Origin of the sequence: Thermosynechococcus vestitus BP-1 (assembly GCF_000011345.1) — a bacterium.
Lineage (GTDB): Bacteria > Cyanobacteriota > Cyanobacteriia > Thermosynechococcales > Thermosynechococcaceae > Thermosynechococcus > Thermosynechococcus vestitus.
In genome coordinates, this window is sequence record NC_004113.1 from 966008 (window position 1) to 1196693 (window position 230686).

Annotated in this window: 214 protein-coding genes, 3 tRNA genes, 8 pseudogenes and 1 riboswitch (1 of these 226 only partly in view); of the genes and pseudogenes, 115 read left to right on the forward strand and 110 right to left on the reverse strand. The window is 53.8% G+C overall.

Annotated elements, in window-relative coordinates:
- The 5 genes from TLL_RS04775 to TLL_RS04795 all read right to left on the reverse strand — a co-directional run.
- Window positions 1-696, reverse strand: the start of a protein-coding gene (locus tag TLL_RS04775) for a ribulose bisphosphate carboxylase small subunit (RefSeq protein ID WP_011056788.1). 1263 nt of this gene lie to the left of the window's left edge; only the first 696 of its 1959 coding nucleotides appear in the window; it begins with the start codon at window positions 694-696; its stop codon lies beyond the left edge, outside the window.
- Window positions 697-714: 18 nt separating this feature from the next.
- Complete coding sequence (locus TLL_RS04780) at window positions 715-1014, reverse strand: EutN/CcmL family microcompartment protein (protein WP_011056789.1); 300 nt, start codon at window positions 1012-1014, stop codon at window positions 715-717.
- On the reverse strand, window positions 1014-1355 hold the full coding sequence (locus tag TLL_RS04785) for a carbon dioxide-concentrating mechanism protein CcmK (protein WP_011056790.1): 342 nt from the start codon (window positions 1353-1355) through the stop codon (window positions 1014-1016). The genes TLL_RS04780 and TLL_RS04785 overlap by 1 nt, the downstream gene beginning before the upstream one ends.
- Window positions 1356-1452: 97 nt before the next feature.
- Window positions 1453-1761, reverse strand: coding sequence for a carbon dioxide-concentrating mechanism protein CcmK (locus TLL_RS04790; protein WP_011056791.1), 309 nt, complete (start codon window positions 1759-1761; stop codon window positions 1453-1455).
- 411 nt (window positions 1762-2172) lie between these two features.
- On the reverse strand, window positions 2173-4365 hold the full coding sequence (locus tag TLL_RS04795) for an argonaute PAZ domain-containing protein (RefSeq protein ID WP_164920786.1): 2193 nt from the start codon (window positions 4363-4365) through the stop codon (window positions 2173-2175).
- Window positions 4366-4501: 136 nt separating this feature from the next.
- Between TLL_RS04795 and TLL_RS04800 the strand changes: the two genes are divergently transcribed.
- Entirely contained in the window at window positions 4502-5605 is a 1104-nt protein-coding gene (locus TLL_RS04800; RefSeq protein ID WP_164920787.1) for an energy transducer TonB, read from the forward strand.
- Here TLL_RS04800 and TLL_RS04805 read toward each other — a convergent pair.
- Window positions 5541-7475: an ABC1 kinase family protein gene (locus TLL_RS04805; protein ID WP_164921133.1), complete on the reverse strand. Its 1935-nt coding sequence runs from the start codon at window positions 7473-7475 to the stop codon at window positions 5541-5543. The two genes, TLL_RS04800 and TLL_RS04805, sit on opposite strands and share 65 nt — an antisense overlap.
- A gap of 63 nt (window positions 7476-7538) precedes the next feature.
- Between TLL_RS04805 and rfbD the strand changes: the two genes are divergently transcribed.
- Window positions 7539-8432, forward strand: coding sequence for a dTDP-4-dehydrorhamnose reductase (rfbD, locus tag TLL_RS04810; RefSeq protein ID WP_164920788.1), 894 nt, complete (start codon window positions 7539-7541; stop codon window positions 8430-8432).
- Here the strand turns inward: rfbD and mfd are convergent.
- Window positions 8429-11857, reverse strand: a complete 3429-nt coding sequence (mfd, locus tag TLL_RS04815) for a transcription-repair coupling factor (RefSeq protein ID WP_011056796.1) — start codon at window positions 11855-11857, stop codon at window positions 8429-8431. The two genes, rfbD and mfd, sit on opposite strands and share 4 nt — an antisense overlap.
- 179 nt (window positions 11858-12036) lie before the next feature.
- Here mfd and tatC point away from each other — a divergent pair, with 179 nt between their 5' ends.
- Window positions 12037-12858, forward strand: a complete 822-nt coding sequence (gene tatC / locus TLL_RS04820; RefSeq protein ID WP_011056797.1) for a twin-arginine translocase subunit TatC — start codon at window positions 12037-12039, stop codon at window positions 12856-12858.
- 194 nt (window positions 12859-13052) lie between these two features.
- Complete coding sequence (locus TLL_RS04825; protein ID WP_024125880.1) at window positions 13053-13388, forward strand: carbon dioxide-concentrating mechanism protein CcmK; 336 nt, start codon at window positions 13053-13055, stop codon at window positions 13386-13388.
- Between the two features lie 145 nt (window positions 13389-13533).
- Here TLL_RS04825 and TLL_RS04830 read toward each other — a convergent pair whose 3' ends face one another.
- The 4 genes from TLL_RS04830 to TLL_RS04845 all read right to left on the reverse strand — a co-directional run bounded on the left by TLL_RS04830 (window position 13534) and on the right by TLL_RS04845 (window position 15465).
- The gene (locus TLL_RS04830) at window positions 13534-13737 is read right to left on the reverse strand and encodes a phycobilisome linker polypeptide (protein WP_011056799.1); all 204 of its coding nucleotides are present in this window, start codon (window positions 13735-13737) and stop codon (window positions 13534-13536) included.
- A gap of 142 nt (window positions 13738-13879) precedes the next feature.
- A complete protein-coding gene (gene apcB / locus TLL_RS04835; protein ID WP_011056800.1) occupies window positions 13880-14365 on the reverse strand; it encodes an allophycocyanin subunit beta in 486 nt (161 codons plus the stop codon).
- Window positions 14366-14429: 64 nt separating this feature from the next.
- Window positions 14430-14915, reverse strand: coding sequence for an allophycocyanin subunit alpha (apcA, locus tag TLL_RS04840; protein WP_011056801.1), 486 nt, complete (start codon window positions 14913-14915; stop codon window positions 14430-14432).
- A 229-nt stretch (window positions 14916-15144) separates the two neighbouring features.
- Window positions 15145-15465, reverse strand: a complete 321-nt coding sequence (locus tag TLL_RS04845; protein WP_011056802.1) for a DUF3067 family protein — start codon at window positions 15463-15465, stop codon at window positions 15145-15147.
- A 114-nt stretch (window positions 15466-15579) separates the two neighbouring features.
- Here TLL_RS04845 and petC point away from each other — a divergent pair, with 114 nt between their 5' ends.
- The 5 genes from petC (at window position 15580) to TLL_RS04870 (ending at window position 21131) form a co-directional block, all read left to right on the forward strand.
- Window positions 15580-16122: a cytochrome b6-f complex iron-sulfur subunit gene (gene petC / locus TLL_RS04850; RefSeq protein ID WP_011056803.1), complete on the forward strand. Its 543-nt coding sequence runs from the start codon at window positions 15580-15582 to the stop codon at window positions 16120-16122.
- A gap of 20 nt (window positions 16123-16142) precedes the next feature.
- The gene (petA, locus tag TLL_RS04855; protein ID WP_011056804.1) at window positions 16143-17078 is read left to right on the forward strand and encodes a cytochrome f; all 936 of its coding nucleotides are present in this window, start codon (window positions 16143-16145) and stop codon (window positions 17076-17078) included.
- 21 nt (window positions 17079-17099) lie between these two features.
- Window positions 17100-18509 carry a tRNA uridine-5-carboxymethylaminomethyl(34) synthesis GTPase MnmE gene (mnmE, locus tag TLL_RS04860; protein WP_011056805.1) on the forward strand — a complete coding sequence of 470 codons (1410 nt, stop codon included), beginning with the start codon at window positions 17100-17102 and terminating at the stop codon, window positions 18507-18509.
- Window positions 18510-18512: 3 nt separating this feature from the next.
- On the forward strand, window positions 18513-20249 hold the full coding sequence (locus TLL_RS04865) for an ABC transporter ATP-binding protein (RefSeq protein WP_011056806.1): 1737 nt from the start codon (window positions 18513-18515) through the stop codon (window positions 20247-20249).
- 117 nt (window positions 20250-20366) lie between these two features.
- The gene (locus tag TLL_RS04870; protein ID WP_164920789.1) at window positions 20367-21131 is read left to right on the forward strand and encodes a MinD/ParA family ATP-binding protein; all 765 of its coding nucleotides are present in this window, start codon (window positions 20367-20369) and stop codon (window positions 21129-21131) included.
- 127 nt (window positions 21132-21258) lie between these two features.
- Here TLL_RS04870 and TLL_RS04875 read toward each other — a convergent pair whose 3' ends face one another.
- Window positions 21259-22431 (reverse strand): RNA-guided endonuclease InsQ/TnpB family protein, encoded by a 1173-nt coding sequence (locus TLL_RS04875; RefSeq protein ID WP_011056808.1) that lies wholly within the window; start codon window positions 22429-22431, stop codon window positions 21259-21261.
- 110 nt (window positions 22432-22541) lie between these two features.
- Here TLL_RS04875 and TLL_RS04880 point away from each other — a divergent pair, with 110 nt between their 5' ends.
- The 5 genes from TLL_RS04880 (at window position 22542) to TLL_RS04900 (ending at window position 26050) form a co-directional block, all read left to right on the forward strand.
- A complete protein-coding gene (locus tag TLL_RS04880) occupies window positions 22542-22856 on the forward strand; it encodes a MarR family transcriptional regulator (protein WP_011056809.1) in 315 nt (104 codons plus the stop codon).
- A gap of 99 nt (window positions 22857-22955) precedes the next feature.
- Complete coding sequence (gene tpiA, locus TLL_RS04885) at window positions 22956-23687, forward strand: triose-phosphate isomerase (protein ID WP_164920790.1); 732 nt, start codon at window positions 22956-22958, stop codon at window positions 23685-23687.
- A gap of 265 nt (window positions 23688-23952) precedes the next feature.
- Window positions 23953-24549, forward strand: a complete 597-nt coding sequence (locus TLL_RS04890) for a tetratricopeptide repeat protein (protein ID WP_164920791.1) — start codon at window positions 23953-23955, stop codon at window positions 24547-24549.
- A gap of 68 nt (window positions 24550-24617) precedes the next feature.
- Window positions 24618-24872, forward strand: a complete 255-nt coding sequence (locus TLL_RS04895) for a hypothetical protein (RefSeq protein ID WP_011056812.1) — start codon at window positions 24618-24620, stop codon at window positions 24870-24872.
- Between the two features lie 5 nt (window positions 24873-24877).
- Window positions 24878-26050 (forward strand): murein transglycosylase A, encoded by a 1173-nt coding sequence (locus TLL_RS04900; RefSeq protein ID WP_011056813.1) that lies wholly within the window; start codon window positions 24878-24880, stop codon window positions 26048-26050.
- Here TLL_RS04900 and TLL_RS04905 read toward each other — a convergent pair whose 3' ends face one another.
- Genes TLL_RS04905 through TLL_RS04915 form a run of 3 tightly spaced genes read right to left on the reverse strand, consistent with a single transcriptional unit; the run spans window position 26051 to window position 28532 of the window.
- The gene (locus tag TLL_RS04905) at window positions 26051-27100 is read right to left on the reverse strand and encodes a zinc-dependent alcohol dehydrogenase (protein ID WP_164920792.1); all 1050 of its coding nucleotides are present in this window, start codon (window positions 27098-27100) and stop codon (window positions 26051-26053) included.
- A 16-nt stretch (window positions 27101-27116) separates the two neighbouring features.
- Window positions 27117-28235: a phospho-N-acetylmuramoyl-pentapeptide-transferase gene (gene mraY, locus TLL_RS04910; protein ID WP_231833831.1), complete on the reverse strand. Its 1119-nt coding sequence runs from the start codon at window positions 28233-28235 to the stop codon at window positions 27117-27119.
- Window positions 28236-28283: 48 nt separating this feature from the next.
- Window positions 28284-28532 carry a DUF3134 domain-containing protein gene (locus tag TLL_RS04915; RefSeq protein WP_011056816.1) on the reverse strand — a complete coding sequence of 83 codons (249 nt, stop codon included), beginning with the start codon at window positions 28530-28532 and terminating at the stop codon, window positions 28284-28286.
- 498 nt (window positions 28533-29030) lie between these two features.
- Here TLL_RS04915 and TLL_RS04920 point away from each other — a divergent pair, with 498 nt between their 5' ends.
- The 5 genes from TLL_RS04920 (at window position 29031) to TLL_RS04940 (ending at window position 35433) form a co-directional block, all read left to right on the forward strand.
- Window positions 29031-31469 carry a right-handed parallel beta-helix repeat-containing protein gene (locus TLL_RS04920; protein WP_011056817.1) on the forward strand — a complete coding sequence of 813 codons (2439 nt, stop codon included), beginning with the start codon at window positions 29031-29033 and terminating at the stop codon, window positions 31467-31469.
- 100 nt (window positions 31470-31569) lie between these two features.
- Window positions 31570-32295: a vWA domain-containing protein gene (locus TLL_RS04925; RefSeq protein WP_011056818.1), complete on the forward strand. Its 726-nt coding sequence runs from the start codon at window positions 31570-31572 to the stop codon at window positions 32293-32295.
- Between the two features lie 10 nt (window positions 32296-32305).
- On the forward strand, window positions 32306-33517 hold the full coding sequence (locus TLL_RS04930) for a protein phosphatase 2C domain-containing protein (protein ID WP_011056819.1): 1212 nt from the start codon (window positions 32306-32308) through the stop codon (window positions 33515-33517).
- Window positions 33489-34871: a hypothetical protein gene (locus TLL_RS04935; protein WP_011056820.1), complete on the forward strand. Its 1383-nt coding sequence runs from the start codon at window positions 33489-33491 to the stop codon at window positions 34869-34871. The genes TLL_RS04930 and TLL_RS04935 overlap by 29 nt, the downstream gene beginning before the upstream one ends.
- Before the next feature lie 238 nt (window positions 34872-35109).
- Entirely contained in the window at window positions 35110-35433 is a 324-nt protein-coding gene (locus tag TLL_RS04940) for a hypothetical protein (RefSeq protein ID WP_011056821.1), read from the forward strand.
- A gap of 31 nt (window positions 35434-35464) precedes the next feature.
- Here TLL_RS04940 and metK read toward each other — a convergent pair whose 3' ends face one another.
- Complete coding sequence (metK, locus tag TLL_RS04945) at window positions 35465-36715, reverse strand: methionine adenosyltransferase (RefSeq protein ID WP_011056822.1); 1251 nt, start codon at window positions 36713-36715, stop codon at window positions 35465-35467.
- Window positions 36716-36901: 186 nt separating this feature from the next.
- Between metK and TLL_RS04950 the strand changes: the two genes are divergently transcribed.
- Window positions 36902-37801 (forward strand): CoB--CoM heterodisulfide reductase iron-sulfur subunit B family protein, encoded by a 900-nt coding sequence (locus TLL_RS04950; RefSeq protein WP_011056823.1) that lies wholly within the window; start codon window positions 36902-36904, stop codon window positions 37799-37801.
- Here TLL_RS04950 and TLL_RS04955 read toward each other — a convergent pair.
- The gene (locus TLL_RS04955; protein ID WP_197524131.1) at window positions 37798-38337 is read right to left on the reverse strand and encodes a 5-formyltetrahydrofolate cyclo-ligase; all 540 of its coding nucleotides are present in this window, start codon (window positions 38335-38337) and stop codon (window positions 37798-37800) included. The two genes, TLL_RS04950 and TLL_RS04955, sit on opposite strands and share 4 nt — an antisense overlap.
- 98 nt (window positions 38338-38435) lie before the next feature.
- On the opposite strand from TLL_RS04955, the gene ureA reads away from it, so the two are divergent.
- The 4 genes from ureA (at window position 38436) to TLL_RS04975 (ending at window position 42940) form a co-directional block, all read left to right on the forward strand.
- Entirely contained in the window at window positions 38436-38738 is a 303-nt protein-coding gene (gene ureA / locus TLL_RS04960) for an urease subunit gamma (RefSeq protein ID WP_011056825.1), read from the forward strand.
- Between the two features lie 167 nt (window positions 38739-38905).
- Window positions 38906-40204, forward strand: coding sequence for a threonine synthase (thrC, locus tag TLL_RS04965; protein ID WP_011056826.1), 1299 nt, complete (start codon window positions 38906-38908; stop codon window positions 40202-40204).
- Between the two features lie 50 nt (window positions 40205-40254).
- A complete protein-coding gene (locus tag TLL_RS04970; protein WP_011056827.1) occupies window positions 40255-40530 on the forward strand; it encodes a MoaD/ThiS family protein in 276 nt (91 codons plus the stop codon).
- Between the two features lie 169 nt (window positions 40531-40699).
- On the forward strand, window positions 40700-42940 hold the full coding sequence (locus TLL_RS04975; RefSeq protein WP_011056828.1) for a transglutaminase TgpA family protein: 2241 nt from the start codon (window positions 40700-40702) through the stop codon (window positions 42938-42940).
- Here the strand turns inward: TLL_RS04975 and TLL_RS04980 are convergent.
- From TLL_RS04980 to TLL_RS05030, 11 genes are all read right to left on the reverse strand, one after another.
- Window positions 42937-44277, reverse strand: coding sequence for a hemolysin family protein (locus TLL_RS04980; protein WP_011056829.1), 1341 nt, complete (start codon window positions 44275-44277; stop codon window positions 42937-42939). The genes TLL_RS04975 and TLL_RS04980 overlap by 4 nt on opposite strands.
- A gap of 402 nt (window positions 44278-44679) precedes the next feature.
- The gene (locus tag TLL_RS04985; RefSeq protein ID WP_011056830.1) at window positions 44680-45861 is read right to left on the reverse strand and encodes a glycosyltransferase; all 1182 of its coding nucleotides are present in this window, start codon (window positions 45859-45861) and stop codon (window positions 44680-44682) included.
- Entirely contained in the window at window positions 45855-46901 is a 1047-nt protein-coding gene (gene rsgA, locus TLL_RS04990) for a small ribosomal subunit biogenesis GTPase RsgA (RefSeq protein WP_011056831.1), read from the reverse strand. The genes TLL_RS04985 and rsgA overlap by 7 nt, the downstream gene beginning before the upstream one ends.
- Window positions 46898-47119, reverse strand: a complete 222-nt coding sequence (locus TLL_RS04995) for a sulfurtransferase TusA family protein (protein WP_011056832.1) — start codon at window positions 47117-47119, stop codon at window positions 46898-46900. The genes rsgA and TLL_RS04995 overlap by 4 nt, the downstream gene beginning before the upstream one ends.
- 24 nt (window positions 47120-47143) lie before the next feature.
- A complete protein-coding gene (locus TLL_RS05000) occupies window positions 47144-47935 on the reverse strand; it encodes an alpha/beta hydrolase (protein WP_164920794.1) in 792 nt (263 codons plus the stop codon).
- A 69-nt stretch (window positions 47936-48004) separates the two neighbouring features.
- Entirely contained in the window at window positions 48005-50272 is a 2268-nt protein-coding gene (pflB, locus tag TLL_RS05005) for a formate C-acetyltransferase (protein ID WP_011056834.1), read from the reverse strand.
- Window positions 50273-50577: 305 nt separating this feature from the next.
- Window positions 50578-51621, reverse strand: coding sequence for a tRNA dihydrouridine synthase DusB (gene dusB / locus TLL_RS05010; RefSeq protein WP_011056835.1), 1044 nt, complete (start codon window positions 51619-51621; stop codon window positions 50578-50580).
- 100 nt (window positions 51622-51721) lie between these two features.
- Window positions 51722-52693, reverse strand: a complete 972-nt coding sequence (locus TLL_RS05015; protein ID WP_164920795.1) for a glycosyltransferase family 2 protein — start codon at window positions 52691-52693, stop codon at window positions 51722-51724.
- A gap of 34 nt (window positions 52694-52727) precedes the next feature.
- Window positions 52728-53624, reverse strand: coding sequence for a glycosyltransferase family 2 protein (locus TLL_RS05020; RefSeq protein ID WP_231833833.1), 897 nt, complete (start codon window positions 53622-53624; stop codon window positions 52728-52730).
- Complete coding sequence (locus TLL_RS05025) at window positions 53621-54502, reverse strand: alpha-1,2-fucosyltransferase (protein WP_011056838.1); 882 nt, start codon at window positions 54500-54502, stop codon at window positions 53621-53623. Before TLL_RS05025 ends, TLL_RS05020 begins: the two co-directional genes overlap by 4 nt.
- Window positions 54499-55419, reverse strand: coding sequence for a glycosyltransferase family 2 protein (locus TLL_RS05030; protein WP_011056839.1), 921 nt, complete (start codon window positions 55417-55419; stop codon window positions 54499-54501). Before TLL_RS05030 ends, TLL_RS05025 begins: the two co-directional genes overlap by 4 nt.
- Window positions 55420-55853: 434 nt before the next feature.
- Here TLL_RS05030 and ispG point away from each other — a divergent pair, with 434 nt between their 5' ends.
- The 8 genes and pseudogenes from ispG to TLL_RS05060 form a co-directional block, all read left to right on the forward strand.
- Window positions 55854-57062: a (E)-4-hydroxy-3-methylbut-2-enyl-diphosphate synthase gene (gene ispG, locus TLL_RS05035; RefSeq protein WP_011056840.1), complete on the forward strand. Its 1209-nt coding sequence runs from the start codon at window positions 55854-55856 to the stop codon at window positions 57060-57062.
- Between the two features lie 28 nt (window positions 57063-57090).
- Window positions 57091-57435, forward strand: a complete 345-nt coding sequence (locus TLL_RS05040) for a histidine triad nucleotide-binding protein (RefSeq protein ID WP_011056841.1) — start codon at window positions 57091-57093, stop codon at window positions 57433-57435.
- Between the two features lie 646 nt (window positions 57436-58081).
- Window positions 58082-58510, forward strand: a pseudogene (locus TLL_RS05045) (reverse transcriptase N-terminal domain-containing protein); the annotation flags it as partial.
- A gap of 62 nt (window positions 58511-58572) precedes the next feature.
- A pseudogene (locus TLL_RS13025) lies at window positions 58573-58788 on the forward strand (transposase); the annotation flags it as partial.
- Between the two features lie 65 nt (window positions 58789-58853).
- Window positions 58854-59339, forward strand: a complete 486-nt coding sequence (locus TLL_RS13030; RefSeq protein ID WP_269441369.1) for an IS5 family transposase — start codon at window positions 58854-58856, stop codon at window positions 59337-59339.
- 18 nt (window positions 59340-59357) lie between these two features.
- Window positions 59358-60158: pseudogene (locus tag TLL_RS12890) on the forward strand (reverse transcriptase domain-containing protein); the annotation flags it as partial.
- 36 nt (window positions 60159-60194) lie between these two features.
- A complete protein-coding gene (locus TLL_RS13035; RefSeq protein WP_269441375.1) occupies window positions 60195-60599 on the forward strand; it encodes an HNH endonuclease in 405 nt (134 codons plus the stop codon).
- An 81-nt stretch (window positions 60600-60680) separates the two neighbouring features.
- A pseudogene (locus TLL_RS05060) lies at window positions 60681-60875 on the forward strand (phosphate ABC transporter ATP-binding protein); the annotation flags it as partial.
- A 3-nt stretch (window positions 60876-60878) separates the two neighbouring features.
- Here the strand turns inward: TLL_RS05060 and gatA are convergent.
- Entirely contained in the window at window positions 60879-62327 is a 1449-nt protein-coding gene (gatA, locus tag TLL_RS05065; RefSeq protein ID WP_164920797.1) for an Asp-tRNA(Asn)/Glu-tRNA(Gln) amidotransferase subunit GatA, read from the reverse strand.
- A gap of 239 nt (window positions 62328-62566) precedes the next feature.
- Here gatA and TLL_RS05070 point away from each other — a divergent pair, with 239 nt between their 5' ends.
- From TLL_RS05070 to TLL_RS05085, 4 genes are all read left to right on the forward strand, one after another.
- A complete protein-coding gene (locus tag TLL_RS05070) occupies window positions 62567-62950 on the forward strand; it encodes a hypothetical protein (RefSeq protein ID WP_011056846.1) in 384 nt (127 codons plus the stop codon).
- On the forward strand, window positions 62947-64503 hold the full coding sequence (locus TLL_RS05075; protein WP_011056847.1) for a DUF697 domain-containing protein: 1557 nt from the start codon (window positions 62947-62949) through the stop codon (window positions 64501-64503). The genes TLL_RS05070 and TLL_RS05075 overlap by 4 nt, the downstream gene beginning before the upstream one ends.
- A gap of 79 nt (window positions 64504-64582) precedes the next feature.
- Window positions 64583-66058, forward strand: coding sequence for a hypothetical protein (locus TLL_RS05080; RefSeq protein WP_011056848.1), 1476 nt, complete (start codon window positions 64583-64585; stop codon window positions 66056-66058).
- Window positions 66059-66099: 41 nt separating this feature from the next.
- A complete protein-coding gene (locus tag TLL_RS05085) occupies window positions 66100-66843 on the forward strand; it encodes a hypothetical protein (RefSeq protein WP_164920798.1) in 744 nt (247 codons plus the stop codon).
- A gap of 10 nt (window positions 66844-66853) precedes the next feature.
- Here TLL_RS05085 and TLL_RS05090 read toward each other — a convergent pair whose 3' ends face one another.
- From TLL_RS05090 to TLL_RS05105, 4 genes are all read right to left on the reverse strand, one after another.
- Window positions 66854-67996, reverse strand: a complete 1143-nt coding sequence (locus TLL_RS05090) for a GNAT family N-acetyltransferase (RefSeq protein ID WP_011056850.1) — start codon at window positions 67994-67996, stop codon at window positions 66854-66856.
- A gap of 105 nt (window positions 67997-68101) precedes the next feature.
- The gene (gene petF1 / locus TLL_RS05095) at window positions 68102-68398 is read right to left on the reverse strand and encodes a ferredoxin PetF1 (protein WP_011056851.1); all 297 of its coding nucleotides are present in this window, start codon (window positions 68396-68398) and stop codon (window positions 68102-68104) included.
- A gap of 198 nt (window positions 68399-68596) precedes the next feature.
- Entirely contained in the window at window positions 68597-71977 is a 3381-nt protein-coding gene (locus TLL_RS05100; RefSeq protein WP_011056852.1) for a glycosyltransferase, read from the reverse strand.
- A 139-nt stretch (window positions 71978-72116) separates the two neighbouring features.
- Window positions 72117-72569, reverse strand: a complete 453-nt coding sequence (locus TLL_RS05105; protein WP_011056853.1) for a type IV pilin protein — start codon at window positions 72567-72569, stop codon at window positions 72117-72119.
- 180 nt (window positions 72570-72749) lie between these two features.
- Between TLL_RS05105 and TLL_RS05110 the strand changes: the two genes are divergently transcribed.
- A complete protein-coding gene (locus TLL_RS05110; RefSeq protein ID WP_011056854.1) occupies window positions 72750-73028 on the forward strand; it encodes a hypothetical protein in 279 nt (92 codons plus the stop codon).
- Between the two features lie 125 nt (window positions 73029-73153).
- Here TLL_RS05110 and psaC read toward each other — a convergent pair whose 3' ends face one another.
- Window positions 73154-73399, reverse strand: coding sequence for a photosystem I iron-sulfur center protein PsaC (psaC, locus tag TLL_RS05115; RefSeq protein ID WP_011056855.1), 246 nt, complete (start codon window positions 73397-73399; stop codon window positions 73154-73156).
- A 322-nt stretch (window positions 73400-73721) separates the two neighbouring features.
- Between psaC and TLL_RS05120 the strand changes: the two genes are divergently transcribed.
- On the forward strand, window positions 73722-74141 hold the full coding sequence (locus TLL_RS05120) for a DUF4168 domain-containing protein (RefSeq protein WP_164920799.1): 420 nt from the start codon (window positions 73722-73724) through the stop codon (window positions 74139-74141).
- Between the two features lie 1235 nt (window positions 74142-75376).
- Here TLL_RS05120 and TLL_RS05125 read toward each other — a convergent pair.
- From TLL_RS05125 to TLL_RS05135, 3 genes are all read right to left on the reverse strand, one after another.
- Window positions 75377-75913, reverse strand: coding sequence for a glycosyltransferase (locus TLL_RS05125; protein ID WP_164920800.1), 537 nt, complete (start codon window positions 75911-75913; stop codon window positions 75377-75379).
- The gene (locus TLL_RS05130; RefSeq protein WP_164920801.1) at window positions 75913-76614 is read right to left on the reverse strand and encodes a glycosyltransferase; all 702 of its coding nucleotides are present in this window, start codon (window positions 76612-76614) and stop codon (window positions 75913-75915) included. Before TLL_RS05130 ends, TLL_RS05125 begins: the two co-directional genes overlap by 1 nt.
- A 133-nt stretch (window positions 76615-76747) precedes the next feature.
- The gene (locus TLL_RS05135) at window positions 76748-76921 is read right to left on the reverse strand and encodes a metallothionein (RefSeq protein WP_011056859.1); all 174 of its coding nucleotides are present in this window, start codon (window positions 76919-76921) and stop codon (window positions 76748-76750) included.
- A 214-nt stretch (window positions 76922-77135) separates the two neighbouring features.
- Here TLL_RS05135 and TLL_RS05140 point away from each other — a divergent pair, with 214 nt between their 5' ends.
- Both TLL_RS05140 and TLL_RS05145 read left to right on the forward strand, forming a co-directional pair.
- Window positions 77136-78128 (forward strand): IS481-like element ISTel1 family transposase, encoded by a 993-nt coding sequence (locus TLL_RS05140; RefSeq protein WP_165442180.1) that lies wholly within the window; start codon window positions 77136-77138, stop codon window positions 78126-78128.
- Between the two features lie 16 nt (window positions 78129-78144).
- Entirely contained in the window at window positions 78145-78501 is a 357-nt protein-coding gene (locus TLL_RS05145) for an ArsR/SmtB family transcription factor (protein ID WP_231833835.1), read from the forward strand.
- On the opposite strand, the gene TLL_RS05150 is transcribed toward TLL_RS05145, so the two are convergent.
- The 12 genes from TLL_RS05150 to TLL_RS05205 all read right to left on the reverse strand — a co-directional run bounded on the left by TLL_RS05150 (window position 78498) and on the right by TLL_RS05205 (window position 95742).
- Window positions 78498-78965, reverse strand: coding sequence for a type IV pilin-like G/H family protein (locus tag TLL_RS05150; RefSeq protein WP_164920802.1), 468 nt, complete (start codon window positions 78963-78965; stop codon window positions 78498-78500). The genes TLL_RS05145 and TLL_RS05150 overlap by 4 nt on opposite strands.
- Window positions 78966-79041: 76 nt before the next feature.
- Window positions 79042-82371 carry a tubulin-like doman-containing protein gene (locus tag TLL_RS05155; RefSeq protein WP_164920803.1) on the reverse strand — a complete coding sequence of 1110 codons (3330 nt, stop codon included), beginning with the start codon at window positions 82369-82371 and terminating at the stop codon, window positions 79042-79044.
- A gap of 107 nt (window positions 82372-82478) precedes the next feature.
- Window positions 82479-85094 (reverse strand): hybrid sensor histidine kinase/response regulator, encoded by a 2616-nt coding sequence (locus TLL_RS05160; RefSeq protein WP_011056864.1) that lies wholly within the window; start codon window positions 85092-85094, stop codon window positions 82479-82481.
- 13 nt (window positions 85095-85107) lie between these two features.
- Entirely contained in the window at window positions 85108-86667 is a 1560-nt protein-coding gene (locus tag TLL_RS05165; protein WP_011056865.1) for a methyl-accepting chemotaxis protein, read from the reverse strand.
- Window positions 86664-87152 carry a chemotaxis protein CheW gene (locus tag TLL_RS05170; protein WP_164920804.1) on the reverse strand — a complete coding sequence of 163 codons (489 nt, stop codon included), beginning with the start codon at window positions 87150-87152 and terminating at the stop codon, window positions 86664-86666. The genes TLL_RS05165 and TLL_RS05170 overlap by 4 nt, the downstream gene beginning before the upstream one ends.
- 5 nt (window positions 87153-87157) lie before the next feature.
- Window positions 87158-87535, reverse strand: coding sequence for a response regulator transcription factor (locus TLL_RS05175; RefSeq protein ID WP_011056867.1), 378 nt, complete (start codon window positions 87533-87535; stop codon window positions 87158-87160).
- Window positions 87532-88677: a response regulator gene (locus TLL_RS05180; protein WP_011056868.1), complete on the reverse strand. Its 1146-nt coding sequence runs from the start codon at window positions 88675-88677 to the stop codon at window positions 87532-87534. Before TLL_RS05180 ends, TLL_RS05175 begins: the two co-directional genes overlap by 4 nt.
- A gap of 878 nt (window positions 88678-89555) precedes the next feature.
- Complete coding sequence (gene metH, locus TLL_RS05185; RefSeq protein ID WP_164921137.1) at window positions 89556-93092, reverse strand: methionine synthase; 3537 nt, start codon at window positions 93090-93092, stop codon at window positions 89556-89558.
- A gap of 136 nt (window positions 93093-93228) precedes the next feature.
- Window positions 93229-93897, reverse strand: coding sequence for a glycoside hydrolase family protein (locus tag TLL_RS05190; RefSeq protein ID WP_011056871.1), 669 nt, complete (start codon window positions 93895-93897; stop codon window positions 93229-93231).
- A gap of 10 nt (window positions 93898-93907) precedes the next feature.
- Window positions 93908-94570, reverse strand: coding sequence for an SDR family oxidoreductase (locus tag TLL_RS05195; protein ID WP_164920805.1), 663 nt, complete (start codon window positions 94568-94570; stop codon window positions 93908-93910).
- Window positions 94571-94600: 30 nt separating this feature from the next.
- Window positions 94601-95122: a hypothetical protein gene (locus tag TLL_RS05200; protein ID WP_011056873.1), complete on the reverse strand. Its 522-nt coding sequence runs from the start codon at window positions 95120-95122 to the stop codon at window positions 94601-94603.
- On the reverse strand, window positions 95122-95742 hold the full coding sequence (locus TLL_RS05205; RefSeq protein ID WP_164920806.1) for a flavin prenyltransferase UbiX: 621 nt from the start codon (window positions 95740-95742) through the stop codon (window positions 95122-95124). Before TLL_RS05205 ends, TLL_RS05200 begins: the two co-directional genes overlap by 1 nt.
- 103 nt (window positions 95743-95845) lie before the next feature.
- Here TLL_RS05205 and TLL_RS05210 point away from each other — a divergent pair, with 103 nt between their 5' ends.
- Entirely contained in the window at window positions 95846-96349 is a 504-nt protein-coding gene (locus tag TLL_RS05210; protein ID WP_164920807.1) for a hypothetical protein, read from the forward strand.
- Here TLL_RS05210 and TLL_RS05215 read toward each other — a convergent pair.
- From TLL_RS05215 to cysH, 3 genes are read right to left on the reverse strand one after another with little or no spacing between them, the layout of a single operon-like run.
- Window positions 96335-97210: a polysaccharide deacetylase family protein gene (locus tag TLL_RS05215; RefSeq protein WP_011056876.1), complete on the reverse strand. Its 876-nt coding sequence runs from the start codon at window positions 97208-97210 to the stop codon at window positions 96335-96337. The genes TLL_RS05210 and TLL_RS05215 overlap by 15 nt on opposite strands.
- Window positions 97211-97234: 24 nt before the next feature.
- A complete protein-coding gene (glyQ, locus tag TLL_RS05220; protein WP_164920808.1) occupies window positions 97235-98122 on the reverse strand; it encodes a glycine--tRNA ligase subunit alpha in 888 nt (295 codons plus the stop codon).
- A 4-nt stretch (window positions 98123-98126) separates the two neighbouring features.
- A complete protein-coding gene (gene cysH / locus TLL_RS05225) occupies window positions 98127-98852 on the reverse strand; it encodes a phosphoadenosine phosphosulfate reductase (RefSeq protein ID WP_231833836.1) in 726 nt (241 codons plus the stop codon).
- Between the two features lie 205 nt (window positions 98853-99057).
- On the opposite strand from cysH, the gene TLL_RS05230 reads away from it, so the two are divergent.
- On the forward strand, window positions 99058-104178 hold the full coding sequence (locus TLL_RS05230) for a right-handed parallel beta-helix repeat-containing protein (RefSeq protein ID WP_011056879.1): 5121 nt from the start codon (window positions 99058-99060) through the stop codon (window positions 104176-104178).
- Window positions 104179-104225: 47 nt separating this feature from the next.
- Window positions 104226-104402, forward strand: coding sequence for a hypothetical protein (locus TLL_RS05235; RefSeq protein WP_164920809.1), 177 nt, complete (start codon window positions 104226-104228; stop codon window positions 104400-104402).
- On the opposite strand, the gene TLL_RS05240 is transcribed toward TLL_RS05235, so the two are convergent.
- Window positions 104356-105057: a YggS family pyridoxal phosphate-dependent enzyme gene (locus TLL_RS05240; RefSeq protein ID WP_011056880.1), complete on the reverse strand. Its 702-nt coding sequence runs from the start codon at window positions 105055-105057 to the stop codon at window positions 104356-104358. The genes TLL_RS05235 and TLL_RS05240 overlap by 47 nt on opposite strands.
- Window positions 105058-105174: 117 nt before the next feature.
- Here TLL_RS05240 and TLL_RS05245 point away from each other — a divergent pair, with 117 nt between their 5' ends.
- Entirely contained in the window at window positions 105175-106644 is a 1470-nt protein-coding gene (locus TLL_RS05245; RefSeq protein WP_165442181.1) for a hypothetical protein, read from the forward strand.
- A gap of 2 nt (window positions 106645-106646) precedes the next feature.
- Here TLL_RS05245 and TLL_RS05250 read toward each other — a convergent pair whose 3' ends face one another.
- A complete protein-coding gene (locus TLL_RS05250) occupies window positions 106647-107825 on the reverse strand; it encodes a DNA double-strand break repair nuclease NurA (protein ID WP_011056882.1) in 1179 nt (392 codons plus the stop codon).
- 117 nt (window positions 107826-107942) lie between these two features.
- Here TLL_RS05250 and dxr point away from each other — a divergent pair, with 117 nt between their 5' ends.
- Together dxr and TLL_RS05260 are read left to right on the forward strand one after the other, a co-directional pair.
- Window positions 107943-109130 carry a 1-deoxy-D-xylulose-5-phosphate reductoisomerase gene (dxr, locus tag TLL_RS05255; RefSeq protein ID WP_164921140.1) on the forward strand — a complete coding sequence of 396 codons (1188 nt, stop codon included), beginning with the start codon at window positions 107943-107945 and terminating at the stop codon, window positions 109128-109130.
- A 41-nt stretch (window positions 109131-109171) separates the two neighbouring features.
- On the forward strand, window positions 109172-110380 hold the full coding sequence (locus TLL_RS05260) for a 4-hydroxy-3-methylbut-2-enyl diphosphate reductase (RefSeq protein WP_011056884.1): 1209 nt from the start codon (window positions 109172-109174) through the stop codon (window positions 110378-110380).
- Here the strand turns inward: TLL_RS05260 and rlmB are convergent.
- Complete coding sequence (rlmB, locus tag TLL_RS05265; protein ID WP_011056885.1) at window positions 110377-111264, reverse strand: 23S rRNA (guanosine(2251)-2'-O)-methyltransferase RlmB; 888 nt, start codon at window positions 111262-111264, stop codon at window positions 110377-110379. The genes TLL_RS05260 and rlmB overlap by 4 nt on opposite strands.
- 209 nt (window positions 111265-111473) lie before the next feature.
- Window positions 111474-113033: a hydrolase gene (locus TLL_RS05270; protein WP_011056886.1), complete on the reverse strand. Its 1560-nt coding sequence runs from the start codon at window positions 113031-113033 to the stop codon at window positions 111474-111476.
- Window positions 113034-113381: 348 nt separating this feature from the next.
- Between TLL_RS05270 and TLL_RS12630 the strand changes: the two genes are divergently transcribed.
- Window positions 113382-113525 (forward strand): hypothetical protein, encoded by a 144-nt coding sequence (locus TLL_RS12630; protein WP_165442182.1) that lies wholly within the window; start codon window positions 113382-113384, stop codon window positions 113523-113525.
- 765 nt (window positions 113526-114290) lie between these two features.
- On the opposite strand, the gene sat is transcribed toward TLL_RS12630, so the two are convergent.
- Window positions 114291-115487: a sulfate adenylyltransferase gene (gene sat, locus TLL_RS05275; RefSeq protein ID WP_011056887.1), complete on the reverse strand. Its 1197-nt coding sequence runs from the start codon at window positions 115485-115487 to the stop codon at window positions 114291-114293.
- 66 nt (window positions 115488-115553) lie between these two features.
- Between sat and TLL_RS05280 the strand changes: the two genes are divergently transcribed.
- The 3 genes from TLL_RS05280 to TLL_RS05290 all read left to right on the forward strand — a co-directional run bounded on the left by TLL_RS05280 (window position 115554) and on the right by TLL_RS05290 (window position 120475).
- The gene (locus TLL_RS05280) at window positions 115554-116480 is read left to right on the forward strand and encodes an alpha/beta fold hydrolase (RefSeq protein ID WP_011056888.1); all 927 of its coding nucleotides are present in this window, start codon (window positions 115554-115556) and stop codon (window positions 116478-116480) included.
- 55 nt (window positions 116481-116535) lie between these two features.
- Window positions 116536-117966 (forward strand): sodium/glutamate symporter, encoded by a 1431-nt coding sequence (locus TLL_RS05285; RefSeq protein ID WP_011056889.1) that lies wholly within the window; start codon window positions 116536-116538, stop codon window positions 117964-117966.
- An 82-nt stretch (window positions 117967-118048) separates the two neighbouring features.
- Window positions 118049-120475 carry a sucrose synthase gene (locus tag TLL_RS05290; protein ID WP_011056890.1) on the forward strand — a complete coding sequence of 809 codons (2427 nt, stop codon included), beginning with the start codon at window positions 118049-118051 and terminating at the stop codon, window positions 120473-120475.
- A gap of 57 nt (window positions 120476-120532) precedes the next feature.
- On the opposite strand, the gene TLL_RS05295 is transcribed toward TLL_RS05290, so the two are convergent.
- Both TLL_RS05295 and TLL_RS05300 read right to left on the reverse strand, forming a co-directional pair.
- Entirely contained in the window at window positions 120533-121177 is a 645-nt protein-coding gene (locus TLL_RS05295; protein WP_011056891.1) for a response regulator transcription factor, read from the reverse strand.
- Window positions 121178-121245: 68 nt separating this feature from the next.
- Window positions 121246-122922 (reverse strand): diguanylate cyclase, encoded by a 1677-nt coding sequence (locus TLL_RS05300; RefSeq protein ID WP_011056892.1) that lies wholly within the window; start codon window positions 122920-122922, stop codon window positions 121246-121248.
- 297 nt (window positions 122923-123219) lie between these two features.
- Between TLL_RS05300 and TLL_RS05305 the strand changes: the two genes are divergently transcribed.
- On the forward strand, window positions 123220-124251 hold the full coding sequence (locus TLL_RS05305) for a chlorophyll a/b binding light-harvesting protein (protein ID WP_164921141.1): 1032 nt from the start codon (window positions 123220-123222) through the stop codon (window positions 124249-124251).
- A 66-nt stretch (window positions 124252-124317) separates the two neighbouring features.
- Here the strand turns inward: TLL_RS05305 and TLL_RS05310 are convergent, their stop codons facing one another.
- From TLL_RS05310 to TLL_RS05320, 3 genes are all read right to left on the reverse strand, one after another.
- On the reverse strand, window positions 124318-124536 hold the full coding sequence (locus tag TLL_RS05310) for a hypothetical protein (protein ID WP_011056894.1): 219 nt from the start codon (window positions 124534-124536) through the stop codon (window positions 124318-124320).
- Between the two features lie 2 nt (window positions 124537-124538).
- Window positions 124539-125192, reverse strand: coding sequence for a DUF3318 domain-containing protein (locus TLL_RS05315; RefSeq protein ID WP_011056895.1), 654 nt, complete (start codon window positions 125190-125192; stop codon window positions 124539-124541).
- A 57-nt stretch (window positions 125193-125249) separates the two neighbouring features.
- Window positions 125250-125323, reverse strand: a tRNA-Pro gene (locus TLL_RS05320).
- 845 nt (window positions 125324-126168) lie between these two features.
- Here TLL_RS05320 and rsmD point away from each other — a divergent pair.
- The 4 genes from rsmD to TLL_RS05335 all read left to right on the forward strand — a co-directional run bounded on the left by rsmD (window position 126169) and on the right by TLL_RS05335 (window position 128854).
- The gene (rsmD, locus tag TLL_RS05325; RefSeq protein WP_011056896.1) at window positions 126169-126717 is read left to right on the forward strand and encodes a 16S rRNA (guanine(966)-N(2))-methyltransferase RsmD; all 549 of its coding nucleotides are present in this window, start codon (window positions 126169-126171) and stop codon (window positions 126715-126717) included.
- A gap of 203 nt (window positions 126718-126920) precedes the next feature.
- Window positions 126921-127883 carry an aldo/keto reductase gene (locus TLL_RS05330; RefSeq protein WP_011056897.1) on the forward strand — a complete coding sequence of 321 codons (963 nt, stop codon included), beginning with the start codon at window positions 126921-126923 and terminating at the stop codon, window positions 127881-127883.
- Window positions 127884-127904: 21 nt separating this feature from the next.
- Window positions 127905-128081: a hypothetical protein gene (locus TLL_RS12635; RefSeq protein ID WP_165442183.1), complete on the forward strand. Its 177-nt coding sequence runs from the start codon at window positions 127905-127907 to the stop codon at window positions 128079-128081.
- Between the two features lie 2 nt (window positions 128082-128083).
- The gene (locus TLL_RS05335) at window positions 128084-128854 is read left to right on the forward strand and encodes a cobalt-precorrin-6A reductase (protein WP_011056899.1); all 771 of its coding nucleotides are present in this window, start codon (window positions 128084-128086) and stop codon (window positions 128852-128854) included.
- Here the strand turns inward: TLL_RS05335 and ilvD are convergent.
- Genes ilvD through TLL_RS05350 form a run of 3 tightly spaced genes read right to left on the reverse strand, consistent with a single transcriptional unit; the run spans window position 128851 to window position 131847 of the window.
- The gene (gene ilvD / locus TLL_RS05340) at window positions 128851-130533 is read right to left on the reverse strand and encodes a dihydroxy-acid dehydratase (protein ID WP_011056900.1); all 1683 of its coding nucleotides are present in this window, start codon (window positions 130531-130533) and stop codon (window positions 128851-128853) included. The genes TLL_RS05335 and ilvD overlap by 4 nt on opposite strands.
- Before the next feature lie 41 nt (window positions 130534-130574).
- The gene (locus TLL_RS05345) at window positions 130575-131552 is read right to left on the reverse strand and encodes a stage II sporulation protein M (RefSeq protein ID WP_011056901.1); all 978 of its coding nucleotides are present in this window, start codon (window positions 131550-131552) and stop codon (window positions 130575-130577) included.
- Window positions 131542-131847, reverse strand: coding sequence for a hypothetical protein (locus tag TLL_RS05350; protein ID WP_011056902.1), 306 nt, complete (start codon window positions 131845-131847; stop codon window positions 131542-131544). Before TLL_RS05350 ends, TLL_RS05345 begins: the two co-directional genes overlap by 11 nt.
- 87 nt (window positions 131848-131934) lie before the next feature.
- On the opposite strand from TLL_RS05350, the gene TLL_RS05355 reads away from it, so the two are divergent.
- Complete coding sequence (locus TLL_RS05355) at window positions 131935-132282, forward strand: hypothetical protein (protein ID WP_011056903.1); 348 nt, start codon at window positions 131935-131937, stop codon at window positions 132280-132282.
- On the opposite strand, the gene mtnA is transcribed toward TLL_RS05355, so the two are convergent.
- The 3 genes from mtnA to TLL_RS05370 form a co-directional block, all read right to left on the reverse strand.
- The gene (mtnA, locus tag TLL_RS05360) at window positions 132279-133346 is read right to left on the reverse strand and encodes an S-methyl-5-thioribose-1-phosphate isomerase (RefSeq protein WP_011056904.1); all 1068 of its coding nucleotides are present in this window, start codon (window positions 133344-133346) and stop codon (window positions 132279-132281) included. The genes TLL_RS05355 and mtnA overlap by 4 nt on opposite strands.
- A gap of 93 nt (window positions 133347-133439) precedes the next feature.
- Window positions 133440-134387 carry an asparaginase gene (locus TLL_RS05365; protein WP_231833838.1) on the reverse strand — a complete coding sequence of 316 codons (948 nt, stop codon included), beginning with the start codon at window positions 134385-134387 and terminating at the stop codon, window positions 133440-133442.
- A 44-nt stretch (window positions 134388-134431) separates the two neighbouring features.
- Window positions 134432-134923, reverse strand: coding sequence for a CGLD27 family protein (locus TLL_RS05370; RefSeq protein ID WP_011056906.1), 492 nt, complete (start codon window positions 134921-134923; stop codon window positions 134432-134434).
- A gap of 1 nt (window position 134924) precedes the next feature.
- On the opposite strand from TLL_RS05370, the gene TLL_RS05375 reads away from it, so the two are divergent.
- From TLL_RS05375 to pgl, 14 genes are all read left to right on the forward strand, one after another.
- A complete protein-coding gene (locus TLL_RS05375) occupies window positions 134925-135089 on the forward strand; it encodes a hypothetical protein (RefSeq protein ID WP_164920810.1) in 165 nt (54 codons plus the stop codon).
- A 29-nt stretch (window positions 135090-135118) separates the two neighbouring features.
- Entirely contained in the window at window positions 135119-135733 is a 615-nt protein-coding gene (locus TLL_RS05380) for a precorrin-8X methylmutase (protein ID WP_011056907.1), read from the forward strand.
- On the forward strand, window positions 135714-136265 hold the full coding sequence (gene rimM, locus TLL_RS05385; RefSeq protein WP_011056908.1) for a ribosome maturation factor RimM: 552 nt from the start codon (window positions 135714-135716) through the stop codon (window positions 136263-136265). The genes TLL_RS05380 and rimM overlap by 20 nt, the downstream gene beginning before the upstream one ends.
- Window positions 136266-136463: 198 nt before the next feature.
- Window positions 136464-139337 carry a translation initiation factor IF-2 gene (gene infB, locus TLL_RS05390; protein WP_011056909.1) on the forward strand — a complete coding sequence of 958 codons (2874 nt, stop codon included), beginning with the start codon at window positions 136464-136466 and terminating at the stop codon, window positions 139335-139337.
- Window positions 139338-139400: 63 nt separating this feature from the next.
- Window positions 139401-140321, forward strand: coding sequence for an ABC transporter substrate-binding protein (locus TLL_RS05395; protein WP_011056910.1), 921 nt, complete (start codon window positions 139401-139403; stop codon window positions 140319-140321).
- A gap of 157 nt (window positions 140322-140478) precedes the next feature.
- On the forward strand, window positions 140479-140604 hold the full coding sequence (locus TLL_RS13040) for a hypothetical protein (protein WP_269441370.1): 126 nt from the start codon (window positions 140479-140481) through the stop codon (window positions 140602-140604).
- A complete protein-coding gene (locus tag TLL_RS12740; protein WP_011056912.1) occupies window positions 140604-140882 on the forward strand; it encodes an ABC transporter permease subunit in 279 nt (92 codons plus the stop codon). The genes TLL_RS13040 and TLL_RS12740 overlap by 1 nt, the downstream gene beginning before the upstream one ends.
- A gap of 17 nt (window positions 140883-140899) precedes the next feature.
- The gene (gene egtD / locus TLL_RS05405; protein WP_231833839.1) at window positions 140900-142012 is read left to right on the forward strand and encodes an L-histidine N(alpha)-methyltransferase; all 1113 of its coding nucleotides are present in this window, start codon (window positions 140900-140902) and stop codon (window positions 142010-142012) included.
- A gap of 71 nt (window positions 142013-142083) precedes the next feature.
- The gene (locus TLL_RS05410) at window positions 142084-142680 is read left to right on the forward strand and encodes an ATP-dependent Clp protease proteolytic subunit (RefSeq protein ID WP_011056914.1); all 597 of its coding nucleotides are present in this window, start codon (window positions 142084-142086) and stop codon (window positions 142678-142680) included.
- Between the two features lie 25 nt (window positions 142681-142705).
- Window positions 142706-143161, forward strand: a complete 456-nt coding sequence (locus TLL_RS05415) for a hypothetical protein (RefSeq protein WP_011056915.1) — start codon at window positions 142706-142708, stop codon at window positions 143159-143161.
- 10 nt (window positions 143162-143171) lie between these two features.
- The gene (locus tag TLL_RS05420; RefSeq protein WP_011056916.1) at window positions 143172-143645 is read left to right on the forward strand and encodes a Tic20 family protein; all 474 of its coding nucleotides are present in this window, start codon (window positions 143172-143174) and stop codon (window positions 143643-143645) included.
- 63 nt (window positions 143646-143708) lie between these two features.
- Window positions 143709-143825, forward strand: a complete 117-nt coding sequence (locus TLL_RS05425) for a photosystem II reaction center protein I (RefSeq protein ID WP_011056917.1) — start codon at window positions 143709-143711, stop codon at window positions 143823-143825.
- A 221-nt stretch (window positions 143826-144046) separates the two neighbouring features.
- Entirely contained in the window at window positions 144047-145849 is a 1803-nt protein-coding gene (locus tag TLL_RS05430) for a DUF3769 domain-containing protein (RefSeq protein WP_231833840.1), read from the forward strand.
- A 12-nt stretch (window positions 145850-145861) separates the two neighbouring features.
- Window positions 145862-146587 (forward strand): 6-phosphogluconolactonase, encoded by a 726-nt coding sequence (gene pgl, locus TLL_RS05435; RefSeq protein WP_011056919.1) that lies wholly within the window; start codon window positions 145862-145864, stop codon window positions 146585-146587.
- Here the strand turns inward: pgl and mutY are convergent.
- Together mutY and TLL_RS05445 are read right to left on the reverse strand one after the other, a co-directional pair.
- Complete coding sequence (gene mutY, locus TLL_RS05440) at window positions 146584-147690, reverse strand: A/G-specific adenine glycosylase (RefSeq protein WP_011056920.1); 1107 nt, start codon at window positions 147688-147690, stop codon at window positions 146584-146586. The genes pgl and mutY overlap by 4 nt on opposite strands.
- Before the next feature lie 3 nt (window positions 147691-147693).
- On the reverse strand, window positions 147694-148020 hold the full coding sequence (locus TLL_RS05445) for a DUF760 domain-containing protein (protein ID WP_024124133.1): 327 nt from the start codon (window positions 148018-148020) through the stop codon (window positions 147694-147696).
- Window positions 148021-148204: 184 nt separating this feature from the next.
- On the opposite strand from TLL_RS05445, the gene deoC reads away from it, so the two are divergent.
- A complete protein-coding gene (deoC, locus tag TLL_RS05450; protein WP_011056922.1) occupies window positions 148205-148858 on the forward strand; it encodes a deoxyribose-phosphate aldolase in 654 nt (217 codons plus the stop codon).
- Here deoC and TLL_RS05455 read toward each other — a convergent pair whose 3' ends face one another.
- Complete coding sequence (locus tag TLL_RS05455; protein WP_164920812.1) at window positions 148859-150199, reverse strand: TldD/PmbA family protein; 1341 nt, start codon at window positions 150197-150199, stop codon at window positions 148859-148861.
- Between the two features lie 136 nt (window positions 150200-150335).
- Between TLL_RS05455 and TLL_RS05460 the strand changes: the two genes are divergently transcribed.
- Both TLL_RS05460 and TLL_RS05465 read left to right on the forward strand, forming a co-directional pair.
- The gene (locus TLL_RS05460) at window positions 150336-150665 is read left to right on the forward strand and encodes a hypothetical protein (RefSeq protein ID WP_011056925.1); all 330 of its coding nucleotides are present in this window, start codon (window positions 150336-150338) and stop codon (window positions 150663-150665) included.
- 14 nt (window positions 150666-150679) lie between these two features.
- The gene (locus TLL_RS05465) at window positions 150680-151315 is read left to right on the forward strand and encodes a ribonuclease H-like domain-containing protein (RefSeq protein WP_011056926.1); all 636 of its coding nucleotides are present in this window, start codon (window positions 150680-150682) and stop codon (window positions 151313-151315) included.
- On the opposite strand, the gene TLL_RS05470 is transcribed toward TLL_RS05465, so the two are convergent.
- Genes TLL_RS05470 through TLL_RS05480 form a run of 3 tightly spaced genes read right to left on the reverse strand, consistent with a single transcriptional unit; the run spans window position 151247 to window position 154513 of the window.
- Entirely contained in the window at window positions 151247-152041 is a 795-nt protein-coding gene (locus tag TLL_RS05470; RefSeq protein WP_011056927.1) for a PD-(D/E)XK nuclease family protein, read from the reverse strand. The two genes, TLL_RS05465 and TLL_RS05470, sit on opposite strands and share 69 nt — an antisense overlap.
- A 3-nt stretch (window positions 152042-152044) precedes the next feature.
- The gene (locus TLL_RS05475; RefSeq protein ID WP_011056928.1) at window positions 152045-154114 is read right to left on the reverse strand and encodes a zinc metalloprotease HtpX; all 2070 of its coding nucleotides are present in this window, start codon (window positions 154112-154114) and stop codon (window positions 152045-152047) included.
- A gap of 18 nt (window positions 154115-154132) precedes the next feature.
- Window positions 154133-154513, reverse strand: a complete 381-nt coding sequence (locus TLL_RS05480; RefSeq protein WP_011056929.1) for a DUF2237 family protein — start codon at window positions 154511-154513, stop codon at window positions 154133-154135.
- Window positions 154514-154652: 139 nt separating this feature from the next.
- On the opposite strand from TLL_RS05480, the gene clpS reads away from it, so the two are divergent.
- From clpS to TLL_RS05495, 3 genes are all read left to right on the forward strand, one after another.
- Window positions 154653-154937 carry an ATP-dependent Clp protease adapter ClpS gene (gene clpS / locus TLL_RS05485; RefSeq protein WP_011056930.1) on the forward strand — a complete coding sequence of 95 codons (285 nt, stop codon included), beginning with the start codon at window positions 154653-154655 and terminating at the stop codon, window positions 154935-154937.
- 109 nt (window positions 154938-155046) lie between these two features.
- Complete coding sequence (locus TLL_RS05490; protein WP_011056931.1) at window positions 155047-156762, forward strand: diflavin flavoprotein; 1716 nt, start codon at window positions 155047-155049, stop codon at window positions 156760-156762.
- A 54-nt stretch (window positions 156763-156816) separates the two neighbouring features.
- Window positions 156817-156898, forward strand: a tRNA-Leu gene (locus tag TLL_RS05495).
- 19 nt (window positions 156899-156917) lie between these two features.
- Here TLL_RS05495 and TLL_RS05500 read toward each other — a convergent pair.
- A pseudogene (locus tag TLL_RS05500) lies at window positions 156918-157346 on the reverse strand (SufE family protein); the annotation flags it as partial.
- A 229-nt stretch (window positions 157347-157575) separates the two neighbouring features.
- Window positions 157576-157720: riboswitch (cobalamin riboswitch) on the forward strand.
- Window positions 157721-157994: 274 nt separating this feature from the next.
- On the opposite strand from TLL_RS05500, the gene metE reads away from it, so the two are divergent.
- Together metE and TLL_RS05510 are read left to right on the forward strand one after the other, a co-directional pair.
- Window positions 157995-160271 (forward strand): 5-methyltetrahydropteroyltriglutamate--homocysteine S-methyltransferase, encoded by a 2277-nt coding sequence (metE, locus tag TLL_RS05505; RefSeq protein ID WP_011056933.1) that lies wholly within the window; start codon window positions 157995-157997, stop codon window positions 160269-160271.
- 301 nt (window positions 160272-160572) lie between these two features.
- Window positions 160573-161028 carry a hypothetical protein gene (locus TLL_RS05510; RefSeq protein ID WP_164920813.1) on the forward strand — a complete coding sequence of 152 codons (456 nt, stop codon included), beginning with the start codon at window positions 160573-160575 and terminating at the stop codon, window positions 161026-161028.
- 90 nt (window positions 161029-161118) lie between these two features.
- On the opposite strand, the gene TLL_RS05515 is transcribed toward TLL_RS05510, so the two are convergent.
- The 6 genes from TLL_RS05515 to TLL_RS05540 all read right to left on the reverse strand — a co-directional run bounded on the left by TLL_RS05515 (window position 161119) and on the right by TLL_RS05540 (window position 164674).
- Window positions 161119-161192, reverse strand: a tRNA-Val gene (locus tag TLL_RS05515).
- Between the two features lie 29 nt (window positions 161193-161221).
- On the reverse strand, window positions 161222-161710 hold the full coding sequence (locus TLL_RS05520; protein WP_011056935.1) for a Ycf51 family protein: 489 nt from the start codon (window positions 161708-161710) through the stop codon (window positions 161222-161224).
- On the reverse strand, window positions 161710-162195 hold the full coding sequence (gene sufU, locus TLL_RS05525) for a Fe-S cluster assembly sulfur transfer protein SufU (RefSeq protein WP_011056936.1): 486 nt from the start codon (window positions 162193-162195) through the stop codon (window positions 161710-161712). The genes TLL_RS05520 and sufU overlap by 1 nt, the downstream gene beginning before the upstream one ends.
- 43 nt (window positions 162196-162238) lie before the next feature.
- Window positions 162239-162652, reverse strand: coding sequence for an MAPEG family protein (locus tag TLL_RS05530; protein ID WP_011056937.1), 414 nt, complete (start codon window positions 162650-162652; stop codon window positions 162239-162241).
- Window positions 162653-163525: a 6-carboxytetrahydropterin synthase gene (locus TLL_RS05535; protein ID WP_011056938.1), complete on the reverse strand. Its 873-nt coding sequence runs from the start codon at window positions 163523-163525 to the stop codon at window positions 162653-162655.
- Between the two features lie 93 nt (window positions 163526-163618).
- Entirely contained in the window at window positions 163619-164674 is a 1056-nt protein-coding gene (locus TLL_RS05540; protein ID WP_164920814.1) for a phytoene/squalene synthase family protein, read from the reverse strand.
- A 496-nt stretch (window positions 164675-165170) separates the two neighbouring features.
- Here TLL_RS05540 and TLL_RS05545 point away from each other — a divergent pair, with 496 nt between their 5' ends.
- Both TLL_RS05545 and TLL_RS05550 read left to right on the forward strand, forming a co-directional pair.
- The gene (locus tag TLL_RS05545) at window positions 165171-165821 is read left to right on the forward strand and encodes a hypothetical protein (protein ID WP_011056940.1); all 651 of its coding nucleotides are present in this window, start codon (window positions 165171-165173) and stop codon (window positions 165819-165821) included.
- A gap of 40 nt (window positions 165822-165861) precedes the next feature.
- Window positions 165862-167274 carry a serine/threonine protein kinase gene (locus tag TLL_RS05550; protein WP_011056941.1) on the forward strand — a complete coding sequence of 471 codons (1413 nt, stop codon included), beginning with the start codon at window positions 165862-165864 and terminating at the stop codon, window positions 167272-167274.
- Here TLL_RS05550 and TLL_RS05555 read toward each other — a convergent pair.
- Both TLL_RS05555 and secG read right to left on the reverse strand, forming a co-directional pair.
- A complete protein-coding gene (locus tag TLL_RS05555) occupies window positions 167240-167737 on the reverse strand; it encodes a GNAT family N-acetyltransferase (protein ID WP_011056942.1) in 498 nt (165 codons plus the stop codon). The two genes, TLL_RS05550 and TLL_RS05555, sit on opposite strands and share 35 nt — an antisense overlap.
- 9 nt (window positions 167738-167746) lie before the next feature.
- Window positions 167747-167980, reverse strand: coding sequence for a preprotein translocase subunit SecG (gene secG, locus TLL_RS05560; RefSeq protein WP_011056943.1), 234 nt, complete (start codon window positions 167978-167980; stop codon window positions 167747-167749).
- Between the two features lie 121 nt (window positions 167981-168101).
- On the opposite strand from secG, the gene TLL_RS05565 reads away from it, so the two are divergent.
- The 3 genes from TLL_RS05565 to radA are packed head-to-tail and all read left to right on the forward strand — an operon-like array spanning window position 168102 to window position 170304.
- Window positions 168102-168422, forward strand: a complete 321-nt coding sequence (locus TLL_RS05565) for a phasin family protein (RefSeq protein WP_011056944.1) — start codon at window positions 168102-168104, stop codon at window positions 168420-168422.
- Complete coding sequence (locus TLL_RS05570) at window positions 168416-168904, forward strand: FKBP-type peptidyl-prolyl cis-trans isomerase (RefSeq protein ID WP_011056945.1); 489 nt, start codon at window positions 168416-168418, stop codon at window positions 168902-168904. The genes TLL_RS05565 and TLL_RS05570 overlap by 7 nt, the downstream gene beginning before the upstream one ends.
- 8 nt (window positions 168905-168912) lie before the next feature.
- Window positions 168913-170304 carry a DNA repair protein RadA gene (gene radA / locus TLL_RS05575; RefSeq protein ID WP_011056946.1) on the forward strand — a complete coding sequence of 464 codons (1392 nt, stop codon included), beginning with the start codon at window positions 168913-168915 and terminating at the stop codon, window positions 170302-170304.
- Window positions 170305-170307: 3 nt separating this feature from the next.
- Here the strand turns inward: radA and cobU are convergent, their stop codons facing one another.
- The 10 genes and pseudogenes from cobU to TLL_RS05625 all read right to left on the reverse strand — a co-directional run.
- Complete coding sequence (cobU, locus tag TLL_RS05580) at window positions 170308-170874, reverse strand: bifunctional adenosylcobinamide kinase/adenosylcobinamide-phosphate guanylyltransferase (RefSeq protein WP_011056947.1); 567 nt, start codon at window positions 170872-170874, stop codon at window positions 170308-170310.
- Window positions 170875-170890: 16 nt separating this feature from the next.
- Window positions 170891-171742 carry an ABC transporter permease gene (locus TLL_RS05585; protein ID WP_164920815.1) on the reverse strand — a complete coding sequence of 284 codons (852 nt, stop codon included), beginning with the start codon at window positions 171740-171742 and terminating at the stop codon, window positions 170891-170893.
- 4 nt (window positions 171743-171746) lie between these two features.
- Complete coding sequence (argF, locus tag TLL_RS05590; RefSeq protein ID WP_164920816.1) at window positions 171747-172661, reverse strand: ornithine carbamoyltransferase; 915 nt, start codon at window positions 172659-172661, stop codon at window positions 171747-171749.
- A gap of 140 nt (window positions 172662-172801) precedes the next feature.
- Window positions 172802-173437 (reverse strand): glycerol-3-phosphate 1-O-acyltransferase PlsY, encoded by a 636-nt coding sequence (gene plsY, locus TLL_RS05595; RefSeq protein WP_011056950.1) that lies wholly within the window; start codon window positions 173435-173437, stop codon window positions 172802-172804.
- A gap of 24 nt (window positions 173438-173461) precedes the next feature.
- Window positions 173462-174430: a DUF3086 domain-containing protein gene (locus tag TLL_RS05600; RefSeq protein WP_011056951.1), complete on the reverse strand. Its 969-nt coding sequence runs from the start codon at window positions 174428-174430 to the stop codon at window positions 173462-173464.
- Window positions 174420-174824: a DUF3119 family protein gene (locus tag TLL_RS05605; protein WP_011056952.1), complete on the reverse strand. Its 405-nt coding sequence runs from the start codon at window positions 174822-174824 to the stop codon at window positions 174420-174422. Before TLL_RS05605 ends, TLL_RS05600 begins: the two co-directional genes overlap by 11 nt.
- 4 nt (window positions 174825-174828) lie before the next feature.
- Window positions 174829-176118 (reverse strand): hypothetical protein, encoded by a 1290-nt coding sequence (locus tag TLL_RS05610; protein WP_011056953.1) that lies wholly within the window; start codon window positions 176116-176118, stop codon window positions 174829-174831.
- A 69-nt stretch (window positions 176119-176187) separates the two neighbouring features.
- A complete protein-coding gene (locus tag TLL_RS05615; protein WP_011056954.1) occupies window positions 176188-176892 on the reverse strand; it encodes a biotin--[acetyl-CoA-carboxylase] ligase in 705 nt (234 codons plus the stop codon).
- Between the two features lie 6 nt (window positions 176893-176898).
- Window positions 176899-177333, reverse strand: a complete 435-nt coding sequence (locus TLL_RS05620; protein ID WP_164920817.1) for a hypothetical protein — start codon at window positions 177331-177333, stop codon at window positions 176899-176901.
- A 94-nt stretch (window positions 177334-177427) separates the two neighbouring features.
- Window positions 177428-177556: pseudogene (locus TLL_RS05625) on the reverse strand (transposase); the annotation flags it as partial.
- 104 nt (window positions 177557-177660) lie between these two features.
- Between TLL_RS05625 and TLL_RS05630 the strand changes: the two are divergent.
- The gene (locus TLL_RS05630) at window positions 177661-178839 is read left to right on the forward strand and encodes an RNA-guided endonuclease InsQ/TnpB family protein (RefSeq protein ID WP_011056956.1); all 1179 of its coding nucleotides are present in this window, start codon (window positions 177661-177663) and stop codon (window positions 178837-178839) included.
- Here the strand turns inward: TLL_RS05630 and TLL_RS05635 are convergent.
- Window positions 178819-179235, reverse strand: a complete 417-nt coding sequence (locus tag TLL_RS05635; RefSeq protein WP_011056957.1) for a hypothetical protein — start codon at window positions 179233-179235, stop codon at window positions 178819-178821. The two genes, TLL_RS05630 and TLL_RS05635, sit on opposite strands and share 21 nt — an antisense overlap.
- A 163-nt stretch (window positions 179236-179398) precedes the next feature.
- Between TLL_RS05635 and TLL_RS05640 the strand changes: the two genes are divergently transcribed.
- On the forward strand, window positions 179399-180391 hold the full coding sequence (locus tag TLL_RS05640; RefSeq protein ID WP_165442184.1) for an IS481-like element ISTel1 family transposase: 993 nt from the start codon (window positions 179399-179401) through the stop codon (window positions 180389-180391).
- Window positions 180392-180441: 50 nt separating this feature from the next.
- Here TLL_RS05640 and TLL_RS13505 read toward each other — a convergent pair.
- From TLL_RS13505 to TLL_RS05655, 3 genes and pseudogenes are all read right to left on the reverse strand, one after another.
- Window positions 180442-180603 (reverse strand): annotated as a pseudogene (locus TLL_RS13505) (NYN domain-containing protein); the annotation flags it as partial.
- Window positions 180604-180654: 51 nt separating this feature from the next.
- On the reverse strand, window positions 180655-180990 hold the full coding sequence (locus TLL_RS05650) for a hypothetical protein (protein ID WP_011056959.1): 336 nt from the start codon (window positions 180988-180990) through the stop codon (window positions 180655-180657).
- Window positions 180956-181738, reverse strand: coding sequence for an ABC transporter permease (locus tag TLL_RS05655; protein WP_011056960.1), 783 nt, complete (start codon window positions 181736-181738; stop codon window positions 180956-180958). The genes TLL_RS05650 and TLL_RS05655 overlap by 35 nt, the downstream gene beginning before the upstream one ends.
- Before the next feature lie 1861 nt (window positions 181739-183599).
- Between TLL_RS05655 and ltrA the strand changes: the two are divergent.
- The 6 genes and pseudogenes from ltrA (at window position 183600) to urtE (ending at window position 190755) form a co-directional block, all read left to right on the forward strand.
- Window positions 183600-185273: pseudogene (ltrA, locus tag TLL_RS13510) on the forward strand (group II intron reverse transcriptase/maturase).
- A 216-nt stretch (window positions 185274-185489) separates the two neighbouring features.
- Complete coding sequence (gene urtA, locus TLL_RS05665) at window positions 185490-186803, forward strand: urea ABC transporter substrate-binding protein (RefSeq protein WP_011056962.1); 1314 nt, start codon at window positions 185490-185492, stop codon at window positions 186801-186803.
- A gap of 110 nt (window positions 186804-186913) precedes the next feature.
- The gene (locus TLL_RS05670) at window positions 186914-188071 is read left to right on the forward strand and encodes an ABC transporter permease subunit (RefSeq protein ID WP_011056963.1); all 1158 of its coding nucleotides are present in this window, start codon (window positions 186914-186916) and stop codon (window positions 188069-188071) included.
- Complete coding sequence (urtC, locus tag TLL_RS05675; protein ID WP_011056964.1) at window positions 188064-189233, forward strand: urea ABC transporter permease subunit UrtC; 1170 nt, start codon at window positions 188064-188066, stop codon at window positions 189231-189233. Before TLL_RS05670 ends, urtC begins: the two co-directional genes overlap by 8 nt.
- 5 nt (window positions 189234-189238) lie before the next feature.
- Window positions 189239-190006: an urea ABC transporter ATP-binding protein UrtD gene (gene urtD / locus TLL_RS05680; protein WP_011056965.1), complete on the forward strand. Its 768-nt coding sequence runs from the start codon at window positions 189239-189241 to the stop codon at window positions 190004-190006.
- Window positions 190007-190056: 50 nt separating this feature from the next.
- Window positions 190057-190755: an urea ABC transporter ATP-binding subunit UrtE gene (gene urtE / locus TLL_RS05685; protein WP_164921143.1), complete on the forward strand. Its 699-nt coding sequence runs from the start codon at window positions 190057-190059 to the stop codon at window positions 190753-190755.
- 3 nt (window positions 190756-190758) lie between these two features.
- On the opposite strand, the gene TLL_RS05690 is transcribed toward urtE, so the two are convergent.
- Together TLL_RS05690 and TLL_RS05695 are read right to left on the reverse strand one after the other, a co-directional pair.
- Window positions 190759-192096 carry a MotA/TolQ/ExbB proton channel family protein gene (locus TLL_RS05690; RefSeq protein WP_164920818.1) on the reverse strand — a complete coding sequence of 446 codons (1338 nt, stop codon included), beginning with the start codon at window positions 192094-192096 and terminating at the stop codon, window positions 190759-190761.
- A 47-nt stretch (window positions 192097-192143) separates the two neighbouring features.
- Window positions 192144-192962, reverse strand: a complete 819-nt coding sequence (locus TLL_RS05695) for a bile acid:sodium symporter family protein (protein ID WP_011056968.1) — start codon at window positions 192960-192962, stop codon at window positions 192144-192146.
- Window positions 192963-193895: 933 nt separating this feature from the next.
- Between TLL_RS05695 and TLL_RS05700 the strand changes: the two genes are divergently transcribed.
- The 6 genes from TLL_RS05700 to TLL_RS05725 all read left to right on the forward strand — a co-directional run bounded on the left by TLL_RS05700 (window position 193896) and on the right by TLL_RS05725 (window position 199997).
- Window positions 193896-195083, forward strand: coding sequence for an RNA-guided endonuclease InsQ/TnpB family protein (locus tag TLL_RS05700; RefSeq protein WP_011056969.1), 1188 nt, complete (start codon window positions 193896-193898; stop codon window positions 195081-195083).
- Between the two features lie 118 nt (window positions 195084-195201).
- The gene (locus TLL_RS05705; RefSeq protein WP_011056970.1) at window positions 195202-196440 is read left to right on the forward strand and encodes a protein kinase domain-containing protein; all 1239 of its coding nucleotides are present in this window, start codon (window positions 195202-195204) and stop codon (window positions 196438-196440) included.
- Between the two features lie 30 nt (window positions 196441-196470).
- Window positions 196471-197142, forward strand: a complete 672-nt coding sequence (locus TLL_RS05710; protein ID WP_011056971.1) for a DUF1614 domain-containing protein — start codon at window positions 196471-196473, stop codon at window positions 197140-197142.
- 69 nt (window positions 197143-197211) lie between these two features.
- Entirely contained in the window at window positions 197212-197664 is a 453-nt protein-coding gene (gene ndhN / locus TLL_RS05715; RefSeq protein ID WP_011056972.1) for a photosynthetic/respiratory NAD(P)H-quinone oxidoreductase subunit N, read from the forward strand.
- A gap of 129 nt (window positions 197665-197793) precedes the next feature.
- Complete coding sequence (locus TLL_RS05720; RefSeq protein WP_011056973.1) at window positions 197794-198054, forward strand: TM2 domain-containing protein; 261 nt, start codon at window positions 197794-197796, stop codon at window positions 198052-198054.
- Window positions 198055-198185: 131 nt separating this feature from the next.
- Window positions 198186-199997, forward strand: a complete 1812-nt coding sequence (locus TLL_RS05725; protein ID WP_011056974.1) for a DNA polymerase III subunit gamma/tau — start codon at window positions 198186-198188, stop codon at window positions 199995-199997.
- A gap of 13 nt (window positions 199998-200010) precedes the next feature.
- Here the strand turns inward: TLL_RS05725 and TLL_RS05730 are convergent, their stop codons facing one another.
- Window positions 200011-200376: a DUF309 domain-containing protein gene (locus tag TLL_RS05730; protein ID WP_011056975.1), complete on the reverse strand. Its 366-nt coding sequence runs from the start codon at window positions 200374-200376 to the stop codon at window positions 200011-200013.
- Between the two features lie 71 nt (window positions 200377-200447).
- Here TLL_RS05730 and psb29 point away from each other — a divergent pair, with 71 nt between their 5' ends.
- Genes psb29 through ruvC form a run of 4 tightly spaced genes read left to right on the forward strand, consistent with a single transcriptional unit; the run spans window position 200448 to window position 203533 of the window.
- Window positions 200448-201116 carry a photosystem II biogenesis protein Psp29 gene (gene psb29, locus TLL_RS05735; protein ID WP_011056976.1) on the forward strand — a complete coding sequence of 223 codons (669 nt, stop codon included), beginning with the start codon at window positions 200448-200450 and terminating at the stop codon, window positions 201114-201116.
- The gene (locus tag TLL_RS05740) at window positions 201103-201846 is read left to right on the forward strand and encodes an HAD-IA family hydrolase (protein WP_164920819.1); all 744 of its coding nucleotides are present in this window, start codon (window positions 201103-201105) and stop codon (window positions 201844-201846) included. The genes psb29 and TLL_RS05740 overlap by 14 nt, the downstream gene beginning before the upstream one ends.
- A gap of 14 nt (window positions 201847-201860) precedes the next feature.
- Window positions 201861-203048: an NAD(P)/FAD-dependent oxidoreductase gene (locus TLL_RS05745; protein ID WP_164920820.1), complete on the forward strand. Its 1188-nt coding sequence runs from the start codon at window positions 201861-201863 to the stop codon at window positions 203046-203048.
- A gap of 5 nt (window positions 203049-203053) precedes the next feature.
- Window positions 203054-203533, forward strand: a complete 480-nt coding sequence (gene ruvC / locus TLL_RS05750) for a crossover junction endodeoxyribonuclease RuvC (RefSeq protein WP_011056979.1) — start codon at window positions 203054-203056, stop codon at window positions 203531-203533.
- Here ruvC and TLL_RS05755 read toward each other — a convergent pair.
- Window positions 203483-203752, reverse strand: a complete 270-nt coding sequence (locus TLL_RS05755; RefSeq protein ID WP_011056980.1) for a hypothetical protein — start codon at window positions 203750-203752, stop codon at window positions 203483-203485. The two genes, ruvC and TLL_RS05755, sit on opposite strands and share 51 nt — an antisense overlap.
- A gap of 120 nt (window positions 203753-203872) precedes the next feature.
- Here TLL_RS05755 and TLL_RS05760 point away from each other — a divergent pair, with 120 nt between their 5' ends.
- The gene (locus TLL_RS05760; RefSeq protein ID WP_011056981.1) at window positions 203873-205918 is read left to right on the forward strand and encodes an NAD(P)/FAD-dependent oxidoreductase; all 2046 of its coding nucleotides are present in this window, start codon (window positions 203873-203875) and stop codon (window positions 205916-205918) included.
- A gap of 34 nt (window positions 205919-205952) precedes the next feature.
- Window positions 205953-206372 carry a hypothetical protein gene (locus tag TLL_RS05765; RefSeq protein WP_011056982.1) on the forward strand — a complete coding sequence of 140 codons (420 nt, stop codon included), beginning with the start codon at window positions 205953-205955 and terminating at the stop codon, window positions 206370-206372.
- A 146-nt stretch (window positions 206373-206518) separates the two neighbouring features.
- Here the strand turns inward: TLL_RS05765 and tnpA are convergent, their stop codons facing one another.
- On the reverse strand, window positions 206519-206866 hold the full coding sequence (gene tnpA / locus TLL_RS05770; RefSeq protein ID WP_011056983.1) for an IS200/IS605 family transposase: 348 nt from the start codon (window positions 206864-206866) through the stop codon (window positions 206519-206521).
- A 51-nt stretch (window positions 206867-206917) separates the two neighbouring features.
- Here tnpA and TLL_RS05775 point away from each other — a divergent pair, with 51 nt between their 5' ends.
- Together TLL_RS05775 and TLL_RS05780 are read left to right on the forward strand one after the other, a co-directional pair.
- Window positions 206918-208096, forward strand: coding sequence for an RNA-guided endonuclease InsQ/TnpB family protein (locus tag TLL_RS05775; protein WP_011056984.1), 1179 nt, complete (start codon window positions 206918-206920; stop codon window positions 208094-208096).
- A gap of 424 nt (window positions 208097-208520) precedes the next feature.
- Window positions 208521-208943, forward strand: coding sequence for a gamma-glutamylcyclotransferase family protein (locus TLL_RS05780; protein WP_164920821.1), 423 nt, complete (start codon window positions 208521-208523; stop codon window positions 208941-208943).
- Here TLL_RS05780 and aspS read toward each other — a convergent pair.
- Complete coding sequence (gene aspS, locus TLL_RS05785; protein WP_011056986.1) at window positions 208927-210744, reverse strand: aspartate--tRNA ligase; 1818 nt, start codon at window positions 210742-210744, stop codon at window positions 208927-208929. The genes TLL_RS05780 and aspS overlap by 17 nt on opposite strands.
- A 259-nt stretch (window positions 210745-211003) precedes the next feature.
- Here aspS and TLL_RS05790 point away from each other — a divergent pair, with 259 nt between their 5' ends.
- The 3 genes from TLL_RS05790 to TLL_RS05800 all read left to right on the forward strand — a co-directional run bounded on the left by TLL_RS05790 (window position 211004) and on the right by TLL_RS05800 (window position 214349).
- The gene (locus TLL_RS05790) at window positions 211004-211240 is read left to right on the forward strand and encodes a hypothetical protein (RefSeq protein ID WP_011056987.1); all 237 of its coding nucleotides are present in this window, start codon (window positions 211004-211006) and stop codon (window positions 211238-211240) included.
- Window positions 211241-211323: 83 nt separating this feature from the next.
- On the forward strand, window positions 211324-213072 hold the full coding sequence (locus tag TLL_RS05795; RefSeq protein ID WP_011056988.1) for a mechanosensitive ion channel family protein: 1749 nt from the start codon (window positions 211324-211326) through the stop codon (window positions 213070-213072).
- 2 nt (window positions 213073-213074) lie between these two features.
- Complete coding sequence (locus TLL_RS05800) at window positions 213075-214349, forward strand: NAD(P)/FAD-dependent oxidoreductase (RefSeq protein ID WP_011056989.1); 1275 nt, start codon at window positions 213075-213077, stop codon at window positions 214347-214349.
- Here the strand turns inward: TLL_RS05800 and TLL_RS05805 are convergent.
- The 3 genes from TLL_RS05805 to TLL_RS05815 are packed head-to-tail and all read right to left on the reverse strand — an operon-like array spanning window position 214283 to window position 216202.
- Window positions 214283-215044, reverse strand: a complete 762-nt coding sequence (locus tag TLL_RS05805) for a carbon dioxide-concentrating mechanism protein (protein ID WP_011056990.1) — start codon at window positions 215042-215044, stop codon at window positions 214283-214285. The two genes, TLL_RS05800 and TLL_RS05805, sit on opposite strands and share 67 nt — an antisense overlap.
- Window positions 215044-215808 carry a pantothenate kinase gene (locus tag TLL_RS05810; protein ID WP_011056991.1) on the reverse strand — a complete coding sequence of 255 codons (765 nt, stop codon included), beginning with the start codon at window positions 215806-215808 and terminating at the stop codon, window positions 215044-215046. The genes TLL_RS05805 and TLL_RS05810 overlap by 1 nt, the downstream gene beginning before the upstream one ends.
- Window positions 215789-216202: an AbrB family transcriptional regulator gene (locus tag TLL_RS05815; protein WP_011056992.1), complete on the reverse strand. Its 414-nt coding sequence runs from the start codon at window positions 216200-216202 to the stop codon at window positions 215789-215791. Before TLL_RS05815 ends, TLL_RS05810 begins: the two co-directional genes overlap by 20 nt.
- A 428-nt stretch (window positions 216203-216630) precedes the next feature.
- Here TLL_RS05815 and TLL_RS05820 point away from each other — a divergent pair, with 428 nt between their 5' ends.
- Entirely contained in the window at window positions 216631-217767 is a 1137-nt protein-coding gene (locus TLL_RS05820) for an ABC transporter permease (protein WP_011056993.1), read from the forward strand.
- An 86-nt stretch (window positions 217768-217853) separates the two neighbouring features.
- On the opposite strand, the gene TLL_RS05825 is transcribed toward TLL_RS05820, so the two are convergent.
- Entirely contained in the window at window positions 217854-219026 is a 1173-nt protein-coding gene (locus TLL_RS05825; protein ID WP_011056994.1) for an RNA-guided endonuclease InsQ/TnpB family protein, read from the reverse strand.
- Window positions 219027-219136: 110 nt separating this feature from the next.
- Here TLL_RS05825 and TLL_RS05830 point away from each other — a divergent pair, with 110 nt between their 5' ends.
- Both TLL_RS05830 and TLL_RS05835 read left to right on the forward strand, forming a co-directional pair.
- The gene (locus TLL_RS05830) at window positions 219137-220312 is read left to right on the forward strand and encodes a PP2C family protein-serine/threonine phosphatase (RefSeq protein ID WP_011056995.1); all 1176 of its coding nucleotides are present in this window, start codon (window positions 219137-219139) and stop codon (window positions 220310-220312) included.
- A 60-nt stretch (window positions 220313-220372) separates the two neighbouring features.
- Window positions 220373-221803, forward strand: a complete 1431-nt coding sequence (locus tag TLL_RS05835) for a hypothetical protein (protein ID WP_164920822.1) — start codon at window positions 220373-220375, stop codon at window positions 221801-221803.
- Here the strand turns inward: TLL_RS05835 and TLL_RS05840 are convergent.
- Genes TLL_RS05840 through TLL_RS05845 form a run of 3 tightly spaced genes read right to left on the reverse strand, consistent with a single transcriptional unit; the run spans window position 221800 to window position 224461 of the window.
- Window positions 221800-223422, reverse strand: coding sequence for an MBL fold metallo-hydrolase (locus TLL_RS05840; protein WP_011056997.1), 1623 nt, complete (start codon window positions 223420-223422; stop codon window positions 221800-221802). The genes TLL_RS05835 and TLL_RS05840 overlap by 4 nt on opposite strands.
- Window positions 223423-223454: 32 nt before the next feature.
- Entirely contained in the window at window positions 223455-223589 is a 135-nt protein-coding gene (locus TLL_RS13055; RefSeq protein WP_024124343.1) for a hypothetical protein, read from the reverse strand.
- 56 nt (window positions 223590-223645) lie between these two features.
- Entirely contained in the window at window positions 223646-224461 is an 816-nt protein-coding gene (locus tag TLL_RS05845; RefSeq protein ID WP_011056998.1) for an FAD-dependent thymidylate synthase, read from the reverse strand.
- A 301-nt stretch (window positions 224462-224762) separates the two neighbouring features.
- Here TLL_RS05845 and TLL_RS05850 point away from each other — a divergent pair, with 301 nt between their 5' ends.
- From TLL_RS05850 to TLL_RS05865, 4 genes are all read left to right on the forward strand, one after another.
- The gene (locus tag TLL_RS05850) at window positions 224763-225587 is read left to right on the forward strand and encodes an alpha/beta fold hydrolase (RefSeq protein WP_011056999.1); all 825 of its coding nucleotides are present in this window, start codon (window positions 224763-224765) and stop codon (window positions 225585-225587) included.
- A gap of 40 nt (window positions 225588-225627) precedes the next feature.
- Window positions 225628-226959 carry a sensor domain-containing diguanylate cyclase gene (locus TLL_RS05855; protein ID WP_011057000.1) on the forward strand — a complete coding sequence of 444 codons (1332 nt, stop codon included), beginning with the start codon at window positions 225628-225630 and terminating at the stop codon, window positions 226957-226959.
- A gap of 105 nt (window positions 226960-227064) precedes the next feature.
- Window positions 227065-230256 carry an efflux RND transporter permease subunit gene (locus TLL_RS05860; RefSeq protein ID WP_011057001.1) on the forward strand — a complete coding sequence of 1064 codons (3192 nt, stop codon included), beginning with the start codon at window positions 227065-227067 and terminating at the stop codon, window positions 230254-230256.
- A gap of 27 nt (window positions 230257-230283) precedes the next feature.
- Window positions 230284-230454: a hypothetical protein gene (locus tag TLL_RS05865; protein WP_164920823.1), complete on the forward strand. Its 171-nt coding sequence runs from the start codon at window positions 230284-230286 to the stop codon at window positions 230452-230454.
- Window positions 230455-230686 lie beyond the last annotated feature (232 nt).

The following is a 230686-nucleotide window of genomic DNA, read 5'->3' on the forward strand; positions in this document are numbered from 1 at the left end:
GTCTGTGGTCATGGTGTTCTTTTCCCCGGTGAGCATTTCAACGTGTAGGGTTGGTGGATCTTCTTGACGCTGCAGTTCATTGCGAATCGGGGCAATACAGGCAATATTCTCAGCACACTGGTACCCCGATAGCAGCGCTTCATTAATGCCAACCACGTGCTGGGCAAAGTGAATATCTGACTCTTCCACATTCGGCAGGCGATCGGCTTGCTGTTGCGTCGTGATCACCATTCCCGAAGGCACATATTTTCCCGGTGGAATTTCCACATCTTGAATCAGGACATGCATCATGACCACACAGCCAGCACCAACCCGGGCATTAAACACCGTTGAGCGAAAGCCAATAAAACAGCCATCGCCAATGTAGGCAGGGCCGTGGATCAGTGCCATGTGGGTAATTGAGACATTATCACCGATCCAGACAGAATACTCTTGGCCATCATCGCCAATCACCCGTCCCTGTTGGAGGCCATGGATGACAACGCCGTCTTGAATATTTGTGCGAGAGCCAATGTGGAAGGGCGTTCCTTCATCGGCACGGATGGAGGTGCCGGGGGCGATGTGAACATAATCTTTGATGCGGACATCGCCAATGAGGTTACTGAAGGAGTGGACGTAAGCCGTGGGGGCAATCTCTGGTTCCGCTAAATCCCTAGACCACGGCGTTGGAGGTGCCGCATAGCTTTGAACCGCCATAGGGAGAAGTCTCCAATGCTAATACTGGGTACGTTTGCTGTAGAGCAAATAATTATCCCGACTTACGGTGTCAATAATGGCGACAACGGCTGCGTCAATGGGTTTGTCGGTGCCATTGATAATATGGCGGGCGGCACTGCCTCGGCTTACCAATACCCACTCATCCTGTCCTGCACCAACCGTATCCGCAGCCACTTCGTAGTCGGGTAAAAATTCGCCGTCCTCACCCAAATATTGCAAGACGAGAAACTTGACTCCCGTTAAGGTGTCTTCTTTTTGAGTACTGGTAACGGTGCCGCACACTCGCGCGATTTTCACTATGGGCGACCCATCGGACGGATACCACTAACGCTTTCGCGGAATTGTTCCACCGCTTCGGTGTAGCGAATGGGCAATACGTACTCAAGGTTTTCGTGGGGACGAGCAATGATGTGGGTGGAGAGCACCTGACCCCCATTCACCCGTTTCACATTTTCGACCCCCGCCGCAACCGAAGCCTGCACTTCAGAAACATCGCCACGGACAATCACGGTGACCCGACCGCTCCCAATTTTCTCGTAGCCTACCAGGGTAACGCGAGCAGCTTTCACCATTGCGTCTGCGGCTTCCACCACTGCGGGGAAACCAAGGGTTTCAATCATACCGACGGCAATTGCCATTGTAGTAACTCCTAAACGTCAAACCAGTCAAGGACTAAAAGAACAAGAGGTATCGATCAGCGAGGCAACTGAAAACTCCACCAAACTGCCAAATCCCTTAGTTTCGGAATTGCTCCACTGCCTCGGTATAGCGAATGGGCAATACGTACTCAAGGTTTTCGTGGGGACGGGCAATAATGTGCGTGGACAGCACCTCTCCGCCATTGACACGCTTGGCAGAATCGACCCCGGCAGCTACTGACGCTTGCACTTCGGAGACATCACCCCGCACAATCACGGTGACCCGCCCACTCCCAATTTTTTCGTAGCCCACCAGGGTAACCCGAGCGGCTTTGACCATTGCATCTGCTGCTTCGACGACGGCGGGAAATCCGCGCGTTTCAATCATTCCCACAGCAATTGGCATGAGTAAGCTCTCCTAATTAGAATAAGGGTAAGCAGGACAAAAGCTAGAGTTGCAATCAGAGCGATCGCTACAGAAAATAATGACGGGATAGCCGATTGTTATCGTAACGTTAATCACCGTCTTTCTATCTCTAAAACAAGCATAGGGTGAGGGGTTTCTTTTGACAATATAACGATTGATAATCTTTTCTACTTTCTCGTATTATCAGATCTAATTTTAAGCACCTGATGCCGCTTTCAACTCAAGACAGGCCAATACAAATCGCGTAACTCATAGAATTTTATCTAAAGACAATCATCTTCATCATCGGCTAATTGCCCGATTTAAGAGGCTTCTGCCTATACTTGGGTAAGTTGCATAGGTTATTTCAATTTTGTTCTCTACTTTGATAGATTAAAGTCTATTTTCTCGTCAAACAGCAATTAACTTTTCTCGATCAACATTCTGCAAAAGGCTGATCTGACCTATCCGCTGAAACTCCTTACTACTCCGATCAGCCAAGTGCAGTACCCAAGGCAGCCGGCAGGAGCGAAATCCGCTGGCAGGATGCAATTGAGTCAAGTGATAGGTCTGCAAAGCCAGTAGCTCTAAAGGTGTATTGCCGTAGTGACGCACAACCCGCAGAGGTCTAGCACTACCAAGGGGGCCAGTTTTCGTCTTGATGACCTCAGTGGTTTGTAATATAAATGAGTCAGTTGCAGAATAAAAAATTACAGTGCCCACTTCAGCATCATCATAGGTTATTGCGGTATTGCCTGAAGTCAATTCACGTCCCATCCTCCCCGAGCCACTCTTACGGACACTTAAGATATCGACATCGATACCCTGGTGAGTTAGTTCTCTGATTGTTTGTTCAAACTCCCCGTCTTGAACAAGCCCGTCCCGCATCAGTAGGATCTTCTTAGGGTAAGAATCATAGTTGTCTTGGAATTTCAGCACTAGCTTAGACACAACTTGCCAAATGGATTGACCAGAGAAAGTTTCGCCCCGTTGTATATCTGGCAACTCCCAACCCAAGCTTTGACCATTGGCTAAAATTGCAAAAGCAGACGTACCATAGTACAGCCTTCGGTTTGTACTGGTGTCAAAACCGATAATTAAGTCAGCAGCCTGAGGATCATCTAATGGTTTTAGATAGACAGGCTGCCACTTAGCTTTACACAACAGTCCCAAGGCAACATTGAGAGCTTTGTAGGGATTATCCTGGGGTGTGGGTATCATGAACTGAGTAGCGATTCCCGCCTTTAATGCCTGAATTCGTAGCCTTGTTTTCTCCTCATGGGGGGACCAAGGCATCACTACTAAAACAGTTTTAATTCCTTGAGCAGCCCATTGTTGCCAAAATCGTTGTTGAGCTAAATCATCTTTTGGATAGTCACTTCCTGTAAAGTAGGAGTCTATTTTTATCTGTACCCCACTACTTCTTGCTATTGCCAGTAAACATTTGTGTACTTCCTCTGGATACTCGGGTTTATTATCAAATAAATTTAGGCAGCCGAATTTTGTTTCGCCAATCTTGGCACAGCCAAAGGATTTAATTCTAGCTGTTTGATTGACTTCTTTATTGTTTCGAGCTAATAGTTTTGCACGAGGCATGACAAAACCATTAACTTTCATTATCTCTGGCTGACTACTGAGATTATAAACGTTTTTGAAAATGACCTGAGCTATTTTTTGTGATTCTTGCAAACGTGTACCAATGTTTTTCCTGATGTAGTCAAAAACACCTTGAATTTCCTTTTTTTCTCTTCCTTGTTCAGCAATTTGCGCTAACGTTTCCATTGTGAGAATTGGTGATAGTCTTTGAGACAAATGATATACTGGCTTAGCCTTGTAGTCGCTGATTTTCTTAACAATTACAACTCGGGACTCATCTATTTCTTGTTGAGTTGCTCCCTCTTGACGGTGATACTCTGCTAGGCTTATTCCTAGGGCTTCTATTTGTATTTCATTTGGACTTTTGTCCGCAAAATTTTCAAGGATCCACTTTTTCTTATCTTTGTAGGTATTCCTCACGTACTTGATTTGGATATTAGGATATTCACTGAGCCACCACTCAAGTTTGAATGGAGTATAAAATCGATGATGAATATCAATTTCTAAGTATAATTTTTCATCTGTTTCTATTTTGAGATCAATTTGTCTGCCTCTATGTACTTCCCAGCCATGACCTGTTTTTTCTAACCCTTCTTCGCCAGAAATCCACCAAATCAACCCTAATTCATAGTCTTTTTCAATTATAGTTTTCTTAAATGTTTCTTTTAACTTTTCCTCTAGAATTTTTCTTTCAAAGGTTTCCAGAGCCTGCCTTTCACGATAATTTTGACAGCTCAGTTCTCTACATCCTATTAGCTGTAACTGCCAATCCTTAGTTCGCATTCTCTCAGGGTCAATAGGCTCCCTTGTAATAATGCAGCTCCCTAGTCGAACAGCAGTGACTCCTAGTTTGTAGCAAACACTGGAAATAGCTTTTTGCTCGCTACCTTGTTCTGGCACTTGAGTAAATTGGCATTGGTATTCATGAAATGTAAGATCAGGTCGACTCAATTTTTTTACAAAAAAACGATTGAGTATAACTTCAACTTCTTGGAATTGGGTGGGCATCACTGATAGGGAGTCTATTGGCAGCCAGCCATATTGGGATGGCGTTGTTCGTTTATCGTAGCAAGTTTCCCTTGGCATTAGGAATCATTAGCCAAGATAGAATCGTCATGGATATTCACGGGTGTGGAGTGCTTGTATGCTGCGGTTACCCATTCAACCAATCTGGCAGAGGCTTTCTCAATGGCCAGTGTGGGAGCCAAACCGGCTGGCGATCGCCAGTTCAATTCTTTTGCACGCCGTTATCCTTTCCTTTGTGCGTGTCCCCGAACCCACCCCCCCAGAGTTGGCCAGTGATCAACTGGTGCCCTTGGTCAGTCTTTCTCCAGAACTAGAAGCGGATCTGCCATCTATCCAACCCCTCTTGCCTACAGAACTACCACCCCTGGCCACCACCACACCACCGCCGCTGCCGTTTACAGGCATTGAGCCACCCCCCCTTTCCTTTGCCCCCTTGGCGCCGCTGCCCCCCTTATCGCCCCCACTCCTTCCCAATCCAGTGCCGGTGCAGCCTTTGCCCCCCCTGTGGCAATTGCCCCCGCCCACCCGCCCCTTACCGGTTGTGCCCACAGGACCCAACGAAGAGGTTGCCGTTGCTCCAGAACTGGTCTCACCAACTCCCGCATCTCCAGCGAATGAGCCGATCGCCCGTACCGCAGGGGAAGCAGCAGCAGCTTTGTCCCGTTGGTTTAATCAAACGCGGTCAACACTGAATACAACAGATATTCAAGTGAATTTTGCTCAGCGCATTACGGACTTTTATCCTCAGGAGGCCTGTGGCGATCGCCTACAGGGGGAAACAATGGTTGCGGTGGTCGTCACTCCCCAAGGTGAATTGCTCCCTGCAAATGCGGCCCCAGAAACGGGCTTGCTCACCCGCAATCCCCAAATTATTCGCAGCAGTGGCTCTGCGCTCTTGGATCAGGCAGCTTTAGAACAAGTACAAAAGCAAGCTTTTGAGGCCACCGGCAAATATCAAGCCCTAGCGATCACCTTTGCCTTTGAGTATCGTCCTGAGAGGTGCCTGCCCCCTGCTGCAACCCCCCGCCAAGAACCCACTGCGCCAGCCCCTAGCCCCTCTGGGGCTGATCAGGCTTCACCCCTAGCCCCTGAGGAAGTGACCCCTGCACCAAGCTCTCCCGCTCCGGAGGTGGCACCACCGGCTGTCTCCCCAGACCCTAGCGAGGCAGACTCGTCGTCTGTAGCGCCGGCTGCGAGTCCGCCAGCAACATCTCCCGAATAAAGCGAGCGATCGCCCGCTGCAGGAGGCCATTGACAATGCGCTGACCCATTTGCTGCACCTCTGGGCGGGCAATCATCCGCACAATTGCAGGGATCACCTTGCCCCAATCAAAACCGGGGGTATCCTGCAAAATGCTGAAAATGCGGCGCAAATGCTCTAGGGCATTGGCTTCACTGAGGATGTTGGCACTGGCCGTTGCGGGTACTGGACGGCTGAGTAGGGGTAAGAGTTGCCCAAGGTTCCATTGCCCCATTGTTGTCCGTGCCCAAGTGTCGAGGCTCTTGACAATCTCATCCGCCAGACGATCGCGATACTCAGCACCCCGCTCCGAAAAGAGAAAATCCAAAGCCTGCTCTAGCACCACATTAAAGTCATAGTCACGGCTCTCGCGGGCATTACGCAGCAGATTTTCTAGGCGCGTCCAGCGAAATTGACCATCCTTGAGGAGCAGGCTTGCAAGACTCGTGCGCAGCTCCGGGGCAGGATCCGTGAGTAGCCGCTTGGCAATGTAGGGATAGGCGGCACTGAGTACCTTAAAGTTGGGGTCAACGCCCATGGCAATCCCCTCCATGGTCAGGAGCGATCGCACAATCAAGGCATAATAGGCGGGCACTTGAAAGGGATACTCATACATCACCTCTGACAGGCGATCGAAAATGCGTTGGATATTCAGTTCCGAAACACTCGCCCCCAAAGCATCCTCAAAGACCAAGGCCAAGGCTGGAATAATGGGTTTCACATCCGTATCGGGGGTTAAAAACCCTAAACGAACATAGTCATAGGCAAGGCTTTCGTACTCACGGTTAACAATGTGGACAATGGCATTCAGTAAGCCATAGCGCTGCTCTGGAGCAATCTCACTCATCATGCCAAAGTCGAGATAGGCCAATTTGCCGCTGGGCATGGCCAACAGATTCCCCGGATGGGGATCCGCATGGAAAAACCCATGTTCAAGCAACTGCCGTAGGGAGCACTGCACCCCCACATACACCATATAGCGCGGATCAATCCCCAAGGCCTGAATTTGCTGCGGTTGGTTGAGTTTGACCCCCGTCACCCACTCCATCGTCAGCACCCGCCGCCGTGTGTACTTCCAGTAAATTTTGGGAATATAGACATCGGTAAGGTGACCATAGAGACGGGCGAAGCGTTCGGCATTGCGTCCCTCTTGGGTATAGTCCATTTCCTCAAAGAGGCGGCTGGCAAATTCATCGAGAATGGCCACTAAATCACTGCGAATCTCCTTGATCAGGCGTTTTGCCCAATAGGCCACCCCCCGCAGAATGTAAATGTCCAAGGTGATACTTTCTGCCAAACCGGGGCGTTGCACCTTAACGGCTACCTCTTCGCCGCTGTGGAGTTTGCCGCGATACACCTGTCCCAACGAGGCAGCGGCAATGGGATGATCACTCAGTTCAGCAAAGAGTTCGTTGGGGGGGGCGCCCAGTTCCTCCTCAATAAACTGAAAGGCCACTTCATTAGGAAAGGGGGGTAGCTGATCTTGGAGTTTTGTCAATTCTTCCAAATACACCGCTGGCAACAGGTCCGGACGGGTGGAGAGGGCCTGTCCCACTTTGATATAGGCAGGGCCAAGGCGGGTTAGGGTTTCCCGCAGGGCGATCGCTCGTTGCCGTTGATTTTGTTTACTTTGGCCTGTGACTTTGTCCCACCAACGATTAAAAAGGAGCCAAAACACTGGCCAGAGAATCCGCAACCAGCGACTCAAGACCAGGAGAGGTCGCTGCCGATAGTAGGCATCGATGGCCACTGGATCGTAGGGTTGAAAGCTCTCTAGATCATTGGGAAGGGTTTCAGCCGCGATCGCAATCTCTTGGGGGGCGGAGTCGCTGGGGACAATGGCCGTATTCATGGGCAGTGGCACAAACTCTTAAAGTATTTTAACAATCAGTTTGTGAATCAAGGAGGGCAAAAGATGCGCCTACTCATTTTGGGGGCAACGGGACAGGTGGGCTGGCAATTGGTGCAGCAGGCACCCCCTAGGGTTGAAGTGATTCCCGTTGCTCGCCAAGGCACCGCCGTCACCCTGGACCTGGAAGATTTAGATGCTATTTCTCCCTTGCTGAAAACCCTTCGCCCCGATGTGGTCATCAATGCGGCAGCCTATACTGCGGTGGATCAGGCGGAACAGGAAACCGAGCGGGCACAACGGATTAATAGCACCGCCGTTGGCCTCTTGGCAGCAACCATGGCTGAGCTAGGAGGGTTGCTGATTCACTACTCCACAGACTATGTCTTTGCGGGCAATCAATCCCTGCCCTATCGCGAAACCGATGCCCCTGCCCCCCTCAATGCCTATGGCTACACTAAGTGGCTAGGGGAGCAGGCGATCGCCCGCCATCACCCCGCCCACCTGATTTTGCGCACCAGTTGGGTTTATGACCTGCGGGGGAAGAACTTTCTGCGGACAATGGTTCGCCTTGCCCAAACCCGTCCTTTGGTGCGGGTGGTTGCCGATCAAATCGGTACGCCCACGGCTGCTCCCTTCATTGCCCAAGTCACCTATCAACTGCTGGAACACTGGCAGGCGACTCCCTCCCTCAGTGGCCTCTATCACCTGACACCCCGAGGCAGCACGAGTTGGTATGGCTTCGCAGCAAAAATTTTCGATCACCTGCGGGCCAAGGGCTATGCCGCCGCCACCCTGGAGGCGATTCCCAGCAGTGAGTATCCCACACGGGCCAAGCGACCCGCCTTTTCCACCCTCAACTGCGAGAAGTTGGAGACCGTTCTTGGGACTCCCCTCCCCCCTTGGGAAGCGGTCCTTGAACCACTTTTGCAGCAATTGGATCCTCAATCCGTTCTTTAGGGAGCTGTAGCAACGGTTGTTTTCATTTGGCTGAACCAGTCAATGAGCTGCTCCAGTTGTTTTTCTACGGGTTGTGTCCCTAGACCCCGCACAGTGATTTTGCCCTGACTATAGACAAATCGACTTTGGAGATGGGTGGGCAGTTGCTCCAGCAGCAGTTTCCAAGCTGGTTCCGCCATGGAAGTTTCCAAGATCACATGCTGCTTCCCTTCCGGGCGAATGCGACTAATGCCACACTGACGCGCCAGTTGCTTGAGTTCAACAACCCGCAGCAGTTGCTGAACTGATTTGGGCAATGCGCCATAGCGATCGCTCCACTCTGCGGCCAATTGCATCAAGTCTTCTTTGGTTGTGGCAGCGGAAACGGCGCGGTAGGCGGCCATCTTTTGCGCCAAGTCGGGCATATAGTCAGCGGGAATAAAGGCAGTGACATTGAGATCGATTTGGGTATCGTCAACGGTGGGAATCTCCTGACCACGAATTTCAGCGATCGCCTCCTCTAGCAGTTCCACGTACAAATCAAAGCCAACACTGTCCAGTTGACCGTGCTGCTGTGCCCCTAGGAGATTGCCCACACCGCGAATTTCCATGTCTCGTATCGCCAGTTGGTAACCCGATCCCAGTTGCGTAAATTCCTGAATTGCCCGCAGCCGTTGACGGGCGGCATCGGTGAGCACCTCTTGACGCGGGTAAAACAACCAGGCATGGGCCTGAATTCCCGCTCGGCCAACGCGACCCCGCAGTTGATAAAGCTGTGCCAACCCAAACCGCTGGGCATCCTCCACCAAAATCGTATTGACGCGGGGAATATCTAAGCCGGACTCAATGATAGTCGTACAAACCAGAATATCGGCCTCGCCATTGCTAAAGCCAAGCATCGTCGATTCCAGTTCCCCCTCTGCCATCTGGCCGTGGGCAATCAGAATACGGGCACCGACCACCATTCCTTGGAGCTTGGCCGCCACCGCCTCAATGCCCTCAACGCGGGGGACAACATAGAAAACTTGACCCCCCCGATCCAATTCTTGGCGAATTGCACTGCGGACTGTTTCTGGGTCATAGGGGGCAAGATGGGTTTGAATCGGGCGCCGCGAGGGCGGAGGTGTGGTAATCAGGCTCATTTCTCGCACCCCCGACAGGGCCATATAGAGGGTGCGCGGAATCGGTGTGGCACTGAGGGTGAGGACATCCACTTGGGTTTTGAGGGCTTTGATTTTCTCCTTTTGGTTGACACCAAAACGTTGTTCCTCATCCACCACCAGCAGTCCTAAGTCCCGGAATTTGACGCTGTTGCTGAGGAGTTGATGGGTGCCAACCACCACATCAATTTCGCCGATCTTTAGCTTTTGCAGGAGGTCTTGGCGCTCCCGCTCACTGCGAAAGCGGTTGAGTAGCCCCACTTGAATTGGATAGGGGGCAAAGCGTTCCTTGAGGGTATGGTAATGCTGCTGCGTCAGGATGGTGGTGGGGGCAAGAACGGCCACCTGCTTGCCCGCCATTACCGCCTTAAAGATGGCGCGAATGGCCACCTCAGTTTTACCAAAGCCAACATCCCCGCACACTAGCCGATCCATGGGGCGATCGCTCTCCATATCCGCCTTAACCTCTTGGATGGCCTTGAGTTGATCGGGGGTGGGTTGATAGGGAAATGAGTCCTCCATCTCCCGCTGCCAGGGCGTATCTGGCGGGAAGGCAAACCCCCGTTGTTGGGCGCGTTGGGCATAGAGTTGTAGCAGATCCACCGCCACTTTTTTGATGGCCTTGCGCACCCGGGCTTTGGTCCGTTCCCAAGTGTTGCCCGTTAATTTGTTGAGTTGGGGGGCCCTGTCTTCCTGGGTGCGGTAGCGCGAAAGACTGTTGAGTTGATCCGCAGCAACGCGGAGAATGCCATCGGCGTACTGCAAAACTAAGTACTCGCGGGTTTCATTGTTAATGGTGAGCGTTTCTAGGCGGAGAAACTGACCAATGCCGTGTTGGCGATGGACGACGTAGTCCCCCGGTTGCAGCTTGTTGAGATCCACCTGTTTAGCAGCAGCGCGGCGGCGTTTGCGCACATAGCCAAGGTTGACCAAGTTATGCTGGCCAAAGAACTCGCGATCGCTCACCAGCACCGTGCGGAACGTGGGCAAGATAAAGCCACTGATTTCCGCTAGACCGCTGGCCTTCAGGGCAATGGGCAGTCGCTGCTGTTGCAGCTTATCAATGGCCGGAAAATCCTTGGGATTGGGCACAAATTGGGCGGGGCAATCGTGCTCCTGCAAAAGCGCGACAGAGCGACTCGGCTGGGCAGAGACCAACCATACGGTATAGCCCTTGTCCCGCTCCTCCCGCAGCGTTGCCGCCAAGCGACCAAATTGGTGAGGAATCGCTGGAACCGCCCGTGCTGACAAATTGAGACCTAACCCCTCACTGGCCAGTTCATAGAGGTGCAGCCGTTGGAACCGCTCGAGGGCTTGGGCACTGGCGGACCAGGGGCGATGGATGGGGGGCGGGGGTGTTTCAAGGCTTTGCCAGTAGGTGTGGGTGTGTTCATACCAGCGATCCCCATGGGCAACACACAGGGGGGGCTCATCCACGGCAATGAGGGTTTGGGCAGGCAAATAATCCAAGAGGGAAGCGGGCTCCGGAAAAGCCAACCCAAGATAGCGCCGCAGTCCCTCCTGATCCTCGGGAATCAGATGGGCGTGATCCGCTGCCCGCAGGGCTTGGGCAATCAGGGGAGTAAAACTAATGGGCGTCAGGGTCACCTGCTCAAGGACATCCAGGCGATCCCCCTCGGTGTGTAGGGAGCGTTGACTGGCCGGATCAAACTCACGAATCGACTCAATCTCATCGCCGAACCACTGCAGGCGCACTGGTAGTTCCGCCGAGACGGGGAAAATATCAACAATGTCACCGCGCCGACTCCACTGACCCTCCGTTTCCACTAAGGAAACCCGCTCATAACCCAGGGCTGCCAGGGTGGTGGCCACCTCCCCTAGGGAGTACGCCTGACCCACCTGCAAGGTTAAACAGGCGGCACGAAACTGCTCTGGTGGCGGCAAATGGGGTTGCAGTGCCCGTTCCGTGGTGACAATTGCAATATTGGGGCGATCGCTCTCGACGAGGACTTGCAGTTGCCCCCAGACCATCTCCCCCTCCAAGTCAAAGAGGTCATAGGGAGAAGCCTCCGATGTTGGGTAAAAGAAAACCGCATCCCAACCCATGAGTTCCAATTGCGCCGCCCAGCGTCCCCCCTCCTCTAGGGTGGAAGTAATCACACACAGCGATTGCCGACTCTCCTGGGCCAAGGTGGTGGCCACCAAGCCCTTGACAAGGCGGGGCATCCCTGTGAGGACGAGTTCCCGTTGGTGTTGTAATTTGCTGAGCAGTTCAGCCGTCAGCGGCAGCTTACCCCAACTGCGGGGAATTGCCATTAAGGACATAGACAGTGTCAGCGCTAGAACTTTAGACTTCGATCTCCATCCCTTGGGGGAGCATTAGCAAATTAGCAAATAATAACGTCTCACACGCCATCCCCTCTCTAAAATATGGGATACATCAAGGGGATGCAATCTAGAAACTTCGTTCATAATGATTGAAGAGGTAGACTTCCTGACATTTGATGACGCGATCGCCCGATATTCCAGATATTGAGAGTCCCTCTCCTAACTCCTCAGCCATTGCTGACAGGTCCTTGGAGGAAAACATCCCCCTTGACCCGGAGGATGAATTGCCCAACGAAGTGGAAATGTCCCTCTGGGATCACCTTGAGGAGTTGCGGCAGCGGCTCTTTGTTGTCCTCGGCACCGTTGCTGTTACTATTGGGCTCTGCTTTAGCCAAGTCCGCTGGATCATTGAGTTCCTTGAAAAACCAGCCCAAGGCGCCAAGTTCCTGCAACTGAGTCCGGGGGAATACTTTTTTGTCTCCTGTAAAGCGGCGGCCTACAGCGGCATTCTGCTGGCCACCCCAATGATTCTCTACCAGGCCATCCGTTTTATCCTGCCGGGATTGACACGGCGTGAGCAACGCTTGCTGGCACCGGTGGTTTTCGGTTCATCCCTTCTCTTTATTGCTGGTTTGGTGTTTGCCTATACCCTCTTGGCTCCCGCTGCCCTCGGCTTTTTCATTAGCTATGGGGCAGAGGTGGTTGAGCAACTGTGGTCGATCGATCGCTATGTGGACTTTATTTTGCTGTTGCTCCTTGCCACTGGCCTTGCCTTTCAAGTCCCCATTCTCCAGATGGTTCTCATTGCCCTAGGCATTGTCTCAATTGCGCAACTCCTTAGCCAATGGCGCTACGTGGTGATGATTGCCGTGGCCGTGGCAGCGGTCTTGACCCCCTCCATCGACCCGATTACTCAGGGACTGTTGGCGGCTGCGCTGCTTGCCCTCTACTTTACGGGGATTGGCTTGGCGAAGCTAATGGGGATGGGGCGTCCTTAAAATAGCCCCAAAAAAGACTCAATTAGAAAAGATGATTTTGGCGATAAAAATCAATTATTGCGATCGCCCCTCGAACTTATCAAGGCTCTCAATAGAGATGATATGCTGATGTTGCCAAATCAGTGCGTCCCTTCGCGATCGCAAGAATGGCACTATTCTAACAAATTTTTGTGTTTATTTTAGGAGCAGTCTTCATGCCCATTGCCCTTGGGATGGTAGAGGTACTGGGTCATCCCCCTGCCTTAGCGGTTGCTGATGTCATGGTGAAAGCGGCGCGTGTTACCCTTGTGGGCTATGAAGTGGTCAGTGGTGCTCGCCTGACAATTATTGTGCGCGGTGATGTTTCTGAAGTGCAAATTGCCGTTGCAGCGGGTGTCGAAGCCGCTAAGAAAATTCCAGCTCAGAGTCCCAAGGAAAAAACCCTCTATTTGTCGTCAACGGTGATCCCGCGCCCCCACGAGAACTTAGAGGCCGTTTTCCCGAAAATGCGGTTCCAATATGGCGATGGCTGGGAGCGTTTTCTCGTTTAGCAGCCTTCAAAGGGCTTGGTCAAAGTTGCCCTCATGAGCAAAGCTTCACCGTCAAGATAATTGTCTCAGTAGGAAATAACCCAGCCGATCAGCTATCTCAACAGTGAAGCCTCAAAATCGCTAGGAAACAGCTTTAGAGGGGTACCTAGGCCAGACCAGTATTGACCCCGGGCTTACCCGTAAACAGTTCCACCTTCACAATTTTACCACCCATTTTTTGGATGCGTTGTTGCTCGCGGAACCAGTTTTCGTAGGGCACCAGTTTCGTGAAATAGGTGTTTTGCAGTTCGCGCTGGGTGCGAATACGGGTTTGACTCGGCACACAGGCGGTAATTTTGAACATGCGCATGGGATGGGACTCCAAATCTGTGTGGGGTGATTACACGTCTGGGAGCTAAAGGCCAGATTCAGACTGTTTAAGCACAATTGCCATGACAGGCTGACACTCTAACCCCTAACTCCCAGACAGATGTGCCACTGGAGAGCTGTACTTAGCTTAAGCCAGAGCAGATGTAGTCAAAGTAGATGCCCATTTCTTTGCCGGCATCTGCACCCACCAAGCTGGCGGTGACTTCTTTCATGGCTTGGATGGCTTGGACAGTGGCAGCGATGGGCACACCCAAGGAGTTGTAGGTTTCTTTCAACCCATTGAGCACCCGCTCATCGAGGATAGAAGGATCTCCAGCCAACATGGCATAGGTGGCATAGCGCAGGTAGTAGTCGAGGTCGCGGATACAGGCTGCATAGCGACGGGTGGTGTACATGTTGCCACCGGGACGGGTGATGTCAGAGTACAGCAGGGATTTGGCCACTGCTTCTTTGACAATGTTGGCGGCATTGGCACTGATGACGCTTGCAGCCCGCACCCGTAGTTCACCCGTTGCGAAGTAAGCTTTCAGCTTCTCCATGGCGGCGGTGTCGAGGTATTTGCCTTGCACGTCAGAGGCGTTGATGACAGCGGTAATCGCGTCTTGCATAGTTCTTTTTCCTCAAAAACTATTTGGATGATGGATCAATGTCAATGAAGGATGCTGAGGCGACCTACTGCATGGCGCCAATCACAAAGTCAAAGTAAGAACCGGCTTCAGCGGCATCTTCCGCAGACAGCAGCGAGCAAGCCACGTTCTTCATGGCGCGAATTCCTTCGGCCACGGCGGGAATGGGGGTGCCGAGGGAGTTGTACATTTCACGCACACCCACCAAACCAATTTCTTCAATGGGGGTCACATCACCCGCAACGATACCGTAGGTCACAAGCCGCAGATAGTAGTCGAGGTCCCGCAGGCAGGTGGCGGTCATTTCTTCACCGTAGGCATTGCCACCGGGGGAGACCACATCAGGCCGTTTTTGGAAGAGTTGATCGCCCGCTTGCTTGACAATCCGCTCACGGTTTTCTGTCAGGGTTTGGGCAATGCGCAGACGACGCTCGCCAGTGCTGACAAAGTTTTTAATGCGATCCAGTTCACCGGGGCTGAGGTAACGGGCCTCGGCATCTGCATTCACGATCGATTTCGTGACGACGCTCATTGAGTTCCTCCAAAGTTGGAATTGTAAAACAAGGGTCTTGATAATGTGGCATCTGCCATTGGAATGTTACGACTCACCCACCTCCCAAAGGAGAGATAGGTAGGGCGATGGACCCGACGAGCTGACGTAACCTTCCGCAAACATTCTCAGGCATAGGGGGGACATCTCCCACATTATCGCAATCCTTTTTAACATTCTTAACGTTTTTTCAAAAATCTGCTAGGGGCAGCTATTCCAGCCATTCAATAATACGGCTGCCAAGGTCGAGGGGAATATTCACCGCCTTGCCGAGGCGGGGCTTTTCACGGGTGGTCTCAATATAGGTGCAGACCTGCTGGGCACAGCCCCAGTCGTTGAGGTGCTGCGCGATCGCCCCTAGGTGGGCAGCATAGTCTTCGGGGGTATCAGGATAAGAGGCCTGCTCCAGGTAGCGCCACATGACCTGCAAAAAGATGCGATTGCCAACGCGGCGAAACTGAAGGTCAAAGGAGCGCCCCCATTTGCGCAGGAGCAAGGCATGGAGTTCATCACCAGTAAGGGGCGTCAGCATTGTCAGAATTTCAGCCCTTGGGGTTGGGACGGCTCGGACGGTGTAATAATAGTTAATAAACGTAATTATTTTACGGCTGTCCGTTTCGATTCCTTAAGTAAATAAGCGTAAACCATGGCTCAAGTTTCTGGAATGTCTGATGTGCCCGATATGGGGCGGCGACAGTTTATGAATCTGCTGACGTTTGGTACCATCACTGGTACAGCGTTGGGTGCCCTCTATCCTGTCGTCAAGTATTTTATTCCACCCGCCAGTGGCGGCACGGGGGGTGGTGCGGTTGCCAAGGATGCTTTGGGCAACGATATTAAGGTTTCCGAGTATCTCGCAAAGCATTTGCCGGGCGATCGCTCCCTCGCCCAAGGGATTAAAGGAGATCCCACCTACGTGATTGTTACTGAAGATCACCAAATTGCCAATTACGGCTTGAATGCCGTCTGCACTCACCTGGGTTGTGTCGTACCTTGGAATGTGAGTGAAAACAAATTCATTTGTCCTTGCCACGGCTCCCAATACGATAGCACCGGTAAAGTAGTGCGTGGTCCTGCTCCCCTGTCCTTGGCACTGGTGAAGGCCACGGTTACAGAAGATGACAAACTGGTGTTTACCCCCTGGACGGAAATTGATTTCCGCACAGGCAAAGAACCTTGGTGGACGTAAAAAGACATTTAGGGAGTGGTATGAAACACTTTTTTAAATCCTTGACGCTGGCGATCGCCCTTGCCGCCAGTGTACTTTTTTGGTCACCGCAAGCGCAGGCCTATCCCTTCTATGCCCAGCAGGGATACGAGAGTCCTCGGGAAGCCACTGGTCGGATTGTCTGTGCCAACTGCCACTTAGCTGCTAAGCCTATCCAAGTTGAAGTGCCCCAGGCCGTTACCCCCGATTCCGTTTTTGAAGCGGTGGTAAAAATTCCCTACGATACTAGTGTGCAACAGGTGTTGGGGGATGGCTCTAAGGGGGGTCTGAATGTCGGTGCGGTGCTGATGCTGCCAGAGGGCTTCAAAATTGCTCCCCCCGATCGCCTCCCTGAGGAGCTGCAAGCCAAAACCAGCGGCATTTACTACCAACCCTACAGTGACGATCAGCAAAACATTATTCTCGTGGGTCCCCTGCCGGGTGAGCAGTATCAGGAAATTGTTTTCCCCATCCTCGCCCCCAACCCTGGGACGGATAAATCGATCCACTTCGGCAAATATGCTGTCCATGCCGGGGGCAACCGCGGTCGCGGCCAAGTCTATCCCAACGGCGAAAAGAGCAACAACAATGTCTTTACGGCACCGATCGCCGGCACCATTACTAGTATTACCCCTAACCCCGATGGCAGCACGGCGGTGGTGATTACCCCCGAGAATGGCGAAGCCGTGACGGAAACCGTTCCCGCTGGCCCTGAGCTCATTGTCCGTGAAGGCCAAACGGTGGTTGCTGGTGCAGCCCTGACCAACAATCCCAATGTGGGTGGTTTTGGCCAAAAAGACACGGAAATTGTCCTTCAGGACCCCAACCGCATTAAGTGGTTGCTGGTCTTCTTTGCCGCCATTACACTTTCCCAGATTCTCTTGGTTCTGAAGAAGAAACAGGTGGAGAAAGTGCAAGCAGCGGAGATGAGTTTTTAGGGAGTTGTATCCCCAAGGGTTGTGCGACACTTCCATGACACGATTGCGGCGATCGCCACGGCTATTGTGCCCCAGCAAGGGAGTATCGGCATTGTCCGTCTCTCCGGCGCCAAAGCGGTAGCGATTGCCCAATCTTTATTTGAGGCCCCTGGCAAGCAGCCTTGGGAATCCCATCGTATTCTCTATGGCTATGTCCGAGACCCCCAAACCAAGGAACGGGTCGATGAAGCGCTCCTGCTTTTAATGCTTGCTCCCCGTTCCTATACCCGTGAAGATGTGGTGGAATTTCACTGTCATGGTGGTCTCATCCCTGTTCAGCGCGTGCTGCAACTTTGTGTGGCCGCCGGGGCACGCCTCGCAGATCCGGGGGAATTTACACTCCGGGCTTTCCTCAACGGTCGCCTTGATCTCACCCAAGCTGAGAGTGTGGCTGAACTGGTGGCTGCCCAATCCACCACCGCCGCCCAAATAGCGCTGGCGGGTCTGACGGGCAAATTGGCTCGCCCTCTCCAGCAGATTCGGCAAACTTGCTTATCTCTGTTGGCAGAAATTGAAGCGCGACTAGATTTTACTGACGAGCTACCTCCCCTTGACCCCGCAGCCATTGCTGAGCAAATTCGTCAGTTACAACATCAGGTAGAGGCATTTTTAGCCACGGCAGAGCGGGGAGCACTGATTCGCACCGGACTCAAAGTGGCAATTGTTGGTCGCCCTAATGTCGGTAAGTCGAGTTTGCTCAATGCCTGGAGCCGGAGCGATCGCGCCATTGTCACCGATTTACCGGGCACCACCCGTGATATTGTTGAGTCTCAATTGGTTGTGGGTGGGATTCCAATCCAAGTGCTTGATACCGCAGGCATTCGCGAGACCGATAACCTTGTGGAACAAATTGGCGTCCAGCGATCGCGCCAAGCCGCCCTCAGCGCTGATCTCATTCTCCTGGTCATCGATGCTAGTCAAGGGTGGACCGCCGCCGATCAGGCGATTTACGACCAACTCCAGCTAAAACAGCGGCGGCAGCAAGCGCCTCAGTCAGTCTTAGTTGTTTTGAACAAAGCGGATCTCCTCAGTGAAACCACAGAGGTTAAAGATATTCCATTGCCCATTGCCCCCATTCCCACCGTCCTGCTTTCGGCTCTCAGTCAAAGGGGAATTGAGCAGCTTGAGGACGCCATTTTGCACCTTGTCCAGGGTCAAGGGGTGAGCGCCGCCAACCTAGACTTTGCGATCAACCAACGCCAAGCCGGGCTCTTGGAACAGGTCCACCAATCCCTCAATCATGTGCTTGCGGCCATTGATGCCCAACTGCCCCTGGATTTTTGGACAATTGACCTGCATGCGGCTGCCCGGGCCCTTGGCACATTGACGGGGGAAGAGGTCACCGAGTCAGTCCTCACAGAAATCTTTAGCCGCTTTTGTATTGGTAAATAGGCCATGCTGGGCAAAACCAGTTATCGTTTTCTTCTTCCCTATGTATTGCGCTATTGGCGAACCCTCTCCCTAGCACTGCTGTGTACGGTGGGCTTTGTGGGCACGGCCCCCTTGGCTGCTCAGTTAGTGGGTCAAACCTCGGAACTAGTGGGGACAGGCAATGTGAGGCAGTTATTACCGTGGGCAGGGGCTGCCATCCTGCTCTTTCTGGGGCGGGGGATCTGTCAATTTGGTCAAGATGTGTTGATGGCCGATGCTGCTTTTCGGGTGGTTTACGATATTCGTTTAATTTTGTATGCCCACCTGCATCGCCTTGGGGTGGATTTTTTTGAGCGCATGGGCAGTGGTGATCTCACCTACCGATTAACGGGGGATGTGGAGGCGATCGCCATGGTCATCACTAGAGTATTTCAACAACTTTTGCCTGCTTTGTTAACAGCGATCGCCCTCATGGCCTATATGTTTTATCTCAACTGGCCACTCACCCTAGCGGCTTTGATCATCACTCCCCTGATGGTGGCCGCAATCAGTTGGTTTGGTGAGCGCTTACGCACTGCTTCGCGGCGTAACCAAGATGCCCTTGGCGGACTGTCCTCCTACCTTACGGAAACCTTCGCGGGAATTCGCTTAATCAAGGCATTTGCCACGGAGGAGACCATCTTGCACCGCTTTCAGCAAGAGGCGGAAAAGAACCGCCGGGCCTATTTCCAAATTGCTCGGATTCAGTCAACGCAGTACCCTGTGGTGGGTTTCTTAGAAGCCTTGAGTATCATGAGCTTGTTTTTGCTGGGGACATGGCAAATTGGCGCCGGCAATCTCACACCCGCCCAATTGATTAGCTTTGGCGCCGCTGCCGCTTTACTCATCGATCCCGTCAATCAAATCTCCAGCAGCTATAGCTCCCTCAAAGTTGCTGAAGCCTCTTTAGATCGGAGTTTTAGCCTATTGGCGATTGCACCGAATGTGCAGGAAGTCAGGGATGCCCAACCCCTACCCCCCATTACTGGCAAGGTGGAATACCGCCATGTGTGGTTTGCCTATGAGCTTGATCAACCCGTGCTGCAGGACTTCAATCTCCTGGTGCAGCCTGGGGAAGTGGTGGCGCTGGTTGGCCATTCCGGGGCAGGCAAGTCAACCCTCATTAACCTCCTGCTGCGGTTCTACGATCCCCAAGCGGGGCAAATTCTCATTGATGGCATTGATATTAAAACCGTCACCCTCAAGAGTTTACGGCGGCAAATTGGGATTGTTCCTCAGGAAACGATTCTTTTCTCAGGGACCATTGCCCAAAATATTGCTTTTGGTGACTCCGAACCGGATTGGGAACGACTCATTGAGGCAGCCAAAATTGCCAATGCCCACGACTTCATTGACCGCTTTCCCGATGGCTATCAGACATGGGTGGGAGAAAGGGGAATTAACCTTTCTGGGGGTCAGCGCCAACGCCTGGCGATCGCCCGCGCTGTTTATGCCGATCCACGGATTTTAATTTTGGATGAGGCGACCTCCGCTTTGGACTCCGAATCAGAGACCTTAGTGCAAAATGCCTTGGAGAAGGCAATGAGGGGGCGCACTGTCTTTATGATTGCCCACCGTTTGGCCACGGTTCGTCGGGCCGATCGCATTCTTGTTCTAGAGCAGGGGCGGATCATTGAAAGTGGCAGCCATCAAGAACTGCTGGCCCAGTCTGCCCGCTATGCCCAGTTCTACACCCAGCAGTATCTCCCAGACGGGAAATGACCTTTGTGCTGATGGAGTGGCCCTTTGGCTTCTATCTTCTGAATTTGGGAGGGGATGTTTCCGCAATGGCCGGATGTGAAAATAGACGTTGAATTCTTAAGATCAGCGAGGACGGCTATGGGGAGCATTATTTCTGTGCATTCTTTTCGTGGGGGCACAGGCAAATCCAATACAACCGCAAATCTGGGCTGTACCTTGGCGATATTGGGCTATCGGGTGGCGATCGTGGACACCGATATTCAATCCCCCGGTATCCATGTGCTCTTTGGCCTTGAGTCGGAAGATACGGAACATGCCCTGAATGATTACCTCTGGGGACGCTGTGACATTACCGATGTAGCGCGGGATGTCAGCCATCTCATTACTGCCCACGGCCAACCAGCCAAAGGAGCCATCTATCTGATTCCCTCTAGCCTGAAAACGAGTGAAATTACCCGTGTGCTGCGGGAGGGCTACGATGTCGGTCTACTCAATGATGGTTTTCAGCAGTTGTTGCAAGGGCTGAATCTGGACTTTTTGCTGATTGATACCCACCCTGGACTGAATGAGGAAACCCTGCTTTCGATTACAATTTCCGATGCCTTGGTACTCATTCTGCGGCCCGATCGCCAAGACTTTCAAGGAACAGCGGTCACAGTTGATGTGGCGCGGCAGCTTGATGTGCCGAAAATGCTGATGGTGGTTAACAAAGTCCCCAGTGCTTTTCATCAAGATTCCCTCAAGCAGCAGGTGGAGACGACCTATGGGGTGCCGGTTGCGGGTATCCTGCCTGTTTGTGAAGAGATGTTTCAACTAGGGAGCAGCGATATTTTCTGTTTACGCTACCCTGAGCATCCCTACAGTCTGGTGGTCAGGAGGGTTGTGCAGCATTTGTTGGATTAGGATAGCCTAGGGGTAGGGACCGTTATTTTGATCCTTTCTGGGTGCCACTGCTGTGGAGGAACAGGACCGATGATGAATAGTCAAATATTGACATCCTCCCCCCGCTAAAGCAGGGGGATTCCCAAAATCACTTTTGAGACTTTCTGCTTCTTCGCAGTTGCCCTTTAGACGTATGCCTATCAGGTCTTACACCCGCTCCACAGACTGTAACCGTGTGTCCCACGGCCAAAATATTCCCAGCGGCATTTACATCCCGATCATGGTGCGCCCCACACTTAGGACAGTCCCATTCTCGGACGCTCAATGGCAGCCGCTCAACAATGTGACCACACTGTCCACAGCGTTTAGAACTGGGAAACCATTGGTCAATCTTCACCAGTGTCCGACCATACCACTGGGCCTTGTATTCCAATTGCCGTACCAGTTCACCCCATCCAGCATCACTGATGGATCGGGCAAGCTGACGGTTCTTGACCATATTCTTCACAGCCAACCACTCGATTACGATCGTTTGGTTTTCACGTATCAATCGAGTCGTCAACTGGTGCAAATGGTCTTTTCTGGAATCAGAGATTTTCTGGTGAATCTTGGCAACTTTCAACCGCGCCTTATGCCAATTGCGAGAGCCTTTTTGTTTGCGACTCAAAGACCGCTGCGCCTTACGGAGTCGTTTGTAGTAGCGGTTAAAGTGCTTGGGGTTGGCAATCTTTTCCCCTGTGCTCAGGGTAATGAGGCTGCTAATCCCTACGTCCAAACCAACCGACGGGTCGACGGGCTGCAGTGTCAACTCTCTGGGGTCATCAAACCTCAGACTGATGTACCACTGTCCAGCAGGGTTAAGCCTGATGGTCACCGTGGATGGTTCAACACCATCTGGAAGCCGTCTCGACCAGCGAATATTCAGCGGTTCGTTGCACTTTGCCAAGAATACTTTTCCGTCTTTCCACCTAAAAGCAGACTTGGTGAATTCTGCGCTACCGCCATTGCGTTTCTTTTTGAAGTTGGGATATTTTGCCCGACCTGCAAAGAAGTTACTGAAAGCAGATTGCAGATGTCTCAATGCCTGCTGCAAGGGGACAGAACTAACCTGATTCAAAAACTGAAGGTCATCTTGCTTCTTCCACTTAGTAAGCAAGGCAGAGGTTTGAACGTAGTCAAGCCTCTCTTTTCGTTCATACCAGGCTTCTGTTCTCGCTGCCAGTGCTCGGTTATAAACCAACCGAACACAGCCCAATGTTTTCCGAAGCAGGGATTCCTGCTCGGTCGTTGGGTAGAAGCGGTAACTGAAAGCCTTTTGCATGCTTTAAATTATAGCGATTATTCTGTGAGTAGCACAACTATACTTGGCAGTCACAGACTGCCGCTCCTATCCCTCCCCTCCCTAAAGGAGGGGGTCTCTCGGAGGTAAAGATGAATAGTCAAGACGCCAGCAGTGCTTCCGATGGGGGTCTCAATCCAGCAGATTTACTGGTTTTGCCCGATCGCCAGCGCTCCCTTTTGACACTGATGATGCGCCAGCCGCTGCCCCGCACTGTGCCAGAATTGGCTGAGCAGTTGCAGTGGTCTGCCCAGGAGGTCAGCGCCATCCTCGCGGAGGTTCTTCAACTGGGCTATGTAACAGCTAACAATGACACCTACCAAGTCAAATTCGGACGGCGTACCCCGCGCCTCCAAGCCAAGGGTCCGTCGCCCCGTGTCGCGGCGGTTTGGGACAAGTTGGGCTAGGTCTCAAGCAGCGGTTTTTCCTCACGTCCTCTAATGATCAGGGATAACCCGTGTGGTACGCTTGATCAGGTTAAGTTTCGCAGAGGAAAGTCAAGAGGAGTGCGCCCAAAAGTTCTTGCTGGCAACTGGAAAATGCACAAAACGCAACAGGAGGCAGTGGCCTTCCTACAGGAGTTCTTAGGGGAATTGGTGGACACCCCCAGCGATCGCGAGGTGGTGCTGTGTGTTCCCTACACCTGTTTGAGTGTATTGTCTAAGAGTCTGCATGGAACACGGGTGAAGCTGGGGGCCCAAAATGTCCACTGGGCAGATCAGGGGGCGTTTACGGGGGAAATTTCCCCACCGATGTTGGTGGAGCTGGGGGTGCGCTACGTCATTATTGGCCACAGTGAGCGGCGGCAGTATTTTGGTGAAACGGATGCCACGGTTAACCAGCGGCTCAGGGCTGCCCAAAGCCACGGCCTGACACCGATTCTCTGTGTCGGTGAAACGAAAGCGCAACGGGCTGCCGGCGAAACAGAAAACCACATCTTTCAGCAGTTGGCCCTGGACTTGGTGGATGTGGATCAAACCAATTTGGTGATTGCCTACGAGCCTATTTGGGCGATCGGTACCGGTGATACCTGTGAAGAAACGGAAGCAAACCGCGTCATTGGTTTGATTCGCAGTCAGTTGCACAATCCCGATGTCCCCATTCAGTACGGTGGCTCAGTCAATGCAAACAATATTGATGCCATCATGGCCCAGCCAGAAATTGATGGGGTGCTGGTGGGTGGCGCCAGTTTGCAGCCACAGAGTTTTGGGCGCATTGTTAATTACAAGCCCCTTTGAACATCCCCTGAAGTTCTGCGTCAGTGCCCTACATCACCCCTGATCCAAGAGATAGAGCACAGTCTTCTGCGCAGAAAAACCGCAAGATATCAACATACAGCCTTTTTGCCCAGGATTGAAACCCCCTACAGAGCGCCAGGCTGTGTGTGCCCCCAAAAGGGGTCGTAGCCAGCAATTTATTACAACTGTTATCGTTTGCTGGCGGATGGCTTCATTTTCTTTTAGGATCGAAGTAAGGCTGAGCGATGCCGAAAGGAGGCCGACGATGCGCCAACAACTCTTCAGTACTTTGACGGTTTTAGTTGCTTTGGTTGGTCTCAGCAGGGCGGTTGTGGCACAGCCGATGGCGATCGCTACCCTAACACCCCCTGAACTTCAGGAACTGCAACGCCTGGTGCCCCGCAGTGCCGAGGACTACTACAACCTGGGATTAATGCACCAAGGTAGGGGTGATCTGGCTGCTGCTATTGATGCCTTTAGCCAAGCGATCAAACTCAACCCCAGTGCAGACTACTACTTTGCTCGCGGCCTGGCCTACTATGACCAAGGGGATATGCAGCGGGCGATCGCTGACTTTACTACGGCACTGGGCGACGATCCACAGTTTATTGCTGCCTACTACAACCGAGGCATGGCCTATCTTGCCCTGCAAAACTACGATGCCGCAATTGCGGACTTTGATGCTGCCCTAGCACGGGATCCTCAATTTGTTGCTGCCTACTATAGTCGGGGCATGGCCCACTTCGACAGGGGCAATGTGGAATTGGCACAACGGGACTATGAGCGGGCTCGCGCGCTCAACCCAGCCATGACAGCCCAGTACTACGATCGCGCCCCCCGTCCCCTCACCGGTGGTCCCTAGTGCCTGAAGCCACCAATTACGGCGATAATAGAGGATAATGTGCACGATAAGGATGAGCGATCGCGCCTATGGCCAGAACCCCTTCTGAATTTGCAGTTCATTTATTTCTGGAGGGCGGTCACCGTGAGGAGGTGCGCTTCCCCACGATTCAAGACTTCCAGAAGTGGTACAGCAACGAGCTAGCGGCCAAAGCAGATTCCAACGACTTTATTTCTGTTCCTATTAAAAATATTCAAGGGGAATACATGGTGGTGCGCCCCTCAAAAGTCTTTGCGATTCGGGTAGAGCCTGTGTTTGCCTCCAGTGTGGATCGGTTTGCCTAGAATCTATGGCGGGTTTATGGACAGGAGGGCTTCAAGGGGTTGTCATCCTCGCAACGAGCGCGATCGCGACCGCACCAACCGTTGCCCCCTTGATGCGCCAAAGCCAACTCCCACCCACAGTTGCCCTAGATACTGCCCTCTGGGAATCCCGCGGTGAGCGAACACGACTCCTGCAAGCCATTGATCATAGTTTGCGGTACCTGCGTACTGAGAAGGCCCGCCGAGACTACGCCGCCTACACCGCTGCTGGCCAACCCGGCGCCACCCTTGGCCCCAATCTCCATCAGCGGGTCATCCGCTCCCTCGAACGCTTTCGTCATCTGGTACAAACCCGTCGCTCTGCGGCAGAACTGCAAGCCGCCGTCAAACGAGAATTTGTTTTTTATCAATCCATTGGCAGCGATGGCCAAGGGCGAGTGGACTTCACAGGCTATTATGCACCGACCTATCGTGCCAGCTTAGTGCCCACAGCAGAATACCGCTATCCCCTATTTCGGCGTCCCCCTGATTTTGAGCAGTGGTCAGAGCCGCACCCCACCCGCTTGGAACTGGAAGGAGCGGATGGGCAGCAGTGGCGCAATGGCCCTTTGCGGGGTCTAGAACTGGTCTATTTGCGCGATCGCCTCGAGGCCTTTTTGGTTCACGTCCAGGGGTCGGCTGAGTTGCAACTGCCCGATGGTCGCCGCTTCACCGTTGGCTATGCCGGCAAAACGAATCACCCCTACACCAGTATTGGCCAAGAACTCATTCGCGATGGCAAGATTGCCCGGGAGGAACTGACACTGCCGCGCCTCATGGCTTACTTTGAGGCCAATCCCGCTGAGCTCGATCGCTATTTGCCCCGCAACGCCAACTTCGTCTTCTTCGAACACACCCAAGGGCGTCCTCCCACCGGCAGTCTCTCGACGCCGGTCACCCCAGAGCGCTCGATCGCCACCGATAAGTCTCTAATGCCACCGGGCGCCTTGGCGGTGATCACCACGCAGATTCCCCTCAAGGCCCAAGGCCAATGGCGGCAAACTCCCGTGAGCCGTTTTGTTTTGGATCAGGATACGGGGAGTGCCATTCGGGGGCCAGGTCGGGTCGATATTTTCATGGGCACGGGAGATGTCGCCAAAGCGCGGGCGGGTCTCATCAATACGCCGGGGCAGTTGTACTACTTGCTGCTGCGGCAATAGCTAGGGTTGCAGGGCAACTTTGATGACTTGGCGCGCCTTCATGGCTTGGAGGACAGTTTCAATCTCCATGAGGGGGGCTTGACCACTAATGAGCTTCTCGAAGGGCAGTGTACCGCTGGCAATCAATTGCAGAGCCTGGCGGACAAAGGAGGGGGTGTTGTGAAAGACCCCCTTGAGGGTGAGTTCTTCGTAGTGGAGGCGTTCTGTATCCACGCGGATAGTGGTTTCCCGAGGACAACCGCCAAAGAGGTTGATTGTGGCACCCGGCCGACCACAGGCGATCGCTGTTTCCCAGACTTCAGGAACCCCCGTGGCTTCAATGACAATGTCGGCCCCCCGTCCTTCCGTCCAGTCTTTGACGACGGCGGGAATATCCCCGCACTGGTGATGATTGATGGTTTGCTCTGCCCCAAAGGTGGTGGCGATCGCTAGCCGCTGATTGGAACCACCAAAGGCAAGCACCCGTGCCCCCTGCTGGGCCAGCACACCAACAAACATCAGACCAATGGCGCCATCCCCAAGGACAACGATTTGCGGTGGACTCGGCCACGTTGCCACCATCGCGGGGTCAAAGCCAGAGCGGGCCACACCGTGGAGGACACAGGCGAGGGGTTCGGTCAGCGCCGCCAAAGCAAAGGGGAGGGACTCTGGAATGGGCAAAAGGTTTTGGCGGACAATACTGGCGGGAAGTTTCAGATACTCGGCAAAGGTGCCATTGTTAAACTCCAGATGGGGACATAGGGAAAAGGCCTGGCGCTGACAATAAAAACACTGGCCACAGGGGGCAGAATTATTGGCCACCACGCGATCGCCCACCTGCCATCCAGTCACACCGGCTCCCAGGGCAACAATTTCGCCGGCGGCTTCATGGCCAAAGAGAATCGGCGGTGTCAGCATGCGGGCATGACCCCCCCGCCGCCATACCTTCAAGTCGGTGCCACAGGTGGTGGCAGCCCGTACCCGAATCACCACTTCCCCCGGCCCCGGCGTCGGATCGGGGACGGTTTCAATACGGACATCTTCTTTGCCGTAGAGCACTGCTGCTTTCATTGCAGATCCCCATGGATTAGGCCAACCATTGCAGGAGGACGCAGAGCAGTCCCAAGAGGGCCACGACCCCATAGAAGGTCCTCACTATCCGCAGTTCTGACCAGCCCCCCAGCTCAAAGTGATGGTGTAGAGGTGCCATGCGCAGCAGTCGCTTGCCCACGCCGTCGGGGCCTTTTGTTGCTTTGTAGTAGAGCACTTGGGCAATCACCGAGAGGGACTCCACAAAAAAAAGACCACTGACAATCAATAGTTCCCAGAGGTGGTGACTGGCCAAACCAATGCCCGCCAGCACTGCCCCAAGGGCCAGGGAACCTGTATCCCCCATAAACACCCGGGCCGGATGGTGATTGTGCCAAAGGAAGCCAAGGCAGGCGCCACTCATGACAACGGCCAGAATTTGCAAGTCGGGATAGGGGCTGAGAATGATGCCTAAAGTCAGTAGGGCGATCGCCCCAGTGCCACCGGCAAGACCATCGAGCCCATCGGTCAGATTCAGGGCATTCCCTTCCGCCATCGGCACAAAAATGGCTAAGGGGATGAAGGCCATCCCTAAGGGCCAGACCCAGCCCCAAGGAGCGGTCACAACCGTTGCCGTAGGATCACTAGCCACCAGCCAAGCACAAAACAGCGCCGCGCCAATGCCCTCAAGAAGCAGCCGCAGCCGTGCTGATAATCCTTTGTTGGATTGGCGCCGCAGAACTTGCCAGTCGTCCCACCAACCAATGGCGGCATACCACAGCACCAGGAGCGCGATCGCCCCCACAGTGGGCGACAGCTTCCCCTGAGCAAACCCCGTCCACAGGAACGCCAGCCCTAACCCCGTCGGCACAAAAAAGATTCCCCCCATTGTCGGCGTGCCCGATTTTTGCAGGTGAGATTGCGGGCCATCTTCGCGGATAATTTGCCCGGTTTTTAACCGCCGCAACAGGGGCACAACGGCCATCCCCAGAACCGCCACGAGGGCAAAACTCACCAACCAAGGCAGGGTTAAGGTTTGCAACGGCTGTTGCCAGTGGTTTGCTCCCGTATCGTAAGCAATAGTAACAATGAGGAGGCCAATCGCGAGAAGACGAAAAAGCCGCTGTCCTGCCCGCCAACGGGGTTCAATGGCGGCGGTGGTTTTGGTGGAGGGCATGGGGGGTCGCTCTAGCACATCACTCCGATGATAGAGGGGATCTGTGCCCTACTCCTCAAGCCCTAGGTCCTCTTCTTCGTCGTCGTAATCGCCAAAGGAGTCACCCACAAATTCCTCAATTTCACCCATATCATCGAGGGCGCTATCAATGATCGGGTCCGCCTCATTGGCGTCCCGGGCAATTAATCGACCCGTTTGCCGTAACCATTCCAAAATAGAGTGATCGGAACGACCCGCAGCAGTTAAGTTCTTTTGGGAAATGGGTTCTTCGTACAAAGAGGGGTTGTATAGGGTCATAGGGGTAGGGTGAACAGTATTGGGATAGTCCAACCTTTTAGTGTAACGTTTGCCCCAGGGAATGTAAATCTGCCCGTTGTGGCGATCGCGCCAAGGGCCTACTCAGGCAGGGGCAAGGAGCCAAAAGAGGGATCGCAAAAAGACTCTCCTGAAGCCAAGGTGATCGAGTTGAGTGCCTTCAAGCAAGGGGATTGATATTTCTGTTGGCAGGGCGATGTCTGGCGATCGCCCCCGGCACTAGAAGGTCAAACACGGCCGAGGAGAAACACCCTTGACCACTTACGCTACAATAAACCCTGATGTTCTTGGAGATTGGAGACAGCAACATCCCCTCAATAAGACATTGGCAGAAAAGGCAATTGATGAATGAAGACCACACCGCAGATAGGCCGCATTTGCCCTGATCCTATCCTGGCCAAGCAGCAGGCAACCCAGACGCCGCCCAAAAACCACCCCTGAAGACCCCAGACAAAAGCAGTGCCAGTGTAGCGTTGAACCGTGACCTCGCCCCTTTCCAGTGCGACCTTGAACCAACTGACCCCATTGCTGGGTAGCCTAGCTCGGCTGGTCGCCCGCGGCTCACCCCTCAACAACCAGCAGTTGCAGACCCTCCTCCTGGGCGTTGATCTGCAACAAGACCCCGCCGCCCTAGCGGAACTCCAGCGCTGGGGACAATTGCTGACACAACTGCACCAGAACCCCTCCGAGGACAACCGCCACGCCACCGTAGAAGCCTTAATGCTGCGCGGCCTAGGGGAAGCTGCGGTATTACTGGCCGTGGACACCGTTGCCGGCCGAGCCACCGAAACAGCTCCCCCCTCATCCCAAAGCCAACGTCTGAGGGCGAGCGTGGCCAGGTTAGACCTAGGAATGCTTGCCCCCGGCCAGAGGGCAACAGCCGAGTTTGAAGTGACCGGGGGCCCTGGGCAAATCGTCGTCGAGAGCAGCCAAGTGCAGGTGAGCCCCCAACAGTTCGGAGCCGGGACCACCCGCATCCAGGTGGTAGTGAAGCCCCTGAGGTCTGGCGTCGTGTGGACACCGCTGCGGCTAGTGACAGCCAGGGAGACCCTAGAGGTGCCGCTAGTGGTGCAGTGGTCAGATTTCCAGACGGCACCGGCAGGCCTGGTGGTTGCCCCCGATGGCAGCGGTGACTTTCGCACGCTGGCAGAAGCAGTACGGAGCGTCTCAGCCGGCACCACCCTCTACCTGAAGGCCGGCACACATCGCCTGGAGCATCCCTTGACCATTGATAAGGCGCTCACACTGATCGGGGAGGGCATGGAAACCACCCGCATCGTTTGTGGGGGCGAAGGGTGGGTTGTGAAGTTTGCAGGGGAGGGGCTGTTCAGTGCCAGCGACATTGCCTTTGTGCACGAAGGCAGCCACTGGGCCGATGTGGTTGAGGTGAATAGGGGTGAGATATCCTTTGTGCACTGCCGCTTCAGCGGTGGCGTGCGGGACAAGGACAATGAGCGTGGTGGGGATGGCCTGTGGCTAGGTGGAACCGTCACAGGACTGGTGAGCAACTGCCAGGCCACGGGAAATCAGTGGGTAGGCATCCGGGTCTGCGAGCAGGCGCAACCAACCCTGGAGGGCAACACCTGCCAGGGGAACAACTTGTGCGGCATCGCCTACTTTGGTAATGCAGGGGGCATCGCTCGCCAGAACACCTGCAGCGGCAATGAGCAGCGCGGCATTCTTGTGGGCGAGCAGGCACAACCAACCCTGGAGGGCAACACCTGCCAGGGGAACAAGGGGAGCGGCATCGCTTACGGTGGCAGGGCAGGGGGCGTGGCTCGCCAGAATACCTGCAGCGGCAATGAGGACCATGGCATCTATGTGGACAAGCAGGCGCAACCAACCCTGGAGGGCAACACCTGCCAGGGGAACAAGTTGAACGGCATCGCCTACTTTGGTAGTGCAGGGGGCATCGCTCGCCAGAACACCTGCAGCGGCAATGAGTACTATGGCATCTATGTGGGCGAGCAGGCGCAGCCAACCCTGGAGGGCAACACCTGCCAGGGGAACAAGTTGTGCGGCATCGCCTACGTTGGCAGTGCAGCGGGCATCGCTCGCCAGAATACCTGCAGCGACAATGGATGCGGCATTGTTGTGGGCGAGCAGGCACAACCAACCCTGGAGGGCAACACCTGCCAGGGGAACAAGCAGTGCGGCATCGCCTACGTTGACAGTGCAGGGGGCATCGCTCGCCAGAACACCTGCAGCGGCAACGAGTACCATGGCATCGAGTTGGGCCAGCAAGCGCAGCCAACCCTGGAGGTCAACACCTGCAAGGGGAACAAGCAAAGCGGCATCGCCTACTTTGGTAGTGCAGGGGGCATCGCCCGCCAGAACACCTGCAGCGACAATGAGTATCGTGGCATCGAGTTGGGCGAGCAGGCGCGGCCAACCCTGGAGGGCAACACCTGCCAGGGGAACAAGAGGAGCGGCATCCTCTACGCTGGCAGTGCAGGGGGCATAGCTCGCCAGAATACCTGCAGCGGCAATGAGTACCAGGGCATCTATGTGGGCCAGCAGGCGCAACCAACCCTGGAGGGCAACACCTGCCAGGGGAACAAGGGGAGCGGCATCGCTTACGGTGGCAGGGCAGGGGGCGTGGCTCGCCAGAATACCTGCAGCGGCAATGAGGACCATGGCATCTATGTGGACAAGCAGGCGCAACCAACCCTGGAGGGCAACACCTGCCAGGGGAACAAACAGGTTGGTATAGGCTACTTTGGCAGTGCAGGGGGCATCGCTCGCCAGAACACCTGCAGCGGTAATGGGGACGCTGGCATCTATGTGGGCTGGCAGGCGCGGCCAACCCTGGAGGACAACACCTGCCAAGGGAACAGGGGGGGGACAGTGAACGATATGCGACTTCTTTTCAAGAATCCGCTTACCTATCTGATGACCTTACTCAACGGGAACACGTAGGGGGAGGTGAACGAGATGCGGCGTTGACCTCTGAATTGCCAGTCGGGTTGGTGTTATTTAGTTTTGCTAGAAACTCACATCACTGATCAGGAGCTAGAGAATGACTATCCAAAGTAATGTCCCCGAATGGGCTAATGTTGAAGTACCTGGCGGTGAACGCCACCTGCCGGTTTACCTGCTGCTGGATACCTCCAGTAGCATGGAGGGGGCGCCGATCGAGTCGCTGCACCAGGGGCTAGAGCAATTCCAGCGCGAAGTTTCCAGTGATCAGTTTGCCCGCGACATAGTCAAGGTGGGAGTCATCACCTTTGCCAGCGACGCCCAATTGGTCACCGGCGGGCTGGTGCCTATCTCCGATTTCCAGCCGCCCATGCTCACGGCCTCAGGGGTGACTCGTTTGGATCTGGCCTTTACAGTGCTGTTAGAGTCCATCGATCGCGATGTAGTCAGACCCGTCAAAGGCGGGCAGAAAGGGGATTGGAAACCGGCGGTCTTTGTCCTGACCGATGGTCGGCCAACGGATCGGCACGGCATTGCCACCGACGAGCTATGGCGACCTGCGCGAGACGCGCTTGTCAATCGTCCCAAGGGAGAGATCAAACCCAGCGTCATCGTGGCTGTTGGCTGTGGCCCCCATGTGGACGATGACACCCTCAAGGCCATCAGCACTGGCACAGCCTTCAAAATGGGCACCAGCGAAGCGGCCTTTGTTGCTCTCTTTCAATACCTTTCCCAAAGCCTCACCACTTCAACCCAGCTCGGCGGCAATATGGAAGACCCCTTTGCAAACGCGCAGCCCTCTTCCGAGCTCATCCGTATTCCTTGAGAGGGGTACCATGCTCACTGGTTTTGTCATTGGCGATCGCGGCCTGGGCACCTCAGGAGACACGCACCCACCGTTGATGATGGCGCACGCTAGGGCCGGGTCTTATCTGGTGGTGGGGGCCAGTGCCATTGGCCAGATGCACCGGGCGCGCAATGCTGCTCGTGAGGATGCCTTTATTATCCGCTCAGCCGGACCCTGGCTAGCAGTGGCGGTAGCGGATGGCGTCGGCTCGCGTCCGCATTCCCGTTACGCTGCTACCTATGTGGTTGAGGCCCTGAGCGCGATGTTGCTGCGCCCACTCATCCCTCTACCAAGCGCAATACTGCCAAACCCACTAGATACGCCGGATTCGCCATCCTCGTCCCCCAAATTCGGCAATTTAGCTGCGCCTTCCGAAGAGGGAAGGCCCGATCGGGGGCAGGCCTTGGTCGCAGCTCTGGAGCATTGGACTGAGAGTGTGAGGGAACCATTGCAGCCCCTGCCAAACTTTCAGCAGGCCGTCTCTATTGGCTGGTGGCTTCCTGAGAACCAAACGCAACCTGCTGCGGTTCCTCAGACCCATCCATCTCAGAACCCTACAACCTGCTGCGTCAACTCCGATGGCGAGGGGTCCGACATACCCGCCGATATCTCCCACGACGCCACAGATGACTGTCATCTGTTAGAGATTGTGAAGAAGGCTTTTACCAACACCCATCTCGGTTTGCGCGAACATGCGCGGAGCCTGAATCTGCAACTAGAAGATCTCAGTTGTACCGCCCTGGGCTTGCTCCTGAATGTAAAAACTGGCACAGTCGCCGTCGGTCAGGTTGGAGACGGGGCTATCCTGGGCCTGACATCTCAGGGAAAGGTACGGGAACTGGTTTCGCCGCCTAGTGATTCCCCCCATGATACCTATACATTGAATCACCCCAATTTTGAGCATTACCTAGTTCGAGGGGTCATTGCCCATGCTGCAGTAGATCCATTTGTGGCTTTTTATGTCATGACCGACGGTCTTGCAGAGGATCTACTCTATTGTTCCGAGAAGAACGCACTGGCGGATTGGGCACAGACAGTGGACCAAAAGTTGCATGCCTCCCCCAGCCCCACCCAGGCGGCTGCTGCTATGTTGACTTGGTTGGCGACTTACGTGGTTCAAGGAAGCTGGGATGACCGTACCTTGGTCGTGATCACCCAAAGGGAGAGAACCGATGGCAACTGTCAGCCTGTTGCCGAATAGCCGAGGGCTACCCAGTGACTTGACGATCAATGACCAGGAGGTCCATCGTGGCGGTGAGGGAAGCATCTTTTTCACGGTTGATGCTCAGTATGTGGTTAAGATCTACCATCGCCCTGCACCAGATAAACAGCAACTCCTCCAGCATGTCCTTGACCTAGGGCGCAACCTGGGCGAGGATGAGCAGTTCCTGGCCTGGCCCCTGGGCATTGTGGACCAGTTGAATGGCCAGACCAAAGTGGGCGTGGTCACCCGGCGTGTGCCTGCTTCGCATGTTCCTCTTTACAAGTTGATCTACAGCCCCCTAGACGCTATGGAGCAGTTCCACCAGGGACGAACCTGGCTGGAATACCTCAAGATGGCCCGGGGCACGGCCGCGGCGGTGCGCACCATTCATGGCAAAGGGATGGCCCATGCCGATATTCATCTGAAGAACTTTCTGGCTGACCCCATATCCGGCGAGGTAGTGTTAATTGACCTGGACGGCCTGGTGGTCAAAGGCTTCCTGCCTCCCCAGGTCAAGGGGATGGTCGGTTTCATCGCCCCAGAGGTGATGATGGGCAAAGCACAGCCGGATCAGTCGAGCGATCGCCACAGTCTTGCGGTGTTGGTGCTCTGGATTCTGCTGCTGCGCAATGTAATGCTGACCCAGACGTGCTACGACCCGGACGATGAGAAGCACGATGATGAACTCGGTTACGGCCAGTACGCCTGCTTCAGTGAGCATCCCAATGATCGGCGCAACTGGATCCCGCGGATCGGGACGCCCTTCTTTCGCAGAGGCGCACTGTCTTACCGCACCCTGACGCCCAAACTACAGGAATTGACCGAGCGTGCCTTGATCCACGGCCTCCACGATCCCCCGCAACGGCCTCAAGCCCTTGAGTGGGAGCGGGCACTGGCTGAAGCCTATGACTTGCTGATCAGTTGTCCAACCTGTCGCCAGTCCTTCTTCTATCCCTACTGGTTGCAGCCACCCCGGCGTCGCCAATGTCCGTTCTGTGGTGCTAGTGTTCAGCCGCCTTTTCCCGCTGTGCTGCAGCTGATGGAGTCTCGCGCCAGAGGTACCTATGTGCCTGTCCGCATGATTGTGCTTTACCATGGCCTGCCGATCTTTGCTGACATTGCCGAGCCCGGGCGCCTACCGCCCTTTACTCGCCGGGGTACCCCGCTTCTCGGCCAGGTCGTTTGGGATGCCAAAGCGGGAGTGCATCGTCTGCTGAATAACAGTGATACCCCCTGGCAGATGCTCGCCGGTGGGACGGGCATGGTGCGTCGCGGGGCATCGGTGGTCTTGCGTCCCGGCCTGCTGCTGAGCTTCGGCGACGGCAGGCGATTGGTGCGGGTCATTGAGTGATCAAAGGAGTGATCAAAGGCAACAAACACCCATGGGAAGACAGCCCCCGACTGACTCTCTCACTCAACCCAGCGCCCTTTGGCGGCAGTTGAATTGGTAGGATGCCGGTATGATTGCTTGAGGAGGGGTTTGCCCCTGGTGGCGATCGCCCAAAGTGGCACCTTCCCTGGAACCTCTCTAGACTGGAGAAGTCACTCAAGGATGGACATTAAATTTTAATGCATGAGGGATACAAAGAATGTCTTTACTAAAAAAATCCACCATTCCCTTGACGGTTTTCACTGCAGTGTCCCTCGGTGGTGGGGCGATCGCTACCCCCTATCCTCCAGAGGTCGTTTCCCGCTTCACCAATGAATGCACAACCGCTCTAGAACAGCAAGTGCCCCAAATGGCCCAATACGGCAATGCCTACTGCACCTGTGTGATCAATGAACTGCAATCCTCGCTGACCTTAGCCGAGTTTCAAGCCATTGGTGAAAGTGTGCAAACCAATCCCAAGCCGGAAGTGCGCCAGATGCTCACCAACACTGCCCAAACCTGCCTGCAACGAGTCAGCCAGTAATTAGAGGGGGGACAACTCCCCCCATATGTTCCTAGACTGCACTTAGAAACTGAGCAGCAGCAGCTTGCAGATCGGCGACCTTATCGAGTTTTTCCCAAGGTAGGTCGAGATCATGACGCCCAAAGTGACCGTAGGCCGCCACATCTTGGTAGAAGCGACCACCGCGCTCTTGGGGCAAGTGGCGCAGGTTAAGGGTTTGAATAATGGCAGCAGGACGCAGATCAAAGTGGGTTTTAATCAACTCCAGCAATTGCTCTGGGCTGAGTTTACCCGTGCCGAAGGTATCCACAAAAAGACTCATGGGACGGGCAACGCCAATGGCGTAGCTAATCTGCAACTCGCATTTGTCCGCCAGCCCTGCGGCAACGATATTTTTGGCAATGTAACGAGCCATGTAGGCGGCACTGCGATCTACCTTTGTCGGATCCTTACCGGAAAAGGCACCCCCCCCATGGCGGGCATAACCACCGTAGGTATCCACCACCAGTTTGCGCCCCGTGAGTCCTGAATCCCCTTGGGGACCACCAATCACAAATTTGCCCGTAGGATTCACTAAAAAGCGGGTGTTTCCATCGGGCTGGAGGGTCAAATCGGCAAAAACCGGCTTGACAACTGCCTCCCAGAGATCGGCTTTAATCTTTGCTTGAACAGCGCTTTCCTCACTAATGTCATCAATGGTGGCTGTGTGTTGGGTCGAAATCAAAATTGTATCAATCCCCACTGGTTTGCCATCCTCATAGATGACCGTGACTTGGGTTTTGCCATCGGGACGTAAGTAGGGAAGCTGACCCGTTTTACGGACGGCAGCCAAGCGGCGCGCCATGCGGTGTGCCAAACTAATGGGCAAGGGCATATACTCAGGGGTTTCATTGCAGGCATAGCCAAACATAATTCCCTGATCGCCGGCGCCAATGCGATCCAGTTCGGCGTCACTGAGCTGCTCCCGGGCTTCCTGGGCGGTATCCACACCACGGGCAATGTCGGGGGATTGCTCATCAAGGGCCACAAGGACGGCACAGCTATTGGCGGCAAAGCCATTGTTAGCATCGGTATAGCCAATTTCATGGATTTTCTGCCGCGCTAAGTTAACGTAGTTGACCTGTGCCTTGGTTGTAATTTCCCCAGTAATCAGGACTAAGCCCGTATTGACGACCACTTCAGCAGCCACGCGGCTCTGGGGGTCTTGGGTGAGCAAAGCATCCAGAATGGCATCGGCAATTTGGTCGCAAATTTTATCGGGGTGGCCTTCGGTGACGGACTCTGAACTGAATAAGTAACGCAAGATAGCACTCCTACGGCATGAAGGATTGAAAAAACGGCAAGAAACTGCCTGAGGGCAACACGGACTATTGACTAAAAACTCAGCATTGGTTTCTAAATCCTAGAATTATAACTGAGCAGCGGGACGTTCCAAAGGAATGGCATGATTGGCTAGACTAGGGGCAGCTTTTAGACTTTATCAAGTGGTATGCCTGCCTTACGCTATGCCTACTATCCCGGTTGTGTGGCTCAAGGGGCCTGTCGGGAATTAGACCTCTCAACGCGGGCGATCGCCCCCCTGTTGGATATAGAGCTGGTGGTACTGAAGGAAGCCAGTTGTTGTGGCTCAGGCACATTTAAGGAAAATTCCTGGCTGCTAGAAGATACCGTGAATGCCCGCAACATTGCCCTTGCAGAACAGTTGGCCTTGCCCCTGTTGACCCATTGCAGCACCTGTCAGGGGGTGATTGGCCATGTGGATGAACGCCTCAAGACCTTTCAGCGCGATCGCCCGGAGTACGTGGCAGAAATTAACCAAGTGTTGACGCAACAGGGCTGCGCTCCCTACCAAGGCACAACAGAAGTCAAGCATTTGCTCTGGGCAATTGTGGGCGATGTGGGCATTGACCAGTTGCGCGATCGCGTCCGTCGTCCCCTCACAGGGCTTCGCTGCGCTGCCTTTTATGGCTGTTACCTCCTGCGCGCCCAAGAGAGACTCCCCTTTGATCATCCGCTTCACCCCACCTCGATGGAGCAGGTATTTGAGGCGGTAGGGGCGACCCCCATAGACTATGAGGGACGTACCCAGTGCTGTGGTTGGCCAATTTCTAGCTATGCCACGGCCGCCAGTTTTGCGATGGCCGCCCAACGACTCCAGAGCGCGATCGCCAAAGGTGCGGATTGCATTGTCACCCCCTGCCCCCTGTGTCACCTCAATCTCGACGCCCGCCAACCGGAGATTGCCCAGCAGGTGGGCGTTCCCCTCAATCTGCCGATTCTCCATTTGCCGCAACTGGTGGGTCTAGCCCTGGGTCTGAGTCCTGAGGAACTCGGTTTGAGAAAACACGTCGTCTCAACGCAGCCAGTATTGACCAAACTGGGTCTTTAGCGGATTTCCCAGAGGCCTGATTCAGTGCAAATCGCTTGCAGCCGCAGATCCCAGGGATCATGGGGCAGTTCTTCTACAACCGCTGCCTCAAAGACAATTCCCCAGCGACACACGTGCTGCCAGTCAGGGTGGGCAAAGAGGCGATCGAAAAAACCGGCGCCGTAGCCGAGGCGATACCCCCGGCGATCGCAGGCAACCGCCGGAATCAAACACAGATCAACACCAGCGGGATCAATAGGGGGAGCGTCAGGGGACGGTTGCCAGAGGCCATAGGGGCCTTGCTGGAGTGTGTCTTCTTTGCCATCAAAACAATGCCACTGTAGATTCCGGCCCACCACACGGGGTAAGCCCCACTGTTTCGGGACTGACCAGAGGGAGCGCAAATCCGGTTCGCGGCGATGGGGCACGTAGGTCAACACCGTGGTTGCCTGTTGAAACTGGGGATGATCAAACAACTGCTGACAAATGCGCCGACTGCGATCTTGCCACTCGCGATCGCTCAGGTGCTGCCGCCATTCAAGATAGTGTTGCCGCAATCTCCCTTTATCGATCATTGCTTTATCGATCATTGATTTGCTGGGCCCCAAAGCCCCACTTTAGGATATGACAGAGTCAATGTTTAACCCTAGAAACAATGCAACTATCTCCCCAAGAAAAAGACAAACTCCTGATTTTTACGGCTGCTCTTGTGGCCGAACGTCGCAAAGCCCGGGGTCTCAAGCTCAATTATCCTGAAGCAGTGGCCTATATTTCTGCGGCCATCTTGGAAGGAGCGCGGGAGGGGCGCACCGTTGCCGATTTGATGAACTATGGCACAACGCTGCTCACCCGTGATGATGTCATGGAGGGGGTGCCAGAAATGCTCACAGAGGTGCAAGTCGAGGCAACATTTCCCGATGGCACAAAGCTGGTAACAGTACATACCCCCATTCGCTGAAGTCTCAAAAAGCCTCAGGAGCGTGCCAGCGGCGAACGAGGCACACATCCCCAATGGCAAGAATTTTCTGGTCCTTTAAATCCCGATAAAAATAGTCGGATATATTTGACAGGGCGATCGCCCCCTGCTAGGATGGTCAACAACTTGTCTGAGGCCGTCTAAGACCTATGACCGCAACCTTGACCTCCACCACCGAAACCGCCTACTTTACCCACCTCAAATGCAAAGAGTGTGGTGCAGAGTACGAGCCCCAAGCGATTCATGTCTGTGAGTACTGTTTTGGCCCCCTAGAGGTGAAGTACGATTTGGAACGCTTGGCGGCAGCTGTAACGCGCAGCACCATTGAGGCAGGTCCGAAGTCCATTTGGCGCTACCGTCCCTTTTTGCCGGTGACCTCGGCAGAGCCCATTGATGTGGGCACAGGAATGACTCCCCTCATCAAAGCGCAGCGGCTGGCGCGGCGGCTGGGGCTCAAGCATCTGTACATCAAAAACGATGCGGTGAACATGCCTACCCTCAGCTTTAAGGATCGGGTGGTATCGGTGGCGTTGACACGGGCGCGGGAATTGGGCTTTACGACAGTCTCCTGTGCCAGTACCGGCAATTTGGCGAATTCAACGGCGGCGATCGCGGCCCATGCGGGGCTAGACTGCTGCGTGTTTATTCCAGCGGATCTGGAAGCGGGTAAGGTCTTGGGGACGCTCATCTATGGGCCAACGGTGATGGCGGTTGAGGGCAACTACGATCAGGTCAACCGCCTCTGCTCGGAGGTGGCAAATACCCATGGCTGGGGGTTTGTCAATATCAATTTGCGCCCCTACTATTCGGAAGGGTCAAAGACGCTAGGTTATGAGGTGATTGAGCAGTTGGGCTGGCAACTGCCTGACCACATTGTGGCTCCCTTGGCTTCTGGCTCTCTGTTCACGAAAATTTACAAAGGCTTCCGGGAATTTGTGGCAGTGGGTCTAGTGGCTGACAAACCTGTGCGCTGTAGTGGTGCCCAAGCGGTCGGTTGCTCCCCCATTGCCCAAGCCTATGCCGAGGGGCGGGACTTTGTGGCACCCGTGAAGCCCAACACCATTGCTAAATCCATTGCCATTGGTAACCCCGCCGATGGTGTCTATGCCTTAGAAATTGCCCGCAAAACCAATGGGGCGATCGCTGCGGCCACCGATGAAGAAATTGTGGCAGGCATTAAGCTGCTTGCGGAAACGGAAGGGATTTTCACCGAAACTGCTGGCGGTACCACAATTGCTGTTCTCAAAAAGTTGGTGGAATCGGGCAAAATTGACCCCGAAGAGGTGACCGTCGTCTATATCACGGGCAATGGCCTGAAAACCCAAGAGGCGGTACAAAACGATATCGGTCAACCTTTGAGGATTGAACCCAAGTTGGCCAGCTTTGAGCGCGCCCTAGAGCGATCGCGCACCCTCGAACGGTTGGATTGGCAACCGGTATTGGTCTAGTGAGTTTTGCCAACACTTTATCGAAATCGATGGATGGTTTGTAGAGATCTATGGCTGTTACTGTTTTGATTCCAACTCCCTTGCAAAAACTCACCCGCGATCGGGCAACGGTGGAGTGTCAAGCCCAATCGATCGCTGAACTCCTGGACAAGCTGGAGCAGGACTGCCCTGGCATTAAGGGGCGCCTCTGTGATGAAAACGGCCAACTGCGGCGGTTTGTGAATTTCTACGTCAATAACGAGGATATTCGCTTCCTCAATGGCATTGAAACACCCCTTAAGGATGGTGATGAGGTGAGCATCATTCCCGCGATCGCGGGCGGCTAAGGGGGCGCAAAGGGATGGTCTGATTCTTGCTGCCCAAATGGCTGACTTGGCCCATAGGCAAAACATAGGCCAACTCTAGGGCGAGAAGGCGATGCCCCTAGGGGATGATTTGACCGCTCGCCAGTAGACATTTGTTAGGATCAGGGCACCGTTTTTCCCTGCTGCCTTTATGTTTCAGTCTTGGCTGCAACCCCTTGCCCACTCACCAATGCTAGCGCCAGCCAAAGATATTGAGGATTCCCTGCTGCTGCGCCTAGGGGTATTGGGCATGGTGATAGTTGGCCTGGTGGCCACGGATGTTGCCTCAGAAACAACGAATAGTTTTTGGGCAGTTCCCCTCTCCATTACCGGTTTTGGTTGGAGTTGGTGGGCACGGCGGCAAAGGAATGTTGTCGCCAAGCTAGTGATTGCCATTGGTATGTTGGTGGCATTGGCGGTGTTTTTAGGGCGGCTGGCAGCCCTTAACCAAGATTCACGGGTGTTGCTGACGGAACTGTTAATCCAACTGCAAGTGCTCCACAGTTTTGACTTGCCCCGCCGCAAGGATCTGGGCTACTCGATGGTGATTGCCCTGATTTTGATCAGTGTCGCCGCCACCCTCAGTCAAACCATGATCTTTGGGGTGTTTCTTTTAATCTTTCTGGCGATCGCCCTGCCGGTTTTAGTCCTCGACTACCGCTCACGCCTGGGCTTGCTATCCACGACACTCAAATCCCTGCGCTTGCCTTGGCGGCAATGGGTTGGTCTCTTTGCCCTGATTCTTGGTTTGGGAATGGGGGTCTTTGTGCTGCTGCCGCGTTTCCCTGGGTATCAGATTCGCACCTTGCCCGTCAGTGCTGAAATTGAAGTTCAAGGGAAGTTTGACCAAACCCGCGTGATCAATCCGGGCTATGTCAGTGGTCGTGGTGGGGGCACTTTGGCGGAGCAACTGACCCATCAAACCTTCGATTCGAACTTTTACTATGGCTTTGGTGCTGAAATTGACCAGACCATCGGGGGCATGATGACCCCCCAGGAGCTCATGCGAGTGCGATCGCAGGCCCCGGGCTTCTGGCGAGTCCTTGCCTTCGACCAATATACCGGGCGGGGCTGGCGCATTAGTCGCAATGATGAGGCAGAAGTGCTGCAGCGTTCCCCTTGGAGTTTTCGCTATCTGCTGCCGCAGCAACTCTCCCAGATGCCGACACGGGAAGTGATTCAGACCTACACGATTGTTTCTGAGTTTAGTAACCTCATTCCCCACCTCTATGAGCCGCGCGAACTCTATTTTCCCACCCGTGAAATTGCCCGCGATCTCGATGGTGGGCTGCGGGCGCCGCTGCCCTTGCCGCCGGGGCTGACCTATTCCGTCATTTCTCAAGTGCCGGTGCGCGATCGCTCCCTGTTGCGCAGAGCGCCTAGACTGAATTCTCCCCTAGGGTATGAAGCCTACTTGGCAGTACCAGCGGCTCTCAAACCGCGACTCCAAGCCCTCGCTAAGGATCTGCTTGCCAAGGCCGATCGCTCCATTCCCGAACCCTACGAGCAAGCCCTTTACCTCACCCAGGCCCTGAAGCAATCCTATGCCCTGAACACCAATCTTCCCGAACTCGGTAAAGATCAAGATTTAGTGGAGGCCTTTCTGTTTGAGTGGCGCGGGGGCTATCCCGATCACTTTTCCAGTGCGTTGACACTGCTGTTGCGCAGCATTGGTATTCCCAGCCGCTTAGTCACAGGGTTAGGCCCAGGGGAATTTAACCCCTTCACGGGTCTGTACGTGGTTCGTAATACCGATGCCTATGCCTTGACGGAGGCCTACTTCCCCAATTTGGGGTGGTTTCTCTTTGATCCGATTCCAGGGCACGATCTCTATCCAGCCACCCTAGAGGTAGATCAAACCTTTAGCGTTCTCCAGCAGTTTTGGCAGTGGGTCACCGGCTGGTTGCCGACTCCAGTGACGGGATTCTTTGGTACCCTTTTTGCCACCCTTGCAACCGTCTTGCAAAAATTCTTTGATTTGTTTAGCCAAGGACTGGGGGGTATTGTCCAAGGGATTTTGCTTCTCTTGGGTGGCGCCATCAGTGTCTGGGGCTTCTGGTCCGCTTTCCATGGATGGCGCTACCGTCAACGCCTGCACAAACTGCCCCCGATCGCCCGCCTCTATGTGCAAATGCTCGATGGTCTAGCACAGCAGGGATTACCGAAGCGCGCCAATCAAACCCCTTGGGAATACGCGCGATCGCTGCAAACCTCTAGCCACCTGGATGCCGTCAGTCAGCGTGCCATTGCAGCCCTGACCCAGGCCTATGTGGCTTGGCGCTATGGCGGTGATTGCCCCCCCTTGCCTCCCCTAAAGCGGGCCCTTAACCAACTGCGACAACAACGCTGGCGATCGCTGCAACGCACAGTAGCCGGTTGGCGCCGTCGTTAACTCTCGTCCTTGTGGTCGCTCTCATCGGCGAGGGCATCATCGCTCACCAGTTCAGTCACCAGCACCTTATCAACCCGGTTGCCATCCATATCCACCACTTCAAAGCGCAGACCATCGGTTTCAATATAATCTCCCGACTGCGGAATGCGACCAAATAGCGTAATGATGAGCCCGCCAAGGGTGTGGTAGTTAGCGGTGTCCTCCTCCGGCAAGGTTTCCCGCCGCAGCAATTCCTTGAGTTCATAGGTAGAAATCAGACCATCCAACAGCAAAGAGCCATCCTCCCGCTGAATAATTTGTGGTTCCTCCTCCTCATCGTGGCGCAGGGTGCCAATAATTGCTTCCGTAAGATCATTGAGGGTGACGAGTCCTTCAATGCCACCGTATTCATCGGTAATCAGAGCAATGTGTTGGCTCGACTGGCGAAAGAGTTCAAGGACATCCAGCGCCGGTAGGCCTTCGGGAACAAACAGCGCCGGCTGCACCAGTTGCCGCAGGTCAATGGTTTGCTGGGTTAAGCGAGCCGCTAAAAAATCCTTGGCGGAGATAATCCCCAAGCAGTGATCAATGGTTTCCTCAGCAACAGGAAACCGTGAATGGGAACTGGCTAGGATTTCCGCCTCTATTTCTTCAAGGGAAGATTCAATATCCAGCCAAACAATATCGGTGCGGGGAGTCATGATGGACTGAATCGGGCGATCGCCCAAGTTAAAAATCCGCGTCACCATGTCCTGCTCTGCCACTTCAAAGAGACCCGCCCGTGCCCCCTGCTCAATCAGGACCTTGATTTCATCCTCCGTAACCGTTTGGTCGGCAGTGGTGGCAATGCCCAGTACTTGCAAGATGGCATCTGTGGAGACGCTGAGTAAATGCACAATCGGGGCTGCTAATTTCGTCAACCAAGTCATTGGCTTGGCAATATTGCAGGCGATCGCCTCCGGATAGGTCATGGCAATCCGCTTGGGCACCAGTTCACCCATCACCAAGGAAAGATAGGTAATCCCCGTTACCACAAGGGCAATACTCAAAGGCTGGCTGTATTGACCCAACCATGGCACGGGACTCAGGACAGCCTGTAACCGCTGGGCAAGGGTGGCTCCCCCCACCGCCCCACTGAGAATACCAATCAGAGTAATGCCAATTTGTACAGCCGAGAGAAAATCATTGGGGGAGTTGGCGAGTTTCAGAGCTGCCCTTGCTTTGCGTTTACCGCGTTTGGCCAGTTGCTCGAGGCGGACTTTGCGGGCAGAGACCACTGCGATTTCAGCACCAGCAAAAATGCCATTGGCGATGATGAGCAGCAGGACAAGTAAAATTTCTAAGGCAGCGGCAGACATTGCAGCTATTCTTCTAGGGGCAACCCCAGATATCGATTCTCCCTCGGCGTCGTCGGTGGTCAGGCTTATTCAAGAGACTGCTCCTTTAGTGCCGATGTTGTTTCCATGATGCTGAATAAATTGCGCCTCTGCCATATCGTGCTATCGAGGGGATGTGATTCCATTATTAAGCAATCTTTGCTGTCTTGAGGGGGGTTCATCCTATTGCAAAGGGCTGTATAGCAGTCAGGATACTGGAATCTGGGAGACGCTACAAGAGGCAGATACTGACCAAGGGCATCCTAGAGTAGATGTGATGTTTCCCTCCCTAGGCAATGCAGGCGCGGCTGCAACGCTTCCTGACTTGAGGGGCGATCGCGACTCTGGTGCTGTTGATCGTGGCTTTTCTCTTCGCCCTATCTATCACTTGCGCGGATAAACCCGTCCTTTCCAAGCGCCCCCCCGGCCTTGCCAGTGACGACGGGCAGAATCCAGGGTCATCAGCGTATACAGAAAGGCAATCACGGGCAGTGTCAGTGCCCAAGCGCCATTAAGGCCATAGAAACGCACCGTTGGCCCGTAGGCGATCGCCATGGCCCCCCAAGTGAGTCCCCCCAGGACGGCTAGGGGCAGTGATTGACCCATAAGACCCATCCCAAGGGCAAGGGGAGCCCACAAGTACACCAGTGTCATGCCAATCACTGTTCCCACAAGCAAAAGCGGCGAATAGGACAACTGCGTATAGGCGGTGCGGGCCACCATCTGCCAAATACTGCCGAGCGTATTGTAGGCACGCAGGCTCACAGTGGTGGGTGTCAGCCCCAACCAAATGCGGTAGCCGGCTCGCTTCACAGTGGCGGCCAGGGAACAATCGTCAATCAGGGCATCCCGAATACAGGCAATGCCACCCACTTTGTCCAGCACCACGGGATCAATCAAAATACAACCACCGGCGGCCGCTGCCGTTGCCCGCTGCGGATCGTTGACCCAACGGAAGGGATAGAGCTTGGCAAAGAAAAAGACAAAGGCGGGAATCAGGAGTTTTTCCCAGACACTTTGGCAGCGCAGTTTCACCATCAGGGAAACTAGGGCGCACGTTTGCTGACGGGCGTGGGCGACCAACTGGCGCAAATTTTGGCGATCGTGGGCAATATCAGCATCCGTGAGCAGCAAGTAATCGGGATCAAAGGCACGGGCTGCCTCAATGCCTTGGGATAGTGCCCAGAGCTTACCTGACCAGCCGGGGGGGAGTGGGGTGCCTGCGAGGAGGGTCAGGCGATCGCCCTGACCCAGATCAACCGCCGTTTGGCGAGCAATGTCTCCTGTGCCATCCTCACTGTGATCGTCCACCACAATCAGGTGCAGGGGTCCTGCGTAGTCCTGTTCTAGGAGCGATCGCACACTGGTGCCAATCACCGCCGCCTCATTGCGGGCTGGAATGACAATCCCTACCGTCGGCCAAACCTCTAGATCTCCCCCCTGTAGCCGCTGATCCGGGCGCCAAAACTCTCCCCAAAACAAGAGCAAAACGAGCCAGATCAGGAGGGAAAGAGCCGTTATACTCAACAGGAGAGAGGTGAACACAGGGGGCATGGTCATCACCATTCGCTATCGAGAACTTCTTCCGCCATGGGATTGACGTGCTGATGTTGCTGCCGTCGCGATCGGCGACGATATTTTTTCGCATCCAAGAGGGGTTCAAGGCGCTGCTGACCTTGGCGGTCGCTCTTGGCCTTCACGAGAGGCACCTTCGCCAAGGATGGCTCTGCACTAGCTATTGTTTCTAGCTGGTGTAAATACTCAATGTAGAGGGGGTAGCGCTCCCAATTGCCACGGACACAGCAGCCCGGTTCCTGATCGTGGCGACAGTTATCAAAGAGGCACTGATCCTGGCTTAGCCGTTGGCGAATCTCCGGAAAAGCTGCCGCCAATTGCCGCGGGTCGGGGGGCAATTCCGGTTGGTTAAAGCCCGGTGTATCGGCAATCCAGCCCCCCTCCGCTAGGGGAAATAGTTCCACATGGCGTGTCGTGTGCCGTCCTCGATGCCAGTGATCGGAGACCGCGCCGACGCGAATATCCTCCCGCGGTGTCAGATGGCGGATCAGGCTACTTTTGCCCACCCCGGAGGGGCCACAGACGACTGTGATTTTGTTGGCAAGATGGGGACGCAGAGCCTGCCAAGCGATTCCTTGGGTGAGGCTGAGGACATGGCAACGATAGCCCCATTGCTGCAGGCGATCGCGCCACTGCTGTTGCTCTTGGGGAGAAACCAAATCCGCTTTGGTAAAAACCACCTGAATCTCAACATTCAACCCCTCGGCGGTCAAAAGGAAGCGGGTAATTGGATGGACATCGGCAGGGGGGTCGGCCAAGGCAAAAAGCAGCAAAATCTGATCTACATTGGCGATCGCCGGACGGGACAATTGATTGCGGCGCGGCAAAATCTCAGCGATCGCCCCCCGTTGTCCCGGCCAATCGGGATGGCTCACCACCACCCAATCTCCCACACAGACCTGTTGCCCCATCTTCTTGAGGCGAGCGCGGCGCACGCAGAGGAGTTCCTCAACCCCATTGCTGGGTTCCCGTAGGCGGACACGATAGTAATTGGCCTGGACAGCTCGCACCAAGCCCACCAGATGACTCATGCGGGCCGCTGCACCTGAAGGGCAAAATAGTCCTGCCGTGGTTCAATGCCTAGAACCTCATAGCCCGCCATCCGCAAACTATCGGGCACCTGCTCAATGGGTTCTCCTGCATCCAGCCACACCTCAAGGGGCTGCTGGGGGGGCAACTGTTGCAGGCGCAGTTTCGTGCGCACAAAGTTCAAAGGGCAGGGCGTTCCCCGTAGATCCAATGTTTCCATGGCAGGGTTAGTAACCAACTGCAACTATCTTCCCAAAAAGGCGACCACCTTGGTGAATACCTGCCCTCGCTCCACATCCAGGGGGAGCAAATGATCCGAATCCTTGAGCCAATGCAATTCCTTGTCGGAACTGCCTAAGTTTTCATAGATCCTTTGTGCCCCTTGGGGGTCTACGATGGTGTCGGCGCGACTTTGGAGAATCAGGGTCGGCGTTGTGATCATTGGCAGCTCCTGCTCCACTTGGGCAATGAGGTCGAGGGCACTGCCTACGGCCTGTAAATTGAAACTCTTAAAAAAACAGGCCTCTTCCGCTGCTTGGCGCAGAGGGCGATCGCGAATCGGTAGGCTCCGCCGCGGTACCCAAGGAATCCAGCGACCCAGGGACTGCACCAGAGTCTCGGGTCTCACGGGGAAAAACCAAGGCCGATAGATACGCAAAAAGGGGGCAAGGAGCACTAAGGCATCAACGGAATAGTGATAGGCAAGATGGAGGGCTAGGGTCCCCCCTGTGGAAAAGCCGACCACCACAACCGTTGAGTAGCTCTCTTGCAAGGCTTGAAAGGCGGTGACGACGGCCTCATACCACTGCAGCCATGTCGAGGCGGGCATTTGGGCACTGGGGCGATCGTGCCCCGGATAGAGAATGCCCTGAACAGTCCAGCCCGTTTCATAGAGAACTTCTCCTAAGAGTTGCAGTTCATAGGCTCCGCCCCCCAAGCCATGGAGGAGCAAACAGGCGCGATCGCCCGCCCCATGGCCATAGAAAAAGGGAAGATTGACCAGACTCACCAATGCCCTCGACCACGCGACCACCATAAAAAATCTACCCCGATCGCTCGAGGTAGAGGAGGCGGCGTTCACCTAGGCAGCAGTTGCCCAGTGAGCCTAAAAGCGTTCGTGGAACGTACGGTTAATGACATCCAACTGTTGTTCGCGGGTGAGTTTAATGAAATTCACCGCATACCCGGACACCCGAATGGTGAGTTGTGGGTACAGTTCAGGGTGATCCATCGCATCCAGCAACATTTCGCGATTGAGCACGTTGACGTTGATGTGGAAGCCCTGATCATGGATGTACCCATCCAACATATTCACCAGGTTGCTAATTTGATCTTCCCGTGTCTTGCCGAGGGCACTAGGCACGATGGAGAAGGTGTTGGAGATGCCATCTTGGGCATGGACATAGGGCAACTTGGCCACGGACGCTAGTGAGGCGATCGCCCCTTTGGTATCGCGACCGTGCATGGGGTTGGCCCCTGGTGCGAAAGGTTCACCCGCCTTGCGGCCATCGGGAGTACTGCCGGTTTTCTTGCCATAGACGACGTTGGAGGTAATCGTCAGGATTGACTGCGTGGGCACTGCATTGCGGTAGGTTTTGTGTTTGCGGACTTCATTCATGAAGGTTTCCACGACCCACACCGCCAGACTATCCACGCGATCGTCATTGTTACCGTACTTCGGAAAGTCGCCCTTGATCTCGTAGTCCACGGCCAACCCGTCGGCATTGCGGATGACTTTCACCTCGGCGTATTTAATGGCCGAGAGGGCATCCGCCACCACCGACAGACCCGCCACACCACAGGCCATGGTGCGGAAGACATCGCGATCGTGGAGTGCCATCTCCAGCCGCTCATAGCAGTACTTATCGTGCATGTAGTGGATGACGTTGAGGGTATTGACATACACCTTCGCCAACCAAGCCATCATCTGCTCAAAGCGCGGCAGCACCTCTTCCCACTTCAGTGTGTCGCCGGTAATCGGCGCAAACATGGGTGCCACCTGCTGACCAGAGACTTCATCCCGACCCCCGTTGATTGCGTAGAGGAGGGCTTTGGCCAAGTTCACCCGTGCGCCAAAGAATTGCATTTGTTTGCCGACTCGCATCGCCGAAACGCAGCAGGCGATCGCGTAGTCATCCCCCCAGTAGGGACGCATCAAGTCATCGTTTTCGTATTGGATCGAACTGGTGTCAATGGACACTTGGGCACAGAAACGCTTGAAGGCCTCTGGCAAGTTTTCCGACCACAGCACCGTCAGGTTGGGTTCGGGGGCAGGCCCCAGGGTATAGAGTGTATTCAGAATACGGAAGCTGGTTTTTGTCACCAACGGGCGACCATCAAGACCCATACCGCCAATGGACTCCGTGACCCAGGTGGGATCCCCAGAGAAGAGTTCATTGTATTCCGGCGTCCGCAGGAAACGCACCATCCGCAGTTTCATGACAAAGTGGTCAATCCACTCTTGAATGTCGGCTTCTGTGGCTGTGCCGTGACGCAAATCCCGTTCAAAGTAAATGTCAAGAAAGGTCGAGACTCGCCCAAGGGACATGGCAGCGCCGTTTTGTTCTTTGACCGCCGCCAGGTAGCCAAAGTAGAGCCACTGAATAGCCTCTTTGCCATTGGCCGCTGGCCGCGAAATATCAAAGCCATAGCTGGCGGCCATGTCCTTGAGTTCATTGAGGGCTTTGATTTGCTCTGAGAGCTCTTCCCGCAGGCGGATGGTTTCTTCATCCATGACGTCCACTTCAAGGGAGGCCTGCTGCGCCTGTTTGTCGGCAATCAAGCGATCTACCCCGTAGAGGGGCACGCGGCGATAGTCACCAATAATCCGACCCCGACCGTAGGCATCTGGCAGTCCTGTAATGATCCCCGATTTACGGCAGCGGCGCATTTCGGGTGTGTAGGCATCAAAGACGCCATCATTGTGGGTTTTGCGATATTTGGTAAAGATTTCCTTCGTGCGCGGATCCAGTTCGTAGCCGTAGGCCTTGAGGGCGGTTTCCACCACGCGAATGCCACCAAAGGGCATAATCGCCCGTTTCAAGGGCTTATCGGTTTGCAGGCCAACGATTTGCTCCAGCTCCCGATCGATGTAACCCGGTGGGTGGGCTGTAATTGAGGAAGGCAGGCTGGTATCGGCATCAAGGACGCCTTTTTCGCGCTCTAAAGCCATTAGGTCACGCACTTTTGCCCATAGTTGCTGGGTGCGATCGCTGGCGCCTACGAGGAAGGAGCCATCTCCCGTGTAGGGGGTATAGTTGCGCTGAATGAAGTCACGCACATCAATGCGCTCAACCCAGTCACCCCCTGTAAATTCTTGCCATGCCGCTTCGGGCAATTCTGTGTAGCGTGTAGTGTAGCGTGTACAGTTCATAGTCCATGTTCCTCATCAAGTGGGCAGCAATTTCTCGCGATCGCCTCTAACCGATAGCGATCGCCCCTTCAAACCAGCAAGAACCTGCTAACTGCCAATGCTAGAAAATGCGCAAGAGACTAAAAAATTGCCCTCGATCTCCAATTGCAAATAAACCTTTTGTCGGCCGAGCCTCATCACTCTTTTTCGGCCTGCTGACATCTACACTTTCATTATAACCCGTGGGTTCTAGGAGTTTGTTTTACGAATTGTTTGCGAAAATATTGCAAAACACTAATCTTTTTTCATTGGTTTTTTTCATTTGTTTAGGCCGCGATCGCCTCGGTTTCGGAGGCCATTCGTAAGCGCTCAATTGCTCTATCGAGGAGAGCTAAACCAGCCTCTAGGGTTTCAATGCGACACAATTCACTGCGCAGTTCTGCTGCATCGGCAAAGCCCTTGGCATACCACGTCAAATGCTTGCGCGCTTGGCGAATCCCCCGTTCCCCTTTGTACTCCCAGAGGGCAATCAGATGATCCCGCGCACATTGCAGACGCTCAACCACCGTTGGCGCCGGCCGCAATTCCCCCGTTTTCAAAAAGTGATCAATTTCTCCCACCAAGAAGGGATATCCCATCGTTCCCCGCGAGCACATCACCCCATCGGCGCCGGTTTGCTCCAAACAGCGGACGGCCGCCTCTACCGAGAAAATATCGCCATTGGCAATCACGGGAATACTGACGCGCTCCTTCACCCGCGCAATCCACTCCCAGCGGGCTGGGCCATTAAAGCCCTGGGCACGGGTACGCCCATGAACCGTAATCATTGCTGCGCCAGCATCTTCCATCGCCTTGGCAAAGTCAAGGATATTGATTTCCTCATCGCTCCAGCCAATGCGAGTTTTCACCGTGACTGGCACAGGCACTGCCTTTGAGACCGTACGCACAATGGCTACTGCCGTTTGCACATCCCGCAGCAGGGAAGAACCACCGCCATTCTTCGTGATTTTGTTCACGGGGCAGCCCATATTGATGTCCACGGTATCCGCCCCTTCAGCCACTGCCTTTATCGCAGCTTCTGCTAAAAAATCAGGCCGACAGTCAAAAAGCTGAATACTAATGGGATGCTCATTGGCATCTACTTCCATAATCCGGGGTAATGTTTTCAGATAATGCAGCCCCGAAGCACTGACCATCTCGGTGTACATCATCGACTCAGGGGCATAGCGGCGCACCAAGCGGCGAAAGACGAGGTCTGTCACACCTGCCAAAGGGGACTGCAATACCCGACTATTGACCGTAACAGAGCCAATCTGCAATGGCGTGGCTAAACGGGCTTTGAGCGCTGCTGACAGGGTTGGCGTCTTCATAAAAAATCACTCGCCTAACAACCGATACTTAGGAACTCAAATACTAAGGGAAGCTAATTAATTCTACCAAAGGCTCGTCTATCCACCTGCCGCTGGTTCCTTACATCACATTTTTAATTTCATTTTTAATTTCATTTTGATAGGCCGCATAAACCGCTTGCACATTGTACCAGTTCAAAAAGATGCGAGCCACTTCCAGTGCATCTTGGGGGCGATCGATGTTAATCAACCATTGCAACAGGGGTGCCAGTGTTTTTTCATTGAGCAGACCACCGAGGGATAGGATTGCCCAAAGAAGGTAATGAAAAGGGGTCATTTGAATCATGAGCTTCACTTCCCAAATTGGATGCTTTTTATAGAACAAGACCCCCATTCTCCCTCTTTCGATCTCTTTCTGAATGAGGGCAGGCACTTGGCTAAGGGAAAAGGGGGGATGCCAGTGGTAGCCAACTGCTTCTGGGCACTTTAGCAATCGTAGGCCCAATTTCTTGAGGCGCACCCCCAGCTCTAGATCTTCCCAGCCGTAGAGTTGAAACTGGGTATCAAAGAGACCTGCCTTTTCCAACCAATGGCGGGCGATCGCTACATTTCCCGTTGCAAAATAGGCAGCTGAAAAATCAGTCATCTTATATCGCTCTGAAGTTGGATCTGCAAAATTACAGGTATTGATCACACGCCCATAGGAAAAGGCAGGAACCTGAGTCACATCCTCTATGCCAAGGCGTTTTTGTTCTCGCATTAAGCAGCGAGCATGGGCTTCTAAGAAGGTTGAAGTCACAACTAAGTCGCTATCAATAAAGATAATCCAGTCACCCTTAGCCCCTTGAATACCTAAGTTGCGAGCAGCCGCAGGACCAAGATGCTCCTGTTGTAACCATTGCACACAGGGGAATTCATGACGATGCTCTTTGAGCCACTCAACCGTCTTGTCCGTTGAACCATCGTCAACAATAATGACTTCATAGCCCCTAATGCCTAGATCAGGATGCCATCTTTGATGGGCGATCGCCCGAACACACTTTTCTAAAATCGGCAAACGATTATAGGTGGGAATGACAACACTAAAAAACATAATTAACACCAAGAAGTTCTGCTGAGTAGTTGACTCAACTTGTGTAATTTAACACCCAACCGTGAAAGCGATGGGAACAGAGACGCAAGAAAGAATAACGCAAAAATTTTTCCGCTTCTGTTCCTTTATAACATTGCTTTAGCGCCCCTAGAAGTCGTAATGTTTTCCAGGGGTCTCTTTCAGCGTCGTGAGCCTCAATGGCGGAAATCCCGAGCTTTATAGACAGGAGTTGCTGCCAATGGCGAGAACGAATCTGCTGACTGTTTTGGGCTTGCTGCCGGCGGTAAAAGCTGGAGGTTTGTTGCCGATGCACTCGATATTGCAGCAGCACCTCTGGTACATTGCCCATTTTGAACCCTGCCGCCCAGGCTCGCTGCCAGAGATCGTAGTCTTCAACAAGAGACCAAGCAGCAGCGTACCGCAACTCTTTGAAAACCCTAGCGTGAGCTATCACAGTGGGATGGGCAAAAGGAACCCCAAACAACAACTCAGCTTCACACCCTGCGTGAGCACGGGGATAGTGCCAGTAACCTCTCCCGGTGCCGATGAGCTGAACAGATGCACCACAGATCTCTAATTGATTTTCCTGAAGAAAGGTAAGCTGAGATACTAGTCTGTGGGCCAAGGCCACGTCATCCGCATCCATGCGGGCAATCCACTCGCCGCGAGCAAGGGCGATCCCTTCATTGAGCGTCGCAACCAACCCTCGGTTTTCACGGCTAATCAAGCGGATACGAGCATCTTGCGCAGCATAACGCTTCAGGACGGAAAGGCTATTATCCGTGGAACCGTCATCGATGATAATGAATTCGAAATCCCGAAAGCTCTGCCCAAGAATCGACTCGATCGCTTCCCCCACATAGGCTTCGGCATTGAATACCGGCATCAACACCGATAGCAGCGGCCTGTTGCTTTGATGATTGCAAGTCACAACACAATCCATCCAGGACAATACAGGTCTCGTGTGTCAAAGACATCGACATTGAACCAGTGTCTGGGCGCAATGACGACTTTGTCTGGACGCGGATTCAGCCACGCCCCCCACCAACTGAAAGTGCTGTTGGCAATGATATGATGCCGACACGCACTCATTAGTTGCATATCCCGATAACTTGCCGCACCACGATTGTGGTCAACCACTGTGTAAGAAACGGGCAACTTAAGATGCTCCAGAACCCATTGGGGATCGTCGGAAAACACGTAGAAGCGCTCAGCATTAGTTTTTTCAATCATCGTGGCAACGGCAGCTGGGTAATATTCGGACAAGTCTACGCCATGGACACGCCTCATCTGTGGATTGTTGAAGTAATCTCCCCGGCGGATGTGCAGTGAGACGCTAACGCCGGATTGCATTTCATCCATTAACGCAGCATTGTGGGGGTCGAGGGGCTCAACGAAACGGAACTGTTGCCGAATGATGTCGGCAATGTTCGAAAAATATCGCTCGCTTTGCCAGTAGCCCTCCAGATACACATTGTCCGGCAGATGCTCAAAACCTGTCCAGTAATGGAAATGGGGCTGGATGACCAGCGACTTTGGCCGCAGCCCGTGCAAAAAATGGCCCGCCAACAAACGCCTTACGGCAGGATGCACACACGCTCCCAACACTTTTCGAAGGTCTTTGCTTGAAGGCTCGGGCAGTTCTAACCCGAAGACGCGCCGCAACTCGAGGCCTTGGTGCAAGCACGTGGCGTCAAACCAATGAGTATCGAACTTGACTTCACTTCCGATGCGATGGGCAGCGGCCAGCCCTGCCGCATATTGAAACATCTGATTGCCCAAACCGCCACAGAGATGCACAATGATCATTTCCCTGAGTTTCTAGCAAAGACTCGACCAAGCAGATTTAAAGCTTGGATGGCCATGGCATAGACATCATTTAATCCTTGGATCGCCATGTAGTAGACAGATGTAAAGGGAAAGAGAGCAATAATCAAAAAGCGTTCCAACGGCACACTAAGTTGCACGCAGTTTTTTAGATTCGCGTAAAGGCAGATGATATTACTAGGGATTTGCGAATTGAGGCTAGCACAATCTTGATGGATTCTTTTATATATATAAACCTCTTTGTTACCTTTGATCTCACATTGTTTTAAGATGCAATACAAAAAAAGGGTATCTGCGGCATACAAACCTGATGATAAAAGATTGATTGCTTCTTCATTTATTACTTTCTTAGGGAATACCCCGTAAATTGGATTGGCTTTCCCAAGACTATTGGGCTCGAGCGCATACTTTATGCGGCGAAGCAATTTAACTCCTGAATACGAAAATAGACGGTTATTCGCGGGGTGTCGTAATATTTGATCCATTTCATCTATAGTTCGGATTGTACCAAATGCCAAACATTTGTTTTCTTTTGCGACGGGATAGAGTGTAGCCAGCCAGTTCTTGTCCCACATATCATCTGACGATGCCCACATGAAATACTCAGCAACCGCTTCATCGAGGACATATTTGAAATTAGCCACAGCACCCAAATTTTTTTTCTGCCGCACATAGCGTATACGCTTGTCTTTGGCCACATATTCACAGCAAATCGCTTCGGTGTCATCAGTAGAGGCATTATCTGAAATAATCAATTCAAAATCGGTAAAAGTTTGCGATAACAACGAATCAAGAGCTCCTCTAATAAATTTGGCTCCGTTATGAACAGGCATGCCAATGCTGACTTGTGGTTTTTCTGCCTTGCCACTGTAGTTGAGGTTTTCTATTCTCTGATCCATGGATATTCGGAAGACTTTAATGCTATCTTAGTAAATAATAAAACCCCAGTTGCATCCTCACAACCAGAGGTGTTGAATCCTGGAGCAAAACCTAACATTTTAAGTGACGAGTCGCTGTGGCTGCCAATCAAAGCGCCAATGCACTATCGAGCACCGACAACTGAGCTCGAGTTGTCAATATCCAGAAGAAGAGCAATTGGTGGCTGAGATTCTTGGCAAATTGCATCACTTACCTCCGGCTAGGGCAGTTCAGTTGTTGGAAACAGCCTTAGGGTTGTCAAAGGCTGCTGCTAAAGGCAAAGGAGATGTTTGAGAATTTTTTAAGTTCCCAGAGAAGGATGGCAAATGTCTTGGGGGCGATCGCCTGCCGCAGTTTGCCGCTTCTATGGCATCCTGAAAGGGAGAAGTTGCGCAATTTAGCCACTCAGAATCCTATGCAAACGCTGCCGAGTCCCGTTCAAGCTACTCCGACAGAAACCGCCATTGTCCGTCGCAAAACCCGTCCTGTGCCCATCGGCTCTGTCGTCATTGGGGGCGGTCATCCCGTGGCGGTGCAGTCGATGATCAATGAAGACACGCTAGATATTGAAGGCTCAGTGGCGGCCATTCGTCGTCTCCATGAAATTGGCTGTGAAATTGTGCGGGTGACGGTACCCAGCCTTGCCCATGCCAAGGCCATGGAAGAGATTCGCGATCGCCTCTACAAAACCTACAAACCCGTGCCCCTTGTTGCTGATGTCCACCACAACGGCATGAAAATTGCCCTCGAAGTTGCCAAGTATGTGGACAATGTACGCATCAATCCGGGGCTATACGTCTTTGAGAAACCCAAGCCCAATCGCACCGAATATACCCAAGCGGAATTTGACGAAATTGGTGCCAAAATTCGCGAAACCCTTGAGCCCCTGGTGATCTCGCTGCGAGATCAGGGCAAATCCATGCGCATTGGCGTCAATCACGGTTCCCTTGCTGAGCGGATGCTCTTTACCTATGGCGATACCCCAGAAGGAATGGTGGAATCGGCCCTGGAATTTATCCGCATCTGCGAGTCGTTGAACTTCTACAACCTGGAAATTTCCCTCAAAGCCTCACGGGTACCGGTGATGATTGCTGCCAACCGCCTCATGGTCAAGCGCATGGACGAACTGGGCATGGACTACCCCCTCCACTTGGGAGTCACTGAAGCTGGCGATGGCGAGTATGGCCGCATCAAATCCACCGCCGGCATTGCCACCCTCCTTGCTGAAGGGATTGGCGACACGATTCGTGTGTCCCTCACCGAAGCCCCCGAAAAGGAAATTCCTGTTTGCTACGGTATTTTGCAAGCCTTGGGCCTGCGGCGAACCATGGTGGAGTATGTGGCCTGTCCCTCCTGTGGTCGGACGCTCTTTAACCTCGAGGAAGTGTTGCACAAAGTCCGTGAAGCCACCAAACACTTGACCGGTCTCAACATCGCTGTCATGGGCTGTATTGTCAATGGCCCCGGGGAAATGGCTGACGCCGACTATGGCTATGTGGGCAAACAGCCCGGTTACATCTCCCTCTATCGCGGCCGCGAGGAAGTCAAGAAAGTCCCAGAAGCGGAAGGTGTGGCTGCCCTTGTGGAATTAATCAAGGCTGATGGCCGCTGGGTTGATCCCTAAACTATCAGGCCTGTATGAGGAGTGAGACATGACCACGGAAACCATTTTTAGCCGGATCATTCGCCGCGAGATTCCTGCGGATATTGTCCATGAGGATGAACTGTGTCTGGCCTTTCGCGACATCAACCCTCAGGCCCCCGTGCATATTCTGGTGATCCCCAAAAAGCCGATTCCCCAATTGAGCTTGGCAGAACCGGAAGATCACCGCGTGCTGGGTCACCTACTGCTGACAGCGAAACGTATTGCCGAGGCAGAGGGCCTAACGAATGGCTATCGCGTAGTCATTAACAATGGTCCCGACGGTGGGCAAACAGTCTATCACCTGCACCTACACCTGTTGGGGGGGCGACCCATGCAGTGGCCACCGGGCTGACTTTGCCTAGCAATCAAGTGCGACGCGAAAGCTAGCCAGATGATTGTCCCACTAGCCTAACAAGCTAGAACGGGACCGGTTGTTCCCCCAACCGTAGCCTAGGGAGGCATGCGTGACTGGTAACGGTCAGGTATGAAGCCCTCCCGACAACGGAGCCCGAACCGAAAGGTTGAAGCCGAATCCGTGAGGAGGAAGCAACTTCACCAGTGTCAGGTGATAGGGAACTAGGCTTGAGGGTATGGTGAGCACATGCGAAGTGATGTCAGAAGCCTCGTCACAGACCAACAGGCCAAAGACACTGATAGGCCTGAGCCAAAACGGCAAATGGATAGGCTACATCGCCCGCTCGTCGGTGTACGGGGACGTCAATCTATCGGGGTACAGTCACCACCTAACCCCTCGTGTCATCTGGTTGGAACGCGGTAAGCCCGTATCCTCGCCTTGAACACCCAAGGCAGGCAAACCGTAAGGAATGCTGATGGGGGTGCGGGTATGGGATGCAGGAGAAAGCGAACGCCGGTCTGTAATGGACTGGATAGGGGTTGAGGAAATAATCCAACATCACCCCGCCCGAAAGGGAGCAGACTTCCTGCTGGTCTCCCTTTGCGAGATAACTTGTAGAACCTCTTGAATGGAGACAAGACAAATGGCAGTGGATCAAACCACTGGTGCGGTCACCAACCAAACGGAAACAAGCTGGCACAGCATAGACTGGGCCAAAGCCAACCGTGAGGTAAAGAGGCTGCAAGTGCGTATCGCAAAGGCTGTGAAGGAAGGACGCTGGGGCAAAGTGAAAGCTTTGCAATGGCTCCTGACCCACTCGTTCTACGGCAAAGCCCTCGCCGTGAAACGGGTAACTGACAACTCAGGCAGTAGAACACCTGGTGTGGACGGGATAACCTGGTCCACACAAGAGCAGAAAACCCAAGCCATAAAGTCCCTCAGGAGAAGAGGCTATAAACCCCAACCCCTGAGGCGGGTATACATCCCGAAAGCAAACGGCAAACAGCGCCCGCTAGGAATCCCGACAATGAAGGACAGGGCAATGCAGGCACTATATGCCCTAGCCCTAGATAGTGCTGTCACGAGTTTATGAGATACTGAGCGTGTGTCTGGACTTTATCATAGGACCGTGCCATGAGGACACCTGACTACCGTCGCCACGATATTTCCGACCGGGTTTGGGAGCGGTTGGAACCGCATCTACCTGGACGCCGAGGGAGCTGGGGGGGTGTGGCGAAAGACAACCGGCAGTTCATCAATGCGGTGTTCTGGATACTGCGCACCGGCGCCCCTTGGCGGGATTTACCCCCGGAGTACGGAGATTGGAAGAACGTGCATCGAAGGTTCTGCCGCTGGCGAGACAAAGGCGTGTGGGAAAAGGTCCTTGAGCAGTTGATCGACGAGCCCGATTACGAATGGTTGATCATCGATGCTACTCATGTCAAAGTCCACCCTCATGCCACAGGCGCCAAAGGCGGCAACCAAGACATGGGGCGTACAAAAGGGGGCTCAATACCAAGATACATCTGGCCGTGGATGCGCATGGTATGCCGCTGCGAATGGTTATCACAGCAGGTACCACTGCGGATTGTCGCCAAGCTGCAACCTTGATCGAAGGAATCGATGCAAAGTACCTGTTGGCGGACAAAGGCTACGACAGTGATGCCCTCATCGCCCAAGCCAAAGAGCATGGGATGCAGCCTGTCATCCCTTCGCGCAGACATCGCAGACAGCGACGTGAATGCGACAAGCAGTTGTATCGGCTTCGTCATCTGGTTGAGAATGCTTTTTTGCATCTCAAGCGTTGGCGAGGTATTGCCACGCGATACGCCAAAAATACGGCTTCTTTCCTTGCTGCTGTGCACATCCGTTGTATCGCCATTTGGGCATCAATCTCGTGACGACAGTATCTAGAACCAGTCGCGGAAACCACAGCAGACCGGAACTCCTATGGGTTCCGGCGAGGACGATGCATAGCCGATGCAGCGACGCAGTGTCACATCACGCTAGCCAAAACAGACCGTGCACAATACGTTCTCGACGCCGATATTGCTGGGTGCTTTGACAACATCAGCCATGAGTGGCTACTAGCTAACATTCCACTAGACAAAAGAATTCTACGGAAATGGCTTAAATCTGGGTTTGTCTGGAAGCAGCAACTCTTCCCCATCCATGCTGGAACACCTCAGGGAGGGGTAATCTCCCCGATGCTTGCCAACATGACACTGGATGGGATGGAAGGGCTACTTCATAAGTACCTTAAGAAATATAAAGTCAACCTCATCCGATACGCGGATGACTTTGTCGTGACCGGAGAATCAAGGGAAACACTGTGCATTGCAGCAGCAATCATACAGAAATTCCTCAAGGAACGGGGCCTAACCCTGTCACCGGAAAAGACAAAAATCGTTCACATCGAAGAAGGGTTTGACTTTCTCGGATGGAACATTCGCAAATATGATGGGAAACTGCTCATCAAACCTGCGAAGAAGAACGTTAAAGCGTTCCTCAAGAAAATCCGAGACACCTTAAGAGAACTTAGGACAGCACCCCAGGAGATTGTGATAGACACACTCAACCCAATCATCAGAGGTTGGACTAACTATCACAAAAATCAGGCATCCAAAGAAACCTTCGTCGGAGTGGACCACCTCATATGGCAAAAATTATGGCGATGGGCAAGGCGCCGACACCCAAGCAAATCTGTCCGATGGGTGAAGAGTAAGTACTTCATCCAAATCGGGAACAGAAAATGGATGTTCGGAATATGGACGAAAGACAAAAACGGAGACCCGTGGGCCAAGCATTTAATCAAAGCCTCGGAAATCCGAATCCAACGTCGCGGTAAAATCAAGGCAGACGCCAACCCGTTTCTCCCAGAATGGGCAGAATACTTTGAGCAGCGCAAGAAACTCAAAGAGGCCCCTGCCCAATACCGGCGCACCCGTCGGGAATTGTGGAAGAAACAAGGCGGCATCTGTCCAGTATGTGGGGGAGAAATTGAGCAAGACATGCTCACCGAAATCCACCACATACTGCCCAAACACAAGGGTGGTACTGACGACCTGGACAATCTTGTCCTAATCCACACTAACTGCCACAAACAGGTGCACAGCCGAGATGGTCAGCACAGCCGGTTCCTCTTGAAAGAGGGGCTTTGAGAGGCTTGAGCCGGATGCTGGGCAACTTGCACGTCCGGTTCTTAGGAGGCTAGGGGTCAGTAATGCCCCCCGCTACCCGACTACACAATTTTTATCGTGATCCACAATATGCAACTGGCGGCTCGGATGAGCGATCGCACTGCGTTTTTGAATACTGAGGCCACAGAAGGGGGCAACCGGGTGGGCTACCTTGTTGAGTATGATGACAGCAGCGTTGTCTTCAATCACCCCAAAGAGCAAGCCACGATGGATGACGTCAGTGGCCGTTTCCGTTAGGGTCTAAAGCTGCGGCTGCTGTTGGTGCCAAGGGGTGGTCTGTTCATAGGCATAGGCAACGTGGAATAGGGTTGCTTCCTGCAGAACGTTGCCAATCAATTGCAGGCCAATGGGTAGTCCATTGCTATCAAAGCCACAGGGTACGCTCAATCCCGGCAAGCCGGCAAGGTTCACAGGGATGGTCATCAGGTCTGATAGATACATACTCAGGGGATCAGCGGTTTTCTCCCCCGCCTTAAAGGCAGTGGTGGGGGCGGTGGGGCAGATTAAAACATCCACCTGTTCAAAGGCACGGGCAAAGTCTTCTTTGATCAGGGTGCGTACTTTTTGTGCCCGTAGGTAGTAGGCATCGTAGTAGCCAGCGGAAAGGGCATAGGTGCCAATCATGATCCGCCGTTTGACTTCAGCCCCAAAGCCTTGGGCGCGGGTTTTCATGTACATCTCAAGCAGATCACTGGCACCTTCAGCCCGAAAACCAAAGTTCACGCCATCGTAGCGGGCTAAGTTGGCGGAGGCTTCGGAGGGGGCAATGATGTAGTAGGTGGGCAGACCGTAGGCAAAGCGTGGACAGGAGAGTTCAACAAGGGTTGCCCCCAATGCCTCCAGAGTTTTTAGGGCGGCTTCAAGGGCCGATTTCACCTCCGGTTGTACACCTTCACCCACGGTTTCTTGAATCAGGCCAATGCGCATGCCTTTGAGGTCCGGTTTGAGGGCTTGGGTGTAGTCAGGAATCGGCACCCTGAGACTGGTGGCATCCTTGGGATCATGGCCCGCGATCGCCCCCAAAAGAATCGCAGCATCGGTAACAGTCGGTGCCAAAGGTCCAATTTGATCTAAGGAGGAGGCATAGGCAACAAGACCATAGCGAGACACCAAACCATAGGTGGGTTTAAGACCCACCACGCCACAGAAGGCAGCGGGTTGACGAATCGACCCCCCCGTATCGGAACCGAGGGCCGCAGCACATTCTCTGGCAGCAACGGCAGCAGCAGATCCCCCAGAGGATCCCCCAGAGACCCGCTCTGGATTCCAAGGATTGGCCGTGAAACCAAAGGCAGAATTTTCGGTGGAGCTGCCCATAGCAAATTCATCCAGATTGGTTTTGCCCACCATAATTGCGCCAGCGGCCTGCAATTTTTCGGTCACGGTGGATTCGTAGGGGGGGACAAAGTGCTCCAGCATCTTAGACGCACAGGTGGTGCGCACACCGTAGGTGCAAAGGTTATCCTTAATGGCCAAGGGAATCCCTGTGAGTAATCCTATCTCTTCACCCGCGGCAAGGCGTTTATCCACCTCAGCCGCTTGGGCAAGGGCGCGATCGCGGGTTACCGTCAAAAAGCTATGGAGCGTTGGCTCCACCTGGGCAATGCGATCCAGATAAGCCTGGGTGATTTCAGTGGCGGAGCGTTCTTTGCGAACGAGTTGACGGTGTAGCTCCTGAATCACTGACATAAACGCAGCTTCCCCAATCACAATCGAGTAACAATACAACACTGGCGATCGCAGGCACTGCCGCAAACAAGCCAATCTTCAGTGTAGCAATGGAGTTGATCATCTATGCCTAAAGATTACGGCTAAAGATGGCTCAACATCCCTGGGGAAGTTTTGCAATCGACGATATATTAGGAATCAAGGAAGCTAAGCCTCAATCTTTTCTAGAGTAAATAACAGTAGGCATAGCGGAGTATTGGATGGAACCGCTCGACCCCGTGGATCGGGAAGCCTTTACTAACCCGACATTGCAGCGATTGTGGTTCTTTGTCTATTTGCTGCCCATTTTTGGCATGGTTCCGGCCCTGTGGCAATTAAGTCGCCGAGGGAGCGATCGCCAGACTCGCCAAGTGAGTCGCCTTGCCCTTCTGATCGGTCTTATGTGGCTGTTGGGCTATGGTCTGCTGAATGGGGCTGCCAGTGTCAGTGAAGCCCAGTCTCTCCCTCATGGTCTGCTGCTGTTTCTGAATAGTCTCTGGGGATCCGCCTACTTTCTGGTGAACTTAGGGCTAATGGTGCGCCTATGGCGGGGGCGATCGCTGAAATTGCCCCTCTTGCAACCTCTGATGAAATACCTGCCATGACCCCCAGACGTTGGTTGTGGCCCCTCTTGGGGTGCAGCGCCATTTTGGTGCTCATTCTCTGGCTGATCTCGGCATTGACGTGGCTCTATGTGCAGGTGGCTTTTACGGCGCCCTTTTTGGCCAATCTCTTGGTGTTGATTTTCATTGGCCTATTGGGGGGGCTGCTCTACACTTTCTTTCGCTATCTATATCTACTTGAAGGCAAGGGCAAGCACAAGGCTGCCACCGCTGTACCCCAAGCCCCCCTTGATAAAACGGAGGCTGCCGCTGAAAACCTCAAAGCCCTACGACAGCAACTGAGTCAAATTGAAGATGAGGTGGCACGGCAAGCCCTCTTGGCACGGGCACGGGAGCTAGAGGAGGATTTTTCTCGCCACGAATTGCGCATTGTTGTTTTTGGTACTGGTTCAGCCGGTAAAACCTCCCTGGTCAATGCCTTGCTGGGGGAGATGGTGGGGGAAGTGGCACCTACGATGGGCACTACGGAAGTCGGGCGAACCTATCGGTTTTGGCTTCCCCATGCAGAGCGGGAAATTCTCATTACCGATACCCCCGGTATCTTGGAAGCAGGGGTCGCTGGCACCTACCGCGAGCAACGGGCTCGACAACTGGCCGCAGAGGCAGATTTACTGCTGTTTGTTCTGGATGATGACCTGCGGCAGTCGGAATATACCCCCTTGGTCAACTTGGTGGAAATGGGCAAGCGATCGCTGTTAGTCCTCAATAAAATTGACTTGCGCTCCGAGGCTGATCAACTGGCTCTGCTCCGCCATCTGCGGCAGCGGGTTAAGGGGTTGATTCCGCCCCAAGATGTGGTGGGCATTGCCGCCCGTCCCCAACCGGTTCCCCTTGATACAGGAGAGTGGTTAGAACCCGAACCCCATATTTGGCCACTGATTCGGCGGATGAGTGCCATTCTCCGCGAGGAAGGGGATGATCTTGTGGCAGACAATATCCTCTTGCAGTCTCAACGCCTAGGGGAGCAAGCCCGCAAAATCATTGATCAGCAACGGCGCCGCCAAGCGGATAAGGTGGTGGAGCGCTACCAGTGGATTAGTGCAGGTGTCGTCTGTGTCACGCCGATTCCCGGGGTAGATCTGCTGGCCGCTGCGGCTGTGAATGCGCAAATGGTGATGGAAATTGGCAAGGTCTATGGCTGTGAATTGAATCGCGATCGCGCCCGCGAATTAGCCCTTTCCTTGGGCAAAACCCTTGCTAGTCTTGGCATTGTCAAAGGTGCAATGAATCTGGTGGGGACAGCCCTACAGTTAAGTGGCGGGGGGCTGGTGGTTGGCAAAGCAGTTCAAGGAATTACAGCCGCCTACCTCACTCGCATTGCGGGTAAAAGTTTTATTGAGTATTTTCGCCACAATCAAGACTGGGGCGATGGGGGCATGGGTGAAGTGGTGCAACGGCAGTTTCAACTCAATCGCCGCGATGAATTTATTCGCTCCTTTGTCCAGCAGGCGATCGCCCGCTTACCCTCCCCACTGGGAACTATGATTCCTGAGGAGATGAAAACTCCCCTCTCCCGTGAAGAAGAGCTCTCTTAAGGGAGGCTGAGGATTTCCCCAAGGGTCTTGGCAAAAACCGCTACTATGTTCAGTAACTATTTCATGTTGCCGATTTCGGATGAGTCCCTTGACCCGCAGTCCTGATCTGGAGGTGGCACAACTGCCGCAGTTATTGCAGGCAGCGCGGTCTCGCTATTTGGCCGGGGAGCGATCGGCCGCTGTGATGAAGCCCCTCTCTCAAGCCCTGCGAGCTATCCTCGAGCGCAATATTGATCCCCATCTCAGCCAGCGGGGGGGATATCTCCAACGTCTAGTGGAAGCCTATTTTCGCCTCTTTCCGCGCTGCCTCGAGCACCTCAGCCGCGATCAACTGCAACAGCAGGCTGTGCAAAAAACAGTGCTACGGTTACTGCAAATTCCCAGCACTGTGATTCAAGATGAGTACGATCGCCTCAATCGTGCTCAGTACAACCAGTCCCTCAAGCAACTGGTGCTTGCCTTTAGTCGCCCTCTCCTAGCCAACCGTCATCCAGTGCCCAAACTCACAGAGGCCGAGTGTTTCCTTGCCTTTTTTATTCAGTGCCTACGCCAAGAACTCGGCGCAACGGTTCTCCTATCCCCCCAGTTTCGTCACGAGTACCGCGATCTGCTGCGTACAGTGTGTCTGGGTAGCCCTGATCCCGAATTATGCCAAAGCAACCTCACGGGCTGGCTTTGGGAAGCAATGAAATCCTTTGATCCCCTCAAGCCCTTTAGTGCCACTGGCCACGGTCGTCCCACCTTTGAAGCATGGGTGCGCACGGTCATCAGCAATAAACTCGCGGATGAAAAACGCAAACTCCTCAAGCGCGAGGCGGATGAACTGCTCTTCTATGACAACCGTGCCCTGCACGTCTTTCAAGATCGTTATCAAGCAGCGCCCCCTGAGGTGCAGCGGGAGATTGATCCCAACGCCTGCGCTCAGTTGATTACAATTGTGCAAACGGAGATTACGGATCCTCGCATCCGCGCTTCAACGACTCGTTTGCGCCAGCACATTGCCCAACTTTTGGGCTGGACAATTGAATATACGCGGGAGATTCATCAGCAGGTGCGACGGATTCTCGGACGGTATGTTCAGTCCACCCGCTCCCTCAACATTTGCTCCACCGACAGCAACCAAGAGTGGATTGACAACTATCCCGATACCCGCACCCTGCCAACCAACAACGGTCAAGGGGTGGAGTGTATGGTGGAGTTTCTCAATGATCCGCAGACGCCGACATGGGTCAGGGATTGGTGTGAGCGTCGCCGTACCCAAGCGGAAATTGCCCGTGAACTCTTTGTCAGCCAGCCCACGATTTCTCGCTGCCTCGGTCGTGAATATCGTCTGTGGCTCTACCGTAAGTTCTTTCAAGATCCCCAGATTCCGCAATGGATGAGGCGATGGTATGAAACCCAATCCATTCCCAGCCCCCACCAACGACGGCAAGCCCGCCGTGAAATTCACCCTGACTATGCCCGTGGTCTCTGCAGTGCAAAACAAATTGATGAGCAAATAGAAGCCAAGCTTGCCCAGTGGTGCGAGCGTAACGACATTTACTATCTTCCCTAGGCAGCCTCGCTTTTTCGTACTTCGTTTGGATGACGACGGCTATGACTTCCTTTTTGGCACCGACTGTTCCGATTCGTTCCCTGTCATTGGCTGCCGCCCATGCGGTGCTTCAGGGATGTCGTCCCAGTCGGCAACAGCAAGTTCTGCCCTATTTGGTTGCCCTTTATTCATTCATAGACTGGTGGGAAAACGAGGGTGTTCCCAGCAAGCAGGATGATCCTGAGGATCTGCCTGATGATCTAACCTTGAGTACGACTTGGTGTGAGCGGCCAGAGGTTCTTGACCTTGTGGACATTGCGGATCTCAATTTAGAAGGGGTGCAGCTATCTATCTATCCTGTCGAGCCTGGAAAGTCCCTGCGAATTCATTGCCTCACATTTTTGGAGGGGATTAACGCGGATATTGCCGTTGCAGTGGGTTTGGATCGCGATCGCCGGCAGGCCCAGATGCTGGGATTTTGCGATCGCCAGACCCTCCTGGACTACTGGCAACACCATCCAGCGGATGCTCAAGGCTATGGCACCTTCCCCCTAGAGCAACTGCAACCTATCTTCTACTTGCCCGAGCAAATTAGCTTTCTCAATCCGCTGCCCCAAAGTCCACCGCTCAACCTCAAGGGCAACACCTACGGTCAACCCCTCGAAAGTATACCGCAGCTCACCCAGCGTATGGCTGCTGCCGAGCCTGAACGGCTGGCCCTTGACAAGGAAACCGCCATCCAACGCCTTCTGCAAGCCCTCCAAAGTTATACTGAAACCTCAGAAATTTCCCTCCCCCAAGATTAGGATTGGGCTATTAGGATTGGGCTTCTGGGGGCGACGCGTTTTCGGAGGAATGTTTATGGTAGTAGGCCCGTGCTCCCTCTTTGGTATGCATCTGACCAGGTTGAGGGCGGCGATGGGTTTGCAGCCCTTGGAGCACTTCTGATAAGGTCAGACCCTCCGGCAGGGGCGATCGCACCTCTCGGACTTTGTGCCACACCGAGCGCGACATGATCAAACTGCGACGAATAGGCTCAGCCCAGCTTTCGAGGTAAGCTTCTCGCTCCCCTTGGTAATCCGTCGAAGACAGCAGGAGCGGTACGGCGGGATAGGCCTGCACCAAGCGAGCAATATGGGTCAGTACCCCCGGATACAGATTTGTATAGGCAGGATGCACCGTTAAGTCTAGCCAGTGGGGCGTGTGTCCATCTTGAGTGGCATGGAGGGTGTAGGCGGCGATCGCCACCTTTCGCTGCGGTTCAAACACGTAAGCCCGATGCACTTGCACCCGTTGCGACCAACTGGCCCAACCGTGGTGTAGCCAATCCAAAAGACCCGTTTGAAAATCCCGATAGTGACGATTAAAGACTTGGCGCACCAGTGCTGGCATCGACATTGTATCCAACTCATGGAGCAACCGGGCATCCGCATTGGTGACCTTTAGCAAATTAGGCAAGCAAGGCGTGCCCTGTGCCAGTTCTGCCAACTGTTCCGCTGAAATCTGCCAGTAGGTGAGATGTGCCAAGGGTTGAAAGCCATTTTGGCGATACAGGTCTAGTGCCTCGCGGTAGTCAATATTGATTTCCACTATCCACGTACGGGCTTCGACAAGAGTACTAAAACAGTGGCGCAGGAGTTGTGTCCCCACCTCCGTAAACTCTTGGGCAGACAATTGCTGCACCTGCCATGTGGTGCGACTTTCATTAAAGGGAGCCACCTGCACAACACCTAGGACTTGGTTGTCCCGCTCCGCAACATAAATGCGCTGCTTGCTCATCCCCATTAGCCACTGCAGTAAATGCAGCGGTGAGGTCATCGGCCCACCCGCCAAGGACGGTAGACCAAAGGGTTGATCATGCACCCCTTGATGGCGCAGCCACTGTTCCACCACCTCCACATCCCGATAGGCCAAGGGACGAATCATCAAATCACCAGTGGGGGGCAAGTCGGAAATCATCAGCGGGCACCAATTACTACTTCCATCTTAAGGACTCCAGCCCCAAAATAAAGGGGCGATGCCCCACAACAATCGCCCCAACAATATAAATTGTACAAAATCGCCTTAGTAAAGCTCTTCCTCTTGGTTGGTGAGGATTTTGCAGTCAGAACGGGGATAGGCTACACAGGTAAGCACAAAGCCCTTCTCAATTTGGTCATCATCCAAGAAGGACTGATCCGACTGATCCACTTCTCCTTCCAGGAGCTTACCGGCACAGGTGGAGCAAGCACCAGCACGGCAGGAGAAGGGCAAGTCTAGGCCTTGCTCTTCGGCCACATCCAGAATGTACTCATCTTCGGGCACGTCAATTGTTGTTTCGCTTCCATCAGGACGCACTAGCGTTACTTTGTAGGTTGCCATGAATCTTGTCCTCTCATGTATGGAAAAGGCAGGGAGCCATCACGCTCCAATTTAGATACTAGGGGAAAACCTCAGCCTTGATGGGCCCATTCAAGTCCCTTTTTGTATCGTTTTCGTAATTTGAGGCCCCTAAGGTATCTGAAATACTTATAGACATTGAACCCTATGGAGAAAATTAAGCAAACTCGATGACTGGCTCTATTCTCCGACTCGATGGCCCGCAGGCACAACCCACTCCCCTGTCCGATACCGATTGACCATCGCCCTTAGGGCTTGCTCCATCTGGCGGCTAAAGCGGTGGGGATTCCACAGGGGAGCGTGGCGTTTGGCTTGGCGCAGCTTCCAACTGACTTGCCGCCGCAGCTCTGGTTCGGTGCCGAAACGAATTCCCCAATGCACATACTCCTCATCATTGAAGGCAATTCCTTCCTCAACGCCGACATTTTTCAGGAACGTATAGGTATGCCTTGCCACGAACTGCTGCCCCACCTTAGTCACAATCGGCACCTCCAACCAGAGGGCCTCAAGGCTCATTGCCCCCCCTGCATAGGGGTAGGTATCTAGCACCACATCCACATCATAGAGATTGGCGCGGTGAATCTCTGGTAAGTTCGGCGTTAAGAAATAGAGTTTATCTAAATCAAACCCCTCCACTTCAGCAACACTACGGCACCACTCCTCAAAGATGGGGCTACCACGGTGATATTTGACCACCAACACCGCATTGGGAACAGCCTCAACAATGGCAAATTGCAGCTTCAGTATTTCTGGTTGAATTTTACTCGTGCGCTGGGCACACAGAAAGACCACTGCCTCAGCACTCAGTCCTAATTGATCGCGAATGCCAGTTTTATTGGCAACCTCATAGCCATCGAGGGAAAGATAGCACTCAGGGAGTCGCCACAGCGTTTCTGTGTACCATGCCTGCGCCCCCTCAGGGAGAATGTAGGGGTCAACAATAAAGTAATCCACTGCTGGCAAGCCAATGGCATCAAAGCCTATCCATGTCGCCTGAAGGGGTGCTGGTTTAAGTGTGAGAACTTGGTAGGTGATGTCGCTCGTACAGCTATCTAAGTCAATGAGAAGATCAATTTTATCTTCATAAATTTGTTCAGCTATGTCAGTGGCATTTTTTCCACAGTGGCGGAAGTGATCAAAGCTTGCCTGGAACCAATCGGAAAGTTTATCCTGCTTACTGGCATCAAACCATGGATTATAAGCATAAAATTCAAACTGCTGGCGATCGTAAAAGCGAATAAAGGAACGCACTTGATGACCAGCAGGATGTTCATGAAAACAACTACCAATAAATCCTACTTTAATTTTTTGTGTAGAGTGATTTTCTGTGGCAGTATTGATGGCTTGCTGGCAATTTCTATATCTCTTCTGAACGGGCAGAAAGGAGTGGGCATTATCATAGAATATTTGGTTGCGTTTATTATAGATTGGTTTGATAATTGCAGGAGCATCAAACTGATGCGTTAGATGAAAGTAGGAACCGTTAGCATAAAATACGCTACCAAAATCAATTTGTTGATTGTTAATATTTTCAGCAAGAAACTGATTACAGCGATCGGCATTCTTGAACCATCTCTCACAAAGAGCGATCGCCTCTTCAGAATAGTTGAGGTTATACTTAAACGTCTGCATTACATGCAGTTTAGCCATCAGACCCACGTCTTCGCCCAAAGGATTGAGTGAATAGTCAAAAAGTCTATTCGCACACTCAAGTGCTAACTCATGCAACTTACTTTGAGCACAGGCACGGGAAAGAAATTCATACAGCCCCCATTCTTCTCTAGCTATTTTGAGCAAAGGTTCAGCTAATGTGGCAGCTAGTCGTGTGGGATCCTTGTTGAGCAGTTCAAAGACGACCCTCTCTAGAGATGGTTGTATGGATGGATATTGGCCTAGCGCTTTGATAAACTCAGGTAACCCCTCTACCTCACTATTGTAATCCACCAAGTGTTGCACTGTATTGACAACATCGTCAGGGTTTATTTCCTCTAAGCCTTCATTTGGTGGCAACAAAGCAGTGAGTTGATGTAACAATTGCGTAATTTCCTGTGTACCTAATCCTAACTGAAGGGAGAGGTTCAGTAATTTCAACCCTACCCTGAAATTGGGGGTAAATTCGTAGGCGTAGCTTGTAAGAGCAAATCGCAGTTCTAAGGTATTGCGGGGCAAATTTGCCAGCTGCAATAGGATCGGTGCCCATGTTGCAGTTATCTCTGCTTGCTCTTCTTCAGTAAACTCACTGAGATACACTGACCACAGCAGTTGCGCTTCTGACTCTTGGCTTTGGAAAAGGTAGCTGGCGCCCTGATAGGCCACCCAGCCATGCTCCCCAGGAAACTGCTTACTCAGGGTCTCGCAGGCAGCTAGTACATCCTCATATCGTTGCTGTTCAAGGTAATAGCGTAGTCTTTGCTGCCAGGTGTCCAGCATTGGTACGGACTCTGTTAAGACGCTCTCTAGGAAGGCTTCCCATTCGCGGGCGCGAACTGACCATGTGCAGTGGCGATTGATGTAGTCCACTTGAGCGCGGAGATGCGCCTCGAGGGTGGCATGGGCTTGAGGGTCATTAAACCGTTGAATTGCCCGATTGAGCAGGTGGCTATAGTCGGCCAGATAATTCTCCTGGGGAATGGGAATCAAGTCGGCAAAACCGGCAGTTGTTTCAGGAAGGGCACCGAGTTCACTGGTGATCAGGTAGCAGCCACTGGCCATGGCTTCCATGGCGGCAATACAGGAGGTTTCCGGAAATATATTGGTGTAGGCCCAAATGGCTGTGGATTTGAGGGCTTGAGCCAGTTGAGGTTGCGGCAGGGAACCCACATAGTTGACATTGGCCAAATCATGGCAACGTTGGTAAAGGTCGCCATACTCCTGTTGATCCTCAGCCTCGCTGGCTTGATAGACCTTCATACTGGAATAGACGTTGAGACGGACGGAGGGATGGCTCACTTGTAGGGCGGGCATGAGGTCGAGGAGCAAGTTTAAGCCCCGAAAGGGGGTACTGGTATAGGCCAAGGTCAAGGGTTGCGCCTTTGCCTTGAGGATAGATTCTGTGGCATCAAAAAGGTTTTCAAAGCAAGGGGCAATGGCATTACGCAGTACAGCGGTTTTGGCAGGAGGAATTTTGAAGGCTTCAAGGTATTGCTGCTGCTGCCACTGACTCACTAAAACAATCCGTTGATAGATCTTTTGATGTTCAGGAGACTGCAAAGATTCAACGTCAGGTTGATTAGTGGCATGGTGCGCCCAGAGTAGGAGGGGCGTTTGGGGGGGCAACACAGAGCGGAGAAGGTCAGCCCCGGCTGTACTACTCAAAATAATGGCCACATGGGGTTGGAGCTGCTCTAGGAATGACACCGTGAGCCAAGCCAGCGGTAGATGAGGAACATGGCGGACACATTCAATCTGTTGTGTTTTGTTAAAAAGCCACACCTCATGCCCGCGCTGTTGTAACTGATCTGCGAGATAACAGAGTGCTGACTGTGAACCCCCCAGTGGGGTTTCATAGGGGGTATTGAGTGTGTACTGCCAACCAATCGGATCAATGAAGAGAATACGCATGGGACCGAGGTGGGTAGTTAGAGGCAATGGTTGCCTACAGAACTCATTTTCCAATAAAAAAGCCAAGAGTAATGAATCTTGGCTTCTCTTTGATATGATTAAATGGAATTAACTTTGTTCTCTGTTAATTCCTAAGGTCTTAAGAACAGTTAGGAGCAGTTGCACTATTGCCAGTTATGACTGTGGAGGTTGTAATACCATTGGCAACTGTTACGCAACCTGTCACTCCTGTCCCTTGGGGATCATCAGCACTTGTTTGAACATAAGCATCATTCCCTCCGTTAGCGGTAATGGCAGGTGTAGTATACCCATCAGGTGTTGAGACCCCGAGTTTCAAAGTGGTTACATTAGGAGCGAATTGTGTGTTCTCCAGACGGTAGGCTTGTTGAGCACGGTTGATGGCACCAATCGCACTCTTAGCGCTGGAGAGGCGGGCCTTAGCCGCTTGGTTAAGCATGGAGGGCAGAGCAATGGCAGCCAGAATACCGATGATGATGACCACCACCAGTAGCTCAATGAGGGTGAAGCCTTCATTCTCTTTTTTCTTGGCCAGCAGGTGCTGGAGGAATTTTGCTTTTAGTTCGGTTTTCATCGTTTTGAGACTCCTTCCTTCAACAATCTTGTCTCTACGGTTAACGTACCCATCCGTTGCCCTAAACTTAACACCCCCCTCAAAAATTTTTTGCCTGAGGGCAGGGGTGCCCAAGCTATGGGGAAGTGAGTTGCCGTCTGCTACAGTTGGGGTAGCTGTCTTATTGGGCAACGGAGGCTTATGGAGAATCGTGGCAATGGGTTTGGCTGGGGGTTTCTGGTGGGCGCCTTCTTTGGCGGCATCACTGGCTCTCTGGTCACGCTCCTACTCAAGGAGAGAGTTGCCGCCGCAGCCACGGACAACAGGCCACGGATTAAAGATCAGCGATCCACTCCCCTGCAGGGGAATGATGACCCTGTGATGGAGGCGATGCGCCTAGAGCTAGAGGCTAAAATTGCCCAAATCAATGAAGCAGTGGATGACCTACAAAGCCGCCTTAGTAACGAAGACCAGCCCTGAGCTGTAGGTGAGTAGGGGTTGGTTGGTGCTAAGGACAACCAATAAACAAATAAAAGACTTGAGACGTAGGAATGTTGCCTCAAGCCCAATCAAGAATTTGCCGAAAGTTTCACGAAAATAGGGGACTAGTAGGCTAGACCCATGCTGCGGGTGGTTTCTGCACCCAAATAGACACGAATACTCAAAAAGTCAGTTGGGCAGGCCGTTTCACAGCGTTTGCAGCCAACGCAATCTTCCGTGCGAGGGGAGGAGGCAATTTGGCCAGCTTTGCAACCATCCCAAGGCACCATTTCCAGCACATCGGTGGGGCAGGCCCGCACACACTGGGTGCAGCCAATGCAGGTATCGTAAATTTTGACAGTGTGAGCCATGTAGTAACCGCTCCTAAAACGATCAGGATGACAGGTGGATGCCCTGCCGCCAACTCAGGAAGCCCCTAAGCTACGACAATAAGGGCAGTCTGGAGAGAAATACCGAGATTTAGGATACCGCAGTGGCTCAGTGCTAGGCGGGCTGGATGGGCAAACTTCAAAGAATGTAACTTTTTTGTAAAGTCTGGTAAATTTGCCTATTGTGCCCTTAATCTTGGCCAAAACAGTTTTTAATTGCTGGTGCTTGCCTGCGTTGAGGAACCTCAAGGGGGTCTAGGGATTCCAAGTAGAGTGGAGTCGGACGCGTTGTATGTGGTGGTCAATGTCCTGGAAGTGGTTGCCCCTTGCTATGTGTAGTGTGGGTCTGCTGCTAGTCCCTGCGCTTTTACCTTATTCCTTGGCTCAGACTTCGCCGCGCACGGATGTGATTGCTCCGTGGGAGATCACGACCTATGCCCGTGTGGTTCTCGAAATTGAGCCCATTCGCCAAAAATACTATCGCCAAGCTCAGGCAGCTTTCCAAGGTCAGGTGCCGTCCAACGCTTGCTTTGGCATGAATCCGCAACATATCCCCAGTGGATTGGAGGCGATCTGTGCTAGCTATGGGTGGGAGGCAATACAGGTCTTGAAAAAATATAATATGTCCCTAGAGCAATTCAATGCGATTACACTGCGAGCACAGCAAGATAGCACCTTGAGCCGACGTATCCAAGCCGAGATGTTGCGATTGCAACAACCTTGATCATTAAGTCCATGTTTTCCCTAGCTTGCCTAGCAATCCATCAACAGTGCCCTTACTACAAGCATAAATTTTTAGGAGTCTTTGAGAATCCTCAAATAATAGAATTACAAAAATTTTCCTGAAGGACTTGAAAATTCGATAAAAAGTACTAATGATAAAGAATAAACAATTTTTTGCCAATCGTGTTTCTAGGTAAGTATGATTTCTGTGGACATAAAAATACCGTAGAGAAGAATATAGGTAAATAAATTTAGTTCTGTTAAATAGTTGAATAGATTTTGAGTTACCAAATCGGTGATTTATTTTTGCGTTACAAACAGTAAATATTTTATAATCCTGTTTTCTTAGCTTCATGCAATAGTCAAAATCAACAGCGTCCATAAATAGAGATTCATTCGGGTGCGACGCGAAAGCTAGCCAGATGATTGTCCCACTAGCCCAACAAGCTAGAACGGGACCGGTTGTGCCCCCAACCGTAGCCTAGGGAGGCATGCGTGACTGGTAACGGTCAGGTATGAAGCCCTCCCGACAACGTAGCCCGAACCGCAAGGTTGAAGCCGAATCCGTGAGGAGGAAGCAACTTCACCAGCGTCAGGTGATAGGGAGCTAGGCTTGAGGGTATGGTGAACGTAAGTGAAGTGACGCCAGAAGCCTCGTTACTCTCAGCAGGCCAAAGACGCTGACAGGCCTGGGCCAAAATGGCAAGTGGACGGCTACACCTCTCCTAATTAGGTGTACGGGGACATTAGCTCCACCGGGGTAAAGTCACCACCTAACCCCTCGCGTCATCTGGTTGGAACGCGGTAAGCCCGTACTTCCGCCTTGATAGGCCAAGCACAAGGCAAGTGGACTGCGAGGAACACCCATGGAAGTGCGGGTAGAGGAGACGGGAAAAAGCGAATGCTAGCCTGTAATGGGTTAGATAGGGATTGAGAATGCTGGCAGGACATTCAACATCATCCCACTCGAAAGAGGGCAGACTTCCCGTCGGTTCCCCATTACGAGAAAATCTATAGAACCTCCCTAATGGTGACAAAGCAAATGGCGGTGACCTTGAGTCACTGGTGCGGTCACCAACCCTCCCACCAAGGGTAGGCAGGCTGTAGATGAGTATCGTAAAGGTTGTACACACAACCGGTTCCTCTTAAATGAGGGGTTTTGGGGGGCCTGAGCCGGATGCGAGGAAACTTGCACGTCCGGTTCTTAGGGGGCTAGGGGGCAGTAATGCCCCCCTGCTACCCGACTAGCCCAATCTCTTTTGCGGCATGACAGTTGAGTAACGTTCCTGAAGTAATGACAGCATCACATTCATAAACTGCCTTTCGAGAGTCGATCTGCTGCTGATAAAAGCGGTAGTTTTTATAGATGAATCCACAATTAATCTGACCTGTTTCTCGATCTTGTACTGCACAAGACAGAATGCCAATCTCAGATTTATTGATATATTTATCATAAAAATAAATTAGATTTTCAAGGGCATTTTCATAGGGAGTACTATCCTGATCAAATAACCAAATGAAGTCAAATTTTTTATGAATTGCGTATTGAATTCCAAGGGTTAAGCCCCCTGCGACACCAATGTTCTCAGGATGATGCTGAACCTCTATAGATAGATTATTTCCTAATTTCTGAATAGGAATAGGTCTGGATGAGTTATCAACAATTAATAGGTAGTCGATCTTGTATGTTTGATTGATTAGTCCATCTATACATCTATTGAGGGCAAAATAATCATTATAGGCGGTAATATAGGCTAATACTTTATAATTCATTAGAGGTAACGGTAATTTTTAATCAATCGGTAAATGAGTAATAATAGCTGAATAGACTTTGGAAAAAACTCCTTTTGAATAAGAAATAGCTCGCAAAGAAGATTTGCTTTATAGCGATACGAAAACCCCTTGGTATTGTATTGTCCAGCAATAAATTCAGCGGTTGTGATCTTGCCACCTCCCTGTTGAACTTTGAGTATAAACAATGCATCCGCAGCTGTAGGGTAATAATGGGAGTAATAGCCATAATGTTCATGTAGATTCCGTTTGATCAGTGTACCGACAGATTGAGTAGTGATAAATGCTTGTACGCCATGATGCCAAATGGCTCCTCCTGTTGGTTTGATGATTGCTTTTTTCTCTGAGTAGATGTAGGCTGAAATTAGATCAGCTTGGGAACTAGCAGCTGCTTGTTTGTAGTTGGCGATCGCTAGGGGGTCAAGGCGATCATCTGCGCCAACCACAAGGTAATAGTCTCCGGTTGCCCGTTGGATTCCTTTGTTCAATGCATGAAAGATGCCAAAATCTGGCTCACTCACATAGTCTGTGATCACATCTTGGGCCCCTCTGATGAGATCAAGGGTGCCATCCTCAGAGGCGCCATCAATCACAATCCATTCGAAGGCGCGATCGCTCTGTTGCCGAACCGACTCAATCAGCCCCGGCAAGTGCTGGGCAGCGTTATAGGTGGCTGTAATCAAGGAAATCGATGGGAGGTCCGCCATGCTGGATCGCAACTAATAGGAAATGACGAGGACAATCTCTAGCTCCTTAATTGTATAGAGTCGATGGGGCGATCGCCTCGTCATTATCCACTGTTACAGATTGCAACTCCTAGGCAGAGCCACAGCCACAACCTGCGTGGCCACAGCCGCTATTCTCTTTGCAGGTGCCATTGGCACAGACTTCGGAGCAGTAGGGTTTGCCGTTGACCATAATGGCATCGTTGAGGGAGACAATGCACAGGCAGTGGGGACAGGCGCATTTCATTTGGGTCACGGTTGTCATGGCTTTTCCTCCAAATGACGAATCAGTGAGGTTGTTTTCCGCCTCTAGTTCAGTATACTTGAACAACTGTTCATACGTCAATTGGTTATTGCCTAACTAGCTGTCAGGTCCCGCATCATTATATTCCCAGAAGTCGTGCTAAACTCTTCGAAGCGTACCGGCTCCTTGAGTGCTTGTTCCAAGGTCGGAAAGCGTTCAACGATGGAGTATCACCATGCCACGTATTCATGCCAACGCCCGAACGACACCCCGAATTCGCCGTGAAATCCAACAAGCACCGGCTTCGATCAGTCATCGCGAGCTTGCCAGACGTTACGGGATCCACCGGCACACGGTAGCGAAATGGCGTAAGCGCGCAACCGTTGAAGACAAAAGCACCCGCCCGCACCGCCTGCAAACGACGCTTACGGAAGCGCAAGAGCTTGTGATCGTTGAGGTGCGTAAGCTCCTTTTGCTGCCTCTTGATGACCTTCTCGTTCTTGCCCGGACGTTCCTCAACCCCAATCTGAGCCGCTCAGCGCTGGATCGCTGCCTGCGTCGCCACGGAGTCTCGAACCTCAGGATACTGCAAAAGGAACGCGAAAGCCTCGAAGGCAGTCCCAAAAGCACCACGCGGCAGTTCAAAGCGTACGCACCTGGGTTCATCCACATCGACGTCAAATACCTGCCACAAATGCCGGATGAGGAGCAGCGCCGCTACCTCTTTGTCGCGATTGATCGGGCAACGCGCTGGGTCTATTTGGCAATCCACGAGGAGAAGAGCGCAGAATCGGCAACGCGCTTTCTTGCAAATGTCCTTGCCAACGCTCCTTTCGTGGTGCGTACGGTGCTGACTGATAACGGCAAGGAGTTTACCGACCGTTTCTCCTCCGCAGGCGAACGCCAACCCACGGGACACCATCCGTTTGATCAGCTCTGTCGTGAAAAGCGCATCACCCATCGGCTCATCCAACCCCGCCATCCGCAAACCAACGGGATGGTGGAACGCTTCAACGGCCGCATTGCGGAGATTCTGCGCGCTGAACGCTTTGTCTCGGCAGCCGACTTGCAAGAGACGCTCACGCGATACCTTTGGGCGTACAATCACCGCATTCCCCAACGCGTTTTGGGCCACATGACTCCCATTGAGAAACTGCGATGGTGGCAAACTGAGCGACCAGACCTCTTCGTTTCAAGGGTAGATAATGTCACGGGTCTTGACAACTAGCGCCTATGATGAAGATATGAATACTCTTGATCCTCATCATCCAGAGGCTTTAGCGCAGGTGAGCGATCGCCTGCTTTCTACGGAAAAAGCCCAGCGGATGGCACAGTTTTTTGGTCTACTGGCTGATACGAATCGAGTGCGCATTGTGGCCCTCCTGGCCCAAGGGGAGTTTTGTGTCAGGGATATTGCCGTGGCTCTAGACATGAGCGAATCTGCCGTCTCCCACCAATTGCGGATGCTGAAGGCGCTGCGACTGGTCCGTTTCCGCCGCCAAGGGCGACATATCTTTTATCGGTTACTGGATCACCATGTCCTCACCCTTTATGAGGTCGTGGCCGAGCATTTAGATGAAGAAGACCCAGAGACAGCCTAGGGAGACGGGCAAGTTGGCGGTGACGCAACGCTAGAACCTGAAGGAGCGGCTTCTAAAATTTGGCTTGTGGTCAATGTTATGTACGTGGCGTAGGTACAACCTGTAAATGCCCTTAATTCTGCTCGCTCAGGGGTGGCTTGGAATTCAGCGTAGTTACCATCGGCACGACTGATTTGATACTCATAGTCCGGCGTATCACTAAAGCCAATTCGTAGGCTGGCAACATCAGTGCTGAATGTGGGATTGGCTAAACGGTAGGCCTGTTGGGCACGGTTCACGGCACCAATATTGGTTTTGGCTTGGGACTCGCGGGCTTTGATAGCCTGATTCAACATGGAGGGGAGGGCGATCGCTCCCAAGATAGCGATAATAATGACAACGACGAGTAGCTCAATGAGGGTTAGGCCTTTGCAGGTAAGGAGGGATCGATAGAACCAAGGCAGGCTAGAACGATAGGGAGACATAGGAATGCTCCAATTTTGCACTCGTCTTTATCCTAAAGTGTTCCCACAGGTCTTCGTGAAATTACAGAGATCTCCTCTAAAGTCCCAGCAGTTTTTTCTTCGCAGCTTGGAATTCCACCTCTGAGAGCAGACCCTGCTGATACATGGCTATCAGTCGTTGCAGTTGCTCTAACCCTGCGGAACTTGCTGCAGCAGTGGTTTCAAGTGTTGGCTCGGGTTGGGGCAGGGGTGGTTCAGGGGCAGGGGGTGTTGGCATTGGGCTAGGCGCTGATGTTCCTTGAGCCAATTGATAGGTTTGGATCACCCCTTGGAGAATCGCGGCTTCCCGCTTGTATTCAAGACTGTCGCGTCCTCCCGCCTTGTGGAGTTCTTCCTCCCGTTGCTTCAAATAGTTCAGCAAATGCTCGTAGAGCGCCTGCTTTTGGGCTGGGGTTTCTGCGGCTTTGAGAATCACCGTCACTTGGCGCTGAATTTCCTCTAAGTCGGGACGGCAGGCCAGCACCTCTAGGACTTGGGTCACTTCCTCCCAGTTGGCGGCAATGTCCACATCTTCAAGGCCAACAGCTGTATGGCGGGTGTAGCGGATTGTGGCTTCGCGGGTCGCACGGTTTTCTGCCTGCTTAAGGACACCGAGGGCGCGGGCAATAACCACGAGGTTGAGAATTTGCGGGTTTTCGGGAAACACATCCCAGAAGGGGGGATCCTTTTGCAAATGCACGGGAATCGGCAGGTCGCGGTTTTCTCCCCGTAGGCGGTCGCGCTTGGCGGTAATCATTTGGCCGCGCCAATCTTGATAGGCTTGCCGCAGTTCGGACATACCCTCAATACAGCGCAGGGAAAAGCCCCCCATCTCTTGGACAAAGACAATACGGTGCCGCTCGCGATCGCCCAAGGGCTTAATGTCATCACTGGTAATGCTCTGGCCATTGGGTTTGACCAGGTTCTTGAGGAGGGGAATGAGTTTTTTGGCAGCGAAATCGGTGGTATTTTCACCCCCCACAATAGCAATATTCGTATTTACCGAGGGGGTAAAGCCGGCATCGCGCCCACTCATCACCGCCTGGGAGAGGAGGAGCAGGGGCTTGGACTTTTGGTAGGCGAGGCGCAGGACGCTGAGGATTTCTCCTTCATCGTTGCGATAGACCTGCAGCAGGCGATCGCAGGCGGTGAGATCCCGCACAAGGCAGCTTTCTTCCGGAGCATTTTGCACGGTGCGCCGTACTGTTTCCTGGATAATCTCAGCCAGGTCACTTTCTTGAACATCCGCCAGTTGCGCCACATCCAATAGACGCATCACCTCATTGGCAGCGCGGGTTTCCTTCCACAGGGAACTCGCCTCCTGCAACACCGTTGTCGCTGTTGTAGTACAGAGTTGATTGAGGCCAATGGTAAATGTGGACTCTACCCCTGTGTTGGCACCAGCATAGCGCTCGACAAGGTCTTGATAGAGGCCGTTGAGTTCTTGGCGATCGTAAAGCTTCACCCCATTGATCCGCAGGGCATCTGCACTATCGGCTTGACTATCGGCCATTGCCTTGAAGCCATCCCGTAAATTGAGGAGCCGTTGATTGAGCTTGGCAAGACGGGCTTCCATCCCCTGTAGCCACTCCTCCAGTTTGGTCATCACCTCTTTGGCAAGGAGTCGGGCTTTGGCTTGAATGATGGCATTGAAACTCCCCTCAATTCCTTCTAGGGCCTGCTGGCAAAATTCCTCCATTTTTGCTTGCTTCGAGATGCCAAAGAGGGTACTGAAGTGGTTAATGTCCTGGAGGGCATTTTCGTATTGCCGCTGACGATTGGTGATGTTGGGCTGCCAGGTGTTCTGGATCTCGCGGTCGTACTTTTCCCTTTGACTAAGAAAAATCTGGCGAATTTGCAGCAGAAAGGCCTGGGCAAACTTCGGCCCCCGGTTGCGATCTTCAACAATGCGATAGAATTCCTCCTCAAGACTTTGGCGAGCCTGCTGGAGGATTTGATTGCGGTTGTCGTACATGCGCTGGAAAAAGTCGCCGTGGAGACGCTCATCGGGGCTGAGTTCGCGCAAGTGGGCCGCTCGGTAATTGTCCACCTGTTCAGTTAGCCAGGGCACAAATTGCAAAATTTTGCCTCTTTCGGTGCCCATCATCCCCCCTAATCCCTGTTGGGTACATTCAAGGAGGTTTTCACGGCTAATTTGATTGCGCAGATCGTTGACCCAGCGGGAAATTTCCTGCATATAGGGGCGATCGCCAGCTGCTGCCAAGGCCAGGACCAAATCCATATCCAGCAAGTTCATCGGTTTCAGGAGGCTCTGGGTCACCTCCAACAGTTGCGGCGGCAATTGCACCGATTCATTCAGCCACCAGTGAATAAAGTCTTGGCAGAGGCGATAGGTCAAGGAGGCGCGAATTTGGGCAATGGGAATTTCAATACTGGAGAGGCCAAAGGCCATGAAGCTCTTGGGATAGCTTCGACCCCCGGCATCCTGAGAGGCCCAAGCCGCCTTAATATTGTCCCGAATGGAGCGTTTGTGGGGAGCAAAGTCCGAGGTGAGATCCAAAAAGATATTTTGGGCAATCATTTCGCGGATCTCATCGAGCTTGAATTCACTCTCGCCATTTTTGGTGCCCACGAGGTAGGTAAAGTCAAAGGGAGGGCAGCTGTAACGCACTTCATCAGCCAGGCTACTGCTAAATTGGGCAAGGTATTCGGTGCGGTAGTCGGAAAAGTAACTGAGTTCCATGAGGGCAGCATAGCCATTGGCAAGGACGCGATCGCCAACGCTAATGGCAGCAAAGGCATTGGGCATGGGCACAATTGCTGTGACGAGGGGACTCGACTGGCCCCTGAGCCAGTGGCGAACACAATAGCCGAGGTCAATGAGCATACCGCTACCGGTGCCCCCAGAGAGGGAACCGGTAATAAAAACATTGAGGCTACTATTGTTGACCTTGAGGCCGTAGCGGCTTTGCATAAAACTTTCATGACCTTTGACGCGATCGCTGGCCGCTTGAAATTTTTGTTGAATCCCATGGTAGTTGCAAAAGAAGGCAAACCGCCCACAGGCACGGATCTGTCCTGCTCCCGCCTCTAGGCTAGTCATGTTGCGCTCGAGTTCCCTGGGAAACCAAGAGGCAATCCAGGGGTAGTTGTCGAGGTTTTGAATGATTTGCTGCACGTTTTTGCCACTGACACTGGCCCAGTGCTTTTCGTTGTCCTTGAGGGGAGAGCCTGCAGCAAGGGGGTTGCTTACTTTGTAGTCGCGATCGGTATCAATGGCCAGGAAGCTGATCACAGGAAACTGTTTCAGGCTGCCGTAGGTTTCCTCCACCAGTCGTCGCACCCGCGATAGCACCTCGATGCCGGTGCCACCTACCCCCACAATGACCGTCGGCACAATTGATTTTTCTTCCACCTGTGCAGGCATGGTTGCTCTCTCCACCGCAAGTCACCCCGATCCTAGCAAGGCTGTCCGCGAAATCTGGCGATCGCCATGTTTCATAAAACATTTTTGCGGCAATCCAATCTGATGCTTTATTGGCTCAGGGTCGCCACCCCACCATGACGACCTGTGAGCAGTTGCGTTACCGTTTGCAGTATCCCTTGGGGTTGAAAAGGCTTGGTAATGTAGCCATTGGCACCCAGTTGAAGGGCTTTTTGGCGGTGGGTATCCCCTCCCCGTGAGGTTAACATTGCAACCGGTAAATGGCGTAAACGCGCCGAAAGACGAATCGCCTCTAGCAAGTCATAGCCATCAAGGCGGGGCATCTCGATATCCGTGATCACAAGGGAGACTTGATCGCCTGCCGCAAGGAGAAAATCCAAGGCTTCCTTGCCATCGCGGCATTGCACAACATTGTAGCCCGCCTGCCGCAGCACACGATCCAGGAGCCGGCGCACGGTAATGGAGTCATCAACAATGAGCACCTGGGGAGTGATGGGCTGCTGGGGGCTTTCCATCGGGGAGGCCCGTACCTCCACGGGTCTCAGGAGCACCGTAAAGTTATCGGGAGCGAGAACTGGCACCACTTCACCGCTTCCCAGAACCGTACAACCCATGACGTAGGGGGGCACGGGTACCGTTTGATCAAAGGGCTTGACCACTAACTCCCGCTCGGCAATGAGATAGTTCACCGCCAAGGCCACCGCCTGACCGGCCACATCCACCACCACACCCACACCAAGGGGTCGCGTTGGCCCACTTAGGGGACGCTGATAGGGCAGCAATTGATGCAGTGGATACAGGGGAATCGATTGTCCTTGCCAGTCAATGGTGGCACTGGGGTGGCGAATATCGGTGTATTCCTTGAGGGCAATGACTTCGCGGATACTCAGATCGGGGATGGCCAAGGTTAACTCCCCCACTTGACACAGGACCATGGGCAGCAGACTCAGGGTCAATGGAAGGGTGAGGGTAAAGGTGGTTCCCCGCTGGGGTTCAGTGGTGATCTGCAGATGCCCCCGCGATCGCTGGACTTGCTCACGCACCACATCGAGTCCCACCCCACGACCGGAGAGATCACTCACCTGCTTGGCGGTTGAAAACCCTGGCACAAAGAGAAATTCCAAAATCTGCTCGCGGCTCAGGTGAGGAACTTGTTCGGCAGAGCAAAGCCGCAGTTCCACTGCTTTTTGACTCACCCGTTGCAGATCAATTCCCCGACCATCATCGGCCACCTGAATTTCCACGGCATTCCCCCGCAGTCGCGCTCGTAGCCAAATGGTGCCTGTCGGGGACTTGCCCAGTTGCTGCCGCTGTTTGGGTGGCTCAAGACCGTGGTCAAAGGCGTTGCGCACCAGATGGGTCAGGGGTGCCTTGAGTTGCTGCAAAATCACTTGATCTACAAGGGTATCGCCCCCCTCAATCACCAGTTGAACCGGTTTATGGTGGCGATCGCCCAAGGCTTGCACAGCGGTGACAAACATTTGTGCCAGTTGGCGAAAGGGCACCAAGCGGGAATTCGTCAGTTCAGCGTAGAGACTATTTAAGTGCTGACGGTTGAGATCAAGGGCCTCTTGGAGATCGCGGCTGAGCAGATCAATATCGGCGCCTGTCTCCTGAATCCGCACCAGCAATTCTTGAAAATCTTGGAGGGCGGTGTGCAGCTCTGTGTAGCGGTCAAATTCCAGGGCATCAAAGTCGTTGTGGCCATTGGTTGGCCGACCTGGACCGCCAAGGGGGGTGGCTAAGCGATCGTAAAAAGTCTGCACCTGATCGCGAATGGGCCGAAATTGGTCAAGGCGCTGCTTCAGTTCGCGATTGGCCCGCAAAAACTGCTGTTGATAGAGGGTGAGGCGTTCTTGGCCAATGAGCAATTCGCTGACCGTGTTACCGAGGCGATCCAGCCGACTGACGGGAATGCGCAGATAGCTGTCTTGGGGCGGAGCTGTTTCCGCAGGCGGGGGAGGGGTTGGTTCAGGGGGCAGTAACTTGACCAGTTCTGCCTGCTGCAATTGACGACACTCAGCGACAATGGCGGGCACTAATTCCCCAAGGGGCAAATCCGCTGCTAACTTCGGTAATTCTGCGGCCAGTTGCTGCAACCACGGCAGTGGGTACTGTTTCCCTAAGGTGTGGGCAGTGGCAATCAGCTGAGCCAAGGCCGTCTCCCGCTCTGCATCCGTGGCACTGGCCTCTAGGAGCTGCAGGGACTCCTCAAGGGTTTGCGTCAAGGCGGTGCGCAGATCGGGGGGAGCGACAGTGGGGGGCGAGGAAGGATCTGAGACGGTGCTAAGGAGTTCCGTGAGGGCAGCAAGCAGGGCTTGATAGGGGGGCGTTGGCGTTAGGGAATGATTCTGTTTGGCGGCGGCCAAGAGCTCCTGGGCTTGCTCAATGCCTTGAACCAGAAGATGATGAGCACGGGGGCGATCCCCTAGGCGACCTTCCTTAAGGGCTTCCAGAATATCCTCTAGGCGATGGCTCAAGGCCTGTAGCTCACTGAGTTGGGCAATGCCAGCTCCCCCTTTGAGGGAATGCGCCGCCCGCATCAGCGTGTTGTAATCCTCAGCTGTATAGTGACGCTCGGGATCGGTGACCACCTGCTCTGCCCACTGTTCGAGGAGCAGTAAATACTCCGGGGCATCCTCGTACAGGAAGCAATGGCGTGCCTCTTGGGTAATCGCATCCAGGTCGGCGGCATCAAGGGTCATAGGTTACCCGTCCTTAAGCATCCACGCGGAACCGCGATACCGAGGCTTGTAGTTCTGCGGCAACGGCGACTAGGCTTTCCATGGCATGGACCACAGCAGCAGCGGCTGAAGTTGTTGTTTGTGCCATCTGGGCAACCCGCTGCATAATCTGCGTGACCTCTGCGGCCGTGGAGGTTTGGGAGGCAGTGCGCTCAGAAATCATTTGCAGTCGTGAATCAATCTGTTGGTTGAGGCGAGCCAGTCCCTGTAATGTTGCTTTGGTTTGACTCACCAACTGGGTGCCCTTAACCACTTGCGCCGTACTGCCCTCCATTTCCTGAAGTACCTCAGCCGTCTCCTGCTGAATCCCCGTCACTAACTGTTCAATATCCCGCGCTGAATCTGTGACCCGCTCCGCCAAGCGTCGCACCTCATCGGCCACCACCCGGAAGCCTTGGCCGTGCTCCCCAGCGCGTGCAGCTTCAATCGAGGCATTAAAGGCCAAAAGGTTGGTTTTCTCAGAAATGCTGGAGATAATGTTGATGATTTTGGAGATTTCTTGGGAGGATTCAGCGAGGCGTTTCATTTTCTTGGCAGTTTCGGCCACGCTGAGGCGGATATTTTCCATGCTCTCCACGGTGGTATCCATGGTGGCATCCCCCAATTGTGCTGCCGTCAACCCCTCGGCAGCGATCGCTGCTGCTTCTTGGGCAGACTGGGCCACAGCTTGCACTGAGGCGGCCATTGCTTCGACCGCCTCCACACTGCGATCAATGTCGGCCGCTTGCTGGGTTGCCCCGGCCACCAGTCCGGCGATCGCCCCCTGGGTAGTTTGGGCAGCGGCTTGGACTTGGTTGGCAGCGGTTTGGACTTGGACCACAATTTGACGCAAACTACGCACTGTGGCATTGAAAGCATCGGCAATGGAACCCATTTCCCCTTCGTCCACCTTGGCGCGTACGGTGAGATCTCCCCGCTGGGCTCCCTCAATATCCAGCAATAGGTTAATCACTGCCTCCTGCATTTTCATCCGTTCTTGGCGCTGCCGCTGTACTTCCTCCTGACGTTGGGCTTCAAGGGTTTGAATCTGATCCTGCTGCTGCTGGAGTTGAGCAACCAAGACGGCAATTCCTTGGCCAATGGCGGCAAGTTGAGGATCCTTAAACTCAGGCAAAGGGCTATGCCACTCCTGTTGCTGGAGTTGCCCTAGCCAGGTTTCTAAGGTGTGCAGCCCCTGCCGCAACTGTTTGATTTGACCCCGTCCGAGGGGAATAGGGATAGCGGCAAGGGGGGCCCTGGGCGGTGAGGGGAGCGGGGCAGGGGCAGGGCGTGTCTGCAATAGGGCCAAGGCATGGCGGGCACTTTGACCAAAAATTCCCTGATCTGCTTCGGCGATCGCTTGATAAAGGGCTTCGGCGGCAGGGACATCACCCGCCTGTTCTAGGGCAGTGGCTAGGGTCAACTGTACCAAACGATCCGTGGGTTCTTCCTCAAGGAGGGCTCGTAGGGTTGGAATATCCTGAGTGAGGATGGCATTGAAGTAGCGATCGCTCAGGGATGAGGTTGGCGGGGTGGAATTGGCAAGGGAGGTCATAGGGCTGGAGCGGCTGAATAGGCAACAGCTTCAAAAACGGCTTCAACATTCAATAGTAAAATTGGCAGTCCATCCAACTGCACAAAACCCTGCAAATACTGCTGCACCTGTCCTTGAAGGCGCTGGGGCACCGGTTGTTGCTGCTGGGGGGATACATGAATAATGCCCCGCAGTTGACTCACCAAACAAGCCAGTTGACGCGGCGAAGAACCGTCAGTATCGCGCATCACCAGTGCCGTCCACCGTTGGTGGGGCGATCGCCCCCAAGCATGCTCCACCCCCAGCAATTTCAATAGGTCAAGCATCCACAACAACCGCCCCCGGTGGTTACTAATCCCCAAAAGCGCAGCTGAAACCCCCGGCACCAGAGAAATATCCCGTGGCTCAACGCTTAAAACCTCAGCGGTTTGCCCAAGGGGAATGCCCACATTCACCCGTCGGGGCAGTTCCACATGAAAGTATTCCTGAAGGATTGGGGCACTCACAGACATCATTGAGGCAAGGGAGGCAAGTACTCGTTAATGGTTGCAATGAAATCTTCTGGTTCAAAGGGTTTGGTGATGTAGGCATTCCCCCCCTGACGCAATGCCCAAAAACGATCAAAGTCCTGATCCTTAGAGGAGCAAAAGATAATCGGCACCGTCTTGAGGAGGGAATTCGCCCGTACTTCGCGGCAGAGTTCAAAGCCATTGGCTCCTGGCATCACAATATCGAGCACAATCAAATCCGGTGGCTGATGCGTAGCCAACCATTCCATGGCTTTTTCCGCTGTTTGGGCCACATGGGCCTGGTGTCCCAATTTCTCTAAAATTGAGACAATCAGGGTTTGCTCTGTGCGGGAATCCTCAATGACGAGCACCTGCTTCATGAATGACTCTCCATTGCTGCAGTCTGAGTAAATCGCTCCGCTAACGATAGTAACTCCTGTGGGGTAAAGGGCTTGGTTAAATAGTCCGTCGCCCCCACCATCCGTGCGCGAATCCGATCCACGAGCCCGTCGCGCCCTGTGAGCATCACTACTGGTACATCCTTAAGGGCTTCTGTTTGCCGCAGTTGACGGCATAGCTCATAGCCATCCATTTCTGGCATCGAGATATCCATCAAGACTAAGTTAGGCTTCGTGTCATTAAGGGCACTGAGGGCATGGGTTGGTTGCATCAAACCGAGTACCCGATAACCACAGGTCTCCAAAATGAGGCGGACATTGCGCTGAATGGTGCGGCTGTCGTCAATACAAGCCACGATGGGGCGAGTATCACTGGTGGGGCCAGTGTAGGGGTCCTGGCCAATCAAACCATTGACTAGGGCGGGTTGCAGTAACTGAGCAGTAGCGATCGCCTCCATGCGCAACTGAGTCGCCACTTCATAGAGTACGGGTTTGTGCTCCAAGAGTTGAGGCAAGGCAGCGGCAATATTGCGGCCATAGTCCATTGGCCACAGATCAGCGGGAACTCGCTCGGTTGTGGTTAGCACCAGTCGTTGCAGCGGCGAGTTCAAATAGGTGCGCACCTGTACTGCTTGGGTAATCGCCTGCCGCAGTTGACTCAGAGTCTCCTTGATCGGCACACAGAGAACCAAGTGCTCAAGACCCGCCACCTGCTCCATCTGCAACGTGGCTTGGGGCATGGCAAAGATATGAACCAGTGCTTCTTGACTAAAGAGAAAGAGTAGCTTACGCAATTGGGGCAGGGTCAATTGTCCCTGTTGCCAAAGACGACAGAGATACTGATACTCCGTTTCATCGGTTGCTAGTGTGGTGCTGAGTTGAGGACAATAGCGTTGACACAGGTAGTTGAAGCGTTCCTGATGCCCAACAGTGCTATTGGCGTAATGCAGTTGACCATTGCCCACGTACAGGTTCCAGCCGATGGAGGGGTCCCTCGGATCGGTAAAGGTTAAGTGACCGGAGAGGCGATCGCCAATCACCTTCTGAATCACCCGTGCTGGAAATGCCAATGCTTTGTTGCCCACTTGCGCTACTGAACTTGACGTAGGTGTGCTTGCTGTCATAGAAATTGTTCCTCTGACAATCCGATAGATATCTGAATCAGCAATAGACAACCGCCGCTTTAAAAGTCTATAAATTTTTGATATCTTTAGGGTCAGAAATGGAAGACACCCAATGCTAAAACTTGGAGCTTATTGTCTAAGGTAGGGCTCTTTGATTACCCCTGTGATTAGGATTGAACAAAAACAAAACAGTGAAAACTGTTTTTGGACGCGTTCACATCCTCTGTCGTGAGGCAATACCTTAGAAAAAAACTGTAGCAAGTCTAATGTTTGGAATCATTCCCCCAACCTGTATATCTTTCAGTATTTTTGCTGTATCTTACATTTTAAAGCTCATGCCTTCCCAAAAAATGTATCCCGCTTAACATTTTTTGACGTTCCCTATTAGGATGCTTCAACACTCCATAGATTTTTCCTGATGTCCCGCCTTGAATGGTTGACCAACCTATTCCCGCTTTGGGTACTGCTCACAGCCATTGTGGCGCTACTATATCCACCCCTATTTTTGTGGGTCAGTAGTGACCTCATTGTCTGGATCCTGATGACTGGGTTCTGGCAAGGCGGGAAAGATCAACCACTCCATCCCCACAGATCACGGATCAAAGGGGACCGTCAACCCGCCAAGATCACCCGACAACAGGTGATCCCGAGGGGATCAGGGGGCTGGGAGTTCACCTAGAACCCGTAGAAGTGCCCCAGGTCTCTGCCCGCGTTGAGGGACTGGACCACAAGTGCTCAAACTCAAAAATACTGGCGACGACATTGAGAGACCACTGGGGGTTGCCAGTGGCCTTGACCGGCACCAGCGGCAGCTAGTCCTCAAAGAAGTGCTCCCCCAACAGGGTTTTCGCTGCGATGGGCCCAAGGCAAGCTGGGGCTTAGACGCTGAAATACTTGGCGGTGGGATGGTAGCAGATGATGGCTGTCGTGGATTGCTCAGGGTAGAGTTGTTCGCTTTCGTCCATGTACATCCCCATGCGATCGCTCTCAAGGAGTCGCAGTTGCGTATATTGGTCCTGCATATTGGGGCAGGCAGGATAACCAAAGCTATAGCGGGAGCCTTGGTAGCGCTGGGCAAGAATATCGCGAATGGACTCCGGATCAGGGGTGCAGCCCAACTCGCGGCGAATACGGGCATGACACCACTCGGCGAGGGCTTCGGCCGTTTGCACCGCCATCCCGTGGAAGTAGAGGTAATCACTGTATTGATTGGCGGCAAATAGCTCCTGCGCCACTTGGGTGGCAATTTCACCAACGGTGACGGCCTGCATGGGAAAGACATCAATGATGCCCGATTCCACAGGAGCAAAGAAGTCAGCAATACACAGACGACGGCCACCCTTTTGGCGGGGGAAGGTAAACTGGGCGATCGCTCGCTCAGGGACCCAGGCATCCTTATCCCCTAGGGGATCATAGATATAGACAGTGTTGCCCTCACTTTGGCAGGGGAAGTAGCCATAAATCAGTTCAGGATGGAGCAGGTTTTCAGCAAGGATGCGCTGTTTCCACGCCTCAAGGATAGGGTAGACTTTCTCGGCAAGGAAGGCGTCGTAGGTGGCACGGTCTTGATCCTTGGGTTTACGAAACTGCCATTGACCTGCAATCAGGGCTTGGAGATCCAGATAGGCAAAGACCTCAGAAAGTGGAATCTGATCCGGCTTGAGGTGACGAATGCCCCAGAAGGGGGGTGTGGGGCGGGGAATATCCACAGCAACGGCTTCAGAGCGGCGGGTATCCACCACTTCTGGCGTTTCAGGTTCAGGAACTGCGGTGGGTTCGAGGGCGATCGCCCTTGGGCTTGGGGTGGAGATCGTTGTACCATCCAAAAATCCTTGGCGATCGTCCCACTGACCTGCGGCCTTTGCACTCATTAGCCGATCCATAAAATGCAAATCGGCGAAGGCATCCTTGCCGTAGATCACTTGACCGTGGTAAGTGGACTGGCAATCCTCATAGACAAATTTGGGTGTGAGGGCAGCTCCCCCCAAAATTACGGGAACGGTAATGCCCCGCTCATTAAAGACCTCGAGATTTTCCTTCATAAAGGCGGTGGATTTGACCAGGAGACCACTCATGGCAATGCAGTCGGCCTGATGCTCCTCATAGGCCTGGATGATATTTTCCACGGGTTGCTTAATCCCCAAGTTAATCACGCGATAGCCGTTGTTGGTGAGGATAATATCCACCAAGTTTTTACCAATATCATGGACATCCCCCTTCACCGTAGCAATAACGACGGTGCCCTTGGCAGTGTCGCCAGTGGCGGATTTTTCCATAAAGGGTTCGAGGTAGGCCACAGCGGCCTTCATCGTTTCTGCCGACTGCAAAACAAAGGGAAGCTGCATCTGCCCAGAGGCAAAGAGTTCGCCCACCACCTTCATGCCGTCGAGCAGGAATGTATTGATAATTTCAAGGGGGGCATAGGTTTCAAGAGCTTGGGCCAGGGTGTCCTCGAGGCCAAGGCGATCGCCATCAATAATGTGGCGTTTGAGCCGCTCCTCAATGGGCAGGTTTTCCACTTGGGAGCGATTCTGTTTGGCGCTCTTGCCCTCAAATAGACGGGTCAGTTCCGCAAGGGGGTCATAGACACAGACGTCCCCCTCAAATCGCCGTCGGTCGTAGATGAGATCACGGCAGACCTGCTGCTGCTCTGGCTCAATTTTAGCCAAGGGCAGAATCTTAGCAGCACTGACGATGGCCGCATCCATGCCTGCTTGTATGGCCTCGTGGAGAAACATGGAGTTGAGGACTTGGCGGGCTGCTGGATTTAAGCCAAAGGAGATATTGGAAACCCCCAGCAGAATATGACAGCCGGGGAGTTCAGCGCGAATTCGCCGAATGGCCTCAATGGTTTCTCGACCATTGCCCCGATCCTCTTCAATCCCTGTGGAAATTGGCAGTGCTAGGGGGTCAAAGAAAATTTCCCAGGGGGGAATGCCGTAGTCAAGGGCTGCCCTATAGGCCCGTTGGGCAATGGCAAACTTTTTTTCAGCTGTTCGTGCCATCCCCTCTTCATCAATGGTGCCGATGACCACGCCGGCGCCGTAGGTTTTTGCCAGTTCCAGGACCTTATAAAAGCGAGGTTCACCATCCTCAAAGTTCGTGGAGTTCAGCAAGCACTTGCCCCCGGCCACCTTCAGACCCGCTTCCATCTTTTGCCATTCAGTGGAGTCGAGCATCAGGGGCAGCGTTACGTTGGTTACCAGCCGCGATACCAACTCGCGCATATCCCGCACACCGTCGCGACCCACATAGTCCACGTTGACATCCAGGATGTGGGCACCTTCGCGCACTTGGGCACGGGCAAGGGCAACGAGACCATCCCAATCTTCGGCATTGAGGAGATCGCGGCATTTTTTGGAGCCACTGGCATTGAGTCGCTCACCAATGATCAGGAAAGAATTCTCTTGGTCATAGGGCTGAGGACTGTAGATGGAGGCGGCAGCGGGAATCCGTTGGGGCGATCGCGCCTTGGGGGTCAGGGTCGCTGCAATCTCCGCAAGAGCCGCAATATGATCCGGGCGCGTGCCACAGCAGCCGCCAATCACTTGTACCCCAAAGTCTTCGACAAAGCGGGTCAGGGCCAGCCGCAATTCCATCGGCGTCAGTTTGTAGTGGGCATGACCACCGATGTTTTCCGGTAAGCCGGCATTGGGAATACAGGAAATGACAAAGGGGGAGTGTTGCGCAAGGTAGCGGATGTGCTCCGTCATCAAATCGGGGCCGGTGGCGCAGTTGAGACCCAAAATATCAATGGGATAGGGTTCCAGAATCGTTAGGGCAGCGCCAATTTCCGAGCCAACCAGCATCGTGCCCTGCTGCTCCATCGTCACAGAGACCATCAGGGGGCGGCGTTCTCCCCGCTCCTGAAAGACAGCCATCACCCCATTGAGGGCTGCTTTAATTTGCAGTACATCTTGGCAGGTTTCAATGATAAAGAGATCCACCCCGCCGTCAAACAGACCAGCAGCCTGTTCGCGAAAGGCCCTGTAGAGGGTGTCGTAGTCAATGTGGCCAAGGGTGGGCAGTTTAGTCCCCGGTCCCATGGAGCCGGCAACGAAGCGGGGCTTTTCGGGGGTGCTAAATTCAGCGGCCACGGATTTGGCGAGCTCAGCGGCTGTTTTGCTGATTTCGTAGGCGCGATCGCCCAAATTGTATTCACTAAGAACAATTGAGGAGGAGCCAAAGGTATTCGTTTCAATGACATCGGCGCCTGCTGCCAAAAAATCGCGATGCACCTTGGCCACCGGCTCTGGCTGACTAATGACCAGATATTCGTTGCAGCCTTCGTACTCCTTGCCACCAAAATCCTCTGCCGTCAGGTTTTGTGCCTGAAGATTTGTACCCATTGCGCCATCAAAGACAATGACACGACGAGGTTCTGCATGGAGATACTCAAGAAACGACATAGACATCCACCAAGGCCAGCCGATTTGCACCAGAGGGTTCTTTTGATTTTAATCTGTGGGAGCAGGGGAAAGCTGTTTCGTCACTGAGTGCATTGCAAGACCAGAATGAGCCATTGGGGTAGCCACCGGCGGAGAAAGTGAACTAGGGCAATGGGCTCCTCCCCGCAGATTCGGCGGTCTGGAAGGTGGCTAATTCTTGAGCCAACAATTGCTGGTAAATCTCTTCGAGGTGGGGCGTGATCAGGTTGCTCTCCATGCCATAGCCCAGACTGGTCCATGTATCCGACAGTAGGGCAAAGACCTCCTGTACTCGGCCTTCCCGCAGGAGTTGGGGAATATCGGCATTCCAGGCGGCAGGATCCGTGAGCCAGCGATAGACCACCTGATCTTGATACTCTGGGGCAAAGCTATAGTCCTGCCAAAACCAGCTTGGCGGTTGGGGATGGTAGCGGGCGGCTTTTTCTTGCCAAGTGGTGGTGAGAAATTGATAGCGGCCGGCGGCGGTGGTGCACAGGTGCGGATTGGCACCTCGGCGAATGGGAATGCAGCGATCCGGATGCTGGCTCAGGTCTTGGACGTGCTCTCCCCCATAGAGGAGCGTGTAGGGATTGGCATCATTGGCTTCACTGGCAGAAATGGTGCGCATCAGGGCCCGTACATAGGGATCCCCCCCCTGCATCACTAAGGGGGCAATTGAACTCCGCTGCCAGCGGTACCAATACCACCAAAGAGCACTTGAGCGCGTCCCCAAAGAGAAATAGCCTATGGTCACTAGACCAGCGATCGCCCCCAACCAACGGGAAAAGCGCATCAACTTATCCTCACATCGCCGCAACTGAGCGGAATAACTCTGGATAGGCCACTGGCGTCTGATCGGGACGGTTCACCACCTCAAAGATTTTGTTGTAGGCACTTGGCTCGCCCAAGGCTGCCACACAGATTTCTGCCACCCGCGATCGCGGGATACTGCCCTCAAAGAGGGTATCTGCTCGGGCAATGATCGGAAAGCCGCCGTCATCGGTTTCCTTCAGACCCCCTGGCCGCACAATCGTGTAAGTTAAACCGCTTTCCTGGAGATAACGTTCTGCCTGCTGCTTCCAATACAAAATCAGCCAAAAAAGATTCAGGGGATGGAAAAATTGCGAGACACATAGCGACGAGACAAGGATAAACTGCTGTACTTGGGTGGCTTTGGCGGCATCCACGAGATTTTTGGTGCCCAGATAATCGACACTCAGGGGTTCTAGGGGGTTCAGGTTAGGGCTAGCGCCCGTGGCACAAATCACTGCCTCGCAATCTTTAAGGGCAGGGGGAAGGGTCTGGGGTTGGGTGACATCGGCAATACGAATCTCGACCGTTGGCCAGCGCCCTTGGGCTTTGGCGGGGTTACGCACAACGGCGATCGCCTGATGCTCCGATGATTGTAGGGCACTCACAATTCGCTGACCGGTGCGGCCTGTCGCACCAACCACTGCAACCTTCACAGCAGCTCCCTCCGATGGCAACACGTTTGATCATAGGGGAATATCCCAGTCTTCTTCATCCTCAGGGGGATTGTCTTTGGCGGGCGGCGGTGTCAGAATGCGGTATTCAGCGTCCACAACTTGAGGGGGAGGCGGGGGGGCTTTGGCAGTTGCTTTGCGGGAAGGACGATATTGATATGAGTAGGTGGTGGGGGGGCGATCTTGAATGTCTGGTTGGCGGGGGGCTGGCTCTGGCTCGCTAAACCAATCCTCGACGTTGCTGGTATCCATCTCTGGCTCCTCCTGCGGCGGACGCATTGAGGCATCCCCTTCAGGTTCAGGGGGTTGCGATCGCGGGGTTGGCCGCGCCACTGGGGCCTGTGTTTCTGGGGTTAGCCAGAGTAAACACTGGCCAGCGACGATCCCTGAAAGGGCGGCCACCACAATCCAAGCGGCAAGGGGCAGTGCCGGGGTTTGCTGTCCTAAAAAGCGCAGGGAGACCACCGGCTGCCAATTTTGGATAGCCAGTGTTGTGAGCAGGGCGATCGCCCCCCAATAAATCCAAGGGCGCATTAGGAAAGGGGTCCTTGCCAACGTTGCAGAGGCACACAATCCAACCCTAACTGATCAAGGGCACGGGCGATCACAAAATCCACTAAGTCTTCAATGGTCTGCGGCCGGTGATACCATGCAGGGATGGCGGGTACAATGCGCGCCCCAGCCATTGCCAGTTGGGTCAGGTTTTGCAGATGAATGAGACTAAAGGGGGTTTCGCGGGGCACCAGCACCAGTGGACGGTGCTCCTTGAGGTGGACATCCGCCACCCGCTCTAGGAGATCGGAACTCAGGCCTGCCGCTAACTTGGCTACTGTGCTCATACTACAGGGGAGAATCACCATGCCCAGGGTGCGAAAGGAACCGCTGGCGATCGCTGCTGCCACATCTGTTGGCCGATGGCAGGTGAGGCAACCTTCCCAAACTTGGGCCTGTTCGCGCCAAAACAGTTCCTGCTTATCGGGCTGAGTCGGCAGGGTGAGGCCATATTCTGCCCGCCACACTTGATGCGCCGCCTTCGATGCCACTAGTTGAATAGGATAGTTCGCTTGTAATAGAAATTTAATGGCACGCACTGCATAAATGAGACCAGAGGCACCCGTTACACCCAACACAATTGGCAAAGAAGAGGAGGTCACAACCGCAATCACCAAACAAAACCGTTATAAGGTTAACAAAGTTGGGGCAACTGCCCCGTTTTCATGCTCTGCAATCTCCCCCAACAGGACGTGGTAAATGCCCATGACAGCTCCTGATCCGCCATTTTCTTCCCCCAGTGAGTGGGCAGTAATCTCTCCGGAAGTGCTCGGGGAGTTATTTGATGCGGCCCTGTTGGAGGGACTCGTGAGTAGTGAAACCCCGGACTTAGAAGCCCTGTTTCAGGATTTGACCCCGCTGGATCTCAAACCCGCTGCGATCGCCCCCGAACAGTGGCAACAACTGCAAGCTCAGCACCAGCAAATTACCCGGCACCTTGAGGAAACCCTGACGTACCTGGCCAAGGTGAAAGCCTTGGCCTATCAGCTTCAGGCCGTGGCCAGTGAGTTTGTGCCCACCCCCAAGTATTGGCGCCGCCAAGCGCCCCCTCCCCATCCCTTGGAATATCTCACGGCTGAACTCCTGCGGGCGATCGCTGACACCCAAGCCAGCTTAGAACCAATCTATGAACCCCTGAATCAACTGGGAGAAACCCTCAATGGTACCTCGACGCCCCAGATTAATGAATTTCCCCTAGGGCCGCAGTGAGGGGGCATGTGGTGGCTGCAATTGCCGTTGACTGCCACTCGGAGGGCTCGGCGTCAGCTCAGGCGTGGGCGGACCTGCTGGGCTCGGTGTCGGCGTGATGATCGGTTGAGGGGTGGGTGTCGGTTCAGGCTTGGGTGGGGGGGTTTTCACTGCCAGTTGCAGCAGTTCCGGCACCGTGACAAAGCGATAACCTTTTTGTCGCAGGCGATGAATGAGGGTGGGGAGGGCTTTGCGGGTCGTGGCGCGATCGCCGCCGCCATCGTGGAGCAAAATAATACTACCCGGTTTCACTGCCTTGAGGGTGCGCTCAACAATTTCCGCTGCGGTGGTGTTGGGGCGGGTGTCGTGAGGATCCACCGACCACAGGATAATGGCGTAGTTTTTTGACTGCGCATAATCCACTAGCCCTGTGGTCAAATTGCCCCCCGGTGGCCGAAAAAGGCGGGTTTGCGCTTGGCTTTGCTTGGCAATCAGGGCAGAGGTGTTTTCAATTTCCTGCTTGGCAACTTTAGGGTCAACGGGTTTGTAGGGATGACTCCAACTATGATTGCCAACGGCATGACCCGCTTTGACAATGTCAGCAATGACATCGGGGTACATGAGGGCGTGCTTGCCAAGGATAAAGAATGTGGCCTTGACCTCCTCCTGCTTGAGAATTTGCAGAACCTGGCGAGTTGAGGCTCCCCAAGGACCATCATCAAAGGTGAGGGCCACCACTTTTTCGGGCTGCAGCGGTTTGACCTGATGGACCAACTGCCCCCAAAACTTTCTCGGACTCACAAAGCGTGGCCCATCCGCTGCCAGCGTTGCCGATGCTGCAAGCACGCTTAAGACCACCAACAGGAGCCATTGCCGTCCCATGGCTGCTCCTTAGAGAAGGGTGACTTAGGGGGCGATCGCCGCCGGCTCCTTCAGCAGTGGAAACCCCAGAGCCTCCCGTTGTTGGACATAGGCTTGGGCAACCCGCCGGGCCAATCCGCGAATGCGACCAATGTAGCGCGTGCGCTCTGCCACCGAAATGACGCCGCGGGCATCCAGCAGGTTAAAGGTGTGGGAACACTTGAGCACATAATCCAAACTGGGCAGTACCAACTGCTTTTCTAGAAGCTGCTCCGCCTCCTGCTGGTAGAGACTAAAAAGCGTGAACAATCGTTCCGGGTCGGAGGCTTCAAAGTTGTAGGTGGATTGCTCAATTTCCCCTTGGAGATGGACATCGCCATAGGTGAGGGTAGAGTTCCATCGGATACTGGCGATCGCATCCACCTCCTGGAGGTACATGGTCAACCGTTCTAGGCCGTAGGTAATTTCAATGGAGACCGGCCGACAATCCAGACCACCGCACTGCTGGAAGTAGGTAAACTGGGTCACTTCCATGCCATCTAGCCACACCTCCCAGCCTACCCCCCACGCGCCGACGGCAGCATCCTCCCAGTTGTCTTCGACAAAGCGAATGTCATGATCTTGGGGGCGAATGCCAAGGGCGCGCAGTGACTCCAAATAGATCTCTTGGATATTGTCGGGAGAGGGCTTAATCAGCACTTGGTACTGGTAGTAGTACTGATAGCGGTTGGGATTCTCGCCATAGCGGCCATCCGCTGGTCGCCGACAGGGTTCGACATAGGCCACTGCCCAAGGTTCAGGGCCGAGGGCCCGCAAAAAGGTATGGGGGCTTTTGGTACCGGCGCCTTTTTCCACATCGTAGGGCTGAGCAATCAGGCATCCCTGAGCCGCCCAAAATTGGTGCAGTGTTGCAATAACGTCCTGAAAGTACATCGGCTTAGATGTGAATCCCGCACTCGGTTTTGCCCATGCCGCGCCAGCGACCGGCCCGTTCATCTTCCCCCTCGGCGATAGGGGTGGTGAGGGGCTCATCGCCAATGCTGGCATAGCCGCGATCGTGGAGGGGATTGTAAATCACCCCGTGCTCCATCACATAGGCCCAAGTTTGTTTCCGTGTCCAAGCAGCAAGGGGATTAATTTTCAGACGACCCTCTTTGTCCAGTTCCACATAGGGCATATTGGCACGGGTGAGCGCTTGATCGCGACGCCGGCCGGTAATCCAAGCCACAGTATGCAGTTCTGCCAAGCCCCGTTGCAGCGGTTCAATTTTAGTGAGATGGTGAAACTGCTCAACATTGGTTTCCCAAAGTTTGTCGCCATAGCGGGCAGCAAAGGCTTCGCGGCTGTCAACATCAGGGATTTTGTAGGTGCGCAAATCCAGACTGTATTTTTCCTTGGCCTGCTGCACAAATGCTAGGGTCTCGGCAAAGTGATGGAGCGTGTCCAAAAAGAGAACGGGCACCGGTGGATTGGGGCGCAGATCACGGTACAGCAGATCTGTAATCACCATGTCATCTACGTTAAAGGCACTGGTCTGCACCAGCCCCTGGGGAATTTCTGTGACGGCCCATGCCAAAATGTCACGGGGATGTGCCCCTTCAAAGCGTTGGTTGAGGGCATCGAGGTCAAAGCTTACGGAGGCAGCCATAGGCGGTGTTAGCATGGTTTTAGAAAACATCCTTTAGCTTACCAATAAAACCACATCAACATTGCGCTCATCCCAACGGCAATTGATGAATGAAGACCACACCGCAGATAGGCCGCATTTGCCCTGATCCTATCCTGGCCAAGCAGCAGGCAACCCAGACGCCGCCCAAAAACCACCCCTGAAGCCCCCAGACAAAAGCAGTGCCAGTGTAGCGTTAACCATGACCTCGCCCCTTTCCAGTGCGACCTTGAACCAACTGACCCCATTGCTGGGTAGCCTAGCTCGGCTGGTCGCCCGCGGCTCACCCCTCAACAACCGGCAGTTGCAGACCCTCCTCCTGGGCGTTGATCTGGAAGAAGACCCCGCCGCCCTAGCGGAACTCCAGCGCTGGGGACAATTGCTGACACAACTGCACCAGAACCCCTCCGAGGACAACCGCCACGCCACCGTAGAAGCCTTAATGCTGCGCGGCCTAGGGGAAGCTGCGGTATTACTGGCCGTGGACACCGTTGCCGGCCGAGCCACCGAAACAGCCCCCCCCTCATCCCAAAGCCAACGTCTGAGGGCAAGCGTGGCCAGGTTAGACCTAGGAATGCTTGCCCCCGGCCAGAGGGCAACAGCCGAGTTTGAAGTGACCGGGGGCCCTGGGCAAATCGTCGTCGAGAGCAGCCAAGTGCAGGTGAGCCCCCAACAGTTCGGAGCCGGGACCACCCGCATTCAGGTGGTAGTGAAGCCCCTGAGGTCTGGCGTCGTGTGGACACCGCTGCGGCTAGTGACAGCCAGGGAGACCCTAGAGGTGCCCCTAGTGGTGCAGTGGTCAGATTTCCAGACGGCACCGGCAGGCCTGGTGGTTGCCCCCGATGGCAGCGGTGACTTTCGCACGCTGGCAGAAGCAGTACAGAGCGTCTCAGCCGGCGCCACCCTCTACCTGAAGGCCGGCACACATCGCCTGGAGCATCCCTTGACCATTGATAAAGCGCTCACACTGATCGGGGAGGGCATGGAAACCACCCGCATCGTTTGTGAGGGCGAAGGGTGGGTTGTGAAGTTTGCAGGGGAGGGGCTGTTCAGTGCCAGCGACATTGCCTTTGTGCACGAAGGCAGCGGCTGGGCCGATGTGGTTGAGGTGAATAGGGGTGAGATATCCTTTGTGCGCTGCCGCTTCAGCGGTGGCGTGCGGGATGTGGTCAATAAGCGCGGCGGGGATGGCCTGTGGCTAGGTGGAACCGTCACAGGACTGGTGAGCAACTGCCAGGCCACGGGAAATCAGTGGGTAGGCATCCGGGTCTGCGAGCAGGCGCAACCAACCCTGGAGGGCAACACCTGCCAGGAGAATAAGGGGAGCGGCATCGCCTACTTTGGTAGGGCAGCAGGCATCGCCCGCCAGAACACCTGCAGCAATAACGAGTCCTGCGGCATCTATGTGCGCGAGCAGGCGCAGCCAACCCTGGAGGGCAACACCTGCAAGGAGAACAAGGAGTGCGGCATCGCCTACGTTGGCAGTGCAGGGGGCATCGCCCGCCAGAACACCTGCAGCAGCAATGGGGACCATGGCATCTATGTGTGCTTGTACGCGCAACCAACCCTGGAGGGCAACACCTGCCAGGGGAACAACAAGTGCGGCATCGCCTACGTTGACAGTGCAGGGGGCGTGGCTCGCCAGAACACCTGCAGCGACAATGGGAAGCAGGGCATCTATGTCGACCAGCGAGCGCAACCAACCCTGGAGGGCAACACCTGCCAGGGGAACAACAAGTGCGGCATCGCCTACGTTGGCAGTGCAGGGGGCGTGGCTCGCCAGAATACCTGCAGCGACAATGGATGCGGCATTATTGTGGGCCAGCAAGCGCAGCCAACCCTGGAGGGCAACACCTGCCAGGGGAACAAGTTGAACGGCATCGCCTACGTTGGCAGTACAGGGGGCATCGCCCGCCAGAACACCTGCAGCGACAATGAGTACCATGGCATCGAGTTGGGCGAGCAGGCACAACCAACCCTGGAGGGCAACACCTGCCAGGGGAACAAGAGGAGCGGCATCGCCTACGTTGACAGTGCAGCGGGCATCGCTCGCCAGAATACCTGCAACGACAATGGATGCGGCATTGTTGTGGGCGAGCAAGCGCAGCCAACCCTGGAGGGCAACACCTGCCAGGGGAACAAGTTGAACGGCATCGCCTACGTTGGCAGTACAGGGGGCATAGCTCGCCAGAACACCTGCAGCAATAACGAGTCCTGCGGCATCTATGTGGGCGAGCAAGCGCAACCAACCCTGGAGGGCAACACCTGCCAGGGGAACACGTGGAGCGGCATCGCCTACGTTGGCAGTGCAGGGGGCATCGCCCGCCAGAATACCTGCAGCAATAACGAGTCCTGCGGCATCGATGTGGGCGAGCAGGCGCAACCAACCCTGGAGGGCAACACCTGCCAGGGGAACGAAGGCACCGGCATCGCCTACTTTGGCAGTACAGGGGGCATCGCTCGCCAGAACACCTGCAGTGGCAATGAGTTCGGCATTATTGTGGGCCAGCAAGCGCAGCCAACCCTGGAGGAGAACGCCTGCCAGGGGAACAAGGAGTGCGGCATCGCCTACGTTGACAGTGCAGGGGGCGTGGCTCGCCAGAACACCTGCAGCGGCAATGGGAAGCAAGGCATCTATGTGGGCGAGCAGGCACAACCAACCCTAGAGGACAACACCTGCCAGGGGAACAAGCAGTGCGGCATCGCCTACCGTGAACGTGCATCAGGCATCGCTCGCCAGAATACCTGCAGCAATAACGAGTCCTGCGGCATTCTTGTGGAGGAGGAGGCGCAACCAACCCTGGAGGGCAACACCTGCCAGGGGAACGAAGACACCGGCATCGCCTACTTTGACAGTGCAGGGGGCGTGGCTCGCCAGAACACCTGCAGCGACAATGGGAAGCAGGGCATCTATGTCGACCAGCGAGCGCAACCAACCCTGGAGGGCAACACCTGCCAGGAGAACAAGGGAAGCGGCATCGTCTACGTTGGCAGTACAGGGGGCATCGCTCGCCAGAACACCTGCAGTGGCAATGAGTTCGGCATTATTGTGGGCCAGCAAGCGCAGCCAACCCTAGAGGAGAACGCCTGCCAGGGGAACAAGGAGTGCGGCATCGCCTACGTTGACAGTGCAGGGGGCGTGGCTCGCCAGAACACCTGCAGCGGCAATGGGGACCATGGCATCTATGTGGGCGAGCAGGCACAACCAACCCTGGAGGGCAACACCTGCCAGGGGAACAACAAGTGCGGCATCGCCTACGTTGGCAGTGCAGGGGGCATCGCCCGCCAGAACACCTGCAGCAGCAATGGGGACCATGGCATCTATGTGGGCGAGCAGGCGCAGCCAACCCTGGAGGGCAACACCTGCCAGGGGAACAACAAGTGCGGCATCGCCTACGTTGACAGTGCAGGGGGCATCGCTCGCCAGAACACCTGCAGCGGCAATGAGTACCATGGCATCTATGTGGGCGAGCAGGCGCAACCAACCCTGGAGGGCAACACCTGCCAGGGGAACAAGGGGAGCGGCATCGCCTACTTTGACAGTGCAGCGGGCATCGCCCGCCAGAACACCTGCAGCGGCAATGAGCGCCATGGCATCTATGTCAGCGAGCAGGCGCAACCAACCCTGGAGGGCAACACCTGCCAGGGGAACAAGGGGAGCGGCATCGCCTACTTTGACAGTGCAGCGGGCATCGCCCGCCAGAACACCTGCAGCGGCAATGAGGACTATGGCATCTATGTCGTGCGCGCCCAGCCAACCCTGGAGGAGAACACCTGCCAGGGGAACAACAAGTGCGGCATCGCCTACCTCTCTACCGACTTTTTGAGAGATGTTGTTAGGGCACTTATCAACGACTTGCACAGTGCAGAGGGCATCGCTCGCCAGAACACCTGCAGCAATAACGAGTCCTGCGGCATTCTTGTGGAGGAGGAGGCGCAACCAACCCTGGAGGGCAACACCTGCCAGCGGAACAAGGAGAGCGGCATCGCCTACGGTGGCAGCCCAGGGGGCATCGCTCGCCAGAACACCTGCAGCAATAACGAGTCCTGCGGCATTCTTGTGGAGGAGGATGCGCAACCAACCCTGGAGGGCAACACCTGCCAGGGGAACAAGGAGAGCGGCATCGCCTACGTTGGCAGTGCAGGGGGCGTGGCTCGCCAGAATACCTGCAGCGGCAATGAGTACAATGGCATCTATGTGGACTGGAAAGCGCAGCCAACCCTGGAGGGCAACACCTGCCAAGGGAACAAGAAGTGCGGCATCGCCTACTTTGGTAATGCAGGGGGCATCGCTCGCCAGAATACCTGCAGCGGCAATGAGAGGTATGGCATCGGTGTGGGCGAGCAGGCGCAGCCAACCCTGGAGGGCAACACCTGCCAGGGGAACAAGGGGAGCGGCATCGCCTACTTTGGTAATGCAGGGGGCATCGCTCGCCAGAATACCTGCAGCGGCAATGAGTACAATGGCATCGGTGTGGGCAAGCAAGCGCAGCCAACCCTGGAGGGCAACACCTGCCAGGGGAACAAGCAGTGCGGCATCGTCTACGGTGACAGTACAGGGGGCATCGCTCGCCAGAATACCTGCAGCGGCAACGAGTACCATGGCATCCAGTTGGGCGAGCAAGCGCAGCCAACCCTAGAGGGCAACACCTGCCAGGGGAACAACTTGTGCGGCATCGCCTACTTTGACAGTGCAGCGGGCATCGCTCGCCAGAATACCTGCAGCGGTAATGGGGACGATGGCATCTATGTGTGCTTGTACGCACAACCAACCCTGGAGGGCAACACCTGCCAAGGGAACAGGGACTGCGGCATCGCCTACGTTGGCAGTACAGGGGGCATCGCTCGCCAGAATACCTGCAGCGGCAATGAGTACCATGGCATCCAGTTGGGCGAGCAAGCACAGCCAACCCTGGAGGGCAACACCTGCCAGGGGAACAAGGGGAGCGGCATCGACTACGTTGACAGTGCAGGGGGCATCGCTCGCCAGAACACCTGCAGCGGCAATGAGTATCATGGCATCCAGTTGGGCGAGCAGGCACAACCAACCCTGGAGGGCAACACCTGCCAGGGGAACAAGCAAAGCGGCATCGCCTACGTTGGCAGTGCAGGGGGCGTGGCTCGCCAGAACACCTGCAGCGGCAATGAGGGGTATGGCATCGGTGTGGGCGAGCAGGCACAACCAACCCTGGAGGGCAACACCTGCCAGGGGAACAACGATAGCGGCATCTACGTGGCCTTCGCTGCCCGGCCCAGGTTGGGGAACAACCGTTGCCAGGGGAACAGGGGGAAGGATGTGTTAGTTCAATATTTAATATTTTGATGTGATGTGACTTTGGTGCCCTAGGTTTTCCTGATGGCAGTTGCGGCATGGTGGCTGCCCTTACCCTGCAGCCTACTTGGGGTGCCGCCAAACCCTTGGATCGCCCTGGCCAAGCCTACCCTCCATTGAGATCGAGACTCTTCGACAAGCTGCACTACCGCGTCCCTGCCAAGGGGATTACTGCTGCTGAATTTTTAACGCCGATGGGCGATCGCCAAAAATAGCCGTACCAATGCGCACCATCGTTGCACCGGCCTGCACCGCCAGAGGATAGTCTTGGGTCATCCCCATGGAGTACTCCTGCCACCGGAGCTGCTGCCATCCCTTTGTGCTCAGTTCCTCACCCCAAGCCCGCAATTCCTGAAATACTTGCAACTGTTCTGAGGGGGCCAACCCCAAGGGCAGAATGGTCATCAGACCCCAGCAGCGCAGATGGAGGAGAGCATCCAGTTGGGGCAGGGCGGCCTCTAGGTCCGATTTTTCCCAGCCATATTTTTGGGGGTCGGGGCGGAGTTTGACCTGCAGGAGACAGCGGGGACTGGCTGCCCCCCTCTCCTTGAGGAGGGTATCGATCCGCTCGGCCAACTTCCAGCGGTCAACGGTATGAATCCAGTCAAAGAGTTGCAGCGCCTGCCGTACTTTATTCGTTTGCAAATGGCCAATCAGATGCCAGGTAATATCCGTGAGGTCAGCCAATTCAGCGCGTTTGCTGGCAGCTTCCTGCACACGACTTTCGCCAAAATCCCGAATGCCGGCCTCATAGGCAGCACGAATTGCAGCCGCTGGCATGAACTTGCTGACGGCAATTAGGCGGACATGGGGAGGCAGCGTTGATTTGAGGTGGCTGGCGCGATCGCGAATTTCAGCAGCGGATAACACAGGCAATGTCTGGGCAAGGATGCTTTTTGATCGTAAAACCCCGTTGCAAAAAGTGAAACCATGGCAGGATTTTCAGTCTTGTTGGCTAGGCTAGAGGGTAGGATTCAGAACACTGCTATGGCTTTGCCCCTCAAGCTCTCCCTTGGTCTTATTGGTTTACTGGCGCTGGCTCCCCTTTTAGGGGGGGAGTTGCTCTCCCCAGGAAAAAACTTGATGTCCTCCGCCCAAGGTCAACCCCATTGGGGCATTGAATCAACCCCAACGCCACCCCCTCGATCCGATCCCCCACCGCCTATGGCTGACGACGATCGCTACCGCCAAGTGATTGAGCGCACCCGCAGCATGATCGACAACCCAGAGGCGCAGCGCCTTGCCCGGCAGTATGGCCTGAATATTGTTGACCTCACCTGGGAGGACACGGCTCGCTACCACAACTCCGCTGTGGGCCCCAATATCAGCGATATGACGATTCAAATCCAGCAGTACAACCCACGCACCAAGGGGTATGAACTGAGTCTGATGCCAGTGATTCGCTTTCCCAACTTTAGCGATCGCACTGCCGATATTCCCCTCGAACGCTTCTTTATCCTTGTGGGCAATGAAAAGGGCCAGTCGCTGCGGCGGGTCAACCTCAAGGAATTCCTCGGTAACTTCCGCAACTATCTCCACAACCCGCGATCGTGGGCAGGGAATCGTCGCTCCCTTTTGGCGGATCGCGATAGCCATGTGCTGGTGAGTGCCCAAGCCTGCTTCCTACCAATTTCGCCCCAAGGGGAAGCCACCTTTAACCCCGTCCTCTTTAACTACCAGAGCTACGAAAAAAATCCAGCGGTTTTAGCAATTCTCGCCACCCGCCAAGGTACCAGTGCCACCGTCATTGACAACAAACGGGATGCCTTTGCAGCCGGCCAAACCTGGGGACAGCGGTTATTTTTCAACAAGAATGGCGAACGGGCAAGCCTAGTGGGACAACGCGCCAGTGATTTTGGCCGCCGCAGTGGCGGTCGGGAAATACCCTCTGCCCAAGCGGAAGCCGCCGGGATGAATATGGTGATGGTGATCCAAGTGCCCCTGAAGCAAACCCCGCGGCCCCGACCAGCAATGCCCGGCCCTGCTCTGATGGAAGCCGCACCCAGCGTTAGTCGCTCCAATGTGGAGGCAGCAGTAATTAGCTATGGCCGGGTGGAAGGCCCCTTCACTGAAATTGATAACTTGCCCATCGAGCGAGATCCCCGCTTCCCAATCCGTGTGACAGTGCAATTCTATAAAGCGACCGACAATGGCGTTGTCTCTGCTAAGGATATGCGCCACATCAGGGATCAAATTGCCAAAGTCTATAGCAATGCCGATGATGTCGGTAGCCTCGTCATTGATGGTGATAGGGGTCGCCCCACAGAATACACAGGCAGCAAGCAGGAACCCCCCGGCTGGTGGGAAGACTTCTGGCAACGCCACGAACAAAATACGGGTCAAACCCGTGAGGAGGCCCTAGAAATGTTACGGCGATTGCGGGGCAAAGACTGGCTGCCAAGGTCACAACAGGAATTGGAACAGGCACTGAAGGCACTGCAACAGTCGCCCCAATAAAGCTAGCGCCGCTGCTGCTTACTCACCCATTTGCGGCTAAAACGCAGTTCCATGCCCACGCCCGCTGCCCAGACTTGTAATTGCTTGAGGAACGCCTGGCGATCGCTCCCCTGGAGAACGGCCACTTGATCGGCAACCTCAAGGGCATAGGGATAACCTTGACCCGTAATCAGTTCGCCACAGAGCCAGCGAATCACCGCATTCAGTTGTCCTGCTTCGTAGATCCACAGGGGGAGTTCAACACGTACCGGATAGCCTTGATGGGCCTTGAGGTAGCAAAAGCCAATGCCCTTGGCCCAAGGCCCATACGTTTCCAGGATGCCGCCGCGATCGCACAGAAACAGGGGAGAGCGATCGCCCCACTGGGTCAAAACAGTGTTCAAGAGTTGGGCATCGCAGAGGTGGAGGCTAGGGGCGAGGCGATCCAGATGTGCCAACAGGGTCACTAAATCCCGGGCTTGGGAGCCATCAATGTAGGCAAGCAGTGGAATCCGTTGCTGCCGACTAGCCTCTAGGGTCTGGCAGAGAGCCGCCACATATCGTCCCTGCCATTGGGGGGTATAGGACTCGGCAAACGTGGCCACAAAGGAGCCATCAAACAAGAGCAACGCGGGTGCCGTTACCTCCGCCATGCGCTCCCGTAGGGTTTTTAATTCCAGTTCAAAGCGGCGCAGGTGGATGTAGCGCTCGTGGAGGCGGTAGGTTTGGGGTTGCGCCAGTTCTGTTTCTGCTTGGCGCAGTTCCGCTGGTGTAATCAGTTCAAGGGCAATTTCCTTGGCGTAGGGGCGATCGCGCCGATGGTGATTGAGGAACCAGCCCGCCTGTACCACACCCACGGGCAAAAATAGCTCCTCACTGGGAACCATCTGGGAGCCATCCACCGCAACAGTGGTCACCTCCATGAGTTGGGTCATTGCCCACTCCCGTGCTGCCTGCCGATGGGGCCACTGTACCCCCAAGGGAATGCGCCACCCCTGATTCCAAGGTTCAATGGGACGTGCCCCCCAATCTGTCATCTGCGGATCAATGGCAGCGGTGATATCGGCAATTGTTTGCTGCTGCCATCTGGCTAGGGCCTCCTGATAGGCCTGCCGCACCTCAGCAAAGGCAGTGTCATACCTGAGAAATTCGTCCTTTTTATCATTCAATTGCTGCACCAGTTGGGAAAGGGGTAACACCATACCTGGGAAAGACTCAAGAAACGCCTGTTGCTATTCTCATCGGAATAGGTATGGGTTTGCCTTGTGTCCCCTCCTGCGGTAGATATTAAGGTGTCCACTGACGCTCCCCCCAAAATTGTGAAGGCACTCAATCTCCTTGGCTCCACCGGCTCCATTGGTACGCAAACCCTTGACATCGTTGCCCAATATCCCGATCGCTTTCGTGTGGTTGGCCTTGCTGCTGGGCGCAACCTGGAGCGACTGATCCCGCAAATTCGCCAATTTCAGCCTGAGATTGTCAGTATTGCCGATCCTGAACAACTGCCGGAGCTAGAGGCGGCCTTGGCCGATCTGCCCCAAAAACCGCAACTGGTGGCTGGAGAAGCGGGAATTGCAGCGGTGGCCGCCTATGGAGATGCCGAGGTTGTTGTCACGGGCATTGTCGGCTGTGCCGGTCTGGTACCGACGATCGCCGCCATTAAAGCGGGCAAAGATATTGCCTTAGCCAATAAGGAAACGCTCATTGCCGGTGGACCTGTGGTCTTGCCATTGCTTCAGGAGTACGGTGTCAAGCTGCTGCCTGCCGATTCTGAGCACTCTGCCATTTTTCAGTGTTTGCAGGGGGTGCCTGAAGGCGGACTGCGGAAAATCATTCTCACGGCCTCAGGAGGCGCGTTTCGCGATTGGCCCGTGGAGAAACTCGCCCAGGTGACGGTGGCCGATGCCCTCAAACATCCCAACTGGTCGATGGGGCCAAAAATTACTGTGGACTCGGCAACCTTGATGAATAAAGGCCTAGAGGTGATTGAAGCCCATTACCTCTTCGGCATGGACTACGACAATATCGAGATTGTCATCCATCCCCAAAGTATTATTCACTCCCTGATTGAGTTGCAAGATACCTCGGTGCTGGCGCAGTTGGGCTGGCCGGATATGCGCTTGCCCTTGTTGTATGCCCTCTCTTGGCCCGAACGCATCCCCACCAATTGGTCGCCCTTAGACTTAGTGAAGGCAGGGGATTTGACCTTCCGATCGCCCGATCACCAAAAGTATCCCTGTATGGGACTGGCCTATGCGGCGGGTCGGGCAGGGGGGGCCATGCCGGCAGTCCTCAACGCCGCCAATGAACAGGCGGTCGCCCTCTTTATTGCCGAGGCGATTGCCTTCCTTGAGATTCCCCGCCTCATTGAGATGGTCTGCGATCGCTACTCTGCCCAAAACATTCCTAACCCCACCCTAGAGGATATTTTGGCCGCCGATCGCTGGGCGCGAGCAACGGTGCAGGAGTTAGCCCAACGGGGGGTCAGCCCCATGGTTGCTCTCTAGGGTGTGGCAAAATACCATCAGATTGCCTCAGAGGAGAACCAATGGATACCCGCGCATTCAAGCGATCGCTACACAGTTCAGAAAACTACCACCGCAAAGGCTTTGGCCACGGCGAGGAAGTGAACCAGCAGCTCCAAGGGGAGTATCAAAGTTCTCTGATTCAGCAGATCCGCGCCAATGGCTATCGCTGGCAGCAGGGGGATGTGACGATTCGCTTAGCGGAAGCCTTTGGGTTTTGTTGGGGCGTTGAACGTGCGGTTGCCCTGGCCTATGAAACCCGCACCCACTTTCCGACAGAGCGCATTTGGATCACGAATGAAATTATCCATAACCCCTCCGTGAATGAGCGCCTCCGGCAAATGGCTGTGGAATTTATCCCCGTTGTGAATGGGGTAAAGGACTTTAGTGGGGTGCGCCCAGGGGATGTGGTGATTTTACCGGCCTTTGGGGCCAGTGTCCAAGAAATGCAATTGCTCAATGAGCGCGGCTGCACGATTGTGGATACCACCTGCCCATGGGTCTCGAAGGTGTGGCACAGTGTTGAGAAGCACAAAAAGGTGAGTTTCACCTCGATCATTCACGGTAAATACAACCACGAGGAAACCATTGCCACCAGTTCCTTTGCCGGCACCTATTTGATTGTGCTCAACCTAGAGGAAGCCCGCTATGTCTGCGATTACATCCTCCACGGGGGCGATCGCGCCGCATTTATGGCCAAGTTTGCCAAGGCCTGTTCCCCTGGCTTTGACCCCGATCGCGATCTGGTGCGGGTCGGCATTGCCAACCAAACAACGATGCTCAAGGGGGAAACAGAGCAAATCGGCAAACTCTTTGAGCGGACGATGATCCAAAAATACGGGCCCGATCGCCTCAATGAGCACTTCATGAGCTTCAATACGATTTGCGATGCCACCCAAGAACGCCAAGATGCAATGCTCAGCTTGGTCAAGGAACCCTTGGATCTAATGGTCGTAATAGGTGGCTACAACTCCTCAAATACCACCCACCTGCAGGAAATTGCCATTGAGCATGGGATTCCCTCCTACCACATTGATTCTGCCGATCGCATTGGACCGGGGAATCGCATTGAGCACAAGCCCCTGCATCAGAATCCCACTGTGGCTGAAAACTGGCTGCCCGATCGCCCGATCACGATTGGCATTACCTCTGGTGCCTCCACCCCCGATAAGGTGGTTGAGGAGGTTCTCAATAAAATTTTTGCCCTGCGCTCTGTGGCAACGGTGTCCTAGCCCCGGGGTTCCTGGGTTAGATCCCACGCGGGCGATCGCTGACAATTGATCTCGTAGAGGGCAATCCCCACCGCCACTGAGGCATTGAGGCTATTGGTGCGCCCTGCCAAGGGAATGGCGACAATTTCATCGCAGTGCTTTTGCGTTTGCAGGCTAATCCCTTCCCCTTCACTGCCAACCACAAAAACGGTGGGGCGATCGAAGGTGATTTTCGGTAGGGGCACAGCGCCGTGCTCCGAGAGGCCATAGATCCAATACCCCGCTGCCTTCAGGGTTTCAAGGGCTTGGTTGAGGTTGATCACCCGTGCCACGGGCAAATACTCCAAGGCGCCTGCGGCTGCTTTGGCCACGGTTGCGGTAATGCCCACTGCCCGTCGTTGGGGAATAATCACCCCCTGCATCCCTAGGGCCTCTGCAGTGCGGATCATCGCACCAAGATTTTGGGGATCCGTAATGCCATCGGCAGCCAATAGCACCGGTTGATTCACGGTTGCAGCCTTGGCCAACAGATCTTCAAGGGACCAATAATTGTAGGCAGCCACCTGAATGGCGATCCCCTGATGTCGTCCCCGCTGGCAGAGTTGATCGAGGCGCTCCGGGGTCACGGTATCAATAATTGCTCCCTGCTGTTTGGCCTCATTCAAGCGCTGATGAAAACGCGGATCGTAGCGCAGCGAAGGAATCACCCAAATACGGTTGCAGGGGCGGCCACTTTCAAGGGCTGAGAGCACCGCATGGCGACCATAGAGGAGTTCGGGGGCATCCGCCGCCGGGGCAGTTGGGGGTGCTTTCTGAAGTGGTTGAGCTGGCGTGCGTCGCTGGAGGCGCGGCGGGCGCTTTGCTGGCGGGCGATTTTTTTTGCGGGGACGGGGTTTCTCGGTCATGAAGCGTCACTAAATAGCAGATCTTCCCCAGGGGGTTCGCTGAACATCGCAAGGGGGCGATCGCCATCATAGAACGTCTGTGGTAACTGTGTAGAGAGTCGTCAAGCCAGCCGCAGTAGGAAACGTCACCATGGCGCCAAATCCTAGGGAGGTCTCTCTAGGGATGTGAAAGCACTATAGGGGTTCCCTATGGATTTCCGGACAAAAGATCAAGAAACCTTTAGTAAGTACGCCAGTGCCAGACCTTGGGCGATGCTGGAGTGTCCATAGCTAAAGACGCGGGGCACGTCGGGGTGAAGCCACTGGGTCATCTCGCGGTAGGTGTAGGGACTGCCATAGACCACCAGACCCGCCAGTTGATTTTGGGTGTGGAGGCGTTCGAGGGTGGCGATCGCTGGCGCACTTAAACCCGCTTTGCCGCGGAAAGGATTGCCGCGACTAAACACCTGCACGAAAGTCGGTGCCTTGGGCAAGCCCGCAATCATTGTTAGCGGTGTTTGCTGATCAATCACCAGCCGTTGGCTAAATCCCCAAGTGGGAGGCAGGGTGAGGGCTGGCGAGGTGTGGCTTAAAAAACTCGCCTGCAGGGCATCATCCACAATCAAACAATTGACCCCAGAGGTCACTGCTGGCAAGGCTGGGCCGGCACGCTCAAGACTCTCTTGGGCAATCGTGGTGGCTACCTCAACTGCTGGTGTGGTTTGCAAATAGTCCAACTGCAATGCCAAGGGCTGAAGGCGATCCTTTGCGGCTTGGATGCGGGCTACGGCAGCCTGAATGCGGGCAAAAGGAATCCGCCCTGACTCAACGGCAGCAACCACGGCTTCAATGGCTGCTGGGGGATCTGGGGGTATAAGCAAAATATCGGCACCGGCTTCTACGGCTTTGACGGCGGCTTCGGCGGTACCGTAGGCGTTGGCGATCGCCCCCATGACAAGGGCATCGGTGACAATCAGACCCCTGAACCCCATCTCTTGGCGCAAAATTCCCGTGAGAATTGGGGGAGAGAGGGTGGCGGGCCGCTCAGCATCCAAGGCAGGTAGGTGGACATGGGCACTCATAACGCTATCCACGCCGGCGGCAATGGCAGCAACAAAGGGCGGCCATTCAATGGCTTGCAGGCGATCGCGATCGTGGCGCATCACCGGTAATGCCAAATGGGAATCCGTTGCCGTATCCCCATGGCCGGGAAAGTGTTTTGCCGTTGTCAGCACTGGATAGGTACGTGCCCCTTCGATGAAAGCCGTTGCCAGAGCACTCACAATGTCTGGCTCCTCGCCAAAGGCACGCACATTAATCACTGGGTTCGCGGGATTGTTATTCACATCCACGACTGGGGCAAGCACCCAATTCAACCCAATGGCTAAAGCCTCAGCGGCGGTGTGGGCTCCCATTGCCCTAGCAAGCTCAACCGCCCGTGGGAGGTTCTTTTTGGCAATGGCTCCCAAAGCTGCCGGCGGCGGAAATTGCGTCGCACCACTGAAGCGTTGACCGACCCCTTCCTCAAGATCCGCTGCCAGCAGTAGTGGAATCGTCGCCCAGGATTGAAGCTGCTGACAGCGTTCTGCCACTTCAACGGCACTGCCCCCCAAGAGAATCACGCCGCCAACGCCCCAGTCTTTAATCCAGTGTTTTAAGGTATTGTGGGGCGGCTCCCAAGCGGGATACTGAATCTGGCGATCGTAGCGGTAGCCACTGGCTCGCACAACCACCATTTGCGCCACCTGGGAGCGCAGCGAAAGATCAGAAAGAGGGGGAATAAAGGTCATGGGTGGAATCTGATTTAGAACAGAATTTCACAAATGAATAACTTCCTTATTCAGGATATAAAAAATTGTCTCAAACTCTCTCAGGTAACGGGTTTAATTTTTTAAACTAAAAGTACAGCCTTTAGAGTTCTTTTCGATCGATGGGCTGCAGGAGGGAAAACAATCTTCGCCGATAGGCGCTTCCCTGTTGTGAGTGGGTTCGATTGATGGGGAAAGGGCTGTACCTAATAACCCTGAGGCAAAGCCCGATCCCGTTGCTCCGCTAGAGCAAGTTTCAACTGCTTCCTGTGGTATTCACCCATGCAGCCAAAGGCTAAAGCCTAAATCGCTTTCTTTAGGAGTTGACCTATGTTAAGAGCAATACGTGAGAAACTGCAAAGTATGATGGTCTTTTTGATGGAGGCATTTGGGCGTATCTTCACCCCGCGCAATGATCACTATCCTTCCACAGGAGCACAGCCCTTCACGGGGACACCCTCCCGTAAGAGCTAGTGACCCTCTTCCGCAAGAAGAATCCCTGGAGAGAGGTTACAGGTAAAAATCACCAGTAAAGTTCTGCATCAGCTCCGCCAAAATGGCCATCATGGGGCTGGTGCAGTTTTTTATGAGCTGGGGGCGATCGCCCCAACTGTGAAAAGCACAGATAACATTCGGTCGGGTTTGGTCGGGAAATAGCACCAAAAGGGCGCAACCACTCAATCTAACAGCATATTGCAGAATCAGTTAAGGAATATTTCAGAGATTGAATTTTCAGTTAACATTTGAGGATTCCCAAAGGGCTATGCTAACTTAAAAGTAGGCACAAAAAGAAAGGTCAACGATAAGAGTGAACTTAAGGCTTGTGCCTCCCAGTCCTTGAGTTCAGGATAAAGCAAAGTTACTCCAAGATCAATCTCACTCCTGTCTTGCGGGTAACATCAAAAATAATCTTTTGAGCTTCACCGTTGTGTATTTGTCCTCTCGCTTTATCCAGCCTTATCGTTGCTGTGGTTACTGCCGACATCCCCATTCTGTTGTCCATGGGAGTTAAGGCAAAGCTAGGTAACCTCCCAATCTCCAAGGTCGTCAACGTTGACAGCAATTCAGTACCTAGTGTCCATGCTCCAAGCCTGATCGGTTAAGATCACCGAGTGGGGGTTTGAGTCGCCAGCTGAAACCACGTTTTGTCCACCTTAGTTGTTGAGTTACTCTATCGTCGTTGCTAACTTCTTAGGGGTCTTGCTGCCGTCAGCTTGACCCCCTCGTTTATTTTTTAGGCTATGGCCTAAGTTGCGGTTGTCGCATAGCGCGTGCCAGTTCTGCGGCAACTTCTGGCCGTGAAAACTCTGGAGGCGGCAATTCTCCTCGGCGCAGCATTTCCCGCACCTTAGTTCCTGAGAGGTGAATCCGCTCCTCGGGTTTGCTGGGACTCGTTTTACTGGTGGCCATCGACTGAGTGCGGGTGCAGTAGAAGGCATGCTCAAACTTCAGGGGAATAATGCCCAAGGCCCCTGGATCAAATTCATCAAAGATCTGTTGGGCGTCGTAGGTGCCGTAGTAATCTCCCACGCCAGCGTGGTCGCGACCAACAATGAAATGGGTACAGCCATAGTTTTTGCGGACGAGGGCGTGGAAAATTGCCTCCCGTGGCCCTGCATAGCGCATGGCTGCCGGATTGATCGCTAGAATCACCCGATCTTTGGGAAAATAGTGCTCCAACATAATTTCATAGCAGCGCATCCGCACGTCTGCGGGAATGTCATCTTCCTTGGTGGCGCCCACGAGGGGATGCAAAAAGAGACCATCAACGATTTCAAGGGCACATTTTTGGATATATTCATGGGCGCGGTGGATCGGGTTGCGGGTCTGAAAACCAACAATCGTCCGCCAACCTTTTGCGCGGAAAAGGGCACGGGAATCCACCGGATCAATGCAATAGTTGGGAAATTGGGGGTGGGGATGTCGCTCTAGGAGCCAAATCGGACCTGCAAGGTTGACTTCTCCCTGTTCATAGACCACCTTAACCCCGGGGTGTTTGTCATCTTCGGTGCGATAGACACAGCGAGCCTCACGGCGTTTGTCATAGGTATATTTTTCGGTGAGTTCAAGAATTCCCAAAAACTGACCCGCTGCATTATCTAGGCGAATGGTTTGGCCAATTTCCAAGGGAGCCGCCACCTCAGCACTGACAGAGAGGGTAATGGGAATTGACCAAGGCAATCCATTGCTAAGATACATTTCTTCGACAACTCGCTCATAGTCGGCCTGTCCCATAAATCCCGTCAGAGGGCTAAAGCCACCAATGGCAATGAGTTCCAAGTCAGAGACAGCTCGCTCATCGAGGGTGACGCGGGGCAATTGATCGGCGCGGGCAAGCCAAGCCTGTTTTTGTGCCGGGGACAGAATACGATTGACAAGGATGCCGCCGTGGGGGGCGATCGCGTCCTTTGTTTGTACGGTTGCGGATGGACTCAAGGTCAAACTCCTTTTGGCTCTGGATGAATCTGTTGCAAAACTTCATAAGATAGAAGTCATTATTGGATGAATAGGTACAGGAGACAACTGGTGGAGCCCTATCGCTATGGCGTCCAGCGGGAATGGTGCTGGCGGGGCTGGCAGAGTCGCTATGGTTTTTGGCGACCCGCTTCTGAGGGGCATCGGGGGTCTCCTGTGATCTTGCTGCACGGCTTTGGGGCATCTCTACGGCACTGGCGGTACAATTTACGGCTGCTAGGAGAGTATCAGCCAACGTATGCCCTTGATTTGATGGGGTTGGGGGCAGCCGAAAAGCCCGTTGCTGCCTATGGTGCTGAGTTTTGGGCGGCTCAGGTGCACGCCTTTTGGCAAGGAATTGTTGGGCAACCAGCAGTGATGGTTGGCAACTCCATTGGCGCCTTGATTGCCCTCACCTGTGCCTACCACTACCCGCAGATGGCGGCGGGAGTAGTGATGTTGAGTCTGCCGGATCCAGCCGTGCGCGAAGAGTTGATTCCACGGGCGATCGCGCCCCTTGTGGGGGCAATTGAACAGATTTTTACCGCCCCTTGGCTGCTGCGGGCCCTGTTTTACACCATTCGCCAACCCGCCATTGTCAAGCGCTGGGCACAGTTGGCCTACGCCAACCCCGCCTGTGTGGATGATGAATTGCTGGAAATTCTGCTTAGCCCGGCCTACGACCGCCATAGCGATCGCGCCTTTGTGCAAATCATTCGCGCCATGAGCCGTCCAGACTTCGGACCCAGCGCCAAGAGGATGCTCAACAGTGTGTCCCAACCCCTATTACTGATTTGGGGAAAACAGGATCGCTTCATTCCCCCAATGCTTAGCCGGCAGTTTCCACAGGTCCAACCAAGACTGGAAGTGGTGGAGCTAGATCACAGCGGGCACTGCCCCCACGATGAACAGCCCGATCGCCTCAATGGCCTACTTTTGGATTGGTTGCGCCGCCACGAACTTTTGAGGGGTTGAGTCCTGCTGTTGCAGGCTCTATGATCACGGCAATCTTTAGGAGTTGGCGTCGCAGATGTTTAGCCTGATGACCGTTTTTTGGGCGTTTATTTTCATGGGTGTTTTGCTGCTGTTGGGGCGGATTGTGCGGCAGCGTTGGGCACTCATGGCATCCCTCTATATGCCCAGTTCAGTGATTGCGGGTATCTTGGGACTCCTCCTTGGCCCTGGTGTGCTGGGGGCGATCGCCAGTCACATTGCCCCCGACTCGGATTTGGTCAATGGCCTTTTTGCCGAAGAGATCCGTGAAGTTTGGAAACAGTCCCCGAGTATTTTCATCAACATTGTTTTCGCCTGTCTATTTTTAGGGGAGATCATCCCTAGCCCTCGAGAAATTTGGCAGAAAGCCGCACCGCAGGTCGCCTTTGGTCAGATCCTGGCTTGGGGGCAATATGTTGTGGGACTGCTGCTGACTGGGCTGATTCTCACTCCCATATTTGGCATGGATCCGGTTGCTGGTGCCCTGATTGAGATCACCTTTGAGGGGGGGCATGGCACGGCTGCTGGAATGGCCGATACCTTTAGGGAGTTAAACTTTGGCGCTGGTGCTGATATGGCCTTGGGCTTGGCTACGGTGGGTTTGGTCTCGGGGGTGGTTTTTGGGGTGGCACTGATTAACTGGGCCCGGCGCACGGGACGCCTCCAGATACAACCCTTGGCAGACTTCAAAGCTGAGGAGAATCCAGACCCCCATCCCCACGATGACGTAGAAACCCGACGGCGGCGCCAACAACTCCTGCGGGAGTTACTGATTGATCCTTTGTCGTTAAATTTCTGTTTTGTCGGCTTGGCGATTCTTGTGGGCTGGGTGATTCTGGAAGCCCTGCGGCTCTTAGAGCGTGTCACTTGGGGACACACGGGTTTGAAGCTCATGGCCTATGTGCCCCTCTTTCCTTTGGCGCTCATCGGTGGCATTATTGTGCAGTTAATCCTCACCCGTTGGCGCAAACAGTACCTGATTAGCCGGCCACTGATTAACCACATTGGCGGTGTGGCTTTGGATGTAACCATTATTACCGCCTTGGCCACCCTCTCTTTAGCCGCCATTGGTGAAAATCTTATCCCCTTTCTCCTCTTGAGTTTGGGGGGAATCGGTTGGAATCTCTTTGTCATGCTCTATTTGGCGCCACGAATTCTACCCATGTTTTGGTTTGAGCGCGGGATTGGTGATATGGGGCAATCGATGGGGGTGACATCTACTGGATTATTGCTGATTCGTATGGTAGATCCCCATAATCAATCGGGGGCACTGGAAAGTTTTGCCTACAAGCAAATTCTCTTTGAGCCCATTGTCGGGGGTGGGTTATTTACCGCTGCGGCACCGATTCTGATCCGCAATTTTGGTCTTGCGCCGGTCCTAGGACTGACAAGTGGCCTATTGCTGTTGTGGTTGTGGTTTGGTTTTTGGAACTATGGCCAAATCCGGCGATCGCTGGTGCAAAATTGACCCTATGGAGGGGGAAACCTAGAATAGAAACGACTTGAGTCCCTCTGCCGTCTCAAGTAAAAGCCGTATTCTGAGTGTGCCGATGACCTGTGTGCTCCTCAAAGCCGTTGTTGAAAGTGATGAACGTGCCGATCTGCGTCAGTTTTCTCGCATTCTGCAACTAGGGGAAAAACGTTATCTCCTGCGCAATGATATTCTGGATGCCTTTGCGGATTACTGTCGCGATCAAGAGCGACCTGTCCCTCCACCCTCAGAATCGCGCCTCAGTAAGCTGGTGTTCTACACCCAAGAGATCATTGTTGACAACGAAAGTCTGTGCTGGATTGTTCGGCCACGGATTGCGCAACAGGAGGTGTGTCGGCTGCTGGTGGAGGATTTGACAATTGTGCCGATGACGATCCCGGAGCTATTGGATCTGCGCGATCGCCTTGTCAATCACTATCATCCCAACGAGGGGGATGTTTTTGAAATTGATGTCCAGCCTTTCTACGACTACTCGCCGATCATCCGCGATGCCAAGAATATCGGTAAGGGGGTGGAATTTCTCAATCGTTACTTATCTAGTAAGCTGTTCCAAGACCCGCGCCAGTGGCAGCAAAACCTCTTTAACTTTTTGCGAATTCACCGCTACAACGGCTATCAACTCCTGATTAATGAGCGGATTCGCTCTCCTCAACACCTCTCAGAACAGGTCAAACAAGCTCTCGTAGTTCTGAGCGATCGCCCCCCCACCGAGGCCTATAGTGAGTTTCGCTTTGAACTGCAAAATCTCGGCTTTGAGCCGGGTTGGGGCAATACTGTTGCCCGGGTGCGCGACACCCTAGAAATTTTGGATCAACTCTTGGATTCTCCCGATCACCAAGTGCTGGAGGCCTTTGTCTCGCGGATTCCCATGCTCTTTCGGATTGCCCTGATTTCTCCCCACGGCTGGTTTGGCCAAGAGGGGGTGCTGGGGCGACCCGACACCGGTGGGCAGGTGGTCTACATCCTCGACCAGGTAAAGAGCCTTGAAAAACAAATGCGGGAAGATTTAGAACTGGCAGGGTTGGGGGTACTGGAGGCACAGCCTAAAATTATTGTCCTGACTCGCCTGATTCCCAATGCGGAAGGAACGCTGTGCAACCAACGCCTAGAGAAAATCTACGGTACCAATGATGCTTGGATCCTGCGGGTCCCCTTCCGGGAATTTAACCCCAAGGTGACGCAAAACTGGATTTCTCGCTTTGAAATCTGGCCCTATTTGGAAACCTTTGCCATTGATGCGGAGCGGGAGTTGCGAGCTGAGTTTGGCCATGTCCCCGACTTGATTATTGGCAACTATTCCGATGGCAACCTGGTGGCTTTCCTGTTGGCGCGGCGACTGAAGGTTACCCAGTGCAACATTGCCCATGCCCTTGAGAAATCTAAATACCTCTTTAGTAACCTCTACTGGCAGGATTTGGAGGATAAGTATCACTTCTCGCTGCAATTTACGGCGGATCTGATTGCCATGAATGCCGCCAACTTTATTATCAGCAGTACCTACCAAGAGATTGTGGGCACACCCGACAGCATCGGCCAGTACGAGTCCTATCAGTCCTTTACAATGCCCGATCTGTACCATGTGGTGAATGGCATTGAACTCTTTAGCCCGAAGTTTAATGTGGTGCCACCGGGGGTCAATGAACAAGTTTACTTTCCCTACTACCACTATACGGAGCGACTAGAGGGCGATCGCCAGCGGTTAGAGGAACTCCTCTTTACCCTTGAAGACCCGCAGCAGATCTATGGTTACTTGGAGGCTCCTGAAAAACGCCCCCTCTTTTCGATGGCACGGCTGGATCGGATTAAGAACCTCACTGGCCTCGCGGAAGCCTTTGGCCGCAGCAAAGCACTGCAGGAGCGCTGCAACTTAATTTTGGTGGCGGGCAAGTTACGCACCGCAGACTCCAGCGATCGCGAGGAAATTGCCGAGATTGAGAAGCTCTACCAAATCATCCACCAATACAATCTCCACGGCAAAATTCGCTGGCTAGGGATTCGTTTACCGAAAGCAGATTCGGGGGAGATTTATCGCATTATTGCCGATCGCCAAGGGATTTTTGTCCAGCCTGCTTTGTTTGAAGCCTTTGGCTTGACCATTCTCGAGGCAATGATCAGTGGTCTGCCCACCTTCGGTACGCGCTTTGGTGGCCCTCTGGAAATTATCCAAGATGGGGTGAATGGCTTTTATATCAACCCAACCCACTTAGAAGAAATGGCCGAAACCATCGTCCGCTTTCTGGAGGCTTGCGATCGCGATCCTCAGGAGTGGCAACGGATTTCCAAAGCCGGTATCGAGCGGGTTTATAGCACCTACACTTGGAAAATTCACTGCACCCGCCTGCTCTCCCTCGCCAAGATCTACGGCTTCTGGAACTTCTCTTCCCAAGAAAACCGCGAAGACATGATGCGCTACATGGAAGCCTTGTTCCATCTACTCTATAAACCCCGCGCCCAAGCCCTACTGGCGGAGCACCTGCAGCGGTGACACAGGCGAGTTACAGCAGCTAAGGTATTTGCGGCTGCCGCTCATCAAGAGTGCAGGTCACACATAATGATAATCGATCGCCCAGCGAGCCAATTCGGTGCGATTGTGGCAGCCGGTTTTCCCTAGCATATTGCTGACGTGACTTTCCACGGTGCGCTGACTCACGTGTAGCTCTGCAGCAATTTCACGATTCGACATTCCGCGGGCAACATATTGGAGAATTCGGGTTTCTGTGGGGGTGAGTTCAATACCAGGGGGTGGTGTAGGTCCAGGGAGGGCTTGTCGTCCTTGAGCCTCCCGCAGGCGAGCCGTTTGTTTGAGGAGGGCTTGGATTTGGGCTAGGAGTTCCTCCGGTTCAAAGGGCTTGACCAGGTAAACATCACCGCCGGTTTGCAACCCCTTAATGCGATCGTGGGTTTGCCCCTTAGCTGAGAGAAAGAGCACTGGCAACCAACTGAGGTGTGTCTGTTGTCGCACCGCACTGACAAAGCTATAGCCATCCATCTGCGGCATCATCACATCACAAATAACTAAGTCGGGCGTCTGCTGCTGAAGCATTGCCAGACCTTCGTTGCCATGGGCTGCGGTCAGCACGCGATATCCCTGCATCTCAAGGTAATCCTTGACCAACAGGACAAGGTTGGGGTCGTCATCTACTAGTAGAATCGTGGCACTTTGCGCAGGGGATGCCTCAAAGGTCATACATTTAGGACGGTCAACGGTGCTGGTGCGCAGTTGTACTGAGCATGCGCCTGTTTCTTTAGGATAGCTTATTGCTCTTGGGAGGAGGCATTGGCAAGTTCTGGGGGCATTTCCTTTAGGGCCGTCATAATTTGAGAACGTCCTGCTGCCTTAGCAGCATAGAGGGCATCATCCGCCATCTTCACCAATTGCACTAAGCTCTGCCCATGGGTGGGAAATTGACTAATACCAGCACTAAAAGTCACCTTAAAGCTGTGATGGTTGGGGGCGTGGAAGGTGTGATTCCGCAATCGCTGTAAACAGATAGCAAGGCGGTGTTTGGCCACCTCAAGGGAAATACCATACAGGGCAATTAAAAATTCCTCTCCTCCCCAGCGAGCGACCACATCCTCCATGCGCAGGGACTGTCGCAACATCCGAGCGGTCGTCACCAATACCTGATCGCCAACATCGTGACCGTAGGTATCATTGATGCGTTTGAAATAATCTAAATCTAAAACGGCAATGCAAAGGGTTTGCTGTTGGCGGCTAGCAAGGGTTAAAAAGCGTTCAATGTCTTCTGTGGCTTTACGCCGATTGCTCAGTCCTGTGAGGGGATCGACCTCTGCTAAACGTTTCAGAAGGCGGGTGCGCTCTAGGCGATTAATGATCCGTGTGATGAGCTCAGGGCCGACAATGGGTTTATTGACAAAATCATCGGCACCCGCAGCAAAAAGTTGGGTGACAAGGGCTGGGTCAGTGGTTGCCGTGAGAAAGAGAATGGGCAACTGATTCCAGCGGGGATCATTGCGCACAACTTGGCAGAGTTCTAGGCCGTTGATGCCCGGCATTTGGACGTCGAGAATCACCAATTCGGGGTTGGTGGTCTCTAGGACATCCCAAAATTGATCGGGATCTTGAAGTGAGGTGACGCTCATTCCCCAAGGTTCCAAAAGCCGTTTCAAGATGGCCAGGGTGACCGCATCATCATCCACAGCCAGAATGCTGGCGGAGGTCATCTCTTGCGGTTGCAGTAACTGTTCGAGGGTCTGCAACAGCCGCTCGACATCAACGGGCTTACTTAGGGTCATCCGCGAACCCAGGCGAATGGCGGCGAGGCGATCGCGCCAGGTGTCACGGGCAGTAAACACCAGTGCCGGGATAGGCGGACGATGCTGCCGCAATTGCTGCAAAAACTCGCGGGTGGTTACCTCATCGGGCATCACTTCAGGATTGAGAATGACGGCATTGGGCCAGCACTCCTCAAGGAAAGTACTGACCAGCGGCCAGCTATCCATGGCGACGTAGCGAAATCCACCCTCAGCGGAGCGCTCCTCAAGGGAGCGAATTAACTCAGTGTCGTTGTCCATATGGAGGACAAGGGGCAGCCCAGAATCTAGATTCTGCTGGGGTTTGGCGGTGGCGATCGCGCTCAGGAGTTGCTGGACAATTTCGAGGAGGACTGCCGCTGAACAGGGATAGCGACAATAAATGACTTGGGTTTCTGGCTGGGTCGACCTCTCCTTGCGCGCGAGGATCAAAATGGGTTCCTGAAATCCGCGATCGCGCACCTGTTGGCAAAAGACCTCAACTGCTGCGCCCAAATGGGACTCATCCACAATCAGCAGAGGGTAGCGACTACTGGCCAGTAATCCCCAGAGGTCTTCCGATTGAGCAACGACATCCACCCGATGATCCGCAGTGGTCAAGATGGAGACCAATGTTGCTGCTGTTGCCACGTCATTGTGATAAAGCAAAATGGCCATACCTAGCCGCCAATAGCCCGTTGCTATTACCCTACTGCCTTATCTTTACATTTCTCAAGTTTCTGGAAATACAACGCCCCTGGCCGTCAGTTACATATCTGTTACATATCTTTATATTTACGTTCTTGCTAAATGCTATTAATTCTCAATAATCTGCTATAGTAGCCCTAGGGCTTATTGAGACAGATATTCAATAAGCTCCGATTTGACGTCTGCTCTTTTATCTCTGCTCTTTTATCAAAGGAGGACAGGATGGCGATCGCCAGTGAATCTCCAACCACTGTGACAAGTGCCGGCTTGCAAACCTATGGTCAAACCAATGTCAAGTATGATTGGTGGGCCGGCAATGCCCGATTTGTAAACCTCTCAGGGTTATTCATTGCCGCCCATGTGGCACAGGCCGCTCTGAGCGTATTCTGGGCAGGTGCCTTTACCCTCTACGAAATTTCCCAATACAAACCGGATCTGCCCATGGGTGAACAGGGCCTGATTTTGTTGCCCCATCTAGCAACATTGGGGTTTGGCATCGGCGAGGGGGGTAAAGTTGTGGATTTGTACCCCTACTTTGTGATTGGGGCAGTGCATCTGATTTCCTCTGCTGTCCTAGGTGCCGGTGCGCTCTTCCATACCTTTCGTGCCCCCCATGATCTCAGTACAGCCACTGGTCGGGCCCGTCGCTTCCACTTCCGCTGGGATGATCCAAAACAACTGGGCATTATTTTGGGACATCATCTGCTCTTTTTGGGGTTCGGTGCCCTGCTGTTAGTTCTCAAAGCAACCATCTGGGGTGGGTTGTACGATGCCAATTTGCAAACGGTACGCTTGATAACCCAGCCCACGTTGGATCCCTTTGTCATCTATGGCTATCAAACCCACTTTGCCAGCATTAATAGTTTGGAAGACCTAGTGGGAGGACATATCTACATTGCCATTTTGCTGATTGCCGGTGGCATTTGGCACATTCTTGTGCCGCCGCTGACTTGGGCACGGAAGCTGCTGATGTTTAATGCTGAAGCGATTCTCTCCTATTCACTTGGGGGAATTGCCTTGGCGGGGTTTGTGGCTGCCTACTTCTGCGCAGTGAATACCCTCGCCTATCCCGTCGAATTTTACGGACCCCCCCTAGAAGTCAAGCTAGGAATTGCGCCCTACTTCGCAGACACCATTGAATTGCCCCTTGGGCAGCATACTTCCCGTGCCTGGCTGGCCAATGCCCACTTCTTCCTTGCTTTTTTCTTCCTACAGGGTCACCTGTGGCACGCCCTGCGAGCCATGGGATTTAATTTCAAGCAGCTAGAAACTTTTCTCAATCCAGCCATTGAGAATTAATTTCAATAAATTCCTTTAGTCTCCCTCCTCTCCTCGATCGCCCTGATCGAGGTTTTTTGGCGTTACTTAGGGAAGACTATCGTTCTTTTGGGAACGTTGAACACCCCGAAGCTGTCGCCCAATCTGTGGTAAGAAGAAAAGCAAAAAGGCAATTTGAGCCGTAAAGACCCAGCCATAGTACCGCAGCACCGGATGTAAATTCCACTGGGCCATGAACCCTAGACTGGCCACTGTCCACAGGAGAATGATGGTTGGCAGCAGCAGTTGGCGTTTTGGGCGAGCCATGACTAGGATCCTGCTGGAGTGTCGTTTTGCATGGCCTGCATGCGAGCCTTCGCTTTGGCTGCACTCTTTTTCAGGGCCTGCAGGCGCAGCTCATAGTGTTTGCGTTGGCGACGATTGGGGGCCTGTTCAATCAGGAGCTTGAGGGCACTGCCAAGGCTTTTGTAGGCGTTGGGCAGCTCGTAACCAAAACGCGTCGCAAGGGCGATCGCTCGCTCATCAGCGGCAATAGCTTCCTTGAGAACCTTTTCACCATTATTGCGCTGGTAAAGCCGCCAGCCCGAAAAGCCACACAGCCCAAGCGCAAGGAGCAGGAGTAGGCCATCCTGTACCCAAAGTTCTCCCACAGCCCCCCCCAGACCAATCGCCAGTGCGGCCATTTCCCAGCCATCGCGAGGAATCGTGTCATTTTGAATACGGGCAACCTCATGCCAAAAGAGGAGGTTGCGCTGATCCTTGGCCAATTGATCCCAACGTGCTAAATCAATTTGAATTTCCACCTCATCTTTGCCGATTTCCTCGCAGGTAATGAGGGGAGGATTCACCCCACTGGCTGGTTCGATCATCACCCAGCTTTGCAGCTCTGGTGGCAAGAGAGATTTGAGACGGCGCAATTCTGCTAAATCAGAACGGGCAACTGAGGATGCAGCCGAGGTCATAGCACAACACAATCCTAGGGTATTTCTTACCTATCTTAACAGTTGTGTGCTGACCAATCGGGATGACAGGATTTGAACCTGCGACCCCTTCGTCCCGAACGAAGTGCGCTACCAAGCTGCGCTACATCCCGATAACTTATCTAAGATAGCATTTGCTGGCTTTTTGCTCAATTGAGTAGGGGAGATTGGACAGCAAGGAAATTTGGGCCAACTTTAGTCCATCATTCGAGCTAGAGCCGCTAAAACCCCCTCTAGGAAAAGCGTTGAGAAATTTGCTCTATGGCGGCACCACAATCGGTCAACCAAAACCAGTCAAGCACATCAGATGCGCTTCCTTGGGCTCTCTTGCGATCGACGGCTAATACTTCTACAGCCGAGCTAAAGGCAGCACAGCTTTAGCTACCGCGAATGACCGATGGCCAAGGAGAAGAGCATCGCCCCTCTCAACTGGGCTTAGAGTTTGGGATCACCTGAGATCGAGTGTTTCCCTGATTTGCTTCCCTAGACAGCTCTAGCGCAGCAGCAAGGCGCTTCTGTTCTGATTCCCTTAGCTCCACTCCTATGGGATTTTTAATCTCATTAAAAGACTTTTATAAGTCTAACTATCTCATACGATATTAAATCTTACCAACTGACCAACACGAGCAAGAACACTGGTTCTCTGGAACAACAGCAGCCTTTTACCTGAATAAAACTCAATGATTGGATCGGCGCAACGGGCCAGAGTCTTTTGTTGATGGATGAGGTAACTGAACAATGTACCCAAATCAAAGCAGCCACGACAGTGAAGTCAGCACCCTTCCCCTAGAAAACAGGTGCCGCTTGAGAAAGTGTCATGTGCCGCTCTACAGGTTCCCAGATACCCAGAGTATGGTTGACTTAGTGAGGAGTGATTCGCAAACAAAAGTCCTAGGGTCGAAACACGGCAAGACTCCTAGGGCTTTTTATTTTGGGCTCAAGCCGTTACCTTAAAAATATGCCTTTGCGAATTTCGGGCCAGCGATCGCTCAAAACCCTTCCCGGTCACCGTACCCGTCCCACAAGTGCCAAAGTTCGCCAAGCGATTTTCAATATCTGGCAGGGTCGCCTACAGGGATGTTGCTGGCTAGATTTATGTGCTGGTACCGGTGCAATGGGAGCGGAAGCCCTACTGCGCGGTGCCCAGTGGGTAGTGGGTATTGAGCAGTCTCCCCAAGCCTGCCAAATCATTCGTGAAAACTGGTCAGCCCTTGCCCAACCCCATCAGCGCACCCTGGTTTTGCGGGGGGATGTGCGCCAGAAGTTGCCTCAAGTCCCGATGCCGCAGTTTGACTTGATTTACTTTGATCCCCCCTACAATAGTGATTTATATCTACCCGTTCTCCAGTTGCTTTGGCAGGAGGAGCGTCTCAATCCTAAGGGGGAAATTGCCGTTGAGTGTCGCACAAAAAATCCACCCGATCTAGAGGGGATTCTGGCGATCGGCTGGCAGCAGCAACGCACTAAAACCTATGGCAGCACAATGGTCATTTTTCTGAGCCGTTAGACTGATGAGCAGCTTTTAGCTCCCAGCACTAGCCCCTGAAAAAGCTCTATAGTTGCAGGAGATGGCGGATCGCGGTAGAGTGACAATAGCGTTTTGCACAACAGGATTGCCATTACTATAGTTCGGCGCAAATCCATCAACTTTGTTACAACATTCACCCTATCCTCCCAAGACGCCTACTGTTGCAGTGATTCAATGATGGTATGCAAACCCGTTCCCTTGGTCGCACAGAGATTCAAATCACACCCCTAATTCTTGGCACGTGGCAAGCGGGCAAGCGTTGGTGGGTTGGCATTGAAGATGAAGAGTCTATTCGCACCATTCGTGCGGCTGTGGAAGCAGGGATGACCACGATTGATACGGCTGAAGTCTATGGGGAGGGTCATTCAGAGCGGATTGTGGCTGCAGCCGTGGGAGACTTGCGCGATCGCTGTGTCTATGCAACGAAAGTCTTTGCCAACCACTTGCGCTACAAAGACGTGATTGCCGCCTGCGAGCGATCGCTCCGTAACCTCAACACCGACTACATTGATCTGTACCAAATTCACTGGCCAGCCGGTTCCTTTGGCTCAGAAATCGTGCCCATTGAGGAAACCATGCAGGCAATGGTGGAGTTGCAAGCGGCCGGCAAAATCCGTGCCATTGGTGTCTCCAACTTCTCCCGTGCCCAACTGGCTGAAGCAATGCAGTATGGACGCATTGAGAGCGTCCAGCCCCCCTATTCCCTCTTTTGGCGCTGGGCAGAAGCAGAATTAATTCCTTTTTGTATTGAGCATGAGATTACGGTTTTAGCCTATTCTCCCCTTGCCCAAGGGCTGCTGACGGGGCGCTTTGGTCCGGGTCACCAGTTTGAACCCGAAGATAACCGCTCTAAAAACCAACTCTTTCAGGGGGAAACCTATGCCCGTGCCCTTGAAGCGATTGAGTTAATGAAGCCCATTGCCACCAGTTTAGGCACAACGGTAGGGAACTTGGCATTGGCTTGGCTCCTCCATCAGCCACAAACCTGTGCCATTGTCGGTGCCCGCCATCCAGAACAAGTCCGGGAAAATATCAAAGCGGCGGATCTGCCGTTGGATAGGTCCATCTTGGCCATGCTCGATGAAATTAGCCAGCCAGTTATTGCCACCCTGGATCCAGAGAATCCAGTAATGTGGAAGTGGTAGTTCAGATTCACGGCTGTGTTTATGGAACTCCTTGGTCTTGCTGCCATTGTTCTCTACTTCTTTATTGCGCTGCGCTTTTGGCAGGGTTTTCATCGCACCTATTACAGTCAATCCCGCTTTGTCCTCAGTGTGCTCTGGTTGCCGCTGCTGTTGAATAAGTCCTACCGTCAGAACTTTCGCCGTGCCCTCCTAGGATAGGTGTGGCTTTCTCCCTGTGGTTAATTGGCGGTACCCAGGAGAGCCGCTGGATTGCTGAGTGCATTGTTGGCTATGGCATCCGCTGCTGGGTAACCGTGACGACTCCTGCGGCCTGCCATCTCTATGCCCCCCATTCCCTCCTACACTGCCATGTTGAGCGCTTTACCCCCCAGGGCGCCCGTGAGTTTATCCGCCAGTGCTCTATTCAAGCGGTTGTGGATGCTTCCCACCCCTTTGCGGTGGCAATTTCCACCCTGGCTGTGGCCATCAGCCAAGAACTGGGGTTACCCTACCTGCGCTTTGAACGCCCAGAGTCTGCTCCCACCACCGGTCTGGTTACGGATTTGCCAACCCTGCTGTGCAGCAACCTCTTGGTGGGTGAACGGGTGTTACTGACCCTAGGGGTCAAGCATTTAGCGGCCTTTGCACCCCTTCAGGGGCAGGCGACCCTTTTTGCTCGGATTCTGCCCACGGTAGCCGCCTTAGAAACTGCCTTGGCAGCGGGGTTCGATCGCCAGCGGTTAGTTGCCATTTTTCCACCTGTGTCGCGGGAGCTAGAGCGTGCCCTCTGGCAACAGTGGCAAATTACAACGGTGGTCACCAAGGCCTCGGGTACCGAGAGTGAGCAGATCAAGCAAACCCTTGCCCATGAACTGCAGGTGAAGCTGATTACGCTGCAACGGCCGCCGATGGTTTATCCGCGGCAAACGAGCGATCGCGCTGGCATCGAGGCCTTTTTGCAAGAACTTTTGCAAGAACTGTCGCCTTCCTAGACAAAGCGATCCGTCACCGCTCCCAGACTACTAGAGGACACTAGTTTGGCATATTTAGCCAAGACACCACGGGTGTAGCGAGGGGCAGGGGGCTGCCATTTAGCCCGCCGCGCCGCCAGTTCTTCCTCACTGACATTCAGTTGTAGGAGCCGCCGATGGGCGTCAATGGTAATCGAATCTCCCTCCTGCACAAGGGCGATCGTCCCACCAACTGCCGCTTCCGGCGCCACATGACCGACGACCATGCCATAGGTGCCTCCGGAAAAGCGACCATCGGTAATGAGGCCAACACTATCCCCTAAACCCGCACCAATAATGGCAGAGGTGGGAGCCAGCATTTCCCGCATCCCCGGACCGCCGACGGGGCCTTCATAGCGAATGACAATGACATCGCCGGGGTTGATCTTGCCCGCCAGAATGGCGTCAAGGCAGTCTTCCTCGGAGTCAAAGACGCGGGCAGGCCCGGTAATTTGGGGATTTTTCACCCCGGAGATTTTGGCTACAGCACCTTCGCTGGCTAGATTGCCCTTGAGAATAGCCAGGTGACCCGTGGCATACAAGGGTTGATCAAAAGGACGAATCACATCTTGGTTGGGGTCGGGGGTATCGGGCACATGCCGCAGCCGCTCGGCAATGGTTTCTCCAGTAATCGTTAGGCAATCCCCGTGGAGCAATCCGGCATTGAGGAGCATTTTCATGACTTGGGGAATGCCCCCTGCCCGATGTAGATCCGCAGTGACGTATTTACCCGAGGGCTTGAGGTCGCAGAGAACGGGCACCCGCTGGCGAATCGTTTCAAAATCATCAATGGTCAAGGGAACCTCGGCACTGTGGGCGATCGCCAGAAAATGCAGCACGGCATTTGTGGATCCCCCCACAGCCATAATCACACTGATGGCATTTTCAATGGATTTGCGGGTAATAATGTCACGGGGGCGAATATTTTTGCGGATTGCCTCCACCAGCACCTTGCCCGCCAACTCAGTGCTGTCAGCTTTTTCGGCATCTTCCGCCGTCATCGTTGAGGAATACATTAAACTCATGCCCATGGCCTCAAAGGCCGAGGACATCGTATTGGCTGTGAACATCCCGCCACAGGAGCCCGCCCCCGGACAGGCATGGTGTTCAATGGCATGGAGCGTTGCCTCATCCATTTTGCCGGCACTAAACTGACCTACGGCCTCAAAGGCGCTGACAACCGTAAGGTCTTGCCCCTGCCAATGACCGGGCTTAATCGTACCCCCATAGACAAAAATGGCTGGAATGTTCATCCGTGCCATGGCAATCATGGCGCCAGGCATATTCTTGTCACAGCCACCGATCGCCAGCACCCCATCCATACTCTGGGCATTACAGACAGTCTCAATCGAATCAGCAATCACATCCCGCGAGACCAAAGAGTATTTCATCCCTTCAGTGCCCATGGAAATACCATCGCTGACCGTAATGGTGCCAAACAATTGCGGCATCCCTCCCGCGGCCCGAATTCCTGCTTCGGCGCGACTGGCAAGGGCAGCAATCCCCATGTTGCAGGGCGTAATTGTGCTGTGGGCACTGGCCACCCCCACAATGGGCTTGTTAAAATCCTCGTCACCAAAACCCACGGCTCGCAGCATGGCTCGGTTGGGGGTGCGTTGAATGCCTTCTGTGATGATGCGACTGCGCCAATTTTCTGCCATAGTGTTCTCGCGATCGGCCTAAACGTCAATAAAGCATCCTTCTATTTTCTCTCACCCGTGGGCGATCGCTCTATGGGCCAAGCCAAATAAACCCCTAAGGCAGCAAACAACCCTAGACCGGAAAGATACTTCACAGCGTTGGGAATCAGAGGATTGGGTGACCAAAAGCCCTCAATAATACCCGCAATCACCAGCAGTGGCACAATTCCAAACATCAGTTGCGCCGCTAAGGTACCATTGCGTTTCAAGGCACTAAGGCGAGGGTAGCGCCCTGGAAAGAGAATTGCCTGCCCCAGGAGCAAACCAGCTGCGCCGGCCAGAAAAATTGCAGGCAGCTCGAGGGCACCGTGGGGGCTGACAAAGGCCCAAAAGGGATACCCTAAGTTGTGTTGTGCCACAAGGGCAGCGATCGCCCCAATGTGCAGACCATTGTTCCAAAGGATGTAGAGGGTTCCCAGGCCGCCCAGAATGCCTCCCGCGACCGTTGCCAAAGCCACACTCAGGTTATTCGTCATAATGGCACTGGAGGCCAAGGGTTCAATCCCCACAATTGCTCCCGTCCACAGCTTGCCCTCCTTTTCCACGCGGGAGAGGATGTCTGCGGGCACCAGCAGTTCCAAAAACTGGCGATCGCGCCAGCCATAGCCCCAAGCGATCGCAGCGGCCACCAGAAACACCCCCAAAGCCAAGGCCGTATAGATCCATGTTTGCTGGACAACCGCCGGGAAGCCCCGCTGAAAAAACCACCAGACCTTGCGCCCCTTTTGGGAGTGCGGACTCTGATAGATCTGACTGTAGCTCCGCAAGGTGAGACCCTGTAAATAGTTGACGATGCTACTGCCCAAGCGGCGAGTTTTTGCCCGCGCCAAATCGGCACTGACAAGGCGGTACAACTGACTGAGGCGGCAAATTTCCGCTGCTGACAAGCCCCGAATTCCTTCAATTTCGGCACGGTTGAGCAGTTGTTCTAGCTCTAGCCACCGGGGCTCCTGCCGGATCAGCCAACGTTCAACGTTCATGGGGATCGGATGCCTCTTGAACCAGTCCCAAAAAGGACTCTAGACGCTTACGGGGAATGTAGGGCCAGCCACCATTGGTTTCAATATCCCGCAGTAGTTTATAGAGGGCTTGGCGATTGGTGGGCAAGGCTGCCTGAAACTGATTATCACAAATTTCACGGTGCAATTGCTCCAAAAGCCGCAGCAGTGCCAACAGATCATGGACATTCCCATTGGCTTGGGCCGCTGCCATACGGATACGTTCAGCCAGGGCATTGAGATCGGTGCTGGTCAAAGGAGAGGGCGAGGACACCATTTTTTCTATAAAGGTTTTTGAACTGAGAATAACGATGTTTTAGCACAGTTGCTACGATCGTGGGAGCAAAGAAAGAGGTTTCTGACAATGTTTCGGACCTATATCGCCCTGGTGGGGGCAGCCACCTTCAGCCTAGGTCTGGCGATCGTGCCGCCTGCTTGGGCAGAACAGGAAGTGGAAGTGGCTCGCGATAGTAGAGGTCGTGTTTACACCGCCGACATGGACTCCCGTCGTTTTTACACCAATGGCCATGGCGTAACCCAGGTTGACTTTATGCTCTCCACCCGTGGAGATGACTACTGGCATAGGGCAACTGCCTCCTGTGATCCTTACGACGTTAAAAGTGAGTATTACGGCTGGAGTTGGAGCGGTAAAAGAAGCTATCCTGCCGACACGATAGCAGGGGCTATTGTCCGTGCAGTCTGCCACGATTAGCCTGATACTGCACCAATTCCCCGTGCGAGATCAACGGGAGCAAAGACCCCTAGCTCGGTGATAATGCCGCTAATTAAATGGGCAGGGGTAACATCAAAGGCAGGATTGTAAAAATCCACGCCAGCGGGAGTAATACGGCTAAACCCCACCTGATAAATTTCTTGGGGGTGGCGCTCCTCAATGGGAATTTCCGCCCCAGTGGCAATGCTGGTGTCAATTGTCGAAAGGGGCGCGGCAACAAAGAAAGGAATGTTGTGGGCCTTGGCGGCCAGGGCAACGCTGTAGGTGCCAATTTTGTTGGCGGTATCGCCATTCAGGGCAATGCGATCCGCCCCTACGACCACAGCATCAATCATCCCCCGCTGCATACAGTGGGCGGCCATGGTATCAGCAATCAGGGTGACGGGAATGCCCTCTTGGACACATTCCCAAGCAGTTAGTTTGGCCCCTTGAAGGCGGGGACGGGTTTCATCGGCATAGAGCCGCTCTAAGCGACCCGCCGCCCAAGCTGCCCGAACCACCCCTAAGGCTGTTCCATAGCCTGCTGTTGCTAGAGCACCCGCATTGCAGTGGGTAAGGAGGCGCAATTTCTCGGGAGTTTTCGGCAGAACACCAAGGCCGTTTTTGCCGATGGCTTGGCAGGTTTGCACATCTTCACGGGCAATAGTTTGTGCTGTTTCAAGGAGGTGTTGCTGCAGTTCCTCAAGGGTGGGGGTGGGTTGTTGGGCTGCGGCTAGCAGGCGATCGATCGCCCAAAATAAATTCACTGCGGTCGGGCGGGTTTGGCGTAATTGCGAAGCAATATTCTCAAGGTGGATTAAGAAGCCCTCGCGATCGCTGCCCCTGTATTCCCGTGCTCCCAAGACCATGCCAAAGGCTGCTGCCACACCAATTGCGGGTGCACCCCGGACAATCATCGTCCGAATCGCGGTGGCCATCTCCGCTGCCGTGGTGATCTCCCGGAGTTCATACTGTTCTGGCAAGCGAGTTTGGTCAATTAATTGCACCCGATCGCCCGCCCACACCACAGGAAAGATGGTTCCGACATTTGCTGTGACAGCCACAACAGCCTCCCTAGGTTTATCTCAATCGACTACTCATCATAGCCTGGGGTAAAAATTCCCTTGAACCGTTAACACGCAGCCAGCAATCAACCCCTAGGCAAAGGTCAGTTCACCATTGACCTCGAGGCGGGTAAATTGGTTGGGAATCAGAAACTGCTCCCCCAAGGCCTCCGCCACACTGGGGGTAATCCAGCCTAGTTGCTTCAACAGTTGAATGGCAACGGCATATTTGGCACGCTTGGCACCATCACTGACCTTGATTGCCAATCCCATGCCTTCCCCCACCCGCGCTACACATTGAATCCCCTCAGCCCCAGACTTACTGAGAATTTCCCCCTCCGTCAGGCGCATCAGCTCACTATCAAAGGCACCGGGGCCTGCAACAAAATCAGGGTGGTGGGTCATGGCGCGAACGACGCGCTCCATTGCCCAGTCATTGCCAGAGGCAAGTTGGCCGTAAAGGGTAGCCATCTGCCCCAGTTGCATCAAGTACGTGGGCGCTCCACAGTCATCGTGGGCACAGATAAACTCGGCGGCGGGCATTTTCAGCAGTTCGGCCACCTTGGCGAGGATGAGAGTCTGAACGGGGTGATGTTTGTGCAGGTAGCTTGCCAATGGCCAATTGCGCTGTTGACAAACCGCTAGCATCCCCGCGTGTTTACCCGAACAGTTGTGCTGCAGTGCCCCTTGGCGGCCGGGGGGAACGGGACATTGCAAGGCGGTGGGATCCACATCGGCACGCCAGAGGATGTTAAAGACTTGGCGTACTTGCTCAATACGCCCTTGGTGAGAGCTACAGATAATCGCAAGGTCGCGATCGCTCAAATCAAACCGCTCCATTGTTCCCGTTGTCGTCACTGCCAAGGCCTGCAAGGGCTTGAGGGCAGAGCGGATAAAAGCGGCGGTTTCAGCATTTCCGGCAAGGGCAAGAATCCGTCCCCGGGCATCACAGACAACGGCATGGGCATGGTGGTGCGACTCAACAATCCCTTCCCGCAGTAAGTAAACATCGAGGGTAGGAGCTTGGGTGCGTTTGGACATTGGTTCGGTCATGCGGGTAAGTGAGCAAGAATATTCGGCAGCAGCTACAGAAGTGCCCAACCAAGGGCAAGTCCCAAAGAAAAGATCACGAGCGCCAAAAGGGTCACCTGTAACCGTTGCAAAATCGGGCGCAACTCGTAGGTATAGATGAGGCGGTCCTGAGCCAATTCCGGTTCCGGCTTTTGCCATTCTTGACCGTCATACCAACCCGTTTCTTCATAAACCACGGTGGGACGTTGCAGGCGATCGCCCACGTAGGCCCAACCCAACACAAGGCGCAGGAGAATGAGTAACAGCAGGACATTGGCTCCTAGGGCAGCGGCCAAGAAGGTGTGAAAGGGGGCCTCCTTCAAAGAAAAGCTGGCGATCGCCACCGGTCCACTGACGAACCAAGCCATGCCCCACAGCAGCAGCAAACGCCGTTGAAAACGCGGCCGCGGCCAACTCGACCATTCAAAAAACCAAGAGGCTTTGAGGTCACGATACTCGTTAATTGGTCGTTGATCTGCCGGAACGGGACAGAGACTCTGAGACACAGTGGCACAAGTTTCAGAACGCTGTTTCCAGCATACCAGTCTCGCTGAAATCGTGGATCGCCCCAGTGTGCATGAAATTGGGCGATCGCCCCTTACACTAGAGGATGGCACTCCAACCCTGCGTCTAGCGGGGAAAACTTTGCTGCTATATGAATTTATTCCCTAATTCCCTTGCGACACCTTAGATGACCTTAGATGGAATGGCACCATTTTGATGTTACGCAATTACGCCTGATTGATCAGTTGCTGGCTGGGCATCACCTCAGTCCAGCACAGTACGATATTACGCGCCGTGTGATTTATGCAACGGGGGATTTAGAATACCAAAATTTGATTGTCTATTCAGAGCAGGCTTTGCAATCTGGTGTGGCTGCCCTTGCTGCTCATACCCCGATTGTGGTGGATGTGACAATGGTGCAGGTGGGGCTGCTCTCCTACACCCAAAACACCTTTGGCAATCCCATTTACTGTGGGGCAGAAACCTTCACCCGTCCACAGCAGGAAAAGTCTCGCATTGCCTTTGGTGTTGAAACCTTGGCACGACGGCATCCCACGGCGATCTTTGTTCTTAGTAGTGATCATTCAGCCCTAGAACCCCTCCTGACTTTGGTGGAGGCTCAGGAAATTCGCCCTGCCTTAATTATTGACGCTGCCCCTAATTTTCTCCCCCCCACCTTAGATCGCCTGCAAAACTCTTGGGTACCCCACATTGCCATTAAGGGTTCCAAGGGGGGCGTGAGCGTTGCCACAGCAATTATGAACGGTTTACTGAAGTTGGCTTGGACGGCCTATGGTGACCCCCTTCCCTGAGGTGAGTGAGTGGCTCTGTATTGGTCAAATCGTTGGTGCCCACGGCCTGCGGGGCGAGGTCAAAGTCAAGCCCTTTAGCGATTTTCCCGAGCGCTTTACAGTGCCCGGTTGCCGTTGGTTGCGATCGCCCCGGCAGCCCCAACCCTATGCTGTTACCCTCCTCCGGGGCCGATTTTTACCCCGTGCCGAACAGTTTGTGGTTACCTTTGCAGAAATCAGCGATCGCACCGCAGCGGAGGCGCTCAAGGGGGCAGAAATTTTAGTCCCCGCCAGCGATCGCCCACCCCTTGCGGCTAATGAATACCACCTCATGGATCTGATTGGACTGGCGGTCTATCACCAAGGTGAGCGGGTTGGCGAAGTCGTGGGCCTGGTCAATGCGGGCAATGACCTACTGGAAGTGCAGTTACTCGACCCTGCCCCAAAAGCCCCCCAATCGGTGTATATTCCCTTTGTGCCAGCCATCGTCCCGGTGGTTGATCTGGCAGCCCGAAGAATTGAAATTGATCCCCCCTTAGGGCTGCTGCCCTGATCAATTGCTACCAAAATCGTTAATAATAGGGATACTTGTACTTTTTAGTCCCGACTCTTGAGAGTATTGTTGAGTGAGCTGCCCCAACCCATTCCTTAACGTCTATTAATTCCAGCTGAGGGTAGTCTTTACCTGAGCGATCGCGATCGCCCTACCGTTTGCCCCTGCAGAGAGATTTCAGAGCCTTTGAGAGACAGCATGAGTATTGGTAAAGTTCGCATCTATGACCTATCAAAAGAACTCAACCTAGATAATCGGGATTTATTGGCGATCTGTGAGCAACTGGGGATTGCCTATAAAAGCCACAGCAGCACAATTTCCGATGCCGATGCCGATCGCATTCGCGAGGCTGCCAAAACCTATCAACCCCATAGCGCCTCTCCCCGTAAAGTTTCAAAAACATCCCCCCCTGTGAAGAAAGCCCCAGCCCCCCAAAAAACGCAGCAAATTGTTGCTGTGCACACCCAACCTCGCTCTGAGACACCAGAAGCGCCCAAGCCTCAATTACAAAAGCCCCCGGCTCGCCCCCAACCACCGCAAGCGCCTACGCGACCTACCCCCCCTGCGCCAGTTGCTCCAAAGCCAGTGGAACCTGTGGCTGCCAAGCCCCCTGCACCCCCCGCAAAACCCGAACCGACGCCACCGCGGCCCGTGCCCACTTTAGTTCCCCCACCCACCCGCCCCACCAAGAAAGAGGAAAAAGTCGCTGCGACTCCCCCACCCCGTAAGGAGCTAAAGGAACCCCCCAAAAAAGAAAAGGGGGCGATCGCTGCCGCCAAACCCAGCAGTCAAGATCGCATTGAAATTGTCCAGCGGGCCGTTCCCCCTGCCCCCGCCAAGCCCCCAGAAATGGCCCCCAAACCAGCCTTACCAGAACTACAACCACCCCCCAAACCCGTGCGGGCACCCAATCCGCCAAAGCCCGTCACCGAAACCGTTGAGGTACTCGATGACAAGTCCGTTAGCAAAGTCATCAAAGACCGCCACCGTCACAAAGACTTTGATGAGGAAGAGAGCAAACGAAAATCCTCCCGTGTCGTCAAATTGCGCGAAGAAATCATTGACGAAGAGGAAGAACTAGAACTCACTAGCCGTTTGGTCGGGGTACACCAAGTAACGGTTGATGTGAGTCAATCCCTGCAACGGCCCCCCAAGCCCAAGGTTCCCCGTCCGGCCCGCCCCGTTACACCAGCGGCAAAAACCGAAAAAAGCAGCGAGAAAAAACAATCCCGCCATCGCGATCGCCGTCCTGAAGAACCAGCGGAAGCACCCCCACCCGATCACATTACAATTGCAGGCCCGATGTCGGTGCAGGAATTGGCCACTTTAGTGCGTCGCCCCGAGGCAGAAATCATTAAAACTCTCTTCTTTAAGGGAATTGCCGCCACCATCAACCAAACCCTTGAGGTGGAAACGATTGAACTGGTGGCCAAGGAATTGGGGATCACGGTCGAAACCGCAGAGCACAAAGTCGAGGCCACAAAAGTCACTGAAATGCTGGAGTCGAGCGACCTTGATCACCTGCAACGGCGTCCGCCTGTGGTCACAATTATGGGTCACGTCGATCACGGCAAAACCACCCTCCTCGATGCCATCCGCAATGCCAAGGTTGCCCAAGGGGAAGCAGGCGGCATCACCCAACACATTGGCGCCTACCACGTGGATGTCGAACACAACGGCGAGAAACATCAGGTGGTCTTTCTCGACACCCCCGGTCATGAAGCCTTTACCGCCATGCGGGCACGGGGGGCACGGGTCACCGACATTGCCGTTCTCGTCGTTGCTGCCGATGATGGCGTACAACCGCAAACCATTGAAGCCATTAGCCACGCCAAGGCAGCCAAGGTTCCGATCATCGTCGCCATTAATAAAATTGACAAAGAATCTGCCCAACCAGAGCGAATCAAACAGGAACTCACGGAATACGGTCTAGTCCCCGAAGAGTGGGGCGGCGACACCATTATGGTGCCCGTCAGTGCTCTGCAACAGCAAAATCTCGATACGCTCCTGGAAATGATCCTGCTTGTGGCAGAGGTCGAGGATCTCTACGCCAATCCCAACCGCCCCGCCAAGGGCACCGTCATTGAAGCCCACTTGGATCGGGCCCGAGGACCCGTGGCCACATTGCTGGTACAAAACGGTACACTGCGGGTCGGCGACATTTTGGTGGCGGGTGCCTGTTTTGGTCGGGTTCGCGCCATGATTGATGATCGCGGGCAGCGGGTCGAGGCAGCAACCCCCTCCTTTGCCGTCGAAGTCTTGGGTCTGGCAGAGGTCCCTGCTGCGGGAGATGAATTTGAAGTCCTCAGCGATGAAAAAGCCGCCCGTGCCCTTGCAGAGGAGCGAGCCGCCGCCCAACGGCAATCCCGCCTTGCCCAAGCCGCCGCCGCCCGCCGCGTCTCCCTTACCTCCTTGTCTAGCCAAGCCCGCGAAGGGGAACTCAAGGAGCTCAATCTCATTCTCAAAGCTGACGTTCAAGGTTCGGTCGAGGCCATTTTAACGGCCCTCAACCAACTGCCCCAAGATCAAGTGCAGTTGCGGGTTTTGTTGGCGGCCCCCGGCGAAATTACCGAAACCGATGTTGACCTTGCCGCCGCCAGTAGTGCCGTCATCATTGGCTTTAATACCACCCTTGCCTCAGGAGCACGCCAAGCGGCGGAGCAGCACAACGTTGATATCCGGGAATACAACATCATCTATAAGCTCCTTGATGATATTCAAGGGGCAATGGAGGGGATGCTGGAACCGGAACTGGTGGAGGAAGAACTGGGTCAAGCAGAAGTGCGCGCTATCTTCCCCCTCAGCAAAGGAGTGGTGGCCGGCTGTTATGTCCTCAATGGGAAGCTGGTGCGCAACTGCAAAGTACGGGTGCTGCGCCAACAACAGGTCATTCACACGGGCATCTTGAGTTCCCTCAAACGCCTGAAGGACGATGTCCGCGAAGTTGCAGCCGGCTACGAATGTGGTGTGCGCTTGGATGATTTCCAGCAATGGCAGGAAGGAGATATTATCTATGCCTTCCAAACCGTAACAAAACGTCGGAGTCTTGGCAGCGGTAGTGATAGAAACTAAACTGAGGCAGAATTGATACTTGAAACTCTAAATTCATGATCAACCTGCTCTGAGGAGAGGGCTATGGGACTGCGCCGTCGTGCCTTTTTGCGCCGTGTGGCCCAGGGAATGGGGGCGATCGCGATCGCCACAGGGAGTAAAACCCTACTCACGGCCTGTGTCGGTAATGTTGATTCAACCTCTGGAACCTCAACTACCGGCACCGTCTCTAGCAAGGGTGTTCTCAATCCTGGTACATTGGCTTGGGGAGCTGAGGCCACTGGTGGTGCTCCCTACGTTTTTTACGACCCTGATGATCCCAGCAAGTTAGTTGGCTTTGAGGTGGAAATTGCCGACGCGATCGCCCAACGGATGGGGGTCAATGCCGTAGCCGTGGCTAGTTTCTACGATCAACTGTCTGCTGGCCTTGCGGCCAATCGTTTTGACATGATTCTCAACGGTTGGGAAATCACCTCTGATCGCGAGCGCAGTCAACTCTTTTCCCAGCCCTATTATCGCTATGGTCAGCAGATCGTTGTCCGCGCCAATGACTCCCGCTTTGAGCAATACACTGCCACGAGTGAAGTCACCCTTGCGAATCTGGCGGGCATGACCGTTGGCACTGGCCTTGGCTACAAAGCCCAAGAAATTCTTGAGCAAGACCCGAAGATTGAAGCTCGCCCCTACGATGACATCTCAGCCTTTTTTAACAATCTTGTTGAGGGACGCATTGATGCTGTGATGGTAGACTATCCAATTGTTGCCTACTACGTTCTTGGTGTCGGTCCAGGGGGCACGGTCAACAATCGTCTGCGTCCAATTGGTGTGCCCATTTTTTTGAACAACTATGTCATTGCCTTTAACAAAAACAACCCCCAAGCCAAAACCCTTAAGGCAGAGGTTGATCAAGCCCTTGATCTCCTCAAGAAGGACGGCACATTGCGCCGTATCTACGAAAAATGGCAAATATGGAATGATCAGCAGAGGCAAATTGGTATTGTTTAGGCAGTTGGAACAGGCATAATCCAAAATCTGCAATGAAACTCATCCCAGCTGCCCTATCGGCCTTTTTGCGGGGGTCAGTGAACACACTCATTGACTGCGGTTTTACTGCGGTATTTCCTTTCCCCTAGCAGTATTGCTAGGCATTGTGCTGGCAGCTATGACGGCCTCCCCCTTTTTGTTGCTGCGCCGGCCAGCTCTTGGCTTTATTGAGCGAATGCGCAATACTCCCATGATCAGCCAACTGCTCCTACTCTACTACGGTGTCAGTGCCGTGTTGACCTAATGAACCTTGCAACTTGGGTCAATGCTTGGACAATGGGAGTAACAAGCCTAGCACTGAACTATGGCGCCTATGAAGTAGAGGTCTCTCGTGCCGGCTTGCAAGCGGTAGATGTGGGTCAACAGGAAGTTGCCCTCTCCCTAGGCGTGGGTCAACAGCGAGGATTTGTGCGCATTACTTTGCCCCAAGCCATTCAAATTCTGAGCCTGACCTTGGCCAATGACCTTATCGATATGCTCAAGGATTGGGCCATTGGCAGTGCGATTGCTGGTGTGGACTGAACCTCAGGAATGCGGCTGTGGGGGATTCGCATCTATGCCCTCGCCTCAATTTTTTACCTGCTCATGAGTTTGCCGATCCCGTGGTGGGGGCGACGTTTGCAGCAGCGGCTAGAGGCTACAATAGCCTAAGATTTGCCCATCCTGGAGCCGCTTTCCCTGTGAGCGATCGCCTGCACCTGACCCACTTATCCAGTCTCACCCCACAACAGGAGGGCCAAGATGTCATCCGCGGTCTGACTCAGCAACCTAAATCTCTCCCCTCCTACTATTTCTACGATGCTGCGGGATCACACCTCTTTGAGGAAATCTGTGAGCTGCCGGAATACTACCCCACTCGTACAGAATTGGGCATTTTAGAGACTGCCGCCGGGGCGATCGCCCAACTCACGGGCGCCTGTGAACTTGTGGAACTGGGAAGCGGTAGCGATCGCAAGATTCGCCTCCTCCTGTCCGCCTATGCTCAAGTCCAACCCCATCTTTACTACCGTCCCATTGATGTCAGTAGCTCGATCCTCAAGACCAGTGCCATGGCGCTTCTTGCCGATTACCCCCAGCTCAGCATCCATGGCCTTGTCGGCACCTATGAAGTAGGTTTAGAGCACCTACCACCCCCCTTAGCACCCCGCCGCTTGCTGTGCTTTCTCGGTAGTACAATTGGCAATCTCTCCGCCAGGGAATGCCCGGCCCTCTTTCAACAGATACATCGAGTTCTTAAGGAAGGGGACTACTTTCTGCTGGGGGTGGATCTCATTAAAGACACAAGCATTTTGCTTCCTGCCTACAACGATGCCCAAGGGGTGACGGCTGCCTTTAACCGCAATATTCTCTATCACCTCAACTGGCGCTTTCAAGGAAATTTTCAGCCCGAAGCCTTTGCCCATCGCGCCATCTATAACCCAATTGCCCAGCAAATTGAAATGTATCTAGATTCGCAACAGTGGCAAACCGTTACCTTGGCGGCCCTTGATTTTCACTGCAGGTTTGCTGCTGGTGAACCAATTCTCACCGAAATTTCCCGTAAGTTTGACCTTGCTGCCCTCAAGGAGGCATTAACTGCTGCTGGATTTCGATGGATCAACGCCTTCACTGATCCTCAACAGTGGTTCGCCCTTTGCCTTTGCCAAGTGTAGGGCGAAGGCTCTAGGAATAGGTTAGAATCAGGGAGAAAAGCGGCGTTGATAGCTCAGCGTGGAAGGATTCTATGCCCATCGGAGTACCCAAAGTCCCCTACCGGCTGCCCGGTGAACCCTACACCCAGTGGATTGACATCTATAACCGTCTCTATCGCGAGCGGATTATTTTCCTAGGTAAAGAAGTGGATGATGAGATTGCCAACCAAATTGTGGCGGTGATGCTCTACCTTGACTCCGAAGATCCGGGCAAGGACATCATGCTCTACATCAACTCCCCGGGTGGTTCCGTCACCGCCGGTATGGCAATTTACGACACGATGCAACATATTAAATCCGATGTCGTCACTATCTGTGTAGGTCTGGCTGCTTCGATGGGGTCTTTCCTCCTTGCAGCTGGCACTAAAGGCAAGCGGTTGGCACTCCCCCACTCCCGCATCATGATTCACCAGCCCTCTGGTGGCACCCGTGGCCAAGCAACGGATATTGAAATCGAAGCTCGCGAAATTTTACGGGTACGGCGGCAACTCAATGAGCTCTATGCCTACCATACGGGCCAGCCCCTTGAAAAAATTGAGCGGGACATGGATCGCGACTTCTTCATGTCCGCTGAGGAGGCGAAAAACTACGGCCTGATTGATCGGGTGATTGAGGAGCGTTCCAACTAGTCTGCCCAAAGGAGCTATCTAAGATGTGATTGAGGTACTGAGGCTTATGATGTTGCGATCGCCAAAGCGTGCCATGGGTATTGGCTTATCGGTGGGCAGTCTCCCTGTTATTGTGGGTACCCTGATTGCACTGGCAACAGCTCAGCCAGTGCGTGCCCAAGAGGCCAGTCTTCTGCCGCCAGAGATGATGAAAACCACCGTTGAGCAGATGAGTGATGCCCTTGCACAATATGTCTCAAGGGCGAGTTGCGCCGATATCACCCAGTTGATCCAAATGCTGCCCACCAATAGCAGTAATCCAGCCCCTGATCCGAACTCGATTATTGGTGCGGTCATGCTCTCGATTAAGAACAGCCCCGAGCTGCAATCCATTATTGCCTCGCGGGTAGGGCCACCCTTGATTAGTAAAACGATGGAATGCAACATGATTTCCCCCGAACTCCTAATGGAGGTGATGAGTCGATCCCCCTCTACACCCTAAGGAGCAATCTATGAGTTGGCGTGCCACCACCACTGTGCCGGATCGTATCTTCGCCAGTTTAGCCTATCTACTACCCCTATTTTACGTCATGCCCTTTGGCGGCTTTTTATTTGAGCTATTTCCGCCGCTGCAAGCATTGGTGTGGGTGGTACTGCCCGTTGCCTTAATCTACTCGATTCCCTTTGCGGGGCTACTCGTTTTTATGCTCCTGTACCTGCTGGTGGTACGCAACAACCGTGTGAGTCTCTTTATTCGCTACAACACGATGCAAGCCCTGTTGATGGGGATTGTGCTGTTTATTGTCCAACTGCTGGTACAACTCCTTCTCCGCATTGCCAGTTTTGACCTCTTGATTAAAGTGCTCTTCAACTTTATTTTTATTGCCACAGTTATTGGCGTTGTCTATGGGGTGGTGCAGTCTGTGCGCGGCATCTATGCCGAAATTCCCACACTGTCAGAGGCTACAAAAAGCCAAGTGTTTTAGGGGATGCGAGGAAGTCCCTCATCCCGTATGATCAGAAGTTGACGCTACGAAAAATACAACATCATGGAAACACTCAAAATTACCGTTTATATCGTTGTCACCTTCTTTGTCCTACTGTTTGTTTTCGGGTTCCTCTCGGGTGACCCAGCGCGTAACCCCAAGCGTAAGGATCTCGAGTAATCCTCGCCAAAGGGGGCAGGCATCGGGTAACCTAACTAGGCAGTGGTCGTGAGGAAGTTGGACCGTTGTTGTTCTTACCCCTTTTTGCTAGTCTGCCCCCTCCTACACAACCCGCAGAATTGACAGAGGTTATTGGCGCCTCACAAGCAGACTTACTTGGAACAACGGTAGTCCCTGATCTCAGCAATACAGCACCGCTCAGCTCTGAGCCGCCACCTGATTTGACAGCTCCCCTGCGCCTTGGGCAGGCAAATCCTGAAACCCCCGTTGTCCGTGATCAACCCTTAGAGGTGACGGCCGATCGCCAGGAGTTTGACCTGCTGCGGCGACTGTTTAATGCCATTGGCAATGTTTTCCTTCGCTTCAAGGAAGCTGAACTCACCGCTGATCGCATTCAAACGGATATTGACGCCCAAATTCTTGTGGCGGAAGGGAATGTGACAATCACCCGCGGTGATCAAGTCCTACAGGGCGATCGCTTGGAGTATAACCTGAGGCTCGATCAAGGCTCCCTCACTAATGCCCGCGGCGTTGTCAATACTGCTAGGGTGGATCGGGACTTGAACCTGATCCTTTCTCCTGACGCTCTACCCCCTAGCACCCTCCCCGGCCTTGGCCAACAGCAGACGGCGACCGAAGCTGCTGCCACGGAAACCTTTGATCGGCTGCGCTTTGAGGCCGATCGCTTGGAGTTTGATGGCCGCCGTTGGTTTGCAACTAATCTGCGCATAACCAATGACCCCTTTAATCCTCCGGAACTTGAAGCACGGGCACAGCAAGCAATAGCAGAACCCCTTGGCGGTGCCGATGATGAAACCCTGCTCAAAGTTCGACGCGGCAGGGTTGTTTTTGATCAGCGCGTGGCTTTACCCATTGTCCTGCGGCAATTTGTTGTGGGTCGTCCCTATGAGATTCTACCCTTTGAGTTTGGTTATGATGAGCGCGATCGCGGTGGGCTATTTCTTCTCTATCGCTATAGAGCAATCAATACCCCCAAGACGCAAGTCACTTTCTTGCCATCCATTTATCTAGAACGAATCATTAGCAATAACTTTAATTTCTTTGATGCCAACAGTTATGGTGGGGCGATCGAAGTGGGGCATCGCTTCACTTCCCAAACCCGCCTACGGAGTTACGGTTTCTTGAACACCTTAGACCCCAGTGATTGGCCGCGTACCTCACGGGCAGGAATAGACCTGTTCCACAATCTTGATGCGCGAAATCTGCTGACTCTGTCTGCCATTTATCGCCAGCGCGTCTTTAATCGTTCCCTTGGGGAGCAGGAAATTAGCAGTAGCTTTGGGGGCACGCTCAGTGGCACAGCCCTTCCCCTAACTCAAGGCCTAGTCCTCAATTATCTGGTGGGAGGACAATACGTCACAGCGGCCAGTGATGATCCATCCCTACCCCCTAAGCCAAGCCTCGGCCGTCTTCAAGCTGCCGCCAGTCTTAACTGGGCCATGCCCCTTTGGCGGGGTACCCCCCTACCGCCGACACAAACCCAAGGGCTGCGCTATAGCCCACGTCCCGTCCAACCCTTCCTGGAGTTTTATACTCAGTTGGGTGGTGCAGCTAACTACTACACCAATGGCAGTACCCAACCCGCCTTAGTGGCGGGGGCAGGTTTTCGCGGTCAAGTGGGTCATTTTTCCCGCAACTGGTTGGATTACACAGGTTTTGATCTGGGATTTACACAGACGCTGAGTGAGCCATCCTCGCCATTTATTTTTGATCGTATTACTGACTTCAGTGTTTTGAATGTGGGATTGTTACAGCAGATTTACGGTCCTCTGCGAGTCGGAACACAGATGAAAATTAATGTGGACACGGGCCGGATCTTTGATACAGACATCATTGTGGAATATAGTCGGCGCACCTATGGGGTGATTTTTCGCTATAACTTGGATAATCGGCTGGGTGCGATTCTATTTCGTATCAATGGATTTAACTGGCGCGGCAATGCGGACCCCTTTTCCAGTCCTGGACGGGGCACCGTCACGGATGGTGTGATTCGCTCCAATTAGAAGGATGCTTCTATGGCAACACCCAATGGACGTGTTTTTCCAAATTTGGCTGCCCTGACGACGGCGGCAAAGCAGTTTGTTCTTGAGCAGGCAAGGGGGGCGATCGCCCAACGAGGACGATTCACCATTGCCTTAGCTGGTGGTAACACACCCAAACCCCTCTACGAAAGCCTTGTTGGTGCGGATACTCCTTGGTTACAGTGGCATGTTTTCTGGAGCGATGAACGCTATGTGCCCCTCGATCATCCCGATAGCAATGCGGGGATGGCCTTTCGGGCATGGCTCCATCATGTACCCATTCCCAGAAACCAGATTCACCCAATGCCCACGGCGGATGCGGATCCGCAGACCGCTGCCGATCGCTATGGGCAACTCCTGCGCCAAACCTTTGGCACCCCTGAAGGGGAATTTCCCAGCTTTGATCTGATTTTGCTGGGGATGGGGCCCGATGGCCACACGGCTTCCCTTTTTCCCCAGACAACAGCCCTGACGGTGAGCGATCGCCTGATTACCGTGGGCAACAAGGATGGTCAGCCCCGCCTGACGTTTACCGTCCCCCTGATTAACCATGCCCGCCAAATTCTTTTTCTCGTGAGCGGCGCTAATAAACGAACGGCCCTACGCCATATTTTTTCCGGCACCGGTGATCCCTCCCTCTATCCGGCGCGGCTGATTACTGGCAATGCCCTTTGGTTTTTGGATGAGGCGGCCGCTGAGGGTGTCGTTGAAAATCCCTAGGCGGTGGGCCTGCCCCGTTCGTGAATGGCCTGAATAATCGCGGTATTGGCTTTGGGGAAGGGAAACTGCTCCAATTCCTCAGGGGTCACCCAACGGATGGCATCGCATTCCAGGGGCTGAGGAGTGCCTGAAAGATGCTGACAGTAGTAAACATGGAGCGTTACCCGAAAATGGGTATAGGCATGATCAATGTCAATCAGGTGTTCACCAACACGAATCTCAATCCCCAATTCCTCACGAATTTCCCGCTGAATACATTCCTGAACCGTCTCATTGGGTTCAATTTTGCCCCCCGGAAATTCCCATAGTCCCCCCAATAGACCCGTCGGTGGCCGGCGATCGATGAGAATCTGACCGGTGGCATTCCAAATCACCGCGACGCCAATCTTTTTGTGGGGTAAGGGGGAACGGCTCATTTTGCGAGGAATCTCATGGGTTAACTGGTGGCGATGGGCCAAGCAATGGTGCTGCCAAGGACAAGCATGACAGAGGGGGTGGCGGGGTGTACAGATCGTTGCCCCCAGATCCATGAGGGCTTGATTAAAATCGCGGGGAGACTGGGGACACAGGAGTTGTGCTGACCACTGCCACAGTTGGGCTTCCGCTTGCTTCGGGGGAACCGTGAGTCCGTAAAGACGGGCAAGAACCCGTTTGACATTGCCATCGAGGATAGGCTGTGGTTGGTTGAAGGCGGCACTCAGGATCGCACCTGCGGTACTGCGCCCAATTCCCGGTAATGCCACCACGGCCTCGTAGCTGCGGGGAAATTCGCCGGCGTGATGGGTCATGATCTGTTGGGCAGCGCGATGTAAGTGCCGTGCCCGGGCATAGTAACCGAGTCCCTGCCACAATTTCAGAACCGTTTCTAGCTCCGCGGCGGCCAAATCAGGAAGGGTGGGAAAGGTGGCCAGCCAACGCTGGTAGTAGGGAATCACCGTGGCCACTTGGGTTTGCTGGAGCATGATTTCTGAGACCCAGATGGCGTAGGGATCGCGGCTGTGCCGCCAAGGTAAGTCTCGTCCTTGCTGTTGATACCAATTTAAGAGGGCAAAACGAAGGGCAGGTAATGGGTACCCGCCCCCACTGTCCTGTACCGTTGGCATGGATTATTTGCTGTCTTCCGCTTGAGCGGCTGCTTGGAGCGATCGCTCGAACTCAAGGCGTTGTTCGGCACCTCGCAAGAAGTAACCGCTCATCATTGCCGACGCCAAGAGACGCCCAAGGTGCTCCCGATTGGTTGTAATGGAAACCTCAAACCCCTCCGGTGGCAAGTAGCCCAGCAGGTTACCAATGTGGCGTTCCATCACAATAGCCATTTCTGGCGATGCGGGACGGGACAGGCGAGCCACCACTTCTGCATCCAAACTTTGCAGATAGTTCCAGAGGGAATCGGCACTTTCCTGAAGGTTGCGAGGGTTCATGGTTGGCTCCATAGAGTGTCCTCCCAAAGAGATAGTGTGGTCCACAGGTGTTTTTGCCTGTGATCACCTAGATTTAATCTAGCAAGGGGGAATGTTCAGGAAGGGGTAGGAGAACCGATCTCCCTAGGTCTCATTTTCCGTCCTGTTTTTATTATTATTCAAGTACTGAAAATAGGGTTGTGCTTGGAAAGTCTCTATGACAGAGCATGATTTGTTTGACCTTGCGCCCTACATTGATCATACCCAGTTGGACCCCTTGGCAACCAGAGCGGATATTGAACGTTGCTGTGGGGAGGCCGAGCAGTGGAAGTTTGCTGCTGTCTGTGTGATGCCCGTATGGGTCAAGACGGCAGTCCAGTTACTCCATCGCACACCTGTGAAAGTCTGTACTGTCATTGGCTTTCCCAGTGGTGCCCACACCAGTTCGACCAAACTCTATGAGGCCCAAGAGGCGGTTGACAGTGGCGCAACCGAATTGGATGTGGTGATTAATTTGGGTTGGCTGAAGGAGGGCAACTCCGAAGCTGTCTATCGCGATATTGCCCAAATCTGTGCTGAAACGGGGGTGACGGTCAAGGCAATTTTAGAAACCACGGTGCTCACGGAGGAAGAAAAACAACTGGCGGTGGATATTTGCTTGGATGCTGGCGTGGCCTTCTTGAAAACCAGTACCGGTTGGCGCGGTGGGGCAACGGTTGCCGATGTGCGTCTGCTGAAGCGCCTGAGTCGCGATCGCGTGGGCATCAAAGCCTCTGGCGGCATTCGTACCCGTGAGCAAGCCCTTGAACTCATCAATGCCGGTGCCACGCGCTTGGGCACCTCCCGCAGTCTCGACTTGATGCAAGTCTAGCTATTCACCGGTAATGGCAAGGGGACTCACCCATACTTGCGGGCCACAGCCGTAGGGGGTGACTTCCACCTCAGTGCCTAGGTGGCGGATATTTTTCAGCAGGCTGCGAATGTCTCCAGCCACGGTGGCTGCTTCAATACTAATGGCTTCGCCGTTGCGCAAGAGCCAACCGTCAAAGGGCAAGGAAAATGAGCCTTGGAGCGCTTTCACACCAGCGTGCAGGGCATGAAGTTCATCAATCCAGACAAGGCCATCGGGGCGATCGCCCCCTTCACCCGCGGGCACATCGTAGAAGTGACCACTCACCGTCACCTTTGCCCCCAAGTTGGCATGCCCTGTGGGTTGGGTTTGAAAGCGGCGGGCGGTACCGGCACTGTGGTAGAGACCTGTGAGAACCCCCTGTTCAATTAAAGGGGTGCGGCGGGTGGGTGTGCCTTCGCCATCAAAAAGGGGTTGACCGACATTTTCAGGGTGGCGAGCGTCATCATAGATGCTCAGAAGGGGGCTGGCGATCGCCTGATGCAGGGACTCCGGCGTGGAGAGGCTCTGGCGATCCAAAATGTTTTGGGCATTAAAGAGATTGCTAAAGGCGTTGAGCAAGCTGAGGAAGGCGGCGGGCGAAAAAAGTACCGGGTACTGCCCCGAAGCAATGGGTTCATAGGCCAGATGGCGGATGGTTTTGTCGGCCACCTCATCAATGCAGCCGGCAATATCTAAATGTTCAAGGTCCGGACTCATGCGAATGGCACCCGCACTGCGGGGTTTGCGACCCGCCTCATCGGTTTTGCTGTAGAGGTAGAGGGTGGTGGTGGTGGTGGTTTGCTGGCGATTGGCGCCCTCACTGTTGAGATAAAACCGTTCGACGCGCCGCTGACTGAGGCCGTTGTAGGGGACACTGGCGATCGCCGGATGTCGGCTCAGCAGTTCTCGCTCCGCAGCAATTAATTGATCCAAGAGGGTTTTTGCCGCAGCAAGGGGCACATCGGGTGTCGTTACCGTTGGTTCGCCAAGGGGTGCAGTGGCCAGGGGGCTAAAGTCGGGGATGTCCTCTGTCACCCCAAAGGCACTGGCCTCTTTTGCCATTTCTAGGGCTGTTTCCAGACCGCAATCGTCCAATTGGGTGGTGCTGGCTACCCCTAAGCGACCTGCTGAGTTCCACACCCGCACGGTAATCCCCGATCGCTGGGAGGCCTTCACCTGTTTGGGTTCTCCCTGCTGCACTTGCACACTCACTTCATCCACATGGGAGCCACCCAGGTCAAACTTCTCAATACCAAGGCGGCGGGCGATCGTAGCGACTCGCTGGTGAAGGGTGGATGCAGGGATCAAGGTTACCGTCATGGCGCTCGGCTTCATTAACAAATCTTAAAACTATTCTACCCCGATCCTCGTCACCGCTGGCGATCGCGCCAATGGGCAAAAAATTGCCATTTCTCGCTAAGATTTTTGGAGCAAGGTCAATCACGAGAAAAAAGCCATGGTGCAACCATCCTTGGGGCTTGATGGTGACGGTGAATGGTTGGGGGGAAAATCACCCCAGTGGTCTGAGCGCCGTGCCCGCCTTGAAGAACTCATTGTGACACTGCGAATTGCCGATGAATTGGCGGCTGGTAAATACTTGATTACCAGTGGCGAATTGGCAGAATTGATGGATGTCCACGCCAGTGCCGTCACTAGTCGCGGTGAAGAATGGGTATGGCGCAACTGGCAGATCTCGCGGGTACGCCGTGAGAGTAACCAAATTCTCTGGCAATTGGAACGCATTGATGTGGCCAAAGAGCAGTCCTCAGAATTACCCCCGACGTAGTTTGTGAGCGAATCATGGATCTAGACTTTCCCCTTGAGTGCTTTGACTACGATTTGAGTCCCACCGCCTTGGCGCACTTTCTCAATGCCGATCAGTTGGCTGTGGATACGGAAACCATGGGCTTGAATATCCCCCGCGATCGCCTGTGCTTAGTGCAGGTGTGTGACCCCGAGGGGCAAGTGGCAGTGGTCAAGATTGGCCGGGGACAAAAAGAAGCACCCCATCTTCAGCAACTCCTAGAGCACCCCCGCATTACCAAAATCTTCCACTATGCTCGCTTTGATCTGGCCACATTGCGCTACCACTTGGGTATCCGTGTTCATCCTGTCTTCTGCACCAAAATTGCCAGCAAGATTGCTCGTACCTATTCACCCCGCCATGGCCTTAAGGATTTGGTTTTGGATTTGCTGGGGGTGGAAATTGATAAATCGGCCCAAAGCTCTGACTGGGGTAATGCCACGGCACTGCGGGAAGATCAATTGCGTTATGCCGCCAATGATGTGCGCTATCTCATTCCCCTGCGGCAGCAACTAACGGCAATGTTAAAACGGGAAGAACGCTTTGAGTTAGTGCAAACGGCCCTAAGTTGCCTGCCTGCGATTGTTGATCTGGACTTGGCAGGTTACACCCAAGTCTTTGAACACGGCTAGGAACGGATCAAGCATTGAAACAGAGCTGGGCTGGCAGCGCTCCCAAAAGGGGCAGCCATCGCAGTATTGCGCCCTCTCCGCTTCGGGCACCTGCGGTAAGTCTTGCCCCTGTTCATAGGCTCGCAGCCATTGGCGCAGTTGATTAAGACACTGCCCCAGCACCTGGTGGGTTTCCTGATGCATTGCCTGACTGTAGGAAAAGGTATAGGAACTTGGCCCCTTTTCCCCTCGGGGAAACCAGTAGGTCATGGAAATCTGGCTGGGGGAGTAGGGACTAGTGGCAGCTAAAAGATAACAGTAAAGGCGAGTCTGCCAATGGTGGATGAGGGTTTCTGGGGCAGGTGGGTGGGCATGGGTTTTCCAGTCGAGGATTTGTGCTTGCCCTTGGCCAAAAATCACGTAGTCATAAATGCCCACAAGGGTAAACTCCTGCCAGCCCAGACTGCGCGCATGTTCTGCTTCCCCTTGGCCGTCAATCATGGGTGGTGGGGTTGCTTGAAAGGCGGCAAACCATGATTTTAATTCGGGCTGAACCTCAAGAATAGGGCTGACATCGAGTCCTTGAAAATGTTGTTGCAGCAAGCGGTGGAAGTCGCGACCGCGCTTTTGGGCTGCCGTTTGGGTCAACTGTCTAGCCTCTGGCAGCATCAAGCTCTCAAGATAGCGGTACTGATATCGCCGTGGGCAGGTTTGCAGGGTGTGCAGATGGGCTTGGGAAAGTTCCATGGCCTAGATCCAACCCAATAGTGTCATGATGCCGTAGAGGATCCACAGTGTGGCAGTGGCGATCGCCCAATAGGGGGCTGCCCACAATCGTTTTTGTCCTTGGTCTGGGGAGTGCCACTCTTGGACTTCCACAAAGGGCACAGTACCCCGGCGAAACCAACCGCGAATCAGGAGCGATCGCCCCCACAAAGTTTTGAGATAGGCTGGCTCAAGGATTGGCCAAATCGGCCCCCAACTCCCATAGCAGCGCAGCGGAAACCAGCCATGATCCGTCTCCAGCCACAGGTGCTGTCCGAGGCCATTGCGCAAGCCCTTCGCTGCCCACAACCTCCCCTTCAGCTCCACGGTGGTACTGTCGAGGGGCAGGGCCGAGGGAGAGTGGAGGAGTTGAGCAAGGGTGTAGGTTTGCCCTTGCCGCAGGGGGTAGTAGGCATTGAACCGCAGAAATAAACCTAAACCGATACCAATGGCAATGAAGCCGCGGGCCAGCGTCAACCCATCGGCTAACCACCAAAAGGGCAATGCGACCGGCCCCAGCCGCAGGGCAAATTGGCCAATACCTGTGAGTAGGAGGGCAACAAAAAGGCCGGCGATCGCTCCCCAGAAGGGAGCGAGTTGTTGCCAAGCCCGTGGACAGCGAGGAGAGGAGACAGAGGGCAGGGAAAGCAGCGGCTCCAGTCGCCATTGCCGCGCATAGGTCATCAGGGCTTGCAGGCGCAGTCCCAGGGGACGATGGGAGGAGGTCAAGCGAAACCAATACCGCAGAGGATGGGCGGTATCCCACCGGATCAGCGCCGGCCAATCGAGGGGTTGATCTCCCCACAGGGCAGCTTGGGTGGGGTTGAGAGGCAGAAGCAGGCGCAGGGATTCTAGGGGAGCACCGATCTCTCCTTGGGCACGCAGGGTCCTTGCTGTGACTTCCATGAGGCGCAACCAAGCCATCACAAGGGTATTGGGATTCCCCACTAAGGCGGCGGCTTGGCGATCGCTATAGGACTGCCGCAGTTGATTGCTCCAGAAGCAGAGCAGTTCTAGCCCCCGAAACAGGAGATAACTCCCCTGACTCAGGAGGGCACACAGGCCATAAACCGTTCCCCGAAGGAGTCCTTGTTGCCACCGGCAGCGGTAGGGAGGTGCATAGCGATCCCCCCAACGGCTACACCAACAGTAAACGTCATAGGGCAGTTGCAACAGCAGGACAAGAGGCGTGACTAGCGTATTTAGCCCCAGCCGCAGTTGGGCAATTTCAGTGGCCATTAGAGCCAGCAGTTCCTCCCCAGAGAGCGATCGCAATAGACCTTCGCTGACAATAATTCGCCGCTGCCAACGTCCATAGCTAAAAATCACAGGTGCTGCCGTCATCAGACAGCCGATTTGGGGACGGGGTTGCCACCCTGACCACGGCAAACGCTCCAAGAGCCTCACCGTTTCGGGACTATACTCCTCAAGTTCTCCAAGACGAACAGGACGCAGACCATAACGGGTACGCAATCGCCACGACCACAGCCAACTGCCCCCACTGAGCAGCCCCAGCCCCAAGCAACCCACCAAAAACCATGCCATCACCCCTTCCCAGCTCCGCAGGAGAGCTAGTTGATCATTGCCATAGCTGAGGATAGCCGCAATCACCCCCTGGAGCAGCCCTTGGAGCAGCCAAGCAATGAGGAGCAGGGTTGCCCCCTGGCTCAGCCAGAGATAGATGCGAGGCACTCGTCGCAGTTCCACAGGTGGATTAGCACTTCTTGCCATAACAAATACAAGATGGGGGGAAGTCGGTTCCTCATCCATGTAGCGTTCTAGCTCTGGTAGGTGTTTTTGTGCCCAAGTCCGAATCGGTACCACGGGCGATCGCGCCAAGAGTTGACACAGTTCAATGGCCTCCTGCCATTGATGGGTGTAGGCATAGGCTTTAATCAGGTGCAGGTGAGCCTTTAGACCCTCGCGGCGTTGACCGTGGCTGGCAATGACTGCTTTGAAGGCGGCGATCGCCAGTTGATAATCGCCGCGATTAAAGGCAGCCAAACCCGCAACATAGCGAGGATCTAGTCGAAAATCAGATTCTGGGTTGGGCATACCTAAGTATTCCCCAGCTCACCGTTGCTGGTTACCACCGAGGGCGTGGGCTTTCAAATCCTCTAGGGAGACATACTCAAGGGCACTGGCATGGGTGGCCTCTAGAATCACAGGGGGAGCAACGCCTGCTTCAAGGGCTTCACGCCAACGGGAGGCACACAGACACCAGCGATCGCCCGGTTTCAACCCCGGAAATTGATAGGCGGGCACAGGGGTCGAAAGATCATTGCCCCGCGAACGGGTAAACGTGAGAAATTCTGCCGTCATTTGCGCACAGACCACATGGGCACCGACATCCCCTGCCCCGGTCCGACAAAAGCCATCCCGATAGAATCCTGTGAGCGGATTTTGACAGCAGCACTCTAAGGGTGTTCCCAACACATTCATTGTCGTCATCATCAATGTCCCCAAGTCCTTAACTCTCAGTTTAGCCATAGCATAGAAATTTCCTAGAAATTTCTTGAATGTCCTGATTGCACCCAATTGCTTTTCCATCCGCTACACTAGGAGGCAGTACTCCTACTCCCCTGTTTGATCTATGCCTAGTGTTGTTCCTCAAGAACGGCAACAGGTTACTCGCAAACACTACCCCAACTACAAAGTCATTGTCCTTAACGATGACTTCAATACCTTTCAGCACGTGGCTGCCTGTTTGATGAAATACATTCCCAACATGACTAGCGATCGCGCTTGGGAATTAACGAATCAAGTCCATTACGAAGGCCAAGCCATTGTTTGGGTAGGTCCCCAAGAACAGGCAGAACTGTACCATGAGCAGCTTTTGCGCGCGGGTCTGACAATGGCGCCCCTCGAACCCGAATGAGGATAGTCATTTGTCAAGCCTGTTATCACGGCTATTAAAAACTCTGAATCCTGTTACCTTTCTTCATATGTCACGATAAAAGGTAGTTTCAAAGATTGAGGAACTGCCTATGGCCGTCACTATCACCAAACGTCCACCCCGCTTAACGCTTCAGGTGCTGGACATTGCCCCCGAGACGACGGCAATTCGTTGCCTAGATTGGGATCGCGATCGCTTTGATATTGAGTTTGCCCTTGAAAACGGCACCACCTATAACTCGTTTCTAATCAAGGGTGAACGCATTGCCCTTGTGGACACTTCCCATGCCAAATTTGGCGATCGCTACCTCGAGCAACTCTGGCAACTCGTGAACCCCAGTGACTTGGACTATCTTATCGTCAGCCACACCGAACCCGATCACAGTGGCCTCGTCAAGGACGTATTAGTCAAAGCCCCCCATGTAACCGTGGTGGCCTCGAAGGTGGCATTGCAGTTTCTTGGGGATTTGATCCATCAGCCCTTTACTCAGCAGCAGGTGAAAAATGGCGATCGCCTTGATTTAGGGAAGGGGCATGTTCTTGAGTTTGTCATGGCACCGAATCTCCACTGGCCAGACACCATCCTCACATTTGATCACGGCACCCAGACGCTCTTTACCTGTGATGTCTTTGGTGCTCACTTCTGCAACGATGATCCCTTTGACAGCGAGCCAGAACTGCTGGCGCCGGACTTCAAATTCTACTACGACTGTCTCATGGGGCCCAATGCCCGCTCTGTTCTCTCCGCCTTCAAGCGCCTAGAATCCCTGCCGCCGGTGCAGCTTGTTGCCACCGGTCACGGTCCGCTGTTGCGCCATCATTTGGATCAATGGCTTGAGTCCTACCGCAATTGGAGCCAAGAGCAGGCTAAGGCCGCCACAACCGTGGCCATTTTCTATGCTGCCAACTATGGCTATAGCAATGCCTTGGCAGAGGCCATTGAACGGGGTACCGCCAAAACAGGGGTGGTGGTTGAAAAAATGGATCTGCTCACGGCTGAACCTCAAGATATTCGTGAACTGACAGAGATTGCCGCTGGGATTATTATCGGCACCCCACCGACGACCGCCGTAGCTAAAACAGCTCTGAGTACAATTCGCGCTGCTGCCCATGCCAAGCAGGCCATTGGGGTCTTTGAAAGTGGCGTGGCCGATGCTGAACCTGCCTATCCGCTGCTGAACCAGTTTCGGGATGCTGGTCTTGTGCCCTCATTTCCAGTCATTCGGGTAACCGCCGCCCCCACTGATGCCCTATTTCAAGAGGCAGAAGAAGCGGGCACTGACATGGGGCAATGGCTGTTGCGCGATCGCACCGTCAAGCAGATGAAGGCCTTGGATACCGACTTAGATAAAGCCCTTGGGCGACTCAGTGGCGGCCTGTACATTATTACGGCGCAAAAGGGGGCCATTAATAGTGCCATGTTGGCCTCTTGGGTAGCACAGGCCAGTACCGAACCCCTTGGGGTTTCGATTGCGGTGGCTAAAGATCGGGCCATTGAGTCTTTCCTCCACGTCGGGGATACCTTTGTCCTCAATGTGCTTGAGGCGGAGAATTATCAGCCCCTGATGCGCCACTTCCTGAAGCGATTTCCGCCGGGGGCTGATCGCTTTGCCCATGTGAAAACCTATCCCGCCAGTAATGGCAGTCCAATTTTGGCCGACGCCCTTGCCTATATGGAATGCACTGTTGTCAGTCGTCTGGATGCCCACGATCACTGGATTGTCTATAGCACCGTTGACAGTGGCCGGGTTTCCAAGCCCGATGGCATGACCGCTGTTCACCATCGCAAAGTGGGGAACCACTACTAAACTAGATCAGGGGGGCGATCGCCCCCGCCCAAAGTGCGCTAAACTAGGTTTGCTGCGGACGTGGCGGAATTGGCAGACGCGCTAGATTTAGGTTCTAGTACCGCAAGGTGTGTGGGTTCAAGTCCCTCCGTCCGCACTTTAGAATCTGCAGGCTCCTGCAAATAATAAGCAAGTGCTTTCTTTTGTATAGTTCGAAAAATGTTGTAAAAACCATTGACACGCGAGGGAGTTAGGCTAATTTCCAGCCCTGTTCGCTGAATAAAATCAGGCCTTAACTGGAGGATTTCTGCGGGAGTCAAGCCATTTAACCCCTCAATTAACAGTCCCACTAATCCCTTAGTGAGCTGGGAGTCGGAATCTCCCTGAAATATCACTCTCCCCTCCTGCAAACGAGCAGTTACATATACCTGAGAGACGCAGCCGGGAACTTTGTGTTCTGGCACCTTTTGCTCCTCAGGGAAAGAGGGTAGGCGCTTCGCAAATGAAAGTAGATACTCATAGCGCCGTCGCTGCTCTGGGATTTGTTGAAAACGTTGGACAATCTGCTCAAGACGGGGAGGCAAAGGCTGGGAAAAAGATGACATGGGGATTGTAGCAGTGAGCTGGCGACAAAAAGTGAAAATGATTTTCACTTCAATTATACTTTCACTGGACTAGCAAGACCCCCTGTAATCACCCATCGGCTGCCTGGGCTAACCTTAAAACCTAGAATGACAGGCCTAGATCCTGATTCATCACCCAGAGTTGTCACTTCTACCGAGCAAGAGCTGGCTTCCCTGGGATTTGCTTTGATATCCCCGCTGGGTTATGCTATGGTTGGCTTAGTTGCTCGGTTCTGGTGGGGATCAGCCATCAGACGTAAGGGGGAAAGTGCAGTGTGAATCTGCCGCTGTCCCGCAGCTGTGAGGAGAGATCTCACTCTCTAAGTCAGAATGCCCGCCGAGTGGTCAACCCGATACGTCAACATCTGCGAGGTACAGATGATGAAAGCAAACTTTTTTGATTTCTATTACTGTCGAACTTTAAGCTTTGACCCCCCGAGGCCAAATTATCTGAGCTTAACGAGCTGCTGCTAGGCAGTAGTCCTGCTGGTGTAAAGGTAGCAACTAGCTTTTTGCCATTGGCCACCGATTTTAGTTAGCTATCTCCATTTGTTTCTAAACGGTGCTGTTTCTGAATCCGGAACCAGCGCTCTTTTCCATTGGACTGACATAATTTAGGCTAGGAAAACGATGACCATTCAAACCGCAACCCTAGGGTATCCCCGTATTGGCAAAAACCGTGAGTTAAAAAAGGCACTAGAAGCCTTTTGGAGCAACCAACTGGACGCAGAAGCTTTGCTCAAAACAGCTCAGGACATTGAATTACAGAATTGGCAAAAGCAGCTTGAGGTCGGCATTGATCGTATCGGTATTGGTGATTTGAGTCTTTACGATTCTGTTTTAGATTGGAGCATCCGGTTTGGCATCATTCCAGAGCGGTACCGCTCTTTTACAGGTCTGGAGCAATACTTTGCAATGGCAAGAGGCAAGGATGGTATTCCAGCCCTTGAGATGACTAAGTGGTTTGATACGAACTATCACTATTTAGTACCTGAAATTAGTGAGGCTTTTCAACCAACTGACTTTAGTGATTTCCTAGAAACTGTTCGCCGTGCTCAAACCCTCTTGGGCGATCGCGCCGTTCCAATCGTGCTGGGACCTCTCACTCTCCTACGGCTCAGTCGGCTAGAGACGAACCTAGAGCAAGCTGTTTCCTACTTGCGCGATCGCTATCTCATCCTGTTAAGGGAACTGAAAAATCTGGGTGTGGTTGAAGTGCAAATACACGAACCCGCCTTGGTCCTAGAAGAGGCTGATAGCTTTAAGAGCTTCTATCAATCAACATTTGATACACTGCGTCAAGCTAACCTACCCCTTCATCTTGTCACCTACTTTGATGACCTAGGGGCAGCCTGGCCGTGGGTGATGGAGTTACCTGTGACATGCATCAGTTTAGACTTTACCCGTGGGCACAACCTAGCCCTGCTGAAAGAGTATGGCTTCCCAGCAGATAAGCAGTTGGGGGTAGGAATTATTGATGGCCGCAATATTTGGAAAATTCGGCCTGAATCCGTGTTGTCAACCTTGGAAACGATTCAAAGCATCACCGCCAATATTCGTCTACATCCCTCATCTTCCCTACAATTTGTGCCCTATGATGCAAAGCGAGAGGTCAAGCTACCAGAGCCTTTGCGAGATGTCTTGAGTTTTGCTGAGCAAAAGCTGGATGAGGTAGTCCTCTTGGCTCGGGTGCTCAATAGCAATGATGGAACCAATCGCGAAATCTTAATGAAAAACCCCGAATTGACAGCCATACAAGCCCAATGGAAAGCCTTTGAGCAATTTAGCCCTGTCAATCCAACGGTACAGGCGCGGCTTCGCAATCTGAGTGTGCGTGATTTAGAGCGCCCGCTGCCTTACGAGCAACGTCGAACCCTCCAGCCAACTCTACCGCCCTTGCCAACGACAACGATTGGATCATTTCCTCAAACTGCCGAGGTCAGGCAACTGCGGGTGAAGTTAAAACGGCATGAAATCACCCAAGCCGAGTATGAAGCAGCAATCGATGAGGAAATTGCCAAGTGCGTCCGGTTACAGGAGGAAGTGGGCCTAGATGTGTTGGTGCACGGTGAGTTTGAGCGCTCCGATATGGTCGAGTTCTTTGGCCAGCAGCTCTCTGGATTTGCCTTTACAGAACACGGTTGGGTGCAAAGCTATGGCAGCCGCTGTGTACGTCCACCAATTATTTATGGTGACATTGCCCGCCCTCAGCCGATGACCGTTCGCGAGTTTAAGGTGGCACAATCCCTCACCGACAAAATTGTTAAGGCCATGCTGACTGGACCTGTCACTATGATTAACTGGTCATTTACCCGCACTGACATTCCTCGCAGTGAACAGGCAATGCAGATTGCCCTTGCTTTGCGAGATGAAGTTGCAGATTTGGAAGCAGCCGGTGCAAAAATGATACAGATTGATGAACCGGCCCTACGGGAGGGGCTACCCCTGAAAGCAGAACGCTGGAATGAGTATTTATCTTGGGCTGTGGATGCGTTTCGGTTAGCTGCTGGCGTTGCCAAGCCTGAGACCCAAATTCACACCCACATGTGCTACTCCGAGTTTGGTGACATCATTGAGCACATCGAGCGGCTCGATGCGGATGTATTGTCAATTGAAAATAGCCGCAGCAACAATGAGACCCTCTTTCAAATTACAGATGCCGGTTACAGACATCAAGTCGGCGTTGGTGTTTATGATGTCCACAGTCCGGCGGTGCCCAGTGTTGAGCAGCTTGTGCAACAGCTCCGAACTTCAGTTGCAAATTTAGCCCCTGAACAGATTTGGGTCAACCCTGATTGTGGATTAAAGACTCGCCACTGGGAGGAAGTTATCCCATCCTTGAAAAATATGGTAGAAGCCACCAAAACTATCCGGCAAGAGGTAATGCAATCTAAAAATAACGCCTAGACACTCTGTTTCAGCTCCTGGCAAAAGCCAGGTCCCTTAGCAGTATATTCCGGATGTCGGTAAGGAAGAGAGGGCGTTTAGGGTTGGCAATGCCATTCCTGCCCACAGTGATTGAGATGCTGGGCTCAATTCCTATCGATGGCCCACCCTGCACAGTTGGGCTTTTGGTCATCGGTAGGAATCAGTAATATCAACTTCCTAAGCAACCGTGATATCTCAGCGAAGGACTGTTATGTCCAGGGGCAATCCTAATCCTGTTGAGCCCAGTTCCAGCCTGAATGAGTTTCTCGAGGAGAAACTAATGGATGAACTATCGGAAATGCTGCATTGGCAGCAAGCCTTTATTGCCACGAATTTGTTAGTACTTGGATATAACGCTTGGGCAGGTTACCTGTGCGGTGAGCGGGGAGTGGTTATTTGCAGTACCAATTCTCCTGGGTTTGGCATTGCGGGAGAATCTTTCCGAACTCACTTTGTTCCCCGTTCCCGCCTTGCTCCCTTCCTAAATGCTTGGTTAGCTGCTCCTGATACTGTGATTTTGCGCCATCACTTTATGACTGCCCACATTTTGGAAGCAGTGGATGCTTACCATCCAGCTACCGAATTAATATTCCTCTTGGAATCCTTTAATCGAGTAACGTTTTTCTATCTGAAGAACTTGCCGATCGCGCCGCCTCAATGTTATGAACAGGTGCGTAGAAATTGGCAAGAGTTTCAGCTAGCTATTGGTCAAGGGCAGTGCCAAACTATACAGTAGCTTTGCCTATACCAGAACCAATGAATTAAGGCCTAGTAAATAGGTAGCTTAAAAATCCTTTTCTATAGATTTAAAACAATTGGCTTGCTATGGACACAACTGGACTCGAACCAGTGACCCCCACGATGTCAACGTGGTGCTCTAACCAACTGAGCTATGCGTCCTTGGATTTATTATCTTAGCATACACAAGGCTAATTTTGTAGCAGCTGAACCGTTACATTTGTATCGGCGCGATCGCTCAACGAACGCGTGGCCACCCCTAAAATGACCGGCTCACTGACCCCCGGTTGAGGATGTTGGATAGTACGGGCAATCACGGTCAAGCGATCGCCCCCTCGGCCGAGCCGTCCCAAGGAAAATAAATCATTGGCTGCTTGTACGAGCGTTGCTTTAAGGGTACTGGGGTCAATGTCGGCAGGAACAGTGATGACCGCTTGAGTGGCGCCATTGTCATAGACGAGGGTGTATTTGCCGGCACCAGGCACTGGGGAGTGAACAATCGGCACAATACTCAGGGCAAAGAGCCCCACCGTCACAACACCAAGAAACCCACTAATACCGACAAAGCGAAAGCGCACACCCCAGCGAAACATAAAAGCGAGTGCAGTCAAGCCGGTCATGACAAGGGTGGCAATGCCTGCCCAGCGGCTATAGGTGGCAAAATCGGTGGGGGTTAGCACTACTGTTCCTCCTCATTACTGACAAAGCCATTCACAGGGGCCTGATCTTGTTGTAAGGCCGCGCGGAGGGTATGCCAGGTCAAGGTGGCACACTTAATGCGCACAGGAAACTGAGCCACTCCCCGCATCACATTCAGCTTACGGAATTCCGGGGGAAACTCAAATTGTCCCTTCATCATGGCTTGGAACTGCTCCACCATTTGGAGGGCGCGACTGACGGGCTGACCCCGCAGGGCATCGGCCATCAAGTCTGCTGAGGCCATCGCGATCGCGCAGCCTTCCCCCTCAAACTGAATATCTTTGATGATCGTTTCCCCCTGCTGATTTGTCTCTAGGGCAACGGTTAAATCAATCGTGTCTCCACAGGAGGGATTATGTCCCCGTTGCTGACGATCCACAGGCTGGGTGCGACCCCGATGGCGGGGTTTCTTATAGTGTTCCAGAATAACCTGCTGGTAGAGCGTGCGAAGATTATCGATAGACATTGAGATTGCTCTATGCTTGGTGCATCTACCCCAATAAACTATCTTAGGCAGCTAGGGCGGTAAGACTTTGCCAAAACAGCGTCAGGGTGGCTGCCGTCCCGACACCAAACATCAGGGAGCGCCCTAGGGGAAAATTGGCAATGTAGCAAATGCTGTATAAAAAGCGAGCTACAACAAAACTGAGGCTAGCGATCGCCACCGTTACATTATTCACCCCAGCAAAGAGGGTTAGCAGCACCGCCGCCGCAAAAGGCATAAACGTTTCAAAACTATTTTCGTGGGCCCATACCGCCCGCTGCGCAAAGGGAGGGAGCTTCTCAAAAAGGGCACGGGGAGCCGCCATATCAAAGCCCACCTGCAGGCGTCCTACCACAACAAAAATGTAGGGGAAATAGATAAGCAGCATTGCTGTCAGTAAACTTGCAGCCAGTAGCCAAGGGATATTGCTCAACATCATCTAGACTCGCTCCAACACTGGTAGAGCACCACTGATCACCTCATTCCGAGGGGGCAATTCTTCGCAGAGGATTTCGCAAGAGTTATTGGGACTCTCAATCAACTTCACCCTATGAAGCGTTGCACCCAATTGGCGAACCGGCTCCTGCAACAAATGGGCAATGTAAATGGCGATATTTTCTGCCGTTGGCACCACCGTCGCGAAGTAGGGAATATCCTTATTCAAAAACGTGTGATCCAAAGGTTCAATCACCTGTTCTTTGAGGACTTCCTCGAGCTTAACCAAATCCACAACCATCCCGGTACGCGGATGAATAGAGCCCTTAACCGTAATCTCCACATGGTAGTTGTGGCCATGGCCGTGGGGGCGCGCACACTTGCCATAGATGCGGCAGTTCTCTTCGTAGCTGAGGTCCTCAAGGGCTAGACGATGGGCCGCACTAAAGTGAGCACCAACAGAAAGATAGGCTTCCATAGGGTCTCCCGTGTAGTCCGCCCAAAGGCGGGGATGTTCAAACAGGCGAATGCGCACAAGGGGTAAATGGGGAAAGAGTCGATCCCAAATCACCCGCGCAATATGCTCCGTCGTGGGTAACGTGGCTTGAAACTCTGGCCACACTTCATTGAGATAGGAAAAATTCAGGGGTTCAATGACTTCACGGCGAATGATGTGCTTGACATCCGATAGGTTCAACACCATGCCAAAGTCATCAACAACCCCCTCCATAGAAACAAACAACTCATAGTTATGACCGTGGCCAGGAAAGCGACTATTGGCACCAAACCGAGCCAAATTTTCCGCTTCAGACCATTCTGGTAACCAGTAGCGATGACTGGCGGCAAACTCAGCACGGCGGTGGATGATACAATTCATATCGAGGTATGAAGATTTGCAACAATTGAGCAATCTTCCCCTATCCTAACGGATTCTGGCTCCCCGAGCCATTGGCTTTTTTGGCACATTTCCCTAAAGTCCGCCAAGGATGAAAGGCTTTTGCCGTACTTGGCCAATTAACCAGCGCAGACCGTGGTTACTGAGAATCGATAAAGGCCCCATCACCATGAGGGATTTCACCTCTGCACGACTAATTTTAACCCCACCCCCCGGTTGCAGCATCGCCGTTGAGTGGGTGAGCTCCCGTAGGGTGGCATAGGCAAACAGCAGTGGTAAGACGCAAAAGAGACGAATCGGAATCGCCGCCTTGGGTACGGATAGCAAGTAGGCTTGGGCTTCATCGAGATCGTGCCAAGCGAGGGCAATCAATTCTTTAATGGCTGCATGATTTTGCTGAAGATGCTCAGCACTGAGAAGGGTCTGATGACTGCTACCTTGGAGGATTAGGGATTCATTGGGAATATAGATTGAGTTTTCGTGCTCTGCATCCCAAGCAATATCCTTGAGAATGTTTACCGTTTGGAGAGCTTCACCGAAAGCAGCGCAGCGCTTGAGCAGCACTTGGTATTCATCGGCCCCAATGCTGGGGGAATGTTCGTGCCACAAATCCGTTAGGAGATAGCCGACCGTACCCGCAACGTAGTAACAGTACTCTTTATATTCAGCGAGGGTCTGAATGCGAATGCCGTTGGGATAGAGGTTAATAAACTTTTTCATCCCATGCACCATTTCGCTGACCCAGCGTTGGACGTGCTGTTGGGATGTACGGGGCAAAGAACGGTAGAGGGTAAAGACGATTCCCGTATGTTTCACCAGTTGCACATGGGCTGGCTCCCCTTGAACTCCCCGTGCCGTTTCACCATAGCTATTGGCCAGAGCAGGACTGTCAAAACACTGCAGTAGGTGATCCAATAGGGCTGTTTTGGCGGCGATACTGGCAACCGGATCATCCTCAACGGTATCGGCAATGCGACAGATAAGATAGGCCACAAGAACCGCCCGACCCAAATTTCCGGGGAGGAAACGAATACTGAGGGCAAATGTGCGCGAGACTTGGGGCAGTATCTCTTGGCAAAAGCACTCAGCATCCTTGACGGAAACTGGGTTCTCCAGCACCATTTGAATCATAGGGGGGTTCACTCCTACACGCATTGATCGATCGTTGAGTCAATCCTTGACCGTTCCTCAGGCCAATACTCTCAGGCAGTCAATTCACGATTCTCCGAAGAGGCCTCGCGATCGCAACCCAGCAGGGGATGCCTTCCACAAACAACGATTGAGCAAAGTCTATAGTTATCATACTCATTTTTTGTTTGTCTAAGTGGCCTGTGACAGTTGCCCAGATTGCCTGAGGGAGAATGGGGGATAGCTCACCCTTTGCCAGGACAATAACATAGCTTCAACAATTAACAACGGTATCAGATTTGGTGGAAAATGCCTCTTGTCTACCATAGCGGACGCTTGAGTGTGACACTCTTGCCATTGGTCAGTTTCTAAACTGCCCGCGATCGGCCTATCCAAAAGTTAAGCCATTAGGCAACTCGAAAATGTCTACTCCCAGGGTAGCGGGTTGTGTTAACAGGGCAGCCGCAGTCCTCCCCCTAAGAAAACCCATAGGAGAACAATGATTCCATGCCTTGTCCTTGTGCCCCAAGGGGCAGAATATCAAGCCGTACAACAGGGGCTGCAGCCTTCTAGGGCAATGATGATTCCCATACAAGCAGGGGCTGCCGCAGTGACTACGCCGGCATTGATTCATGCCCTCAGGGAATCCCCTGCGATGGTTCTCATCTTGGGGGTCTGTGGCGGCCTGCGTCCCGATGATCGCGTCGGTGAAGTGGTTGTCTACACCAGTTGTCAGGATGAAGCAGGACACACCTATTCTTTAGACCAGAGGTTATTAGGGAAATTGGAGCCTTCGTGGCGACGGGTAAAAGGCATCACAACGGCAAAACCCCTTTCTAAGGCTCAGAAAAAACAAGCCCTTGCGGCTCGCTGGGGGGTGGAGGTGGTGGATATGGAGGGGGTACCCCTGCTGAGGGCTTTAGCGGGGATTCCGGTGGTGATGGTGCGGGTGATCAGTGACGGGGGCGATCGCGACCTACCCGATTTGAGTCAAGCCTATGATTCACAGGGGAATTTACGGCCGGGGTCACTGGCTACCGCCATGCTCCGCAACCCCCTGGGGGCAGCACACTTGATTCAAGGCAGCCTCAAGGCCCTCACAGTGCTCGCCAGAATTGCCCCAGAGATTGTTCAGCAACTCACTCACTAGGCCCTCGCTAGGATAGAGTTGGCCAGCGGGGAATAAAGAGGTGACGGAGCTGATGGGGCAAATTTTGGGCGATCGCTATGAACTCCTGCGTGAACTGGGGTCTCATCCGGGGCGGCGCACCTATCTAGCGTTGGATCGGTGGCACTATGAACAGGTGGTGCTGAAGCTACTGCTTTTTGGTGGCGGCATAACGTGGGACGACTTTAAGCTTTTTGAACGGGAGGTGGCTGTCCTGCAAACCTTGGATCACCCGGCTATTCCCCGCTATCTCGACTATTTTGAAATCAATACCCCTGATCTCAAGGGTTTTGCCCTCGTCCAAACCTACATTGAGGCAAAATCCCTCGCCCTATGGCAAGCAGAGGGACGGGTGTTTAGTGAAGGGGATTTGCGGCTTTTGGCTGACCGGCTACTGGATATTTTGATCTATCTCCATAGCCGTCAACCGCCAGTCATTCACCGCGACATTAAGCCGACAAACATTCTCTTGGGCGATCGCTCTGGTCACGATCTTGGCAAGGTCTATCTTGTGGATTTTGGCGCAGTACAAACGGCAATCGCCGGCAGCACCCGAACCGTGGTTGGCACCTATGGCTATATGCCCCCGGAACAATTTGGCGGTAAAACCCTACCCGCTAGTGATCTCTACGCCTTGGGAATGACACTCATCTATTTGGCAACCGCCACGCCCCCCGATGAGCTGCCCCAAAAAGAACTGCGGGTTCAGTTTCAACCTTTAGTGTCCCTGAGTCCCCCTTTTATCCGCTGGCTTGAAAAAATGGTCGCCCCTGCTCTTGAGGAGCGATTTGACTCCGCTACCGCTGCTCGCCACGCCCTAAAGCAACTGGACAGGTCAGCCGAGGATGCTTCACTCATCACAAAAACACCCCCCTACGGTTCCCGCCTACAGGTGAGGGAAAGCCCCCAAGGACTGCTGGTACACATTCCCCCTGTTGGCTTGAATGCCAGTCTATTCTTCCTGATTCCCTTTGCAGTGGCTTGGAATGGTTTTTTGGTGGTCTGGTACAGCCTAGCGATTGCTTCTGGCTTTTGGCTGATGGCTGTTTTTGCCACGGGTCACCTTGCGGTTGGTTTAGGCCTCATTGGCGGTATTCTCTACAGGCTATTGGGATGGCAGGTGCTGATGGTGAGCCCTAAGGATTTGCGCTTCTATGAACACATCCTTGGTTTCCGCTGGCGTCATGCCAAAGTTCTCCCCCTTGAAGTGATTGAAGAGATTGAATTGCAGCCCCGCGGCACGTGCCGCCATCAGGAGGACGATCGCCAACAGCTGTGGAGCAAACTGGTGATTCGTGCCGGTAGCCAAGAGATTGAACTCACCGAAAACGCCCCTAGGGTGACCTCAAGAGATTTGGAATGGTTGGCCTACACCCTTGGCCGCTATTTAGGGCGACGGGTCACCCAGGCTCGTCAGGACTGCCGAAGTACTTAAGGACATCACCACTCAGGCGGCAGATCCGCCACTCAGGTAGAACAGTGGCACCCAGGCGCTCGTAGAATTGAAGGGCAGGCGTATTCCAGTCCAAAACGCTCCACTCGATACGGCCATAGTCGCGCTCCCTGGCCAGCCGTACCACTGCCTTCAGTAGAGCAGTGCCCACCCCTTGGCGCCGATAGGCAGGTAGGACAAACAAATCCTCTAGCCAAAGGCCGGGGCGCGTCAGGAATGTGGAGTAGGTGGTAAAAAAGAGGGCGTAGCCAATGACTTCTGTAGGGGTATGGGCAAGGAGGACCTCGGCAGGGGGGCGATCGCCAAATAAATGCTCTCGCAGTGCTTCCTCTGTACCGCTTACCGCATGACTGAGCTTTTCATAGGCGGCAAGGGCTTGGATCAGTTGGAAGAGGATGGGCACATCCTCCGGGGTCGCTGGACGAATCGCAAAGCAGAAAGACACGCGCTTCCACTAAATTGAGCGCAGCCAACCAGCACTGAGGGCAACCGTGAGGGCCATAAACAACACTGTCAATGTCCACGTGGCACGGTTTAATGTGGTTTCTGCACTTTTGGTGCTGGTAAAAAGCTGGGCTTGACCGCCAATACCAGCGAGGCCGTCCCCTTTCGGGCTGTGGAGCAAAACCAATACAATCAGGCCCACTGCTGAAAATGCCCACAGACCCATGGCAATTTTTTCAATCATGCTCCACCTCGCTGGCAATGCGAATCTATCCAAAATCTATATAATTTGACTTTTTTTCCATCTTACCGCAAGCCCAAGAACCAGTGGCACAATACAAGATAGGCGTTTTGAACGTGCCCCCATGAATCAGCAAAATCTGCTTCAGCAATTGCTCTTAATTGGTGTCGGCACCACCTCCCTTGTGGCCGAAAAGTTACGTCAAGTGAGCAACCAATGGGTGAAAGAGGGACGCCTCAATGCCGATCAAGCCAAGGCAATGGTGGATGAAGTCCTGACCCACCTCAAAGAAGATGCCGCCTCCCTCGATGAAGCGGTACAACGACAAACGCGCCAGTTTTTAGAGGGTTTGGGGGTGCCACAACAGTCAGAAATTGATGAACTGCGGGGACGCATTGATCGCCTAGAACGTGACCTGAGGGAGTTAAAAAATCGTTCATGGTAAAACAATGGGTGCATCGAGGCTGCGGCTGGCTCCTCTGTGGTATTGTCCTAGTAGTGGTATGGTTGGTGGCCGCTCCGATGGCGATCGCCAGTGTGCCACTGGAGGCGTCAACGGAGGCTGCAGGACTGATGGGGAATCCAAAGGTGGTGACTACCCCTTCGGGTTTGCAATACGAAGATATTGTTGTCGGCTCAGGGGCACAGCCCCAGGTGGGCGATCGCGTCACGGTGCACTACACAGGAATGCTCACTGATGGCCGTATTTTTGATAGCTCCCGCGATCGCGGTCAGCCCTTCCAATTTCAAATTGGTGTCGGTCAAGTCATTAAAGGGTGGGATGAAGGGGTTGGCTCAATGCACGTCGGTGGTCAGCGGCGGCTGATTATTCCCCCGAACCTAGGCTATGGTGCCCGGGGGGTGGGCGGGGTCATTCCCCCCAATGCCACGCTGATTTTTGATGTTGAACTGTTGGGTGTGCAATAGGGCAAGGCATGCCCAAGCCTAAAGTACTGTACATTTGCCGCGAGTGTGGTGCTCAGCACCTACAGTACTTTGGTTGCTGTCCCAGTTGTGGCCAGTGGAATACCCTTGATGAGCAGGTGCTTACCCCGGTGGAGACCGCCCCTCGATGGACAGTACCCCGAAAATCGACCACTCTCCAGCCCCTGAGTGCCAAAGCCTTAGGAGAGATTAGCGAACAGACCCAGAGCCGTTCTGCCTCTGGATTTACTGAGTTGGATCGGGTTTTGGGAGGAGGGATTGTTGCTGGCTCTCTGGTGTTGGTGGCGGGAGAACCGGGGATTGGCAAGTCTACTCTTTTGCTACAGATGGCAGCCACCTTGGGGCAACAGCAGCGGGTGCTCTACGTCTGTGCTGAGGAATCAGCGCAACAGGTGAAGTTGCGATCGCAGCGACTGGGCCTTTCTGCTCCCCCTTCCCTTTATCTCCTAGCAGAAACAGATTTAGAGGTCATCCTGCAGGAACTCACCCATCTACAACCCCATCTGGCAATTATTGATAGCATCCAAGCAGTGTATTTGCCCCAACTCACCGCTGCCCCGGGATCGGTGTCTCAGGTGCGGGAGGGAGCCGCTGCCTTGATGCGCTTAGCGAAGCGGGAGCAGATTAGTTTATTTATTGTTGGTCATGTCACAAAGGAGGGGGCGATCGCTGGTCCGAAGGTACTGGAGCATCTCGTGGATACAGTGCTCTACTTTGAGGGCGATCGCTTTGCCCGTCATCGCCTCGTGCGTGCGGTCAAAAATCGCTTTGGTGCCAGTCAAGAAGTCGGCGTTTTTGAAATGGGGGCGCAGGGCTTAGCCGAAGTCACCAATCCCTCCGCTCTGTTTTTGGGCGATCGCGAGCCAACCCCCGGCACAGCCACCATTGTTGCCTGTGAAGGGACCCGCCCCCTCGTGGTTGAGTTGCAAAGTTTAGTGAGCCCCACCAGTTATCCCTCTCCTCGCCGCACAGCCACAGGCATTGAGTACAATCGCTTTCTGCAAATTTTAGCCGTACTGGAAAAACGCCTAGGCGTGCCCCTCTCAAAGCTAGATGCCTATGTGGCCTCCTCGGGGGGGCTGAATGTGGCGGAACCCGCTGCGGATCTGGGGGTGGCGGTGGCTGTTGTGGCTAGTTTTCGCGATCGCTGGGTGCAACCCCAAACGGTGATCATTGGCGAAGTGGGTCTAGGGGGACAGGTGCGAGCCGTCTCTCAATTGGAATTACGGCTGCGGGAGGCGCTGAAGTTGGGATTTCGCCGTGCCATTATTCCCGAAAGCCAAGCCTGTGGGATCGCTGGCCTAGAGATCTATTCGGTGCGCCGCGTTAGCGATGCTATTGTGGCTGCCCTTGCCCCGATTGCCCCTGGGGAATCCCCATGAGGCTTATCCTTGGGCGTCCAATTGATCCCTCAGAGGTTTGAGGCCGATCCCCCATTGGTGGAGGGGCAGCGCAAAGCCAGCGGTTACAAGATACACTTCCGTCATCAGGGGACTCAATTGCTGACACAGAGCACCGAGGCGATCGCGAAAACAGCGACCACTGACAGAGGCAGGAACGACTCCCCAGCCCACCTCTTCGGCAACCAAAATGAGTTGAGCGGCACAGGCTTGCACACTCGCCAGCAATTCGGCAACGGTTGCTTGCCATTGATCTTGGGATTGATCTAGGCAGTTGGCTACCCAGGTTCCCAAGGAGTCCACAAGCGCGCAATGATTAGGCGGCAGGTCACGCACTAGGGCCGCCAGTTCAAGGGGACAGTCCCGCAATTCCCAGGCAGCGGGGCGGCGGGCACGGTGCTGTTGAATCCGCTGTAACCATTCCATATCCTCTGGGGAGGCGATCGCCGTCGCAATATAAATCACCGGTTGTTTGCTTTGGGCAGCCAAGGCTTCTGCCCATTCACTCTTGCCGCTGCGGGTCGGACCGGTCACCAAGACATGATTAGGCATGATGAGGCCCTGTTGGCTAACTCAACTGTCGCGGATCAAGACGTTCCCCTAACCCCTCCCCAAGGAGCGAGAGACCCACTACAAGCAGTGTCATGGCCAGCCCCGGAAAGAGTGTTGTCCACCACACACCCACCGACAACCCATCCAAGGCCTGTCGTAGATCTTGCCCCCATTCTGGCACCTGGGGCGGCAACCCTAAGCCCAAGAACCCCAGTCCTGCCAAGGTCAGGATGGCATCGGCGGCATTGAGGGTAAAGAGGACCGGCAGACTGGGAAGCACGTTCACCAAAAGATACCGGTGCAGAATTCGGGGGGTAGAGGCCCCGAGGGCGCGGGCGGCTTCGATAAAGACTTCGTTTTTTAGGCTCACCGTGTGGTTGCGCACCACCCGATAGTACTGGGGAATGTAGGCAACACTGAGGGCGATCGCCCCATTGAGCACCCCCTTGCCAACCACAAAGGCCACCGTTGCCGCCAGTAAGAGCCCCGGTAACGTGTAGAGCGTATCCATAAAAAAGAGTAGCCCGCGATCTAGCCAGCCCCCTTGGTAACCACTGAGCAGTCCGAGGGGTAGCCCCACCAGCAAGCTCAAAAGCGTTGCCACAAAGACCACCTGCAAAGCGGCTTGGGCACCAAAGATGGTGCGCGCAAACACATCGTAGCCAAGGCGATTGGTGCCGAACCAGTGCTGTGGTGAGGGGGGGGCATGAATCGGAAAGTCAAGAAATTCTTGGGGGTTGGCAATCCAACCGAGGGCTTGGCCAAGGGGCGCAAGAACCGCCAGTAGCAGAAAAGTTCCACAAATGGCCCCTCCCACCCACAATAACCAATCCGAGAGGCTGAATTTCTGCCAACGGTGGTCGATCATTCCCCTAGACCAAGAGACTGGCAAGCAGAGCCTTCTGGACATGGAGGCGATTTTCCGCCTGCTCCCAAACACGAGACTGGGGTCCTTCAAGCACACTGGCGGTAATTTCCTCATCGCGGTGAGCCGGCAGGCAATGGAGAACGATCGCCCGCGGATCCGCAAGGGCTAGGAGGTGATCATTAATTTGGTAGGGCTGAAAAATGGGTTGGCGATCGCCGGCTTCCGCCTCCTGCCCCATACTTGCCCAAACATCGGTGTAAAGGGCGTGGGCACCCTTCGCCGCTGCCTGTGGATCCGTGAGAACAGCCACTTCACTCTTACCACCACTCAGTGCCTTAGCTTGCGCCACAATATCGGCCAAAGGCGCAAACTGGGGTGGTGAAGCCACACGAATATTCACCCCCAAGAGGGCACAGCCCAGTAGCAGTGAATGGGCCACATTATTGCCATCGCCAATGTAGCAGAGGGTCAGTCCCGCCAATGTGCCAAAGGATTCCCGCAGCGTCAGCAGATCCGCCAAAATCTGACAGGGATGCTCGCGATCGGTGAGGGCATTAATCACCGGTATCCGTGCATAGTCGGCAAACAGTTGCAGCTCTGCCTGACCATAGGTGCGAATTGCCACCGCATCCAAATAGCGATCCAATACCCGTGCTGTATCGGTCAACGGTTCACCGCGCCCCACCTGGGTGGATTGGGGATTCAGGTCAATGACTTGGCCGCCCAGTTGGTACATTGCCACCGTAAAGCTGACACGGGTACGGGTGGAGGCCTTCTGAAACAGCAGCCCCAAGACCTTAGGACACTGGGGAGCCACCTTGCCGATTTTCATCTGAGCGGCTAAATCTAGCAGATACTCCGCCTCTGCCCGTGAGAGGTCGGCGATGCTCAGCAAATCACGGCCCCGCAGTGTTTCCATCACAAATCTCCCCACCACAACGAATATCCACTCATGGTACCAACCTCAGAGGCCTTGCAAAGGTACAAATACAACCGTTTTCTAAAATACAGGGGCATTCAGCAACTCCCAGCCTGCTCAGAAGTAACCTTCTAAGCGGTCTATCCCTGCGAGGCTCCCAACCGCGGCTCCGTCCCCGCCAGGAGGCGTTGGATATTACTCTGGTGTCGCCAAATCACAAAAGCCCCTGCAATCACGCTAAAGCCCACAAACGGCCACGACTGCGTAAAGAACCAAAACCAAAAGGGCAAGGCTATCGCAGCAGTCATTGAACTCAGGGAGACAATGCGGCTGACTGCTAAGACCACCAGAAACACCCCAAAGGTGGCCAATGCCGTGGGGGCATTCAGGGCAAGGAGCACCCCTAAGCCAGTGGCAACGGATTTGCCGCCGCGCCAGCCTAACCAAATCGGCTTACTGTGAGCCAGAACGGCAATGAAGGCGATCGCCAGCAGTACAAATTCAAACCAACCAGCGGGCACGGGACTCCAAGCTTGCCCCAAGACCCAACGCGCCACAAGAATTGCTCCTAGGCCCTTGCCGACATCGACTAAAAACGTTACCAACCCGGGGCCTTTGCCCACCACCCGCAGTACATTGGTTGCCCCCGTTGAGCCAGAGCCATGCTCACGAATATCAATACCCCGCAGCGCTTTTGCCAGGAGGTAGCCTGTGGGAATTGAGCCCAGCAGGTAGCTAATGAGCGCCAGCAGTCCAAGGATCACTGCAGTGGTCACGGGAGCCTCCCAAGGGGAATGAAACTACTCAAAGAAATCAGAACTACGGCTAGGACGCAACTGGGGTTCAGGGGCAAAACCCAAGAGCAAGGGATATTGCAGCAGCGAAAGGCTGACTTGGGGTTGGGAATCATCAATGAGAATCAGGGGGATGTAGTCCTCCTGCTCGAGGCGATCAGCGCGAAAGGCGAGGGCATCGGCGGATTCAAATAGGGCAACCCCTTGATCGGGGCCAAAATCTTGGCGAGTGATTCCCAAGCAGTCCTGAAGGCCACGTCGCCAGTCTCCCAAGCGCTCAGGGGAATCAGCCAAAACCAAAACCCGCAACATCTCCCCATAGAAGTCCCGTAGGATCGAGATGATTGCCGAGGCAACAAGGATATTTTGCAACCGACTTGGGAGCGATCGCAGAGCACCCCGTCCCCCAAGATCAAAGAACCAACTTTCAACCCGCTCAGCGTGAACTTGCTCAAACGTGCGTCGCAACTGCCAAGGGGGGCCATAGTAGTTGGGACTACTCCGATATTGCTCTAGCAAACGGCGGATGCGATCCGCTTCCTCTTGAAATCCCTCATCAAGAATTAACTTAGGGGGTGTGGCGGCCGTTTCTGCTGGGCTAGGGGCAGTTTCCGCTACAGCGGGTGCCGGAGGCAGCAATTCCATTTCCTCAACGGTGGCGGCCAACTCCTGCATGCTCTTCACTAGAAACTCCTTAAACCCCTGCACCCGAATCGCGAGCTCTTGGGAGGCACCCACAAAATTACGGCGTAGCTCCTGTTCAATGCGTTCCTTGCGCCGCTCCAGTTGTTCAATGGTCAGTTGCAGACTTTGCTGTCGCTCTTCAAGGGACTTGAGGCGATCGTGGACCAGACGATGAAACTGCGCATCGAGGGCTTGAATTTCAGCTTTGAGGGCATCGCGCTGGGCTTTCAGAGTCACTAGGTCCTCTGAGGTGGGGTCAGAGGCATCAGTCACTGTAGGGTCATCCGTCATTGCGAACCGTGGAAATAAAGGCTGTGCGTGGGCAGCGTTCTTGGAGGCATTGTACTAAAGTTTTGGCGTCGAACAGAATCGGCAGAAAGTGGATATTCTTGACCTCCCGAAAATACAAGAGAACAGGAAAGGCCGGCCAAAAGACCTCCCAGTGCTGCCATTGCGGATAGGGAAAGTGCCGAATTTGTTGGCTACCCCGGTAGATATCGAGAGCGGTTGCCGTAAACTCCAAGCGTAGCGTTGCCGCCTGTACGGCCAAAAATAGGGCAAAGAGTGAAAGGGGCAACCCCAACCACCAACGCAGCCACCACAGGGGCCCACTCAACAACAGCACACCGAGAGGGACGGCAAATGAAGGTTGAAGGCGAACAGTGGCCAAGGAGGTTTCTTGCATGGGTTTACTCCTGCGGGGTTGTCGACTCCTCTAATTGTGGCAAATCCTTTGCCGTGGGAGCAGTTGCCTCTTCAGTGACCTCAGATGCAGGAGCAGCTGGGGTGGGTTCAGCCACAGAAGGAGCAGGTTGAGCAGGGACGCGCGGGCTAAGGAGAACGGAACGAGCTGGAGTGTCTGCTTTTTTGAAGGGATTCAGACGCTGCCAGAAGGGTTTTTGCGGTACTGGTGTCTCTTTTTCTGGTTCAACCCTAACTGTTGGTTCTGGGGTTAGCTCAGCAGGGGTTTCTTCTGGGGGCTCAGGGGTGGGTGGGACTTCCTCTACTGCCTCTAGGGGGAGTGTGGGTGGGGAGTCCTGAGCAACGGGAGTAGGGGGTGCCTCAACAACAGGCGTGGGTTCTGGGGTGGGTTCAGGGGGGAGGTTGCTGGGCAAATCTGGACTGAGGCTACTTTGGAGATTTTTCGCCGCCAGTTCTCCCCGTAGCAGGCGCGAGAGAACATCCTTGCCATTGGGTTGATAGGTGACGAGGCGGGTAATGGGATTGTAGGGAGAGGGAATCCGCTGACCATTGCCATCCAGGAGTTCGAGCCGCACCCAGTTATCCCCCGGCTGCAGTCCAGTGAGATAGTAGGCCTGCCAGCGATCAACAGTGAAAGATTGACCATTGATCGTGCAGCGCACCTGCCATACCTTCTCATTGTTGAATAGCTGATCCAAGGGTAGGTTGCTGAGATAAAAGTCGAGGAGCACCGGTTCAGTGCCATAGGTACCGCTGGGCTGATTGTAGGTGAGCAGGGGAAGACGGGCAGCGCGAGTGTCCTCATCTGCGGTGTAGAGATGAAACACGGTTTGAGCATAGGCAAGGGGATTTTTCAGACTTTCACCCCAGGGGTACACGACAAAAGCACGGAGAAGATGCGTTCCTGGCTCAAGGTGAGTAAATTCAATGGGTGTGCTCAGGTCATAGACACTGCGGCTGGGCAGATCATCAAGCACCACCTCCACATGGGGACCCAAGCCTGTGTGCTGATCCTGAAACAGGCGTAGCCCTTGGACACTGAGCTTGACGGTGACGTTGCGACTTTGGAGCGTTTGGTTGACTTCGGGGGTGAGAATTTTCAGCTGGGGTTCATAGCGATCAAACCAATTTTTCATATCCTCAATGGCCACAGGAGCCGCCACCTCTGCCAGCGAGCCACTGGATTTTGCCGCTGCGATGTCTCCCATTGACCAGAGGAGAATGATGCTGAGAACTAAGGCGATCGCCCGTTGCCAACAGACCTGCCAACCCTTCATGCGCACCTCAGATGGTTGTAGTACCAAGGACAATTTTCGCAGACGGGCTGCCCACTTCCGCAATCAATTCTAGGGGCTGTAGATCACATGGCCACTGCTAAATTCCCGCACTTCGCCGTTGGTTAGGCGCACCTGCAATGTCCCGCGATCGCTAATTCCCAGACCGATGCCCTGCCACCTCTGTTCTCCCTGAACAAGCGTGAGCGATCGCCCCCGCAGAAAGTCTCGCTGCGCAGCGACCCCCACCCACTGTGACCGTTGCCAACACCAAAGCAGTTCAGCACGAATGGTTGCCAAGAGTTCCAAGTCGGTGGGTACGGCTTCCCAGGGATCAAGCAGCTGATGAAGACTCATGGCTTGGGGAAGGCCCATTGCCTCAACATCTACACAGCGGTTAAGCCCCACCCCCACCACTAACCAAGGGGAACAGCGTTCACAGAGAATTCCCGCCAGTTTCTTCCCCTGAGCCATCACATCATTGGGCCACTTCAATTGCAGATGGCGATCCAGCGCTGGCCGCAGCCCACTCAACGCACGCATCACCGCTATCCCTGCTTGGATACTGGGAGCAACGATCGCTGGCGAATAGGGCAAAATAAAGGAGGCCGTCAACACTCCCTGCGGGGATTGCCAAGGGCGGTTGTACTGGCCTCGCCCCCGTGTTTGTGCCTGAGTATAGATGACTTGGCCGCTATAGAGCTGATCGGCATGGTGCAATGCCCATGTATTTGTGCTCTCACAGGTCTCTAGCCACACCAACCAAGGAAAATCCATGGCGATCTACTTGGGCACTGAAACAGAGGGCTCAATGAGTGCCCGCAACAGTTCTGGTTTCGGATCCGTCTCCACCCGTTCAAAAACCCCCTGCAGGGTCTGGTGTAACCACTCTGTCAATGCTGCATAGCCTTCGCGCAGGGTTGTGATGTTCGCAGCCACAAAATAGCGATCGCCGCTGTGGGGAGCTGGCACGAGAATATTGGCCCTTTGGCAGTTAGTCAAAGCAATTTCAATTTGACGACCACTCATCTGTGCTGGTGTGGTTTTCTCAATCATGGCGGCCAGTTCCTCTAAGGTAGCAGTGCAATCGCGATGGTCAAGGAGCCAGGCTAAAGTATGCGACAAGGCTGAAGGTTGGGCGATCGCCACCCGTTCGTGACTGAGCAGGGCCCGATAGGTTGCCAGACTTTGGAGGGGACGCTTTTCAAAATTGGCCATCACCACAGCACCGGCGGGAAGATGCTCCCGTAGGCCAAGACGCCGTTGATTGGCACTGCCCTGACCAATGAAATGGGATACAAGCCCCGTCCTTTTAGGACGGCTTTTTTTGATTTCTAATGTATTCCTTAAGCACCTCTAACGGCGCTCCTCCAACAGATGCCGCAAAATAACTAGGGCTCCAAAGTGATTCTTCATGGGGTTTTGGTAGTGCAGCTTTTCCATTCCCTCAGCGTCCGTAACACTGTGCCTTCCTTTACGAAGATGACTTGACATTGCCTGCAGACCAACCTATAATCTAGCTACAGACCAATTATAACACAACCAATGAAAGCTAGATATAGGTATCGTTTCTATCCCACAGACCAACAACGACAACGCCTAGCTCAGTTGTTTGGGTGTGTCCGTGTGGTATGGAACGACGCACTGGCAATTTGTAAACAATCTGATTCATTGCCAAAAACTAGTGAATTGCAAAAGCTGGTAATTACCCAAGCGAAGAAAACACCAGAGCGGCAATGGTTGTCTGATGTTTCTAATGTCCCGTTACAGCAGTCTGTTGCCGATTTAGGAGTTGCCTATAAAAACTTCTTCGATGCAATTAAAGGTAGACGAAAAGGCAAGAAGATCAACCCTCCTAGATTTAAAAAGAAGACAGAAAGACAATCGGCCAGATTTACTACCTATGGATTTTCAATTAAAGGCGAAGAAGTTTATCTGGCGAAGATTGGTAATGTCAGACCAATTTGGTCAAGAAAGCTTCCTTCTAAACCAAGCTCAGTTACGGTGATTAAAGATAATGCAAATCGATATTTTCTCAGTTTTGTGGTCGAGATCGATCCAGTTGATCAACCTGCAAGTAATCCTTCTATCGGCATTGATTTGGGAATTAAAGCGTTTGCTACTTTAAGTACGGGCCAAAAGATTGATGGCCCTGATTATTCGAAGCTAGACAAAAAGATCAGGCGAAAACAACGCAAACTGGCCCGTCAAGTTAAAGGAAGCAAACGGCGGGAGAAAACAAGACTGCAAATCGCTAAGCTTCATAGTCGGATTTCAGACATTCGCAGGGATTTCTTGCATAAATTGTCTACCCGCGTGGTTATCGAGAACCAAGTAATCGCGCTGGAAGACTTGAATGTCTCTGGAATGGTGAAGAACCGCAAACTCGCTAGAGCAATTAGCTTGCAAGGTTGGCGAGAATTCAGGGTTTTAGTTGAGGCTAAGTGCAACAAACTAAACCGTGAGTTCATTGTCATTGACCGATGGGAGCCAACCAGTCAGACTTGCTCAACATGCGGTTTTAAATGGGGCAAAGTCGATCTATCCGTTCGCTCGGTCGTATGTCTAAATTGTGGTACAGAGCACGATAGAGACGAAAATGCCGCAAGAAACATAGAAAAAGTCGGGATAGGGCATTGCCACGACTATAAATGGACGCAGAGGGAGAGTAAGACTACTTCGGTAGCATCACCCGATGAAGCGTCAAGAATCATCGCACTTTAGGGCGGTGAGTATGTCAAAATGAAAGACACAGAAGATCGTGTTTTTGCAGACGTAGCGCAAGTATTCCGAAAACTTGACCATCCCCAACAGCAAAATGTCAAAGTTGGGCAGCAGGGCTTGCACCGCCCCTTGGACTTTACTAATAGGTAGCCCTTCCTGCCGCAGAAGCTTGCCACACTGCGAATCCCGGCGATACCAATCGAGAATCTGCCGCGTTTTAGCGATCGCCCCCTCAGCATGGCCAACCAAACTCACCCTCAAATCGGCACACAAACGACGATTGTCCGTATCTAAGGGAAAGGCGGCGGGGGTGATGGTTGGTGCCGCAGCTGCCATGGGGGGAGCGGGACTGACCACCGGCGGCCGGGATTGCACCGTTGGATCGGGAATGTGCACAAAGGCATCACAAATGGCCTGAAAACTCTTGCCCGCAGCATCTTCGTAGGTGTCAGGTCCCGCATCATTATATTCCCAGAAGTCGTGCTAAACTCTTTGAAGCGTACCGGCTCCTTGAGTGCTTGTTCCAAGGTCGGAAAGCATTGAACGATGGAGCGTAGCCATGCCACGTATTCATGCCAACGCCCGAACGACACCCCGAATTCGCCGTGAGATTCAACAAGCACCGGCTTCGATCAGTCACCGCGAGCTTGCCAGGCGTTACGGAATCCACCGGCACACAGTAGCGAAATGGCGTAAGCGCGCAAGCGTTGAAGACAAAAGCACCCGCCCGCACCGCCTGCAAACGACGCTTACGGAAGCGCAAGAGCTTGTGATCGTTGAGGTGCGTAAGCTCCTTTTGCTGCCTCTTGATGACCTTCTCGTTCTTGCCCGGACGTTCCTCAACCCCAATCTGAGCCGCTCAGCGCTGGATCGCTGCCTGCGTCGCCACGGGGTCTCGAACCTCAGGATACTGCAAAAGGAACGCGAAAGCCTCGAAGGCAGTCCCAAAAGCACCACGCGGCAGTTCAAAGCGTACGCACCCGGGTTCATCCCCATCGACGTCAAATACCTGCCACAAATGCCGGATGAGGAGCAGCGCCGCTACCTCTTTGTCGCGATTGATCGGGCAACGCGCTGGGTCTATTTGGCAATCCACGAGAATAAGAGCGCAGAATCGGCAACGCGCTTTCTTGCAAATGTCCTTGCCAACGCTCCTTTCGTGGTGCGTACGGTGCTGACCGATAACGGCAAGGAGTTTACCGACCGTTTCTCCTCCGCAGGCGAACGCCAACCCACGGGACGTCATCCGTTTGATCAGCTCTGTCGTGAAAAGCGCATCGCCCATCGGCTCATCCAACCCCGCCATCCGCAAACTAACGGGATGGTGGAACGCTTCAACGGCCGCATTGCCGAGATTCTGCGCGCTGAACGCTTTGTCTCGGCAGCCGACTTGCAAGAGACGCTCACGCGATACCTTTGGGCGTACAATCACCGCATTCCCCAACGCGTTTTGGGCCACATGACTCCCATTGAGAAACTGCGATGGTGGCAAACTGAGCGACCAGACCTCTTCGTTTCAAGGGTAGATAATGTCACGGGTCTTGACACGTAGGCACAGCCAATCACCGTTTTGCCGTACTGCCGTAACTTCTTGGCAAGGGAGCCAAAGCCACCATCCCCGGAGACGATCACAAATGTATCAAAGCGGTCATCCTGAAAAATCAAGTCCACCACATCAATGGCCAATTGAATATCAGCAGCATTTTTGCGATTTTCGTAGGAAAAGCCAAAGACCTGTACAGGTTCAATGCCCAATTGGTGCATTTCACGGCGCAGTGACCCAAGGCGAGCATCACTCCAGTTGGCATAGGCACGTTACAGCAGCACCCGCTCGATGGGGTAGGCTTGGCGAATATGGGCTTGGATCGCACCGAGGGAGATTTTGGCCACATCTGCGGCTTTGATGTTATAGCCTTTAATCAAGTTTTCAATATCGTAGAAAATAGCAGTGCGGCGCTGGTGATGCCCAGAGGTTCGGGTTGCAAGATGTTCCAGTTTTTCCTCTAAACGCTGTAGCAGCTCCTCGATTTGGGGAGTGAGGGCATGACGTTGACGATCCTGTACCCAAGTACCCACCAATGCCCCCGCAGAACTGACCGCCACTACAGGAAGCGGCTCACGGGTAAGGGCGACGGCAAGGGAACCCGCCACGATCGCTCCTAAAGTTGGGAAACGCTGCCCGCAATCGCTCCTGCACCTTTGCTAAATCCTCTCCCGGCTTTGCTTTAACCATGACATAGGTGATGCGGGTACTGGGGGACACCAAGGGCAAAAATTCGGGTACCGGTTCACTGGTATTAAACCGTGGGAAGTTCAAGTAAAGGTTCGCAGTTTCCAGCGAGGTAAAAACATAGGGGCTAGAGACAATTGATTTAACACCGCGCGTCCAGCCAATGACCGTTGCTGGGTAGTTATTCACACGACCTTTCTCCCCCAAAGCTGTGAGGGAAAGGGCATTGAGGTCAATGCGATCCACAGTGACGCTGTAGGGTTCCTCTAGCTTCCTCAGGGGTGCACCAGCAACTGTCGGCAAAGGCAGCAAGGTTCCTGTCGGTTCAACACCCACCACTTGCACTGGATCGATCGCCTCGGTCTCTGAACGCCGCCATATGGCTGACTGCATCAGGAGTGGTTCTGCCGCCGCAACCCCTTCAACTGCTTGGGCATCAAGGACAACTTGATACTCAATGGGCAATGTCAGGCCAAAATAACGCAACTCACTCGAGGCAATCCAGAAATCCGCTTCGCTTTTGTTCATCAAGAGAGTGGCGGAGCGACTGAATCCCTCAAGGAGTCCCGTTTGAATGGTGACGAGACTCACAGCAAATGTGATGCCCAGTTGAGCAACGAGGAAGCGACTAAAATCTTCTAAAAGATTTTTCCGAGCAAGGGAGACCATTTCTCCATCCTAAGTTTTAGCCGAAGTGGTGTCTAGGGCTTTTCAGCCAGTTGGAGCCCAGAGGTTCGCGATCGCCTTAATAAGCCCATAGGCAATCCTTGGCTAAAAACTCAACTGGCACCTCTTGGACTTGGGTCAAGTAATCGCCACCTGAATCGGCATATAAGATCGGATGGCGGGCTTGAAAATAGCGGTTGTCATACTCCCATAGGTTCCGATCCCTCGGCGTGAGACGTTGCTGCCGCCGCTTAACAATTTCTACCTGATCAAGCGGTGCGCGGAAAGACGAGGCTCTATCACTGGTTAGGGAGAAAGAACACCATCCTGGAAGATAGAGGGTAGGTTATTGATATGGGTAATGTAATAGAAACTTGATGATCTTGAATTCAGAACGTGCGATGCGAAAGCCAGCCAGGTGATTGTCCCGTTAGCCCAACAAGCTAGAACGGGACCGATTGTTCCCCCAACCGTAGCCTAGGGAGGCATGCGCGACTGGTAACGGTCAGGTATGAAGCCCTCCCGACAACGGAGCCCGAACCGAAAGGTTGAAGCCGAATCCGTGAGGAGGAAGCAACTTTGCCAGCGTCAGGCGATAGGGAGCTAGGCTTGAGGGTATGGTGAACGCAAGTGAAGTGACGCCAGAAGCCTCGTTACTATAAACAGGCCAAAGACGCCGATAGGCCTGAGCCAAAATGGCAAACGGACTGGTTTCACTGCTGTCATCTCAGTGGACGGGGACAACAGCTCCGCCGGGGTAAAGTCACCACCTAACCCCTCGCGTCATCTGGTTGGAACGCGGTAAGCCCGTATCGTCGCCTTGAACATTCAAGGCAGGCAAACCGTAAGGAATGCTGATGAGGGTGCGGGTATGGGATGCAGGAGAAAGCGAATGCTGGTCTGTAACGGACCGGATAGGGGTTGAGGAGAGGACCCAACATCACCCCGCCCGAAAGGGAGCAGACTTCCTGCTGGTCTCCCTTTGCGAGATAACCTGTAGAACCTCTTGAATGGAGACAAGGCAGTGCGACGCGAAAGCTAGCCAGATGATTGTCCCACTAGCCCAACAAGCTAGAACGGGACCGGTTGTTCCCCCAACCGTAGCCTAAGGAGGCATGCGTGACTGGTAACGGTCAGGTATGAAGCCCTCCCGACAATGAAGCCCGAACCGGAAGGTTGGAGCCGAATCCGTGAGGAGGAAGCAACTTCACCAGCGTCAGGTGATAGGGAGCTAGGCTTGAGGGTATGGTGAACGCAAGTGAAGTGACGCTAGAAGCCTCGTTACTCCAAGCAGGCCAAAGATGCTGATAGGCCTGAGCCAAAATGGCAAAGCGGATTGGATTCACTGCTTGCTTTTCAGTGAACGGGGACAGCAACTCCGCCGGGGTATAGTCACCACCTAACCCCTCGTGTCATCTGGTTGGAACGCGGTAAGCCCGTATCTTCGCCTTGAACATTCAAGGCAGGCAAACCGTAAGGAATGCTGATGGGGGTGCGGGTAGAGGAGGTGGGAAAAAGCGAATGCTAGCCTGTAATGGGCTAGATAGGGATTGAGAATGCTGGCAGGACATTCAACATCATCCCACTCGAAAGAGGGCAGACTTCCCGCCGGTCCCCCCTTACGAGAAAGTCTATAGAACCTTCCTAATGGTGACAATGCAAATGGCGGTGATCTTGAGTCACTGGTGCGGTCACCAACCTGCTCAAAAGGTAGAGAGGCTGTAGATGAGTATCGTAAAGGTTGCATGCACAACCGGTTCCTCTTAAATGAGGGGTCCTGGGGGGCTCGAGCCGGATGCGGGGAAACTTGCACGTCCGGTTCCTAGGGGGCTAGGGGGCAGCGATGCCCCCCTGCTACCCGACAATGACGGTGGACCAAACCACTGGTGCAGTCACCAACCAAACGGAAATAAGCTGGCACAGCATAAACTGGGCCAAAGCCAACCGTGAGGTAAAGAGGCTGCAAGTGCGTATCGCAAAGGCTGTGAAGGAAGGACGCTGGGGCAAAGTGAAAGCTTTGCAATGGCTCCTGACCCACTCGTTCTACGGCAAAGCCCTTGCCGTGAAACGGGTAACTGACAACTCAGGCAGTAAAACACCTGGTGTGGATGGGATAACCTGGTCCACACAAGAGCAGAAAACCCAAGCCATAAAGTCCCTCAGGAGAAGAGGCTATAAGCCCCAACCCCTGAGGCGGGTATATATCCCGAAAGCAAACGGCAAACAGCGCCCGCTAGGAATCCCGACAATGAGGGACAGGGCAATGCAGGCACTATATGCACTAGCCCTAGAACCAGTCGCGGAAACCACAGCGGACCGGAACTCCTATGGGTTCCGGCGAGGACGTAGCACTGCAGACGCCGCCGGACAATGCTTTATAACACTAGCAAGGGCCGACAGCGCAACCTATGTCCCCGACGCTGATATCTCCGGATGCTTTGACAATATCAGCCATGAGTGGCTACTAGCAAACATTCCACTTGACAAGGAAATCCTACGGAAGTGGCTCAAATCCGGGTTTGTCTGGAAACAGCAACTCTTCCCCACCCATGCTGGGACACCCCAGGGAGGGGTAATCTCCCCGATATTAGCAAACATGGCTCTGGATGGGATGGAAGAGCTACTGAATGAAGCACTTCAGAAAAGCCAAAGTCCATCTCATTAGATATGCAGACGACTTTGTCGTAACCGGACAGACGAGGGAGACACTGTGTATTGCGGCAGCAATAATACAGAAATTCCTCAAGAAAAGGGGCCTTACCCTATCACCGGAAAAGACAAAAATCGTCCATATCGAAGAAGGGTTCGACTTTCTCGGATGAAACATCCGCAAGTACAAAGGAACACTCCTCATCAAACCTGCGGAAAAGAATATAAAAGCGTTCCCCAAGAAAATCCGAGACACACTGAAGCAACTTACAACAGCAACCCAAGAAACTGTGATAGAAGTGCTCAACCCAATTATCAGGGGATGGGCTAACTATCACAAAGGCCAAGCATCCAAGAAAACCTTTGCCCAAGTGGACCACCTCATCTGGCTAAAACTATGGCGATGGGCAAGGCGCCGGCACCCAAACAAACCACTCCGATGGGTGAAAAATAAATACATCATCCAAACCGGAAACAGAAACTGGGTGTTCGGTATGCGGACGAAAGACAAGGATGGGAAACCGTGGGCTAAATACCTAACACAAGCCTCTGACACCCGAATCGAGCGCCACGTCAAAATCAAGGCAGACGCCAACCCGTCTCTCCCAGAATGGACGGAATACTTTAGAAACGCAAGAAACTCAAAGAAACCCCCGCCCAATACCGGTACACCCGCCGGAAACTATGGGAAAGACAAAATGGCACCTGCCCAGTATGCGGGGGAGAGATCGAACAAGACGATCTTACCGAAATCCACCACATACTGCCCAAACACAAGGGCGGTTCTGATGACCTGGACAACCTTGTCCTAATCCACGCCAACTGCCACAAACAGGTGCACAGCCAAGACGGTCAGCACAGCCGGTTCCTCTTGAAAGAGGGGCTTTGAGAGGCTTGAGCCGGATGCGGGGAAACTGGCACGTCCGGTTCTTAGGGGGCTAGGGGGCAGTAATGCCCCCCCTGCTACCCGACTCACACTTCATTGATAAAAGGTACGTAGCCATGGGAGCGATCGCTAGACTCTTGTAGCCTAGCATACAGTTTGCCCCAATAACCTCCTCTTAAGCTATGGGGAATTATTGCTTATACGAGACAGCAAAACCTCATGGCTCAACGATTTGAACTCGGACGACGGAAATTTTTGGTCTATGGTTCAGCCGCATTAGGAACGAGCCTCCTGATTAAAGGGTGTGCTCCAGCCACAGAAACAGGAGGGGGTGGCCAAACACCCGCCACTGGCGGCGACACCATCAAAGTAGGGATTCTGCATTCCCTGAGTGGCACGATGGCCATTAGTGAAAAGAGTGTGGTGGATGCTACCCAACTGGCCATTGAGCAAATCAACCAAGCAGGGGGGGTTCTTGGCAAGCAGATTCAACCCATTCTGGAGGATGGGGCATCCGACTGGCCGACCTTTGCCGAAAAAGCCACGAAGTTAATTGATCAAGATAAAGTAGTAGCGGTTTTCGGCTGCTGGACTTCTGCTTCTCGGAAGGCGGTACTGCCGGTTTTTGAATCCAAGAATCACATGCTTTGGTACCCTGTGCAGTACGAAGGCCAAGAGTGCTCGAAAAACATTTTCTACACGGGTGCCGCTCCCAACCAGCAAATCGAACCGGCCGTAGATTGGCTTCTGCAAAACAAAGGTAAGAAATTTTTCTTGGTGGGATCGGACTACGTCTTTCCCCGGACGGCCAACACAATTATCAAGGCACAACTGGCGGCCAAAGGTGGTGAAACAGTGGGCGAAGACTATCTGCCCTTGGGTAACACTGAAGTCACGCCCATCATTACTCGCATCCGCAATGCCTTGCCCGATGGCGGTGTGATTTTCAATACCCTCAACGGGGATAGCAACGTCGCCTTCTTTAAGCAGTTGCAGGGAGCAGGTCTGACACCGGATAAATACCCAACGATGTCGGTCAGTATTGCTGAGGAAGAGGTTCAAGCCATTGGTGTCGAGTACCTCAAGGGGCACTATGCCGCTTGGAACTACTTTATGACTGTGGATACCCCTGAAAATAAATCGTTTGTCGAGGCCTTCAAAGCAAAGTTTGGCCAAAACCGCGTCACCAATGATCCGATGGAGGCGGCCTACATTGCCGTTCACCTCTGGAAACAGGCTGTGGAACAAGCAGGCACAGCCGACGATTTGGAAAAAGTGCGCCAAGCAGCCATTGGCCAGACGTTTAATGCCCCGGAAGGTCCCGTGAAGATGTTTGCGAACCACCACATTTCCAAAACTGTGCGCATTGGTGAGGTGGGTGAAGATGGTCTCTTTAAGATTGTCTATTCCACACCCCAACCGGTGGATCCGCTGCCTTGGAACCAGTTTGTGGCAGAAACGAAGGGTTTTGCCTGTGACTGGACCCGCACCGATGTGGATAACCCGGGCAAATTTAAGGCTGCGGGGGCTTGATTCCCTAATTTCCGAAATTTAGTAGTCCTGAAAACAGTTTTTGTTCCTCAAGGCACTGAACGATCGCAGTTAACTGTCCGGGCTGGCTTTTTTCCACAGGTTTTAGAACCATGACTTTTTTGCTAGAAAGTGTCTTCAATGGCATGAGTATTGGTGCGGTGTTGCTGTTAACCGCACTAGGGCTGGCGATTGTCTTTGGTATTATGGGCGTGATTAACCTTGCCCACGGTGAACTGATGATGCTGGGAGCCTACACTACCTTCGTGGTACAAAATGGCTTCCGTCAATTGGGAGAGGGTTGGTTTGATACTTATCTATTAATAGCAGTGCCCTTAGCCTTTGCCGTGGCAGCGGGGATCGGTCTCGTTCTTGAGCGGGGAGTCATTCGCTATCTCTATGGTCGCCCCCTCGAAACCCTCTTGGCCACTTGGGGCGTGAGTTTGATCCTGCAACAGTTGGTGCGCAGTATTAGTTGGCAGATGACTCTGCAAATCGCCCTCTTTTGCCTGCTCTTCTTTGGTGGCCGCTGGCTCCTCTCCAAGCGGACGATCGCTCCTCGTTGGCAGGCTTGGGTAACGCCACTGTTACTGACGCTCTCTGTCGGAATTGCCCTGACAGCGGGCCTCGTGGCTGGGAGCGCGGTGGGTCTGGCAATGACAAAGCCCTGGTTTGGTGCTCAGGGGGTGGATGTGACTGCTCCTAGTTGGCTGCGGGGAGGGGTAAGTGTCTGGGGGATGCAGTTTCCCTTGGTGCGCCTCTTTATTATTGCCCTGACAGCAGTGTGTTTGGTGGCAATTTACCTCTTTCTTCTGCGATCTCAATGGGGTCTACGGATTCGCGCCGTGACTCAAAACCGCAGTATGAGTGCCTGCATGGGGATTCCCACCCAAACGGTTGATGCCCTCACCTTTGCCCTTGGCTCTGGTTTGGCGGGGGTAGCAGGCTGTGCCATTAGCCTCTTGGGTTCTGTAAGTCCGAATACGGGTCAGAACTACATTGTTGAAGCCTTCATGGTTGTTGTTGTGGGGGGGGTCGGCAAAATTGTCGGTTCAATTGTGGCTGCCCTTGGCATTGGCTTTGTCAACTACGTCATCGGTTCGGGGTTGATGACCCGCTTTCTTGAACCGCAAACAGCAGTGTTTGACTTCTTTGAATTTTTTGCCAGTACCAGCATGGCACGGGTGATGGTCTTCATCCTCATCATTGCTTTCCTGCAACTGCGTCCCGCTGGTCTTTTTCCACAAAAAGGACGGACGGTCGATGCCTAAGCTATCGCAGTTTTCTTTTCCCAAAGATCGCCTCAGTGGCCGCGAGTTAATGGTGGTGGCTGCCCTTGCTCTAATCCTGATTTTCGTGATGCCATCTCTGTTGCCGGGGTTTCGCTTGGATTTACTGCACCGCTATCTGGCTCTGGCGATTGTGGCTTTGGGAATAGATCTGATTTGGGGTTTTACGGGATTGCTTAGCCTTGGCCATGGCATTTTCTTTGCCTTGGGGGGGTACGCGATCGCCATGCATTTAAAACTACAGGTACCCGCCACTGCCTCTAGCTCCCTACCAGATTTTATGTCCCTCTATGGTGTCACGGAGTTGCCGTGGTTTTGGTATCCCTTCTATTCCTTTACCTTTGCTGTTGCAGCAGTGGTGCTGATCCCAGCCCTATTGGGGGCACTCTTGGGGTACCTTGTCTTTCGCAACCGGATCCGTGGGGTCTATTTCTCTATCCTTACTCAAGCGGCCATTATCGTCTTTTATAACTTCTTTAATGGTCAGCAAAAGCTCTTTAACGGCACCAATGGCCTGACAGATTTTCAAACCCTGCTGGGGTTCCCTGTACGCAATGCCCAGACCCAGTATTGGTTCTATGTCCTAACAGTGATTTTCTTGGCCTTGGCGTATCTTCTCTGCCGTTGGCTGACAATGGGACGCTTTGGCCGCCTACTGGTCGCCATCCGCGATGATGAAGCCCGTGTCCGTTTCTCGGGATACAACCCGACCAGCTATAAGGTACTCGTTTTTGCCATTTCCGCTGCCTTAGCAGGAATCGGTGGCGCCTTCTTTACTTTGCGCACCGGCATCATTTCACCACGGGCGATGGACATTGCCTTCTCAATTGAGATGGTGATCTGGGTGGCGGTTGGCGGTCGTGCCAGCCTCATTGGAGCTGTCCTGGGAGCACTCTTGGTCAACTTTGCTCGCAGTCTGTTGAGTGAGCAGTTTGCCGATATTTGGCTCTTTTTCCAAGGGGCCCTGTTTTTAATTGTGGTGTTGGCACTCCCTACGGGAATTGTTGGCTGGCTGCGCACTGAAGCCCCCAACCTGATTGCGAAACTCTTGGGGCGACCACAACCCCTGGCAACATATCCAGAGTTGGAGTTTGATCCCGAGGTGCAATATGAGCGTGAAGTTCTCGAACAGGAGGGCAAATAATTGCTGTGACCCCCATTCTTGAAATTGAGGATCTCACCGTTAGCTTTGAGGGCTTCAATGCCCTCAATCATCTCTCGTTTCAGATGCAGGCGGGCGAACTACGGGTGATTATTGGCCCCAATGGTGCTGGTAAAACCACGTTCCTCGATGTGATTACGGGCAAAGTCAAGCCGACACAGGGGCGAGTGCTCTTTAAGGGACACAATCTGCGTCGCTACAGCGAAGATCAAATTGCTCGTATGGGCATTGGTCGTAAGTTCCAAACTCCCCGCGTCTATCTCAACCTAACAGTGCGGGAAAATTTGGAGTTGGCAGCAGCCCGCCATAAGGGCGTCTTTGCAACGATGTTTCAGCCACTGTCCCGCGAGGAGCGCGATCGCCTGCACACCTTGATTGACACCATTGGCCTGCGGCCAAAAGCCAACTTTCCGGCAGGACTCCTCTCCCACGGTGAAAAGCAGTGGCTAGAAATTGGCATGCTGGTGGCGCAATCTCCCGATCTGCTATTGGTGGATGAACCGGTCGCGGGTCTCACGGATGAGGAAACCCACCTAACAGGAGAGCTTCTAATGGCCTTGGCCGAAAGCCACTCCATTATTGTCATTGAGCACGATATGGAGTTTGTCCGCCAAATTGCCCGCACGGTCACGGTTCTCCATGAAGGCTCGGTACTTTGTGAAGGTCCTATTGAAACCGTACAAAATGATCCCCGCGTGATTGAAGTTTATTTAGGTGCTCCTCTCGAAGAATCCCACTCGTCACAACCGCCATGACCCACGTTGATCACTATCCCCTACCCCGGACAGCAGTGGATGCCGATTGGATGCTGCGCATTCGTGGCCTCAATGTCTATTACGGCGAAAGCCATATCCTGCGGGATATTGACCTGAGTGTGCCTGCTGGCAAAATGGTGTGCCTTATTGGCCGTAATGGCGTTGGCAAAACCACACTCCTGAAAACAATCATTGGCCTGCTCAAACCCCGCAGTGGCCAATTGTACTGTCAGGGGCAATCTCTGCTGCCGTTGCGTCCGGATCAGCGAGCCAAGCTAGGAATTGGCTATGTACCCCAAGGACGGGAAATTATTCCCCGGTTGACGGTGAAGGAGAATCTACTCCTTGGCTTGGAAGCGCGTCCCCGTCGGCAGGCAAAACAGGAGATTCCAGAGGAAATTTTTGACCTCTTTCCTGTGCTGAAGAAAATGATCCACCGCATGGGGGGAGATCTCAGCGGCGGGCAGCAGCAACAGTTGGCGATCGCTCGCGCCCTAATGGGAGAACCTAGACTTCTCCTGTTGGATGAACCCACTGAGGGAATTCAACCCTCGATCATCCTTGAAATTGAGGCGGCGGTTCGTCGCATTATTGCCGCCCGAGGCATTTCTGTCCTTCTAGTGGAGCAGCACCTCCACTTTGTCCGTGAGGCGGACTGGTACTATGCAATGCAAAAGGGAGGCATTGTTGCCTCTGGCCCCACCAGTGATCTCAGTCAAGAGGTGATTCAGCGGTTCCTCGCAGTCTAGCCTCTACATCGGGCGATCGCCCCCATCCAAGGAACTGGGTTGCTCCACGAGTGTCACCCGTCGCGGTTGGGCCAGTTGCCGTAGGACTGGTTGCAGATGCCCTAGCGTGTCGTTGAGGCGATCGAGAAGCAGTTGCAGATTCCCTGTATCAGCCAGGGCTTGCAGGGCTTGGTTCAGGGTTTCTAACAGTTGTAACCGCTGTTGCAGGGTGCGATCGCTCTCGGCCAAAAGTTGGGCAATGTATTGGCTCTGTTGCCGCAGTTGTTGGGCAATGGCGGTCTGTTCCTGATTGACCTGCGCCAGTAGTTCCCCTTGGCTGTGCTGAATCTGGGTCACGAGTCGCTCAAACTGCTGAATGGACTGTTGCTGCCGCTCCTCAAGCGTGGCCACAAATTGCTGGCGATCCCCGAGGACAGCATCGGCCAGTTGATTTAAATTATCCAAGAGTTTTTGCAGCCGTTCCTGCGTGGGCAACTCCCTGCGAATGGTTTCCTGAATCACTTGCTGGAGGGTTTCGCGATCCACCCCTGCGGTCGTATTCGTAACGGGGAGGCGGGGCAGCAGTTGATCGTTAATGTAGGTCTCAATTTGCAGCAGCAGCCTATTCTCCCAGCGTTCAACGACCACCATCGGGATCATCGCCAGCACACTCAGCACTAAGGCAACGAGGGTCGTATCAAAGGCCACCGCCAGCCCCGTTGTCACTCCGCCAATCCCCTCCTTGATCTGGTTCACGTCCTGAGCCGTCTCCAAAAAGCTGGAAAAGCCACTGACCGCTTGGCTAATCCCCACCACAGTGCCAATAAAGCCCAACAGGGGAATTGCCCACACTAGAACCCGGGGAATCGTATAGGAGGCATCGGTGGCGGCGGCAGCACTGCCACTGTCTTCTGCAGCGGCTTCAACAGCAATCTCCCGCTGGCCACTACTGAGAAATGCCCCTAAAACACGAGCACAGCGATTGGGAAGGAGCGTCCGCCGTTGGGCAAGGGTTTGCTGCAATTGCAAAATATCCCGCATCGTGGTGAAGGGGTAGTTGGCGGGGATCCAGATTTGACGCAGGCTAGGGGTCTGTTGAAAGAGGGCGATCGCCTTCAAAATTGTAAACCCCAAAACCGTCCACGCAAAAAAGACAGCCACCGGTTGTGTCCAGCCGCGATTGAGGAGCAGTTGGCCAAGGTAGGTGCCCTGAAGGGGCAAAAAGAAAATATAGAGGATGACGGTGGCAACGGCAGCGATCGCCAGCGCTAACCACAGCGGAACAGTGAGATCACGGCGGGGTACTGGTACGGGGGTCAGGGAAGGGGCAGTTGTTGTCGAAATGGGAGAAGAAGCTGTCATGACAATACTCAGGGCGCAAACATTTTTCAATCTATCGTGAAGGAGCCTCAAATTTTTGGAACAGCTGCTGCTCCCTGCTGCCACCGCCAAAAACCCGCCAAGAGACTGCCAATTAGGGAATGAACCACCCCTGAAATCGCGCAGGGTACTGCGGTGAGGGGATTTGCAAAAGCTTGCCGCGCCAACGCCACCCCTAGCCCAGAGTTTTGCATGCCCACCTCAATGGCGATTGTCCGACAGGTGCGCTCTGAATAGCCCACCGCTCGAGCAAGATAGTAGCCGCCAAGAAAGCCCAAACTGTGGAGGGACACCACGGCTGCCAACAGTTGCAAACCATGACTGAGAATCGCCTTGGCACTTGCTGCAAACACGCCACCACAGATGACACAAATACCCAAAACTGAAATCAAGGGAGAAATAGGGAGCACTTTTTTCACCAAGTTGGGGGCTTTGGTATTCAAAGCTAAGCCGACAAGAATGGGCAGCAGTACCACTTGGACAGTGCCCCAAAAGAGTTGCAGCGCGTTTACTTCAACGTATTGACCCGCCAGTAGCTGAGTTAAGAGGGGTGTCAAAATAATTGCTGCCAATGTTGAGCACAGGGTCATGACCACTGACAACGCCACATGGGCGCGGGCAATAAACGTCACCACATTGGAGGCCGTTCCACCAGGGCAGCAAGCGACTAAAATGAGCCCGACAGCAAAGGGTGCGGACAACTGATATAACTGTGCCACCAGCCATCCCGCCGTCGGCATAATCACGTACTGAGCAATAAATCCGAGGGCAACCGTGCGAGGCATTAATCCCACGGCTTGGAACTCCCGCCAACTCAGCGTGATCCCCATCCCCAGCATCACGATCATCTTTACCTCCGAGAGACCCCCTCGTTTAGGGAGGGGAGGGATAGGAGCGATAGTCTGTGACTGCCAAGTATAGTTGTGCTACTCACAGAATAATCGCTATAAGGTGAGGCGTGGAGTGCGACACGAAGCCGCTTAAGCTGACTGTCCCACTAGCCCAACAAGCTAGAATGGGACCGGTTATTCCCCCAGCTGTAGCCTAGGGAGGCATGCGTGACTGGCAACGGTCAGGTATGAAGCCCTCCCGACAACGTAGCCCGAACCGTAAGGTTGGAGCTGAATCCGTGAGGAGGAAGCAACTTCACCAGCGTCAGGTGGTAGGGAGCTAGGCTTAAGGGTATGGTGAACGCAAGTGAAGTGACGTTAGAAGACCCGTTATCACATACAGGCCAAAGACGCTGACAGGCCTGAGCCAAAACGGCAAGCGGACAAGATACAACGCTTCCACGTCGGTGTACGGGGATGTTGATCCGTCGGGGCATAGTCACCACCTAACCCCTCGTGTCAACTAAGCGGAACGTGGTAAGCCCGTATCTTCGCCTTGAACATTCAAGGCAGGCAAACCGCAAGGAAAGCTGATGAGGGTGCGGGTAGAGGAGGCGGGAAAAAGCGAATGCTAGCCTGTAATGGGCTAGATAGGGATTGAGAATGTTGGCAGGACATTCAACATCATCCGACTCGAAAGAGGGCAGACTTCCCGCTGGTCCCCGATTACGGGAAAACCTACAGAACCTCCCTAATGGTGACAAAGCAAATGGCGGTGACCTTGAGTCACTGGTGCGGTCACCAACCTTACACACAAGGTAGAGAGGCTGTAGATGAGTATCGTAAAGGTTGTACATACAACCGGTTCCTCCTAAAAGAGGAGTCTTGGGGGGCTCGAGCCGGATGCGGGGAAACTTGCACGTCCGGTTCCTAGGGGGCTAGGGGGCAGTAATGCCCCCCCGCTACCCGACAAAGGCTTTCAGTTACCGCTTCTACCCAACGACCGAGCAGGAATCCCTGCTTCGGAGAACATTGGGCTGTGTTCGGTTGGTTTATAATCGAGCACTGGCAGCGAGAACAGAAGCCTGGTATGAACGAAAAGAGAGACTTGACTACGTTCAAACCTCTGCCTTGCTTACTCAGTGGAAGAAGCAAGATGACCTTCAGTTTTTGAATGAGGTTAGCTGTGTCCCCTTGCAGCAGGCATTGAGACATCTGCAATCTGCTTTCACTAACTTTTTTGCAGGTCGGGCAAAATATCCCAACTTCAAAAAGAAACGCAATGGCGGTAGCGCAGAATTCACCAAGTCTGCTTTTAGGTGGAAAGACGGAAAAGTATTCTTGGCAAAGTGCAACGAACCGCTGAATATTCCCTGGTCGAGACGGCTTCCAGATGGTGTTGAACCATCCACGGTGACCATCAGGCTTAACCCTGCTGGACAGTGGTACATCAATCTGAGGTTTGATGACCCCAGAGAGTTGACACTGCAGCCCGTCGACCCGTCGGTTGGTTTGGACGTAGGGATTAGCAGTCTCATTACCCTGAGTACGGGGGAAAAGATTGCCAACCCCAAGCACTTTAACCGCTACTACAAACGACTCCGTAAGGCGCAGCGGTCTTTGAGTCGCAAACAAAAAGGCTCTCGCAATTGGGATAAGGCGCGGTTGAAAGTTGCCAAGATTCACCAGAAAATCTCTGATTCCAGAAAAGACCATTTGCACCAGTTGACGACTCGATTGATACGTGAAAACCAAACGATCATAATCGAGTCGTTGGCTGTGAAGAATATGGTCAAGAACCGTCAGCTTGCCCGATCCATCAGTGATGCTGGATGGGGTGAACTGGTACGGCAATTGGAATACAAGGCCCAGTGGTATGGTCGGACACTGGTGAAGATTGACCGATGGTTTCCCAGTTCTAAACGCTGTGGACAGTGTGGTCACATTGTTGAGCGGTTGCCATTGAGCGTCCGAGAATGGGACTGTCCTAAGTGTGGGGCGCACCATGACCGGGATATAAATGCCGCTGGGAATATTTTGGCCGTGGGACACACGGTTACAGTCTGTGGAGCGGGTGTAAGACCTGATAGACATACGTCTGGAGGGCAACTGCGAAGAAGCAGAAAGTCTCAAAAGTGATTTTGGGAATCCCCCTGCTTTAGCGGGGGGAGGATGTCAATGCAAACCCCTGCAGCCATCGGCAATGCCGAGAAAATGATCTAAGTTTTGATTAGCTTGCTGTGGCAGTTGCACCACCGTGATTACCCTGCACCTGTTGGATCCTTGGAAACGCACCCCGGTCAAAACATGGCGTTTTCCCATAAAAACAACCATCCGCATTGGTCGCGCAGCCGATAACGATGTCATTCTCAACGATATTCTCGTTAGCCGCTATCACGCGGAACTCTCTTGCTACCGGGATCCAGAGAATCTCGGTCGTTGGTTTCTCAAAAGTTTGGGGGCGATGGGTACCTTTGTCGATGGTCGCCTGGTCAATGAGAGCAAACTTGCCAGTGGCAGCCTCATTCAGCTAGGACCCACCGGTCCAATTCTGGAATTTCATGAGCAAGCCTTTCGCCGCAGTGCCCCCACTCTCAGTGAGTGTACCCATGCCGGTAATATGCCAGGGAATCTGTTTTGCATTCACTGCGGTCAACCCCTCAATGTGCAGCGCACCGTACGCAACTATCACATCCTGCGCCTTTTAGGGCAGGGGGGGATTGGCAGGACCTACTTGGCCTGCGAAGCTCAATCCCCTGGGGAATGGATTGGCAAGGTTCCACAGGTGCGGGTTCTCAAGGAACTGCGGTCTGAGATGGCGGATAATGAGAAGGCACAGGAACTTTTTGAACGGGAAGCTCGTATCCTGCAACTCCTTGACCATGCAGGGATTCCCCGCTTCTATGATTTTTTTGTGGAAGACGGGAAAAGCTATTTGGTCATGGAACTCATTCATGGCATTGACCTAGAGCGCTGGGTACTGCGCAATGGTCCGGTGCGGATTCCTCAGGCGGTGCAGTGGATGATTCAAACCTGTGGTGTCTTAGACTACTTACACAATCAGGAACCACCAGTGATTCACCGTGACTTGAAACCTAGTAACCTATTGGTACGATCGCGGGATAACCAAATTGTTGTGATTGACTTTGGGGCGGTCAAAGAACTGGGGCATTCCCCCACCCGCATTGCTGTGGAGGGCTACAGCGCCCCGGAACAGATGATGGGCAAGCCCACCCTTCAGTCTGATCTGTTTGCCGTGGGCGCAACCTTAGCTTTTTTACTTTTGGGAGATCATCCAATTCGCTTCTATCATCACCGTCAGGGCTACCATCGGCTTGATGTATCGGATCGCCCAGAAATTCCCGATCCTGTGAAGGAAGTGATCCACCGCGCCACTGCACCTCTGATGTCTGAGCGCTATCCTTCTGCTGTTGCTTTGGCCAAAGCCCTGAGGCAGGCTCTGGCAGAACTCTCCCCAGAGTCGTCGAAAGTTTGATGCTCCAGTTTGAACGAGTTGTCGGTTTCTATGATTTACCTGCCTGTTACTGCCCTGCTTTTTGTGCTGCTGCTCCTGTCGCTGCCGTTTCTTTGGCTGGCGATCGCCTTCGATGCCGTACAGTTAGCTGTTGCCAAGTTGGGCTTTTCACCCACTGCTGCCTCGGTTTTACTGCTGATGGTGATTCTCGGCAGTACAATTAATATTCCCCTCTACGAGCGGGTCTCTACGGTGGCCATTGTTCCCGATTTTGAAGAACTCTGGTTAAGTCGGTTTTGGGGAATTCCCCTGCGCAAAATTCAGCAAAAAACGATTGTGGCGCTGAATGTGGGCGGTGGCCTCATCCCCACAGTGTTGGCACTCTATCAATTTACCCGGGTGAGTCCCCTAGGGATTCTTTTGGTGACCTTGATCGTGGCTGTGGTGAGCTACTATTCTGCCCAAGTGGTACCTGGCATTGGCATTCAAATGAACGCCTTGGTTGCCCCCCTAACAGCAGCAATGGCAGCCATCTTGATTTCTGGGGGCATAGCGGCAGCACCTATTGCCTTTGCCGGGGGCGTGCTGGGAACGCTCATCGGTGCAGATTTACTACACCTGCGGGAAATTGAGCGGATGTCAGCGGGGGTCCTCAGTATTGGTGGTGCGGGTGTCTTTGATGGCATTGCCTTATGTGGGCTATTTGCACTGCTATTAACTTAGGCATACCCGCAGTGGGAATCGCCATGATAAAGTGCTGGATGACATGCTAAAACCTCTGAGAAAAGATCTATGGGTCTGCTGGCTGGCTATCAATTTGTCAAAGACTTAGAATCCGCTGGGGCATTGGCCCTCTTTGTTCCCCCGGAGGGCGGTTTTGAGGGTCGCTATCAACGGCGACTGCGTTCCAAGGGCTATACCACTTTGCCCATGAGCGCACCGGGCTTGGGGGATTTAGCAGCTTACCTGACCCAAGAGCACGGAATTCGTCCGGCTCACACCGGCAAAGAAGACATTCGCGTTTATTTTCAGCCGCCCTTAGTGACGTACCACTTGGAAAACCTGCCCCCCAATGCCAAGGGACTGGTGCTCTGGCTGATTGATGGCAAACGGCTCTCAAAGCAAGAATTTGCCTACTTGGCACAGTTGACCCAAACTTTACCGAAGTTCAAGGTGGTGGTGGAAGTGGGGGGCGATCGCGTTGTGCGCTGGGAACCCCTTGCGGATTGGGTTGCTGCTGCCTAGGGTCTAACACTTGTGCGTCAATCCACAAACTGCCTACTTGTCCCTTGACAGTCCTCCCTAAACCCTGAAGGATATAGGCTAGGCGGGGTTGGTTCCCCTGTATTAGAAATAGCCATTGGGAAAGGGACGATGACTTCAAATTCCGACATCTCAGGGAAAAAACTTGCCGCTGGCATCTGTGGTATCCTCTTGGGTGCCCTTGGCATTCACAAATTTGTCCTTGGTTACAACACCGAGGGCTTGATCATGCTGCTGCTGAGCTTGTTGACCTGCGGCTTGGCCGCCCCTGTCATGGGTATGATTGGCTTGATTGAGGGAATTATGTATCTCAGCAAAAGTGACCAGGAGTTTTACAATACCTACATTGCTGCCAAAAAAGGCTGGTTCTAGAGTCTAGGATATATGCCATCGGGGGAGATGGCGGCAATTGCTGGCCTGCTAGAATAACAGGCGCACCCTAAAGCTTTACGTTCAGGAAGTTAACCACAGGATTTCTTTGGCCTATCCATTGCAGCCCAGCGGTGACCTACGAACCCCTGCATCACAAATACCGCCCCCAACGCTTTTCAGATCTAGTGGGTCAGGGGGCGATCGCCACCACCCTCACCCAGGCTCTGCTCAAGGAGCGCATTGCACCCGCCTATCTCTTTTGCGGTCCCCGGGGCACAGGCAAAACCTCTAGCGCCCGCATTTTAGCAAAGTCCCTCAACTGCCTGAGGAGTTCCAAGCCAACTCCTGACCCCTGTGGCCAGTGCGAAGTCTGTCGCCAGGTCGCTAATGGCACCAGTTTGGATGTCATTGAAATCGATGCAGCCAGCCACACTGGGGTGGACAATATCCGCGAACTGATTGAGAAGGCACAATTTGCCCCAGTGCAGTGTCGCTACAAGGTTTATGTGATTGACGAATGCCACATGCTGAGTGTGTCGGCCTTCAATGCCCTCCTCAAAACCCTAGAGGAGCCGCCGCCCCAGGTGGTCTTTATCCTAGCGACAACGGATCCGCAGCGAGTGCTGCCCACCATTATTTCGCGCTGCCAGCGCTTTGATTTTCGGCGGATTCCCCTAGGGGAGATGGTTGCTCACCTGCAGAACATTGCAGATAAAGAGCAAATTGATATTGAGCCTGAAGCCTTGACACTGGTGGCGCAGTTATCCCAAGGGGGACTGCGGGATGCTGAGAGCTTGCTGGATCAGTTGAGCCTGTATCCTGAGCGCATCACCGTAGAACAGGTGTGGCAGTTGACCGGGGCGGTGCCAGAGCAGGATCTGCGGCAATTGTTAGGGGCGATCGCCCGTCGAGATGCAGTGTCAGTTCTCGAGCACACCCGCCAACTACTGGAGCGGGGTCGCGATCCGCTGACCATTCTGCAAAATCTGGCTAGTCTCTATCGTGATTTGCTCTTGGCAAAAACCGTCCCTCAACGGCGGGACTTGGTAGCCCTCACCGCGGAAACGTGGCAGGCCTTGATTGCCCTTGCGGAGGCATGGTCCGTGGAGGAGATTCTGCACGCCCAAGAACATCTGCGCACCTGTGAAGGCCAAATCAAACAGAGCAATCAACCCCGTCTTTGGCTGGAAATTAGCATTTTAGGACTGATGACGGAGAGGGTGGCTCAACCGCCCCCACCTGCGGTAATGCCTGCTGCCCGTCCACAACCGACCACCATGACACCCCCTAGGACTGAAGCCGAAGTTGCTGTTGCCGCCAAGCCCGCAGAACCCCTCCCGCAGGACTCGGCATTGTCAGTTAACCACCCGCACATTCAAGCAACCGCTGCTGCGGCACCTGAACCAGCGCTATTCCCTGAACCCGTAGCCAATCCTGAACAGGTATGGCAACAGGCACTACAGGTCTTGCAGCAGATGCAAATGAGTACCTATGCGCTGCTGTCACAACATGCTCACCTCCGACACTTGGGCGATCGCGAGGTACGGATTGGTATTGTCAACCAAACCCTGTTAAATCTGACGAAAAATAACCACGCCAAAATTGAAGCTGCCTTTTCCCAAGTGCTAGGCCGCCCCACCAAAGTCGCCCTTGAGGTTGCGCCCCTGCCCGCCAAAACCACACCTACCCCAAAAGCCAAGGAGCCACCGCAATCCTCTGTTGTCATTCCCCTGCCGCCAAGAGAAGCCCCACCCACCCCCCCTGGAGAACCTGTCCCTGTTCCGTCCCCACCCGCTCCCACCACTGCTCCCGACCCTGTGCGTGAATCTGCCGAAAAACTGGCACGATTCTTTAACGGTGTGGTTATTCGCCTACCCGATGAGGGCGAAAGTCCGGACATGCCAATGGCTGAAGCCCCTGAAGAGGAGGAGTTGGAGTTTTAAGGCCTCTCAGGGTCTAGGCTTGATCTAGGGATTCAGCAACAGCAAGATGCAGCTGAATTTTTGGCTCTGAGTCAAGGGGCGTTTCAAGCTGCCCTTGTAACTCGGCCACCCCTGCTAGGAGGGCTGCTAAGTCTAAACCCTGATAGTCAGGATCACACTGTTCAAGGCGACGCCGTCCTTCCGCCAAGAGTAAAATTGCCCCCCGCCGGTTGCCCCGACTCAGGTGATAGCAGGCGACAGCAATTTGCAGCAGGCCCTGGTAAAACGTGCGTTCCGGTTCACTCGCCTCTAACCAGAGGGCTTCGAGGGTGTCATGGCAGGCATAGAATTCGCCGCTGTTGAATTGGACAATGGCTAGGGCAAGCTGCGAATGCATCATTGATTGGGAAAGCGCAATGGGCGATAATAGTAAAGAATCATGACATTTTTTAACGAATATCGGCAGAGCTTGTGCAAAATCCTCGAACTGTCTCTGATACCAAACGCGCCTTTTATGCGGCTCACACGCGACCGATTCACTCGATCTACCGCCGCTTTATTGAAGAACTGCTTGTCGAAATCCACCTGTTGCGTGTCAATGTCGATTTTCGCTACTCTCCCCTCTTTGCTCTTGGGGTCGTGACTGCCTTTGACCAGTTTATGGAGGGTTATCAGCCCGAGGGCGATCGCGACCGTATTTTTCATGCCCTCTGTGTCGCTGAGGAAATGAACCCGCAACAGCTCAAGGAGGATGCCGCCAGTTGGCAACAGTACCAAGGCCGCCCCCTGAGTCAAATCCTTGATGAACTCAACAGTGGCCAGCCCAGTGCCCCCCTCAACAGCCTCAACCACACGGGCAAATATAGCCGCCTTCATGCTGTGGGACTCTATGCCTTCCTGCAGGAGCTGGCAGGAGAAGTGACAATCCACCTCAACGAAACCCTGGATCAACTGGCTCCTGTGATCCCGCTGCCCATCGAGAAAGTCAAGCGCGATCTCGAACTCTACCGCAGTAACCTCGACAAAATCAATCAGGCTCGCAGTCTGATGAAAGAACTGGTGGAGCAGGAACGCAAGCGCCGTGCTCAGCAGACCTCTGCGCCACCCGCTGTGGATGCCAGCTCCGATGCACCCGCTTGATTCCCCTCAGCTCATTACCTTAGATGCCGTCGGCACCCTCTTTGGCCTGCAGGAATCCGTGGGCACGGTCTATGGTCGCTTTGCCGCTGAAGTCGGGGTTCAGGTTGATCCAGCAGCCTTGGATGTGGCCTTCTTTAAGGCCTTTAGGGCGGCTCCCCCCTGCGCTTTCCCTGAGCTTGAGGCTTCACAACGGCCAGAGGCAGAATGGCGGTGGTGGCAAGGGGTTGCGGTAGAGACATTTCGCCGCACGGGGGTCTTGGATCAATTTGCGGATTTTGAGGCGTTTTTTGCCCCGGTCTTTGCCTACTACGCTACGGCTGAACCCTGGTGCCTTTATGAGGATGTCTTGCCTGCTTTGCAGGATTGGCAGGCGCAGAATATTCCCCTGATGGTGGTCTCCAATTTTGATAGTCGTCTCTATGGAGTTCTTGAGGCCTTGGGGTTAGCCCCTTTTTTCCAGGCAGTGTGGATTTCCAGTGAGGTGGGGGCAGCGAAACCGGATCGGTTGATCTTTGAGCGGGCAGTGGCTTCCTATGGAGCCTCTCAAGTCTGGCACATTGGCGACAGTTGGGAGGAGGATGTCCGCGGTGCCCAAGGAGCAGGTTTGCAGGCCATTTGGTTGCGGCGCGATCGCCCCTTGCTTCCAGAACCAGCCATCAACGAGTCCGTGGCCGTGCCCCAAATTGCTGACCTCACAGAGGTGCAAGTTATACTGAGGGGGACAGCGTGATCAGGGAATCAGCGGTGAGAAGCCAAATTTGCATTCTGGGTGGTGGGTTCGGTGGGCTTTATACAGCCCTCCGCTTGGCGCAATTCCCGTGGTCTTCCCCTCCAGAGATCACCCTTGTGGATCACAGCGATCGCTTTGTATTTACGCCCCTGCTTTACGAACTGATTACGGGGGAGCTAGAGGCCTGGGAAATTGCCCCTCCCTTTGTGGAGCTGCTGCGGGATACACCAGTGGTCTTTCATCAGGGAGCGGTGACCACTATTGATCTCCAGGAAAAAACTGTTCACCTGGGCAAGGGCGACCCCTTTACCTATGAAAAACTTGTTCTCGCCCTAGGGGGTGAAACCCCGAAAAGCACTATCCCCGGTGTGGCGGCGGATGCCTTGACGTTCCGTACCCTCAGTGACGCCTACCGCCTTGAAGAAGCGCTGCAACGGTGTGAGCACTCTGATCGCGATCGCATCCGCGTTGTCGTTGTCGGTGCTGGTCCGAGTGGGGTGGAATTGGCCTGTAAACTGGCGGAGCGACTGGGGAGCCGAGGTCGCATTCGGCTGGTGGATCGCAACCCAGAGATTCTGAAGTCCTCCCCTGAATTTAATCGCAAGGCGGCCCTCCGTGCCCTCGAAGATCGGGGCGTTTGGATTGATCTAGAGACCACGCCAGTTGCCCTAACTCGCGATCGCATTTCGCTGCAATACAAAGACCGGGTGGACGAGTTGCCCGTGGACATTGTTCTTTGGACCGTTGGCACAGCGGTTTCGCCGGTGATTGCGGCGCTTGATTTGCCCAAAACTGCCAGCGGTCGGCTCCAGGTGACGCCCACACTGCAAGTGGTTGATCACCCCGATATTTTTGCCCTTGGGGATGCGGCGGATGCGGTGGATGAACAGGGACAACCCATTCCCCATACGGCACAGGCAGCTTTTCAGCAGGCGGACTATGTTGCTTGGAACCTTTGGGCCAGTCTCAGCGATCGCCCGCTACTTCCCTGTCGTTACTCCCACCTTGGCGAAATGCTCACCCTCGGGCGCGATCGCGCTGCCTTGGCCGGCCTAGGACTGACCCTTGATGGCCCCCTGGCCTATTTGGCGCGGCGACTGGCCTACCTCTACCGCATGCCCACCCTCGAACATCAACTGAAGGTGGGATTGAATTGGATAGCCAAGCCCTTTTTGGATCTCCTGACCACCATCGCTAGTTAGCAGCGGTGCGCATTCTCGGCCTCGACCCTGGCCTAGCGACCCTTGGCTATGGGTGTATTGAGGTGTACAGGGACACCTGCCAAGTGCGGGATTTTGGTGTGATTACCACCTCTGCCGACCTGCCTACGGGCGATCGCCTCCAAAGTCTCTATAACGATCTGCACACGCTAATTCCCATCCTCCAGCCGGATTTGGTGGCTTTGGAGCGGCTCTTTTTCTACAGAATGAGCCATACCATTGGGGTTGCCCAAGCACGGGGTGTGATTCTTTTAGTCCTGAGCCAACGGCACTGTCCCCTGCTGGAACTGACCCCCCCCCAGGTGAAGCAGGCCCTCACCGGCTATGGCAATGCCACCAAAATAGAGGTGCAGCGGGCGGTGCAACGGGAACTCCATCTCTGCACCCTGCCCCAGCCCGATGATGCCGCTGATGCCCTAGCGATCGCCCTCACGGCCAGTCGTCACTGCGGCCACATCAACGGTTGACCAAGCCACTGCCACGGCTTCACTCAGCCATTGGCGCGTTTTTTGATCCAGTAGATCATCCTCTGCAAGTACCCATTCCTGAACCTGGGCCAGACTGTGGCCCTGGGCACGGCAAATCGCAGTCACGCCGGCGATCGCTGATGCCACGAGATCGCCATTGACGGGTTGCTGGCTAAGGGCTGTCATTTCTTCGAGCGTGCGAGGAATGGGATAATGCATAGGGCAACAGGGCAATTCTGAGAAATCGTAAACTCTCTTAACTCTTAAACTGTTTAGTACAGTGCAGTTTACGCCAAATTGTGCCGTTGTCAAGCTCCTTAGTGGACTTCATCACGCAAAATGCAACAACTGTTATACCTTGAGGTGCCCACTCCCCATACCGCAGCGGTCATTCACTGGCTGCACCACACTTTTGCCCCCCCCATAGGCACCATTGCGCCAAAAGCCACTGGGGGATGTTGGCAGGTTCCTGAAACCGCCACGGAACTGGCCATTTTCCTGTGGAGCTTACAGCGAACCACATACCTCAAGGTAATGCGCTGGGGAGAGCGGCCTTTTCCCCAAGAGCGCGCCTGTATCCAACAGCTTCGGCGGCAGCTGCGTTTGGCCTTCCCCCTCCCGACTGAGGAACTGCCCCCTTGGCCGGCTGGTCAGAGCATTTTTGAGGCCTTGGCCGATCGCTATCCCCTGACGGTGAAGTACTTTCAACGTATGCCCCAAGGTGAGGCGGATTTAGAGCGCGTCTATTGGTGGGAGCAACGCTGGCGCCAAGGTATCCAACAGCCTACTCCCCCTGTCCCTGTTGTGCACAGGGTAACAAGCCCCTGTGATCCCCCTACCTATGACCTGGTTTATGTGGGTGGCGCTTTGGGGGTCGTCCATGCGGCGGTGATGGCGCGGTTGGGCTATCGGGTTCTGCTGATGGAGCGGTTGCCCTTTGGCCGCATGAATCGGGAGTGGAACATCTCCCGCATGGAATTTCAGAGCCTAATTGATCTGGGGCTATTTACCGCCGCGGAGTTTGAAAGCCTGATTGCCCGCGAGTACCGCGATGGCTTTAACAAGTTCTTTGATGCCAATAGCCCTGCCCATTGTCGGGCACCAGTGCTGCACACCCCAACGGTTCTTAACATTGCCCTCGACTCGGCCAAATTCCTGCATCTGTGCGGTGAGAAACTGCGCCAAGCAGGCGGTGAGATTTGGGATTGGACAGAATTTAAGACAGCCACAATTCATCCCAATGGGGTGGTTTTGCAAGCCCAGCACCGCCAAACCCAAGAACAGCGACAGGCGATCGCGCGCGTCCTCATTGATGCCATGGGTACTGCCTCGCCAATTGCCCGGCAACTGAACGGTGGGCGTGCCTACGATAGTGTTTGTCCAACGGTGGGGGCGATTGTTAAGGGGATTGCGCCGCAAGTGTGGGACGGCGATTATGGCGATGTGCTCTTTAGCCACGGCGATATTTCGCGCGGACGGCAACTCATTTGGGAGCTGTTTCCGGGGTCAGGGGAAGAGCGCACCATTTACCTGTTTCACTACCACCACATTCGCCGCGAGTTTCCCGGCTCTCTACTAGAACTTTACGAAGACTTCTTTACAATCTTGCCGGAGTACCGCCGCTGCGATTTAGATCAACTGACTTGGGTGAAGCCGACGTTTGGTTACATCCCCGGCCACTTTAGCCACCACCGGAGCGATCGCGCCGTGGCCTTTGATCGCGTCTTGGCCATTGGCGATGCCGCCTCCCTGCAATCTCCCTTAGTCTTTACCGGTTTTGGTTCGCTGGTGCGCAACCTACCACGCTTGACGGATCTGCTGGATACTGCCCTGCGTCATGACCTTGTGCAACAGGGGTTCCTCAACCAAATTCGCGCCTATCAGAGCAATACAGCGGTGACGTGGCTCTTTTCGCGGGGAATGATGGTGCCCAGCGATCGCCCCCTGCCCCCCGAGCGGGTCAATGCCATGCTCAACACCTTTTTTGGCATTCTCGGGCAGGAATCCCCGGAATTGGCCGATCGCTTTATCAAAGACCGTGCCGGCTGGCTCCCCTTTAACCGTATGGCAGTGCAAGCTGCTTGGCAAAACCCCCGCCTCCTTTGGTGGATCTACGAAATGGTGGGGCCTTGGGATCTGCTGCGTTGGCTGCAAAGCTACCTTAGTTTTAGCTTGGATGCCCTGTACCATGCCCTTTTTGGTTTTTGGCTGCCTCCCTTAGTGCGCCGTTGTCAACCATGGCTAGAACCCTTGGCACCGCAACTTTGGTTTTGGCTCTTGGTGCAAAGCTATGCCCTGAGTTACTCTGTGGGGCAACCCCGCCTCGATCGTTCTTTAGCACTGCTGTCCACCCCTAGAGTTGATCAAGCTGTTTCCCCTCGCTAACCTTGGGAACAAAGGTGTTGCGGAGACAAGCACGGTGAATGCAGCAGAGCAGGCAGTGACGGTGCAGATGGCCAGTAAATTGGGGGCGATCGTCCACCTCTTTAGGCAGTGCAATCCAGATCTGCGGGCAGACCTGCACCCTTGGGCCGATGACCCCCACACCCGCAACTGGGTAGATCCTGATTCGATTGACATTGGCTTTCACCTGCCCGGTTGGAGTCGCCGCTGGCAGGCCCGTAGTTTGCTCCTGCAAATCCGCCTCTATTGCGATCCAGACTTTCCCCAACCCCGTGCCATTGGCCTAGACATTGTAGGGTTTAGCTATATGAGTGAGCAATGGCGGTTCAGCAGTATTGGTCAGGGGGTTTTTAGTGGCAACAATTTGCCCAGTGAAGATCTGCAAAACCAACTGCGCGCCATTAGCCATGAGATTCTTGCTGTCCTCAATAGCTGACTTTTTCTAGGAACATTTGGCAACGGTGCATTCACCCTTCTCTTGTTGGCTGGGAACACTGGCTGCCCTGTTTGGGACTATAGACCCCAGTGGTGCCATTCCCAGGACCGCCATGACCAATGAAATGGGATACAAGCCCCGTCCTTTTAGGACGGCTTTTTTTGATTTCTAATGTATTCCTTAAGCACCTCTAACGGTGCTCCTCCAACAGATGCCGCAAAATAACTAGGGCTCCAAAGTGATTCTTCATGGGGTTTTGGTAGTGCAGCTTTTCCATATCGACGACTAGATACACCTTTAAGCGCATTTACAATCTGCGAAACAGAAAGTTTAGGAGGGTACTCAATTAGCGCATGGACATGGTCTTCTTCGCCGTTAAATTCAAGAATCTGGAAATCCATCTTCTTGGCGACTTCTCGAAACGATTTCTCGATCAGCTCTAATCCCTCAGCGTCCGTAACGCTGTGCCTTCCTTTACGAAGATGACTTGACATTGCCTGTAGACCAACCTATAATCTAGCCACAGACCAATTATAGCACGACCAATGAAAGCTAGATATAGGTATCGTTTCTATCCCACAGACCAACAACGACAACGCCTAGCTCAGTTGTTTGGGTGTGTCCGTGTGGTGTGGAACGATGCCCTGGCAATTTGTAAACAATCTGATTCATTGCCAAAAACTAGTGAATTGCAAAAGCGGGTAATTACCCAAGCAAAGAAAACACCAGAGCGGCAATGGTTGTCTGATGTTTCTAATGTCCCGTTACAGCAGTCTGTTGCCGATTTAGGAGTTGCCTATAAAAACTTCTTCAATTCAATTAAAGGTAGGCGAAAAGGCAAGAAGATCAACTCTCCTAGATTTAAAAAGAAGACAGAAAGACAATCCGCCAGATTTACTACCTATGGATTTTCAATTAAAGGCGAAGAAGTTTATCTAGCGAAGATTGGTAAAATCAGACCAATTTGGTCAAGAAAGCTTCCTTCTAAACCAAGCTCAGTTACGGTGATTAAAGATGCTGCAAATCGATATTTTCTCAGTTTTGTGGTCGAGATCGATCCAGTTCATCAACCTGCAAGTCATCCTTCTATCGGCATTGATTTGGGAATTAAAGCGTTTGCTACTTTAAGTACGGGCGAAAAGATTGATGGCCCTGAGTATTCCAAGTTAGACAAAAAGATCAGGCGAAAACAACGCAAACTGGCCCGTCAAGTTAAAGGAAGCAAACGGCGGGAGAAAACAAGACTGCAAATCGCTAAGCTTCATAGTCGGATTTCAGACATTCGCAGGGATTTCTTGCATAAAGTGTCTACCCGCGTGGTTATCGAGAACCAAGTAATCGCGTTGGAAGACTTGAATGTCTCTGGAATGGTGAAGAACCGCAAACTCGCTAGAGCAATTAGCTTGCAAGGTTGGCGAGAATTCAGGGCTTTAGTTGAGGCTAAGTGCAACAAACTAAACCGTGAGTTCATTGTCATTGACCGATGGGAGCCAACCAGTCAGACTTGCTCAAAATGCGGTTTTAAATGGGGCAAAATCGATCTATCTGTCCGCTCTGTTGTATGCATAAACTGCGGCGCAGAGCACGATAGAGACGAAAATGCCGCAAGAAACATAGAGAAAGTCGGGATAGGGCATTGCCACGACTATAAATGGACGCAGAGGGAGAGTAAGACTACTTCGGTAGCATCACCCGATGAAGCGTCAAGAATCATCGCACTTTAGGGCGGTAAGTATGTCAAAAACCTCCCCCTATACCATTGCCAGCAAGCTCAGCCAATGGCCCTCAATGCTGTCTTGGTAAGATTCTTTCTGGTCAGTCAATTTATCCTTGGCTTTAACTGCGATACGCCCTCCTAGGGCACTGATTAGGGCACTGATTGTGGTTGACACGGCTTGGCGAAGGGTGACCTCCCCCTAAGGTTTAACGCTAGCACGCAGAAGCGATGGATAAATTTGTTGCTTTTTGGGGGAGTCACTTCTGCAAAAATGGGCCAAAACTGGCGCGGCAGCCCTAACCTCCATGCTCGGATTTTTCATTTTGGCGATCGCGGGGCAGTTGATTGCCGAGGGCCGTCTGGAACAGGGCAAACCTCTATCAAACTCAGTAAACTAAGTCTGTCAGTCAATTATGTCATTCCTTTGCACCATGACGGTACTACGGCTTTTTGTCTATGGCACCCTCAAACCCGGCTATCCACCCCATGACCGCTTCTGTCGGCCTTGGCTGAGTGCCCATCAAGCGGCATTGGTCAGAGGCCGCCTTTATCACCTGCCGATGGGGTACCCGGGTCTAACGCCTGAGGAAGGTTGGGTGCAGGGGGAGTTACTGCTCTTTGAGCATCCCCCTTCCCGCCTCTTGGCGCAGCTGGATGCCTTTGAAGGTTACAGTCCCAACTTGTCGCCTGAGATGAATGCCTACCATCGCCAAGAGGTGCCCGTGTATGACTTGACCCATAAACCCTTGGGTACAGCATGGGCTTACATCATGAGCACTGAGCGCGTGCGGGATTTCAATGGTGAGTGGCTGCCAGAGGGGGTGTGGCAGCGGCCAATCAATCTGCGGGCCTAGGCTTTGTTTTGGCAGTGGTTTTTGCTGGCTTGGCGGGCGTCACATGGAGTTCCTTGAGTTGCTGCGGTTCCACACTGCTGGGGGCGCCGGTGAGCAGACAACGGGCCTGTTGGGTTTTTGGGAAAGCAATGGTGTCGCGAATGGAATCTGCGCCAGCAAGGAGCATGACCAAACGATCCAAGCCATAGGCAATGCCCCCGTGGGGCGGAGTTCCAAATTCAAAGGCCTCTAAAAGGAAGCCAAATTTTTCTTGGGCAGTGGCTTCATCAATGCCGATGATTTCAAACACCTGCCGCTGCAATTCCGGTTGATGGATGCGCAAACTGCCACCACCGACTTCATGGCCGTTGAAGATGAGATCATAGGCTTGGGCACGGGCGGTTTTGAGATCCCCAAGATCCTCAGGGTGGGGAGCCGTAAAGGGATGGTGCAAGGCCTCAAGACGTTTTTCCTCAGCATTCCACTCAAACATGGGAAAATCCACCACCCATAGGAGATGGGTTGCCGTTGGATCAATGAGATTAAATTCACGGGCAATGGTCTGGCGCAGGCGATCCAGGGTTTTATTCACCGTTGCGGTCTCCCCGGCCCCAAAAAGGAGGAGATGCCCCGGCTGGGCACCTGTGCGTTCTAGGAGCAGGGCTTTTTGCTCTGGGGAGAGATTATCCTTGATGGCGCCAATGGTATCGATCTCGCCGTTGTTGCGAACACGAATGTAGGCTAAGCCTTTGGCACCCGCGGTGGTGGCCTCTTGGAAGAGATCGCCGCCTGGTTTGATGCGCACGTTGGAGATGCGATCGCTGCCATTGGGAATCGGCAAAATTTTCACCACCCCCCCTTGGGCGATCGCTCCACTAAAGACCTTGAAACCAGAATCCTTGAGAATATCGGAGACATCCACCAGTTCGAGGCCGTAGCGGGTATCGGGCTTATCGGTGCCATAGCGATCCATGGCCTCCTGGTAGCTGAGGCGGGGAAAGGGCCGCGGTAGCTCAATGCCCTTAACGGTTTTGAAAATGTGGCAAATCAGGGCTTCGTTGAGATCAAGGATTTCCTCTTGATCCATGAAGCTCATTTCCATGTCCAGTTGCGTAAATTCGGGCTGGCGATCGGCCCGTAAATCCTCATCGCGAAAGCAGTGGGCAATCTGGTAATAGCGATCGCACCCGGCCACCATTAACAACTGCTTGAACAACTGGGGAGATTGGGGCAGGGCAAACCATTCACCGGGGTTAACACGGCTGGGAACAAGGTAATCCCGAGCCCCCTCTGGGGTTGAGCGGGTGAGAATGGGAGTTTCCACCTCAATAAAGCCCGCCTCATCCTCTAAGAAGCGCCGCATGGCTTGGACAACCCGATGGCGTAACCGCAAATTCCGTGCCATCCGTTCCCGCCGCAGGTCAAGATAGCGATAGCGCAGCCGCACCTCTTCGCGCACCTCCTCATTCTCCGTGCTGGAGATGGCAAAGGGGAGTTGTTGGCGCACCGTATTGAGCACCTCAATGCCATCGGCGTAGATCTCGATGTCCCCCGTGGCCAATTTCGGGTTCACTGAATCCGCAGGACGTTTGCTGACACGGCCAACCACTTTCACGACATACTCACTGCGCAGGCGTTCGGCTTGGGGGTAGGCGTCGGGAGTGCGCTGGGGATCACTGACAATTTGGACAATGCCGGAGCGATCGCGCAAATCAATAAAGATAACGCCGCCATGATCTCGCCGCCGATCAACCCAACCGTAGAGGGTGACCGTTGTTCCGACATCCCTTAGCCGAACATCGCCACAGTAGTGTGTGCGCATAGACCCCAATGATTTCTGAGTATGTTGGTAAAGCCTTACTATTTTAGCGGTTCACCGTCCTACCGTTAGCAGGGCATCCCCAAGGAATCACAGGTTACAGGAGGTGTGCCCTTTAGAAATCGCCATAGAAGTTTACAGAAATTTATGTGGATTCCCTAACTTTAGTTGCAGCTTCAGCAGATTCCTCCCCAACCTCCAAGGGTCAACGTATGGTAGTAGATAGGCAAAATCTAAAGAAAACCTTAAAAGGAGGGCAAGTATGACCCCCTCTCTCCTGCGTCAGTTCTGGCACTTTGTTGGGCAAGTACAGGGGGGACGATTGTTGAGTATGGACGATCGCTCCCTACAGGGGTGGCTAGTGACGCAGTTTAGTGATGTTTATCCCCTGGAACACCACCAGCGCCATCATCTGGAACGCTACATTTCCTCGCGTCTGGCCTTAATTCGCGAGGTGGCCAGTGACAGCACTCCCCGCAGCTTTGGCGATCGCCCCTAGGGAACCTTGAAGCGGGTCAAGCCCTCAAAAGGTGAGAGGATACCTGTAGCACTGTTTGCCTGCAAGCAAACGATGGGCAGTAGATGATCAACTGGCATAAACCATTCTGGCGGTGGGGCGCGATCGCCGTTTTGACCTTCTTTTTAGCCATTCTTTCTCCTTGGCTGAGCCTGGCTCAACTCCCCCTACCGGCAATCCATCAAAATCCTGCAACTCCGCTACCGCCTGGCGTCACTCGCATTGGTGAACTAGAAATTACCGATGTGCGTTTTGATGGCAACACCCTCTTTACAATTGCTGCACCGACCGTTCGCGATCGCAGTAAACTCGGTGATGTCATGCCCGTTGAACTCCGGGCCGAACTCATCCAGTCCAATCTACGACGGGTACTCCATAGTGCCCTTGAGGCCGACCGGCGATCGCCGGCGAGAGTAGATATTGGTGTTGCCCGCCTCCATAATGCTTTGGTCATCAGTGCTCGCATTGGCCAAGCGGAACGCACCACTCGCCTCCTGACGGTCACCGAGGCCGACAGCGACTACCATCAACTGCCCCCCGAAACCCTTGCCCAGCAGTGGCGAGACATTTTGCAGGAGCAGATGAACCAAGCGATTCAAGAACGCACCCACGCTGCCCTAATCAGGCAAACCGAGCAGGCTGTCTTGATTTTTTTCAAGGTGGGAGCAGGCAGTTTTGCCATTTTCATTGTGCAGCGATTCTTAACCCGCCAACGCCAGCATCTGCAAGGGCAATTGGATACAGCGACCACTCAAACCGCCGAACCCGAATGGGTTTTGCCGCTTCTACCCCAGCTGCGACATCACTTTTTTCTCAAGCAGCGCATTAAACTCATTCATCTCGTTCGCTATCTGCTGTTGTGGGTACAAGTGGCTCTCTGGCTGCTCGGCCTAGCAGCCATTCTGCGGCTTTTCCCCATGACCCGCTGGCTGAGTTCTCAAGTCTATGGCCTGCCAATTCTCTGGATGGTGGTCTGGTTTGGCACTGGGCTGCTGAATCAATTTGCCGATTTGGCCTGCGATCGCCTTCGTGTCTTCTGGGAGCAAAATAATCTGCTCAAGTTTGCCGATACCCAGCGCCAAACATTGCGGATTAGCACCACCATTGAAGTGATGCGGAGTTTGAAGACCGCAGTGATTTATTTAACGCGGCTGGTGGTCATTCTAAGTTCGCTGGGAATGCCTGTCTCATCCATTTTGGCGGTGGGGGGCTTTCTTGCCCTGGCCATTTCCCTTGGTTCCCAAAATTTGGTTAAGGATGTGATCAATGGCCTGTTAATTGTCTGGGAAGACCAATACGGCATTGGCGATGTGGTGCAAATTGAATCCTATTCAGGAATGGTAGAAAACCTCAACTTACGAATCACGCAACTGCGCAATGCTGAGGGGCATCTCATCACGATTCCCAATAGTACAATTACAAAGGTGGCCAACCTGACCCGTACTTGGTCACGGGTTAACCTAGAACTGTGGGTGGATATTGAAACTAATCCCGATCGCCTGTTGTCGTTGCTGAATGACTTAAGTAACCATTTTTACGAGGAACCTGAGTGGCAACTCAAGATGCTGGAGCGGCCAGAGATCCTAGGAATCGATCAGATTACTGCCAGTGGCTTACTCGTGCGCATTTGGATTAAGACACAACCGGGACAACAATGGGCAGTGGGGCGGGAGTTTCGCCGTCGTCTTCTCAACCTCATGGCGGCAGAGGGAATTGCCGTGGGTCGGCTGCATCAACAGCTGCATTTGGTGCGCGATCGCAACGGCAAAAACGGTAACGATAAAAAGACCTATCCGTTTCCCTTGGAATCTTGAGCGTGACTCGGCGCATTTTGGTCATCGGCGGTGGTGCCGCTGGATTTTTTGGAGCAATCTCCTGTGCCACGGCTAATCCTCGCGATCGCGTCACTATTTTGGAAGCTGGGGCAGCAGTGCTCAGCAAAGTCCGCATCTCTGGTGGCGGTCGCTGCAATGTCACCCACCACTGTTTTGATCCGGCCCTGTTGGTGCAACACTATCCCCGTGGTGGCAAGGCCTTACGGGGTGCCTTTAGTCGCTTCCAACCCCAAGACACGATCGCTTGGTTTGAGGCGCGGGGAGTAAAGCTGAAAACTGAGGCCGATGGGCGGATCTTTCCTGTGACTGATGATTCAGAAACGATTATTGATTGCCTTGTGCAGGAAGCAACGGCCTTGGGCATTCGCATTCGTACCCATGCAGCGGTCAAGGACATTGCCAAAGTGGGCAGCCAGTTTCACGTCACGATCGCTCAGCAGGCTCAGCCCCTTGTGGGCGATCGCATCCTTTTGGCCACCGGCAGTAGTGCCCAAGGATATCGCTTGGCGGCGCAATTGGGACACCGCATTATTCCTCCGGTTCCTTCTTTGTTTACGTTTCAAATTGAGGACCCCCTCCTGCAGGAGCGCTCAGGCCTCAGTGTGCCAGCCGTGCAAGCTACCCTCAAGCTGCCGCAGCAGCCCCCCTTGACGCAAACAGGGGCAATTCTCGTTACCCATTGGGGCTTCAGTGGCCCCGTGGTCTTAAAACTCTCGGCATGGGGAGCGCGGGCCTTGGCGGCTCACAACTATCGCGGCATCCTAGGGATCAACTGGCTCCCCCACCTCTCGCTGCCGCAGATTCAAGGGGAGTTGGCCGCCTGTCGCAGCCATACCCCAAAGCGGGCGATCGCGAACCATTGTCCCTTTCCGCTGCCCCGTCGCCTCTGGAACTACTGGACCACTACCCTCGGTATTCCCCCTGAGCAAACTTGGGCACACTTGAGTAAAAAGCAACTGCTGGCACTGGCGGAGGTCTTACACCGAGGCACATTCGCGATCGCTGGCAAAGGCAGCTTCAAGGAGGAGTTTGTGACCTGCGGTGGGGTGGCACTCAAGGAAGTGGACTTCAAGACAATGGCTAGCCGCTGCTGTGAGGGGCTATTCCTGGCAGGGGAAATACTCGACATTGATGGGGTGACGGGGGGCTTTAACCTGCAAAGTGCGTGGACAACGGGCTGGATTGCCGGTCAGGGATTGGCAGGGGGGTCGACGGGCACCCTTTCGGCGGCGGCTTCCACAGCCACACTCGCTTGAGCCGCCCCTTGGAGGGCAAGGGGTTCGGTTTCTTTTTGCTTGAGGGTAAGGGGGAGACGCAGGGGTTGCAGTTCCCGTTGGAGGGCAGGTGCCAAGGGCAAGGATTGATCCAAATCCTCAAGGGGACGGGGCACCAACATCACCGCATGGAGTTCACCAATGCGATCGGCTTCTGCCATTCCGGCCTCGAGGGCGATCGCGGTATTGGAGGCCGTACCGCGAATAATAGCCGTACATAACCCTGCCCCAATGGTTTCGTAGGCCGTCAGCATCACATCCGCTGCCTTGAGCATGGCATCGGCTGCCCCCACCATGGCTGGAAATCCCCGGGTTTCCAGAAGACCTACGGCATGGCTACTGAGGCGATGGCCGCGACTTTTAGAAGCAATCTGGGCAAGGAGACTGCCAATGGGGAGAATTTTCTCTAGGTTGGGATCGGGTCGGGGAATCACTAACGTACTCAGTTCCTGACCGAATTGCTGCGCCCGCTCGGCCCCCTCTTCTACCGCAAGGCGCACATCGGCAATTCGCCCGCGGACGATCGCGGTACAGTGACCACCGCCAATTTTTTCATAGCCCACTAGGAGGACATCGGAGGATTTGAGCATGTGATCGGCAATGCCAACGATCGCCGGAAAGCTCTGGACTGAGACCAGCCCTAAGGCTAAATCCGTAAAGTCATCCCGTCGCTCCATTAGTGGAATTCGTCAATCCTTTCCATGGGGTGCATTTCTATCTTAGCGGCTGGATTGCGGAGGGCGCGGATGCCCCAAAAAACCAGATGATCATCCTCACACCAGCGATCGGAATCTAAAAATGTCCGCAGCAGCTCGCTGACAAAAGGGCGATCGCCCCCGGTGACAATCACTGTACCTTGGGGAAACTCCTGCAAAAAGGCGTCTAGATAGGCTTGCAAAATGGCGGCAGTGCCATAGTAGAGGCCGCTTGCAATAGCGGTCGTGGTGGTCGTGCCCCACCGGCGGGGTGGCTCTGTTGGCAGCGGCACATAGGGTAAAGCTGCGGTGTAGTCCGCCAGGGCGCGGGCCATTAACCCAACACCAGGAAGAATCACACCGCCAGCAAATTCACGGCGATCGTTGGCTAGGGTCAGCGTTAGGGCGGTGCCGGCATCCACGACACACACCGGTGCTCCATAGACCTGAAGTGCTCCCCAGAGGGCAAGGGCACGGTCCAACCCTAGGGTGGGGTACATCTGGGGAAGGGGAATATCTTCGAGGGTGAGGGCGATCGCCCGCGGATAGACTTGGTGCAAGGGCACAGAGCCAACACTGGCCCCCCAGCAGGGGAGGTTGGGGTAGTCTTGGGCGGGGTTGCAGGCCAATTCCTCAGGGGTTAGGTGCCAAGTGCGGCTGAGGTGTTCACCCCTAAAGAGTGCCCAGTGCTGCCGAGTATTACCAATCATCAGGGCAAACCATTGATTAGTTTCTGGGGGCACCATTCACGTCTTCTGAATCGATTTCTGAATCGATGAGATAGAGATGAATATGCTTATACCCCTGCTGAATTTTGAAGGTATCCCCCGGCTTGAGATTCATGGCTGTGGTATAGGCAGCACCAATCACAATCTGGCCATTTTGGTGCACCTTAACGCGGTAGGAGGGCGATCGCCCCCGTCCTGATTGACTATTGACTTCTTTTTCCGATGAGTGTACTTCTAGTCCCCCGGCAGCGAGTAGTGCTTCGTAAAATTTCCCTAAGTTGACCCGCACCTCACCAGATTTGGTGACGCGATAGTAGCCACAGAGCTTGGCTGCTTCCTTACGGGAAACACCGTCCAGTTCTTTTAACCGCTGTAGGAGCGCTTTCCCAGTCAGGGGTTTTATCTTTCCCATCCCACTATCATTCCCTTACCAGCAAGCGATTTGAGTGAATTAAGAGACTCAATCTTAATCAACAGGTACCCACACTCGATAGAAAGTTAACTTCCCCTTCAAAGTTCACTTCCCCTTGAAAGGCTGTGTTTGCCAAAATTGAGAGTTGACTGATGTCTCTAAGTCAAGTTATCACATCAACTGGAATCTAAAGTACTATTGTAACAATTTGTTTATTTTATCAAAAAAATTTACTCACAAAAAAATAACTGCAATATTCAGTCACAAGGGTGATTAACAGGGTTATCAACAATAAAGGTCATCTAGGTATTATTGATGAGTGATGAAAGCTAATCGTATAGGCTATAGGGAGCCCTCCTCACCCCTGCAAGAAGCGAAAAAGCTGTATAGTATCCTTACTTTGCCAATTCTTGGATAGGCAGTTGGCGATGACTCCTTGGCAAACCCTGCGGCGTAACCCTCTTGTGATGTTCAGTTTGGGGGTGTTGCTGACATTGTACCTGCTGGCGATCGCTGCCGATTTTGTCGCACCCTATAGTCCCTATGCGTTTCAGGTAGATGGTGCCCTGCTGCCCCCCACCCGTATTTACTGGCACACCCCCAATGGTCAGTGGCTTGGGCCCCATGTCTATCCCACTCGCCTAGGCCCTGTGAACTTGGAAACGGGGGAACGGCCTTTGATTGTGGACTGGCAGGAACCGTCGCCCATTCGCCTATTTGTCAAGGGTAGCCCCTATCGCTTCCTGGAAATTACCCTGCCCCTACCGAAGCGCTGGAGTCTCACCAATGTGCAAATTGAACCGCGTACGATCTTTGCGGGGTTCCCCAGCGATCGCCACCTGTTTGGCACGGTGGGCAAGGGCTATCTGAACCTGTTGGGAACCGATGACCAAGGACGCGATCAGCTGAGTCGGCTGCTCTTTGGTGCCCGCATTAGCCTCAGTATTGGGCTTGTGGGGGTGGCGATCGCCTTCCCGATTGGCATTTTGGTGGGTGCCATTTCCGGCTACTTTGGCGGCTGGCTCGATGCAGTGTTGATGCGGGGTGTTGAGGTGCTGATGACGCTGCCGACCATCTATCTGCTAGTGGCCTTGGCGGCCGTGCTGCCGGTGGGACTCAGTAGTGGTGAGCGATTCCTGCTGATTACAATTATCACGTCCTTTGTGAGCTGGGCAGGACTGGCGCGGGTCATTCGTGGTCAGGTTTTAGGCATTAGGGAAATGGCCTTTGTCCAGGCGGCACAGGTCATGGGGGGGCGATCGCTCTACATTATTGTGCGGCACATTATTCCCCAAACAGCGACCTACGTAATTATTGCGGCAACGCTCTCAATTCCCAGCTTTATTGTGGCGGAATCGGTGCTCAGTCTCATTGGCTTGGGGATCCAACAGCCGGATCCCTCCTGGGGGAATATGCTGTCCTTGGCAACCAATGCCTCAATCTTGGTCCTACAGCCCTGGTTAGTCTGGGCACCGGCCACGCTGATTGTGCTTACGGTGCTGTGTTTCAACATTGTCGGCGATGGTCTGCGGGATGCCCTTGATCCTAAGGGGATACAAAAATAGCCAAAACCCTTGGGATACACTAGGGAGAGATTCTCAGAAGTAGGCTTTGACATCCTCCTCCCGCTAAAGCAGGGGGATTCCCAAAATCACTTTTGAGACTTTCTGCTTCTTCGCAGTTGCCCTTTAGACGTATGTCTATCAGGTCTTACACCCGCTCCACAGACTGTAACCGTGTGTCCCACGGCCAAAATATTCCCAGCGGCATTTATATCCCGATCATGGTGCGCCCCACACTTAGGACAGTCCCATTCTCGGACGCTCAATGGCAACCGCTCAACAATGTGACCACACTGTCCACAGCGTTTAGAACTGGGAAACCATCGGTCAATCTTCACCAGTGTCCGACCATACCACTGGGCCTTGTATTCCAATTGCCGTACCAGTTCACCCCATCCAGCATCACTGATGGATCGAGCAAGCTGACGGTTCTTGACCATGTTTTTCACAGCCAACGACTCGATTACGATCGTTTGGTTTTCACGTATCAATCGAGTCGTCAACTGGTGCAAATGGTCTTTTCTGGAATCAGAGATTTTCTGGTGAATCTTGGCAACTTTCAACCGCGCCTTATCCCAATTGCGAGAGCCTTTTTGTTTGCGACTCAAAGACCGCTGCGCCTTACGGAGTCGTTTGTAGTAGCGGTTAAAGTGCTTGGGGTTGGCAATCTTTTCCCCTGTACTCAGGGTAATGAGACTGCTCATCCCTACGTCCAAACCAACCGACGGGTCGACGGGCTGCAGTGTCAAATCTCTGGGGTCATCAAACCTCAGACTGATGTACCACTGTCCAGCAGGGTTAAGCCTGATGGTCACGGTGGATGGTTCAACACCATCTGGAAGCCGTCTCGACCAGCGAATATTCAGCGGTTCGTTGCACTTTGCCAAGAATACTTTTCCGTCTTTCCACCTAAAAGCAGACTTGGTGAATTCTGCGCTACCGCCATTACGTTTCTTTTTGAAGTTGGGATATTTCGCCCGACCTGCAAAAAAGTTAGTGAAAGCAGATTGCAGATGTCTCAATGCCTGCTGCAAGGGGACAGAGCTAACCTCATTCAAAAACTGGAGGTCATCTTGCTTCTTCCACTGAGTAAGCAAGGCAGAGGTTTGAACGTAGTCAAGTCTCTCTTTTCGTTCATACCAGGCTTCTGTTCTGGCTGCCAGTGCTCGATTATAAACCAACCGAACACAGCCCAATGTTCTCCGAAGCAGGGATTCCTGCTCGGTCGTTGGGTAGAAGCGGTAACTGAAAGCCTTTTGCATGCTTTAAATTATAGCGATTATTCTGTGAGTAACACAACTATACTTGGCAGTCATAGACTGCCGCTCCTATCCCTCCCCTCCCTAAAGGAGGGGGTCTCTCGGAGGTAAAGATGAGTGGCGATCGCCAGCCCTATCAAATTTTGGTTATTGATGATGATCCCACCACCCGACTCCTGTTGCGGAAAACCCTAAGGGATTTGGGCTATTCGGTATCGGTTGCCAGTCATGGCCGCGAGGGGATTGCGATCGCCACCGCCGAGAAACCCGCCTTGATTATCTGCGACTGGATGATGCCCGAACTGGATGGGCTAGAGGTCTGCCGCCACATTAAGCAGGATGAGGAACTCTCCCGCAGTTTTTTTATTCTGCTCACAGCCAAAGGGGAACTGCAGGATCGCATTCAGGGATTGGATGCGGGTGCCGATGAATTCTTGTCAAAGCCCATTGACCCTAACGAACTGCGAGCACGAATTCAGGCAGGTTTGCGCCTCTATCAACTGAGTCAGGACTTGCTTAAGCAAAAACAACTCCTTGAGGCTGAGCTTCACGAGGCGGCTGATTATGTGCGATCGCTCCTGCCGGCTCCCCAAGAAGACCCCTGCAAAATTAACTACTCCTTCTTGCCTTCCAGTCAGTTGGGGGGCGATTGCTTTGACTTTTTCTGGGTGGGCGATCGCTATTTAGTGCTCTACATTCTCGATGTTTCAGGCCATGGCTTGGGGGCGGCTCTGCCTTCGGTCTCCGTTTTGAATCTGTTGCGGAGCACAACGCGGGAGCAAACGAGCGGCACGTTTGATTACCGCCACCCTGCCCAAGTTCTGGAAGCCCTCAACAATGGTTTCCAAATGACGGCTCAGCACGAAAAGTATTTCACGATTTGGTACGGCGTGTACGATCGCCAAACGCGGCAGTTGACCTATGCCAGTGGTGGACACCCACCGGCACTCCTCCTCGCCCCTAAGGCTGCTCAATGGCAAGCTACCCTGCTCAAGACACCGGGCATTCCCATTGGTATGTTTGCTGAGATGGTCTTTACCCAAGCCACGATTGAAGTTCCCCCTTCGGCGGTTCTCTACCTCTTTAGTGACGGCGTCTATGAGTTTGAAACAACCGACCATCAGATTTGGGGTCTCGACGCCTTTAGGGACTTACTCATTACTGCCCACACCCAAAACCCTGTGCCCCCATTGTCCCAGTTGATTTCCCAGGTGCAAAGGCATGCAGCACCCGCTGGCTTTGGTAGTGATGATGTTTCACTGGTACAAGTGGCCTTCCCACGCCCCTAACTTGGGGCTCCAGATTGCATAATGCGGCGTCTTCTGTGCAATATCCTAAGCAGTAGCGGAGTGAAGTCAGCTATGGGCGGATGGGAGTTTTTATTGCAAAAGGAGGGCGATCGCGCTTGGTTGCCCCTAGAGCCACCCTCGGCGGAAGTTTTGGAGGGCAGTTACCGCTTGATGGCGCGCTGTCCTGTTCCTGAAACCTCTGTGGAGGTGCAAATTAGCCATCTTTACGATGATCAGGGGGTGCCCAAGCAACGCTATCAACGCCGCACCCACCGCAGCAGTTCCACCGGACTCATGGGTATTCTGCCCTTTACCTATTTGCAGCCGGGGCGTTGGGAGTTTCAATGCCGTGTGGCGCGAGAGGGGGTGCTGGATTCAGAGGTGTTTGCGATCGCCCTTGATGTCCTTGCCCAAAGCGAAGAGTGGGACTTGCCCACACCAGAAACCTTGCCTGCGGTGCCAGAGCCACCAGTTAAAGCCGCCGACCCCCCTCCGCCCCAAGAACCCGCCCCTGCACAACTGCCCACGACGCTGATTGAGCTGCCCCAAAGTGCCTATACCATCTTTGCCGATGAAACGTTAGTTTTGGAGGGCACAGTTGCTGTTCCCGGTACAGTGGTGGTTCGCTTGCGCAATCCCGTCACCCGCGATGTGGTACAGGAGCACTCAGTGCCAGCGATCGCCCGCGAGGGGAAATGGGGGTTTCAGTGTACACTCACACCCTTGGCCGATTATCCAGTTATGGTGGGGGAAGCCCGCCTCCTACCCAACAAACCCCTAGAAGACAGCGATCTTCGCCAAGTCCAAGCCTTTATGGTCACGGTGCTCCCGGCACCCGAGATCCCTGCCGTCTGTGCACCACCCCAACCCTCCCCCCCAAAGCGCAAAACGCCCCCTGGTCCGCAGTTGCCCATCTTAGGGGATACGGCCCTCCAACCGGTGCCAGTGAGCGGCTTCTCCCTGCCGCCCCAACTGAAGCCTGTGAAAGCGCCCGTTGTTGTGGATTTGCCCAGCTTTTGCCAGCCCCTCTCTGCGGTTACTGTACCACCGCCTCGCGACTTGCCCAGGGATCGCCAAAAGCGATTTTGGTCGCGATTGCAGCAGTTAGCTGAGTTAACGCCCCCCCTTGAAACCACACCCCCAGGATCGACAAATCCTGAGAGTACCTATCTATTGACCCCACCCCAGCTCCTGCTGTCACCGGAGCCACTGGTATCGCCGCTGCACCTCAAGGTGAATTTGCCTGCAACACAACGGGGTTGCTCTGTCAAAGTGTGGATCACCAATGGCGAAACAGGAGAGTTAATCGCTGGCCCCCGCTGGCTAGTGGAGTTTGACTTTTATCCCTATGGGGATTACTGGCAAACTGTTCTTCACATTGACGTACCTGCTAGGGTCCGTTCCATTGCCCTGATGGCGATCGCCATTGACCCCAAAACAGGCGCGGAAAGCCCCACTGTGGTTCTGCAGCGACAGGTACAAACGCCCTAGCTTTCGGGTTCCGGTTGCGTTTCCGCCCGCTCAAAGCCTGGACAATAGCCCTCCGGGGCCACCTTGAAGTTGTAGAGGGCGGAGGCTTCGTTCCAGCAGCGTTGACCGCGATAAAATTGACAGTTAAAACAACTGGGCTGGTCGGGGGCGATCGCAGCTGAAGTACCACCGAGCACTTCTTTGGGGGTCATGCCGCGAATCAGTAATTGCTCCCCTTGCCAAGAGGCCAGAACAAAGCCGGTATCTGCCAGCCGTCGCCAGCGCGAATCCGTGGTAATAGAAGGCGGTAGGCGAATCATGACTTCATCATTCCACTCACTCACCTCTCCCTCATAGGCCAGTTGCACCAATGAACTGGGCGTCGAAAGTGTCAATTGGCCAATGGGAAATTGAATCGTTGAGCCACTGGTGGGGGTGTGCAGATGGTAGCGGTTACTCAATTCATTCAGGCTAGCCAAGTCCGCAAGGTAGTTGGGATCGCCGTGGATCAGCACCACATGCTGCGGTCGGATATTGTGAATCAGTTGAGTCGTTGCAGGGCCATCGGCATGGAGGGAGAGTAAAAACGTATCCACCTCCACATTGGGTAAGTCTCCGAACTCAGGATAGCCTTCCCGGACGGGCTGACCATAGCGCAGCCGTGGATAGAGCACCAGCCACGGGCGTCCCCCTTCGGTCAGGTAGGGGCGCAGGTCTTGATCCTCCTCCACAAGGACAATCGTAGGGACTTCACCTTGAATTTGCGCCCAATTGCTCAAGGGCTGCACTTGGGGTTTGACCCGCTGATCCCAAAAGAGGGACTGGTGGTGGGCAAAGTTTTGAATGGCGGTGGGTAAATGGGACAAAACCGTGAGGTAGGCATCACAACCGCGGGCGATCGCCGGCCCCACCCAAATCTGAATCGGCCGTCCTGTAAAGAGATGATGACTGCGCAACAGGATGAGAATTTCTTGGGCGGTACCGAGGGGCGGCAGGGGAAGTAATAGATTGTAGCCCTGGTCAATTGCTGTGCGCATGCGCTCCGCCAATTGGTTTTCCTGTTGCCGGCGGTGGGGGTGTCGCGCTGTGCCCAAGCTGCCTTCAATGATGAGCACATCCGGTTGCAATCCCCGTAGATCCGCAAGGGCCAGTCCTTCCGTAAAGCGAGTATGGGACAGGAAAAAATCCCCCGTATAAATCACGCTCAGGGGTGGTTGCTCTGGGTTTGCATCTTGATAGGTGAGGACAAAAACCGCTGCCCCCGGCAGATGCCCCGCAGGAAAGAGTTCAGCCGTTAGGCCATCGCCAAACTCCACGGGCGATCGCCAAGGTAAGGCACGGCAAAAGGGAGGCACCGTTTCATCTGGCCAATTCAGGGGCAACAGTTGCGTTGTCACTTCACTGGCATAGATAGGAATATGGGGAAAACGGCGATGGAGGGCCAACAGACTGCGGGCATGATCCGCGTGGGCATGGCTACAGAGCACTAGGTCAAAGGGATGCTGTTCAATCTCATCAAGGGGCAAGACATCAAGAGACGGCACACCGCAGTCCAGCAAAATCCGATAGGTGCCAATTCCTAAGCCAATGCACACCCCCTCCTCAGCGTGACCCACCCCATAGTTGAGGCACTCGATCATGAATGGTGATCAGTCACCCTCCCTTGTTAGATTTAGTGGGCAGAACCGTTACCGTGGTATTGATCCGTGTCGTAGAAGCCATTGCGGGTGCCAAAAAACAAACACAACAGAATAAATACAGGCGTCATAGCCAGCAAAATGGGCTTTACGCTAATCACAGCATCCATAGTTCACGCCTCGCTATAGTCAAGTCAGCCTCTTCTGGTACTCAGTGTATCGCGGATCATTGGCGGGGACGTGCTGATTTTCTCTCCTCAAAGTAACGGAGTTGTCGCCAACCAACAAAATTCGCGTAGGACTGGCGATCGCCCATACATTCGGCCACGTGCTCTAGGGGAGAGAGGTGCTTCGGTTCTGCTCCCGCCAAGCGCTCATAGAGGGCAAGATCAGAGGCAGGGTCACTGCGTTGGCCATCCCGCAGATAGTAGGAGACCCGTGCACAACGGGCCACAGACATATACTTGCACTCCTCAAGACTATATTGCTGGCGCTCAATCGGATCGATGTAGGGTAAGTGCCAATCCCCCACAGCCACAGGCGTGGGTTCATGGGTCTCCAGCAAATGCTGAATCAGCTTGGCCAAGGCCTGCATTTCTGGCTGGGCATCGGGGTGATTGCGCAAGCGCAGAAAGTTATCCCACTCGGTACTGCTGACAACCGTTTGCATCCACATCCACGGTTCAAGCATGCGGTTGACCACTTGCTTGTGAATTCCCAGCTCATGGAGCTGGCGTGCCCCCTCAAGAACTGCGAGGCGAGTTTTCAGCCAGATTTCCTTTGCCGCTTCCTTTTGTTCACTTTCTTCCCGCGCCTGCATCCCTCGCTGGTTTTTTCCCCAATGGTAGGGAATAACAGGATCCGCCTCCACCTGCGCCATCATTTTTGTGACGGGTACTGCCCGCGAACTGGCGGAATTGCGAGAAAACACGCGATGGGTGAGGAGTTCACTATGGATAAAGCGGGGATACGTGAGTTGAAGCGTCACCAAGCGCACCCCTGCTGGCGAAATTGAATCGGCAATGACACGCCCCTCTTGCATTTTTCTCTCTTCTGAATCTCTGCCTTTTCTAGGCTAGTGCAAGGGGAACACCGTCCGCTATTTTGCAGAACTTGACTTAGGAAGGTGAATCAGTGCTGTCCTAGCGGCAGTGGTTGGCCGGTCAATCAGCTGTTCAAGACTGCTGACTCACTTTAATGCAGTCATAAACTTTTGCTAAAGCATTTGGCGCCACTCTTTGAGATGTTATGCTTTTTCTAGGATTTTTCTTGGGGTTTCCAGCTCAATTCATTACACTAAAAGCTAAAAAACTCACTCAAGCTTTTATCAGTGCGAAACTTCTATGGAAATTACGAGTCAAGATCCCTGTGTTCCCGATCCTCTGAAGCCCTACGTCCAGATTGATGGCTGGGGCGAAGTTCCTGTTGTGCTTGGACATGGCTTTGGTACTGATAAAAGCGCTTGGGACTATTTAACCCCTTTCTTGCCTAAGGGCTTTACCTATATCCGCTATGATCTTGCAGGCTGTGGGTCCGATGAGGATACGCAACACCGCTACGATGTCCAAAGACACAGCCATTTGTATGGCTATGCTGATGATCTCATTGAATTGCTGGATCAGCTTGGCGTCCAATCTTGCATCTACGTTGGCCACTCGGTCAGCTGCATGATCGGTGCCATTGCCGCGATCGCCAGACCGGACTTATTTCGACGACACATCTGGATTGGTCCGTCCCCCTGCTATCTCAAGGATGAGAACTATCCTGGTACCCTCACCCCCGACGACCTACAGGCCATTTATGAAGCAATGGTGACGAACTATCAAGCATGGGCGGCGGGTTTTGCCCCACTCATGTTTGGGCTGAAGGAGGAGCACCGGCTCGCCGACTTTTCTCAGACCCTCTTTCGGTTGCAGCCAAGGATTGCCCTGCGCACTCTGCAAATGATTTTTGATTCTGATACTCGCTCTTTTGTCGGCAAAGTGCAGCAGCCTGTACACCTAATTTTTAACCGCAATGACTTCGTCGTTCCCCAAGGGGTAGCCCTATGGCTACATGCCACCTTGCCCCACAGTACCCTTGATTGGATCGACGCTCAAGGTCATCTTCCCCACATGACCCATCCCACAGCTGTTGGTTCTTTACTCAAAAAATACATGAGCATATAAATATACAATCTATTCTGGTACAATCGATTCTGGTTAGGGCATGCTAAAAAAAGTGCAGGAACACCTACCCCGCCAGCTTCTTCCCGCGCCCGATGCTATCACAGCATTTTGTCATCTCATTGCCAATTGGTCGCGATCTGAGCTTGTCCTTGCCCTAACTGTTGATCAGCAAGGCAATCGGGCACAAATTATCACCACAACCAGCACCAAATTTCCCAATCTGGAAATTATCGCGCCGTGGCGAGATTTAGTTCAGGGGACTGTCATTGATGTGCTGCCTTTTCTCAAACTGCCCTCTATTTTTTTCTGTCTTTTAAGTAAGGTTGAGCGAATTGTTTACATCCCCTGCGGTGAGCCAGAGAAGTGGTGCCAGGGGCTGCTGCTAGTGAATCCCGTCGAAGAGCCGCTGCAGCAACTCGCAGAACAGAAAGGCTACATTGCTGCTCTGTACCGGCAACTGTTGATTCATCATCGTCAAAGTCAAAATAGCTTCATCTTTGAAGCGCAATTCCAAGATATTTTCGACACAGTGCCGCTGGGCTTGGTTTTAATCAAGGGGGATAGCTCTACAGCAATGGTCAATTCCTACGCTGCTCAATGGCTACAACTGCCACCGGGGAGCCATCCAGTTCAGATTGTTGCTGAGCATATGAAACAGGGGTGGGAGAGATGCGATAACTGCGATGAGTTGGTCAACCTTTTTCAAGGGCTGGCTGCTAATGCCAACTTCAGTGCTCAAGGGGAGTGTCGGAGGGGTGAGAAAACATTTCTCATTGATACCCACCCGGTGCGTGGCGACAGTCGCCTAGGGCGCGTGTGGATCTTTTCTGACATCAGTGATATGCGTCAGCGGGAGCAAGCACTTCTGGCTCTGGCTTGGTTAGATCCCCTCACTGGCGCTTTCAATCGCCGCTTTCTATTGAGTCGAGTTGAGGCTTATGAGTCCCAAGCCGCTACGGGAGAAGCCCTGCTCACGGTCATGATTTTTGACATTGATCACTTTAAGCGCATTAATGATACCTATGGTCACGATCAGGGGGATGTGGTTCTGCGCACCTTGGCGGCAAGGGCAAAGCAGGTATTAGAGAGCTGCCAAGACGGCATTTTGGTACGCTGGGGAGGCGAGGAATTTGTCCTGTTGTTTTTTGTTGCCTACGAAGACCAGGCGAAAGCAGTTGCCGAGGAACTGTGCTCAGTGGTGAGAAGCCAGCCTGTGGAACTCACAGATCAGTATTCTTTGTCTGTGACAATTAGTTTAGGCGTCACTCTGTTTAGAGGGGGGGAACAGGTGCTCAGTGACTCCATTCCTCGTGCTGATCAAGCTTTGTATGAGGCGAAACATGGGGGGCGCGATCGCTGGGTGTGGGCATAGACCCCATCCCTTTTGGGAACTGGTCCGACCGCTGGGAAACAATGTTAAGGTAGCCGTGTCTAAAAAGATGACTTTTAAGTAGTTGACGACGGTCATTGACCTGCCATGACCTCCCCACCCTTTAGTTTTAGCCGCTTGGCGGTGACCCGCCACATCGGCACCCTGATGCTGACCCTGACAGTCATTGTTTTGGCGGTCTTTACCCTTTTGCGTTTGCAAGTGGATCTACTGCCGGGGATTACCTACCCGCGCATTGGTGTACGGCTGGATATTCCGGGGGTGGTGCCTAGTGTTGCTGTTGAGGAGGTGACCAAGCCCCTTGAGGAAGCCCTGAGTCGCACGGAGGGAGTGGTGCAGGTCTATTCCCAAACCCGTGAAGGGCAAGTCAGTATTGACCTATTTTTTGAACCCGGTGGCGATGTTGATCAAGCCCTAAATGAGGCCACCGCTGCCTTTAACCGTGCCCGCAGTACCTTGCCCGATATGATTGAGTCGCCGCGACTCTTTAAGTTTGATCCATCGCAATTGCCGGTTTATGAGTTTGCCCTGACCTCTGAAACCCTCAGTGGCCGCAAGTTACGGGTCTTTGCTGATGAGGATTTGGATCGCGAACTCAGTATCGTCCCTGGTGTGGCAGGAGTGGATGTCTCCGGGGGGACAACCGAAGAAGTGCGAATTCTTGTGGATCTGGATCGATTGCAGGCCACAGGGGTGGGGTTGAACCAAATTTTAACGGCGCTGAGCGATCGCAACCAAGATGTCTCAGGCGGACGTATTCGCGGCCAAAGCGCAGAACCCTTAACACGAACGGTGGGGCGCTTTCACAATCTCAGTGAAATTGAGGATGTGGTACTCACGGGCACCAATGGTCAGCGGGTCTATCTGCGGGATGTGGCACAAGTTGTCGATGGTAGTGCCGAACAACGGGTATTTGTGACGCTCAATGGCCAACCCGCCGTTAAAGTCAGCATTTTCAAGCAACCGACAGCCAATACGGTGGAAGTAGCCGATGGGATCAAGCGGCGTTTAGCGGAGCTACAGGCAGCAAATCTCGTGCCCCGCGATGTGCAGATGATTCCTGTCCTGGATGAGTCGGTTTATATCCGCAACTCCTTAAACAATGTGATCACCGCAGGCTTGACGGGAACCCTCTTGGCGGCGATCGCTGTGCTGCTGTTTCTTGGTTCGGTACGGCAAACCCTGATTATTGTGCTGGCCATTCCCCTATCTACGATGGCGGCAATGCTGCTGATGGGGCTATTTAATTTCTCCCTCAATGTTTTTAGCTTGGGTGGCCTCGCGCTCGGGGTTGGCATTGTCGTAGATAACGCCATCGTGATGTTAGAAACTTTGGCGGATATTGACCCTCAGCAGATGAGCCAAGAACAGTACCTGGAGGAGATGAAACGGCGCAGCCAAGGTATTGAATCAGCCCTTGTAGCATCTACCCTCACCAACTTGGTTGCCATTTTGCCTTTTTTGTTGTTAGGGGGCTTGCTTGCACTGCTCTTTAATGAGTTGATTCTAACGATTAGTTTTGCCGTTGCCGCATCGCTGCTGGTGGCACTCACGGTGGTGCCGGCCTTGGCCTCTCGCCTTTTGGCGGTACGGGTGCAAAATCGCCTACGGCAGGTGGCCTTGATTCGCCTTTTTAATGAAAAGTTCCTCTGGCTGAGAGGACGCTATGAATGGGCCTTGGGGCAGGTGCTGCGGGCGCGCTGGCTAGTGGTTGGGCTGGCGATCGCTCTCCTTGGCGGCAGCAGTTGGCTTTTGGCTCAGGAAATTCCCCAAGAGTTACTACCACGCATTAATACTGGTCAAGTCAACCTAACGGCCATTTTTCCCCCTGGGACACCCCTGCCCCAAAGTCGCCGTGTCATGGCGGCAGTGGATGAGGTACTAATGGCCCAACCGGGAACTAAGGCCGTCTTTACCACCACTGGGGGTGCCCTCTTTGGCACGAATACCATTGCCAATCCGCTGCGAGCCAATAGCACCATTATTCTGCGGCATGGTGTTAATGTGGATCGCTACATTACAGAGGCCACAACAGCCCTTGATCAACTGAACCTTGTGGGGGTGCGGCTGCGCCTGCGTCCCGGCCAAGTGCGGGGGATTATTCTCACCAACTCCCCCGTGCGCGGTGCCGATGTGGATGTGATCCTACGGGGCAGCGATGAAGAGACCCTGAGCCGCTTTGGTCGCCAAGTGCTGCGAGTTCTTGATGAAAAGGCCACATTAGTGCGCTTCCGTCCCGATGCCGATCCTCGTCAGCCCGAAATTCAAATTCTGCCGGATTGGGAGCGGGTGAGCGAACTCGGGCTGAACACCCTCAATCTTGGCCAGACGATTCAAACAGCTTTGACGGGGTTTGTGCCAACGCGGCTGCAACGGGGCGATCGCCTAGTCGATATTCGCGTCCAACTGAGCAGTGAGAGCATCCAAAACCCTGCCGACCTAGCCACAATTCCCCTTTTTAGCGCCAATAACCGTCCCCTCCGCCTTGGGGATGTCGCTCACATCGAACCCAGTCAAGCACCGGCGGAAATTCAGCGGATCAATCGGCAACAGGTCTTTATCCTAGCGGGTAATCTGGTCGAAGGTGCCAGTCTCAGTGCAGCTCTTGCTGAGATCAACGCCATTGTGAGGGCGCTGGAGTTCCCGCCGGGGGTGTCCCTGATGCCCAGTACAGCAGCTCAAGCCAATCAGCAATTGCAACAGGCCTTGGGGGTCCTGGGCGGTTTGGCGGCCTTTCTCGTGTTTGTGGTCATGGCGGTACAGTACAACTCCCTGCTTGACCCCCTAGTGATTATGTTTACGATTCCCTTGGCTCTCGCCGGTGGCATTTGGGGCTTGTACCTGACACGGACAGCCATTGGCGCCACGGTGATTGTCGGTGCCATTTTACTCGTGGGGATTGTCGTCAACAATGCCATCATCATGGTCGAACTGGCCAACGAAATTTACCAGCAGGAGGGCTGTAGCCGTAGCCAAGCCATTCGCAAAGCTGCCCCTGCCCGTCTGCGCCCAATAATGATGACCACGATTACAACAGTGGTGGGCATGTTCCCCTTGGCATTGGGGCTAGGCGAAGGCTCAGAATTTTTGCAGCCCCTTGGCATTGTTGTGTTTTCTGGCTTGGCTGTGGCAACACTGCTCACCCTCTTTCTCATTCCCTGTTTTTATGTAATTCTGCATGGCTTTGAGCGTACTGGCCACCGTCGTCTTCCTGCGCCCTTGCCAGCACCCGCTGTTCCCCCAACAGGTGCCTCCCCTGAGGAGCTTCAGGAACACTAATGGGGTAGGCCAACATTACTGTTTAGATTGGGTAGTGACGCCGCTGCCCAAGTTCTGCCGATGACCGCTGTTGACCCTATTGCCGTTAGCCAGGATACTGCCGTTAGCCAGGATACCCTCCTCGAAGTACGCCAACTGGGTGTGTTCTCCCGTAATCAACCGCTGCTGGGCAATGTCAGCCTCACTATTTACCCGTGACAATTGGTGATATTGATCGATGCCTTGGGGTCTGGCAACAGCCTACTGTTAAGGTTTTGAACCGCTTGATGAAACTTTTTCCAATATTTCCACATGACTGGAGAAATTCACTATCGGCAGTATGCCCTCAATAGGTGGAATGTATCGCAACTGCGCCGTCGTATGCCGATGATGTTCAGTAGCCCCAGTCTTTTTCAAAGTCAATTTATGACAATGTTGCCTTTGGTGCCCG

What these genes read in the sequence shown, in the direction of transcription:
- TLL_RS04785 (WP_011056790.1), bottom strand. Translation starts at nt 1,355, where the DNA reads ATGGCAATTGCCGTCGGTATGATTGAAACCCTTGGTTTCCCCGCAGTG.
- TLL_RS04790 (WP_011056791.1), bottom strand. Translation starts at nt 1,761, where the DNA reads ATGCCAATTGCTGTGGGAATGATTGAAACGCGCGGATTTCCCGCCGTC.
- TLL_RS04795 (WP_164920786.1), bottom strand. Translation starts at nt 4,365, where the DNA reads ATGCCCACCCAATTCCAAGAAGTTGAAGTTATACTCAATCGTTTTTTT.
- TLL_RS04800 (WP_164920787.1), top strand. Translation starts at nt 4,502, where the DNA reads ATGCTGCGGTTACCCATTCAACCAATCTGGCAGAGGCTTTCTCAATGG.
- TLL_RS04805 (WP_164921133.1), bottom strand. Translation starts at nt 7,475, where the DNA reads ATGAATACGGCCATTGTCCCCAGCGACTCCGCCCCCCAAGAGATTGCG.
- rfbD (WP_164920788.1), top strand. Translation starts at nt 7,539, where the DNA reads ATGCGCCTACTCATTTTGGGGGCAACGGGACAGGTGGGCTGGCAATTG.
- mfd (WP_011056796.1), bottom strand. Translation starts at nt 11,857, where the DNA reads ATGTCCTTAATGGCAATTCCCCGCAGTTGGGGTAAGCTGCCGCTGACG.
- tatC (WP_011056797.1), top strand. Translation starts at nt 12,037, where the DNA reads ATGACGCGATCGCCCGATATTCCAGATATTGAGAGTCCCTCTCCTAAC.
- TLL_RS04825 (WP_024125880.1), top strand. Translation starts at nt 13,053, where the DNA reads ATGCCCATTGCCCTTGGGATGGTAGAGGTACTGGGTCATCCCCCTGCC.
- TLL_RS04830 (WP_011056799.1), bottom strand. Translation starts at nt 13,737, where the DNA reads ATGCGCATGTTCAAAATTACCGCCTGTGTGCCGAGTCAAACCCGTATT.
- apcB (WP_011056800.1), bottom strand. Translation starts at nt 14,365, where the DNA reads ATGCAAGACGCGATTACCGCTGTCATCAACGCCTCTGACGTGCAAGGC.
- apcA (WP_011056801.1), bottom strand. Translation starts at nt 14,915, where the DNA reads ATGAGCGTCGTCACGAAATCGATCGTGAATGCAGATGCCGAGGCCCGT.
- TLL_RS04845 (WP_011056802.1), bottom strand. Translation starts at nt 15,465, where the DNA reads ATGCTGACGCCCCTTACTGGTGATGAACTCCATGCCTTGCTCCTGCGC.
- petC (WP_011056803.1), top strand. Translation starts at nt 15,580, where the DNA reads ATGGCTCAAGTTTCTGGAATGTCTGATGTGCCCGATATGGGGCGGCGA.
- petA (WP_011056804.1), top strand. Translation starts at nt 16,143, where the DNA reads ATGAAACACTTTTTTAAATCCTTGACGCTGGCGATCGCCCTTGCCGCC.
- TLL_RS04865 (WP_011056806.1), top strand. Translation starts at nt 18,513, where the DNA reads ATGCTGGGCAAAACCAGTTATCGTTTTCTTCTTCCCTATGTATTGCGC.
- TLL_RS04870 (WP_164920789.1), top strand. Translation starts at nt 20,367, where the DNA reads ATGGGGAGCATTATTTCTGTGCATTCTTTTCGTGGGGGCACAGGCAAA.
- TLL_RS04875 (WP_011056808.1), bottom strand. Translation starts at nt 22,431, where the DNA reads ATGCAAAAGGCTTTCAGTTACCGCTTCTACCCAACGACCGAGCAGGAA.
- TLL_RS04880 (WP_011056809.1), top strand. Translation starts at nt 22,542, where the DNA reads ATGAATAGTCAAGACGCCAGCAGTGCTTCCGATGGGGGTCTCAATCCA.
- TLL_RS04890 (WP_164920791.1), top strand. Translation starts at nt 23,953, where the DNA reads ATGCGCCAACAACTCTTCAGTACTTTGACGGTTTTAGTTGCTTTGGTT.
- TLL_RS04895 (WP_011056812.1), top strand. Translation starts at nt 24,618, where the DNA reads ATGGCCAGAACCCCTTCTGAATTTGCAGTTCATTTATTTCTGGAGGGC.
- TLL_RS04900 (WP_011056813.1), top strand. Translation starts at nt 24,878, where the DNA reads ATGGCGGGTTTATGGACAGGAGGGCTTCAAGGGGTTGTCATCCTCGCA.
- TLL_RS04905 (WP_164920792.1), bottom strand. Translation starts at nt 27,100, where the DNA reads ATGAAAGCAGCAGTGCTCTACGGCAAAGAAGATGTCCGTATTGAAACC.
- mraY (WP_231833831.1), bottom strand. Translation starts at nt 28,235, where the DNA reads ATGCCCTCCACCAAAACCACCGCCGCCATTGAACCCCGTTGGCGGGCA.
- TLL_RS04915 (WP_011056816.1), bottom strand. Translation starts at nt 28,532, where the DNA reads ATGACCCTATACAACCCCTCTTTGTACGAAGAACCCATTTCCCAAAAG.
- TLL_RS04925 (WP_011056818.1), top strand. Translation starts at nt 31,570, where the DNA reads ATGACTATCCAAAGTAATGTCCCCGAATGGGCTAATGTTGAAGTACCT.
- TLL_RS04930 (WP_011056819.1), top strand. Translation starts at nt 32,306, where the DNA reads ATGCTCACTGGTTTTGTCATTGGCGATCGCGGCCTGGGCACCTCAGGA.
- TLL_RS04935 (WP_011056820.1), top strand. Translation starts at nt 33,489, where the DNA reads ATGGCAACTGTCAGCCTGTTGCCGAATAGCCGAGGGCTACCCAGTGAC.
- TLL_RS04940 (WP_011056821.1), top strand. Translation starts at nt 35,110, where the DNA reads ATGTCTTTACTAAAAAAATCCACCATTCCCTTGACGGTTTTCACTGCA.
- TLL_RS04950 (WP_011056823.1), top strand. Translation starts at nt 36,902, where the DNA reads ATGCCTGCCTTACGCTATGCCTACTATCCCGGTTGTGTGGCTCAAGGG.
- ureA (WP_011056825.1), top strand. Translation starts at nt 38,436, where the DNA reads ATGCAACTATCTCCCCAAGAAAAAGACAAACTCCTGATTTTTACGGCT.
- thrC (WP_011056826.1), top strand. Translation starts at nt 38,906, where the DNA reads ATGACCGCAACCTTGACCTCCACCACCGAAACCGCCTACTTTACCCAC.
- TLL_RS04970 (WP_011056827.1), top strand. Translation starts at nt 40,255, where the DNA reads ATGGCTGTTACTGTTTTGATTCCAACTCCCTTGCAAAAACTCACCCGC.
- TLL_RS04975 (WP_011056828.1), top strand. Translation starts at nt 40,700, where the DNA reads ATGTTTCAGTCTTGGCTGCAACCCCTTGCCCACTCACCAATGCTAGCG.
- TLL_RS04980 (WP_011056829.1), bottom strand. Translation starts at nt 44,277, where the DNA reads ATGTCTGCCGCTGCCTTAGAAATTTTACTTGTCCTGCTGCTCATCATC.
- TLL_RS04985 (WP_011056830.1), bottom strand. Translation starts at nt 45,861, where the DNA reads ATGGTGATGACCATGCCCCCTGTGTTCACCTCTCTCCTGTTGAGTATA.
- rsgA (WP_011056831.1), bottom strand. Translation starts at nt 46,901, where the DNA reads ATGAGTCATCTGGTGGGCTTGGTGCGAGCTGTCCAGGCCAATTACTAT.
- TLL_RS04995 (WP_011056832.1), bottom strand. Translation starts at nt 47,119, where the DNA reads ATGGAAACATTGGATCTACGGGGAACGCCCTGCCCTTTGAACTTTGTG.
- TLL_RS05000 (WP_164920794.1), bottom strand. Translation starts at nt 47,935, where the DNA reads ATGGTGGTCGCGTGGTCGAGGGCATTGGTGAGTCTGGTCAATCTTCCC.
- pflB (WP_011056834.1), bottom strand. Translation starts at nt 50,272, where the DNA reads ATGAACTGTACACGCTACACTACACGCTACACAGAATTGCCCGAAGCG.
- dusB (WP_011056835.1), bottom strand. Translation starts at nt 51,621, where the DNA reads ATGAAGACGCCAACCCTGTCAGCAGCGCTCAAAGCCCGTTTAGCCACG.
- TLL_RS05015 (WP_164920795.1), bottom strand. Translation starts at nt 52,693, where the DNA reads ATGTTTTTTAGTGTTGTCATTCCCACCTATAATCGTTTGCCGATTTTA.
- TLL_RS05025 (WP_011056838.1), bottom strand. Translation starts at nt 54,502, where the DNA reads ATGATCATTGTGCATCTCTGTGGCGGTTTGGGCAATCAGATGTTTCAA.
- TLL_RS05030 (WP_011056839.1), bottom strand. Translation starts at nt 55,419, where the DNA reads ATGGATCAGAGAATAGAAAACCTCAACTACAGTGGCAAGGCAGAAAAA.
- ispG (WP_011056840.1), top strand. Translation starts at nt 55,854, where the DNA reads ATGCAAACGCTGCCGAGTCCCGTTCAAGCTACTCCGACAGAAACCGCC.
- TLL_RS05040 (WP_011056841.1), top strand. Translation starts at nt 57,091, where the DNA reads ATGACCACGGAAACCATTTTTAGCCGGATCATTCGCCGCGAGATTCCT.
- TLL_RS13030 (WP_269441369.1), top strand. Translation starts at nt 58,854, where the DNA reads ATGGTTGATCATCGATGCTACTCATGTCAAAGTCCACCCTCATGCCAC.
- TLL_RS13035 (WP_269441375.1), top strand. Translation starts at nt 60,195, where the DNA reads ATGTTCGGAATATGGACGAAAGACAAAAACGGAGACCCGTGGGCCAAG.
- gatA (WP_164920797.1), bottom strand. Translation starts at nt 62,327, where the DNA reads ATGTCAGTGATTCAGGAGCTACACCGTCAACTCGTTCGCAAAGAACGC.
- TLL_RS05070 (WP_011056846.1), top strand. Translation starts at nt 62,567, where the DNA reads ATGGAACCGCTCGACCCCGTGGATCGGGAAGCCTTTACTAACCCGACA.
- TLL_RS05075 (WP_011056847.1), top strand. Translation starts at nt 62,947, where the DNA reads ATGACCCCCAGACGTTGGTTGTGGCCCCTCTTGGGGTGCAGCGCCATT.
- TLL_RS05080 (WP_011056848.1), top strand. Translation starts at nt 64,583, where the DNA reads ATGAGTCCCTTGACCCGCAGTCCTGATCTGGAGGTGGCACAACTGCCG.
- TLL_RS05085 (WP_164920798.1), top strand. Translation starts at nt 66,100, where the DNA reads ATGACTTCCTTTTTGGCACCGACTGTTCCGATTCGTTCCCTGTCATTG.
- TLL_RS05090 (WP_011056850.1), bottom strand. Translation starts at nt 67,996, where the DNA reads ATGATTTCCGACTTGCCCCCCACTGGTGATTTGATGATTCGTCCCTTG.
- petF1 (WP_011056851.1), bottom strand. Translation starts at nt 68,398, where the DNA reads ATGGCAACCTACAAAGTAACGCTAGTGCGTCCTGATGGAAGCGAAACA.
- TLL_RS05100 (WP_011056852.1), bottom strand. Translation starts at nt 71,977, where the DNA reads ATGCGTATTCTCTTCATTGATCCGATTGGTTGGCAGTACACACTCAAT.
- TLL_RS05105 (WP_011056853.1), bottom strand. Translation starts at nt 72,569, where the DNA reads ATGAAAACCGAACTAAAAGCAAAATTCCTCCAGCACCTGCTGGCCAAG.
- TLL_RS05110 (WP_011056854.1), top strand. Translation starts at nt 72,750, where the DNA reads ATGGAGAATCGTGGCAATGGGTTTGGCTGGGGGTTTCTGGTGGGCGCC.
- psaC (WP_011056855.1), bottom strand. Translation starts at nt 73,399, where the DNA reads ATGGCTCACACTGTCAAAATTTACGATACCTGCATTGGCTGCACCCAG.
- TLL_RS05120 (WP_164920799.1), top strand. Translation starts at nt 73,722, where the DNA reads ATGTCCTGGAAGTGGTTGCCCCTTGCTATGTGTAGTGTGGGTCTGCTG.
- TLL_RS05125 (WP_164920800.1), bottom strand. Translation starts at nt 75,913, where the DNA reads ATGAATTATAAAGTATTAGCCTATATTACCGCCTATAATGATTATTTT.
- TLL_RS05135 (WP_011056859.1), bottom strand. Translation starts at nt 76,921, where the DNA reads ATGACAACCGTGACCCAAATGAAATGCGCCTGTCCCCACTGCCTGTGC.
- TLL_RS05140 (WP_165442180.1), top strand. Translation starts at nt 77,136, where the DNA reads ATGCCACGTATTCATGCCAACGCCCGAACGACACCCCGAATTCGCCGT.
- TLL_RS05145 (WP_231833835.1), top strand. Translation starts at nt 78,145, where the DNA reads ATGAATACTCTTGATCCTCATCATCCAGAGGCTTTAGCGCAGGTGAGC.
- TLL_RS05150 (WP_164920802.1), bottom strand. Translation starts at nt 78,965, where the DNA reads ATGTCTCCCTATCGTTCTAGCCTGCCTTGGTTCTATCGATCCCTCCTT.
- TLL_RS05155 (WP_164920803.1), bottom strand. Translation starts at nt 82,371, where the DNA reads ATGCCTGCACAGGTGGAAGAAAAATCAATTGTGCCGACGGTCATTGTG.
- TLL_RS05160 (WP_011056864.1), bottom strand. Translation starts at nt 85,094, where the DNA reads ATGACCCTTGATGCCGCCGACCTGGATGCGATTACCCAAGAGGCACGC.
- TLL_RS05165 (WP_011056865.1), bottom strand. Translation starts at nt 86,667, where the DNA reads ATGACCTCCCTTGCCAATTCCACCCCGCCAACCTCATCCCTGAGCGAT.
- TLL_RS05175 (WP_011056867.1), bottom strand. Translation starts at nt 87,535, where the DNA reads ATGAAGCAGGTGCTCGTCATTGAGGATTCCCGCACAGAGCAAACCCTG.
- TLL_RS05180 (WP_011056868.1), bottom strand. Translation starts at nt 88,677, where the DNA reads ATGACAGCAAGCACACCTACGTCAAGTTCAGTAGCGCAAGTGGGCAAC.
- metH (WP_164921137.1), bottom strand. Translation starts at nt 93,092, where the DNA reads ATGTCTATGTCGTTTCTTGAGTATCTCCATGCAGAACCTCGTCGTGTC.
- TLL_RS05190 (WP_011056871.1), bottom strand. Translation starts at nt 93,897, where the DNA reads ATGCGCTTTTCCCGTTGGTTGGGGGCGATCGCTGGTCTAGTGACCATA.
- TLL_RS05200 (WP_011056873.1), bottom strand. Translation starts at nt 95,122, where the DNA reads ATGCGCCCTTGGATTTATTGGGGGGCGATCGCCCTGCTCACAACACTG.
- TLL_RS05210 (WP_164920807.1), top strand. Translation starts at nt 95,846, where the DNA reads ATGACAGCTCCTGATCCGCCATTTTCTTCCCCCAGTGAGTGGGCAGTA.
- TLL_RS05215 (WP_011056876.1), bottom strand. Translation starts at nt 97,210, where the DNA reads ATGGGACGGCAATGGCTCCTGTTGGTGGTCTTAAGCGTGCTTGCAGCA.
- glyQ (WP_164920808.1), bottom strand. Translation starts at nt 98,122, where the DNA reads ATGTACTTTCAGGACGTTATTGCAACACTGCACCAATTTTGGGCGGCT.
- cysH (WP_231833836.1), bottom strand. Translation starts at nt 98,852, where the DNA reads ATGCTAACACCGCCTATGGCTGCCTCCGTAAGCTTTGACCTCGATGCC.
- TLL_RS05230 (WP_011056879.1), top strand. Translation starts at nt 99,058, where the DNA reads ATGACCTCGCCCCTTTCCAGTGCGACCTTGAACCAACTGACCCCATTG.
- TLL_RS05235 (WP_164920809.1), top strand. Translation starts at nt 104,226, where the DNA reads ATGGTGGCTGCCCTTACCCTGCAGCCTACTTGGGGTGCCGCCAAACCC.
- TLL_RS05245 (WP_165442181.1), top strand. Translation starts at nt 105,175, where the DNA reads ATGGCTTTGCCCCTCAAGCTCTCCCTTGGTCTTATTGGTTTACTGGCG.
- TLL_RS05250 (WP_011056882.1), bottom strand. Translation starts at nt 107,825, where the DNA reads ATGGTGTTACCCCTTTCCCAACTGGTGCAGCAATTGAATGATAAAAAG.
- TLL_RS05260 (WP_011056884.1), top strand. Translation starts at nt 109,172, where the DNA reads ATGGATACCCGCGCATTCAAGCGATCGCTACACAGTTCAGAAAACTAC.
- rlmB (WP_011056885.1), bottom strand. Translation starts at nt 111,264, where the DNA reads ATGACCGAGAAACCCCGTCCCCGCAAAAAAAATCGCCCGCCAGCAAAG.
- TLL_RS05270 (WP_011056886.1), bottom strand. Translation starts at nt 113,033, where the DNA reads ATGACCTTTATTCCCCCTCTTTCTGATCTTTCGCTGCGCTCCCAGGTG.
- TLL_RS12630 (WP_165442182.1), top strand. Translation starts at nt 113,382, where the DNA reads ATGTTAAGAGCAATACGTGAGAAACTGCAAAGTATGATGGTCTTTTTG.
- TLL_RS05280 (WP_011056888.1), top strand. Translation starts at nt 115,554, where the DNA reads ATGAATAGGTACAGGAGACAACTGGTGGAGCCCTATCGCTATGGCGTC.
- TLL_RS05285 (WP_011056889.1), top strand. Translation starts at nt 116,536, where the DNA reads ATGTTTAGCCTGATGACCGTTTTTTGGGCGTTTATTTTCATGGGTGTT.
- TLL_RS05290 (WP_011056890.1), top strand. Translation starts at nt 118,049, where the DNA reads ATGACCTGTGTGCTCCTCAAAGCCGTTGTTGAAAGTGATGAACGTGCC.
- TLL_RS05295 (WP_011056891.1), bottom strand. Translation starts at nt 121,177, where the DNA reads ATGACCTTTGAGGCATCCCCTGCGCAAAGTGCCACGATTCTACTAGTA.
- TLL_RS05300 (WP_011056892.1), bottom strand. Translation starts at nt 122,922, where the DNA reads ATGGCCATTTTGCTTTATCACAATGACGTGGCAACAGCAGCAACATTG.
- TLL_RS05310 (WP_011056894.1), bottom strand. Translation starts at nt 124,536, where the DNA reads ATGGCTCGCCCAAAACGCCAACTGCTGCTGCCAACCATCATTCTCCTG.
- TLL_RS05315 (WP_011056895.1), bottom strand. Translation starts at nt 125,192, where the DNA reads ATGACCTCGGCTGCATCCTCAGTTGCCCGTTCTGATTTAGCAGAATTG.
- rsmD (WP_011056896.1), top strand. Translation starts at nt 126,169, where the DNA reads ATGCCTTTGCGAATTTCGGGCCAGCGATCGCTCAAAACCCTTCCCGGT.
- TLL_RS05330 (WP_011056897.1), top strand. Translation starts at nt 126,921, where the DNA reads ATGCAAACCCGTTCCCTTGGTCGCACAGAGATTCAAATCACACCCCTA.
- TLL_RS12635 (WP_165442183.1), top strand. Translation starts at nt 127,905, where the DNA reads ATGGAACTCCTTGGTCTTGCTGCCATTGTTCTCTACTTCTTTATTGCG.
- ilvD (WP_011056900.1), bottom strand. Translation starts at nt 130,533, where the DNA reads ATGGCAGAAAATTGGCGCAGTCGCATCATCACAGAAGGCATTCAACGC.
- TLL_RS05345 (WP_011056901.1), bottom strand. Translation starts at nt 131,552, where the DNA reads ATGAACGTTGAACGTTGGCTGATCCGGCAGGAGCCCCGGTGGCTAGAG.
- TLL_RS05350 (WP_011056902.1), bottom strand. Translation starts at nt 131,847, where the DNA reads ATGGTGTCCTCGCCCTCTCCTTTGACCAGCACCGATCTCAATGCCCTG.
- TLL_RS05355 (WP_011056903.1), top strand. Translation starts at nt 131,935, where the DNA reads ATGTTTCGGACCTATATCGCCCTGGTGGGGGCAGCCACCTTCAGCCTA.
- TLL_RS05365 (WP_231833838.1), bottom strand. Translation starts at nt 134,387, where the DNA reads ATGTCCAAACGCACCCAAGCTCCTACCCTCGATGTTTACTTACTGCGG.
- TLL_RS05380 (WP_011056907.1), top strand. Translation starts at nt 135,119, where the DNA reads ATGGAATGGCACCATTTTGATGTTACGCAATTACGCCTGATTGATCAG.
- rimM (WP_011056908.1), top strand. Translation starts at nt 135,714, where the DNA reads ATGGTGACCCCCTTCCCTGAGGTGAGTGAGTGGCTCTGTATTGGTCAA.
- infB (WP_011056909.1), top strand. Translation starts at nt 136,464, where the DNA reads ATGAGTATTGGTAAAGTTCGCATCTATGACCTATCAAAAGAACTCAAC.
- TLL_RS05395 (WP_011056910.1), top strand. Translation starts at nt 139,401, where the DNA reads ATGGGACTGCGCCGTCGTGCCTTTTTGCGCCGTGTGGCCCAGGGAATG.
- TLL_RS13040 (WP_269441370.1), top strand. Translation starts at nt 140,479, where the DNA reads ATGACGGCCTCCCCCTTTTTGTTGCTGCGCCGGCCAGCTCTTGGCTTT.
- TLL_RS12740 (WP_011056912.1), top strand. Translation starts at nt 140,604, where the DNA reads ATGAACCTTGCAACTTGGGTCAATGCTTGGACAATGGGAGTAACAAGC.
- TLL_RS05410 (WP_011056914.1), top strand. Translation starts at nt 142,084, where the DNA reads ATGCCCATCGGAGTACCCAAAGTCCCCTACCGGCTGCCCGGTGAACCC.
- TLL_RS05420 (WP_011056916.1), top strand. Translation starts at nt 143,172, where the DNA reads ATGAGTTGGCGTGCCACCACCACTGTGCCGGATCGTATCTTCGCCAGT.
- TLL_RS05425 (WP_011056917.1), top strand. Translation starts at nt 143,709, where the DNA reads ATGGAAACACTCAAAATTACCGTTTATATCGTTGTCACCTTCTTTGTC.
- pgl (WP_011056919.1), top strand. Translation starts at nt 145,862, where the DNA reads ATGGCAACACCCAATGGACGTGTTTTTCCAAATTTGGCTGCCCTGACG.
- mutY (WP_011056920.1), bottom strand. Translation starts at nt 147,690, where the DNA reads ATGCCAACGGTACAGGACAGTGGGGGCGGGTACCCATTACCTGCCCTT.
- TLL_RS05445 (WP_024124133.1), bottom strand. Translation starts at nt 148,020, where the DNA reads ATGGAGCCAACCATGAACCCTCGCAACCTTCAGGAAAGTGCCGATTCC.
- deoC (WP_011056922.1), top strand. Translation starts at nt 148,205, where the DNA reads ATGACAGAGCATGATTTGTTTGACCTTGCGCCCTACATTGATCATACC.
- TLL_RS05455 (WP_164920812.1), bottom strand. Translation starts at nt 150,199, where the DNA reads ATGACGGTAACCTTGATCCCTGCATCCACCCTTCACCAGCGAGTCGCT.
- TLL_RS05460 (WP_011056925.1), top strand. Translation starts at nt 150,336, where the DNA reads ATGGTGCAACCATCCTTGGGGCTTGATGGTGACGGTGAATGGTTGGGG.
- TLL_RS05465 (WP_011056926.1), top strand. Translation starts at nt 150,680, where the DNA reads ATGGATCTAGACTTTCCCCTTGAGTGCTTTGACTACGATTTGAGTCCC.
- TLL_RS05470 (WP_011056927.1), bottom strand. Translation starts at nt 152,041, where the DNA reads ATGGAACTTTCCCAAGCCCATCTGCACACCCTGCAAACCTGCCCACGG.
- TLL_RS05475 (WP_011056928.1), bottom strand. Translation starts at nt 154,114, where the DNA reads ATGCCCAACCCAGAATCTGATTTTCGACTAGATCCTCGCTATGTTGCG.
- TLL_RS05480 (WP_011056929.1), bottom strand. Translation starts at nt 154,513, where the DNA reads ATGATGACGACAATGAATGTGTTGGGAACACCCTTAGAGTGCTGCTGT.
- clpS (WP_011056930.1), top strand. Translation starts at nt 154,653, where the DNA reads ATGCCTAGTGTTGTTCCTCAAGAACGGCAACAGGTTACTCGCAAACAC.
- TLL_RS05490 (WP_011056931.1), top strand. Translation starts at nt 155,047, where the DNA reads ATGGCCGTCACTATCACCAAACGTCCACCCCGCTTAACGCTTCAGGTG.
- metE (WP_011056933.1), top strand. Translation starts at nt 157,995, where the DNA reads ATGACCATTCAAACCGCAACCCTAGGGTATCCCCGTATTGGCAAAAAC.
- TLL_RS05510 (WP_164920813.1), top strand. Translation starts at nt 160,573, where the DNA reads ATGGATGAACTATCGGAAATGCTGCATTGGCAGCAAGCCTTTATTGCC.
- sufU (WP_011056936.1), bottom strand. Translation starts at nt 162,195, where the DNA reads ATGTCTATCGATAATCTTCGCACGCTCTACCAGCAGGTTATTCTGGAA.
- TLL_RS05530 (WP_011056937.1), bottom strand. Translation starts at nt 162,652, where the DNA reads ATGATGTTGAGCAATATCCCTTGGCTACTGGCTGCAAGTTTACTGACA.
- TLL_RS05535 (WP_011056938.1), bottom strand. Translation starts at nt 163,525, where the DNA reads ATGAATTGTATCATCCACCGCCGTGCTGAGTTTGCCGCCAGTCATCGC.
- TLL_RS05540 (WP_164920814.1), bottom strand. Translation starts at nt 164,674, where the DNA reads ATGATTCAAATGGTGCTGGAGAACCCAGTTTCCGTCAAGGATGCTGAG.
- TLL_RS05545 (WP_011056940.1), top strand. Translation starts at nt 165,171, where the DNA reads ATGATTCCATGCCTTGTCCTTGTGCCCCAAGGGGCAGAATATCAAGCC.
- secG (WP_011056943.1), bottom strand. Translation starts at nt 167,980, where the DNA reads ATGATTGAAAAAATTGCCATGGGTCTGTGGGCATTTTCAGCAGTGGGC.
- TLL_RS05565 (WP_011056944.1), top strand. Translation starts at nt 168,102, where the DNA reads ATGAATCAGCAAAATCTGCTTCAGCAATTGCTCTTAATTGGTGTCGGC.
- TLL_RS05570 (WP_011056945.1), top strand. Translation starts at nt 168,416, where the DNA reads ATGGTAAAACAATGGGTGCATCGAGGCTGCGGCTGGCTCCTCTGTGGT.
- radA (WP_011056946.1), top strand. Translation starts at nt 168,913, where the DNA reads ATGCCCAAGCCTAAAGTACTGTACATTTGCCGCGAGTGTGGTGCTCAG.
- cobU (WP_011056947.1), bottom strand. Translation starts at nt 170,874, where the DNA reads ATGCCTAATCATGTCTTGGTGACCGGTCCGACCCGCAGCGGCAAGAGT.
- TLL_RS05585 (WP_164920815.1), bottom strand. Translation starts at nt 171,742, where the DNA reads ATGATCGACCACCGTTGGCAGAAATTCAGCCTCTCGGATTGGTTATTG.
- argF (WP_164920816.1), bottom strand. Translation starts at nt 172,661, where the DNA reads ATGGAAACACTGCGGGGCCGTGATTTGCTGAGCATCGCCGACCTCTCA.
- TLL_RS05600 (WP_011056951.1), bottom strand. Translation starts at nt 174,430, where the DNA reads ATGACGGATGACCCTACAGTGACTGATGCCTCTGACCCCACCTCAGAG.
- TLL_RS05605 (WP_011056952.1), bottom strand. Translation starts at nt 174,824, where the DNA reads ATGCAAGAAACCTCCTTGGCCACTGTTCGCCTTCAACCTTCATTTGCC.
- TLL_RS05610 (WP_011056953.1), bottom strand. Translation starts at nt 176,118, where the DNA reads ATGAAGGGTTGGCAGGTCTGTTGGCAACGGGCGATCGCCTTAGTTCTC.
- TLL_RS05615 (WP_011056954.1), bottom strand. Translation starts at nt 176,892, where the DNA reads ATGGATTTTCCTTGGTTGGTGTGGCTAGAGACCTGTGAGAGCACAAAT.
- TLL_RS05620 (WP_164920817.1), bottom strand. Translation starts at nt 177,333, where the DNA reads ATGGCCAATTTTGAAAAGCGTCCCCTCCAAAGTCTGGCAACCTATCGG.
- TLL_RS05630 (WP_011056956.1), top strand. Translation starts at nt 177,661, where the DNA reads ATGAAAGCTAGATATAGGTATCGTTTCTATCCCACAGACCAACAACGA.
- TLL_RS05640 (WP_165442184.1), top strand. Translation starts at nt 179,399, where the DNA reads ATGCCACGTATTCATGCCAACGCCCGAACGACACCCCGAATTCGCCGT.
- TLL_RS05655 (WP_011056960.1), bottom strand. Translation starts at nt 181,738, where the DNA reads ATGGTCTCCCTTGCTCGGAAAAATCTTTTAGAAGATTTTAGTCGCTTC.
- urtA (WP_011056962.1), top strand. Translation starts at nt 185,490, where the DNA reads ATGGCTCAACGATTTGAACTCGGACGACGGAAATTTTTGGTCTATGGT.
- TLL_RS05670 (WP_011056963.1), top strand. Translation starts at nt 186,914, where the DNA reads ATGACTTTTTTGCTAGAAAGTGTCTTCAATGGCATGAGTATTGGTGCG.
- urtC (WP_011056964.1), top strand. Translation starts at nt 188,064, where the DNA reads ATGCCTAAGCTATCGCAGTTTTCTTTTCCCAAAGATCGCCTCAGTGGC.
- urtE (WP_164921143.1), top strand. Translation starts at nt 190,057, where the DNA reads ATGCTGCGCATTCGTGGCCTCAATGTCTATTACGGCGAAAGCCATATC.
- TLL_RS05690 (WP_164920818.1), bottom strand. Translation starts at nt 192,096, where the DNA reads ATGACAGCTTCTTCTCCCATTTCGACAACAACTGCCCCTTCCCTGACC.
- TLL_RS05695 (WP_011056968.1), bottom strand. Translation starts at nt 192,962, where the DNA reads ATGATCGTGATGCTGGGGATGGGGATCACGCTGAGTTGGCGGGAGTTC.
- TLL_RS05700 (WP_011056969.1), top strand. Translation starts at nt 193,896, where the DNA reads ATGCCCCCCCGCTACCCGACAAAGGCTTTCAGTTACCGCTTCTACCCA.
- TLL_RS05710 (WP_011056971.1), top strand. Translation starts at nt 196,471, where the DNA reads ATGATTTACCTGCCTGTTACTGCCCTGCTTTTTGTGCTGCTGCTCCTG.
- ndhN (WP_011056972.1), top strand. Translation starts at nt 197,212, where the DNA reads ATGGGTCTGCTGGCTGGCTATCAATTTGTCAAAGACTTAGAATCCGCT.
- TLL_RS05720 (WP_011056973.1), top strand. Translation starts at nt 197,794, where the DNA reads ATGACTTCAAATTCCGACATCTCAGGGAAAAAACTTGCCGCTGGCATC.
- TLL_RS05730 (WP_011056975.1), bottom strand. Translation starts at nt 200,376, where the DNA reads ATGATGCATTCGCAGCTTGCCCTAGCCATTGTCCAATTCAACAGCGGC.
- TLL_RS05740 (WP_164920819.1), top strand. Translation starts at nt 201,103, where the DNA reads ATGCACCCGCTTGATTCCCCTCAGCTCATTACCTTAGATGCCGTCGGC.
- TLL_RS05755 (WP_011056980.1), bottom strand. Translation starts at nt 203,752, where the DNA reads ATGCATTATCCCATTCCTCGCACGCTCGAAGAAATGACAGCCCTTAGC.
- TLL_RS05760 (WP_011056981.1), top strand. Translation starts at nt 203,873, where the DNA reads ATGCAACAACTGTTATACCTTGAGGTGCCCACTCCCCATACCGCAGCG.
- tnpA (WP_011056983.1), bottom strand. Translation starts at nt 206,866, where the DNA reads ATGTCAAGTCATCTTCGTAAAGGAAGGCACAGCGTTACGGACGCTGAG.
- TLL_RS05775 (WP_011056984.1), top strand. Translation starts at nt 206,918, where the DNA reads ATGAAAGCTAGATATAGGTATCGTTTCTATCCCACAGACCAACAACGA.
- TLL_RS05780 (WP_164920821.1), top strand. Translation starts at nt 208,521, where the DNA reads ATGACGGTACTACGGCTTTTTGTCTATGGCACCCTCAAACCCGGCTAT.
- aspS (WP_011056986.1), bottom strand. Translation starts at nt 210,744, where the DNA reads ATGCGCACACACTACTGTGGCGATGTTCGGCTAAGGGATGTCGGAACA.
- TLL_RS05790 (WP_011056987.1), top strand. Translation starts at nt 211,004, where the DNA reads ATGACCCCCTCTCTCCTGCGTCAGTTCTGGCACTTTGTTGGGCAAGTA.
- TLL_RS05795 (WP_011056988.1), top strand. Translation starts at nt 211,324, where the DNA reads ATGATCAACTGGCATAAACCATTCTGGCGGTGGGGCGCGATCGCCGTT.
- TLL_RS05805 (WP_011056990.1), bottom strand. Translation starts at nt 215,044, where the DNA reads ATGGAGCGACGGGATGACTTTACGGATTTAGCCTTAGGGCTGGTCTCA.
- TLL_RS05810 (WP_011056991.1), bottom strand. Translation starts at nt 215,808, where the DNA reads ATGGTGCCCCCAGAAACTAATCAATGGTTTGCCCTGATGATTGGTAAT.
- TLL_RS05815 (WP_011056992.1), bottom strand. Translation starts at nt 216,202, where the DNA reads ATGGGAAAGATAAAACCCCTGACTGGGAAAGCGCTCCTACAGCGGTTA.
- TLL_RS05820 (WP_011056993.1), top strand. Translation starts at nt 216,631, where the DNA reads ATGACTCCTTGGCAAACCCTGCGGCGTAACCCTCTTGTGATGTTCAGT.
- TLL_RS05825 (WP_011056994.1), bottom strand. Translation starts at nt 219,026, where the DNA reads ATGCAAAAGGCTTTCAGTTACCGCTTCTACCCAACGACCGAGCAGGAA.
- TLL_RS05830 (WP_011056995.1), top strand. Translation starts at nt 219,137, where the DNA reads ATGAGTGGCGATCGCCAGCCCTATCAAATTTTGGTTATTGATGATGAT.
- TLL_RS05840 (WP_011056997.1), bottom strand. Translation starts at nt 223,422, where the DNA reads ATGATCGAGTGCCTCAACTATGGGGTGGGTCACGCTGAGGAGGGGGTG.
- TLL_RS13055 (WP_024124343.1), bottom strand. Translation starts at nt 223,589, where the DNA reads ATGGATGCTGTGATTAGCGTAAAGCCCATTTTGCTGGCTATGACGCCT.
- TLL_RS05845 (WP_011056998.1), bottom strand. Translation starts at nt 224,461, where the DNA reads ATGCAAGAGGGGCGTGTCATTGCCGATTCAATTTCGCCAGCAGGGGTG.
- TLL_RS05850 (WP_011056999.1), top strand. Translation starts at nt 224,763, where the DNA reads ATGGAAATTACGAGTCAAGATCCCTGTGTTCCCGATCCTCTGAAGCCC.
- TLL_RS05855 (WP_011057000.1), top strand. Translation starts at nt 225,628, where the DNA reads ATGCTAAAAAAAGTGCAGGAACACCTACCCCGCCAGCTTCTTCCCGCG.
- TLL_RS05860 (WP_011057001.1), top strand. Translation starts at nt 227,065, where the DNA reads ATGACCTCCCCACCCTTTAGTTTTAGCCGCTTGGCGGTGACCCGCCAC.